Annotated in this window: 201 protein-coding genes, 1 tRNA gene, 7 pseudogenes and 2 CRISPR repeat arrays (2 of these 211 only partly in view); of the genes and pseudogenes, 120 read left to right on the top strand and 89 right to left on the bottom strand. The window is 65.6% G+C overall.

The features are described from left to right. Nucleotides 1-67 carry the final stretch of an MFS transporter gene (locus D5041_RS17350; RefSeq protein ID WP_265285334.1) on the top strand. Its footprint begins 1,037 nt before the window's first position, so only the last 67 of its 1,104 coding nucleotides appear in the window; its start codon lies beyond the left edge, outside the window; its stop codon occupies nt 65-67. A 98-nt stretch (nt 68-165) separates the two neighbouring features. Here the strand turns inward: D5041_RS17350 and rsmI are convergent, their stop codons facing one another. Continuing rightward, the gene (gene rsmI, locus D5041_RS17355; RefSeq protein WP_265285335.1) at nt 166-1,089 is read right to left on the bottom strand and encodes a 16S rRNA (cytidine(1402)-2'-O)-methyltransferase; all 924 of its coding nucleotides are present in this window, start codon (nt 1,087-1,089) and stop codon (nt 166-168) included. On the opposite strand from rsmI, the gene D5041_RS17360 reads away from it, so the two are divergent. The 13 genes from D5041_RS17360 to accD all read left to right on the top strand — a co-directional run bounded on the left by D5041_RS17360 (nt 1,089) and on the right by accD (nt 14,935). Next, nucleotides 1,089-1,496: a YraN family protein gene (locus D5041_RS17360; RefSeq protein WP_010105075.1), complete on the top strand. Its 408-nt coding sequence runs from the start codon at nt 1,089-1,091 to the stop codon at nt 1,494-1,496. The genes rsmI and D5041_RS17360 overlap by 1 nt on opposite strands. A gap of 88 nt (nt 1,497-1,584) precedes the next feature. Beyond that, entirely contained in the window at nt 1,585-2,334 is a 750-nt protein-coding gene (locus D5041_RS17365) for an electron transfer flavoprotein subunit beta/FixA family protein (RefSeq protein ID WP_265258810.1), read from the top strand. Continuing rightward, nucleotides 2,335-3,279, top strand: coding sequence for an electron transfer flavoprotein subunit alpha/FixB family protein (locus tag D5041_RS17370; RefSeq protein WP_265285336.1), 945 nt, complete (start codon nt 2,335-2,337; stop codon nt 3,277-3,279). 61 nt (nt 3,280-3,340) lie between these two features. Beyond that, nucleotides 3,341-5,149: an acyl-CoA dehydrogenase gene (locus D5041_RS17375; RefSeq protein ID WP_265285337.1), complete on the top strand. Its 1,809-nt coding sequence runs from the start codon at nt 3,341-3,343 to the stop codon at nt 5,147-5,149. Between the two features lie 92 nt (nt 5,150-5,241). Continuing rightward, nucleotides 5,242-6,195 carry an NAD(P)H-dependent flavin oxidoreductase gene (locus tag D5041_RS17380; RefSeq protein ID WP_265280886.1) on the top strand — a complete coding sequence of 318 codons (954 nt, stop codon included), beginning with the start codon at nt 5,242-5,244 and terminating at the stop codon, nt 6,193-6,195. 136 nt (nt 6,196-6,331) lie between these two features. Next, nucleotides 6,332-7,465, top strand: a complete 1,134-nt coding sequence (gene asd, locus D5041_RS17385) for an aspartate-semialdehyde dehydrogenase (RefSeq protein WP_265285338.1) — start codon at nt 6,332-6,334, stop codon at nt 7,463-7,465. A gap of 269 nt (nt 7,466-7,734) precedes the next feature. Continuing rightward, a complete protein-coding gene (locus tag D5041_RS22255) occupies nt 7,735-9,144 on the top strand; it encodes a type IV pilus assembly protein FimV (RefSeq protein ID WP_321162582.1) in 1,410 nt (469 codons plus the stop codon). A 79-nt stretch (nt 9,145-9,223) separates the two neighbouring features. Further along, nucleotides 9,224-10,309: a motility hub landmark protein FimV gene (locus tag D5041_RS22260; RefSeq protein ID WP_321162583.1), complete on the top strand. Its 1,086-nt coding sequence runs from the start codon at nt 9,224-9,226 to the stop codon at nt 10,307-10,309. A gap of 43 nt (nt 10,310-10,352) precedes the next feature. Then, nucleotides 10,353-11,156 carry a tRNA pseudouridine(38-40) synthase TruA gene (truA, locus tag D5041_RS17395; RefSeq protein ID WP_265259415.1) on the top strand — a complete coding sequence of 268 codons (804 nt, stop codon included), beginning with the start codon at nt 10,353-10,355 and terminating at the stop codon, nt 11,154-11,156. Continuing rightward, nucleotides 11,153-11,899 (top strand): phosphoribosylanthranilate isomerase, encoded by a 747-nt coding sequence (locus D5041_RS17400; protein ID WP_265258815.1) that lies wholly within the window; start codon nt 11,153-11,155, stop codon nt 11,897-11,899. The genes truA and D5041_RS17400 overlap by 4 nt, the downstream gene beginning before the upstream one ends. Further along, entirely contained in the window at nt 11,877-13,163 is a 1,287-nt protein-coding gene (gene trpB / locus D5041_RS17405) for a tryptophan synthase subunit beta (RefSeq protein ID WP_010108263.1), read from the top strand. Before D5041_RS17400 ends, trpB begins: the two co-directional genes overlap by 23 nt. Beyond that, nucleotides 13,160-13,984: a tryptophan synthase subunit alpha gene (gene trpA / locus D5041_RS17410; RefSeq protein ID WP_265285339.1), complete on the top strand. Its 825-nt coding sequence runs from the start codon at nt 13,160-13,162 to the stop codon at nt 13,982-13,984. The genes trpB and trpA overlap by 4 nt, the downstream gene beginning before the upstream one ends. 78 nt (nt 13,985-14,062) lie before the next feature. Continuing rightward, nucleotides 14,063-14,935: an acetyl-CoA carboxylase, carboxyltransferase subunit beta gene (gene accD / locus D5041_RS17415; RefSeq protein ID WP_010108266.1), complete on the top strand. Its 873-nt coding sequence runs from the start codon at nt 14,063-14,065 to the stop codon at nt 14,933-14,935. Nucleotides 14,936-14,963: 28 nt separating this feature from the next. Here the strand turns inward: accD and D5041_RS17420 are convergent, their stop codons facing one another. Beyond that, nucleotides 14,964-15,515 carry a YggT family protein gene (locus tag D5041_RS17420; protein WP_010108268.1) on the bottom strand — a complete coding sequence of 184 codons (552 nt, stop codon included), beginning with the start codon at nt 15,513-15,515 and terminating at the stop codon, nt 14,964-14,966. An 83-nt stretch (nt 15,516-15,598) separates the two neighbouring features. Between D5041_RS17420 and D5041_RS17425 the strand changes: the two genes are divergently transcribed. After that, nucleotides 15,599-16,234, top strand: a complete 636-nt coding sequence (locus D5041_RS17425) for an LON peptidase substrate-binding domain-containing protein (RefSeq protein WP_265258817.1) — start codon at nt 15,599-15,601, stop codon at nt 16,232-16,234. A 23-nt stretch (nt 16,235-16,257) separates the two neighbouring features. Here the strand turns inward: D5041_RS17425 and D5041_RS17430 are convergent, their stop codons facing one another. The 3 genes from D5041_RS17430 to hisF are packed head-to-tail and all read right to left on the bottom strand — an operon-like array spanning nt 16,258 to nt 19,478. Further along, nucleotides 16,258-18,066: a polysaccharide biosynthesis protein gene (locus D5041_RS17430; RefSeq protein WP_265280889.1), complete on the bottom strand. Its 1,809-nt coding sequence runs from the start codon at nt 18,064-18,066 to the stop codon at nt 16,258-16,260. A 9-nt stretch (nt 18,067-18,075) separates the two neighbouring features. Continuing rightward, nucleotides 18,076-18,726 carry an imidazole glycerol phosphate synthase subunit HisH gene (gene hisH, locus D5041_RS17435; RefSeq protein WP_010106053.1) on the bottom strand — a complete coding sequence of 217 codons (651 nt, stop codon included), beginning with the start codon at nt 18,724-18,726 and terminating at the stop codon, nt 18,076-18,078. Further along, nucleotides 18,723-19,478, bottom strand: coding sequence for an imidazole glycerol phosphate synthase subunit HisF (hisF, locus tag D5041_RS17440; protein ID WP_010106051.1), 756 nt, complete (start codon nt 19,476-19,478; stop codon nt 18,723-18,725). The genes hisH and hisF overlap by 4 nt, the downstream gene beginning before the upstream one ends. Nucleotides 19,479-19,540: 62 nt before the next feature. Between hisF and D5041_RS17445 the strand changes: the two genes are divergently transcribed. The 14 genes and pseudogenes from D5041_RS17445 to D5041_RS17510 all read left to right on the top strand — a co-directional run bounded on the left by D5041_RS17445 (nt 19,541) and on the right by D5041_RS17510 (nt 31,804). Then, nucleotides 19,541-20,551: an NAD-dependent 4,6-dehydratase LegB gene (locus tag D5041_RS17445; protein ID WP_010106049.1), complete on the top strand. Its 1,011-nt coding sequence runs from the start codon at nt 19,541-19,543 to the stop codon at nt 20,549-20,551. Continuing rightward, complete coding sequence (locus D5041_RS17450; RefSeq protein WP_010106047.1) at nt 20,526-21,710, top strand: LegC family aminotransferase; 1,185 nt, start codon at nt 20,526-20,528, stop codon at nt 21,708-21,710. The genes D5041_RS17445 and D5041_RS17450 overlap by 26 nt, the downstream gene beginning before the upstream one ends. Before the next feature lie 6 nt (nt 21,711-21,716). Further along, on the top strand, nt 21,717-22,772 hold the full coding sequence (locus tag D5041_RS17455) for a nucleotidyltransferase family protein (RefSeq protein ID WP_265285340.1): 1,056 nt from the start codon (nt 21,717-21,719) through the stop codon (nt 22,770-22,772). 45 nt (nt 22,773-22,817) lie between these two features. Further along, the gene (locus tag D5041_RS17460) at nt 22,818-23,045 is read left to right on the top strand and encodes a hypothetical protein (RefSeq protein WP_265285341.1); all 228 of its coding nucleotides are present in this window, start codon (nt 22,818-22,820) and stop codon (nt 23,043-23,045) included. 192 nt (nt 23,046-23,237) lie between these two features. Beyond that, entirely contained in the window at nt 23,238-23,435 is a 198-nt protein-coding gene (locus D5041_RS17465; RefSeq protein ID WP_265285342.1) for a hypothetical protein, read from the top strand. A gap of 155 nt (nt 23,436-23,590) precedes the next feature. Continuing rightward, nucleotides 23,591-24,949, top strand: coding sequence for a hypothetical protein (locus tag D5041_RS17470; RefSeq protein WP_265285343.1), 1,359 nt, complete (start codon nt 23,591-23,593; stop codon nt 24,947-24,949). Further along, nucleotides 24,946-25,638 carry a class I SAM-dependent methyltransferase gene (locus D5041_RS17475; RefSeq protein ID WP_265285344.1) on the top strand — a complete coding sequence of 231 codons (693 nt, stop codon included), beginning with the start codon at nt 24,946-24,948 and terminating at the stop codon, nt 25,636-25,638. Before D5041_RS17470 ends, D5041_RS17475 begins: the two co-directional genes overlap by 4 nt. 2 nt (nt 25,639-25,640) lie before the next feature. Further along, on the top strand, nt 25,641-26,807 hold the full coding sequence (neuC, locus tag D5041_RS17480) for a UDP-N-acetylglucosamine 2-epimerase (RefSeq protein WP_265285345.1): 1,167 nt from the start codon (nt 25,641-25,643) through the stop codon (nt 26,805-26,807). Nucleotides 26,808-26,809: 2 nt separating this feature from the next. Beyond that, nucleotides 26,810-27,853 (top strand): GNAT family N-acetyltransferase, encoded by a 1,044-nt coding sequence (locus D5041_RS17485; RefSeq protein ID WP_265285346.1) that lies wholly within the window; start codon nt 26,810-26,812, stop codon nt 27,851-27,853. 14 nt (nt 27,854-27,867) lie between these two features. Further along, entirely contained in the window at nt 27,868-28,932 is a 1,065-nt protein-coding gene (locus D5041_RS17490) for an N-acetylneuraminate synthase family protein (RefSeq protein WP_265285347.1), read from the top strand. Continuing rightward, nucleotides 28,919-29,968: a Gfo/Idh/MocA family protein gene (locus tag D5041_RS17495; RefSeq protein ID WP_265285348.1), complete on the top strand. Its 1,050-nt coding sequence runs from the start codon at nt 28,919-28,921 to the stop codon at nt 29,966-29,968. Before D5041_RS17490 ends, D5041_RS17495 begins: the two co-directional genes overlap by 14 nt. Further along, nucleotides 29,965-30,681 carry an acylneuraminate cytidylyltransferase family protein gene (locus tag D5041_RS17500; RefSeq protein ID WP_265258826.1) on the top strand — a complete coding sequence of 239 codons (717 nt, stop codon included), beginning with the start codon at nt 29,965-29,967 and terminating at the stop codon, nt 30,679-30,681. The genes D5041_RS17495 and D5041_RS17500 overlap by 4 nt, the downstream gene beginning before the upstream one ends. Continuing rightward, nucleotides 30,678-31,436, top strand: a pseudogene (locus tag D5041_RS17505) (SDR family NAD(P)-dependent oxidoreductase); the annotation flags it as partial. The gene D5041_RS17500 and the pseudogene D5041_RS17505, both read left to right, overlap by 4 nt. 11 nt (nt 31,437-31,447) lie before the next feature. Next, on the top strand, nt 31,448-31,804 hold the full coding sequence (locus tag D5041_RS17510) for a hypothetical protein (protein ID WP_265285349.1): 357 nt from the start codon (nt 31,448-31,450) through the stop codon (nt 31,802-31,804). Nucleotides 31,805-31,915: 111 nt separating this feature from the next. On the opposite strand, the gene D5041_RS17515 is transcribed toward D5041_RS17510, so the two are convergent. The 6 genes from D5041_RS17515 to D5041_RS17540 form a co-directional block, all read right to left on the bottom strand. Further along, the gene (locus tag D5041_RS17515) at nt 31,916-33,130 is read right to left on the bottom strand and encodes a UDP-glycosyltransferase (RefSeq protein WP_265285350.1); all 1,215 of its coding nucleotides are present in this window, start codon (nt 33,128-33,130) and stop codon (nt 31,916-31,918) included. A 105-nt stretch (nt 33,131-33,235) separates the two neighbouring features. Further along, on the bottom strand, nt 33,236-34,543 hold the full coding sequence (gene glnT / locus D5041_RS17520; protein ID WP_010106021.1) for a type III glutamate--ammonia ligase: 1,308 nt from the start codon (nt 34,541-34,543) through the stop codon (nt 33,236-33,238). Nucleotides 34,544-34,567: 24 nt separating this feature from the next. Next, nucleotides 34,568-36,322, bottom strand: a complete 1,755-nt coding sequence (gene asnB, locus D5041_RS17525; protein ID WP_265258828.1) for an asparagine synthase (glutamine-hydrolyzing) — start codon at nt 36,320-36,322, stop codon at nt 34,568-34,570. Between the two features lie 10 nt (nt 36,323-36,332). After that, nucleotides 36,333-37,745 carry an aminomethyl-transferring glycine dehydrogenase subunit GcvPB gene (gene gcvPB / locus D5041_RS17530; RefSeq protein ID WP_265258829.1) on the bottom strand — a complete coding sequence of 471 codons (1,413 nt, stop codon included), beginning with the start codon at nt 37,743-37,745 and terminating at the stop codon, nt 36,333-36,335. A gap of 1 nt (nt 37,746) precedes the next feature. Beyond that, a complete protein-coding gene (gene gcvPA, locus D5041_RS17535; RefSeq protein ID WP_265258830.1) occupies nt 37,747-39,150 on the bottom strand; it encodes an aminomethyl-transferring glycine dehydrogenase subunit GcvPA in 1,404 nt (467 codons plus the stop codon). A gap of 74 nt (nt 39,151-39,224) precedes the next feature. Continuing rightward, nucleotides 39,225-40,346 (bottom strand): AI-2E family transporter, encoded by a 1,122-nt coding sequence (locus D5041_RS17540; protein WP_265280897.1) that lies wholly within the window; start codon nt 40,344-40,346, stop codon nt 39,225-39,227. A 247-nt stretch (nt 40,347-40,593) separates the two neighbouring features. On the opposite strand from D5041_RS17540, the gene D5041_RS17545 reads away from it, so the two are divergent. From D5041_RS17545 to D5041_RS17575, 7 genes are all read left to right on the top strand, one after another. Continuing rightward, complete coding sequence (locus D5041_RS17545) at nt 40,594-43,473, top strand: 2-oxoglutarate dehydrogenase E1 component (protein ID WP_010106011.1); 2,880 nt, start codon at nt 40,594-40,596, stop codon at nt 43,471-43,473. A 53-nt stretch (nt 43,474-43,526) separates the two neighbouring features. Next, nucleotides 43,527-44,777 carry a 2-oxoglutarate dehydrogenase complex dihydrolipoyllysine-residue succinyltransferase gene (gene odhB, locus D5041_RS17550; protein ID WP_265285351.1) on the top strand — a complete coding sequence of 417 codons (1,251 nt, stop codon included), beginning with the start codon at nt 43,527-43,529 and terminating at the stop codon, nt 44,775-44,777. 88 nt (nt 44,778-44,865) lie between these two features. Next, nucleotides 44,866-46,296, top strand: coding sequence for a dihydrolipoyl dehydrogenase (gene lpdA / locus D5041_RS17555; protein ID WP_265285352.1), 1,431 nt, complete (start codon nt 44,866-44,868; stop codon nt 46,294-46,296). Nucleotides 46,297-46,351: 55 nt separating this feature from the next. After that, nucleotides 46,352-47,449: a cell division protein ZapE gene (gene zapE, locus D5041_RS17560; RefSeq protein ID WP_265258835.1), complete on the top strand. Its 1,098-nt coding sequence runs from the start codon at nt 46,352-46,354 to the stop codon at nt 47,447-47,449. After that, on the top strand, nt 47,446-48,024 hold the full coding sequence (locus D5041_RS17565; RefSeq protein WP_010100858.1) for a hypothetical protein: 579 nt from the start codon (nt 47,446-47,448) through the stop codon (nt 48,022-48,024). The genes zapE and D5041_RS17565 overlap by 4 nt, the downstream gene beginning before the upstream one ends. A gap of 63 nt (nt 48,025-48,087) precedes the next feature. Next, a complete protein-coding gene (locus D5041_RS17570) occupies nt 48,088-48,606 on the top strand; it encodes a phosphatidylglycerophosphatase A family protein (RefSeq protein ID WP_040891861.1) in 519 nt (172 codons plus the stop codon). Continuing rightward, nucleotides 48,606-49,124, top strand: coding sequence for a CinA family protein (locus tag D5041_RS17575; protein ID WP_265258837.1), 519 nt, complete (start codon nt 48,606-48,608; stop codon nt 49,122-49,124). The genes D5041_RS17570 and D5041_RS17575 overlap by 1 nt, the downstream gene beginning before the upstream one ends. 16 nt (nt 49,125-49,140) lie before the next feature. Here D5041_RS17575 and dgoD read toward each other — a convergent pair whose 3' ends face one another. The 7 genes from dgoD to D5041_RS17610 form a co-directional block, all read right to left on the bottom strand. Then, entirely contained in the window at nt 49,141-50,289 is a 1,149-nt protein-coding gene (dgoD, locus tag D5041_RS17580; RefSeq protein ID WP_265285353.1) for a galactonate dehydratase, read from the bottom strand. Beyond that, nucleotides 50,286-50,927, bottom strand: coding sequence for a 2-dehydro-3-deoxy-6-phosphogalactonate aldolase (locus D5041_RS17585; protein WP_321161736.1), 642 nt, complete (start codon nt 50,925-50,927; stop codon nt 50,286-50,288). The genes dgoD and D5041_RS17585 overlap by 4 nt, the downstream gene beginning before the upstream one ends. Next, on the bottom strand, nt 50,927-51,703 hold the full coding sequence (locus tag D5041_RS17590; RefSeq protein ID WP_265258839.1) for an SDR family oxidoreductase: 777 nt from the start codon (nt 51,701-51,703) through the stop codon (nt 50,927-50,929). Before D5041_RS17590 ends, D5041_RS17585 begins: the two co-directional genes overlap by 1 nt. A gap of 19 nt (nt 51,704-51,722) precedes the next feature. After that, nucleotides 51,723-52,670 (bottom strand): L-arabinose ABC transporter permease AraH, encoded by a 948-nt coding sequence (gene araH, locus D5041_RS17595; RefSeq protein WP_010103092.1) that lies wholly within the window; start codon nt 52,668-52,670, stop codon nt 51,723-51,725. A gap of 15 nt (nt 52,671-52,685) precedes the next feature. Then, on the bottom strand, nt 52,686-54,191 hold the full coding sequence (gene araG, locus D5041_RS17600; RefSeq protein ID WP_265285354.1) for an L-arabinose ABC transporter ATP-binding protein AraG: 1,506 nt from the start codon (nt 54,189-54,191) through the stop codon (nt 52,686-52,688). A 57-nt stretch (nt 54,192-54,248) separates the two neighbouring features. Further along, on the bottom strand, nt 54,249-55,229 hold the full coding sequence (locus tag D5041_RS17605; RefSeq protein ID WP_236610675.1) for a substrate-binding domain-containing protein: 981 nt from the start codon (nt 55,227-55,229) through the stop codon (nt 54,249-54,251). Nucleotides 55,230-55,330: 101 nt separating this feature from the next. Continuing rightward, complete coding sequence (locus D5041_RS17610; RefSeq protein ID WP_265258841.1) at nt 55,331-56,341, bottom strand: 2-dehydro-3-deoxygalactonokinase; 1,011 nt, start codon at nt 56,339-56,341, stop codon at nt 55,331-55,333. 166 nt (nt 56,342-56,507) lie between these two features. Between D5041_RS17610 and gcvA the strand changes: the two genes are divergently transcribed. Continuing rightward, nucleotides 56,508-57,404, top strand: a complete 897-nt coding sequence (gcvA, locus tag D5041_RS17615; protein ID WP_265285355.1) for a transcriptional regulator GcvA — start codon at nt 56,508-56,510, stop codon at nt 57,402-57,404. Nucleotides 57,405-57,418: 14 nt separating this feature from the next. Here the strand turns inward: gcvA and D5041_RS17620 are convergent, their stop codons facing one another. The 7 genes from D5041_RS17620 to D5041_RS17650 all read right to left on the bottom strand — a co-directional run bounded on the left by D5041_RS17620 (nt 57,419) and on the right by D5041_RS17650 (nt 67,067). Beyond that, on the bottom strand, nt 57,419-58,498 hold the full coding sequence (locus D5041_RS17620; RefSeq protein WP_265285356.1) for an NAD/NADP-dependent octopine/nopaline dehydrogenase family protein: 1,080 nt from the start codon (nt 58,496-58,498) through the stop codon (nt 57,419-57,421). 22 nt (nt 58,499-58,520) lie between these two features. Next, a complete protein-coding gene (locus tag D5041_RS17625) occupies nt 58,521-59,501 on the bottom strand; it encodes a Bug family tripartite tricarboxylate transporter substrate binding protein (protein ID WP_265258844.1) in 981 nt (326 codons plus the stop codon). A 174-nt stretch (nt 59,502-59,675) separates the two neighbouring features. Continuing rightward, entirely contained in the window at nt 59,676-60,272 is a 597-nt protein-coding gene (locus tag D5041_RS17630) for a C40 family peptidase (protein ID WP_265285753.1), read from the bottom strand. 95 nt (nt 60,273-60,367) lie between these two features. Then, nucleotides 60,368-62,779: a SwmB domain-containing protein gene (locus D5041_RS17635; protein WP_265285357.1), complete on the bottom strand. Its 2,412-nt coding sequence runs from the start codon at nt 62,777-62,779 to the stop codon at nt 60,368-60,370. A 151-nt stretch (nt 62,780-62,930) separates the two neighbouring features. Then, entirely contained in the window at nt 62,931-64,694 is a 1,764-nt protein-coding gene (locus D5041_RS17640) for an Ig-like domain-containing protein (RefSeq protein WP_265285358.1), read from the bottom strand. Between the two features lie 451 nt (nt 64,695-65,145). Then, nucleotides 65,146-66,045, bottom strand: coding sequence for a site-specific tyrosine recombinase XerD (xerD, locus tag D5041_RS17645; RefSeq protein WP_029553986.1), 900 nt, complete (start codon nt 66,043-66,045; stop codon nt 65,146-65,148). Nucleotides 66,046-66,101: 56 nt separating this feature from the next. Then, nucleotides 66,102-67,067, bottom strand: coding sequence for a tripartite tricarboxylate transporter substrate binding protein BugE (locus D5041_RS17650; protein ID WP_010100024.1), 966 nt, complete (start codon nt 67,065-67,067; stop codon nt 66,102-66,104). A gap of 129 nt (nt 67,068-67,196) precedes the next feature. Between D5041_RS17650 and D5041_RS17655 the strand changes: the two genes are divergently transcribed. Then, complete coding sequence (locus D5041_RS17655) at nt 67,197-68,102, top strand: AEC family transporter (protein WP_010100025.1); 906 nt, start codon at nt 67,197-67,199, stop codon at nt 68,100-68,102. On the opposite strand, the gene queG is transcribed toward D5041_RS17655, so the two are convergent. Next, nucleotides 68,068-69,147: a tRNA epoxyqueuosine(34) reductase QueG gene (gene queG / locus D5041_RS17660; protein WP_010100026.1), complete on the bottom strand. Its 1,080-nt coding sequence runs from the start codon at nt 69,145-69,147 to the stop codon at nt 68,068-68,070. The genes D5041_RS17655 and queG overlap by 35 nt on opposite strands. Nucleotides 69,148-69,168: 21 nt before the next feature. On the opposite strand from queG, the gene tsaE reads away from it, so the two are divergent. Continuing rightward, entirely contained in the window at nt 69,169-69,690 is a 522-nt protein-coding gene (gene tsaE / locus D5041_RS17665) for a tRNA (adenosine(37)-N6)-threonylcarbamoyltransferase complex ATPase subunit type 1 TsaE (protein ID WP_029553987.1), read from the top strand. Between the two features lie 4 nt (nt 69,691-69,694). After that, a complete protein-coding gene (locus D5041_RS17670; protein ID WP_265285359.1) occupies nt 69,695-71,095 on the top strand; it encodes an N-acetylmuramoyl-L-alanine amidase in 1,401 nt (466 codons plus the stop codon). Between the two features lie 23 nt (nt 71,096-71,118). Here D5041_RS17670 and D5041_RS17675 read toward each other — a convergent pair whose 3' ends face one another. Genes D5041_RS17675 through D5041_RS17685 form a run of 3 tightly spaced genes read right to left on the bottom strand, consistent with a single transcriptional unit; the run spans nt 71,119 to nt 72,414 of the window. Next, a complete protein-coding gene (locus tag D5041_RS17675) occupies nt 71,119-71,436 on the bottom strand; it encodes a hypothetical protein (protein ID WP_010100029.1) in 318 nt (105 codons plus the stop codon). Then, a complete protein-coding gene (locus D5041_RS17680) occupies nt 71,433-72,143 on the bottom strand; it encodes an AzlC family ABC transporter permease (RefSeq protein ID WP_265285360.1) in 711 nt (236 codons plus the stop codon). The genes D5041_RS17675 and D5041_RS17680 overlap by 4 nt, the downstream gene beginning before the upstream one ends. A 4-nt stretch (nt 72,144-72,147) precedes the next feature. After that, nucleotides 72,148-72,414 carry a type B 50S ribosomal protein L31 gene (locus D5041_RS17685; RefSeq protein WP_010100031.1) on the bottom strand — a complete coding sequence of 89 codons (267 nt, stop codon included), beginning with the start codon at nt 72,412-72,414 and terminating at the stop codon, nt 72,148-72,150. Between the two features lie 218 nt (nt 72,415-72,632). Here D5041_RS17685 and D5041_RS17690 point away from each other — a divergent pair, with 218 nt between their 5' ends. Further along, a complete protein-coding gene (locus D5041_RS17690) occupies nt 72,633-73,685 on the top strand; it encodes an extracellular solute-binding protein (RefSeq protein WP_265285361.1) in 1,053 nt (350 codons plus the stop codon). A 4-nt stretch (nt 73,686-73,689) separates the two neighbouring features. On the opposite strand, the gene D5041_RS17695 is transcribed toward D5041_RS17690, so the two are convergent. The 16 genes and pseudogenes from D5041_RS17695 to D5041_RS17770 form a co-directional block, all read right to left on the bottom strand. Beyond that, nucleotides 73,690-74,517, bottom strand: a complete 828-nt coding sequence (locus D5041_RS17695) for a type II toxin-antitoxin system HipA family toxin (RefSeq protein WP_265285362.1) — start codon at nt 74,515-74,517, stop codon at nt 73,690-73,692. Between the two features lie 182 nt (nt 74,518-74,699). Next, nucleotides 74,700-75,449 (bottom strand): carbon-nitrogen hydrolase family protein, encoded by a 750-nt coding sequence (locus tag D5041_RS17700; RefSeq protein WP_265285363.1) that lies wholly within the window; start codon nt 75,447-75,449, stop codon nt 74,700-74,702. Further along, on the bottom strand, nt 75,446-76,012 hold the full coding sequence (locus tag D5041_RS17705; protein ID WP_010100035.1) for a 4'-phosphopantetheinyl transferase family protein: 567 nt from the start codon (nt 76,010-76,012) through the stop codon (nt 75,446-75,448). Before D5041_RS17705 ends, D5041_RS17700 begins: the two co-directional genes overlap by 4 nt. Before the next feature lie 15 nt (nt 76,013-76,027). Further along, nucleotides 76,028-76,799 (bottom strand): annotated as a pseudogene (locus tag D5041_RS17710) (IS5 family transposase). Nucleotides 76,800-76,902: 103 nt separating this feature from the next. Next, nucleotides 76,903-77,460 (bottom strand): hypothetical protein, encoded by a 558-nt coding sequence (locus D5041_RS22185; protein WP_407702297.1) that lies wholly within the window; start codon nt 77,458-77,460, stop codon nt 76,903-76,905. Between the two features lie 244 nt (nt 77,461-77,704). Then, on the bottom strand, nt 77,705-78,475 hold the full coding sequence (locus D5041_RS17720) for a glucose 1-dehydrogenase (RefSeq protein ID WP_265285364.1): 771 nt from the start codon (nt 78,473-78,475) through the stop codon (nt 77,705-77,707). A gap of 66 nt (nt 78,476-78,541) precedes the next feature. Further along, the gene (locus tag D5041_RS17725; RefSeq protein WP_407702298.1) at nt 78,542-79,561 is read right to left on the bottom strand and encodes an ROK family protein; all 1,020 of its coding nucleotides are present in this window, start codon (nt 79,559-79,561) and stop codon (nt 78,542-78,544) included. Continuing rightward, entirely contained in the window at nt 79,558-80,259 is a 702-nt protein-coding gene (locus D5041_RS17730) for a ribulose-phosphate 3-epimerase (RefSeq protein WP_010100122.1), read from the bottom strand. Before D5041_RS17730 ends, D5041_RS17725 begins: the two co-directional genes overlap by 4 nt. Nucleotides 80,260-80,297: 38 nt before the next feature. Further along, nucleotides 80,298-81,815: a mannitol dehydrogenase family protein gene (locus tag D5041_RS17735; RefSeq protein ID WP_265285365.1), complete on the bottom strand. Its 1,518-nt coding sequence runs from the start codon at nt 81,813-81,815 to the stop codon at nt 80,298-80,300. Then, nucleotides 81,812-82,639, bottom strand: coding sequence for an alpha/beta fold hydrolase (locus tag D5041_RS17740; RefSeq protein WP_265258860.1), 828 nt, complete (start codon nt 82,637-82,639; stop codon nt 81,812-81,814). Before D5041_RS17740 ends, D5041_RS17735 begins: the two co-directional genes overlap by 4 nt. After that, nucleotides 82,636-83,481: a sugar phosphate isomerase/epimerase family protein gene (locus D5041_RS17745; RefSeq protein WP_265258861.1), complete on the bottom strand. Its 846-nt coding sequence runs from the start codon at nt 83,479-83,481 to the stop codon at nt 82,636-82,638. Before D5041_RS17745 ends, D5041_RS17740 begins: the two co-directional genes overlap by 4 nt. Then, on the bottom strand, nt 83,481-84,557 hold the full coding sequence (locus tag D5041_RS17750) for a Gfo/Idh/MocA family protein (RefSeq protein WP_265285366.1): 1,077 nt from the start codon (nt 84,555-84,557) through the stop codon (nt 83,481-83,483). The genes D5041_RS17745 and D5041_RS17750 overlap by 1 nt, the downstream gene beginning before the upstream one ends. 41 nt (nt 84,558-84,598) lie before the next feature. Beyond that, nucleotides 84,599-85,702: an ABC transporter ATP-binding protein gene (locus D5041_RS17755; protein WP_265285367.1), complete on the bottom strand. Its 1,104-nt coding sequence runs from the start codon at nt 85,700-85,702 to the stop codon at nt 84,599-84,601. Nucleotides 85,703-85,708: 6 nt separating this feature from the next. Then, a complete protein-coding gene (locus D5041_RS17760) occupies nt 85,709-86,614 on the bottom strand; it encodes a carbohydrate ABC transporter permease (RefSeq protein ID WP_010100113.1) in 906 nt (301 codons plus the stop codon). Further along, nucleotides 86,598-87,485 carry a carbohydrate ABC transporter permease gene (locus D5041_RS17765; protein ID WP_265285368.1) on the bottom strand — a complete coding sequence of 296 codons (888 nt, stop codon included), beginning with the start codon at nt 87,483-87,485 and terminating at the stop codon, nt 86,598-86,600. The genes D5041_RS17760 and D5041_RS17765 overlap by 17 nt, the downstream gene beginning before the upstream one ends. An 86-nt stretch (nt 87,486-87,571) precedes the next feature. Further along, nucleotides 87,572-88,819 (bottom strand): ABC transporter substrate-binding protein, encoded by a 1,248-nt coding sequence (locus D5041_RS17770; RefSeq protein ID WP_265285369.1) that lies wholly within the window; start codon nt 88,817-88,819, stop codon nt 87,572-87,574. Nucleotides 88,820-89,096: 277 nt separating this feature from the next. Here D5041_RS17770 and D5041_RS17775 point away from each other — a divergent pair, with 277 nt between their 5' ends. Continuing rightward, nucleotides 89,097-90,311: an ROK family transcriptional regulator gene (locus D5041_RS17775; RefSeq protein WP_010100109.1), complete on the top strand. Its 1,215-nt coding sequence runs from the start codon at nt 89,097-89,099 to the stop codon at nt 90,309-90,311. 10 nt (nt 90,312-90,321) lie between these two features. On the opposite strand, the gene D5041_RS17780 is transcribed toward D5041_RS17775, so the two are convergent. Further along, entirely contained in the window at nt 90,322-91,038 is a 717-nt protein-coding gene (locus tag D5041_RS17780; protein WP_265285370.1) for an AraC family transcriptional regulator, read from the bottom strand. A gap of 139 nt (nt 91,039-91,177) precedes the next feature. Here D5041_RS17780 and D5041_RS17785 point away from each other — a divergent pair, with 139 nt between their 5' ends. Then, nucleotides 91,178-92,800, top strand: a complete 1,623-nt coding sequence (locus D5041_RS17785) for an MFS transporter (RefSeq protein WP_265285371.1) — start codon at nt 91,178-91,180, stop codon at nt 92,798-92,800. A gap of 57 nt (nt 92,801-92,857) precedes the next feature. Here D5041_RS17785 and D5041_RS17790 read toward each other — a convergent pair whose 3' ends face one another. Beyond that, nucleotides 92,858-93,844: a CobD/CbiB family protein gene (locus tag D5041_RS17790; RefSeq protein WP_265258869.1), complete on the bottom strand. Its 987-nt coding sequence runs from the start codon at nt 93,842-93,844 to the stop codon at nt 92,858-92,860. A gap of 129 nt (nt 93,845-93,973) precedes the next feature. Then, nucleotides 93,974-95,263: a 4-aminobutyrate--2-oxoglutarate transaminase gene (gene gabT / locus D5041_RS17795; protein WP_265280931.1), complete on the bottom strand. Its 1,290-nt coding sequence runs from the start codon at nt 95,261-95,263 to the stop codon at nt 93,974-93,976. 321 nt (nt 95,264-95,584) lie between these two features. Here gabT and D5041_RS17800 point away from each other — a divergent pair, with 321 nt between their 5' ends. The 7 genes from D5041_RS17800 (at nt 95,585) to D5041_RS17830 (ending at nt 102,155) form a co-directional block, all read left to right on the top strand. After that, nucleotides 95,585-96,691, top strand: coding sequence for a mandelate racemase/muconate lactonizing enzyme family protein (locus tag D5041_RS17800; RefSeq protein WP_010103806.1), 1,107 nt, complete (start codon nt 95,585-95,587; stop codon nt 96,689-96,691). After that, nucleotides 96,688-98,181, top strand: coding sequence for an aldehyde dehydrogenase family protein (locus tag D5041_RS17805; RefSeq protein WP_265280932.1), 1,494 nt, complete (start codon nt 96,688-96,690; stop codon nt 98,179-98,181). The genes D5041_RS17800 and D5041_RS17805 overlap by 4 nt, the downstream gene beginning before the upstream one ends. Nucleotides 98,182-98,256: 75 nt before the next feature. Further along, nucleotides 98,257-99,495 carry a PLP-dependent transferase gene (locus tag D5041_RS17810; protein WP_265280933.1) on the top strand — a complete coding sequence of 413 codons (1,239 nt, stop codon included), beginning with the start codon at nt 98,257-98,259 and terminating at the stop codon, nt 99,493-99,495. Between the two features lie 64 nt (nt 99,496-99,559). Continuing rightward, nucleotides 99,560-99,745: a hypothetical protein gene (locus D5041_RS17815; RefSeq protein WP_010103800.1), complete on the top strand. Its 186-nt coding sequence runs from the start codon at nt 99,560-99,562 to the stop codon at nt 99,743-99,745. 261 nt (nt 99,746-100,006) lie between these two features. Then, nucleotides 100,007-101,065, top strand: a complete 1,059-nt coding sequence (locus D5041_RS17820; RefSeq protein WP_265285372.1) for an IS630 family transposase — start codon at nt 100,007-100,009, stop codon at nt 101,063-101,065. Then, the gene (locus D5041_RS17825) at nt 101,062-101,637 is read left to right on the top strand and encodes a S26 family signal peptidase (protein ID WP_265258875.1); all 576 of its coding nucleotides are present in this window, start codon (nt 101,062-101,064) and stop codon (nt 101,635-101,637) included. The genes D5041_RS17820 and D5041_RS17825 overlap by 4 nt, the downstream gene beginning before the upstream one ends. Then, a complete protein-coding gene (locus D5041_RS17830; RefSeq protein ID WP_010100082.1) occupies nt 101,634-102,155 on the top strand; it encodes a lytic transglycosylase domain-containing protein in 522 nt (173 codons plus the stop codon). The genes D5041_RS17825 and D5041_RS17830 overlap by 4 nt, the downstream gene beginning before the upstream one ends. Here D5041_RS17830 and D5041_RS22190 read toward each other — a convergent pair. The 6 genes from D5041_RS22190 to D5041_RS17855 are packed head-to-tail and all read right to left on the bottom strand — an operon-like array spanning nt 102,052 to nt 109,330. Continuing rightward, nucleotides 102,052-102,318 (bottom strand): transposase DNA-binding-containing protein, encoded by a 267-nt coding sequence (locus D5041_RS22190; RefSeq protein WP_407702299.1) that lies wholly within the window; start codon nt 102,316-102,318, stop codon nt 102,052-102,054. The two genes, D5041_RS17830 and D5041_RS22190, sit on opposite strands and share 104 nt — an antisense overlap. After that, on the bottom strand, nt 102,318-104,306 hold the full coding sequence (locus tag D5041_RS17835; protein WP_265285373.1) for a CocE/NonD family hydrolase: 1,989 nt from the start codon (nt 104,304-104,306) through the stop codon (nt 102,318-102,320). The genes D5041_RS22190 and D5041_RS17835 overlap by 1 nt, the downstream gene beginning before the upstream one ends. Before the next feature lie 23 nt (nt 104,307-104,329). After that, nucleotides 104,330-105,958, bottom strand: a complete 1,629-nt coding sequence (locus D5041_RS17840; RefSeq protein WP_265285374.1) for an ABC transporter ATP-binding protein — start codon at nt 105,956-105,958, stop codon at nt 104,330-104,332. Beyond that, entirely contained in the window at nt 105,951-106,778 is an 828-nt protein-coding gene (locus tag D5041_RS17845) for an ABC transporter permease (protein WP_265285375.1), read from the bottom strand. Before D5041_RS17845 ends, D5041_RS17840 begins: the two co-directional genes overlap by 8 nt. Then, the gene (locus tag D5041_RS17850) at nt 106,775-107,752 is read right to left on the bottom strand and encodes an ABC transporter permease (RefSeq protein WP_265285376.1); all 978 of its coding nucleotides are present in this window, start codon (nt 107,750-107,752) and stop codon (nt 106,775-106,777) included. The genes D5041_RS17845 and D5041_RS17850 overlap by 4 nt, the downstream gene beginning before the upstream one ends. Before the next feature lie 3 nt (nt 107,753-107,755). After that, entirely contained in the window at nt 107,756-109,330 is a 1,575-nt protein-coding gene (locus tag D5041_RS17855) for an ABC transporter substrate-binding protein (RefSeq protein ID WP_010103622.1), read from the bottom strand. 416 nt (nt 109,331-109,746) lie between these two features. Between D5041_RS17855 and D5041_RS17860 the strand changes: the two genes are divergently transcribed. Then, on the top strand, nt 109,747-112,395 hold the full coding sequence (locus tag D5041_RS17860; RefSeq protein ID WP_265285377.1) for a [protein-PII] uridylyltransferase: 2,649 nt from the start codon (nt 109,747-109,749) through the stop codon (nt 112,393-112,395). A 30-nt stretch (nt 112,396-112,425) separates the two neighbouring features. Here D5041_RS17860 and pehA read toward each other — a convergent pair whose 3' ends face one another. From pehA to D5041_RS17875, 3 genes are all read right to left on the bottom strand, one after another. Next, a complete protein-coding gene (gene pehA / locus D5041_RS17865; RefSeq protein ID WP_265285378.1) occupies nt 112,426-113,964 on the bottom strand; it encodes a phosphoric/sulfuric ester hydrolase PehA in 1,539 nt (512 codons plus the stop codon). A 91-nt stretch (nt 113,965-114,055) separates the two neighbouring features. Continuing rightward, nucleotides 114,056-115,036 carry an ABC transporter ATP-binding protein gene (locus tag D5041_RS17870; RefSeq protein ID WP_265285379.1) on the bottom strand — a complete coding sequence of 327 codons (981 nt, stop codon included), beginning with the start codon at nt 115,034-115,036 and terminating at the stop codon, nt 114,056-114,058. Continuing rightward, a complete protein-coding gene (locus D5041_RS17875) occupies nt 115,033-116,688 on the bottom strand; it encodes an ABC transporter substrate-binding protein (protein WP_265258885.1) in 1,656 nt (551 codons plus the stop codon). Before D5041_RS17875 ends, D5041_RS17870 begins: the two co-directional genes overlap by 4 nt. 200 nt (nt 116,689-116,888) lie before the next feature. On the opposite strand from D5041_RS17875, the gene D5041_RS17880 reads away from it, so the two are divergent. Continuing rightward, the gene (locus tag D5041_RS17880) at nt 116,889-117,161 is read left to right on the top strand and encodes a type II toxin-antitoxin system TacA family antitoxin (RefSeq protein ID WP_265280946.1); all 273 of its coding nucleotides are present in this window, start codon (nt 116,889-116,891) and stop codon (nt 117,159-117,161) included. Continuing rightward, nucleotides 117,158-117,649, top strand: coding sequence for a GNAT family N-acetyltransferase (locus tag D5041_RS17885; protein WP_265280947.1), 492 nt, complete (start codon nt 117,158-117,160; stop codon nt 117,647-117,649). The genes D5041_RS17880 and D5041_RS17885 overlap by 4 nt, the downstream gene beginning before the upstream one ends. Here D5041_RS17885 and D5041_RS17890 read toward each other — a convergent pair. After that, a complete protein-coding gene (locus tag D5041_RS17890; protein WP_265285380.1) occupies nt 117,592-118,689 on the bottom strand; it encodes a class I SAM-dependent methyltransferase in 1,098 nt (365 codons plus the stop codon). The two genes, D5041_RS17885 and D5041_RS17890, sit on opposite strands and share 58 nt — an antisense overlap. A 98-nt stretch (nt 118,690-118,787) precedes the next feature. Here D5041_RS17890 and D5041_RS17895 point away from each other — a divergent pair, with 98 nt between their 5' ends. Together D5041_RS17895 and D5041_RS17900 are read left to right on the top strand one after the other, a co-directional pair. Beyond that, nucleotides 118,788-119,813 (top strand): helix-turn-helix domain-containing protein, encoded by a 1,026-nt coding sequence (locus D5041_RS17895; RefSeq protein WP_265258888.1) that lies wholly within the window; start codon nt 118,788-118,790, stop codon nt 119,811-119,813. A gap of 149 nt (nt 119,814-119,962) precedes the next feature. Beyond that, complete coding sequence (locus D5041_RS17900; protein ID WP_265285381.1) at nt 119,963-122,212, top strand: NADP-dependent isocitrate dehydrogenase; 2,250 nt, start codon at nt 119,963-119,965, stop codon at nt 122,210-122,212. 16 nt (nt 122,213-122,228) lie between these two features. Here D5041_RS17900 and ggt read toward each other — a convergent pair whose 3' ends face one another. Continuing rightward, nucleotides 122,229-124,115: a gamma-glutamyltransferase gene (gene ggt / locus D5041_RS17905; RefSeq protein ID WP_265285382.1), complete on the bottom strand. Its 1,887-nt coding sequence runs from the start codon at nt 124,113-124,115 to the stop codon at nt 122,229-122,231. A 254-nt stretch (nt 124,116-124,369) separates the two neighbouring features. Here ggt and D5041_RS17910 point away from each other — a divergent pair, with 254 nt between their 5' ends. The 3 genes from D5041_RS17910 (at nt 124,370) to D5041_RS17920 (ending at nt 126,106) form a co-directional block, all read left to right on the top strand. Beyond that, a complete protein-coding gene (locus tag D5041_RS17910) occupies nt 124,370-125,470 on the top strand; it encodes a DUF6036 family nucleotidyltransferase (RefSeq protein ID WP_265285383.1) in 1,101 nt (366 codons plus the stop codon). Nucleotides 125,471-125,558: 88 nt separating this feature from the next. Continuing rightward, nucleotides 125,559-125,783 (top strand): antitoxin MazE family protein, encoded by a 225-nt coding sequence (locus D5041_RS17915; RefSeq protein WP_265285384.1) that lies wholly within the window; start codon nt 125,559-125,561, stop codon nt 125,781-125,783. Further along, the gene (locus D5041_RS17920; protein ID WP_265258893.1) at nt 125,780-126,106 is read left to right on the top strand and encodes a type II toxin-antitoxin system PemK/MazF family toxin; all 327 of its coding nucleotides are present in this window, start codon (nt 125,780-125,782) and stop codon (nt 126,104-126,106) included. Before D5041_RS17915 ends, D5041_RS17920 begins: the two co-directional genes overlap by 4 nt. Nucleotides 126,107-126,146: 40 nt before the next feature. Here the strand turns inward: D5041_RS17920 and D5041_RS17925 are convergent, their stop codons facing one another. After that, on the bottom strand, nt 126,147-127,355 hold the full coding sequence (locus D5041_RS17925; protein WP_265285385.1) for a D-amino acid dehydrogenase: 1,209 nt from the start codon (nt 127,353-127,355) through the stop codon (nt 126,147-126,149). Between the two features lie 30 nt (nt 127,356-127,385). Continuing rightward, the gene (locus tag D5041_RS17930; RefSeq protein ID WP_265285386.1) at nt 127,386-128,693 is read right to left on the bottom strand and encodes a lytic murein transglycosylase; all 1,308 of its coding nucleotides are present in this window, start codon (nt 128,691-128,693) and stop codon (nt 127,386-127,388) included. Between the two features lie 284 nt (nt 128,694-128,977). Between D5041_RS17930 and D5041_RS17935 the strand changes: the two genes are divergently transcribed. The 4 genes from D5041_RS17935 (at nt 128,978) to D5041_RS17950 (ending at nt 134,371) form a co-directional block, all read left to right on the top strand. Then, nucleotides 128,978-130,129: an EscU/YscU/HrcU family type III secretion system export apparatus switch protein gene (locus D5041_RS17935; RefSeq protein WP_265285387.1), complete on the top strand. Its 1,152-nt coding sequence runs from the start codon at nt 128,978-128,980 to the stop codon at nt 130,127-130,129. After that, nucleotides 130,126-132,201, top strand: coding sequence for a flagellar biosynthesis protein FlhA (gene flhA, locus D5041_RS17940; RefSeq protein WP_265258897.1), 2,076 nt, complete (start codon nt 130,126-130,128; stop codon nt 132,199-132,201). The genes D5041_RS17935 and flhA overlap by 4 nt, the downstream gene beginning before the upstream one ends. A gap of 8 nt (nt 132,202-132,209) precedes the next feature. After that, nucleotides 132,210-133,583: a flagellar biosynthesis GTPase FlhF gene (gene flhF, locus D5041_RS17945; RefSeq protein ID WP_265285755.1), complete on the top strand. Its 1,374-nt coding sequence runs from the start codon at nt 132,210-132,212 to the stop codon at nt 133,581-133,583. Nucleotides 133,584-133,654: 71 nt separating this feature from the next. Next, entirely contained in the window at nt 133,655-134,371 is a 717-nt protein-coding gene (locus D5041_RS17950; protein WP_010101745.1) for an RNA polymerase sigma factor FliA, read from the top strand. A 34-nt stretch (nt 134,372-134,405) separates the two neighbouring features. On the opposite strand, the gene D5041_RS17955 is transcribed toward D5041_RS17950, so the two are convergent. From D5041_RS17955 to D5041_RS17970, 4 genes are all read right to left on the bottom strand, one after another. After that, nucleotides 134,406-134,765, bottom strand: coding sequence for a hypothetical protein (locus D5041_RS17955; protein WP_265285388.1), 360 nt, complete (start codon nt 134,763-134,765; stop codon nt 134,406-134,408). A 40-nt stretch (nt 134,766-134,805) separates the two neighbouring features. Continuing rightward, nucleotides 134,806-135,120 (bottom strand): flagellar biosynthesis anti-sigma factor FlgM, encoded by a 315-nt coding sequence (gene flgM / locus D5041_RS17960; RefSeq protein WP_265258899.1) that lies wholly within the window; start codon nt 135,118-135,120, stop codon nt 134,806-134,808. Nucleotides 135,121-135,492: 372 nt separating this feature from the next. Beyond that, nucleotides 135,493-136,262, bottom strand: a protein-coding gene (locus D5041_RS17965; RefSeq protein ID WP_407702210.1) for an IS5 family transposase whose coding sequence is annotated in 2 segments (ribosomal slippage) — nt 135,493-135,909 and nt 135,912-136,262 — 768 coding nt in all. Because the reading frame shifts where the segments join, the coding sequence is not laid out codon by codon here. A gap of 46 nt (nt 136,263-136,308) precedes the next feature. Continuing rightward, nucleotides 136,309-139,080, bottom strand: coding sequence for a carboxypeptidase-like regulatory domain-containing protein (locus tag D5041_RS17970; RefSeq protein WP_265285389.1), 2,772 nt, complete (start codon nt 139,078-139,080; stop codon nt 136,309-136,311). Nucleotides 139,081-139,539: 459 nt separating this feature from the next. On the opposite strand from D5041_RS17970, the pseudogene D5041_RS17975 reads away from it, so the two are divergent. The 6 genes and pseudogenes from D5041_RS17975 to D5041_RS18000 all read left to right on the top strand — a co-directional run. Further along, a pseudogene (locus tag D5041_RS17975) lies at nt 139,540-139,991 on the top strand (transposase); the annotation flags it as partial. A 250-nt stretch (nt 139,992-140,241) separates the two neighbouring features. Beyond that, nucleotides 140,242-141,708 carry an MFS transporter gene (locus D5041_RS17980; RefSeq protein ID WP_265285390.1) on the top strand — a complete coding sequence of 489 codons (1,467 nt, stop codon included), beginning with the start codon at nt 140,242-140,244 and terminating at the stop codon, nt 141,706-141,708. Continuing rightward, on the top strand, nt 141,705-143,231 hold the full coding sequence (locus D5041_RS17985; RefSeq protein WP_265285391.1) for an FGGY family carbohydrate kinase: 1,527 nt from the start codon (nt 141,705-141,707) through the stop codon (nt 143,229-143,231). Before D5041_RS17980 ends, D5041_RS17985 begins: the two co-directional genes overlap by 4 nt. A gap of 18 nt (nt 143,232-143,249) precedes the next feature. Beyond that, complete coding sequence (locus D5041_RS17990; protein ID WP_265285392.1) at nt 143,250-144,929, top strand: glycerol-3-phosphate dehydrogenase/oxidase; 1,680 nt, start codon at nt 143,250-143,252, stop codon at nt 144,927-144,929. Continuing rightward, nucleotides 144,926-146,476 carry an FAD-binding oxidoreductase gene (locus tag D5041_RS17995; protein WP_265285393.1) on the top strand — a complete coding sequence of 517 codons (1,551 nt, stop codon included), beginning with the start codon at nt 144,926-144,928 and terminating at the stop codon, nt 146,474-146,476. Before D5041_RS17990 ends, D5041_RS17995 begins: the two co-directional genes overlap by 4 nt. Nucleotides 146,477-146,481: 5 nt before the next feature. Beyond that, nucleotides 146,482-147,066, top strand: a complete 585-nt coding sequence (locus D5041_RS18000; protein ID WP_265285394.1) for a glycerol-3-phosphate responsive antiterminator — start codon at nt 146,482-146,484, stop codon at nt 147,064-147,066. Between the two features lie 30 nt (nt 147,067-147,096). Here D5041_RS18000 and D5041_RS18005 read toward each other — a convergent pair whose 3' ends face one another. From D5041_RS18005 to D5041_RS18015, 3 genes are all read right to left on the bottom strand, one after another. Then, nucleotides 147,097-147,471, bottom strand: a complete 375-nt coding sequence (locus tag D5041_RS18005; RefSeq protein ID WP_265285756.1) for a type II toxin-antitoxin system PemK/MazF family toxin — start codon at nt 147,469-147,471, stop codon at nt 147,097-147,099. Beyond that, the gene (locus D5041_RS18010; protein ID WP_265258907.1) at nt 147,458-147,718 is read right to left on the bottom strand and encodes an AbrB/MazE/SpoVT family DNA-binding domain-containing protein; all 261 of its coding nucleotides are present in this window, start codon (nt 147,716-147,718) and stop codon (nt 147,458-147,460) included. Before D5041_RS18010 ends, D5041_RS18005 begins: the two co-directional genes overlap by 14 nt. 103 nt (nt 147,719-147,821) lie before the next feature. Then, nucleotides 147,822-148,619: an IclR family transcriptional regulator gene (locus D5041_RS18015; RefSeq protein WP_265258908.1), complete on the bottom strand. Its 798-nt coding sequence runs from the start codon at nt 148,617-148,619 to the stop codon at nt 147,822-147,824. Nucleotides 148,620-148,771: 152 nt separating this feature from the next. Between D5041_RS18015 and D5041_RS18020 the strand changes: the two genes are divergently transcribed. The 11 genes from D5041_RS18020 (at nt 148,772) to D5041_RS18070 (ending at nt 158,533) form a co-directional block, all read left to right on the top strand. Further along, nucleotides 148,772-149,545, top strand: coding sequence for an ABC transporter substrate-binding protein (locus tag D5041_RS18020; RefSeq protein ID WP_265285395.1), 774 nt, complete (start codon nt 148,772-148,774; stop codon nt 149,543-149,545). 38 nt (nt 149,546-149,583) lie between these two features. After that, nucleotides 149,584-150,249, top strand: a complete 666-nt coding sequence (locus D5041_RS18025; protein WP_265285396.1) for an amino acid ABC transporter permease — start codon at nt 149,584-149,586, stop codon at nt 150,247-150,249. Then, complete coding sequence (locus D5041_RS18030) at nt 150,246-150,992, top strand: amino acid ABC transporter ATP-binding protein (RefSeq protein WP_265258911.1); 747 nt, start codon at nt 150,246-150,248, stop codon at nt 150,990-150,992. Before D5041_RS18025 ends, D5041_RS18030 begins: the two co-directional genes overlap by 4 nt. After that, nucleotides 150,989-152,299 (top strand): NAD(P)/FAD-dependent oxidoreductase, encoded by a 1,311-nt coding sequence (locus D5041_RS18035; RefSeq protein WP_265285397.1) that lies wholly within the window; start codon nt 150,989-150,991, stop codon nt 152,297-152,299. The genes D5041_RS18030 and D5041_RS18035 overlap by 4 nt, the downstream gene beginning before the upstream one ends. A gap of 41 nt (nt 152,300-152,340) precedes the next feature. Then, complete coding sequence (locus D5041_RS18040) at nt 152,341-152,793, top strand: hypothetical protein (protein WP_236610845.1); 453 nt, start codon at nt 152,341-152,343, stop codon at nt 152,791-152,793. After that, complete coding sequence (locus D5041_RS18045; RefSeq protein WP_265283054.1) at nt 152,790-153,200, top strand: putative type II toxin-antitoxin system PemK/MazF family toxin; 411 nt, start codon at nt 152,790-152,792, stop codon at nt 153,198-153,200. Before D5041_RS18040 ends, D5041_RS18045 begins: the two co-directional genes overlap by 4 nt. A gap of 141 nt (nt 153,201-153,341) precedes the next feature. Further along, nucleotides 153,342-154,154, top strand: coding sequence for a DeoR/GlpR family DNA-binding transcription regulator (locus D5041_RS18050; protein WP_265285398.1), 813 nt, complete (start codon nt 153,342-153,344; stop codon nt 154,152-154,154). A 31-nt stretch (nt 154,155-154,185) separates the two neighbouring features. Next, nucleotides 154,186-155,088: a substrate-binding domain-containing protein gene (locus tag D5041_RS18055; protein ID WP_265285399.1), complete on the top strand. Its 903-nt coding sequence runs from the start codon at nt 154,186-154,188 to the stop codon at nt 155,086-155,088. Nucleotides 155,089-155,115: 27 nt separating this feature from the next. Next, nucleotides 155,116-156,633 (top strand): sugar ABC transporter ATP-binding protein, encoded by a 1,518-nt coding sequence (locus D5041_RS18060; protein WP_236610847.1) that lies wholly within the window; start codon nt 155,116-155,118, stop codon nt 156,631-156,633. Then, nucleotides 156,630-157,571, top strand: a complete 942-nt coding sequence (locus tag D5041_RS18065) for an ABC transporter permease (RefSeq protein WP_265258917.1) — start codon at nt 156,630-156,632, stop codon at nt 157,569-157,571. Before D5041_RS18060 ends, D5041_RS18065 begins: the two co-directional genes overlap by 4 nt. 26 nt (nt 157,572-157,597) lie before the next feature. After that, nucleotides 157,598-158,533, top strand: coding sequence for a tagatose kinase (locus D5041_RS18070; protein ID WP_265285400.1), 936 nt, complete (start codon nt 157,598-157,600; stop codon nt 158,531-158,533). A gap of 31 nt (nt 158,534-158,564) precedes the next feature. Here the strand turns inward: D5041_RS18070 and D5041_RS18075 are convergent, their stop codons facing one another. Beyond that, complete coding sequence (locus D5041_RS18075) at nt 158,565-159,365, bottom strand: 16S rRNA (uracil(1498)-N(3))-methyltransferase (protein WP_265285401.1); 801 nt, start codon at nt 159,363-159,365, stop codon at nt 158,565-158,567. Next, the gene (locus D5041_RS18080; protein ID WP_265285402.1) at nt 159,352-160,503 is read right to left on the bottom strand and encodes an aminoglycoside phosphotransferase family protein; all 1,152 of its coding nucleotides are present in this window, start codon (nt 160,501-160,503) and stop codon (nt 159,352-159,354) included. The genes D5041_RS18075 and D5041_RS18080 overlap by 14 nt, the downstream gene beginning before the upstream one ends. A 112-nt stretch (nt 160,504-160,615) precedes the next feature. Here D5041_RS18080 and lptD point away from each other — a divergent pair, with 112 nt between their 5' ends. The 5 genes and pseudogenes from lptD to pdxR all read left to right on the top strand — a co-directional run bounded on the left by lptD (nt 160,616) and on the right by pdxR (nt 167,097). Then, entirely contained in the window at nt 160,616-163,024 is a 2,409-nt protein-coding gene (gene lptD, locus D5041_RS18085; protein ID WP_407702300.1) for an LPS-assembly protein LptD, read from the top strand. Nucleotides 163,025-163,028: 4 nt separating this feature from the next. Further along, the gene (locus tag D5041_RS18090) at nt 163,029-164,432 is read left to right on the top strand and encodes a peptidylprolyl isomerase (protein WP_265285403.1); all 1,404 of its coding nucleotides are present in this window, start codon (nt 163,029-163,031) and stop codon (nt 164,430-164,432) included. A gap of 66 nt (nt 164,433-164,498) precedes the next feature. Next, a pseudogene (locus D5041_RS18095) lies at nt 164,499-164,786 on the top strand (rRNA adenine N-6-methyltransferase family protein); the annotation flags it as partial. 140 nt (nt 164,787-164,926) lie between these two features. Further along, nucleotides 164,927-165,715 (top strand): 16S rRNA (adenine(1518)-N(6)/adenine(1519)-N(6))-dimethyltransferase RsmA, encoded by a 789-nt coding sequence (gene rsmA / locus D5041_RS18100; RefSeq protein WP_265285404.1) that lies wholly within the window; start codon nt 164,927-164,929, stop codon nt 165,713-165,715. Nucleotides 165,716-165,741: 26 nt separating this feature from the next. Continuing rightward, nucleotides 165,742-167,097: a MocR-like pyridoxine biosynthesis transcription factor PdxR gene (gene pdxR, locus D5041_RS18105; RefSeq protein WP_265285405.1), complete on the top strand. Its 1,356-nt coding sequence runs from the start codon at nt 165,742-165,744 to the stop codon at nt 167,095-167,097. A gap of 21 nt (nt 167,098-167,118) precedes the next feature. Here the strand turns inward: pdxR and D5041_RS22195 are convergent. From D5041_RS22195 to D5041_RS18120, 4 genes and pseudogenes are all read right to left on the bottom strand, one after another. Beyond that, a pseudogene (locus tag D5041_RS22195) lies at nt 167,119-167,295 on the bottom strand (thioesterase domain-containing protein); the annotation flags it as partial. A gap of 116 nt (nt 167,296-167,411) precedes the next feature. Beyond that, the gene (locus D5041_RS18110) at nt 167,412-168,038 is read right to left on the bottom strand and encodes a peroxiredoxin (protein WP_265258925.1); all 627 of its coding nucleotides are present in this window, start codon (nt 168,036-168,038) and stop codon (nt 167,412-167,414) included. Then, the gene (gene hisC, locus D5041_RS18115) at nt 168,035-169,132 is read right to left on the bottom strand and encodes a histidinol-phosphate transaminase (protein WP_265285406.1); all 1,098 of its coding nucleotides are present in this window, start codon (nt 169,130-169,132) and stop codon (nt 168,035-168,037) included. Before hisC ends, D5041_RS18110 begins: the two co-directional genes overlap by 4 nt. A gap of 39 nt (nt 169,133-169,171) precedes the next feature. Next, nucleotides 169,172-170,005 (bottom strand): 2-dehydropantoate 2-reductase, encoded by an 834-nt coding sequence (locus D5041_RS18120; protein ID WP_265258927.1) that lies wholly within the window; start codon nt 170,003-170,005, stop codon nt 169,172-169,174. Between the two features lie 76 nt (nt 170,006-170,081). Here D5041_RS18120 and cas1f point away from each other — a divergent pair, with 76 nt between their 5' ends. Genes cas1f through cas6f form a run of 6 tightly spaced genes read left to right on the top strand, consistent with a single transcriptional unit; the run spans nt 170,082 to nt 178,842 of the window. After that, entirely contained in the window at nt 170,082-171,098 is a 1,017-nt protein-coding gene (gene cas1f / locus D5041_RS18125) for a type I-F CRISPR-associated endonuclease Cas1f (protein ID WP_265285407.1), read from the top strand. Beyond that, complete coding sequence (gene cas3f / locus D5041_RS18130; RefSeq protein ID WP_265285408.1) at nt 171,095-174,625, top strand: type I-F CRISPR-associated helicase Cas3f; 3,531 nt, start codon at nt 171,095-171,097, stop codon at nt 174,623-174,625. The genes cas1f and cas3f overlap by 4 nt, the downstream gene beginning before the upstream one ends. Beyond that, nucleotides 174,622-176,019 carry a type I-F CRISPR-associated protein Csy1 gene (gene csy1, locus D5041_RS18135; RefSeq protein ID WP_265285409.1) on the top strand — a complete coding sequence of 466 codons (1,398 nt, stop codon included), beginning with the start codon at nt 174,622-174,624 and terminating at the stop codon, nt 176,017-176,019. Before cas3f ends, csy1 begins: the two co-directional genes overlap by 4 nt. Further along, on the top strand, nt 176,016-177,149 hold the full coding sequence (csy2, locus tag D5041_RS18140) for a type I-F CRISPR-associated protein Csy2 (RefSeq protein ID WP_265285410.1): 1,134 nt from the start codon (nt 176,016-176,018) through the stop codon (nt 177,147-177,149). The genes csy1 and csy2 overlap by 4 nt, the downstream gene beginning before the upstream one ends. A 50-nt stretch (nt 177,150-177,199) precedes the next feature. Continuing rightward, nucleotides 177,200-178,267, top strand: a complete 1,068-nt coding sequence (gene csy3, locus D5041_RS18145) for a type I-F CRISPR-associated protein Csy3 (RefSeq protein WP_265285411.1) — start codon at nt 177,200-177,202, stop codon at nt 178,265-178,267. 8 nt (nt 178,268-178,275) lie between these two features. Continuing rightward, nucleotides 178,276-178,842, top strand: coding sequence for a type I-F CRISPR-associated endoribonuclease Cas6/Csy4 (cas6f, locus tag D5041_RS18150; protein ID WP_265285412.1), 567 nt, complete (start codon nt 178,276-178,278; stop codon nt 178,840-178,842). Nucleotides 178,843-178,971: 129 nt separating this feature from the next. Then, a CRISPR array of direct repeats spans nt 178,972-182,066; the repeat unit is 28 nt; unit sequence GTTCACTGCCGAGTAGGTAGCTCAGAAA. A 90-nt stretch (nt 182,067-182,156) separates the two neighbouring features. Then, nucleotides 182,157-182,725: direct repeats of the CRISPR family, unit length 28 nt; unit sequence GTTCACTGCCGAGTAGGTAGCTCAGAAA. Between the two features lie 76 nt (nt 182,726-182,801). On the opposite strand, the gene D5041_RS18155 is transcribed toward cas6f, so the two are convergent. Continuing rightward, nucleotides 182,802-183,041: a hypothetical protein gene (locus D5041_RS18155; protein WP_265285413.1), complete on the bottom strand. Its 240-nt coding sequence runs from the start codon at nt 183,039-183,041 to the stop codon at nt 182,802-182,804. Nucleotides 183,042-183,092: 51 nt separating this feature from the next. Here D5041_RS18155 and D5041_RS18160 point away from each other — a divergent pair, with 51 nt between their 5' ends. Next, nucleotides 183,093-183,518, top strand: coding sequence for a helix-turn-helix domain-containing protein (locus tag D5041_RS18160; RefSeq protein WP_265256950.1), 426 nt, complete (start codon nt 183,093-183,095; stop codon nt 183,516-183,518). Beyond that, nucleotides 183,515-184,195, top strand: a complete 681-nt coding sequence (locus D5041_RS18165) for an IS630 family transposase (protein ID WP_265284006.1) — start codon at nt 183,515-183,517, stop codon at nt 184,193-184,195. Before D5041_RS18160 ends, D5041_RS18165 begins: the two co-directional genes overlap by 4 nt. Here the strand turns inward: D5041_RS18165 and D5041_RS18170 are convergent. The 3 genes from D5041_RS18170 to D5041_RS18180 all read right to left on the bottom strand — a co-directional run bounded on the left by D5041_RS18170 (nt 184,146) and on the right by D5041_RS18180 (nt 187,143). After that, complete coding sequence (locus tag D5041_RS18170) at nt 184,146-185,258, bottom strand: type II toxin-antitoxin system HipA family toxin (RefSeq protein WP_265285414.1); 1,113 nt, start codon at nt 185,256-185,258, stop codon at nt 184,146-184,148. The genes D5041_RS18165 and D5041_RS18170 overlap by 50 nt on opposite strands. Beyond that, nucleotides 185,248-185,580 carry a helix-turn-helix domain-containing protein gene (locus D5041_RS18175; RefSeq protein WP_010107607.1) on the bottom strand — a complete coding sequence of 111 codons (333 nt, stop codon included), beginning with the start codon at nt 185,578-185,580 and terminating at the stop codon, nt 185,248-185,250. Before D5041_RS18175 ends, D5041_RS18170 begins: the two co-directional genes overlap by 11 nt. A gap of 81 nt (nt 185,581-185,661) precedes the next feature. Next, the gene (locus D5041_RS18180; RefSeq protein ID WP_010107609.1) at nt 185,662-187,143 is read right to left on the bottom strand and encodes an AMP nucleosidase; all 1,482 of its coding nucleotides are present in this window, start codon (nt 187,141-187,143) and stop codon (nt 185,662-185,664) included. A 288-nt stretch (nt 187,144-187,431) separates the two neighbouring features. On the opposite strand from D5041_RS18180, the gene D5041_RS18185 reads away from it, so the two are divergent. The 4 genes from D5041_RS18185 to D5041_RS18200 all read left to right on the top strand — a co-directional run bounded on the left by D5041_RS18185 (nt 187,432) and on the right by D5041_RS18200 (nt 192,719). Continuing rightward, on the top strand, nt 187,432-189,531 hold the full coding sequence (locus tag D5041_RS18185) for a 3-hydroxyacyl-CoA dehydrogenase NAD-binding domain-containing protein (protein ID WP_265285415.1): 2,100 nt from the start codon (nt 187,432-187,434) through the stop codon (nt 189,529-189,531). 62 nt (nt 189,532-189,593) lie between these two features. Continuing rightward, complete coding sequence (locus D5041_RS18190; RefSeq protein ID WP_010107614.1) at nt 189,594-190,769, top strand: acetyl-CoA C-acyltransferase; 1,176 nt, start codon at nt 189,594-189,596, stop codon at nt 190,767-190,769. Nucleotides 190,770-190,926: 157 nt separating this feature from the next. Next, nucleotides 190,927-191,310, top strand: coding sequence for a helix-turn-helix transcriptional regulator (locus tag D5041_RS18195; protein WP_010107617.1), 384 nt, complete (start codon nt 190,927-190,929; stop codon nt 191,308-191,310). Next, nucleotides 191,310-192,719 (top strand): type II toxin-antitoxin system HipA family toxin, encoded by a 1,410-nt coding sequence (locus D5041_RS18200; RefSeq protein ID WP_265285416.1) that lies wholly within the window; start codon nt 191,310-191,312, stop codon nt 192,717-192,719. Before D5041_RS18195 ends, D5041_RS18200 begins: the two co-directional genes overlap by 1 nt. A 56-nt stretch (nt 192,720-192,775) precedes the next feature. On the opposite strand, the gene D5041_RS22200 is transcribed toward D5041_RS18200, so the two are convergent. Then, nucleotides 192,776-193,027, bottom strand: coding sequence for a DUF6444 domain-containing protein (locus D5041_RS22200; protein ID WP_407702323.1), 252 nt, complete (start codon nt 193,025-193,027; stop codon nt 192,776-192,778). Between D5041_RS22200 and D5041_RS18210 the strand changes: the two genes are divergently transcribed. From D5041_RS18210 to D5041_RS18245, 8 genes are all read left to right on the top strand, one after another. Continuing rightward, nucleotides 192,914-193,198, top strand: coding sequence for a hypothetical protein (locus D5041_RS18210; protein ID WP_010107622.1), 285 nt, complete (start codon nt 192,914-192,916; stop codon nt 193,196-193,198). The genes D5041_RS22200 and D5041_RS18210 overlap by 114 nt on opposite strands. Before the next feature lie 234 nt (nt 193,199-193,432). Continuing rightward, a complete protein-coding gene (locus D5041_RS18215; protein WP_265310910.1) occupies nt 193,433-198,187 on the top strand; it encodes an RHS repeat-associated core domain-containing protein in 4,755 nt (1,584 codons plus the stop codon). A 589-nt stretch (nt 198,188-198,776) separates the two neighbouring features. Beyond that, nucleotides 198,777-199,364: a hypothetical protein gene (locus tag D5041_RS18220; RefSeq protein WP_265285417.1), complete on the top strand. Its 588-nt coding sequence runs from the start codon at nt 198,777-198,779 to the stop codon at nt 199,362-199,364. 130 nt (nt 199,365-199,494) lie between these two features. Further along, the gene (locus D5041_RS18225) at nt 199,495-200,091 is read left to right on the top strand and encodes a hypothetical protein (protein ID WP_265285418.1); all 597 of its coding nucleotides are present in this window, start codon (nt 199,495-199,497) and stop codon (nt 200,089-200,091) included. Nucleotides 200,092-200,220: 129 nt separating this feature from the next. Continuing rightward, on the top strand, nt 200,221-201,012 hold the full coding sequence (locus D5041_RS18230) for an SDR family oxidoreductase (protein WP_265285419.1): 792 nt from the start codon (nt 200,221-200,223) through the stop codon (nt 201,010-201,012). A gap of 14 nt (nt 201,013-201,026) precedes the next feature. Then, nucleotides 201,027-201,443, top strand: coding sequence for a PaaI family thioesterase (locus tag D5041_RS18235; RefSeq protein WP_029554143.1), 417 nt, complete (start codon nt 201,027-201,029; stop codon nt 201,441-201,443). Nucleotides 201,444-201,493: 50 nt separating this feature from the next. After that, nucleotides 201,494-202,513: an NADP-dependent oxidoreductase gene (locus D5041_RS18240; protein ID WP_265285420.1), complete on the top strand. Its 1,020-nt coding sequence runs from the start codon at nt 201,494-201,496 to the stop codon at nt 202,511-202,513. A gap of 36 nt (nt 202,514-202,549) precedes the next feature. Continuing rightward, a complete protein-coding gene (locus D5041_RS18245) occupies nt 202,550-204,220 on the top strand; it encodes an acyl-CoA dehydrogenase family protein (RefSeq protein ID WP_265285421.1) in 1,671 nt (556 codons plus the stop codon). Nucleotides 204,221-204,245: 25 nt separating this feature from the next. On the opposite strand, the gene D5041_RS18250 is transcribed toward D5041_RS18245, so the two are convergent. Further along, on the bottom strand, nt 204,246-204,641 hold the full coding sequence (locus D5041_RS18250; protein ID WP_265285422.1) for a type II toxin-antitoxin system VapC family toxin: 396 nt from the start codon (nt 204,639-204,641) through the stop codon (nt 204,246-204,248). Beyond that, nucleotides 204,638-204,880, bottom strand: a complete 243-nt coding sequence (locus tag D5041_RS18255) for an AbrB/MazE/SpoVT family DNA-binding domain-containing protein (RefSeq protein ID WP_010110049.1) — start codon at nt 204,878-204,880, stop codon at nt 204,638-204,640. The genes D5041_RS18250 and D5041_RS18255 overlap by 4 nt, the downstream gene beginning before the upstream one ends. 227 nt (nt 204,881-205,107) lie before the next feature. Here D5041_RS18255 and D5041_RS18260 point away from each other — a divergent pair, with 227 nt between their 5' ends. From D5041_RS18260 to D5041_RS18295, 8 genes and pseudogenes are all read left to right on the top strand, one after another. Continuing rightward, a complete protein-coding gene (locus tag D5041_RS18260) occupies nt 205,108-206,169 on the top strand; it encodes an extracellular solute-binding protein (protein ID WP_010110048.1) in 1,062 nt (353 codons plus the stop codon). An 18-nt stretch (nt 206,170-206,187) separates the two neighbouring features. Further along, nucleotides 206,188-207,309, top strand: a complete 1,122-nt coding sequence (locus tag D5041_RS18265; protein ID WP_265285423.1) for an ABC transporter ATP-binding protein — start codon at nt 206,188-206,190, stop codon at nt 207,307-207,309. Continuing rightward, complete coding sequence (locus D5041_RS18270; protein WP_010110046.1) at nt 207,306-208,205, top strand: ABC transporter permease; 900 nt, start codon at nt 207,306-207,308, stop codon at nt 208,203-208,205. The genes D5041_RS18265 and D5041_RS18270 overlap by 4 nt, the downstream gene beginning before the upstream one ends. A 2-nt stretch (nt 208,206-208,207) precedes the next feature. Next, nucleotides 208,208-209,449 carry a GMC oxidoreductase gene (locus tag D5041_RS18275; protein ID WP_265285424.1) on the top strand — a complete coding sequence of 414 codons (1,242 nt, stop codon included), beginning with the start codon at nt 208,208-208,210 and terminating at the stop codon, nt 209,447-209,449. Nucleotides 209,450-209,459: 10 nt separating this feature from the next. Then, on the top strand, nt 209,460-210,980 hold the full coding sequence (locus D5041_RS18280; protein WP_265285425.1) for an aldehyde dehydrogenase family protein: 1,521 nt from the start codon (nt 209,460-209,462) through the stop codon (nt 210,978-210,980). Between the two features lie 12 nt (nt 210,981-210,992). After that, nucleotides 210,993-212,612: pseudogene (gene betA, locus D5041_RS18285) on the top strand (choline dehydrogenase); the annotation flags it as partial. Between the two features lie 57 nt (nt 212,613-212,669). Further along, nucleotides 212,670-213,311, top strand: a complete 642-nt coding sequence (gene aat, locus D5041_RS18290; RefSeq protein ID WP_265285758.1) for a leucyl/phenylalanyl-tRNA--protein transferase — start codon at nt 212,670-212,672, stop codon at nt 213,309-213,311. After that, nucleotides 213,308-214,063: an arginyltransferase gene (locus D5041_RS18295; RefSeq protein ID WP_010100759.1), complete on the top strand. Its 756-nt coding sequence runs from the start codon at nt 213,308-213,310 to the stop codon at nt 214,061-214,063. Before aat ends, D5041_RS18295 begins: the two co-directional genes overlap by 4 nt. A gap of 40 nt (nt 214,064-214,103) precedes the next feature. Here the strand turns inward: D5041_RS18295 and D5041_RS18300 are convergent, their stop codons facing one another. From D5041_RS18300 to D5041_RS18310, 3 genes are all read right to left on the bottom strand, one after another. Beyond that, nucleotides 214,104-215,048: a hypothetical protein gene (locus D5041_RS18300; RefSeq protein ID WP_265285426.1), complete on the bottom strand. Its 945-nt coding sequence runs from the start codon at nt 215,046-215,048 to the stop codon at nt 214,104-214,106. After that, complete coding sequence (locus D5041_RS18305; RefSeq protein WP_265285427.1) at nt 215,045-215,599, bottom strand: hypothetical protein; 555 nt, start codon at nt 215,597-215,599, stop codon at nt 215,045-215,047. Before D5041_RS18305 ends, D5041_RS18300 begins: the two co-directional genes overlap by 4 nt. 278 nt (nt 215,600-215,877) lie before the next feature. Then, a complete protein-coding gene (locus D5041_RS18310; protein WP_265258957.1) occupies nt 215,878-216,777 on the bottom strand; it encodes an ATP-binding cassette domain-containing protein in 900 nt (299 codons plus the stop codon). A 238-nt stretch (nt 216,778-217,015) separates the two neighbouring features. On the opposite strand from D5041_RS18310, the gene D5041_RS18315 reads away from it, so the two are divergent. Further along, nucleotides 217,016-217,831, top strand: coding sequence for an IclR family transcriptional regulator (locus tag D5041_RS18315; RefSeq protein ID WP_010100752.1), 816 nt, complete (start codon nt 217,016-217,018; stop codon nt 217,829-217,831). Nucleotide 217,832: 1 nt separating this feature from the next. On the opposite strand, the gene D5041_RS18320 is transcribed toward D5041_RS18315, so the two are convergent. The 3 genes from D5041_RS18320 to pssA form a co-directional block, all read right to left on the bottom strand. Then, nucleotides 217,833-218,912: a serine hydrolase gene (locus D5041_RS18320; RefSeq protein WP_265258958.1), complete on the bottom strand. Its 1,080-nt coding sequence runs from the start codon at nt 218,910-218,912 to the stop codon at nt 217,833-217,835. 133 nt (nt 218,913-219,045) lie between these two features. Further along, nucleotides 219,046-220,584, bottom strand: a complete 1,539-nt coding sequence (locus D5041_RS18325; protein WP_010100749.1) for a 2-isopropylmalate synthase — start codon at nt 220,582-220,584, stop codon at nt 219,046-219,048. A gap of 210 nt (nt 220,585-220,794) precedes the next feature. Next, complete coding sequence (gene pssA, locus D5041_RS18330) at nt 220,795-221,631, bottom strand: CDP-diacylglycerol--serine O-phosphatidyltransferase (protein ID WP_010100748.1); 837 nt, start codon at nt 221,629-221,631, stop codon at nt 220,795-220,797. A 336-nt stretch (nt 221,632-221,967) separates the two neighbouring features. On the opposite strand from pssA, the gene D5041_RS18335 reads away from it, so the two are divergent. After that, entirely contained in the window at nt 221,968-222,324 is a 357-nt protein-coding gene (locus D5041_RS18335; RefSeq protein ID WP_265285428.1) for a hypothetical protein, read from the top strand. Between the two features lie 182 nt (nt 222,325-222,506). Here D5041_RS18335 and D5041_RS18340 read toward each other — a convergent pair. Next, nucleotides 222,507-222,583: transfer RNA gene (locus D5041_RS18340), tRNA-Pro, on the bottom strand. Between the two features lie 90 nt (nt 222,584-222,673). Beyond that, nucleotides 222,674-222,925 (bottom strand): translation initiation factor IF-1, encoded by a 252-nt coding sequence (gene infA, locus D5041_RS18345; RefSeq protein ID WP_010109771.1) that lies wholly within the window; start codon nt 222,923-222,925, stop codon nt 222,674-222,676. A gap of 320 nt (nt 222,926-223,245) precedes the next feature. Here infA and D5041_RS18350 point away from each other — a divergent pair, with 320 nt between their 5' ends. From D5041_RS18350 to D5041_RS18375, 6 genes and pseudogenes are all read left to right on the top strand, one after another. Further along, nucleotides 223,246-223,710 (top strand): DUF2269 family protein, encoded by a 465-nt coding sequence (locus tag D5041_RS18350; protein WP_265258960.1) that lies wholly within the window; start codon nt 223,246-223,248, stop codon nt 223,708-223,710. Between the two features lie 25 nt (nt 223,711-223,735). Then, nucleotides 223,736-224,959, top strand: a complete 1,224-nt coding sequence (locus tag D5041_RS18355; RefSeq protein ID WP_265283019.1) for an ABC transporter substrate-binding protein — start codon at nt 223,736-223,738, stop codon at nt 224,957-224,959. Further along, nucleotides 224,926-225,264 (top strand): annotated as a pseudogene (locus D5041_RS18360) (ATP-binding cassette domain-containing protein); the annotation flags it as partial. The gene D5041_RS18355 and the pseudogene D5041_RS18360, both read left to right, overlap by 34 nt. A gap of 73 nt (nt 225,265-225,337) precedes the next feature. Next, a complete protein-coding gene (locus tag D5041_RS18365) occupies nt 225,338-225,490 on the top strand; it encodes a hypothetical protein (RefSeq protein WP_010109764.1) in 153 nt (50 codons plus the stop codon). Nucleotides 225,491-225,527: 37 nt separating this feature from the next. Next, on the top strand, nt 225,528-228,269 hold the full coding sequence (cas3, locus tag D5041_RS18370) for a CRISPR-associated helicase Cas3' (protein ID WP_265285429.1): 2,742 nt from the start codon (nt 225,528-225,530) through the stop codon (nt 228,267-228,269). Between the two features lie 7 nt (nt 228,270-228,276). After that, nucleotides 228,277-229,425, top strand: the 5' portion of a protein-coding gene (locus tag D5041_RS18375; RefSeq protein ID WP_265285430.1) for a type I-E CRISPR-associated protein Cse1/CasA. 474 nt of this gene lie beyond the right edge of the window; the window shows 1,149 of its 1,623 coding nt (coding positions 1-1,149); its start codon is at nt 228,277-228,279; its stop codon lies beyond the right edge, outside the window.

Below are 229,425 nucleotides of genomic sequence, written 5' to 3' on the forward strand. Positions count from 1 at the left end.
CGTTGTCGTCGTTGCCTTGACGCTCGTCGCTATTGCCACCGTGTGGATTTCCCAAAGGACTGGCTGAGATTGTTCTTGAATGGCGAAGCACGGCCTTCATCGGTGCAGGAGCACACCCGGCCAAGCGAAGTACGGGCAGGACGACCCTGGCTGTGGAGATCCTCGTCAAACCCCTGCGCGCTGCCATTCGAGTGCCTGCGCGTACAGCGCATTGCGCGGCGCGCCGGTAATCTCTGCGGCCAGCCGCACGGCGTTGCGCAGGGGCAGCGCCTGCAGCAGCAGACGCAGCACGCGCAGGCTCTCGCCGCCGTCGCCGGCCACGGGCACGGGCACGGGGTGCAGCAGCAGCACGAATTCGCCGCGCGCGCGCTGGGGCGATGCATCGATCCATTCGCTCAGCGCCTGCGCGGGCCGGGTCGTGACCTCTTCAAACTGTTTCGTCAATTCACGCGCCAGGGTCACGGGGCGTGCGCCCAGCGCGGCCAGGTCCTGCGCCAGTTCGCCGATGCGGTGCGGGGCTTCGAGCAGCACCACGCAGCGCGGCTCATGCGCCAACTGTCCGATCACGCGCGCACGCTCGGCGCTCTTTGCCGGCAGAAAACCCGCAAACACGAAACCGTCCGGCGCGCCGCGCCAGGCCACGGCACCGGCAACGCTCAGCGCGGTGGTGATGCTGCTCGCGCCAGGCAGGGGCATGGCGCGCAGCCCCGCCGCCTGCACGGCGGCCACCAGCCGGGCGCCCGGGTCGCTCACGCCGGGCGTTCCGGCGTCGCTCACGTACGCTACGCGCTGGCCTTGCTGCAGGCGCTGCACCACGTCCTGCGCGGCTTCGGCCTCGTTGTGCCGGTGCAGCGCCAGCAGTTGGGCCGCACCCTTGTCGATGCCGTAGGCGCGCAGCATGGATTGCGTGTGGCGCGTATCCTCGCAGGCCACGGTGTCGGCCAGTTGCAGCACGTGCAGCGCGCGCAGGGTGATGTCGGCCAGATTGCCGATGGGCGTTGCCACCATGTACAGCGCCGCCTGCGGATGATGCTGCGCGGCCGCCGCTGCGCGCGCGGCGTCGAGGGCTGAAGCGAAAGAGGCGCTCAATGCAATTCCTTGGAAAGAGAAAGCCGGCCCCTGCGCCAGCGCCTGCGGCCACCGGCAGCACGCGCCAGCGTGGCGAAGCAGCCGAAGACAGGGCCCTGGCGCACCTGCAGGCCGCGGGCCTGCAGTTGATGGCGCGCAATTATCGGACGCCCGGGCGCGGCGGCGGCGAGATCGATCTGATCATGCGCGAGCGCGACGGCACCCTGGTGTTCGTCGAGGTGCGCGGGCGCAGCGGCAACGCCTTTGGCGGGGCGGGGGCGAGCATCGGCGCGCGCAAGCAGCAGCGCATCGTTTTCGCGGTGCGGCACTACCTGCTGCGCCAGCCTTCCCCGCCGCCCTGCCGCTTCGACGTGGTGCTCGTGGAAGAGTCCGTGCAGTGGATCAGGGCGGCGTTCGACGCGCGCTAGAACAGACAGGGGGCCCCCGCTGCGCGGCATAGAATGCTCCGCTTTGCGCATACCTATTCAAACTCAACCAACCCCAGGAGTCGCTGCAATGAAGGTCTTGGTCCCGGTCAAGCGGGTGGTGGACTACCACGTGAAGGTCCGCGTGAATGCGGACAACACGGGCATGGACACCACCGCCATGAAGATGAGCATGAACCCCTTTGACGAAATCGCCATGGAAGAAGCGATACGCCTGAAAGAAAAAGGCCTGGTGACCGAAGTCATCGCAGTGTCCTGCGGCGTAGCGCAGTGCCAGGAAACGCTGCGCACCGCCATGGCCATCGGCGCCGACCGCGCGATCCTGGTGCAAACCAACGTGGAATTGCAGCCCCTGGCCGTGGCCAAGCTGCTCAAGGCCCTGTTCGACAGGGAACGGCCCGCGCTCGTGATCCTGGGCAAGCAGGCGATCGACGACGACGCCAACCAGACCGGCCAGATGCTCGCCGCGCTCGCCGACCTGCCGCAAGCGACCTTCGCGAGCAAGGTGGAACTGGCGGCCGACACGGTGCGCGTGACGCGCGAAATCGACGGCGGCCTGGAAACCCTGGAACTCACGCTGCCCGCCGTCATCACCACCGACCTGCGCCTGAACGAGCCGCGCTACGTCACCCTGCCGAACATCATCAAGGCCAAGAAAAAGCCCTTCGACACCGTCAGCCCCGAAGACCTCGGCGTGGACGTCGCGCCCCGCCTCAGAACCCTGAAGGTGACCGAGCCCGCCCAGCGCAGCACCGGAGTCAGGGTCGCCGACGTGGCCGCCCTGGTCGAGAAACTCAAGAACGAAGCAAAGGTGATCTGAATGCCGGTCCTCGTCATTGCCGAACACGACAACGCGTCCATCAAGGGCGCAACGCTCCATACCGTGAGCGCCGCCATCGCCTGCGGGGGCGAGGTGCATCTGCTCGTGGCCGGGCACAACGCGGGCGCGGCGGCCGCGGCGGGTGCGCGCATCGCCGGCGTGTCCCGGGTCCTGCACGCGGATTCGCCGGGCCTGGAGCATGGCCTGGCCGAGAACGTGGCCGCGCAGGTGCTGGCGCTCCAGGGCAGCGCGGCCGGCGGCTACAGCCACATCCTGTTTCCCGCGACCGCCAGCGGCAAGAACGTTGCGCCGCGCGTCGCCGCCCGGCTCGACGTGGCCCAGATCAGCGACATCACGCAGGTGCTCTGCGCCGACACCTTCGAGCGCCCGATCTACGCGGGCAACGCGCTGGCCACCGTGCAAAGCGCCGACCACGTAAAGCTCATCACCGTGCGCACCACGGCCTTTGACGCCGCCGCGGCATCCGGTGGTTCGGCCGGCGTGGACGCCGTGGACGCCGTCGCCGACACCGGCCAGAGCCGCTTCGTCAGCAGCGAAATCGCGCGCAGCGAGCGCCCCGAGCTGACCGCCGCGAAGATCATCGTCTCCGGCGGCCGCGGGCTCGGCGGCAAGGAAAATTTCAACGCCGTCATAACGCCCCTGGCCGACAAGCTCGGTGCCGCGCTCGGCGCCAGCCGCGCCGCGGTGGACGCGGGCTACGCGCCCAACGACTGGCAGGTGGGGCAGACGGGCAAGATCGTCGCGCCCCAGTTGTACGTGGCGGTCGGCATCTCGGGAGCGATTCAGCATCTGGCCGGAATGAAGGACTCGAAGGTGATCGTGGCGATCAACAAGGACTCCGAGGCCCCGATCTTCAGCGTCGCCGACTACGGCCTGGTAGCCGACCTGTTCACGGCCGTTCCGGAACTGGTGCGCGCGCTCTGACCGAGGCCGCCGTGCTGGCGTCGTCTTTTTTTGCGCATTCATTTGCGCTCCCGGAGGCCCCATGAGCTACACCGCCCCGCTCGAGGACATGCTGTTCGACATCGAGCATCTGGCGCGCATCGAACAGCTCGCGCAAATCCCCGGCTTTGAAGACGCGGGCCTGGAGACCGCGCGGGCCGTGCTGCAGGAATGCGCCAAGTTCAGCGAGGGCGTGCTGTCCCCGCTCAACGCCGAGGGCGACAAGAATCCTTCGGTCTGGAAGGACGGCGCGGTCACCACGCCGCCGGGCTTTCGGGACGCTTTGCGCCGCTACGTCGAAGGCGGCTGGCAGGGCCTGCAGCACCCGACCGGCTATGGCGGCCAGGGCCTGCCCAAGACCATCGGTGCAGCCTGCATCGAGATGTGCAATAGCGCCAACCTGGGTTTCGCGCTGTGCCCGCTGCTGACCGACGGCGCCATCGAGGCGCTGCTCACGGCGGGCAGCGACGCGCTCAAGGCGATCTACCTGGAAAAGCTCGTGAGCGGCCGCTGGAGCGGCACCATGAACCTGACCGAGCCCCAGGCCGGCTCCGACCTGGCGCTGGTGCGCACGCGCGCCGAGCCCCGGCCCGACGGCAGCTACGGGATTTTCGGCAGCAAGATCTTCATCACCTACGGCGAGCACGACCTGACCGAGAACATCGTGCACCTGGTGCTGGCCCGCGTCGCGGGCGCGCCCGAGGGCGTGAAGGGAATCAGCCTGTTCGTTTGCCCGAAGTTTCTCGTCGGGCAGGACGGCAGCCTGGGCGCACGCAACGATGTGTACTGCGCGGGGATCGAGCACAAACTCGGCATCCGGGCCAGCCCCACGGCCGTGCTGCAGTTTGGCGCGGGCATGGTCGCGGGCGCCGTGCCCGGCGCCGTGGGCTACCTCGTGGGCCAGGAGAACCGGGGCCTGGAATACATGTTCATCATGATGAACGCCGCGCGCTACGCCGTGGGACTGCAGGGCATAGCGATCTCCGAGCGCGCCTACCAGAAGGCCGTGCAGTACGCCCGCGAGCGCGTGCAGGGCCGCCCCGTGGACGGCAGCAGCCAGGCCAGCGTGGCCATCATCGAGCACCCCGACGTGCGGCGCATGCTCATGACCATGCGCGCCACCGTCGAGGGTTGTCGCGCCATGGCCTGCGTGACCGCCGCCGCGTTCGACACCGCGCAGCACCATCCCGACGCGCAGTTGCGCAAGCAGAGCCAGGCCCTGCATGAATTCCTGGTCCCCCTGGTCAAGGGCTACAGCACCGAGACCAGCCTGGAGCTCACGTCCCTGGGACTGCAAGTGCACGGCGGCATGGGCTTCATCGAAGAGACCGGCGCCGCCCAGTACCTGCGCGACGCCAGGATTTTGCCCATCTACGAAGGCACGACCGCGATCCAGGCGAACGACCTCGTGGGCCGCAAGACGGCGCGCGACGGCGGCCAGACGGTCCGGGCCATCGCGGCGCAGATCGAAGCCACCGAGGCCGAACTGCTGGCCAGCGCCACCCCCGCCGCCCGGTCCATGGCGCGCCGCCTCTGCGCCGCACGCCAGGCGCTGCTGGACGTGGTGGAGTTCGTGCTCGGCACGATCCAGGCCGACCCCCAGGCCGTGTTTGCCGGCAGCGTGCCCTACCTGATGCTCGCGGGCAACGTGCTCGCGGGCTGGCAGCTCGCGCGCAGCCTGCTGGTGGCGCAGGATCTGCTGCGCCAGGGGCGCGACGAGGCCTTCATGCGCGCAAAAATCGCCACCGCGCAGTTCTATGCCGAGCACATCCTGGTCAAGGCGCCCGGCCTGCGCGACAGCATCGTCGAAGGCGCGGGCAGCGTGCGCGCGCTCGCGCCGCAGGCTTTCTGAAAGCACCCGGAAGATCCGCAGCCTCCCGCGTGCGCGGCCGATCGCCGGAAATCATCCCCCCTTCCCCCCCCCCCCCGTTGGAAACCGTCACCATGTCCAGACTCCCTGCCGTGCTGCAAAACCTGTCGCTGCCCGTGATCGGCGCGCCGCTGTTCATCATCAGCACCCCCCGGCTCGTGATCGCGCAATGCCAGGCCGGAATCGTGGGCGCCATGCCCGCGCTCAACGCCCGCCCGGCGGAGCAACTCGACGACTGGCTCGCCGAGATCACCGAGGCCCTGGCCGCGCACGACCGGGCGCACCCGGCGAGTCCCGCCGCGCCCTTTGCCGTCAACCAGATCGTGCACAAGAGCAACGACCGGCTCGAGCGCGACATGCAGGTCTGCGCCAAATACAAGGTGCCGATCATCATCACCAGCCTGGGCGCGCGCGAGGACGTGAACCAGGCCGTGCACGGCTGGGGCGGCAGCGTGCTGCACGACATCATCGACAACCGCTTCGCGCACAAGGCGATCGACAAGGGCGCCGACGGCCTGATCGCCGTGGCCGCCGGCGCCGGCGGCCACGCGGGGGTGAAGAGCCCGTTTGCGCTGATCCAGGAAATCCGCCAATGGTTCGACGGCCCGATCGCGCTCTCGGGCGCCATCGCCACGGGCGACGCGGTGCTCGCGGCGCAGGCCATGGGCGCGGACCTGGCGTACATCGGATCGGCGTTCATCGCCACGCACGAGGCGCACGCGAGCGACGGCTACAAGCAGGCCATCGTCGCCAGCAGTTCGGACGACATCGTCTACAGCAGCCTGTTCACCGGCGTGCACGGCAACTACCTGGCGCCATCGATCCGCGCGGCCGGACTGGACCCGCAGAATCTCCCCGAATCCGACCCCGGCAAGATGAATTTCGGCGGCGACGTGCACAAGGCCTGGAAGGACATCTGGGGCTGCGGCCAGGGCATTGGCGTGATCGACGCCGTGACCGGCGTGGCCGAGCGCGTGGCCAAGTTGCGCAGCGAGTACGCGGCCGCGCGCGCGCGCCTGGGCCTCTGAAAACCCGCTCTACAATCCCCCCCTTTTCCGCAAGGCGCAGTTTCATGTGCCGCGATGCACGGGGCAGGACAGGGGTCGCACGCGCCGTGGAAAACAAGCTGCTACGGCACGGTCTCATTCATTTGGCAAGGACGTCATGCACAACAACTTGGTGGGTTTTGTCGGCTGGCGCGGCATGGTCGGCTCGGTTCTGATGGAGCGCATGCTCGAAGAACAAGACTTCGGGCGCATCGAGCCGCTGTTCTTCTCCACGTCCAACGCCGGCGGCAAGGCCCCCGCGCAGGCGCGCAACGAAACCACGCTGCAGGACGCTTTCAGCACCGATGCGCTCAAGCGCTGCGCGATCATCGTCACCACCCAGGGCGGCGACTACACCCAGGCGGTGTACCCCGGGCTGCGCGCCGCGGGCTGGAAGGGCCACTGGATCGACGCCGCGTCCACCCTGCGCATGGACCGGGACGCAGTCATCGTGCTCGACCCGGTGAACATGCCGGTGATCAAAAACGCCCTGGCGCGCGGCGCGCGGGACTGGATCGGCGGCAACTGCACCGTCAGCTGCATGCTCATGGGCGTGGGCGCGCTGTACAAGGCCGGCCTCGTGGAGTGGATGTGCACCCACACCTACCAGGCCGCGTCCGGCGGCGGCGCGCAGCATATGCGCGAACTGCTGACGCAGTACGGCACGCTGAACGCCGAGGTGAAGGCGCTGCTCGACGACCCCGGGAGCACGATTCTGGAAATCGACCGCAGGCTCAGCGCAAAACAGCGCGCCCTCGACGGCGCCGAAACCACCCACTTCGGTGTGCCCCTGGGCGGCAGCCTGATCCCCTGGATCGACAAGGACCTGGGCAACGGCGTGTCCCGGGAGGAATGGAAGGGCATGGCGGAGACGAACAAGATCCTGGGCCGGGGCGAGGGCTTCGACGCCCCCGCCGTCGCGGTCGATGGTTTCTGCGTGCGCGTGGGCGCGATGCGCTGCCACAGCCAGGCCCTGACCTTCAAGCTCAAAAAGAACGTTCCGGTTGCCGACGTAGAGGCCATGATCGCCGCCGACAACCCCTGGGCCCGGGTGGTCGCGAACACCCGTGAAGCCACGCTCGAAGCGCTCACGCCGGTGGCCGTGAGCGGCACCCTGGGAATTCCCGTAGGGCGCATCCGCAAGCTGGCCATGGGCCCGGAGTATCTGGGCGCTTTCACCATTGGCGACCAGCTGCTCTGGGGCGCCGCCGAGCCCCTGCGCCGCATGCTGCGCATCCTGCTCGATGCCTGATGCGCGCGCGCAGCGCCCGCCGTGGGTGCTTTTCATGCTCCATGCCGCGACACACCCGCTTACGGCCCGTTGGCAATTGGCGACATCCGCAGCTTGTCACCTCTCATTCAAAGCTTCGCCATCACATCGGCTTGTCAGTGCAACACATTGATGTTATTTTGCTTTTTACACATTTTCGCGTGCCAGAGAGGGGCTCAGGGAATCAAAACATGAGAAAAAGAACACCGCTCGTGCGAGCCGCAAAAACTCCCCACCACCTATTCGCAACCATGCAGCGTTGGAAATTTTCCGCCCTGGCAGCCGCCGTCCTGGCTGCGGCTGGCAGCTACAGCACCGATGCGTCCGCCTTGGCGCTGGGTCGCATCAATGTGCAGTCCGTCCTGGGCGAGCCACTGCGCGCCGAAATCGAACTGCCGCAAATCACCCCGGCCGAAGCCGATTCCCTGCGCGCCACGATTGCCTCCCCGGAAGTCTTCCGTGCCCAGGGCATGGAATACACGCAGGCGATAAACAATCTGCAGGTTGAACTGCAGCGCCGACCCGATGGCACGACCATGCTGCGGCTCTCGGGTGAGCGCCCGGTCAGCGATCTGTTCCTCGACTTGGTGCTCGACGCCCGCTGGGGTTCCGGCCACATCGTGCGCAACTACACCATGCTGTTCGACCCGTCGTCCGCACGCCGCGCAGCGCCTGCGGTCACGGCGGCGGCGCAGATGGCGGCCGGGCAGTCCGCAGCATCCGACGCGACCCCTGCGCAGCCGCGTACCGACGAGGAGGCCATGACCCCGGCGTCCGCCACACGGCTTGCGCCAGCCGACGGCGTCACGGTGCGGGCCGGCGACACCGCGGGTCGCATCGCGAATGCCTACCGTCCGGCGGGGGTCTCGCTCGACCAGATGCTGGTCGCCCTGGTGCACAGCAATCCCGACGCCTTCATCCGGGGCAACGCCAATCTCCTCAAAGCCGGCGCCGTTTTGCAGATTCCCGACCAGGCAACGGCGCAGGCCACGCCAGCGTCCGAGGCGCGGCAGATCCTGGCCGCGCAGGCGCGCGACTTCAACGCCTTCCGCAACAAGCTCGCGACCGCAGTGCCCGCAACCGGAATCGCCGCTGCGCAGCGCTCGGCCACAGGCAACGTCCAGACCCGGGTGGAAGACAGAAGAGCCGCGACCACGGCACCCGACAAGCTCACCCTGTCCAAAGGCGCGGTCAAAGGGCGCAAAACCGCCGAGGAGCAGCTTGCCAAGGACAAGCAGGCGCACGAGACCACAACGCGGATGGCCGAGCTGTCCAAGAACATCACCGAACTGAACCAACTCGGAGCGGCGTCCACCGCAGGCGCGGCCCCGGCGGCCGCAGCCAGCGCCCCCGCAGCCGTGGTCGTGCAAGCACCCGCCGTCCCCGCGACCCCGGTAGCGCCTCCCGCCCCCCCCGCGCCCCCCCCTGAACCCGCACCGGCCCCCCCCAAAACCCGCGCCCGCGCCCGCGCCCCCTCCCGCCGTCCCCGCCGAAGATCCCGGCCTCCTGTCAACCCTCATGGCAGATCCGCTACTGCCCATAGGCGCAGGCATCGTGCTTGCGGGTCTGCTGGGTTTTGGCGCCTACCGCTACCGCGCCACGCGCAGTTCCCGGCAGAACCGGGACAGCACGCAGAGCGAAAACAGCAGCCTTCAGCATGACTCCCTGTTGGGCCCCAACGGCGCTCAGCGCGTGGATACCGCTGCGGGCAATCCACTGACCACCAGCGGAAGCACCTCCATGGCCTACTCCCCCAGCCAGCTCGACGCGGGCGGCGACGTGGACCCCGTGGCCGAGGCCGACGTGTATCTGGCCTACGGGCGCGACATCCAGGCCGAAGAAATCCTCAAGGAAGCCGTGCGCCACAGCCCCGGCCGCGTCTCCGTGCACACAAAGCTCGGTGAAATCTATGCCAAGCGCCAGGACCGCAAGGCCCTGGAAGCCGTCGCAAGCGAGATATTCAACCTCACCCATGGCGCAGGCCCTGACTGGGTCCACATTGCCGAGCTCGGCCGTACTCTGGACCCGGAAAACCGCCTGTACCAGCTGGGCACCCGTCCGAACCTGGGCAGCGAATCTCGCATCGACGCAGGCCATTCGGGCAACTCGGGCCATTCGGTACAGGGGGTACAGGGCCCGCGCTCCACCCTGGACTTCGATCTGAGCCAGGTCCCGGTGAGCACCGCGCTGTCCGGCAGAGCGACGGCGGCTCCGGTGCCGGCAACCGCAGCTGCCGGCAACCAGCGCGGCAAACTGGGCCTGGGCAGCGAGGCCCAGGTGCAGCGGAATCAGCCCGCGCCGCAATCGGCGCTGGCTTCCGGCTGGAGCGCGCAGGATACGGAGCCCGCTCCCATACTGAACCTGCCACCGCAGGCACCAGCGGCCAAATCGCTTCAACCAGGGCCAAGCAGTCCGAGCATGGCCGCGACCGCCGCCATGGAGCTTGGCAAACTGTCGCTGGATCTGCCGCCGGCCAGGCCCGTAGCCGCCCCCATCCCCGCCATGGCAGCAGGGCTCCCACCGGCGAGCAGTGCACGTCCCGCCAGCATGGACATGCCACCGATCGCCCCCATGGAACTGGGCAAACCGCCACCGGCCAAGCCCGCGGCCGCTGCCGTATCGGAGTTCCAAGTCTCCAGCATCGGCCCGGCGGCGATGATGGTGCAAGACGACGACCCGCTGGCAACCAAGCTGGCCCTGGCAGAGGAATTCCACGCCATTGGCGACGCCGACGGCGCGCGCGCGCTGATCGACGAGGTGATCGCCGAGTCCAGCGGCGAGGTCAAGGCCCAGGCCCAGCGCTTGCTGACCAAACTGATGAGCTGATGCAGCGCACGGCGTTGCGCCACCCCCGAGTCAGCCCATGACCATGAGAATGGCCCTGGGCCTGAGCTACAACGGCCAGGGCTACAGCGGCTGGCAGAGCCAACCCTCGGGGAATACCGTTCAGGACCGGCTCGAAGCCGCTCTGCATCGCTTTGCCACGCAGCCCGTCGGCACCCTGTGCGCGGGCCGCACCGACGCGGGGGTGCACGCGCTGATGCAGGTCGTGCACTTCGACACACCGCTCGAGCGCCCCACCGCGTCCTGGGTGCGCGGCACGAACCGCTTTCTCCCGCCGGACATCGCCGTCCAATGGGCGCAGCCCGTTGCCGACGGTTTTCACGCGCGCGCCAGCGCCGTGGCCCGGCGCTACGCCTACGTGCTGCTGCAATCGCCCGTGCGGCCCAGCGTTGACGCCGCCCGCGTGGGCTGGGTGTTCCAGGCGCTGGACCATGCGGCGATGCGGCAGGCAGCCGAGCAGTTGCTCGGCGAACATGACTTCAGCTCCTTCCGGGCGGCGGCCTGCCAGGCCCCCTCCCCCGTGAAAACGCTGCGGCGCATCGACATCGTGCGCCGCGGCCCGGGCGATGCGCACGGCCCCTGCTACTGGCGCTTCGAGTTTGAGGCCGACGCTTTCCTGCACCACATGGTGCGCAACATCATGGGCTGCCTGATCGCCGTCGGCCAGGGCCGGCAGCCTCCCGCGTGGATGCAGCAGGTGCTGCGTGCCAAATCGCGCGCCGCTGCGGCGCCCACGTTCGCCCCCGACGGACTGTACTTTCTGGGTCCGCTCTACGACGCCGCCTGGGGCCTGCCCCGGCGCACGGCTGCGTATGATTGGCTGCCATGAAGGACCCGGCAACGCTCCCCGCAGCACGCACCCGCATCAAGATCTGCGGCCTGACACGCGAAGACGACGTGGACGCCGCCGTCGCGGCCGGCGCCGACGCCGTCGGCTTCGTGCTCTACGCCCCCAGCGCGCGCGCCGTCGCACCCGCCCGGGCCGCCGCGCTGGCCAGGCGCCTGCCGCCCTTCGTGACCCCGGTGCTGCTCTTCGTGAACGAATCGGTGGAAAACGTGCTCGCAGCCAGTGCCCTGGTTCCCGGCGCGAGCGTCCAGTTTCATGGCGATGAATCCGCGCAGGACTGCTGGGCGGCCACGGGCTGCGGAGCCCGGTCCTACCTGCGCGCGGCGCGCATTCCGCTGGGCGACGCTGCGGCGCGCTTCGACCTCGTAGAATACGCGCTCAATCATTCCCGAGCCCAGGCCATCGTGCTCGACGCGCATGTCGACGGTTATGGCGGTGGCGGCAAGGCATTCAATTGGTCACTCCTTCCACCAAGCGTCGACGCTCACCTCGTTTTGTCTGGTGGACTCACACCTGCAAACGTGACCGATGGCATTTTGCAAGTTCGCCCGCGTTGCAAGACGCTGGCGGTTGACGTCAGTTCCGGCGTCGAGGCCGATGGCCCCGATGGCAAGCCCCGAAGGGGCACCAAGGACGCCGAAAAAATTCAACGCTTCGTCGCCGCCGTGCGCGCGGCCGATGCACAACTTGCAAAGAACCCCCATGCCTTCCTATCAGCAACCTGACTCCTCGGGTCACTTCGGCCCCTACGGCGGCAGCTTCATCAGCGAGACCCTGACCCACGCCGTCGAAGAACTGCGCGCAGCCTACCTGCACTACCAGGACGACCCCGAGTTCCTGGCCGAATTCAACGCCGAGCTCAAGCACTTCGTCGGCCGCCCCTCGCCGGTCTACCACGCGGCGCGCAGCAGCCGCGAGCTGGGCGGCGCGCAGATCTACCTCAAACGCGAAGACCTGAACCACACCGGCGCGCACAAGATCAACAACGTGATCGGCCAGGCCCTGCTCGCCCGGCGCATGCGCAAGCCGCGCGTGATTGCCGAAACCGGCGCCGGCCAGCACGGCGTGGCCACGGCGACCATCTGCGCACGCTACGGCCTCGAATGCGTGGTCTACATGGGCGTGCAGGACATGCGGCGCCAAAGCCCGAACGTCTACCGCATGCATCTGCTGGGCGCCCGCGTGGTGCCGGTGGAGTCGGGCAGCCAGACGCTCAAGGACGCCCTCAACGAGGCCCTGCGCGACTGGGTGACGCACGTGGACGACACCTTCTACATCATCGGCACGGTCGCGGGCCCGCACCCCTACCCCACGATGGTGCGCGACTTCCAGAGCGTCATCGGCAAGGAATGCATCGCGCAGATGCCCGCCATGCTCGCCGACCACAAGCTGCCGGGCGCGCAGCCCGACGCCGTGATCGCCTGCGTGGGCGGCGGCAGCAACGCCATGGGAATCTTTCACCCCTACATCCCGTTTGCCAAGACGCGCCTGATCGGCGTGGAGGCGGCGGGCCAGGGGCTGGAGTCCGGCCGGCACGCGGCGTCGCTGCAAAAGGGCAGCGCCGGCGTGCTGCACGGCAACCGCACCTTCGTGCTGCAGGACGACAACGGCCAGATCACCGAGACGCACAGCATCAGCGCCGGCCTGGACTACCCCGGCGTAGGCCCCGAGCACGCCTGGCTGCAGGAGATCGGCCGCGCCGAATACGTGGGTGTCACCGACCAGGAAGCGCTGGCCGCCTTCCACTACCTGTGCCGCACCGAGGGCATCATCCCGGCGCTCGAATCGAGCCACGCCGTGGCGCATGCGCTGCAGTTGGCCCGGAGCATGCGCCCGGACCAGTCGATTCTGGTCAACCTCTCGGGCCGGGGCGACAAGGACATCGGCACCGTCGCCGACCTCAGCGGCGCCAGTTTCTACTGCCGCCCGAGTTGCCAGGGGCAGTCCGTCAAGGGCGGCGCGCAGCCCGCCGGAGGGGACAAGCCATGAGCCGCATCGAATCCACCCTCGGCGCGCTCCGGACTCAGGGCCGCAAGGCGCTGATTCCCTACGTCACCGCCGGCTTTCCGTTCGCCGACATCACGCCCGCGCTGATGCACGGCATGGTCGATGCGGGCGCGGACATCATCGAACTGGGTGTCCCGTTCTCCGACCCCATGGCCGACGGCCCGGTCATCCAGAGGGCCGGGGAAAGAGCCCTGCGCCTGGGCGTGGGCATGCTGCAGGTGCTCGGGCAGGTACGGGAATTCCGCCAGCGCAACCGCAGCACGCCCGTGGTGCTGATGGGCTACGCCAACCCGATCGAGCGCTACGAACAAATCCACGGCCAGGGAGCGCAAGGGGCCGGAGCGTTCGTGCGCGACGCCGCGGCCGCGGGCGTGGACGGCGTGCTCGTCGTCGACTACCCGCCCGAGGAATGCCAGTCCCTTGCCGCCGCCCTGCGCGCGCACGGCATGGACCTGATCTTCCTGCTCGCGCCCACCAGCACCGACGCGCGCATGGCGCAGCTGGCGCGCGTGGCCAGTGGCTACCTGTACTACGTCGCACTCAAGGGCGTGACGGGCTCGGGCGCGCTCGACACCCGCGCCGTGGAGCAGATGCTGCCGCGCATCCGCCGGCACGTGCAGATCCCCGTGGGCGTGGGCTTTGGCATCCGCGACGCGGCCAGCGCGCAGGCGATTGGCAAGGTAGCCGACGCCGTGGTCATCGGCAGCCGCATCATCGAGCTGATCGAAGACCAGGAGCACTCCCGGGTGGTGCCGATCGCGCAGGACTTCCTGCGCGGAATCCGCAAGGCGCTCGACGCATAATCCAGCCCGGCTTGCCCTGCCATCCCCCCCCACACAGGGGGGTGCGGGGCAAACCAGGCCACTGAGGAGAAAAACACCATGTCCTGGCTCGAAAAACTTCTGCCCGCAAAAATCCAGCACACCGACCCCACCGAGCGCCGCCAGGTTCCCGAGGGCCTGTGGATCAAATGCCCGAGTTGCGAGACGGTGCTCTACAAGGCGGACCTGGAACACAACCAGAACGTCTGCCCCCACTGCAGCCACCACAACCGCATCGGCGCGCGCGTGCGGCTCAACGCCTTCCTCGACGCCGAAGGCCGCTACGAAATCGGCCAAGAAGTCCTGCCCGTCGACGCGCTGAAGTTCCGGGACAGCCGCAAATACCCCGAGCGGCTGAAAGAGGCCCTCGAGAACACCGGCGAGACCGACGCGCTCATCGTCATGGGCGGCGCCGTGAAGAGCATCAACCTGGTCGCCGCCTGCTTTGAATTCGACTTCATGGGCGGCTCCATGGGCTCCGTGGTCGGCGAGCGCTTCGTGCGCGGCGTGGAAACCGCGATCGAGCAGAAGGTGCCCTTCCTCTGCTTTACCGCCACCGGCGGCGCGCGCATGCAGGAGGGCCTGCTGTCGCTCATGCAAATGGCCAAGACCAACGCGGCGCTCACGCGTCTGGCGAAGAAGGGCCTGCCCTACATCAGCGTGCTCACCGACCCGACCATGGGCGGCGTGAGCGCGGGCTTTGCGTTCATGGGCGACATCGTGATCGCCGAACCCCGGGCCCTGATCGGCTTTGCCGGCCCGCGCGTGATCGAATCGACCGTGCGCGTCACCCTGCCCGAGGGCTTTCAGCGCGCGGAATTCCTGCAGACCAAGGGCGCCGTGGACCTGATCTGCGACCGCCGCGAACTGCGCAACACCGTCGCCGAAAGCCTGTCCATGCTGCAGCGCCTGCCGGCCGACGCGGTGCTATAGCCCCCCCCGATCGGGGGTGGCCGCGGCCTCAGCGCATTGCGCTGACCTGCAGATGCCCGAGGACGATCATCGCCACCTGGAGCACGACCACCGCGATCAGCGGAGAGAGATCGATGCCGCCCACGCGCGGAAGAATCCGGCGCAGCGGGCGCAGCACCGGATCGCACAACCGGCCAATCAGCTCCGCCAGGGGCGATCGCCCCTGCACCTGCACCCACGACATGACGACGTGGACGATGAGCAGGCCGATCAACCCGGATGCGGCCACGCGCATCAGGCCGCACAGCACGAGCCATGGCAGCCAGGCCCACGCAAAGCCCATCCCCAGCAGCATGAGCAAGAAATACTGCGCCAGCTGAACCAGCACGGCGGCGAGCAGGCTGGACGCGTCCCGACGGCCCACCAGCGGCAGCACCCGGCGCAGCGGCAGGACCAGCCAATCCGTCAGGGCAAAAACAAAGCCCCCGACCGGGTTGAAGAACGAGACCTTCTGCCACTGCATGTACAGACGCAAGAGACAGGCCCCCGCGAGCAGGCCACCGACGACGTCGAGCAGAAAAGATGCAATCTGGTAGAGCATGGATGAGCGCAAAACGAGGCTGCCCCGCAGCGAAAACTAAACAGCGTCGTGGGATGATACCGGGCCCAGGCCCCACCCCCTCCATGACGCAAATCCTCACCCTGTCGTCCCTGCCTCTTTTTCCGCTGGAGTGCGTGCTGTTCCCGGACGGCCGACTCGCGCTGCGCGTGTTCGAGTTGCGCTACCTCGACATGGTGCGCAAATGCCATCGGGCAGGCGCGCCGTTCGGCGTGGTCGCGCTCACCGAGGGCCGGGAAGTGCGCTCGGCCGGGGCCCCCGAGGAGCGCTTCCACGACGTCGGAAGCCTGGCGCTGATCGAGCAGATCGACAACCCGCAGCCCGGGCTGATCACCCTGCTATGCCGTGGCGCCCAGCGCTTTCGCATCACCCGGCGCGAGCAACTGCCCCGGGGCCTGTGGATTGCCGACGTCGAGCACATCGACCCGGACCGGACGCTGCCCGTTCCCGAAGACCTGAGCCGGGTCGCCACCACCCTGGCCCTGGCGCTGCGCGCATTGGCGCAACGCGACCCGGAGCGCCCCGCCGCGATCCACCCCACTGCGGCCCAGCTCGACGACTGCGGCTGGGTGGCGAACCGCTGGTGCGAGCTGCTGCCGGTGCCGCTGGCGCTCAGGCAAAGGCTGATGGCGCTGGACAATCCGCTGGTACGGCTGGAACTGGTGGGGGATATGCTGGAGCGGGCGGGGATTGCCGGGTAGTGTCCTTGTCGCGCAGCCCCATGTCATCGAAGCACGTATTCCGGCACCAGCGTCCTGAGCCACGCACGCAGGGCCCGGTCCTCTGGTTCAGGATCAGCATCGGCGATCCATTGCAGCACCGCCTTGGCGTCCGTTAGCGCCTGCCGCGAGGTCTTGGCGATCCTGAGCTTGGGATGCGGCGTTGCCACACTGGTCTCGTCATTCGCCAGCAGTTCCTCGAACAATTTCTCGCCGGGCCTCAGACCCGTGTAGCTGATCGGGATTTCCAACTCGGTTTTTCCGGACAGCCGGATCATCATCCGGGCCAACTCGATGATCTTCACCGGCTCGCCCATGTCGAGCACGAAGATCTGCCCCGAACGCCCCATCGAGCCGGCTTGCAGTACCAGCTGCGCGGCTTCCGCAATCGTCATGAAGTAGCGCACGATGTCCGGATGCGTCACGGTGACCGGTCCCCCGGCGGCAATCTGCCGGGTAAACAGCGGCACCACCGAGCCGCTCGAACCCAGCACATTGCCAAAGCGCACCGAGACATAGTGCGTGCCCGGGAACCCCTGCGCAGCGCTTTGCACCATCAACTCGGCCAGCCGCTTGCTGGCCCCCATCACGTTCGTCGGGTTCACCGCCTTGTCGGTGGAGATCATCACGAAACGCCCGGCCCCGCAAACCCCCGCTGCACGCGCCGCGTGCCAGGTGCCGGCCACGTTGGTGCGCAGCGCCTCGATCTCGTTGAGCTCCTCCATCAAGGGCACATGCTTGTACGCAGCGGCATGAAAAACCACGGCCGGGCGGTGCTTGTTTGCGATGGCCAGCAGGCGCTCGGGCTCGCGCACGTTCGCGGTGTAGTACATGCCCTGCATCTGCGGGTGGGCCGCGCGCAGTTCCTGCTCCAACTGGTAGATGGAAAATTCGGAGATGTCGGCGCACACCAGCCGCCGCACACCGAAGCGCGCAACCTGACGGCACAGCTCGGAGCCTATGGATCCGCCAGCGCCCGTTACCAGCACGGTTTGTCCCGACAGCAAGCCCGACAGGCTGGCCACGTCCAGTTGCACGGGGTCACGGCCGAGCAGGTCCTCCAATTCCAGCCTGCGCGGCACGGCGACGCCGTCGCCCTTGAGCCATTCGTCCGGCCGTGGCAGCGTCAGCAGCGCCAGTCCGGCGTCGGCGGCCTGCAGCAGCATCTCGCGCCGGCCCGGGGCGCCCGGCGGGCTGGCCACGAGCAAGGCCTGTACCGCCAGCGACTGCGCAATGCGCGCGGTCTCGGCCGGCGTCCCCCAGACCCGCACGCTCTGCAACGACCGGCCCACCTCGGCGGGCTGCGGCGACAAAATGCCCACCGGCTGCCATTGCGCCGATCCCTTGAGGGCCCGCAGCGCGTCCGATGCCTCCTGCAACATGCCAAGAATCAGCACCGGCTTGCCATGCTTGAGCACCAGGCGCCGTTCGTCCAGCGTGCGCAAAACCGCCCTGGCAGCGCCCATCAGCACCAAGGCGATCAGCGGTTGCAACAGCAGGACCGAGCGCGGAAACGCCGGCAGCCTGAGCATCAAGATACCCGCCGCAGTCAGTATGCCGCCCAGGGCAATGCCGACGACCAATTGGCGCAGTTCGGGCAGACCGGTATAGATCCAGACTTGGCGGTAAACCCGGGCGAACGCGAAACCGGCCCCGTAAGCGAACACACACCAGGAACTGCTCGCCTGGGCCAGTTGGACAAATTCCTCGGGAACGTCCAGATTGAAACGCAGCCAGAAAGCCAGCCACCAAGCCGCCAGCGCCAACGCCAAGTCAGCGATGAAGAGCACCAGGGCCGGGCGCGGCAATTGCATGGGCCCCCCTCACAGGGCCAGGAAAGACCGCAGCACGCCAAGGCCGTGTTCACCGCTGCGCTCCGGATGAAACTGACAGCCCCAGATGTTGTCCCTGCCGACCGCCGCACAGATGCGCACGCCGTCGTAGAAGGTATCGGCCAGGCGATGCGCCTCGTTCGCAGGAACAGGGGCGAAGGAATGCACGAAGTACACGCTCTCCCCCTCGGGCATTTGTGCCAGCGGCGAATGCGCCCAGGTCGGTCGGGCCGCCGAACGGCCCAGGGCACTCCAACCGATATGCGGGATGCGATGCGAGCCACCGGCCGGCGTGGCTTCGGCAACGGGCTTCACACGGCCTGGAATCAGACCCAGCCCGGGATGCTCGCCGAACTCCTCCCCGACGTCAAACAGCATCTGGACCCCTGCGCAAATACCCAGAAAGGGTCGGCCCGTGGCGCCAAAACGCCGCACCAGGTCGTCGAACCCGCGCTGGCGCATCTCCGCCATGCCGCCCATGAAAGCGCCGACGCCCGGGAGCACGAGACGCTCGGGCAGCGCTGGCACCGCGGTGGCGCACTCCACCACCCTGACGCTGGCACCACAGTGCTGCAAGGCACGGACTACGTTGAGCAGATTACCGATTCCGTAATCCATGACGGTGACCGCCAGACCGCTCACAGGCGCACCTCCAGGCCAGCAGCTCGCGCGTGGGCCTTCAACTCGGCAACACCCGCGCGCCTCCAATGCAGCGCATCCGCGATCGCCAAACCGCAGGCACCGGCGTCGGCCGCCTGTTTCAGGTCCGAGGGGCAGCCATAACCGCCGCTGGCAATGATGGGCACCCTGACGCAGCCAGCCACGGTGCGCACCAAGTCCACGTCGAAGCCTCTGCGCGTGCCCTCCTGATCGACTGAGGTCAACATGATCTCGCCAGCCCCCAGGGCCACTGCTCGTTCGACCCACTCGACGACGTCCAGCCCCGTATGCTCGCGGCCGTTGTCGACGAAAGCCTCCCAGCCACCCCCGGATTTGCGCTTGGCTTCGACGGACAGCACCATGCACTGAGAGCCGAAGCGCTGCGCAACCTCGGTGATCAGCGCGGGCCGGGCCACGGCCGCGGTGTTGATGGCCACCTTGTCGGCGCCGGAATGCAGCATGGTGCGTACGTCCTCCAGTGAGCGGATACCACCGCCCACCGTGATGGGCACGTATATCTGGTCGGCAGCCCGCTGGATGATATCGGCCAAGTTGTTGCGTTGGTACAAACTGGCCACGATGTCCATGAAGACCAGCTCGTCGGCTCCCTGGCCGTAATAGTCAAGGGCGAACGCATGGGGATCGCCGACGACCCGCAGGCCTTCGAGATGGATACCCTTGATGAGCTTGGGCCCCTTGATGTCGAGTCGGGGAATGATTCGAATGCCAGCCAAAACGGCCTCCGGAAGGACGCGGGCTTGTATAGTACCCGCCCAAAAGCAAACTATTTGTCCTGATGCCACCGTTCCAGAACATCCTGATCACAGGCGCTGAGGGGTTCATAGGCTCGCACCTCGTCGAAGCCTTGGTGGCACAGGGGCGCCACGTCCGCGCCATGGCCTGGTACAACGCATTCGGTCACTACGGCTGGCTCGATACGCTGCCCGACGCCACGCGCAGCAAGATCGACCTGGTCATGGGCGACGTCCGCGACGCATTGTCGGTGCGCGAGGCGATGCGCGGTTGCGACGCCGTCATGCACTTGGCGGCCTTGGTCGCCATTCCCTACTCGTACCAGGCGCCCGCGTCCTATGTGGACACCAACGTCACCGGAACCTTGCATGTGCTGCAGGCAGCGCGCGACTTGGGCGTCGGGAAGGTGGTGCACACCTCGACCTCGGAGGTCTACGGCAGCGCCCGGATCGTACCCATCGCAGAAACCCATCCACTCGCCGCCCAATCGCCCTACGCGGCCAGCAAGATCGGCGCCGACCAGATGGCCCACAGCTACTACTGCGCCTTCGGCACACCGGTGGCGACCGCGCGGCCGTTCAACACCTATGGCCCGCGCCAGAGCCTGCGCGCAGTCCTGCCCACCATCATGCTGCAAGCCCTGAGCGCCGCGCCTGCGCTGCGCCTGGGGGCCTTGTCGCCGACGCGCGACTTCAATTTCGTGACCGACACCGTCGCCGGCCTGCTCGCCATCCTGGACAGCGACAAGGCTGTGGGCGAGGTCATCCAGCTTGGCAGCGGGCACGAGGTATCCATCGGCGACGCGGTCCGGCTGATCGCCGAGATCACCGGCAAACCCTTGGCAGTTGAAACCGAACCGGCCCGCTTGCGCCCCGCCGCAAGCGAGGTCGAGCGGCTGGTCTGCGACCCGGCAAAGGCCCGTGCGCTGCTCGGCTGGCAAAGCACCCTGGCCGGCCGGGATGGCCTCAGGCAGGGCCTGACCCGCAGTCTGGAATGGTTCGCCAACCCGCACAACCGCAGCCACTACCATGACGCACAGCGCTACGTCGTCTGAGATCATCGCCGCCATCACGGCGGTGCTCGGCAATGCACCACGCCCGGTTGCGCTGCATGAGCCGCTGTTCGTCGGCCATGAAAATGCCTACGTCACATCCTGCATCGACGCGGGCTGGGTGTCCTCGGTCGGCTCCTTCGTCAACCGCTTCGAAAACGACCTGGCCGCGTTCTGCGGCGCGCAGCACGCAGTGGTCATGGTGAATGGCACCTGCGCCATGCACGCGGCATTGATGGTCTCGGGCGTGCAGGCCGGCGACGAGGTGCTGGTCCCCGCGCTGACCTTCGTGGCCACCGCGAACGCAGTGGTGCACGCCGGCGCGGTGCCGCATTTCGTCGATGTCGAAGAAAGCGCGCTGGGCGTCGACCCGGTGGCCCTTCGCAGCCATCTGGAAGGCGTCGCCCTGCGCCAAAGCGGCCACACGGTGAACCGGCTGACGGGCCGACGGATCCGTGCGCTGATGCCCGTGCATGTCTTCGGCCACCCGTGCCGGCTCGAGGAACTGGCCGCGATCGCCCAGGAATGGGGGCTGCAACTGATCGAAGACGCGACCGAGGCGCTCGGCTCCACCGTGGACGGACGCCCCGTCGGCGGCCGGCACACCGCCGTCTTCAGCTTCAACGGCAACAAGATCATTACCACCGGCGGCGGCGGCGGCGTCACGACCAACGACGAGGACCTGTACCTGCGCCTGAAACATTTGACGACTGCGGCCAAGCAACCCCATGCCTGGGCCTTTTTGCACGATGAGGTCGGCTACAACTACCGCATGCCCAACCTCAACGCTGCGCTGGGCTGCGCGCAGCTCGAACAGGCCCCCCGCTTCCTGGCTGCCAAGCGGGCGCTGGCTGCGGCCTACGCGCGGGCCTTCACCGGCCTGAGCGGACTGCGCATCCTGCCGTCGCCGCCCGGTACCGAGAGCAATTACTGGCTGGTGACGCTGCTGGCCGAGAACGCCGACCCCGGCTGGCTCGACACCACGCTGCAGGCCTTGCACGGCGCCGGCCTGCAATGCCGACCCGTGTGGCAACCACTGCACCTGCTGCCCATGTACCACCACCATCCCCGCAGCCCGCTGCCGCGCACCGAATCGCTGGCGCAGCGCATCATCAGCCTGCCGTCGAGCGTGCGCCTGGGTCTGCCGCTGCTGCCCGCCTAGCCTGCCATGCTGCTCGACGCCACACGCAACATGCTGCCGGAGCAGGCCCCGGTCTTGCAGGCCCTGCAGATCCTCGACCAGGCGCAGGCCAAGATCGCGCTGGTCGTGAACGCCCAAGGCAAACTCAGCGGCTGCGTGGTCGACGGCGACGTGCGCCGCGGCCTGCTGCATGGGCACAGCCTGGAAACACCGGTCAGCCAGATCATGCACCGACAGCCCTATGTGCTTCCGGCCCACTCGTCGCGCCAGAAAATATTGCACGCCATGCAGGTGCTGGAGATCAAGCAGGTGCCGCTGGTCACCCCCGAGGGCCTGGTGACCGGCATCGCCGTGCACGACCTGCTGCTCGGTCTGCAGCATGGCGAGCGGCCGAACCACGTGGTGGTCATGGCCGGTGGCAAGGGCAAGCGGCTGCTGCCGATCACGCAGGACCTGCCCAAACCCATGGTGCAGCTGGGCGGCAAGCCGATTCTTGAATGGATATTGCTGCGCCTCAGGCATTACGGTTTTCGGGAATTCAGCTTCGCGATCAATTACCTGGGCCATGTGATCGAGGACTATTTCGGCGACGGTACGGCCTTCGGCTGCCGCATCCGCTATGTCCGCGAAAAGGACTTTCTGGGCACGGCCGGCGCCCTGTCCTTGCTGCCTCCGGGCGACACGCACCCGCTGGTCGTCACCAACGGGGACATCTTGTCGGGAATCGATTTCGGCCATTTGGTGGACTTTCACGCCGCAGGCGGACGCAGCGCCACGGTATGCGCCCGCGCGCACCGCGTGGAAGTACCTTACGGCGTGATCGAAATGCACGCCGGCTGCCTGCAGGGCATCGTCGAGAAACCCGTTTATGACAACCTCATCAGCGCGGGCATCTACGTGCTGTCACCGCAGGTACTGGCACGCATCCCGAAGGATCAGGTGCTGGACATGCCGGACCTGCTGCGCTCCCTGATCAACGCGCACCATGCAATCGGTGTCTTCGTGCTGGAGGATGAATGGGTTGACGTGGGTCGCCACGATGATCTCGAGCGTGCCAAGCGCAACTTTACAGACCCGGGCTGAAGTTCCCCACCCTTTCACCCCGGGCGACCGCTTCCGGTGCAGCAGGTGCGTCAGCGCTTTGGCCTCAATCAGGTGATCATGATCGGCGACCGGGGCATGATCTCCAGCAAGGCGATTTCCGAGATGCGCAACGACGACGGCATCGCGTGGATCACGGCTCTCAAGAGCGTTTCGATCCACACCCTGGTCGAGCAAGGGCAGTTGCAGATGGGCTGTTCGATGAACGCAATCTGCTGGAGATCAGTTCACCGGACTACCCCGGCGAGCGCCTGATGGCCTACCGCAATGAGGCGCTCGCCATCCTGCGCGCGCAAGCGCGAGAGCCTGCAACAGTTCGTCAATGCGCTTGGGGCAGGTCCTAATGTTACAAAATTATGACACTACGTTTTGCTGTCGAGAAAAAACATATTGATATCAATGACTTACGCGATTCGGAGAGGGAAAATCAGCGAAAAGTTAACAAACTTGGGCCAAAGCAAAACGCTCGACAACGGGCAACCCGTGCACAATTTCCACACGCTGATGGCCGAGTTGGCCACCCTGGTGCGCAACACCTGCCGCACACCACAGGCAGGCCAAGACGCGCCCAACTTCGACGTGTTGACCACCGCCAACGCTTGCCAACAGCGCGTGGTGGAACTGTTCAAAACCATCCGGTTGTAGTCAGAAACCCCGACTGCCAAACCATCGTAAGTCGTTGATGGGATTGACAACTCGGCTCAAGGGTAGGGGAACTTCAGTTTAGGGCTGATCCGTCGAAGTATTGGGTATCAATACCCAGCCCTAGCGGGGGGCTGTTACGTGGGAGGATTTCATTTATGGGCAAGGTTTACGTTGTCGTCGGTGCCGGTTTCCGGGGCTTTTGCGACGCCCTGCAGTTGATTAAGGAACCTGGGGCCAAGATCTATATGGTCGACCGTGAGCCGTTCTTCGGCGGCATATCCTGTTCGGGCAAGGTCCGGGACTTCTCGGTGGACAAGGGCGTCCACATGCTCGACAGGATACCCCAGGAGTTGGTCGATAACGTCACGGAAATCATGGACGGGCGTGTGCGCGCCATCGACTCCGTCTCGGTCAGCGCCTTCAACGGCCAACTCACAGAAGGCTTTTCACTGCCCGATCTGTCATCCCTGCCGGACGACACCAGGACCCGCATCACGGCAGAACTGAAACTGCTTGCCGCCGACGCCGGCAAGGGTGGTGCTCCGGTACCCCGCAATCTGCGCGGGCTTTTCGAGGCCCGTTATGGCGCGACCGCTGGTGGCATATTTGCTGGCATCTTCCAGTCGATCTACCACATCGATGCCAGGCTGGTCCAGCCGGATGCCATCTCCAAAACCTCGCTGGGACGCTTGAAGCATCTGGACGATCCGCTGATGCTCGCACTCAAGGCGAGTGACCCCTTCCTCGATGCGGTACTCGCTGCGCGCCGCCAGGCGCTGGGCAAAGTCGACGACCTCGTTTCCATCTATCCCGACACCGGTGAAGCCATGCGCGGCTGGTGTGTCCGCGCCCGCAAGTGGCTGGAGGATCGCGGGGTCACCATGTGTCTGGGTCAGAACATCGAATCCATCGAAAGCAGTGGCGACAAGGTTCGCCTGAAAACCGGGGCTCACACCATCGACGCCAACAAGATCATTTGGACCAACGACAACACGCAGGCGTTGGCCTGCCTGCTTGGTTTTGACTTCGACACGCGCGACCTGGTCTCGAACACGCCGATGCTGTTTGCCACGCTGATCACGAGAGCCGAGCACATCAAGGACTTCACCTACCTGCAGAACTTCGACCCCGAGGGCAAGACCTACCGCACGGCCTGCGCCGGCATCTACAGCGGCCAAATCGACGCCGACGGGAATAGCTTCGTCACCTGCGAATGCCCGACCCCCATCGACTCCGAGCGCTGGAACAACCCCGGCCAAGCCCACCACGCAATCTGGCAGGAATGCAAGGCGCTGGGCATCGTCAGCCCCGACGCCGAATTGGCTGACCATGCCGTGCTGCGCTTGCCCTGCACGTTCAAGGTGGCCAAACTCGGGTACGATGAGAAACTCCGCGAGTTTGAGACCGAGGTCGGGCGCCGCATGCGTGCGCTCATCTTTCGCGACGTCAAGCCGTTTTTTCGCCGCGACATCTACCTGGACTCGCTCAGGGTCCGGGATCTCGCCAACGCATGATGACTGCACCGGATTACACCGCCCACTGGGACGAGAAGTTTCGCAGCCGCAGCTGGGGCCGCTACCCGCCAGAAGACCTGGTCCGCTTCATGGGACGCCATTTCCGCGCCGCGGACAAGCGCGCGGTGAAGGTGCTGGAAGTCGGCTGCGGACCGGGCGCGAACCTCTGGTTCATGCATCGCGAAGGGTTCGCGGTGCACGGCATCGACGTCTCACCCACCGCCATCGACATCGCGACCGCCCGGCTCGCCAGTGAAAACGCCGGCATCCCCAGCCCCGCAGCGGACCTGCGGGTGGGCCATTTCGCCCACCTGCCCTGGCCCGATGGACATTTTGACGTGGCCGTCGACATCTTCGCGCTGTGTGCCAACACCACGCACGTAATCCGCCAGACGCTGGCCGAAATCGCGCGCGTCCTCAGACCAAACGCGCTGTTCTACAGCAAGCAGTGGGGAACGAACTGCACGGGCCATGGCCTGGGTCGGCAGCTCGAGCCGGGAACCTTTGACGAGATCCCCGAAGGACCCTGCCGCGGCATGGGCGTCTCCCATTTCTTCACCCGCGCGGAGATCGACGCGCTGTTTGGCGAATTTTTCGGGATCACGGCCATCGACCGGGTCCTCCGCAGCGACATCGCCGCGAACCAGCAGATCGAGGAATTCCACTGCCAGTTCATCCGGCCCCGCTGAAGATGCCTTCGGTCTGCTTCGTCACCCTCAGCCGCTCCGACTACGCGAGCCTGCGCCCGGCGGCGTTGGCCGCGCTGGCCGACCCGGCCATCGACCTGCGCCTGATCGCCGGCGGCAGCCACGCCATGGCGCGCTACGGCAACACGCTCGAGCAGATCCGCGCGGATGGTTTGCCGCTGCACGCCGTGGCCCGGTTCCTGCACGAGACCGACGACAGTCCCTCCGAACTGGCCGCGGCCTACGCGCGCGCGGTGGCGCAGTTCGTGCCCATCCTCACCGAGCAACGCCCCGACTATGTGTTCGTCATCGGCGACCGCTGGGAACTGCTGGCGGTGGTGTCCGCGGCCGCGATGCTGCAGATTCCCATCGTCCACCATTCCGGCGGCGACATCACGCAGGGCTCGTCCGACAACCAGACGCGCTACGCCCTCAGCACCCTTGCGCACCTGCACCTGGTGGCGCTGCCCGAGCACCGCGAACGCCTGCTGCGCATGGGCGAGCAGGACTGGCGCGTGATCACCACCGGCGAGCCCGCGCTCACGGCGCTGGCCGCCCAGGACCGGATCGCGCCCGACGTCCACGGCCGGTTCGGCCTGAGACCGGGCGAGCCCTTCGTGCTCGCCACCTTCCACCCCACATCGTTCGACAGCGCGCCGCCTGAGCGCCAGGTCGAGGTCTTCCTGCAGGCGCTCGACGGCATCGCCTGCGCCGTCGTCCTCACGGCGCCCAACCCCGACCCGGCGAGCGCGCTGTTCCTGGCCCGGTACCGCGCTTATGCGGCAGCCCACCCGAACGTCCGGCTGTACGACAGTCTGGGCACACGGCACTACTACGCGGCCATGGCGCAGGCGCAGTACATGATCGGCAACTCGTCCAGCGGCCTGTGGGAGAGCGCGAGCTTTCGCCTGCCGGTGGTCAACGTCGGCCCGCGGCAGCAGGGCCGAGTCCACGGCAGCAATGTGCTGCACTGCGACCTGGATCCCCAGGCCATCGCGGCGGCCATCGCCCGGACCACGGACCCGGACTGGCGCACGGGCCTGGACGGCAACAACCCCTACGTGAAGCACGACACCCTGGCGCTGATCCTGAATTGCTTCAAGCACCCCTGGGACCGGGGACGATTGTTGGCCAAGCGCTTCATGGACCCGCTGGCGCAGCGCTCAGCCTAACCATGCAACAGCTGATCCCCGCGAGCGAACCCGACGTTTGGCGCCAGGCGCTGGCGCCGCTGGGCGCGCTGGACGCGAGCTACCTGCCGCAGTACCACCTGGCGTACGCGCTGCGCGTCCCGCATTCCCGGCCGCTGCTATGGCATTTTTCGTGCGCGGGCCAGCATTTCCTGTATCCGTTCCTGCTCACCCCCGTGGTGCTGGGCAGCGTGACCACCCCATACTTCGACGTCAGCAGCGTCTACGGCTATACCGGACCGATTGCGACCACGGCCGACAGCCGGTTCATCGCAGACGCCTGGACGGCCTTTGACGCGTACACGGCACGGCAGCGCGTCATCGCCGAGTTCGTGCGCTTTAGTCCGTTCAACGGCAACCAGGGCCTTGCGCACCCCCAGTCCTGCGTGCTGGCCAACCGCACGCTGGCGGTATCCCGGCTGCCGACCTCGCGCGCGGCGCTGCTGCAGTCGCTGGGCGCAAAAACCCGCAACATGCTGCGCAAAGCCGGGCAGGCGGGGCTGGTCGCGCGCGAACTGCCCCTGCCGCAGTACCTGCCACAGTTCCGTGCCTTGTACGACGCCACCATGGCGCGCAAGCAGGCACTGGAATTCTTTCTCTATGACGACGCGTATTGGCAACAGTTGCTAGCCCTGGGGTCGCAGGGCCTGCGGCTGTTTGGCAGCTTCGCTGGCGCGCGCCTGGTCGCAGCGGCCATGGCCGTTGTCGATGGCGCATCGGGCCTGTACCACCTGGGCGCGAGCCTGAACGAATGCGCACCACCGGGTGCTGGCAACCTCAGCCTTTTTGCGCTGTCCTGCGGGTTGATGGAGAGCGGCGTGGAGTTTCTCAACATGACGGGCGGACGGACCACGGACCCGAACGATGCGCTGCTGCTGTTCAAGCGCAGCAATGCCAACGGCACGGCCATCTTCCATATCGGCAAAAGAATCGTCGATCCCCTCGCATACAATGCCGTGGCAACGCAGTGGCAGCAACTGCAGGGCTCCCCACCCAGCACCGGGAAGATCGTTTTCTGGCGCCCCTGACCTTGAGGGACAACATGGATTTCATATCAAGGCAGTTCGATTTCCAGCCGGGCGAACGCTGCATCGTCATCGGCGAGATCGGCGTCAACCACAATCGGCAGGAAGACATGCTCTTTCGCCTGATCGACGAAGGCATTGCTGCCGGGCTCGACGTGATCAAACTCCAGCGCTTCAAAGCCGACGAAGAGATTGCCGCGCAGGCGCCAACTACCGACTACCAGAAGCTGGCCGGCTCCGGCGCCGGCCAGTTGCAGATGGCGCGCAACCTCGAACTGCCCGACGAATGGCTGGTCAAGGCCTTCGACTACTGCAAGCAGCGCGGCGTGGGCTTTCTGTGCACGGCTTTCGACCACAGCAGCGTGGACTTTCTGGCCGATCAACTCGGCTGCAAGACGGTCAAGATTCCTTCGCCGGAAGTGAGCAACAAGCCACTGCTCCAGCATATGGCGCGCAAGTTCGACGGCCTGCTGCTGTCCACCGGTGCCAGCTATCTGGGCGAGGTGGCGAACGCCATCGAATGGATCGCCGACGTCGGCCCACGCGAACTGGCACTGATGCATTGCCTGTCCGAATACCCCGCCCCGGTGGCGCAGGCCAACTTGCGCGCGATGAGCAGCATGCGCGCGGCGTTCCATGTGCCGGTCGGCTATTCCGACCACACGCCCGGCCAGGTGGTGGCCGTGGTGGCCGTGGGCCTGGGCGCGGCAATGCTGGAGAAGCACTACACGCTCGACAAGAACCTGCCGGGCCCGGACCACCAGGCATCGCTCGACATCCCCGAGCTCCGATCCTTCGTAGCCGCCGTGCGTGACGCCAGCAGTTGCCTGGGCGACGGTGTCAAGCGCCCGGTGCCAGCGGAAATCGCCAACCGCCCGCTGATCCGCAAGAGCGTGGTATGCGCCGCGCCGGCCATCGCAGCCGGCACGGCGATCAGCGCAGCGATGCTGGGCGTCAAGCGCCCCTGGATACGCGGTGCCGTCGAGCCTTTCGAGATCGGGACCATCCTGGGCCTGCCCCTGCGCCGCGACAAACGGCATGATGAAGCCATCCTCTGGTCCGACTTCCATGAGCGCGGCTAGCCCGAGAATCCTGTGCATCAGCCTGGGCAGCATTGGCCGGCGCCACCTGCGCAACGCCCGCGCGCTGCTGCCCCGGGCGCGCATCGCCGTCTGGCGCCAGCATCGGCCCGCTGACGGCAGTGTTCCCGAAGGCGCCGACGAAGTCGCCACCAGCCTGCAGCAGGCGCTCGATTTCATGCCGGACGCCGTCCTGGTTTCATCGCCGGCCAGCGCGCACGTGGCGAACGCGCGGCCGTTCGTGCAACGCAACCTGCCTGTATTCCTGGAAAAGCCCCTGGCTGCGCGTGGCCAGGACCTGGGAGACTTTCCGGCACTGTGCCGCGCCTCGTCCGGCTTCACCATGGTGGGCTATGTGCTGCGCTTTCTTCCGGTTCTGCAGGCGATCCGGCAAGCGCTGCACGACGGCCTGCCCGGCCAAGTGCACACGGCGCGCGCCGAGGTCGGTCAGTACCTGCCCGACTGGCGCCCGGGCAGCGACTACCGCCAGGGCGTAAGCGGCCAGGACAAGCTCGGCGGCGGAGCGCTGCTCGAACTCAGCCACGAGATCGACTACGCCACTTGGCTGTTTGGCTGGCCGCAATCGCTGCAATGCAGCCGTGCCCGGCTGAGCCCGCTGGACATCGACGTGGAAGACTCGGCCCATCTGCTGCTGGAATACGCGGACAAGCGCCTGAGCCTGCAACTGGACCTGCTGCAGCGCGTGGCGCATATGGCGCTGCAGATCGTCGGCAGCAAGGGCACGCTGGTGGCCGACCTGATCCGGCAAGAACTGCGCTTCATCGATCCGGCAAACCCCCAGGGCCGCAGCATTGAGGCGCCGAAACTGCCCGACGGCAATGGCATCTACCTGCGCCAGTTCGATTTTTTCTTCTCCAAGGCCCTCGCGGACTACCGGCCGATGGACCCTCGAACGAGCGGCTTCGACAGTTGGGCCGACGTCGGCAGCGCGCAAAAGGTGCTGCATTTGGTCGATCTGGCCAAACAGGCCAGCGACACGGGCCTGCGCCAGACCGTGACATTCGCGCAGAACCCATGAGCGCCACGGCCTTCATCTTCGCGCGCGGCGGCTCCAAGGGCGTGAAGAACAAGAACATCTACCCGGTCGCCGGCAAGCCGCTGATCGCCCACGGCATCGCCAGCGCGTTGGCCAGCCAGTCCGTTGCCCGCGTCGTGGTGTCGACCGACGATGCGCAGATTGCGGCAGTGGCGCGTGCGCATGGCGCGGATGTCCTGGAACGTCCATCCGCGCTCGCCGACGACAGCACGCCGGAACTCCTGGCCTGGCGGCACGCCATCGCCAGCTTCCCGCAGTTGTTCAGCGGCCCCGCAGTCCAGCCTTTCATCTCGCTGCCGGCTACCTCCCCGCTGCGGGCAGCGCAGGACGTGGACGCCGCGATCGCCAAATTCCGCAGCCACCCCTGCGACATCCTGTTCGGCGTCAGCCCGGCGCACCGCAACCCGTACCTGAACATGGTGACGATAGACGCGCAGGGCTTGCTGCAGATCGCCATCCCCGGATCGTCCGCCGTGCGCCGACAGGAGGTGCCCGCCATGTACGACGTGACGACCTGCGTGTACGTCGGCAACGCGTCGTACATACAGTCCTGCACCCGCCTGATGCAGGGGCGCGTGGGCCATATCGTCATTCCGCCCGAGCGCGCGCTGGACATAGACAGCCACTACGACATCCACTTGGCGCAGCTACTGCTGACCCAGCCCTACCCACCTTGTGCAAAGAGATCTTCGTGACGATCCGCTCCGTTGCCGCAATCACCGGCGGCGCCGGCCATATCGGCCGCGCCATTGCCCGCAAACTCGCCAGCCGCGGCCTGCGCATCGCCATACTGGACAAGAACCTGCAGGCCGGCCAGGCCTTCGCGGCCGAACTGCAGGCACTGCACCCCGGAGATCACCGCTTCATCGACGCCGACCTGATGCAGCCCGAGTCCTTCGCGCACATCCGCGCGCGCATCGAAGCGGACTTCGGCCGCCTGGACTACCTGGTGAACAACGCCGCCTTCTACGACGATACCCCCGGCTGGGGCGTGCCCTTCGGGCAGGAAGGCTACGAGGCCTGGTTGAAGGTGCTGCGCGTCAACCTGCTGGCGCCGTTCTTCTTGGCGCAGACGCTGCACCCGCTGCTCGCACGGTCCGACGATGCCTCCATCGTCAACATCGGCACCATGTACAGCGCGGTCGGTCCGGACTGGAGCCTGTACCAGGGAACGGACATGAGCAATCCGGCCGCCTATTCGGCCAGCAAGGGCGGCTTGCTGGCTACCACGCGCTGGCTGGCCACGGCCCTGGCCCCGAAGGTGCGCGTGAACATGGTCTCGCCCGGCGGCATCGAACGCATGCAGGACCCGCAATTCATGGCACGTTACAAGCAGCGCACGCCGCTGGGCCGGATGGGCACGGAGAACGACGTCGCCGGCATGGTCTCGCTGCTGCTCTCGCCCGAGGGCGCCTACATCACCGGCCAGCACATGCTCATTGACGGGGGCTGGACGGCGTGGTGACGCAAGCGCAGTCGGACCAACTCCGGGCCTACGACGCCATGGCCCCGTTGTACGCGCAGTACAGCAACCGGTACCGCAACTACCTGGATGCCGTCGATCAACTGGTGATCGATCGCCTCGAGCCCGGCATCCGTCTGCTGGACCTGGGTTCGGGCGACGGTCGGCGGCTGCACAGGATATTCAGGCGCCGCCTGCTCGACGCCCTGGCATTCGATGAAAAACGCGGGGACGTGCACTACCAGTGGCAGATTGGCCAGCAGTCGTTGCCCTCATCCGGGCACCTGTTCACGCCAGCGGAGATGGCAGGGCTGTTCAGCGGGCGGGTTTGCACGTGGCCGAGCGGCTGTCGGTGAACTACGCCAACGGCGCTGTCTCCAGTTCCCCCTTCGACGGCCAGTTGTTCTTTCGGCTCGGGTATGCCGGCAACATGGCGTGCAAGCAGAACCTGTAACTCTGGAATGTGCCTATGGCACCGCCTTGGCGTGCGCGCGCTGACCGACAAGATCAAGCACCACCTCTACCACCCGCTGCGCTGCACCGCCGGTCGCCTCCAGCACCGCCTGCCCGGATCGGGTCCCCGTGCTAGCCGGCGGCGTCGCCAGCAACGTTGGCAAATCTTGCAGCCGGTCCACGCCCACACCCAGACCCAAACGCGACAGGTCCATACCAGTGCTGGCCTGCACATTGGGCGAGAAGCGCAAACAAACCACGCGCTTGCCCGCGATAGCCGCCTGCAGACCGACGGTGGATGTTTGTACGAGCACGTCATTCGCTGCGGCCAGCACCGGCAACAGCGCCTCCCGGTCGGGGCGACTCCAGTGCACACGCGGGTGCGGCCGCGGCGGTGTGAATCTGTGCCAATCGTTGGGGTGGTAGCGTACGACCAAGCCCGCCCCGGGATGTTCGTCAATCCATCGGAGCAATTGCTCCTGCACCATGTCGCCCAAACCCTCGCCCGCCCAGGGTGCCGGGGCGCCATCAGGTTCGCGCTGCCCCGCCCACAGCACCACGCGCAAGTCATCCCATCCGTGGGTGGCGCGCCATTGGCGGCCAGCAGCCTCGGCGGTGCGGCCCATGCATTCGTCAAAAGCCGGGTTGCCAGTGATCACGATGCGGTCCGCAGGAACGCCCGCAGCCACCAGATTGGCGCACGTGATCTGGCTCAGCACGGTCATGCGATCCGCGTATATCTTGCGCTTGAGATACGAATCACTGTGCAGTGCGAACAGGTCCAACATCGACAATGTCGGCACGCCGAGCCCGACCGCCGCGTCGATGGCCGCTTGCTCGCTGCGCGGCGAATTGGTCGCCAGCACCACATCGGGCCCCAGGTGCTCGATCAGACGCCGAAAGAAATGAACAGGATAGAAGCCACGACGACCTTTTTGCGCGTAGCGCGCCTGCGCAGGCTCCATGCCGAGTTGCTGGACCAAGTCCCAAAAATTGACCCCCAAGTACGCAGCCGTTTCTACGCTGCCAACTGCAGGGTTGTTATTGCCTTTGGCCAAACGGGCCCCCCAATGGGCAGCAAATGCCGGATCGGCCAGCTGCACGAAATCGGCAAAACCCGATGGCGTCTCACCGGCAGCAACGGCAGCAGCGTGCGCCGTCGTCAGCGCCATCAATGTCACCTCCACGTCCGGCACCTGCGCGCGCAAGGCCCTGAGCACGGGCAGCACCATCGCGATATGGCCAGCACCGTAGGCCACAAGGAGCGCTTTCAATGGCAACCCCTTTGGCAGACAGGCGAGATAGCCAATCTGCAAGCCGGCAAATGGGCATCTTCAGTAGAAATCGACATAGCGGTTGAACTCCGCCGGCGGGATGTGCATCAGGAGTTCATCGCACTCGGCCCGCTTGAGGTTCAGAAATTCGTCGACGAAGGCCACACCCAGACCCCGCCGCAGCACTTCGCTGGCATCCAGCGCATCCAGCGCCTCGGGCAGCGAGGAGGGTAGGCGTTCGATGCCTTTTTGCCCGAGTTCCGTGGCGCTCAGCTGGTAGAGGTTCTCGTTGCAGGGCTCGCCGGGACTGAGCCCGCGTGCGATGCCGTCCAGGCCTGCGTGGATGACCGCGGCCGTCAGCAAGTAGGGGTTGGAAGATGCGTCCGGCACGCGCAACTCGAGCCGGCCTGCGGGAATGCGGACGAACGCCGTGCGGTTGTTGTCGCCGTAAGCGACGCTAACCGGGGCCCAGGTCGCGCCAGAGCGCGATCCGCGCTTGACCAGACGCTTGTATGAATTCACGCAGGGCGCCGCAATCGCAGTGAGTCCCTGCGCATGCGCCACCAAGCCGCCCAGAAAGTGATACGCCATGGGCGAGAGTTCCAGGCCCCGCGGGTCCTGGGCGTCGGCAAATGCGTTGTCGCCGATCTTCCTGCCGGCCGACATGTGCATGTGCAAGCCGCTGCCCGAACGCTCGGCAAATGGCTTGGGCATGAAGGAGCACAGCATGCCGTGTTTTCTTGCAAGTGCCTGCGCCGCCATCTTGAAGTACGTCAGGTTGTCCGCCGTGCGCAAGCCGTCGGCGTAGGTGAAGTTCATCTCGAACTGGCCGTTGGCGTCTTCATGGTCGATCTGGTAGACGTCGATTCCGGCGCCATCGAGTGCAGCCTGCAGTTCCATGAGAAAGCCAGACACCGAAGACAGGTGGCGAAAGTCGTAGCAGGGCTTGTCCAGCGCCTCCGATTCCGTGGCCACGACCCAGTTGCCGGCAGCGGCTCCCGGCTTGAGCAAAAAGAATTCCGGCTCCAGACCCGAGAAGAACTCCAGGCCGGTCGCCGCGCGAAAATCGGCCAGGGCCTTCTTGGCAATCACGCGGGGGTCGAGCGCGTGCGGCTTGCCCCCCACATGGCCATCGCAGGTGACGCTGGCCGTCGATGCCATCCAGGCAACGGGGCGAATCGCATCGCGGTCGCCAACGGCCATGAACTCCGGGCCATGGGGCCCCAGCCCCATGCCTGCGATGGCGAAACCTGCAAAGCCAGCGCCCGCGCCAAAAATCATTTCCCTGTGCCTGCCCGGCACCAGTTTCGCCTTGGGCCGGCCATGGATGTCCACGAACTGGGCAAGGTAGTAGTCGAATTCGGTCATGGTCCTGCAGTCCCGGTGTTTGTTTCAAGCGTTCTCGGGAAAAAATTCCTGCAACCACAGCTTGGTCATGAGCAGCGTGCGCAGCGGTTTGGTGTGGTTGTGCAAGCCGCTGCGGTGCTCGTCGAGCATGCGCTGCAATTCGGTGCGCTCAAAGCGTCCGCCATCGGGCAGCGCCAGGATGTCGCGCGCCCACGGGTAGAGTGGCCCCTTGATCCATGCGCCGATCGGCAGCGTGGGCATGGTCTTGGGTCGAAACACGAAGTCGCGGTCGTAGTAGCGCAGCGCCGCCTGCTTGAGAAAATGCTTGCCCACCCCCTGGTGGAACTTGGCCGTGATGGGCAGGCGTGCGAACAATTCGCTGACCCTATGGTCCAGGAAGGGCGCGCGCGCCTCGATCGACCAGCAGGCCCCCATGCGATCGCCCTTGACGCCATTGTTTCCAGGCATCAGCGAGGTCAGTTCGTAGGCGGCCACCTGCTCCATGGGCTCCAGGTCGCCAAAGGGTTCGATGATTTCCATGAACCGGTCGAGCGCGCCTTCGGTATGGGGCAGAAAGGACGGGCTCATGATCCGCTGGTGGTCCTTCCCGGTGCTGTAGCTGATCAGGTCGAAGTAGCTGCGCATCGGAAAATTGGCGCGCGTCATCTCCGAAAAGAACTGCTCGTTGTGGCGGAAACCCAGCATCACCTCGTCAGGACCATCTCCTGTGAACACGACGATCTTGCCCATCTGGTGCGCCCGGCGCGACAGCAGATAGAACAGGAAGAACGAAAAGTCGCCATGCGGCTGCTCGGCATGCCGGACCACCGCGTTTGCAATGTCCACAATATCGGCCGGTCGGACATCCAGTGCGCTCAGGTTGATGTGCAGGTCGGCAGCCACGCGCTCGGCGTAAGCGTATTCGGAGAAACCCGACTCCCCGATGCGCAGGCCGATGGCGTCCAAGCGGGGCCGGTTCCATTGGGGCAGCAAGCGCTGGGCGATGACCGAAGAGTCCACGCCGCCCGAAAGAAACAGGCCCCCGTCCACGTCAAAGCGCATTTGCAGTCTCACGGCCTCGTCCAGCGCATTCTCCAGATCGGCCTGCGATGCCTCGACGCGCTCGCCATCGAGCGGCCAGCGCCAGTAGCGCACGGGCTCGGAAAATTCGCCTGCGCGATAGCGCATGAAACTGCCCGGTGGCAGATGGCGGATACCTTCAAAGCAGGTCTCGGGTGGCGGGCAGTAGTTGAAGGTGAATACATGGCCCAAGGCCGATTCGTTGACCTTGCGCTCGAACCGGGGCAGCGCGAGGATGGCTTTCATCTCGCTGGCAAACGCCAGGCCGCCTTGGTACGGCGCATAGAAGCAGGGCTTGATTCCCTGGCGGTCGCGCGCCAGCAGACCGGTGTGCGTGCGCTGGTCCCAGATGAAAAAGGCGAACATGCCGACCAAGTCGTCGAGCATCTGCTCGCCCTTCTCGCACCACAGATGCACCAGCACCTCGGTGTCGCAGCGCGATTTGAAGCGGTAGCCCCGGGCCTTGAGTTGCTCGCGCAATTCGATGAAGTTGAAGATCTCGCCGTTGAAAACGACCCAGACCTTGCCGTCGGTGCTCGACATCGGCTGCATGCCGTTCTCGGGGTCAACCACCGCCAGGCGGGCATGGCCGAGGACCGCGCCGCCCAGGTCTTCGACGCCCTGCTCATCGAGGCCGCGGTAGCGAATGCTGTTGATCATCTTCCAGACATCGTTCCGGCCCACGCCCGCAGCATTGACCACCCCCGCTATTCCACACATGGTTGAGTCCTCAATTTCCATCGATTCGAGCCATCTTGCGGCCCAGGCGCGCGCCACCGTCCAAGGTTTCGTCCATGGCGTCTTCGTTGAAGATACGCTGGAAGATGTCCACTTGGCAATCAAGACTGGCCTTGGTTTCGGTCTCGGTCGGTTCAATCAGCATGGCCGACTTCAAATCGCCCGGGAAGTACACGCAACCCGCACCCACCAGCGTGGGCGGGTGGATGCCGTAGTCGATCAACCGTTTGGCGAACTGGCGCACGGAGGTCTTGAGCTTGGCGCCGGACAGCAGCGTCTCGTGCTTGCACAACTGCGCGTACACCGGGGGCAACATGGGAGCCAGCCGGTGCTGCAGATAGTTCGCATTCAGTACCGCGTTTTCGGAAGCCTGGCGCAAACCGCGCGCGCCCATGGTGCGCAGGTATCCGTAGGCGCGCAGCAGCACGCCCACATGGCCATGGAAAGCCTTGATCCGGCCAATGGACAGCGGGCGATCTCCGTCGGGCTGCGCCAGGCCACTCCTGCGCACCACCACCGGGCCAGGGAGATACTGCGCCAACGCCGCCTTCACGGCCACCGGGCCCGCGCCCGGGCCACCGCCACCGTGCGGCGTCGAGAACGTCTTGTGCACGTTCACATGCACCAAGTCAAAACCCATGTCACCCGGGCGCACGATACCCATCAGCGCGTTCAGGTTGGCCCCGTCGTAGTACAGCAGCGAGCCGTTGGCATGCACGGCATCGGCAATCTCGCCGATCTGATCCTCAAACAGACCCAGCGTGGAGGGATTGGTCAGCATGAAGGCCGCCACCTCGGGTGTCAGCATCGCGCGCAAGAGCTGCCGGTCCACACGGCCTTTGGCGTCTGAAGGCACGATGCGGCATGCAAACCCCGCCATGGCCGCGGACGCCGGGTTGGTGCCATGGGCCGAATCCGGCACCAGCACCACCGGACGGTGCACACCAAACCGGGCAAAGTGCCTGCGGATCATCAGCAGCCCGGCGAATTCGCCCTGCGCGCCGGCGGCCGGCGCGAGGCAGCAGGCGTCCATGCCGGTGATTTCGCAGACCATGGCCTGCAGGCGCTCGTACATTTCCCAGACGCCGCCCAGGGTATCGGCATCCTGCATCGGGTGAGCGCAGGCAAAGCCCGGCAACCGGGCCAGTTCGTCGTTGCGCTTGGGGTTGTACTTCATGGTGCACGAGCCGAGCGGGTAGGGACCGTTGTCCACGCCGTGCGATTCCTGGCTCAAGCGGGTGAAGTGGCGCACCACATCGACTTCGCTGACTTGCGGCAAACCGATGCAGGAACGCAGGCGGGCAAAGCCAGGCGGCGGTGGCATGGCTGCCGCCGGAGCGCTGTCGGCAAGAACGTTGCTGGCGGCGCCGGGGCGATGCAACTCGGCAATCGATGGGGTCGGCATGTCAGGCCCCCTGCAAACAGGCGCGCGCATGCCGGGCATAGGCATCGAGGTCGGCAGGGCTCTTGGTCTCGGTCACCGCGACCAGCAGACCGCGCCCATGGCCGACGATTCGCGGGTCCACGGGCACACCGGCGAAGAGGCCCCGCGCGCGCATGCGGGCACGGAACACGGCCGCATCCAGCGGCAGTCGAAGGGCAAACTCATTGAAATGCACGCCGCTGCGCAGCAGTTCGACGCCGGGCAGCGCCGTCAGCCGTGCACGCAATTGCAGCGCATTTGCGGCGTTCAGCTGGGCGATGCGCATGAAGTTGCGCTCGCCCAGGCAGGACAGATGGACTGCGACACGGATGGCATTGAGCGCCTGATTCGAGCAGATGTGGCTGGTGGCCCTGTCGCGCGCCACATGCTGCTCGCGGTCTTCCTTGACCAAGGCGTAGCCGAGCTTGCCGTGCAGGTCGTGCACGCGGCCGACCAGGCGGCCGGGCAGGTAGCGCTCCAGCGGCTTGGCGCAGGCGATGATGCCGGCATAGGGACCGCCCGCGCTCAGCGCAAGCCCCAGGGGCTGCGCCTCGCACGCGACGATGTCCGCGCCCAGTTGGCCCGGCGCCTCCAGCCAACCGCACAGCAGCGGATTGACACTGACGGTCAACAGCGTGTCGTTCTGCGCGCAGACCTGCGCGATGGCCGCGACATCCTCGATCACCCCCAAAGCGTTCGGACTCTGCAGCACCACGCCCGCCACATTGCCTTGGGCGAGCAGGCCCCCGATCGCGGCCCCATCGACCAAACCGGTTTCGGGATCCTGGGCCACATGCTCCAGTTCGACCGCGCGCGGCAACAAGTAGGTATCGAGCACCTCGCGGTATTGCGGCCACAGCGCCTGCGCCACGACCACGCGGCGCAGGCCGCTGGCCGCGCACATCATCCAGCAGGACTCGGCCAACGCCGTTGCGCCGTCGTACACGGAGCAGTTCACGCACTCCCGTCCGAGCAGGCGGCCGACCAGCAGCTGAAACTCGAACAGCGCCTGCAACAGGCCCTGGCTCATCTCGGGCTGGTAAGGGGTGTAGGCCGTGAGGAATTCGCCGCGCGAGACGATGGCGTCCACCACCGCCGGAATGTAGTGTTCATACGCGCCGCAGCCCAGGAAACTGGAATGCGACAGTACCGTGGCGTTCATGTCGGCCATGGCGCGTACGTCGCGCATGAGTTCCCACTCACTCAGGGCCGGCGGCAGGCTGAGCGCGCGGCGCAGACGCAGTTCGGCAGGCACGTCGGCAAACAGCTGCTCGACCGAATCGAGCCCCATCACCTCCAGCATGGCCTGGACTTCCGCGCCCGTGTGCACGTTGTAGCCGACTGGCACTCGCTCCTCCAGCGCAGAGTCGTTCTGTTTTTGGTTCACGGGGGATGAAAGCGCCTGTACAGGACGCGGTAATTGGGCCGCAAAACCGGCGTCCGAATTATAGGCAGGCGCCTTCAATATCCGGGTCTGCCACGGCGGCGGCGACCCCGCAGACGGTTCCAATTTGCAAGTGCCGGGGACCCGCGAGGCCCTGCTGACTCGGCGCAAAAAAGGTCCCAGCTCGCGATGAACAGCGCGGCGATGACCGGGCCCATGACGAACCCCGTGAGGCCGAACAAGGCCATTCCTCCCAGGGTCGAGATGAGCACGACGTAGTCTGGCATCTTGGTGTCCTTGCCGACCAGGATGGGGCGCAGGACGTTGTCCACGAGCCCGATCACGCCCAGGCCGAAGGCGGTCAGGACCACCCCTTTCCATATGGAGCCCGTGACCAGAAAGTAGATCGCGACGGGCGCCCAGATCAGCCCGGCGCCCACCGCGGGCAGCAGCGACAGAAAGGCCATGAATACGCCCCAAAGCACGGGCCCCTGGATTCCCAGAACCCCGAAGATCAGCCCGCCCAGCGCGCCCTGGGACACGGCGACGACGATATTCCCCTTGACCGTGGCGCGGATCACGGTGGTGAACTTGCCGATCAGCTGCCGCTTGTGGGCCTCTCCCAGGGGGACGGCCGCGCCGACGCGCCATGCCAGGTGGGCGCCGTCGCGCAGCAGGAAGAACAACAGGTACAGCATGATGCCCAGGCTGACGATGAATTCGAGCGCGTTCTGCCCCATGCTCAGGGCCTGCGTGGCCACGAACTGGCTGGCCTGCACGGCGACGGAGGAGAGCTTGCGCTGCAGTTCCGCAACGCTGGTGAGATCGAGCCGGTCCAGCAGGTTCGCCACCCAGGCAGGCAGCGCGGCGATCATCTGCTGCAGATAAAGCCCGAAGTCGATCTGCCCGGAGCGCACGCGCGCGTAAATGGCGCTCGCCTCGTGGACCAGCGACACGGTGATGGCCGTCGTCGGCAGGATGACGACGACGAGGCAAAGCCCCAGCGTGCACAGCGCGGCCAGCGTGGGGCGCCGGGGCATGCGGCCGAGCAGCCTGCGGTGCAGGGGCGCAAACAGGATCGCCAGCACCACGCCCCAGAAAACAGCCCCGTGAAACTGCCACAGGATGGCGCCAAATGCCATGGTGACGAGGATCAGCAGCAGCAAAAAGGCTTTGTCCTGGAGTCGCTTGGGGGTCATGTTTTTGTCTGGATCAGGGCTTGCCGCAGTGTACGTGAGGCTCTGTTTCTGCCGGCCCGTGGCGCACGTTCGAGCGCCGTTGCATGCGCACCCATTTTACAAATGGCTCTGGCGTCGGTGGCACAATGCGGACCTGTCATCGGGCCCTTCCCCAGCCACAGTCGCATCCGCCAACCGGTCCAGCCGTGTCGCGGAAGGTTTCTCAACCAACTCCGGCTTTCCCGAGGAAAGCGAAGGTCAGCGGAATATGAACGCCACGCCGTCCGTCTATCAAGCCTACCAAGGCAACACCTACCTCTTCGGCGGCAACGCGCCCTATGTCGAGGAGATGTACGAGAACTATCTCGAAAACCCCGGCAGCGTTCCGGACAACTGGCGCGGCTACTTCGACGCGCTCCAGAACGTCCCCGCCGTGGACGGCAGCAACGCCAAGGACGTTCCCCACCTGCCGGTGATCAACGCCTTTGCCGAGCGCGCAAAACAGGGCGGCACCCGGCTGGTCGTCGCCACCGGCGCGGACTCCGAACTCGGCCGCAAACGCACCGCGGTGCAGCAGCTGATTGCCGCGTACCGCAACGTGGGCCAGCGCTGGGCCGACCTGGACCCCTTGAAGCGCACCGAGCGCCCCGCGATTCCCGAACTGGAGCCGGCGTTCTACGGCTTCAGCGACGCCGACCAGGAAACCGTGTTCAACACCAGCAACCTGTTTTTCGGCAAGGAGTCGATGCCGCTGCGCGAGCTCATCAACGCGCTGCGCGAGACCTACTGCGGCTCCATCGGTGCCGAATACATGTACGCCACGGACCAGAACCAGAAGCGCTGGTGGCAGCAGAAGCTGGAGGCGATCCGCAGCAAGCCCAGCTTTGGTGAGGAAAAGAAAAAGCATATTCTCGAGCGCCTGACGGCCGCCGAGGGCCTGGAGCGCTTCCTGCACACCAAGTACGTCGGCCAGAAGCGCTTCTCGCTCGAAGGCGGCGAGAGCTTCATTGCCGCGATGGACGCGCTGATCCAGTCCGCCGGCGCCAAGGGGGTGCAGGAGATCGTGATCGGCATGGCGCACCGTGGCCGGCTGAACGTGCTCGTCAACTCCCTGGGCAAGATGCCCAAGGACCTGTTTGCCGAGTTCGACCACACGGCGCCCGAGGACCTGCTTGCGGGCGACGTGAAGTACCACCAGGGCTTCAGTTCCGACGTGACCACCCCGGGCGGTCCGGTGCACCTTTCGCTGGCCTTCAACCCCTCGCACCTGGAAATCGTGAACCCGGTGGTCGAGGGCTCGGTGCGCGCGCGCATGGACCGCCGCGCGGACCCGCAGGGCCAGCAGGTGCTGCCGGTGCTGGTGCATGGCGACGCGGCGTTTGCGGGCCAGGGCGTGATCCAGGAAACGCTGGCGCTGGCGCAGACCCGGGGCTACTCGACGGGCGGCACGGTGCACATCGTGATCAACAACCAGATCGGCTTTACCACCTCCGACCCGCGCGACAGCCGCTCCACCCTGTACTGCACCGACGTGGTGAAGATGATCGAGTCGCCGGTGCTGCACGTCAACGGCGACGACCCGGAGGCCGTGGTGCTGGCCACCGAGCTGGCGCTGGAGTTCCGCATGGAGTTCGGCAAGGACGTCGTGGTGGACATCGTCTGCTTTCGCAAGCTGGGCCACAACGAGCAGGACACGCCGGCGCTGACCCAGCCGCTGATGTACAAGAAGATCGGCGCCCACCCCGGAACCCGCAAGCTCTACGCCGACAAGCTGGCCGCGCAGGGCCTGGGCGAGACGCTGGGCGACGACATGGTCCGGGCGTACCGCACCGCCATGGATACCGGAACGCACACGGTGGACCCGGTGCTGACCAACTTCAAGAGCAAGTACGCCGTGGACTGGAGCCCTTTTCTGGGCAAGAAATGGACCGACGCGGGCGACACCGCGATTCCGCTGGCCGAATGGAAGCGCCTGTCCGAGCGGATCACGGCGATTCCCGACAGCGTGACCCCGCACCCGCTGGTCAAAAAGGTGTTCGACGACCGTGCGGCCATGGGCCGCGGCGAGATTCCCGTGGACTGGGGAATGGGCGAGCACATGGCGTTTGCTTCGCTGGTGGCCAGCGGCTACCCGGTGCGCCTGTCGGGCGAGGACAGCGGTCGCGGCACCTTCTCGCACCGCCACGCCGTGGTGCACGACCAAAAGCGGGAGAAGTGGGACATCGGCTCCTACGTGCCGCTGCAGAACGTAGCCGAGAACCAGGCGCCGTTCGTCGTCATCGACTCCATCCTGTCCGAAGAGGCGGTGCTGAGCTTCGAGTACGGCTACTCGTCCAACGACCCGAATACCCTGGTGGTCTGGGAGGCCCAGTTCGGCGACTTCGCCAACGGCGCGCAGGTGGTGATCGACCAGTTCATTGCCTCCGGCGAAGTGAAATGGGGGCGGGTGAACAGCATCACGCTGATGCTGCCGCATGGCTACGAGGGCCAGGGCCCCGAGCACAGTTCGGCGCGCCTGGAGCGCTTCATGCAGTTGTCCGCCGACACCAATATGCAGGTGGTGCAACCGACCACCGCGAGCCAGATCTTCCACCTGCTGCGCCGCCAGATGGTGCGCGCGCTGCGCAAGCCGCTGATCATCATGACGCCCAAGTCGCTGCTGCGCAACAAGGACGCGACCTCGCCGCTGTCCGAGTTCACCCAGGGCGGCTTCCAGACGGTGATTCCCGAGCAGGACCCGGCCATCGCCGGGAAGGCCGCCAAGGTCCGGCGCGTGATCGCCTGCTCCGGCAAGGTGTACTACGACCTCGTGAAAAAGCGCGCAGAGAAGCAGACCAGCGAGGTGGTGGTGCTGCGCATCGAGCAGCTCTACCCCTTCCCGCACAAGGCGTTTGCCGCAGAAATCAGGAAGTACCCGAACGCCACGGACTTGGTGTGGTGCCAGGACGAGCCGCAGAACCAGGGCGCCTGGTTCTTCGTGCAGCACTACATCCACGAAAACATGCTCGAAGGCCAGAAGCTGGGCTACTCCGGCCGCGCGGCGTCGGCGTCTCCCGCGGTCGGCTACGCGCACCTGCACCAGGAACAGCAAAAGGCGCTGGTGGACGGCGCGTTTGCCAAGCTCAAGGGATTTGTCCTGTCCAAGTAAGACCGGCACCCGAAAACACGACAGAACACCCCCCCCCGAACGAAAGAATTGCTATGGCTATCGTGGAAGTCAAGGTCCCCCAACTGTCCGAATCGGTGGCCGAAGCCACCCTGCTGACGTGGAAGAAAAAGGTCGGCGAGGCCGTGGCCGTGGACGAGTTGCTGATCGAGATCGAAACCGACAAGGTCGTTCTGGAAGTGCCCGCGCCTGCGGCGGGCGTGCTCGCCGCCATCCTGCAGGGCGACGGCGCCACCGTGCTCGCCGAGCAGCCCATTGCCCGCATCGATACCGAGGGCCGGGCGAGCGCAGCCCCTGCCACGCCTGAGCCAGCGCCCGTGGCAGCCCCTGCGCCAGCGCCAGCCGCAGCCGGCGCGTCGAAAGCCGGCGTGGCCATGCCCGCCGCCGCCAAGCTGCTCGCGGAAAACAATCGGTCCGCCGCGTCGGTTCCGGGAACGGGCCGGGACGGCCGCGTGACCAAGGGCGACGTGCTCGCCGCCGTGGCCGGCGCTGCGACTGCGGCGGCGACCATCCCCTCCCCCACGGGCCTGCCTGCCAAGGCGCTGCCGCAGGTGTCGCCCCCCGCGTCCCCGCCGGACCTGGGCGAGCGCCCCGAGCAGCGCGTTCCCATGAGCCGCCTGCGCGCCCGCGTCGCCGAGCGCCTGCTGCAATCGCAGACCACGAACGCCATCCTGACCACCTTCAATGAGGTGAACATGGCTCCGGTGATGGACATGCGCAAGAAGTTCCAGGACGCATTCACCAAGGAGCATGGCGTGAAGCTCGGTTTCATGAGCTTCTTCGTGAAGGCCGCAGTGCACGCGCTCAAGAAATACCCGATGCTGAACGCGGCGGTCGATGGCAACGACATCGTCTACCACGGCTACTTCGACATCGGCATCGCCGTGGGCTCGCCGCGTGGCCTGGTGGTTCCCATCCTGCGCAACGCCGACCAGATGGGCTTTGCCGACATCGAGAAGAAGATTGCCGAGTTCGGCCAGAAGGCCAGGGACGGCAAGCTGGGGATCGAGGAAATGAGCGGCGGCACCTTCTCCATCTCCAACGGCGGCACCTTCGGCTCCATGCTGTCCACGCCCATCATCAACCCGCCGCAGTCGGCGATTTTGGGCGTGCACGCGACCAAGGACCGCGCCGTGGTCGAGGGCGGCCAAATCGTCATCCGCCCGATGAACTACCTGGCCATGTCCTACGACCACCGCATCATCGACGGCCGCGAAGCCGTGCTCGGACTGGTGGCGATGAAGGAGGCGCTGGAAGACCCCGCGCGCCTGCTGTTCGACCTCTGACACGGCCGATCGCCTGGAACACTGTCCCCCACACGGCCCAGCCCGGGCCGCCGGCGGACCTTTCTGCAAGACCGAACGGAATTTCCCCATGAGCAAACGTTTCGATGTGATCGTCATCGGCGCCGGCCCCGGTGGCTACGTCGCCGCCATCCGCGCGGCCCAACTGGGCCTGCAAGTGGCCTGTATCGACGGGTGGCAGAACGCCCAGGGCGGCCCCGCCCCCGGCGGCACCTGCACGAACGTGGGCTGCATTCCCTCGAAGGCACTGCTGCAGTCGTCGGAGTATTTCGAGCTGGCCGGCAAACACTTTGCCGAGCACGGCATCGACACCGGCGGCGTGCAGATGGACCTGGCCAGGATGCTGGCGCGCAAGGACACCGTGGTCCGGCAGAACAACGAAGGCATCCTGCACCTGTTCAAGAAAAACAAGGTCCGCTTCCTCCACGGCCACGGCGCGTTCGTGCAGGCCGTCGAGGGCGGCCATGAGATCCGGGTGCGCGGTGCTGCCGCCCAGGAAACGTTGATCGGCGCGCAGATCATCGTCGCCACGGGATCGAGCGCGCGCGCGCTGCCCGGCACGCCGTTCGACGAAAAACGGGTGCTGTCCAACGACGGCGCCCTGCGCATCGGCGCCGTGCCCAAGCGGCTTGGCCTCATCGGCGCGGGGGTGATCGGCCTGGAAATGGGCTCCATATGGCGCCGCCTGGGTGCACAGGTGACCCTCCTCGAAGCGCTGCCCACGTTCCTGGGCAGCGTTGACGAGCAGATCGCCCGGGAAGCCCGCAAGGCCTTCGACAAGCAGGGGCTGCGGATCGAACTGGGCGTGCGGATCGGCGCGATCGAGAGCGGCAAGAAGGGCCTGCACCTCGCCTACACCGACGCCCGGGGCGAGGCCCAGGCGCTGGACGTGGACCAGCTCATCGTCTCCATCGGCCGCGTGCCGAACACCCAGGGCCTGAACACCGAGGCAGTGGGCCTGCAACTCGACGAGCGCGGCGCCATCGTGGTCGACGCCGACTGCAGGACCAACCGGCCCGGCGTCTGGGCGGTGGGCGACGTGGTGCGCGGCCCGATGCTCGCGCACAAGGCCGAGGAAGAAGGCGTCGCCGTCGCCGAGCGCATCGCCGGCCAGCGGGGCCACGTGAACTTCCACACCATCCCCTGGGTCCTCTACACCCACCCCGAGATCGCCTGGGTGGGGCGCACCGAGCAGCAGCTCAGGGCCGACGGGGTCCCGTACCGGGCCGGCAGCTTCCCCTTCCTCGCGAATGGCCGCGCGCGCGCGCTGGGCGACACCGGCGGCATGGTGAAAATGCTCGCCGACGCCGCGACGGATGAAATCCTGGGCGTGCACATCGTGGGCCCGCAGGCCAGCGAGCTCATCGCCGAGGCCGTCGTGGCCATGGAATTCAGGGCCAGCAGCGAAGACATCGCGCGCATCTGCCACGCGCACCCCTCGCTGAGCGAGGCCACCAAGGAAGCGGCCCTGGCCGTTGACAAGCGCGCGCTGAACTTCTGACGGCGGCGCATGCAAACCGGCCTGCCCTGACGAGCCCCTCGAAGCACCCCCCGCCGTGACCGTGAAACAGGCCTATCTGGCCGCGCTGGCCGCCAGGGGCTACCAGAGCGACCCCGCCCAGCTGCGCGCCGTGGACGCCCTGCAGCGCTGCGCCGACGACTGGGCCGCGTACAAGGCGCGGCGCTCGAACGCGCTGCGCAAGCTGATCCACCGCCCCGACCTCGTGCGCGGCGTGTACCTGTACGGCGGTGTGGGCTGCGGCAAGAGCTTCCTCATGGACTGCTTCTTCCACGCCGTGCCCTTGAAGCGCAAGCTGCGTCTGCATTTCCACGAATTCATGCGCGAAGTGCACCGCGAGCTGGCCGGGCTGCAGGGCACGGTGAACCCGCTGGATGCGCTGGGCGGGCGCATCGCCAAGCGCTACAAGCTCATCTGCTTCGACGAATTCCACATCGCCGACGTCACCGACGCCCTGATCCTGCACCGCCTGCTGGTGGCGCTGTTCGACAACGGCGTGGGTTTCGTCACCACCTCCAACTTCCGGCCCGACGAACTCTACCCCGACGGCCTGCACCGCGACCGCATCCTGGGCGCGATTGCGCTGCTCAACGACCGCCTGGAGGTGGTGCATATGGACAACGGCACCGACTATCGCCAGCGCACGCTGGAGCAGCTCAGCCTGTACCACAGCCCCCTGGGCCCGCAGGCGGACGCCGAGATGGGCCGGGCCTTCGACCGGCTCGCGGAGGTGCCCGACGAGGACCCCGTGCTGCGCATCGAGGCGCGCGCGATCCGCGCCCGGCGCAAGGCCGGGGGGGTGGTCTGGTTCGACTTCGAGACCCTGTGCGGCGGCCCCCGCTCACAAAACGACTACCTGGAAATTGCCACGCAGTTCCACACCGTTGTGCTCTCCGGTGTTCCGCAGATGTCGGTGAACATGGCCTCCCCCGCGCGGCGCTTTACCTGGCTCGTGGACGTGCTCTACGACCGCCGCGTGACGCTGATCCTGTCAGCCGCCGTTGCACCCGGGCAGCTCTACACCGAAGGTCCGCTGGCGCACGAGTTTCCCCGCACGGTATCGCGGCTCAACGAGATGCAGTCCGGGGCCTTCCTGGCGCTCGGGCGGCGCACGGTCGATACGGGCCTGACATGAGCTGGCAGCGTCTGGCGCTCTGCCTGCTCTCCTGCGCCTGCGTGCAGTCCGCAGCTGCGCGGCACCACGTGGAGCAGCACGGGCCCCAGGCCCCCGCCACCGAGCGCCCACAGGATGAGCAGGCGCAGTGCTACCAGCGCTTCGCCGTCGAAGACTGCCTGCGCGACGTCCGCACCCGGGCGCGCGAAGCCCGGGACCGCCTGCGCGCGCAGGAACTGGAGCTCCGTGCCGTCGAGCGCAGACAAAAAGCGGCCAAGCGCTTGCGCTCCATCGAGGCAAAGCCTGATGCCACGCCCGCCGACCAGGAGGAGACCGGCGCCACGCAGATGGCCTCGGCAGACCCGCCCCGGGCGCAACGCCAGCATGCCGCGCAGCAAGGGCGCAGCCGGGCGGCGCCGGCACGGGCCAGCAGCGCCGCCCGCGCGGACCGTGCCGCCAAGGCACGCGCGCGCCACGCGGAGGCACTCGCGGCAGCGGAGAGTCGCCGTGCACGGGTGGAGAAGTCGCAAGCCGATGCCGCAGCCCAGGGCCACAAGCCGCCCGCACCGCTGCCCGAACCCGCGTCCAGTCTCTGAAGGGCCTCCCTTTCGGCGCGTGCCATGCTATCGTCGATCCACGCAAGACCCACCCGCCCATCGATGAGAAAAACTGAACCCCTGTTGGCCCTGCACCCCGGTGTGCGTTTCCTGTTCGCCCACCCGGCGCATTTGATTGCGCTGGGTTTTGGCGCGGGGCTGTCGCATGTGGCGCCCGGCACCGTGGGCACGCTATGGGCCTGGCTGGCGTACCTGGCGCTGCAGCAGTGGCTCTCGCCCCTGCACATCGGCCTGCTGATTCTTGCGGGCACGGCAGTGGGCTGGTGGGCCTGCACCACCACCGCGCGCAACCTGCGCATTGCCGACCCCGGCTGCGTCGTGTGGGACGAGGTGCTGGCCTTCTGGCTCGTGCTGTGGCTGGCCATGCCCATGGGGTTTTGGGGTCAGCTCACGGCGTTTGCGCTGTTTCGCTTCTTCGACGCGGCCAAGCCGGGCCCCGTGGGCTGGGCCGACGAACACTTCAAGGGCCTGGGCTGGCGCGGCGGCTGGGGCATCTTGTTCGACGACTTCGTGGCCGCCTTCTGCACCCTGCTGGTGATTGCGCTGTGGAGGTTCTTCTGATGGCTGCGCACGCGGCATCGAACAGTGCGCCGCCGGCCCGGTTGCCGCAAGCCGATCTGGCGCAGATTTCCCGGCGCTTGCTGCAACGCGGCCACATGCTCGCGAGCGCCGAGAGTTGCACGGGCGGCATGATCGCCGCAGCCTGCACCGATCTGGCGGGCTCCAGCCAGTGGTTTGAGCGCGGCTTCGTGACCTACTCGAACGTGGCCAAGACCGAGATGCTGGGCGTTCCCGCCGGGCTGATCGGGGAGCACGGCGCCGTGAGCGAGGCCGTGGCCCGCGCCATGGCCGAGGGCGCTTTGGCGCACTCGCGCGCGCAGCTCAGTCTGGCCGTGACCGGAGTCGCCGGCCCCACGGGCGGCAGCGACGCCAAGCCGGTCGGCAGCGTGTGGTTTGGCTGGTGCGTGGACGGCGTGACGCACAGCGAGATGCAGCACTTCAGCGGCGACCGCGCCAGCGTGCGCGCAGCCACCGTGCGCCACGCCCTGCAGCGCTTGCTGGGCTGGCTCGCGGCCTGAGCGCCACCACCCCCCCCTACCATTCGGCCACGCTGCCGTCCGCGTGCCGCCACACCGGGTTGCGCCAGTCGGGGCAATCGCGGCTGCGTTCCCGCACCAGTTCCTCGTTGATCTCGACGCCCAGTCCCGGCCGGGTGTTCGGCGCGATGAAACCCTTGTCCAGCCGGAAGTCCTCCTTGTTGAGGACGTAATCGAGCACCTCGCCGCCCTGGTTGTAGTGGATGCCCATGCTGTGTTCCTGCAGCGTGGCGTTCCAACTCACGAAGTCAACGTGCAGGCAGGACGCGAGCGCAATCGGCCCGAGCGGGCAATGCGGCGCAATCGCGACATCATGGGCCTCGGCCATCGCGGCGATCTTGATGCATTCGGTGATGCCGCCGGCGTGCGACAAATCCGGCTGCAAGATGGCGATCCCGCCGGCGACAAGCACCCGCTTGAACTCGAAGCGCGAGTACATGCGCTCGCCCGCCGCCAGGGGCAGATGCGTTTTGGCGGCCAGCTTCGGGTAATGCTCGGCCTGCTCGGCGAGCACCGGTTCTTCGATGAATAGCGGGCGCAAGGGCTCGAGCTCCTTGATCAGCACGGCCGCCATGGGCACCGATACCCGGCCATGAAAGTCCAGCCCGAACTCCACCGCGTTGCCGAACGCGGCCCGAATTTCCGCGACCCGTGCGACGGCGGTATCGACCGCACGGGACGAATCGATCAAGCCCATCTCCTCGCAGCCATTGAGCTTGAAGTGGCTGAAGCCGGCATCGACCCGCTGCCGGATGGCGTTGATCACGTCGGACGGGCGGTCACCGCCGACCCAGCTATAGGTCCGCATGCGCTCGCGCACCAAGCCCCCGAGCAGCTGGTAGACCGGCACCCCCAACGCCTTGCCCTTGATGTCCCAGAGCGCCTGATCGACGCCGGCGATGGCGCTCATGAAGACTGCACCGCCCCGATAAAACCCCGCGCGGTACATCAGCTGCCAGAGGTCGTTGATGCGCGCCGGGTCTTGTCCGATCAGGTAGGGCTCGAGTTCATGCACCGCTGCCTGAACCGCGTGTGCATGGCCTTCGACCACGGGCTCGCCCCAACCGATCAGGCCCTCGTCGGTCTCGACGCGCAGAAACATCCACCGCGGCGGCACGCGGTAGGTCGTGAGTCGGGTGATCTTCATGGCGGGGTCTCCCGGGACGTTTGAAAAGCCTGGAAAGCCTGGACGAAGGCCTGCGCCTGGCTCCTGGTGCGCTGCACCGTCTGTCCGGCGCGGTAGAGCTCCCCCCCCAGGCCGGCGCCGGCGCAGCCTGCCGCGAGGTACTCCGCCAGGTTGTCGGCGCTGATTCCGCCGACGGCAAACACCGGCACATCCGGGGGCAGGACGGCCCTCAGGGCCCGGATATAGGCCGGGCCGAGCGCGGACGCGGGGAATATCTTGAGCGCGTCGGCGCCCGCGTCCAGCGCGGCAAAGGCCTCGGTCGCGGTCATGCAGCCTATGCAGGTCAGCATGCCCGCGGCGCGCGCACGGGCGATCACCCGCGGCTGGGTGTTCGGTGTGACGAGCATCCGCGCGCCGACGCGCTCCAGCGCCTCGACCTGCTCCACCTGCAACACCGTGCCGGCGCCGACCGTGACGCCGGAGCCCAGGGCGCGGATCAGCTGCGCAATGCTGCCGACCCCATCGGGAGAATTCAGCGGAACCTCGATCGCGTCGAACCCGGCCTCGACCAGCGCGCTGGCATGCGCCAGCACCTCGTGCGGCCGCACGCCGCGAAGAATGGCAATCAGCGGCAATTTGAACAGGGCTTGCATGCTCATTATTCGTGGTAGAGCTGGGAGCGGCCACCATCGATCAGGATGTCGGTCGCATTGATGAAGCGTGCTTCGTCGCTGGCCAGAAAGAGCACGGTGTACGCCACTTCCAATGGCTCCCCGATGCGCTTGCACGGCAGCAACTCGGCCTGGCGGCGGCGCTCGGCCTGCGGATCCGGGAGCGACGCGAAAACGCTTTCTGCGAGCGGGGTCAGGATCAGCCCCGGTGAGACCGAATTCACGCGCACGCCTTGCGCGGCGTACTGGATGCCGAGCGCACGGGTCAGGCCGATCAGCCCATGCTTGGCAACCGGGTAGGGAAATGCGTTCGGAATGATCTTGTGCCCATGGACCGACGCGATGTTCACCACGCTGCCGGCGCCCTGCCCCAGCATATGCGGCAGCACCGCGCGCGCGCAGTGCCAGGCGCCCTCCAGATCGACCGAGAAGCAGCGCGCCCAGTCCGCATCGCTGAGCTGCAAAGGGTCGTCGAAGACGTTGATTCCGGCGTTGTTCACCAGCACGTCGAGCCGACCAAAGTGGCTCAGCGCCTGCGCCACCATGGCATCGACCGCGCTGCGTTGGCTGACGTCGGCGGCCAGCAGCAGCACCTTGTCCGGTCCGCCGAGCGAGGCCACGAAGGCCTCTGCAGCGGCAGTGCGCTCGCGCACGTTCACGACCACGCGCGCGCCATGCTCGACGAACAGCGCCGCCGTGGCGCCGCCTATGCCCTGCGCGCCGCCCGTGATCAGGGCCACCTTGTTTTCCAGGCGGGGTTTCATCGTTGCATCCCGTCCTGCATCACGCCTGCTCTCCCCGGTTCTTGAGCTGATCGACGAGCACCGCCGCCAGCAGGATACTGCCACGCACCAGGTATTGGTAGAACACGTCGATGTTCAGCAGACTCATCGCGTTCTGCACCGTGCCCATGATCAGCACGCCGACCAGCACCCCGCTCATGCTGGCGCGCCCCCCCATCAGGGACACGCCGCCGAGCACGCAGGCGGAGATCACGTTCAGCTCGAAACCGATGGCCGCATTCGGTTGCCCACTGGTGATGCGCGACGCCAGGATCACGCCAGCGAGCGCGGCCACCACGCCCTGAATCAGGAAGATCAGGATGCGCGTGCGGTCCACCGAAACGCCCGCGAGCCGCGCCGCCTCGGGGTTGCCACCGATCGCCAGGGTATTGCGGCCGTAGACCGTCTTGTTCAGCAAAACGCCAAACACCACGAAACAAAGCGCGGTGATCCAGACCGGGCTGGGAATTTCGAAAATGATGGTGTGGCCCAGGTCGAGAAACGCCTCGGTCGAAGCGCCGACCGCCTGCCCCCCGGAGGTGATGAAGGCCAGCCCGCGCACGATCTCCATCGTCGCCAAGGTGGTGATCAAGGCGTTCACCCGGAGCTTGGCGATCACCACGCCATTCACGCAGCCGATCGCCGCGCCGGCCAGCAGGCTGACGCCCACCCCCAGCAGCACGCTGTCGGTGCGGTTGATCACGGTCGCGCACAGCACGCCGGCGAATGCGACCGTCGAACCAATCGACAGGTCAAAGTCGCGCGAGGCCAAGCAGAACATCATCGTGCAGGCCACCATCCCGATTTGCGACACGGACAATGCCAGGCCGATCATGTTTTTGTCCGAGAAGAAATACTCCACCGACAGCGACAGGCCGGCAAACAGGACCAGGAAGATCAGCGGCAGGCTGAAGTCTTCGATGAAACGCAAGAGTTTGGTATTTTTCATTCGAGGATTGCGTCGTCATCCCGCGCCAGCGCCGCTGGGCAGCGCCAGATGCAGCACCTTGGCTTCGGTTGCTTCGGCGCGCGTCAGTTCACCGCTGATCTGGCCCTGGCACATCACGATCAACCGATCCGATACCCCGATGACCTCCGGCAACTCGCTGGAGATCATCACGATCGCCACGCCTCTTTCGGCCAACTCGTAGAGAACCGCATAGATTTCGTTCTTCGCCCCGACGTCGATGCCGCGCGTCGGTTCATCGACGATCAGCACCTTCAACCCGGTTTCGGCCAGGCAGCGCGCGAGAATCGTTTTCTGCTGATTGCCGCCCGAGAGCAAGCGGATGGCTTGGTTGCGGTGCGGCGTCTTGATGCGCAAGCGCCCGATGAAGTCGTCCGCAATCCGGGACTCGACCCGGTCATCGACGAACACACGCCATCGGCGGTGATTGCGGCGGCAACTGACGTTGATGTTCTCGGACACCGAACGGCAGCCCAGGATGCCTTGCTCCTTGCGATCCTCCGGACAGAACATGATGCCGCGGCGAATCGATTCGGGAATCGTGCACGTCGGCAGCGCCCGGCCGTCGATCTCCAACTGCCCGCCCTGGCTGCGGTCGGCCCCGTAGACCAAGCGCATGAGTTCGCTGCGGCCAGAACCAACCAGTCCGAAGAAGCCGAGGATTTCCCCGGAACGGACCGCAAAACTCGCAGGCGCAGACAGCTTGCGCCCCACGATTCCGGTCACGCGCAGGCGTTCCTGGCCAGGAGCGCGGCTGCGGTAGTTGAAGATGTCCCCCACCTCGCGCCCGACCATTTCACCGATCAGCGTCTCGCGGCTCAGCTCCTGCATGCGCACGTGCTCTCCCACCTTGCGCCCATCGCGAAAGATCGTGCAGGCGTCGCACAGCTGGAAAATCTCGTCCATGCGATGCGAGATATAAATCATCGCCTTGCCCTGCGATCGCAGCGAGGCCACCAGCGCGAACAGGACGTCTGCTTCGCGATGCGAGAGCGAACTGGTGGGCTCGTCAAAGGCGATGACCTTGGCGTTGCGCAGCAGCGCTTTGCAGATCTCGACCATCTGGCGCTGCGCGATCGACAGGTGCTTGAGTTTGGCCAAGGGGTCGAGGTCCACCCCGATTTTTTGCAACTGCTCGCGCACCCCGTCCTGCAACTGGCGCGCGCGCACGAACCCCAGCCGCTGCGGCAGGTGGCCGAGCATCAGGTTTTCCATCACGCTCAGCTCAGGCACATATTGCAGTTCCTGGTGGATGATGGAGATCCCGGCGTCGATGGCCGCGCGCGCATGCTGGAGCCGCTGCGGCCGGCCATCGAGCAGCACCTGCCCGGCGTCGGGTTGGTAGACGCCCCCGAGTATCTTCAGCAGCGTGGATTTGCCCGCGCCGTTTTCACCCATCAGGCCATGCACCGTTCCCGCATGCACCGCCAGCGACACGTCGGACAGCGCACGGACGCCGGGAAAATTCTTGCCAATGCCGCGAAACTCAAGAACAGCAGACATGGGAGCTTTCTTCCATCTTCTGATCCATGGACCTGCAGCGCAGCGCAGGTCCATGAATCACTCCACGCCCATTTCCTTGCGGACGGCCGCAGCGTTGTCGCGCGTCATCAGACTGCCTGCGGTGAGAATCAGCTTCTCGGGCTCCTTGCCGGACTTGATCCATTCGTACATGTTCATCGCGGTCTCGTAGCCATGGCGCTTGGGGCTGATCAGCACGGTGCCGAAGAATCCGGTGACCATGGGTTTGGCAAACTCGTTGAGCGCCGATTTGCTCCCGCCGATACCGACGCCGATGATCTGCCCGGCTTTGACACCCCGGCCTTCGGCGGCCCGCACGGCGCCCAACACCGCTTCATCGTTGAGGCCGAACGCGACCCAATACTTGAACTTGGGATTCTTCGTCATCGCGATCCCGGCGGCGTTGAAGGCCGCCTCGGTATCGGTCTTCGCCTGCGGCGCATTCAGGATATTCGCGCCAGGGAAACCGGCCCGGGTCAGGCTGGCGATCGCGCCGTCGGTGCGCTCCTTGGCCGTGGGCAGCTGGTCGTAAGAGACGCGGATCGCGCCGACCTCCTCGAGCTTCCAACCCCGTTTGCCGATTTCTTCGGCGATGGTTTTTCCGACCAGTTCGCCGATCTTCTGCGCCGAGATTCCCATATGGGGAACGCTCTCTATCGGCTTGCCGGCGCCATCGACCAGGCGATCGTCGACCGTCATCAGCTTGAGCTTGTTTTGCCCGGCCTTGGCGACCACGGCGCTGCCCAGTTTCACGTCGGGAACGCAGATGATGAACCCCTGCGCCTGCTGCGCGCCGAGGTTGTCGATGGCGGTCAACACCTCGCTGCCGCTGGGCACCCCGATCTTGATCAGCTTGAAGCCCTTCTCGCGCGCCGCCTGCTCGGCAAATTTCCACTCGTCCTGGAACCAGGGCTCCTCGGCCTGCTTGACCAAAAAGCCGATCTTGGGTTCGTCCGCGGCCTGCGCCGCAGGCCCCCCCAGGCCCAGCGATACGCCCAGCAGCACCAGCAGTCTTTGCATCTTCGATGTCATCTTGGTCTCCCGTTCACGTTGATCGATACCCCTTGCAGTTTGCACCGGCAGGACCCGGTCAGCCCGTAGCGCCCGGATGCCGGCCCGAGTCATGCCCGGGTCGCATCCAGCAAGCCACGCGCTCGCGCCAACCTGATGGCCCCGTAGCCCGCCAGGTTGTCCTGTTCGTCGTCGGAGACGGTGCTCACCGTTCCCGAGAAGAAATCGTCGTTCGACACCAGCAGGCTGAGCGCGTGGCGCAATGTGGGCTTGCCAGTCACGATGAAGCGCGTCTCGGGGCTCATGCGCAGCGCGCTGCTGTTCTTGAGCGTGAGCAGGTCGGCGCCGAGCACCGCGCCGAGCAGGAAGTTGGCGCGCGCATTGCGGTCGTAAATGGTGAATTGCCCGAGCGTGCGCACGGTGAAGCAGGCGCGGCCCAAGCCAATGCTGCTGGCTGAACGGGCGCCGGCGAGCAGCATTTCGGCGTCGATCCGGTCGGCGAAATCGCTCCGCAGCGAATCCGCAAGAATGGTGTTGTGCGTGATCACGTGCAGCAGCTCACCGGACAGCGTGGTGACGCAGCTGACGATGCGTTGCTGCGCATCGAGGTGCACGAATTTCGAGTGCGAGCCGGGCAGAGCAATGACGGTCGGCTCGGCAATCTGCATGCGCTCGACCAGCCCCATGGTCTCGGCCTCTTCCCCGCGCATCATGTCCATGGCCTCGCAGTTGTGCAGGCCGATGTTCTCCACCTGGTTGCGCACCCCCGGGACGAACCAGATCGGCTTCTCGCAGACCTGCGGCAGCAGCGCCTGCTGCATGCCGGCGGCGAGTTCATTCACGCCGGCGGGCGCCGGCAGGTGTGCGAGCTCGAACAGGCCGACGTTCGACGTGATCATCCCCGAGGCCAGCACCAGGCTGACGTCGGAGATGCCCAGGCCGGCCCTGTGCAGGACCGCCGCGATGGTGTCGCGCACCCCGTTTTGCAGAACGGTTTTGTTGCCCGTGACCGCCGTGTCGCGCACCCCCACCTGGCGTGTGGCCTGACACCAGGGGACACCATTTTTCCAAATACTCGACCGGGTATTGGTCGTCCCCGAATCTATCGTTAGTATGCTCATGGGGCTGTTGCACCGCACCCCGGAAGGGCTCCATGGGTCGCGGTTCTGTCTCCAATGCGGGTGACCGACGCCGTCGCAAGCTCGTCGGGGAGCCGATTGAACAAGGCCCGAACCGCGGTGGCAAGCGATGATTTTTTGGCGACTCGTTTAGTTTTTTCTAATAAGAATGACCCCTTCCCGCCTGCCCCCGCTCAATGGATTGAAAGTTTTCGAGATCGCCGCACGCCATTTGAGCTTCTCGCGCGCAGCGCAGGAACTGTGCGTGACGAATGCCGCGGTGAGCCACCAGATCAAGCAACTGGAGGAATTCTTGGGGCTCAGGCTGTTCGACCGCCGCAACAACCAACTGGGGCTGACTTGCGCCGGCGAACGCTACGCACCGCGTGTGCGCGAAGCGCTGCGCGCGCTCCAGTCGGCGACCGACAGGCTGCTGAGCGACCGGACGGCGCCGCTGCGCGTTGGGGTCCCGCCCGTTTTTGGCGAGAAATGGCTGGTGCCACGGCTGTATCGCTTCTTCAACCGGCATCCCGAAATCAGCATTGACGTCGCATCGGCGACAACACCGGATCTGCATGCCTGCGACCTCCTCGTTGCCGACCGGCGCATGGATGCGCCGGGCCTGGTGACCGAGCACCTGGTGGCGACCGATTTTTTCCCGGTCTGCGCTCCGGCATTGCACGCCGGCCTGCGCGCACCCCGCGATCTGGCCCACTTCACCTTGCTGCACGACCGCAACCCCTCGCGTTCGGGCTTGCATCCCAGCTGGCCGCAATGGCTTGCCGAGGTGGGCGAGCAGACGGTGAACGCCAGCCGTGGCCTGGGCTTTTCGGAAACCTCGATGGGCTTGCAGGCGGCCATCGACGGCCAGGGGATCGCGTTGGGCCAGAGCCTGCTGGTGGACTACGACATCGCCGCCGGACGGCTGGTCCGCGCGCTGGACGTTGACACCCCGATGCGCCTTGCGTACTACCTGATTTTCTTCGCCGACGCGCAGGAGCGCCCCGAGCTCAAGGCTTTTCGGCGCTGGCTGCAAGACGAAATCGAAAACCGCAGCGCTCGGTGAGTTGTCCGCGGGCTTCAGGCGCGCGGGTAGCCTGCGCGCAGCAGCCCTTGCAACACGGGCCAGGACAGGGCGTCGAGCGCGAGCGTCTGCAGCACGTCGTTCTCCTGCTCGAACGCGCGGCCATAGAGCGCCCCGGCAATGGCGATCATGGCGCACGTCACCGGCGTCGGAACGTTCAGGATTTTGCCCATTGCCGCGAAGAACACGAGGCCGAAGGGCAGGTCTTCGAGCACGAAGCGGTGCTGCGGATGCGTGGGCCCGGGCGGGCCGCCGCGGCGCCGATGCAGCTCTGCGGCGATCGTCGCCAGGTCCGTCTGCGGGACGTCGAACGAGTTGTGAAAATGCGCGTGGATCGTCCCGAGGCGGGTGCCCGCAGCCGCCGCCAGGGCCACGCGCTCGGCGTCCATGGCCTCGATCAGGCGCGCGACGTAGGGCGTCATGTAGTGGTACTGCGGCCACTGCTCGGCGTGCTCCATGCGGGTGATGTTGCACACCGCAAGCGCGCTGTGCGCGATCGGGTTCACGTTCGCCAGCGACATCGCCAGGATGTCGCCGTTGAGTCGGAAGCGCTCGCCAAAGAGCGCGCTGCACAGCGCCTGCGCGGCCGGGCCTTGGTCCACGGGCAGCGCGGCCATGTCGAGCGCGGTGCGCAGCGTGAGGACGCGCACCTCGGTTTCCGACACCCGGCGTGCGGTCAGCGGCGTGCTGCCGAATGCGGCGATGCGCGCGCGCACGCCGCGTGCGGCGAGTTCGCGGTCCAGCACCAGCGCGCTGACGGAGCTCAGGGCGCTGATGATCACCGGCTGGGCATCGTTCAGGCACTGCCCCAACTGCCTGAGAACGCCCGCGTGGGCATTCGCCGGCAGCGCCACGAAGACCAGGTCCGCATTCCCGATGGCTGCGCGCAGATCGTGCGCAACCCGCGGCATGGCCACGCCCTCGATGGCGCCCGCATAGCGCAGCGGCTGACCGCTTGCCAACGCCGCCGCTCCGGCTCCGGAGGGAGACCAGAGCGTCGCCTGGTGCTTGTGGTGGCAGCAATGGGCGGCGATGGCCAGGCCGATGTTGCCTGCGCCAAGAATCGCGACGTGCATGGGGCACCCGGGGTAGCGGGAGTCAGTCGAGCTTCAGATTGCCGCGCGTGACGACCTGCTTCCAGCGCGCGATGTCGTCCTGTATGGTTTCGGCAAATTGCGCGGGCGTGCTGCCGACGACGATTGCGCCCATCGTCTGCAACTGCTGTCTGAGCGCGGGTTCCTGGAGCACTTTGAGGTACTCGCTGTTGAGCCGCTGCACCACTTCCGGTGCAACGCCGCGCGGGGCCATCAGCCCAGCCCACACCGGAATGGCAAAGCCCTTGAGGCCGGCCTCGGCAAACGTGGGCACCTCGGGCAACGAGGGCAGCCGCTCGCCGGAGGTCACCGCCAGCGCGCGCAAGCGCTTCGACGCCAAATGGGCATGGGCCGACGCCGCGCTCGTGAACATGGCGTTCACCTGGCCGGACAAAAGGTCGTTCAGCCCCTGCGCGGCGCCCTTGTAGGGAATGTGCACGACGTTGATTCCCGCAGCATGCTTGAGCGCCTCACCGGTCAGATGGGAAATGGTTCCGGTCCCCGTCGAGGCAAAGGTCAGCGCCCCCGGTTTCTGTTTCGCCAGGGCGATGAATTCGGCCAAATTCGCGACGGGCATCGCCTCCGGAACGACCAACACCATGGGCGTGTCGACCAGTTGGACGATCGCCACCAAGTCTTTCTGCGGATCGTAGTTCAGGCCCGTCCGTGCGGCCGCAGCCACCGACACCTGCCCGCCGCTGGCCATGAGCAGCGTGTAGCCATCGGGCGCGGCCTTGGCGACCGCGTCGGCAGCGATGAGGCCGCCGGCGCCGGCCTTGTTCTCGATGAGCAGCGACTGGCCCAAGTTGCCCGAGACCTTCTGCGACAGCAGCCGGATGATCACGTCCTGCGCGCCGCCCGGCGAGAACGGCACCTGGATCCTGATCGGCCGCGCCGGATAGCTCTGCGCCTGCGCGGCGCCGCCCCCCAGCAGGGCGCAGCACAAGGACAGCAGGGCAACGGGTCTGGATAACGAGATGGGCATTCTTGGCTTTCCTGTAGCACACCCGGGGTTTGCTCCCCGGCATGGGTGCAGGCTGCCGGGTCAGAGCCCGCTGTTGGCCAGAAAAATCGATGCCATCGGGCGACGGCATCGACGGGCGCAGCATGGGTGCGCCAATATATCGCAAGACGCCCATGCGGCCAGCGCCAACCGGACTTACTGCGGCGCAGACTGCGTGCCGCCCGCGTCTTCCAGCGGTGTGACGCGGCGCGCGCCGTTGAAGCGCCGGGTCCAATAGGCGCGCCCCAGGTCGTCCAGGCGCACCCGGGAGCCGCTGTGGGGCGCGTGGATGAACTTGTCGTCGCCCACATAGATGCCGACGTGGCTGAAATTGCGGCGCATGGTGTTGAAGAACACCAGGTCACCCGGCCGAAGCTCTTTCCTGTCGATGCTCCGGGTGGCCGCGGCCTGCTGCTCGGCGCGACGCGGCAGCAGCAGACCCACGGTCTGTTCATAGACGGCGCGAACGAAACCGCTGCAATCGAAACCCGTTGCAGCACTGCTGCCCCCGAACTTGTAAGGCACGCCGAGGAAACCCATGGTGCTGCGCACCAGATCGGCCGCCTGGTCCGCGACCGTCTGCGCCCTGTCGGTCACTTTGTCCACCACTTCGTAGCCCATGTCTTCGATCCGGGTCAGCAGCAGTCCCTGCTCCGCAAGCCATCGGTCCATGATCTCGGAATTTTCCGCGTCGGGCGCAGCCTGCGCGGCGCTCGCGCAGGCCAGAAGAAGGGCACAGAACCATCGGGACATGGGGGCGGAGGCTAACACGGCGGATATCCGTGCCGTCCGGTTTTCACCAGCGACGACCGGTACGCCAGAGCCAGGGGGGGCGTGCGCTGGAAGCATCAGAACCAGAACCCGTCATGCCCCTCATCGGACGCCTGCCCCGCAATGGACAGCGGCATATGCGCCGGTGCCCCGGAGGCGGTAATGCTTGCGTCCACCTTGCCGTCGGCGTCGAACGCCCCGCCATCGGTGATCTGGAAGTCCAGCCTGAGCCGCCCGCCTTCGGTCACCATCTTGCCGCCATAGGGCGCGCTGGCCAGGTTCGCCCACACGCCGCTGCCGTCCTGCGCCCAGTGGCCGTTGACGCCCAGCGCCGGATCGACGTACAGGCTGAAGGTTTCGCTGCTGCTACTGCTGCTGCCGGTGGCGACCAGCGCCGTCTCGAAGCACACCTGCCCGATCGGCATCTCCATCCCCGGGGGCAGTTGCCCGGGGGCGTCCTTCTGCTCCAGGCTGGTGATCTGTGCATTGCTTTCGGAGTTGGTCTTGCCGCCCTGGCTGTCGTCCACCAGGGTCACATAGGTGGTCGGTGCGTCCCCCGGCTTGCTGGCTCCGGTGGGGCTGAGCACCACGCTGATCGAGCCCACCGCAAGTTGTTCGCTGTCCTGGACGCCGTCGCCATTGCCATCTCCCGCCACCGGGGCTGCGCCATCGGGGCCGGGGAGGCCGGGGGCCTGGTCTTCGACGGCGTTGGGCAGGCCGTCCTTGTCCGTGTCCGATACGCGGGGGTGCGGTGAGGGAGGGGGAGGCGGTGTGCGGTTGTCCACCTGCCTGGCCGGGAAGCTGGCCGCGTCGTTGCCCGTCGCGTCCTGTACGGCTGCGAGGTCGTTCCCGGACGATGGGTCGGTGTAGGCTACGGTGACCGTATCGCCGCTGGCCACGGGGCGGGTCAACGTCAGCGTGACGGTCTTGTCCGTGGCATTCACTTGGACGTCGGTGACGGCGTTGTCCACTTCATTCACACGCACTGCAAGGGCCCCGTTGTCCGCCTTGTGGATAGCGTCCAACAGGTTCGTTTCGGTGTAGCGGAGCACCAATTGGTCGCCGGTGACCGTGGCGCCACTGAGCACCGGGGGCGTGGTGTCCGGAACATTGCCCACCCCCATGGCCGAAAAGCTGGCTGCGTCATCGCCGTCCACCTCCTGTACGGCTGCGGGGTCGTTCCCGGACGATGGGTCGGCGTAGGCCACGGTCACCGTTTCTCCGCCCGTCACGGGGTGGGTCAAGGTCAGCGTGACGGTCTTGTCCGTGGCATTCACTTGGACGTCGGTGACGGCGTTCAGGTCTCCATTGACGTGCACCGTAAAGGCATCGATGGCCGCCTTGTTGCCGGCGTCGAGTTCCTTCCTTGCGGTGTAGTGAAGCACCAGTTGGTCGCCGGTGACCGTGGCGCTGTTGATCACCGGGGGGATGTTGTCTGACGTGTTGTTGCTCACCGGCCTGTCCTTGAAGCTGGCGGCGGCGTGGCCGGCCAAGTCCTGTATTGCGTAAGTGCGGGTATCAGGGATGGTGTAGGAGACGGTCACTGTCTGGTCGGCGGTCGCGGGGCGCTCCAACGTCAGGGTGACGGTCTTCTTCGTTGCATCCATGGTGAGGCTCTTGACCGGGTACGAGACGCTTGGGGTGGCGTCGATGGTGGGGTCGTGAGGGGAAGTGAAGAACACCTCAAAGGCATCCTTGGCCGCATCTTCATCAACCGCCTTGAGCGCAGTCTCTTCGAGGTAGCCAAGCACCAGTTGGTCACCCTTGACCGTGGCGCTATTCAGCACGGGCCGGTCGGTGTCAACGGCGTAGCTGATGGCGGTGGACTGGCTCCTGCCATCGCCCGCGTTGCCCGCAAGATCGGTCAAGCCGCTGAGATTCACGGTAGGGCTGTTTGTGCCCAATATGGTGTCACCCTTCGGCGCGGTCAGCGTGGCGCTCCAGGTGATTCCGCCGTCGATGGAACGCAGCTCGCCCAACGTGCCACTGCCAGGGAACAGGTTCACGTCGCTGGCGTCGAAGCCCTTCACCGCCTCGGAGAAGGTAAAGGTCAGCGTGGCTGTTTTCCCGGCTTCGAGGGTGCTGCCGCTTTCGTAGGGGGCAAACGCAATGCTGGAACTTTTCAGCGTGGGCCGCTTGGTGTCAACACTGAAGTCCTGGCTGGTGGCGCGACCCACGCCCGTGCCGCCTGCGCCGCGTATGCCGAGGGTGACGCGGCCCAGGTCCAGGCTGATGCGGTTGTTGGTGCCGCCATCCACATTGGCATCGGGTTCAAAGGTGGCACTCCAAACCTTGCGCTCCATGTCGGGCTTCGTGGTGGGCACGGGCAGGAACTCGCTCAGCTTGCCGGTGTTGACGCGGTCAACGGCGTCGAGCGGCCAGCTGAAGACAGGCTCGCTGAAAGTAATGGTGACCTTGGCGCTGCGCTCACCCATCGTGAGGCTGTCGTCGGAGATCACGATGGTGGTGTTGGGGCTATTCATGGTCATGGCGCAATGGTCGTGATGCTGTTGGACATGGATCGTTGCCACCGCATGCCGCCAGCGGGAACGCAACAGCAAGGGGCAGGGCTGTGTGTGGATGCGTCAGCGATCATGGTCTCCACCAGTTTGTCGGAAAACCGTTCGTGCGCTGGAGCCGTCAGAACCAGAACCCGTCATGCCCCTCATCGGGCGCCTGCCCCGCAATGGACAGCGGCATATGCGCTGGTGCCCCGGAGGCGGTAATGCTTGCGTCCACCTTGCCGTCGGCGTCGAACGCCCCGCCATCGGTGATCCGGAAGTCCAGCCTGAGCCGATCGCCTTCGGTCACCATCTTGCCGCCATAGGGCGCGCTGGCCAGGTTCGCCCACACGCCGCTGCTGTCCTGCGCCCAGTGGCCGTTGACGCCCAACGCCGGATCGACATACAGGCTGAAGGTCTCGCTACTGCTACTGCTGCTGCCGGTGGCGACCAGCGCCGTCTCGAAGCACACCTGCCCGATCGGCATCTCCATCCCCGGGGGCAGTTGCCCGGGGGCGTCCTTCTGCTCCAGGCTGGTGATCTGTGCATTGCTTTCGGAGTTGGTCTTGCCGCCCTGGCTGTCGTCCACCAAGGTCACAAAGGTGGTCGGTGCGTCCCCCGGCTTGCTGGCTCCGGTGGGGCTGAGCACCACGCTGATCGAGCCCACCGCAAGCTGTTCGCTGTCCTGGACGCCGTCGCCATTGCCATCTCCCGCCACCGGGGCTGCGCCATCGGGGCCGGGGAGTCCGGGGGCCTGGTCTTCGACGGCGTTGGGCAGGCTGTCCTTGTCCGTGTCCGATACGCGGGGGTGCGGTGAGGGCGTGGGGGGCAATGAGGTTGTGGGGGGCGGTGTATCTGGCGTGCCGTTGCTAACCCAACGGTCTTTCACGCTCAATGCATCGTTGCCTGTCACGTCCTGAATGGCGTTGGCGTCGTTAAGACCCGTGGGGTCGGCGTAGTCGAGGATCACTTTCTGACCAGCGGTCACGGGGCTGGTCAATGTCAGAGTGACGGTCTTGGCCTTGGGATCCACGGCCACGTTGGTGACGACGTTGATTCCTTCATCAACATGCACCGTAAAAGCTTCTTTGGGTGCCGGGTGGTCCTTGTCCAGCGAATTCTCATCAATGTACGTGAGGACCAACTGGTTGGCTGTGACCGTGGCGTCGAACAGTTCGGGACTCTCTGGATCGACACCGTAGACGTTGCGGGTGGACACCTCCGTGCCTTCGCCTGCGTTGCCCGCAAAATCGGTCACGTGAGCAAGGTTCACGGTGGGCCTGATGTGGGTCAATGTGGGGCTGTCCATTGAAGCAGTTAGTGCGGCCTCCCAGACGCTGCCGCGGACACTGAGGTTGCGATACAGGCCGCTCACCGTAACATTGCCATTGGGCACTTTCACGTCCTCGGCTTTGAAGTCCCGCAACGCTTCGGAGAAGATGAAAGAGACAGAGGCTGACTCTCCGGGATGGAGGGTGGGGTCAGGTCCGGTGTCGTTTGAGATGCGGAAGCTCAGCAGCGTGGGTCGCTTGGTGTCCACGTCGTAGGGGGCGCTGACGGCAAGGCCTTGACCGGTATGGTTTGCGGCGTCGGTAACACCGCTGAGGTCCACGCTGATGGTGTCGGTGCCACCGTTGTGGCCACCGCCATCGATGTTGATCGTTGACGTGAACGTGGCAGTCCAGGTTCTGTCGTCTACCGCAATAAGCGGGCTCAGCGTGCCCTTGGCGTTCTTGAGATCAATGTCGTCTGCCGTGAAGCCCGTGACGCGCTCGCTAAAGGCAAAGGTGACGGTCGTCGTGGGTTTGCCAATGCTCAGAATGCTGTCGGCCAGCGTGACCGTGGCGCTGGGCCGGACGGTATCAGCCGTGGCGCCGGGGGTGGTATTGCTATCGGTGTCCATGGTGCCTCTATGGACGCATCCCGTTTGTCAGGATCGATCTGCCATGTTTTGGCGAACCAGAACAGAACCGATGGAACCTGCGCAAACTGCGGCGGCGTTCCCGTCCTTTCCATACCTTGGTTGATATGCCATGCGCCAGCCCTGAGCAGCTTGGCTCACGCTCCCTCCCCGGGTTGCGCGCGCCCATGCCCGCCAAGGCCCGGAGCGCTTCGACCCCCCTGTGCTCTGCGGCACCATGAGCGCTGCATCGCCGGGTCCGGTTCGCCGCCCGGCCAACGCCTGGGTCCGTCAGATGCTTGGCGGATTGTTGCCCCGAAAATGCGGCAGCGCAGCAACTATCACAAGGCGGTACACCGCATACGCTTTTCTCACGGCGGGCAACAATCCGGGACCTCCGGGACAGAGGGGAAACACCCCCCGGACCGCCGGCGATGCCGGCGGCCCGGCAGCGTTATCCGCGGGGATGGTGGCGTGCGTGCACGGCCCTGAGCCGCTCGCGCGCCACGTGGGTGTAGATGGTGGTCGTCGAGATGTCGGCGTGGCCCAGCAGCAACTGCACCACGCGCAGATCGGCGCCATGGTTGAGCAGGTGGGTGGCAAACGCATGGCGCAACGTGTGCGGCGACAGGGGCGTCGTAATGCCCGCCACATGGGCGCATTTTTTGACGATGATCCAGAACATGACGCGCGTCATGGCGCTGCCGCGCTGGGTCACGAACAGGTCGTCGGTCTGCCGGGCGCCGAGGATGATGCTGCGGGCCTGCTGAAGATAGCGCCCGAGCCACTCGCTGGCATCTTCGCCGAACGGCACCAGGCGCTCCTTGTCGCCCTTGCCCGTGACGCGCAGCACCCCGGCGTCCAGCTCGACGTGGAAGGTTTTCAACGTGACCAGCTCGCTCACCCGCAGGCCGCTGGCGTATATCAGCTCCAGCATGCTGCGGTCGCGCAGGCCCAGGAGCGTGTCCGTATCCGGGGCCTGCAGCAGGGCTTCGACCTGGTCCTGCGACAGGGTCTTGGGCACGCGTAGCGGCTGGCGCGCGGCGCTCAGCCGCACGGTGGGATCGTCCGTGATGCGCCGCTCGCGCAGCGCCCACTGAAAGTAGCGCCGCAGCACCACCAGGCGCCGGTTCGCCGACGCGACGCGGATATGCGCGTGCCGCGCCACGAAGTACGCCTGCAGATGCTGCTCGGTGCTGTCGTCGAGCCTCAGACCCGGCTGCTGCTTGGCCAGCCATTGCGCGTACTGCGTCAGGTCGCGCCGGTACGCGAGCAGCGTGTTGCGCGCCAAACCATCCTCCAGCCAGAGGGCGTCGATAAAGGCGTCGATGGTGTCGAAAGTGAGGTCAGGCATGCAAAAACCATAGCACATCGGGAAGCTGCGGCATTTTTCGGCGGCCAGCGCGTGCGCTAGTCGAGCCGGAGCTTCTGCTTGGCGACGACCTCCTTGTAGACGGCGAACTCGGCCCGGATCTGCGCGCCAAACTCATCGGGCGTGTTGCCGATCAGGATCGATCCGGTGTCTTCGATGCGCTTTTTCACCGCCGGGTCTTCCAGCGCCTTGCGCGCAGCGGCGCCGATTTTGTCGACGATGTCCTTGGGCAGGCCCTTGGGACCCAGGATGCCGTAGTAGGCCATGCGGTTCACGGGCTCCAGGCCCAGTTCCTTGAAGGTGGGAACGTTCGGCAGGGCCGCCACGCGCTGCGGTGCGGCGACCACGATGGGCACCAGGCGGTTGTCCTTGATGAACGGCAGGGTCGAGGGCAGGTTGTCGAAGATCATCGGCACCTGGCCCGCCACGGTGTCGTTGAGCGCCGGCCCCGCGCCCCGGTAGGGAATGTGCGTGACGAAGACGCCCGAGAGGCTCTTGTACAACTCCATCTGCAGGTGGCCGATGCCGCCGGTTCCCGAGGACGCATACGAATACCGGCCGGGCAGCCTCTTGATTTCGGCGACGAAGGCCTTGTAGTCCTTGGCCGGAAAGCCCGGGTGCACGGCAATGATGTTCGGCGTGGCCGCGAGGTTGATGATGGGCGTGAAGTCCGTGAGCGGGTCGTACGGCGTCTTCGGGTTGATCGCCGGGTTCGCCGCCGTGGTCGACACGGTGGCCACGCCGAGCGTGTAGCCGTCCGGGCTCGCGCGGGCCAGTTCGGCCGCCCCGACGATTCCGCCGCCGCCCGACTTGTTCTCCACGATCACGCTCTGGCCCAGGGCCTTGCCCAGCGGATCGGCGATCACGCGCGCGATGATGTCCGTGGTGCCGCCGGGCGCAAAGGGCACGACGAGCCGGATCACTTTGTTGGGGTAGCCCTGTGCGCCCGCAGATCCGGCGGCGGCGGCCGCGAGCGTCAGCGCGAGCCATTGACGACGATGCATTCCATTCTCCTTGTGGGGGGTGATGAACAGCGCCGATGGTATGCGCATCGGACGCCCGGTCCCTGTGGATTTCGCGTAGGGACGAACCCGGAGCCGGCCGCGCGTCGAAGCATCCAGTATTCTCGGTGCGTGAATTACGCTCAACTCCTGCTCCCCGATTTCTCCCTCATCCTGTGCGGCTACCTGGTCTGCCGCTACACCGCGCTCGACCGGTCGGTGTGGCAGCCGGTCGAGGGTCTGGTGTACTACCTGTTCTTTCCCGTGCTGCTGTTCCAGTCCATCGTCACGAGCCCGGTGGACGTTCGCGCCACGTCGGGGCTGATCGCGGCCGGCATGCTCTCGGGGCTCATGGGCATTGCGCTGGCCTACAGCCTGCCGCACTGGCCCTGGGTCGGCAAGCACCTGGATGCGCGCGACCACGCCGCGAGCGCGCAGGTGGCGTTCCGCTTCAACTCCTTCATCGGCCTGGCCCTTGCCGAGCGGCTCGCGGGCGCCCAGGGCCTGCTGCTGATCGCGGTGCTGATCGGCGTGTGCGTGCCCCTGTTCAACGTGGCAGCGGTATGGCCCATGGCGCGGCACAGCCAGCTCAACTTTGCGCGCGAGCTGCTGCGCAACCCGCTGATCATCGCCACGGCCTCGGGGCTGAGCGCGAATCTGCTGGGCCTGCGGATTCCCGAATGGGCCCTGCCCACGGTGGGCCGCATCGGCGCCGCGTCGCTGGCGCTGGGGCTGATGGCCGCGGGCGCCAGCCTGCAACTGGGCCTGCTCACGCGGGGCAAGGCGCTGAGCGCGTCGGTGCTGGCGATCCGCCATCTGGCCCAGCCCCTGCTGGCGTTCGCCATGGCCCGGCTCTTCGGGCTCGACGCCGTGCAGACCACGGCGCTGCTCGCCTTCTCGGCCCTGCCCACCGCGTCCACCTGCTACGTGCTCGCGGCCCGCATGGGCTACAACGGGCCCTATGTGGCAGGGCTGGTGACCCTGTCCACCCTGCTGGGCGTGCTCAGCCTGCCGTTTGCCTTGGGTGTCCTGCGCTGAGCGCCACAGCGGCGGGCTCCAGCGCCCAGGCCACGTGCTCGCGCACCAATGGGCTCGCGTCCTGCGCGCGCCGCTGCAACGCGGCGCGCAGGGCGTCGTCGCCGGTGGCGCGCAGCGCGTTGCCCAGCGCCACGGCCACATTGCGCAGCCAGCGCTCGTGGCCAATGCGGTGGATCGGGCCGCCCGCGGTCATGCGCGCAAAGGTCGGCGCGTCCCAGGCGAACAGCTGCACCAGCTGCTCGCCCGACAGCCCCTCGCGCGCGTCAAAATCCGGCAGGCGGCTGAGCTGCGCGAACTTGTTCCAGGGGCACACGAGCTGGCAGTCGTCGCAGCCATAGATGCGGTTTCCCATGAGCGGCCGCAGTTCCAGCGGAATCGGCCCGGCGTGCTCGATCGTCAGGTACGCAATGCAGCGCCGCGCGTCCAGCCGGTGCGGCGCGACGATGGCCTGCGTGGGGCAGATGTCGATGCAGGCGCGGCAGCTGCCGCAGTGCGCCGTGGCGGGGGCGGTCTCGGGCAGGGCCAGGTCCACATAGATCTCGCCGAGGAAGAACATCGAGCCCGCCTCGCGGTTGAGCACCAGCGTGTGCTTGCCACGCCAGCCCTGCCCGCTGCGCGCGGCCAGCTCGGCCTCGAGCACGGGTGCCGAATCGGTGAACACCCGGTGGCCAAAGGGGCCGATGGCCTCGGCGATGCGCTCGCTGAGCGTGCGCAGGCGCGCGCGCAGCACCTTGTGGTAGTCGCGCCCCCGGGCATAGAGCGAGACCACGCCTTCGCGCGGGCGCGCCAGACGCCCCAGCTCGAAAGCCTGCCAGCCCGCGGCCGTGGTGCGCGGCAAATAATCCATGCGCGCCGTGATCACGCTCACGGTGCCGGGCACCAGCTCCGCCGGGCGCGCGCGCCGCAGGCCGTGCGCTGCCATGTAATGCATGTCACCATGGAAGCCCTGCGCGAGCCAGGCCGCCAATCCCGGCTCTGCGGCAGACAGGTCCACCCCGGTCACGCCGATTTGGGAAAATCCCAGCCCGCGGGCCCAGTCCTGCATGCGAGGAACGAGTTGAACGAATTGACTGCTGCACCCCATACCGGCCAGATTGTAGAAAGCGGCGCCCCGGGCGCTACCGCCGACCCCGTCCGCCATTTACGCTGGCGCAGCGAGGACGATACGCAGGCCCTGGCACGCCGGCTCGCCGCGCGGCCGCTGATCGGCAACGCCTACCTCAGCCTGCATGGCGCGCTGGGCGCGGGCAAGACCACGCTGGTGCGCCACCTGCTGCGCGCCCTGGGCGTGCAGGGGCGCATCAAGAGCCCGACCTACGCCGTGGTGGAGCCGCACGAGGCCCCGGGCCTGGCAATCTGGCATTTCGATTTCTACCGCTTCGACGATCCGCGCGAGTGGGAGGACGCGGGCCTGCGCGAGCTCTTTGCGCACCCGGGTCTGAAGCTCGCAGAATGGGCGGAAAAGGCCGCAGGACTCGCACCGCCCGCGGACCTTGCCATATCCATCGAAACCACCGAGGCCATGGAGAGAAACGTCACACTGCGCGCCCGGACCCCCACCGGCCGCAGCCTGCTGCAAGGACTCTGAGCACATGAACCCATTCCTCCCCGAAGCCCCGGTCCGCCGCGCCGTGCTGCGGGCCGCCGGCCTGGTGCTGCTGCTGGGCCGGCAGCAGATTGCGCGCGGCGCGAGCATCCTCGCGGTGCGCGTCTGGCCGGCGCCCGAGTATTCGCGCGTGACCATCGAGTCCGACGGCGCGCTGCGCACCCAACAGTTCTTCGTGCGCACACCGCCGCGCCTGGCGGTGGACATCGAGGGCATAGACCTCAGCCCTGCGCTGCGCGAGCTGGTGGCCAAGGTCCAGCCCGACGACCCGAACATTGCCGGAATCCGCGTCGGCCAGAACGCGCCCGGCGTGGTGCGCCTGGTGCTGGACCTGCGGCAAGCCGCCCTGCCGCAGGTGTTCGCCCTGCTCCCCGTGGCGGCGTACCGGCACCGGCTGCTGCTCGACCTGTACCCGGCCACGCCCATCGACCCGCTCGCAGGCCTGATCGCCGAACGCCTGCGCGATGCCCCCGCGCCGGCCGCCCATGCCCCCACGCCAGCGCCCACGGCCGAACCCGACCAGCTCGGCGAGCTGATCGCCCAACGCAGCAGCAACTCGGCCCCGGCCCTGCCGCTGCCGCTCGTCGCAGCAGCGGCGGCAGCATCCACCCCCCTGCCCTCCGCCGCGCCCCCGGCCCGCCCCGGCAAGCACGCCACGGAGACCGACCGCCTGATCATCGTGGCGCTGGACCCGGGCCACGGCGGCGAAGACCCCGGCGCCATCGGCCCCAGCGGCACGCGCGAGAAGGACGTGGTGCTGCGCGTGGCGCAATTACTGCGCGCGCGCATCAACGCGACCACCGTGGGCGGCAACCCGATGCGCGCCTACCTGACGCGCGACGGCGACTACTTCGTGCCCCTGGGAACGCGCGTGCAAAAAGCCCGGCGCGTGCAGGCCGACCTGTTCGTGAGCATCCATGCCGACGCCTTCACCTCCCCCGAGGCGCGCGGCGCAAGCGTGTTTGCACTGAGCCAGGGCGGCGCATCGAGCGCGGCAGCACGCTGGCTGGCGCAAAAGGAAAACCAGGCCGACCTGGTGGGCGGAATCAACGTGCAGCTGCAAAACCAGCACGTGCAGCGCGCCCTGCTGGACATGAGCACCACCGCGCAGATCAATGACAGCCTCAAGCTCGGCAGCGTGCTGCTGGGCGAGATCGGCGGCCTGGGCCGGCTGCACAAGCCGCACGTGGAGCAGGCGGGCTTTGCCGTGCTCAAGGCCCCCGACATCCCCAGCGTGCTCGTCGAGACGGCCTTCATCAGCAACCCGGAAGAGGAAAAACGCCTGCGCAGCAGCGCCTACCAGGAGCAACTGGCCGATGCACTGATGCGCGGCATCACCCGCTACTTCGCGAGAAACCCGCCGCTGGCGCGCAGCCGGTCGGTTTAGGGCCAAGCCCTTACCAGCGTTCCTCAGGCCTGCGCCGCCATCTGGGTCAGGACGTACACGACGGTGCCCGCAAGGGTCGTGAGCAAGAGCCCGAGGCGGGTCGAGAGTGTGATGATGCCGACGACCGCGATGGCGGCGATTGCCGCCACCGGCGCAGTGCGGATTTCCGTCAAGGCGATGTAGATGGCGAAGTTCAGGAACACCGCCATGGGCAGCACCCGTTCGAGGAGGCTGCGCGCCGTGTCGCTCAGGCGAAGCCGCACGAATACCGGCAGCACACGCACCAGCACACTGGTGGCCAGCAGGGCCACGATGGCCAAGCCATGCGAAGAGAGCGTCATGCGCCGGCCCTCCACAGCCGCCAGGAGCTGAAGGCGATGCTCGGAAGCCAGAACCAGACAGGGCCGAGCACGGCGAACAACAGCATCGCAGCAGCGATGCACAGGCCCATCTCTGCGAGGCGGCGGCGCCAGGGCGCCGCGATCCGCGGCACGCGCGCCTTGAGTTGGCCGAAGGACAGCACCAGCAATACGGCGCTGGCCGGAAAGCCGAGATTCATCCCGCCCGACAGGCTGCTGCGTGGGAGCAGGCCGGCAGCCAACACCCCGGCCAGGGTAGACAGCACCCATGCGCCGTAGATCGTCAGGCGGATGGCAAGAATGGACACGCTCGCGTCCTGCTCGTGCTCCACCGCATACGCCTCGTCGCCCAACAAATGCGCGAGGAAGGCACGACGAAGCGGTGCTCTCGGCAAACGCGAAGCGGTGACAAATGCGATCGGCACGTAGCGGCTGTTGATCGAGACCGCCACCAGCAGCATGGTCAGAAAGCCCTGACCCTGCGCTGCGAGCGGCAACAGCGCGAACTGTCCGCTGCCCGAGAAGCCGAGCACGCCAAAGAGCAGCACGTCCAGCGCACCCCAGTTCGCCTGCGCAGCGAGCACGCCGAAGAGCATGCCGACCGGCACGAGCGCCAGCCCCGTTGGGGTCGCGCGCACGAACGCGGCCCAGGCGCCTCCTGGCGTGCCGCCCGATGTTCGAGCCGACAAGGATTTATGCAGCAGCGCCCTTCGCCGCAGTCTTGCCGAAACGGTTGCGAAAACGCTCCACGCGGCCGCCCATGTTGTCCACCGACTTTTGCGTTCCGGTGTAGAAGGGGTGCGATTCAGACGAGGTGTCCAGTTTGAACAGCGGGTATTCCTTGCCTTCGAAGGTCTCGGTTTCCTTGGTGTTCACGCAGGAACGGGTGACGAACTTGAAGCCGTTGGACAGGTCCGCAAACAGCACTTCGCGGTAGTTGGGGTGAATGCCTTCTTTCATGATCGATCCTCGCCAAGTGCGGTAGCCGTGCCGAACCCGGGGCAACCTTTGCACCGTGGAGCATCCAGCGTACTTTCCGCAAAAAAAGCCCGCGATTGTAGCGCGACCGATCCATGCCCGAAGAAAATCTTCGGCGCAATGGCTTGGCGTCAAGCTTATTGAGAATAATTCGCGTTTGTCTTACCATCGCGGCGCCAACCACTCCGAAGGAACCCGCCATGCCCAAGACCGTGAAAGCCCTGCTCAGCGCTTGCGCCCTGCTCGCCAGCGCCGCCCATGTCCATGCCCAGGAACAGGTGCTGAACCTCTACTCGGCCCGCCACTACGCCACGGACGAAGCGCTGTACAGCGGGTTCACGCAGGCTACCGGAATCCGGATCCAGCGCGTGGACGCCGACGACGCGGGCATCCTGGCCCGGCTCAGGGCCGAAGGCGCGGCGTCCCCTGCGGACGTCATCCTGCTGGTGGACGCCACCCGCCTGCACAAGGGCGAAACCGATGGCCTGTTCCAACCCATACAGTCCAAGTTGTTGAACCACGCCATTCCCGCCAACTTGCGCAGCGCTCCGGCGGCCGACGGCGGCATTTCGTGGTTTGGCCTGTCCACCCGCGCCCGCGTGATCGTCTACAACAAGGTCAAGGTGCAGAAGTCGGACGTGGCCACCTACGAGTCGCTCGGCGACCCCAGGAACAAGGGCAGGCTGTGCATCCGCTCGGGTTCGCACCCCTACAACCTGAGCCTGTTCGGCGCCGTGACCGAGCACCTGGGGGAGCAGAAGGCCGAGGCCTGGCTCCAGGGCGTGGTCGCCAACCTGGCACGCCCCCCCAAGGGCGGCGACACCGACCAGATCAAGGCCGTGGCCGCCGGCGAATGCGATATTGCCGTGACCAATAGCTACTACCTCGCACGCATGATGCGCTCGACCAAACCCGAGGACATGGCCGCAGTGAACAAGGTGGGCGTGGTGTTCCCGAACCAGGAATCCTGGGGAACGCACCTGAACATCGCCGGCGGCGCCGTCGCCCGGCATTCGAAGAACCCGGCAAATGCCATCCGCTTCCTCGAATACCTGGCCAGCCCCGAGGCGCAGAACCACTTTGCCAACGGCAACAACGAATGGCCTGTGGCCCAAGGCGTGGAACTCGACAACCCCGCGCTCAAGGCCATGACCGCAGGCAAGCCGTTCAAGAGCGAAACCATCCCGATCAGCGCCGTGGGCGCCAACGCAGTCCGGGTGCAGCAAATGCTCGACCGCGTGGGTTTCCCGTAAATGCCTAGGCAACGCGCAATCTGGCATGGTTGCCGAGCACGGCGCCATGCACCATCTTGACCGTGGAAGAACGCAGGGGTAGCAGTTTGGCTGCCTGCAACAGCAGATCCGGTGTGATGCGCCCGAGCATTGCATCCAGGCAGCGGATGGCGACGTGGGTGGGCAGTCCGGCTTTCGCTGCCGCAGCCAGGAGGTGCTCGCGCGCAGGCGCTCTCCCTTCGCCCGCCACGTCCATGAAGTGTTCTCCGCGGTACCCGGCGTCATAGGTCAGATCGTAGGGCGGGGCAAGCAACCAGCGTCCATCGGCTTCGCGCATGAACGACAGATTCTTCGCGTGATCGTCCCGGTTGTTCATGAGCACATTGAATACGCAAATCCTGAAGGCCTTGACCAGTTCGCGCTGGTCCCGGGTGAGGCGGCGCGTTACCCGGAAGAAGTCCTCGTAGCTGACGGATGGCAGCCGGAAATCGGCATGCAGCAGTCCGGCAAGCGAATGCACATGCACCCGGGTGCTGCCGCGCCGGTCGAAACGCCGCGTGCCGAATGCCAGGCGGTCGCCGGGCAATTCAAAGAGATGGGTGGGAGACATGGCCAGGTCGCAGCCGCGTGCCAGGCGCGCATACAGTTCCTCCAAGGCGCAGCTATCCGGGGCATCGTCCGCACCGGCAAACTTCAGCAGCCATGGTTCCCCCCCGGGCACCTGGGACGCCCGGGTACTCACGGCCATGGTTTGGGGGTTGAAATGGACTTGGGCCTTGGGCCGGATGCCACCGGGCGAGCCCCCCGCGCGGGCGAGTTCGGCCAGGACAAGGTAGCCGTCGTCTTGCAGCACGGCCTGGACTTCACGGGCCAGTTCCAAATGGTGGAGGAGTTCGGACAGCGGTTCAAAGCCACTCTTCAAACACTTACCCCCCCGCTTGCGGACAGTTATGCAGGCACGATGGGTATCGTTTCAAAAGGTCCATCGTGGAGAAACGCTACGGACATACGGACATGACAGCGCAGTCGTTTTGTTTACTCAAGAGGCAGCCGCATAACACGACCTGTCCACTGTCCCGATGAACGTTCAGCAATGACAAGCTGCGCTCCCGTGCCAAGCGCAGCAGATACGCAATTGCCCTTCTCATCCCAGATGGCGCTCCTGCCTGCCACCTCGAATCCTCCGGTAGGTCCACCATGATTGGCCATCAGGACCGCATAAGCATGTTTGGCCGCATATGCGATCAACTGCGCCGAATCCTGATCATAGCCGCCGTTAGTAATCAAGCAACTAGCGGCATAGACATCTACACCGAGCGCACTGGCTGCGGCAGCGTGTTCCGGGTAGTTTGTATCAGCACATATTGCCAATGCGACTCCCATGGTTTCAAGGTTGGCAGCCCCCTCAGCACCAGGGTGAAAGAATAGATCTTCGCCAGGATGCAAGTGCTGCTTACAGTAGCTGGCCATGGTTCCGTCGGGCTTGATGACCAATGATGCGATGAAGAGCCGCCCATCCACCATCAGCGGGACGCCAGCGACGGCAACTACGTCTGCGCTCGCTGACGCGCGGCGCAATGCATCCAGGCGAGGAGATGTCATTTCAACGGAATGCGCACTTGCTTGTTTCCGATGATAGCCCGTCAGGGACAGTTCCGGAAAAACGAGCAATTTCACCCCTTCGCGGCCGGCCGCTTCGATGAAGCGGCCATGTTGAACAAGATTGGCATTGAAATCACACTGGTCGACAGTCTGAGCTGCGGCCATCCGGATGTCATTTTTCATGGATTGCGTCCTTCTTTAGTCGCAGACAATAAGATGCCCTGTGTCTCCCCCCGCCATACCAGCGCGCCGAGACATACTCGATTTACGATGGAAATGTCGATCATTGCGTAATCGCATCCGGAATTGATTCGCTGAAAAGTGTCCAAAGAAAAATCCGGAAAATCTAATTCTCCCAGATCCAGCTTCGACAGGCGATCCAGCGAACAACCTCCGAGCTTTACAATGGCTTCCTTGCGTACCCATTGTCGCGCAACATACAATTGCTTTAAACTTGCCCCATCGGAGCTGGTCGCAGGCAGTTTATTGAAGATTTCCAGTTCTGCATCGCAGAGCACATTCTCGGAAAAATCGGAATCGACCGGGATAGATCTAAGTGTTTCGACATCCACACCAATATCAAAAGTCGATACTGCTGCCATGACGATGCCATTCTGATGGCTCCACGAGACGGATAACTCCGGGTGTGAGGGGAAAAACGGTTTACCATGTCCTGGCCGATTGCAGTCGACGCAAAATTGTTCGATCGAAACGCGCGCGGGAGGCAGCCCGGTCACCTTACCCATGGCTAGGGCCTGTCATCAATTGAGCCAGACGACCGAAGCGGCGAGATGAACAGCGCCGAGGAAATTGCGTGCAGTTTTGTCATAGCGAGTGGCGATGCAGCGGTATTGCTTGAGCTTGGCAAAGAAGTTCTCGATCAGATGGCGTGCTTTGTACAAATGCCGGTCGTAGTCACGTTGGTCGTTGCGCTTACTGCGTGGCGGGATCACGACGGTCTTGCCTGCCTTGAGCAGTGGCTCGATCACCCGATCCTGGGCGTCATAGGCCTTATCGGCCAAGATTGCATCTGCTTGTATGTCTTTGAGCAAAACGTCAGCTCCTTGGAGGTCGTGCGCCTGGCCAGGCGTCAGGAGAAAGCCTGTGGGATTGCCAAGCGCATCGACCGTGGCGTGGATCTTGGTACTTGCTCCCCCACGACTGCGACCTATGGCTTGGTTTTCTGGCGTCCTCCCTCTTTTTTTTTTGCCCCTGCGCTGTGCTGATGGGCTCTAACAATGGTCGAATCGATCATCACGTACTCGTTGTCCCGGTCTTGCGACAAAGTCTTGAAGATGCGCTGCCAGACATCCGTTTTGCTCCATCGCGAATGGCGCAGATGTACTACCCGAAAATCTCCGAACCGCTCGGGCAGGTCGCGCCACGGGATGCCCGCACGGTATCGGTACAACACCGCCTCAACGCGAACAAGCGGTTATCGCGTGCCGTCGCCCCAACGTGCCCCTCGCGCCCCGGCAGCATGTCTTTGATGCGCTCCCATTGGTCTTGCCTCAGCGCGTACCTGTGGTTCATCAGCCTTCCTTTGTCATCGTGTTCCGAGTTTAGCGCCGGAGTGACTTCAATTGATGACAGGCCCTAGAGCTTGCATCATGTGGCACTCCGCAATGTCTCAGGATCACGCTGGCAACTTGCTCTGGACGGGTCCGACAGAAGAAGTGCCCACCGATGCTCCTTTGCTTGTCCGGATGCTGACTCGGCGCTTGGCGCATCTGCACCCTGATCGTTCACGCTTGCCCGAACACGTTCTGTCTGCTGTCCCGTCAGCCTGGATTGACTCTGGGGAGTGCTTTGCGGCCTTGCCCGACAGGCGCTTGTCTATCACCTCCACCGTCCGCAGGGCGCGCGTGACGCGTTGCTCGCGCTCTGCGGCGGCAGGCTGGCGCGCCGCACGCACGCGGCGCGTCCCAGCACCCGGGTTGTCATCGAGTTCCTTCCTGAGCGCTTGAACCTGAGTTTGAGCTTGCTCCAGCAAGTCCTTCAAGGTCTCGCGGCGCCTGAAGTCAAGGTCATAGGCTCGCAGTTCGACCTGATTGCACACCGGGCTTTGCACGCGGGGTATGCTTTTGAGCGCTCTTGGTTTCGGGGCCGTTGTGCTGTCGGGCGAAAACATCAGGTTCTCAAACAAGGTGTCCGTGTGTCCGCTCGATCCGGGTTTGGTGGTGGTGCTGAGCATGTCAAAAGAAAAGCAATATTCGTACCAATATATCTTCACAGGCTCTGAGGGCAAATGCAGCCCTTACACTTCCCTTTTCAACCCGATCAATCCACTCGAGCTGCCCCAGAGTCACATCCCTCGTTCAGACTCGTACCTGAATTGGAAAAGACTTAGAGAAAATCGGCGCTGCGGGCAGAGGGAGGCCCAACGGAGAATGCCTGGCGCAACAGGCAGCCGAGTTCGCCCCCATGCTCCGAACCCTTCAGCTCAGCACGTTGCCTCCACACACATTCAGCGTCTGGCCCACGATGTACTCGGCGTCGTCCGAGGCGAGGAACGCCGCTGCCGCCGCGATCTCCTGCGCAGTGGCCAGGCGACCCTTGGGAATCGCGGCACGGACTTGGCGTGTTTTTTCACCGATCGCCGTGTTGTCCAGGCGGGCATACATCGCGTCCACGGACTTCCACATGGGTGTGTCCACGACGCCCGGCGCGATGGCGTTGACACGGATGCCCTGCCCAACCAGCGCCAGTGCCGCGGACTGCGACAGGCTGATTGCCGTCGCCTTGGTGGCCGCATAAATCGCTGAATGGACCTCGCCGCGCCGGCCAGCCTGCGATGCGATGTTCACGATCGCACCGCGCCGGCCGGCGGCCACCATCTTTCTTGCGACGGCCTGCATGGCGAAGAAGTAGCCCCGGACATTGACTGCGAAGAGGCGGTCGTAGTCCCGTTCCGTGATGTCCAGGAACGGCTCCATGCCGAAGACTCCGGCGTTGTTCACGAAGACATCGATGCCGCCGGCAACGGTGCAGGCCCGCTCGACCATCGCCGCAATGGAAGCGGATGCGGTGACGTCGACCTCGATGCCAAACGCTCCGTGCGCCAACGACGCCGCGGTCGCGTCTGCTGCACGCAGCGACATATCCGCGATCGCCACCCGCGCGCCTTCCTCGGCAAAGCGGTGTGCAATGGCCTTGCCGATGCCGCTGGCTGCGCCAGTCACCAGAATCATCTTTCCTTTGAATCGCATGTTGAGTGTGTCCGTTTGAGGTGGAGGAATCCATCGGGGGTCTGTCCGCGTGGATGGGGGGATCGTTCACGGCTTGCCGCTCCGGGGAAGGACGAGGCAAGCCGCGCCGACGACGCCGGAGTTCTGGCCAAGCTGGGCGGCGACCACGGGGACCGCGCAAAAGGCTGGCAGGGCGCAGGCTCGAACGTGCGCTTCGATCCCCGGGTGCAGGAGATCGAATCCATTCGACACGCCGCCGCCGATGACGACGGCTTGCGGGCTGAACAGGTGCAGCAGATTCACGATGCCCATCCCCAGGAACTCGGCTTCCCGGGCGACGAGCTGCAAGCCCAATGCGTCGCCTGCGCGGGCAGCTTCCATCACGTGCCGCGCAGTCACTGCCGGGCCATGCCGCAACAGATCGCTGCCTGGCACCTCTGCCGCGAGCCTGCGCGCGAGCTCACCGAGGGCGCTGCCCGAGGCCTGCGCCTCCCAGCAGCCCCGGTTCCCGCAACTGCACGGCGCGCCTTGCGCGAGGATGGTCATGTGCCCCAGGTGCGCGGCAAGGCGGCGGCGCCCGCGCAGCACCCGGCCGTCGGCAATCACACCGCCGCCGATGCCGGTGCTCACCGTGACGTAGACGAAGTCGCTCAGCCCTCGGCCGGCGCCGAAGCGCCATTCGCCAATGGCCGCAGCGACACCGTCGTTCTCCAGCGTGACGGGAAGGTCCAGCGCCTCGCGCAACCAGGCCACGATCGGAATGTCCACCCACCCCGGCAAGGTCGGGATGCCGAGAACGACGCCCGCCTCGCTGTCCAATGGACCCGGCATGCAGACGCCAACGCCCGCAAGTGACGCCGGACCCGCTCCTCGGCTGACCTCGGCGAAGAGCTGCCGAATCTGCCGGACAACGGCCCGCGGCCCACCCGCAGCGTCCGTCGCGGTCGCGGTGCGCGCAAGGACGGCGCCCTGCCCGTTGACAAGGGCTACGCGAATCTGGGTTCCGCCCATATCGACCCCGACGGCCAAGTCTCCGTGGCGTGCGGACTCAGCATCTCTTGGCATGCTCAGCGTCACCCGCGAACTGGAAGCCAACGCAGCGCTCATTGCGCCGCAAGCCACTGCATGCGCGCCGCCAAGTCCGGGTCGCCGAAGGCCAGCGACCCCAGCACCACGGCCTGCGCGCCAGCGGCACGCAGGCCGGGGACGGTCTCGTGGCGAATTCCGCCATCGGCGACGACGACGACGCGATGGCCGACGTCCGCACGACGCACCAGCTCGCGCACTTCCTTCAAGCGCTCCAGCGCGTCCCCATGCAGCCCCCGGCCCTTGACGCCGATCGGCGTGCCGAGCAGGGTCAGAAAGTGGATCTGTCCGATGTACGGCGCGAGTTCGGACACGGGCGTCTCGACCTTGAGCGCCAGACCGGCGAGGATTCCGCGCCGCCGGATTCGATCCAATGCGCCGCTTGCCACGCTCGCGCACTCAGCGTGCAGGGTGATGGCGTCGGCCCCGGCGTCTGCAAACTGGTCAATTTGCGCTGCGAGGATCGCATCGCCCACCATCAGGTGGACGTGCATGGGCAGGTCGCTGGCGGCACGGACCCGCGCTGCCAGGTCCGGGAAGAACAGGAGGGCCGGCGCGAAATGCCCGTCGGCCACATCGACGTGCAGCACGTCGGCGCAGGGACGGATGCGTGCGAGCTCTTCGCCAATGCGCAGCAGGTCCGCGGACCACACGGAGAATTCGGCGATCAACCGATCGTCGGGCAGGCGATGGAACCAGTTTTCGCAGGGGCTGTTCACGGTGCAATCTCTTCGTTTTCGGTGCGGGGGGCGGGGGACTACCGGTCGGCGAGCAAGGCATCCAGTGCCTGCCGCGTACCGCTTTTCTCGATGGCATCGGAGGCCGCAAGGAACGCGCTGGCAAAGCGCATGTCGTCGTAGAGACGCAGTGCCCGAAATGGCGTCGTGCGCAGAACCGCCAGGGGGTCCGTGCCCTGGAGCAAGGACTGCCGGTCCTCTTCGCTCAGCTGCGGCTCGTGCACTGCGAACGCCAGGCCCTGGTCGTCCACCCCCTTGAAATACCGCTGGAAGCAGGCCAGGAAGAAGGCCGCACGCCGAATGTCGCTCCCCGCATCGACCAGCGCACGCAGCGTGCTGGAATGGAACACCGGGATCTTGGATACGCCGTCGTGGGCGATTCTCGGGAGTTGATCCGCCACCGCGGCGTTGTTGAAGCGGCTCAGCACCTGTTGCTTGTAGGCGTGCAGCGACACACCGGCAGGCGCCTGGAGCAGCGGGATCACGTCCAGGCTCATGAATCGATCGAGCAGGTTCGCGAGCCGCACGTCCTGCATGGCCTCGTGGACGAGCCGATATCCGCACAGCAGCGCCGGGTACGCGAGCAGCATGTGCGAGGCATTCAGCAACCGGCCCTTGATGCCCTCGAATGCGGGGACGTCCGCGCGCAACTCGACGCCGACGGCGCCAAAATCCGGACGCCCGGCGCCGAAGCGATCCTCCATGACCCACTGCGTGAAACGCTCGCCGACGACGTGCAGCGCGTCGTCGATTCCGGTGCGGGCATTCAGTTGCTGCCGCTGCGGCGCAGGCACCCGCGGTGCGATGCGATCGACCATGCTGTTGGGAAACGATGACTTCGCGTTGATCCACTCGGCCAGTTGCGCGTCACGCGCCCGGGCAAACGAGACGACGGCCAGTCGGGTCGTGTCTCCGTTGTGCCTCAGGTTGTCGCAGGAGACGATGGAAAACGGCGCCACCGAGGACTCCATGCGCCGCCGCAGCGCCTCCACGATGAAGCCGAAGGCCGTGCGCGGCGGGTTGCCCGCGAGGTCCGATGCGACGTCGGGCGTGTGCAACGCGAACGTGCCCGAGGCCTCGTCGATGTTGTAGCCGCCCTCGGTAATCGTCAGCGAGACGATGCGCAGCGCCGGATCGGACAACTTCCGGAGCACCGCATCGGGATTGCTCGGCGCGTGCAGGTATTCGATCATTGCGCCGATGACCCGGCTGCTGACCGCGCCGTCCGGTGCAAACTCGCTCAGGGTGTAGAGGCCATCCTGCCGTTTGAACGCCTCTGCCTTGGCCCGTGCGGCGGGCGTGTCGCCCAGACCGATGCCACAGATCGCCCAGTCCTCGTGGCCGGGCCGGTGCAGACAGCGATCCACGTAGAGCGCCTCGTGGGCGCGATGGAAATTGCCCACGCCGATGTGCGCGATGCCGGCCCGGAGGCGGCTGCGCTCATAGGCCGGAGCCGCCACTGCGGCCCCCAGTGCGCCCAGGGTGGCGTTGGAGAGCGGGGTCAGCCGGCCTGTGCCGACGTGCGTTTGCGCGTTCACGATGGGACCTTTTGCATGAATGCCGCCAGCGCGGCGTGCATATCCCGGAGATACGCCGCGCGGTTGACGGACTTGGGGGTGATCTCGACGAACTCGGAGCGCGCCAGCAACCCCGCCAGGCTGCGCGCCAGGGCCAGGGGATGGATGGCGTCGGCTGCGTGGCCCAGCACCAGCGCCGGCACGTCGAGGGCGCGCACCGCGTCCTCGCTCACGCCGGGGCCGTCCGCCGCGATGCGCCTGAGCAGCTCGGCGGTGGACGCCTGCGGCGCGCGCGCGAAGAAGCCGCGCAGCGTCGCCAGGTTGTCGGGCGCTTCGGCGGCCAGCCGCCGCGCCGTGGCACTGTGCTCGAAGAGCGCCCGGGCGCGTTCGGCAGGCGCGTGCGCCAGCAGTTCGGCGACCTCGGCGTTCGGCCGCATATTCATCGGATGGGCCGCGGTGACCCAGGCCGGACGCGCGAGGATCAGCGCGCGCACCAGTTCCGGCCGGCGCACTGCGATGCGCAGGGAAAGCGCTGCACCCATCGAAATACCGCCCAGAATGACCGGTGCGAGCTGGCGCGCTTCGATGAGTGCGATGACGTCGTCGGAGAAGCGCGCGATGGAGAGGTCCCCGGGCGAGCCGATGGGCGACGCGCCATGGCTGCGGCATTCGAGCGTCAGCAGGCGAAACCGGTCGTCGTCGGGGAAGACCTCGGCGGTCTGCTGGGCGCTGCCGCACAGGCCGTGCTGCAGAACGACCGGCACGCGGCCTCGCACGGCGTCGTAGTAGGCGAGGTCCAGCCCCCCTTGCGTCAGCCAGCGGCGTTCGAGTCGATCGAACTTCATGCCTGCACCCGGATGCCGGCCTCGCCGAGCACGCGCTTCAGATACGTGGCCACGCCCGGCGCCTCGGCGGCGCAAAGGCCGTGTGTGATCAGCGCACCGTCGAAGCCCACGGCCTTGAGCCGGGAGAGGTAGTGCGGGTAGTCCAGAACGCCGGTGCCTGCCGTGGCGAAGCTTCCGTCGCCGTGGCGGTCCTTCGCGTGCCCCATGGCGATGCGGTCGGCCAGCAGGTCGATGGCCGCGGCCACGGTGCTGCGCTGTTCCTGCGGGGTGGCGCGCTCGAACAGGTTCGCCGGGTCGAGCACGATGCGCAGGCGCGCGCTGCCGAGCTGGTCGATGAGCGCGCGCGCACGCGGTGCCGAATGGACGACGTTCGCCAGCTCCGGCTCGATGCCGAGGTGCAGCCCGTACGCTTCGGCGATCGCGATGGCCTTTTCCATCGACTCGAGCAGGTCCCGCCACGCCTGCGGCGTGCCGTTGTCCGGGTGGCCGCGCCATGGATCCTGCGCATCGCGCGTCCCGGTGCACAGGGTGATCAGCGCCGTCCCCAGGCCGGCGCAAGCCCGCGCCAGGGTCTCCAGCCGCGCGTGACCGGCGGCGCGCACCTTCCGGTCCGGGTGAATCATGTTGTAGGTTCCCGAGACCGCCACGATCTCGACGCCCGTCTGCCTGGCAGCCCGCGCGACCCGCGGCGCCACGTCCGCTCCGATGGCCTCAGGCATCGCGGCCAGTCCCGAGCAGACCATGTTGTATTGCGCAGCCGTGAAGCCCGCTTGCGCCGCGGCGCTCAGGACCGTCGCCGGATCGCTGCCTGCGAAGGTCCTGGAAAAGATGCCAAGGCGCATCACACGCCCCCTTGCACGTCGGCCAGCCGGACGCGCCGGCCGGACTCGGCGCTGCGCGCGATGGCCACCATGGCGCGCACCGACTCGACGCCGTCGCGCACGTTCGCGCCGGTCATGGGGGCCGCGTGCAGGATCACGTCGGCAAAGCCCTCCACCTGGCGCCGGTAGAAGTGGCCGTCGGCGCCGAGCGGGCGGCGCGTCGTGGCGTCCTTCTCGTGGAAGATCTCCACGTCGCTGCTCCTGTAGTACCAGGGGTTGTAGGTTTTCGCGATCACGCTGCCGTGCTCGCCGTAGAGCTGAAAGCCCTCGTGCCAGTCCATGCGCACGGCCACGGTCAGGTCCAGGTGCCCGAGCGCGCCGTTGGCGAACTCGGTATCGACGAACCAGCAGCGCGCAGCGCAGCGCTCCGACAAACGCGCCTGCACCGCCACGATGTCACCGGCCAGGTAGCGGGCCGTGTCCACCAGGTGGCAGCCGTGCGCGAGCATCAGGTAGCGCCGCATATCGGACTTCGGGTCCTGCGCCGGCCTGCGGCGCGCGGCGCTATGGAGCATCAGCGGCTGTAGCGCATCGGTCATCGTGTAGCGGTGGGTCGAGTCGCAGTACCAGGCCTTGAGCGCGAGCAACGAGCCCATTTCGGAGTCGATGAAGGACTTGGCGGCTTGCAGCCCTGCGTCGAAGCGCTTCATGTGGCCGACCTGCAGAACCTGGCCGCTCTTCGCGACCGCCTCCTGCAAGGCCCGTGTTTCTTCGACCGTCACGCCCAGTGGCTTCTCGGACAGCACGTGCTTTCCGGCCTGCAGCGCCAAGATGGAGGCCGGCACGTGAAAGGCGTCGGAGGTCGCGACGATCACCGCCTCCAGCTCGGGGTCGGCGAGCATCGCGGCGTAGTCGGCGTAGCTACGCTGCGGCGCATGGATCGCGACCATGCGCTCGCGCAGTTCGTCGGCCACGTCGCAGATGGCGTAGAGATCCGCGTTGCGGGCCTTGGTGCAGCTCTCAAAATGCGCTGCCTGCGCGATCGGCCCGCAGCCGAGTACCCCTACGCGCAAACGACGTTCTTCCTTCTTCGACATGGTGTGGTTCTTTCTCGCTGGGTCGCGCGTTCCGGCGTTCCTCACTGGACGCTGACACCCGTTGCCCGATCGAAGACCAGCGCCTTGCTCAGGTCAACGCCAAAGTCCACGTCGCTGCCAACGCAGACACGCGCGTCGGCCGGCAGGCGGACCATCACCTCGTGCGGCCCCAGGCGCAGCGCGGCATACAGATCAGGCCCCGTGGGCTCGAGCACGTCCACCGCCGCGCGCAGGCCGACGTGGGTGTCCGGCAGCGCCGCGCCGCACAGGAACCATTCGGGACGCAGGCCGAACAGCACCGGCTGTCCCGCTTTCAGCGCCGCGGCGCCCCGCGCCAGATGCGCGGGCATCCGGATCAGCGCGTCGGTGCCGTCGATTCTCAGGTTCAGCTTGCCGCCGGCTGGCTGCACCGTGGCCGGAAGCAGGTTCATCGACGGCGACCCCATGAAGGTCGCGACGAACGTGTTCGCCGGCCGGTCATAGATGTCCGACGGCGTGCCGAACTGTTGCACGACCCCGTCCTTCATGACGGCGATGTGCGAGGCCATGGTCATCGCCTCGATCTGGTCGTGCGTCACGTAGATGGTGGTCTTCCTCACCCGCTGGTGCAGGCGCTTGATCTCGGTGCGCATGTCCACGCGCAGCTTCGCGTCCAGGTTGGACAGCGGCTCGTCGAACAGAAAGATCTTCGGGTCGCGCACGAGCGCCCGGCCCATCGCCACGCGCTGCCGCTGGCCGCCGGACAACTGCTGCGGCTTGCGCTCGAGCAGGTGGCCAATCTGCAGCAGCTCGCTGACCTGCCGGACCTTCTGCGCCTGCTCCTGCGCGGACTGGCGCCGCATGCGCAGCGGGAACGCGATGTTTTTCGCGACGCTCATCGACGGGTACAGCGCGTACGACTGGAACACCATCGCGATGTCGCGCTCCTTCGGCTCCAGGTTCTGCACCGAGCGACCGTCTATCGAGATGCTGCCGCTGCTCAGCGGCTCGAGCCCTGCGACGATGTTGAGCAGCGTGGACTTGCCGCAGCCCGACGGGCCAACGAGCACCAGGAAGTCGCCGTCGTCGATCGAGAGGTTGACGTCGGACAGGATCCCGACGCTGCCGAAGCGCTTGCTGACGTTTTCAATCTTCAGGGAAGCCATGGTTGCCTATCCTTTGACGGCTCCGGCCATCAGGCCGCGAACGAAAAACCTGCCTGCGGCGATGTAGACGAGCATCGTGGGCAGCGCGGCGATCATGGCCGCGGCCATGTCCACGTTGTAGGCCTTGGTCCCGGTGGAGGTGTTCACCAAGTTGTTCAGTGCCACCATGAGCGGCCGCGATCCGGGCCCGGAAAAGGAAGCGCCGAACAGGAAGTCGTTCCAGATCGACGTGAACTGCCAGATGATCGACACGACCGCGATCGGCCCCGAGATGGGCACGACCACGAACAGGAAGATCGACCAGAACCCCGCCCCGTCGATGCGCGCGCAGCGAATCAACTCATCGGGTATGGCGACGTAGAAGTTGCGAAAGAACAGCGTCGTGAACGCAATCCCATACAGCACGTGCACCGCGATCAGTCCGCTCATCGTGCCCGCCAGGCCGACCAGGCCGAGCAAGCGCGCAGCCGGGATGAGCACGATCTGCAAAGGGATGAAGCAGGAAAACAGAAACAGCACGAAGACGACGTTGTCGTACCGGAAGCGCCACTTGGTCAGCGCATAACCATTGACCGCACCCACGCTCACCGAAATCGCCACGCTGACCAGGCACAGGACGATCGAGTTCCAGAAATATCCCTTGAGGCCCTGGCAGTCCACGGCGATGCAGGCGCCGGACCAGGCGGCCCCCCAGGCGTCGAGAGACATTGCACGCGGCGGACTGAGAATCGTGCTGCCTTCGAACGGCGCCATGCCGAGGATCTCGGGCATGGTCTTCAGCGAGGTGAACAGCATCGCCACCAGCGGGACCAGAAAGCCGAACGCCGCGAGAACGAGCACCGCGTACAGCGCTATCCGCGCAACGCGCAGGCGCAGGCGCTGCGGCGCTGCGCCGTCAGTGACGCGGCTCATGCTTCAACTCCGATACGAGGTAGGGGACGACGATCGCCGCGAGGGTGCAGAGCATCACGACCGCGCTCGCCGACCCGAGCGCCATTTCGTTGCGCGAGAAGGTGAACCCGTACATGAAGGTGGACGGGAGCTCGGTTGCGTAACCCGGTCCGCCGCGGGTCAACGCGATGACCAGGTCGTAGGACTTGATCGCCAGGTGCGCCTGCACCACGAACGCCGTCAGCAGCGCCGGACGCAGCGCGGGAATGATCACATGGCGATGAATTTGCAGGCCGCCGGCGCCGTCGATCCGGGCCGCCGAGATGATCTCCGCGTTGATGCCGCGCAGCGCCGCGAGGAACAACGCCATCACGAAGCCCGACGCCTGCCACACTCCGGCGATCACGACGCAATAGATCGCCATGCGCTCGTCCTTGATCCAGTTGAAGCGAAAGCCCTCCCAGCCCCAGGTCCGCAAGGCGCGTTCGAGCCCGAGCTCGGGCGACATGAGCCACTGCCAAGCCACGCCGGTGACGATGAACGAAATCGACATCGGGTAGAGGTAGATCGACCGCAGGAATCCCTCCGCGCGCACCCTCTGGTCGAGCAGAATCGCCAGCCCGAGCCCGAGGACCGTCGTGAGTGCGACGTAGAGGATGCTGAAGACGAAGAAATTCTCGACCGCAACCAACCACCGCGGATTCGCCCACAGCCTCTCGTATTGCAGAAAGCCGACGAAGCTGCTCAGCTTGGGCAGCATCTTTGAACCCGTGAACGACAGGACCGTGGTGAACGCGATGAAGCCGTACACGCCGATCGTGATGAGCAGCAGGCTGGGTCCGAGCGCGAGCTGGGACATGTGCTGCTCGAACCACCGGGATTGCGTTGACATGGGGATGCAGGCCTTGGCAGCAGCGCGGTGGACTCGACGTGCCACGGTGGCACGCCGGTATGCACCGCGCCGAAGGAGTCAGAGCATTACCTGGCCGCCACGACGGCCTTGGCGAGCGCCTCGGCCGCGTCCTTCGAGGACATGTCGGAGTTGAAGTGCTTGGTGATCACGTCCAGGTAGGCGCGCTGCATGGCTGCCGGTTGCGCATGGCCGTGCGCCAGCGAACCGTAGACGTGGTTGGCCGCTGTTGCCGCCTTCAAGTCGGCGGCCGACTGCTTGCCGCATGCGTCGAACTTGTCCATCGGGACGTCGCTGCGCGCCGGGATGGAGCCCTTCGCCAAGTTGAAGGTTTCCTGGAACGTGGGGTTCATCACCGCCGAGGCCATCGTGAGCTGCATCGCCCGGCGGTTGCCGCCCACCTTGAACATCGCAAAGAAGTCGGTGTTGAACAGGAACGATCCCTGGGTTCCGGGCGCGACGATGCACAGAACCTCCTTGCCCGGGGTCCCCTTGGCGGCGATCAGTTCTCCCTTGACCCAATCGCCCATGAGTTGCATGGCGGCATCGCCCTTGATGACCATCGAGGTCGCCAGGTTCCAGTCGCGTCCGGCGAAGTTGCGATCCACGTAGCCGCGCAGCTTGCGCATCTGGTCGAAGACCTTGAGCATCGTGGCGGACTTCATCGACGCGGGGTCGGCCTCGATCACCGCCTTGCGATAGAAGTCGGGCCCCCCCAGGCCCAGCACGACGCTTTCCCAGGCGGTGGCTTCCTGGAACGGCTGGCCGCCCATGGCCAGCGGCAGGATGCCCTTGGCCTTCAGCTTGTCGGCCGTGGCATTGAATTCGTCCCAGGTGGTCGGCGGCCTGAGACCGTTGTCGTTGAAGATTCTGGCGTTCATCCACAGCCAGTGCGGCCGGTGGATGTTCACCGGCACCGCGACGTACTTGCCTTTGAACTTGGCAAAGCGCTGCAGGGCTGGCGGGATGGACCGGTCCCAGTTCTCCTTGGTGGCGACTTCCGTCAGGTCGCTGAGGAAATCTTCGTTTGCCCAATCGACGACGGCCATGCCCAGGAACTGCGCCGAAGTCGGCGGATTGCCCGCGACGGCACGCGCCCGCAGCGCGGTCATCGCGGCCTCCCCGCCTCCGCCGGAGACCGCCATATCGATCCACTGGATGCCGCGCGACTCGAGGTCCTTCTTCAGAACGCCGATCGCGGCACCCTCGCCCCCCGACGTCCACCAATGCATCACTTCGACGGACTGCGCGCTTGCCGCGGCAGAACCGAGGGTGCATGCAGCCACTGCCGCGATCCTGATCACATTCCATTTCATGGCGCTTGTCTCCTGCTTTGGTCATGGGGGACCACCCGTCCATCCAGGCGCCGAGCATTGATCGGCTGGTGGACGTATTTTGTTTGTTTCCAAAACAAATATAAGACGATCGCGCTGAAAATTCTCCAGGTAAAAACCCGCGGACATGCGGCGCCGTCCTTGCAGGGCCTGGCCCCTGGGCTGCCGGGTGCCGCAGGTAAACTGCCCGGTCCCGCGTCGGCAGCATGCAAGAGCCGGGGCACCCCCCCCTCCTCCCAGATCAGCACGCAGACTGTCCATGTCGATGCCACGCGCCGTCAGGCACATCAACGAAGTTCGGGTTCTGGATTCACTGTATCGCCACGGCACCACGACCCGCGCCGACTTGGCGCGCGAACTCCGGCTCATGCGCTCGACCGTGAGCCATCTCGTTGCGGGCATGGTCGAACAGGGCCTGATCCTCGAGAGCGAGGTTGCGGGCTCAACGCCCGGGGGGCGCAGCGGGCGTCCAGGGCAACACGTTCAACTCAACCCGGCGCATTCGGTCTTCATCGGAGCGGACATCGGCATCGGCCACATGTCCGTCGTTGCGCTCGACCTCCTGGGGCGGCCCTTCAGGAGCCGGTCCGTCGCAGTCCGCTCCAGGCCGGGCGCCGTGGACGAGAGCATCGCGACCCTGGGTACGGCAGTGCGCGCGATGATCCGGCAACTGCCGGATGCCAAGGTGATCCGGGGTATTTGTGTCACCGTCCCCGGGCTCGTGGACCGTGACGGCGTGGTGTTGCGCGCCCCCGTTCTGGGCTGGAACACCGTGCCCGTGCGCGCGCTGATCGCCGCCAAGCTCAAGTGGTCGGGCGTTCTCGCATTGGAGAACGACGCGAACGCGTTCGCCGCAGCAGAACTCTACGGGCGACTGCCCGCGGCATACGCCGACGCCCTGTTCGTCTATCTCGACGCGGGCATTGGCGGAGGCATGGTTTCGCAGGGGAGGCTATTGCGTGGCCACAGCGGATACGCCGGAGAGATCGGTCACATTCATCTCGGAGAGCACGGCTTCAACCCCCTGGCGCCGGTGCCGGGCTCGTTCGAGAGCTACGTCGGGCGCGACGCCGTTCTTGCCCGGTACAAGCACCACGGAGGCCGCGCCGAGGGGCTGGAGGATTTCATCGCAGCCCTTGCGGCGCAAGCCCCCGTCGCGCGGAAAACCGCCTCGGAGTGGGCATGGTGGATGGGCCGCGGCATCGCCTCGTTGGTCAGCGTGCTCGATCCCGGGCGGATCGTTCTGGGGGGCGCCGTCGCGGCGCTCTACACGCACGCCGAGCAGGAGGTCGTGGACTCGATCCGCAAGCACCTGGTGCCCGCACCCGCACTGCCCCGTATCGAGGTATCACGGCTGGGGAGCGAGGCCTGCGCCATTGGCGCAGCGATGATTCTTCATCAGCGGCTCTTGTCGTTTGACGATCGCATCGTGTACGGGGAAACGAACGAGGCCGTGGGCCTCCCCCCGGACTGACACGCGCCGGTCAAGGCCGCTGCAGCAAGAACTCGCGCGGGGATTTCCCGAAGGTCTTGGTGACCATTGCGGTGAAGGCGCTTGCGCTGGAGTAGCCCAGTTCCTCGGCAATCCGCTGCATCGGCATCCCCTCGGCGGCCAGCGCGAGCGCCCGTGCGAACAATGCCTGGCGTCGCCACTGCTGAAAGCCCATTCCCAGTTCGTCGCGGAACAGCCGCGACGCCGTGCTGACGCTTGCGCCAGCGTCCCGCGCCAGCTGTGCCAGCGGTTTCGATTGCCGCGGCTCGGCGAGAAACGCTTCGCAAAGCATGCGCAAGCGGCGCTCCGTGGGCATTGGCACGCCGATCCCGACTTCCCTGGCGTCTTGCAGTTCCGCCAGCACCACCACGCAGAGCGCGCGGTAGCGCCCGGTATCTCTGTGCGGCAAATCCTCATCCACCAGCCGCCGAACGAGTTCCAGAAGCAAGGGACTGGCTCTGACGACTCTGCAGCGATCCCAAAAGCGCTGCCGTGCTTCCTGTCCTGATTCCTGCAGGAACACATAGACCGAGAAAAGACTCGCGTCTTGCAAGAGGACAGCGGAATGCTCGGTGCCTGGCGGTATGAGCACTGCATGCTGCGGCGGAACGATGAAGGCAACGTTCGCCATTTCCACCTGAACGACCCCCGCATCCGAGAACACGGCCTGTCCCCAGGGATGGTGGTGCGCGGAAATTTCCGTCGGCATGCCCATTGCCCGCGCAACGACACGCACCGGCCGTTCGGCGCAGGGGCGGAACGATTCGGGATTCAACGGCAGCATGGCACTTGCAGACCCAACGCACTGGTGAACAACGCTTCCATTTCAACACCCATCAGGCACTCCCATGCGCAACACCAAGCCGGTGGACCTGTGGACAGGCTCAGGGCGACCCGTCCCCCAAGCTGGCTATTGTGCATGCTGGTTTCCATACGAGGCGGCGCGGATCCCACCGCAGTCTTATGGCGTTTTTTCGATAGAAGATGGCATCTTTTCGGAATTTTCATGGATGACTGGGTGCTATGGTCATCCGATGATTAAAAAATTGCCATGTGAGATTGTGATGATCGACAAGGAAACGGATTCGACCAAAACGTCTTCCAAATTGACCCGGGAGCATGGATTCGTCCTCTGGGCGCTCATTGCAGGGATTTGTCTGCCCTTGCTGGACACGACCATCATGGGCGTGGCAATCCCCGAGCTGGCGGCCAGCCTGAACGCGCCCATCTCCCTTCTTCAATGGGTATCGACGAGTTATACCCTGGCGGCAGCCTGCGCCGTTCCGATTTGCGCCTGGGCAACCCGGCGTCTCGGTGGCCGCGCGTTGTGGGTTGGGGGTCTCGTGCTTTTTGCCACCGGGTCGGCTGCTGCCGGTTTGTCAGACAGCGTTGGCCAATTAATTGCATCTCGAATCGTTCAGGGAATTGGCGCCGGCATATTGATGCCCGTGATGCAATCGATTCTGCTGGCTTGCGTCGGGCATGCCAGACTGAAAACGGCCATGGCAACGGTCGGAGTTCCTGCGGTTCTGGCTCCCATTGCCGGGCCAGTCGTCGGCAGTTTTCTCCTGCAATGGGGTCCTTGGCAGCTTATCTTCTGGGTCAACGTTCCCATCGCTTGCCTCACCCTTGGTCTTGCATTTCGGTTCCTGGAGAAGGATGCGGGGAGTTTTGCTGAAAAATTCGATTTTCCCGGCTTTCTCTTATTGCTTCCGGCCCTCGGTTTGACGGTTTTTGGGCTTGCGGGAATTTCGGGCATTGCGGAGACAAAATCCATGACCGGGGAATCGGGCATGGCGTCCGTGGGGGCAATCATTGCCGGGATGGTCTTTCTTTCCTGCTTCACTGCGCATGCCCTGCGCAGCAAAAATCCGCTTCTCGACATCCGTCTATTCCGTGTCCTGTCGTTTCATGCGTCCATGTGGCTGCTATTTTTTTCCAGTTTTGTCTTCTACGGTGGAATTTTCCTTTTTCCTCTGTTCCTGATGAATGCATGCGCACAAGGCCCGATGCTCGCAGCCCTGCTCGTCGGGGTTCACGGTTTGGGCGCATTGATATCGCGGTTTTATCTGGAGGCGGCAACGAAGCGCTGCGGAGTCGGCAACACGGCCCTCATGGCGATCGTGGGCACCGCAATGGGGACGGCGGCGCTGTGCCTGCCCGCGGTTCTGCAATTTCCCGTGGCCATCGGCATGGCGCTGCTGCTGCGTGGAGCGGGAGTCGGTTGGCTGACGCTGCTTGCGATGTCGCATGCCTACCATGCGATCGCGCGCCGCAAGGTTCCTGACGCCAGTTCCCTTTCGCGTGTCGTGACGCTCCTGGGCGCTTCGGTGGGCACAGCCTCGGTGGCTGTTTTGTACCAAATCAGCGCCCGCTTTGGCTGGGATGCATTCAGGCCCGCGCTGATTGGCCTTTTCGTGCTGGCCGTTTCCTGCACGCTGCCCGCGCTGGTCCTGAAGCGGGCGCGCTGATGAAATATGGGGAGTGGCTGCGGCCCCAAGCGCGAACACGCCCGGCCGCCAGCAGGCTCAGCCCAGGAGCCGCGCCAGCGTGAGCAGCGCGAGCAGCAGCATCCAGACCACGACCGAGCGCCAGACCAGCCCGACCACGCTGCGCAGGTGGCTGACTTCGGGCTCGCGGCCCGGGGTGGCGTCGCTGTCGCCCACGTCGATGTCGATCTCCAGCCCCTGCGGGGCGTGCATCTCGGTGCGCGCCTTCAAGGCCTCGCCACCCAAGCGCACGTTGATGGCCCCTGCCGTGGCTGCCAGCACCACACCGTCGTTGTCATTGGGAAAACGCTGCGCGTGAAAACGCCAGCCCTCGATGGCCTCTTCAAAACTGCCGACCATGGCAAAGCTCAGCGCCGTCAGGCGTGCCGGCAGCCAGTCGATGGCTGTCCAGGCCCGGGCCGAAGCCTGTTGCAGCGAGGCGCTCGCAGGCTGAGCCCCCATGCGCTGCGTGTAATGCCAGTAGCGCGAGACGAACTCGGCCAGCCGGTACAGCACCGCGCCCGTCGGACCCAGGCCCAGCGCCGCCAGCACCGAGAACCAGGCGAGCACGCCGAACACATGGCGGTGCGCGGCAAACATCGAATACTCGATCACGTGGCGCACGATCTCGCTGCGCGGCAAAACGCCCACGTCAACCTGCTGCCAGTGCGCCAGCCGCGCGCGGGCGGCGTCCTCGTCCCCCTCTTCGAGCGCGTCGCGGATTCCGGTGAAATGGTGGCTGAACTGCCGGAACCCCAGCGTGACGTACAGCACGGCAACGCTCCACAGCACCGCAAATGGCCAGCCCAGCCAGCGCAGCAGGAGCCAGTGGATGGCCAGTGTGAGCAGCGCCGGAACGAGCACGGCCAAACCCCACGCCACCCAGCCATGCTGCGGTTTGCCGGCATCGAAGTTGCGGCTCACGGACAGGGCCCAGGCGCGCAGGCCCGCATGAATCGGGTTGCTGCGCGCCAGCGGGCGGGCCTGCTCAATCAGCAAAGCGAACAGGATGGCAAAGAAACTCATGGCGGGCAATGATACCGGGGCTTCACTCTCTGTCACGCTGGGCCGGCCACCCGGGGAGGCCGCGGTGACCTCGGCGCACACCGCGTACAGGCTGCCGATGCGTCCGGGCGGGGCCGCTGAACGCCGGCCTCATGCCTGCAACAGGGAGTCGGAGAGGAGCGCCAGGCCCTCGGCGAAGACCGCGTCCTGTATCGTCAACGGGAAGAGGAAACGGATGACGTTGCCGTACACGCCGCAGGTCAGCAGCAGCAGGCCCTTCTCCAGCGCGATGTCCTGAATCCGTTTGGTGAATTCGGGCAACGCCACGCCGCTGGAGGAATCCCTGAATTCCATGGCCACCATGCCGCCCAGCGCCCGGACCTGCGCGATCTGCGGCACGCGCGCGCGCAGCGGCTCCAGATGCGCAAGCAAACGCTCACCCAAGGCCTGCGCGCGTTGCACGAGCGCCTCTTTTTGCATGATGTCCAACACCGCCAGAGCGGCAGCCACGGCGATCGGGTTGCCGGCGTAAGTGCCTCCCAGGCCCCCCGGGGCGACCGCATCCATGACCGTCGCCCGGCCCGTCAGGGCAGACAGCGGAAAACCGCCGGCCAGGCTCTTGGCCATGGTGATCAGGTCGGCGTCAACGCCGTAGTGCTCCAGCGCGAACATCTTCCCGGTTCGCCCGAAACCGGTCTGTACCTCATCCACGATGAGCAGGATGCCGTGCTCGTCGCACACTGCGCGCAGGCTTTGGAACAGTTTCGGCGGTGCAACGTAGAAGCCCCCCTCCCCCTGCACCGGCTCGATGATGAGCGCCGCAACGCGCCGTGGATCCACATCCGTCTTGAACAAGCGGTCGATGGCCTGCAGGCTGTCATCGACGCTCACCCCCAGCGCCTCTGCGGGGAAGGGGACATGCCATACGTCCGGCGGCATGGCGCCAAAGCCCGCCTTGTAGGGGTTGACCTTGCCGGTCAACGCCAGGCCCATCAGGGTGCGGCCATGGAATGCGCCGGAGAACGCGATGACCGCATTGCGGCCCGTGGCCGCCTTGGCCACCTTGACGGCGTTCTCCACGGCCTCCACGCCCGTGGTAAAGAGCGCGGTCTTCTTGGCGAAGGCCCCGGGCGTGATCGCATTGAGCCTCTCGCACAGCGCGACGTAGCCCTCGTACGGCGTCACCTGAAAGCAGGTGTGGTGAAACGCGTCCAGTTGCGCGCGGACAGCCTCCACGACCTGCGGATGGCGGTGGCCCGTGGCCAGGACGGCGATGCCGCTGCCAAAGTCGATGAAACGCTTGCCGGACACGTCCCAAAGTTCCGCATTCTGCGCGCGGGCCACGAAGACCTGGGTCTGCACCCCGACGCCGCGCGGACACGCGGCTTGGCGCCGCGCTTCCAACGCGGCGTTCTTATTGGAATTGGACGGCTCAAGCATTCGATGGCTCCTCGAAAAGACGTAATTCTAATTCACCAAACTTGCCAATCACGGCAAGGTTTTGCAAGGCGTGCAGTTCGTCATTCCGGAACTGCCCCCCCATGCACGCCCCCACTGCGGGTGTGCTTTGCTGTGCGAGACCGGTGGAAATGGCCTATCACTTTTTCCAGAATGGACGGGGTTATTCGGGCTATTCCGAGCGGAGAATGATCCCCTTTTGAAAACCGGGCGGCCTGGAGACTCGTTGGTGACAAATCAACGCCGCTTGGCGCAGCCCAAGCCGGTGTGCGGCGATCCACCGGGCCGAAGTGAAATTACGCAATGAACATCCATCGTCTAGAGACCTTCAGCAACCAGCATGTCGGATTTGTCCGCGTCACCACCGATACCGGCCTGCAAGGCTGGGGGCAGATGTCAACGTACAACGCGGACATCACGGCGCAGGTGTTTCACCGGCAGATCGCACCCTGGGCCTTGGGCGCGGACGCGCTGAACATCACGCATCTGGTGGACAGCATCCCCGAGCACGAGCACAAGTTTCCCTGCTCCTATCTGTTTCGTGCCCTCGCCGGCCTGGACACTGCGCTGTGGGACCTGCGCGGAAAGCTGGAACAAAAAAGCGTCTGCGAGCTTCTGGGGGGCACGCCCCGGGCGTTTGCGGTGTACGCATCGAGCATGAAGCGCGGCGAAATCACGCCCCAGGACGAGGCCGAGCGGCTGGCCCGGCTGCGCGACGCGCAGGGTTTCGACGCGTTCAAATTCCGCGTCGGCAAGGTGTGCGGCCATGACCAGGACGAATGGCCGGGGCGCACCGAGGCCATCGTGCCGGCCGTGCGCCGCGCGCTCGGCGACGGCGCGCGCCTGCTGGTCGATGGCAACAGCGCATACACGCCGCGCAAAGCGATCGACGTCGGGCGCATGCTCGAAGACCACGGCGTGATTCACTTCGAGGAGCCCTGCCCGTACTGGGAGCACCATTGGACGAAAGAGGTCAGGGAAAATCTGCAGCTCGACGTCACAGGCGGCGAACAGGACTGCGACCTGACGCTGTGGAAATACATGATCGACAACCGCGTGGTCGACGTCGTGCAACCCGACGCCTTCTATATCGGGGGCGTGACGCGCATGCTGCGCGTGGCGCGCCTGGCCGAGCAGGCGGGAATCAAGGTCACGCCGCACTCGGCGAACCGCTCGCTGGTCCTGCCCGTCACGCTGCACGTGATGGGCGCGCTCACGAATGCCGGCGACTACGTCGAATACTCGATCGAAGGCGCAGACTACTACCCATGGGAACAAGGGCTGTTCCGCAACAGCCTGAATGTCCGGGACGGTAAATTGCAAATCCCGGCCGAGCCCGGCTGGGGAATGGAAATCCGCGAAGAATGGCTGCAAAAATCCAGCTACGCAGTCAGCGAGGTCCAGCCATGAACCCGGGTTTGGACGCACTGATCGCCGAATTTCGCCGGACCGGCACGCTCAGCGGCCTGCCGCGCGAGCACTTCATCCATGGCGCCTACCAACCCGGCTCGGGCAGCGCTGCGCTGGAGACCTTTGACCCTGGCAGCGGCCAAGCCTTCGCGCAGTTTGCCGCCGGCAGCGCTGCCGAGGTCGATCAGGCCGTTGACGCGGCCCGGCGCGCGCTGCGCGGCGCCTGGGGCGATGCGGCGCCGGCCGAACGGGGGCGAACGCTCGCAGCGATCGCGCAGCAGGTGCGCGAGCACGCCGACAGGCTGGCGCTGGTCGAGAGCCTGGACAGCGGCAAACGGCTTTGCGAGGCGCAGGCCGACGTGCGTGGCGTGGTCCGCGCTTTCGAGTACTACGCTGGCGCGGCGGACAAGATGCAGGGCGACAGCTTTCCGCTCGACAAGGCCTACGTCGGCTTCTCCATCGAAGAGCCCGTCGGTGTCGCCGCGCAGATCATCCCCTGGAATTACCCGCTGGGCACCGCCGCACGCGGCATTGCCCCGGCGCTGGCAGCCGGTTGCACGGTGGTTGCGAAACCGGCCGAACAGACGCCGCTGTCCGCGTTGATGCTGGCTGAACTGGCCAGCGCCGCGGGCCTGCCCGACGGCGTACTGAACGTCGTCACCGGCGAAGGCGCGGCCGCGGGCGCAGCGCTGGTGTCGCACCCCGGCATACAGCACATCACCTTCACCGGATCGGTGGCCACCGGGCAGCAGGTGATGCGCGCTGCGGCCAGCCACGTCACCCGGGTGCTGCTCGAATTGGGCGGGAAATCCCCGCTCGTGGTGCTCGCCGACGCCGACGTCGAACAGGCGCTCCATGGCGTGCTGGGCGCGATCTACGAGAACGCAGGCCAGATCTGCTCGGCCGGTTCGCGGCTGATCGTCGAGCGCTCGCTGCACGGCCAGTTCATCGAACGGCTGCTGGATCGCGTGGGCCAGCTGGGTCTGGGCCATGGCCTGACGAACCCGGACGTCGGCCCGGTGAATTCGCTCGCCCATCTGAACCGGATCCATGCGCACGTGGCCAGCGCCGCAGCGCGCGGGAACCCGGTTCTTGCCGGCGGCAGCGTCGCGCACCCTGCGTGCGCGCCGGGCGGATGGTTCTACCGCCCGACGGTCATCGAGGCCAGCTGCGCACAGGATGCCGTGGTGCAGCAGGAAATCTTCGGCCCGGTCCTGGTGGTGCAGCAGGCCGACGACCTCGAGCAGGCCATCGCCTTGGCCAACGGCACCGACTATGCGCTCGCGGCCGGCATCTACACCCGGGACATCGGCCGGGCCTATCGCTTTGCGCGGCAGGTCGACGCCGGACAGGTCTACATCAACGAATACTTTGCCGGCGGCATCGAAGTGCCGTTCGGCGGCAACCGCCGCTCCGGCTTTGGCCGCGAAAAAGGGCTGGAAGGGATCCGGAGCTATTGCAAGCTCAAGAGCATCGTTGCGCGCGTCTAGGAGTCCGCGTTGGCCACTGGCTCGTTGCATACGTGCTGAAAAACCGGGTGCACCATCGTGTCGAAGCGCGCTACCATGGCGGGCATGAGAACCCCCGGCACCGATCTCGCCACGCGCATCGTCCAGCACGACTACGTTCCGCCCGCGGGCTTCGCGGCGCCCCAGCCGGGGGTCTACAAGGCCTCTACCGTCATCTTCCCGAACGTGGCCGCCATGCGCGCGCGCGATTGGCGGGACAGGAGCGGCTATACCTACGGGCTGCACGGCACGCCGACCACCTTCACCCTCGAAGAACGTTTGTGCACGCTCGAGGGGGGCCTGCAGTGCGTGCTTGCGCCCAGCGGATTGGCCGCCATCGCGAATGTGGCGCTGGCCCTGCTCAACCCCGGGGACGAACTGCTGCTCCCCGACAACGTCTATGGTCCGAGCAAGGACTTGGCGCACGACGAACTCGCCCGCCTGGGCATCAGCCATGGGCTGTACGACCCGCTGGAGCCGGCCGACCTGGCCGCCCGCATCACGCCCGCAACGCGGCTGGTGTGGCTGGAGGCGCCGGGTTCGGTCAGCATGGAATTTCCCGACCTGCGCGAACTGGTGCGCATCTGCCGCGCGCGCGCGGTGCGCACGGCGCTGGACAATACCTGGGGCGCGGGCTTGGCGTTCGCGCCGTTCGACCTCCTGGGCGACGGCAGCCTGGGAGTGGACATCTGCGTCCACGCGCTGACCAAATACCCCAGCGGCGGCGGTGACGTGCTGATGGGCAGCGTGATCACGCGCGACGCCGCGCTGCACACGCAAATCCGGCGCACCCACATGCGGCTTGGCCTGGGCGTCGCGGGCAACGACGCGGAAGCGGTGCTGCGCGGGCTGCCCAGCCTGGGCCTGCGCTACCGCGCCCACGACGCGGCAGCCCGCAGTCTGGCACTGTGGTTGCAGCAACAGCCCGCCGTCGCCCAGGTTCTGCACCCTGCGCTTGCGGGCTCGCCAGGCCACGCGCATTGGCAGGCCCTGTGCGGTGCCGGGCCGGGGGGACAGGGCTTGGCCGCGGGCCTGTTCAGCGTGCTGATCGATGCGCGCCACAGCGCGCAGCAGGTGGACGCGTTCTGCGACGGCCTGCGCCTGTTCAAACTGGGCTATAGCTGGGGCGGGCCCATGAGCCTGGTCGTGCCCTACCACATCGCCAGCATGCGCAGCCGCTGCGTGGCGCATTTGAAGCAGGGTACGCTGGTGCGGTTTTCCATCGGACTGGAAGCCGTGCAAGACCTGCAACAGGATCTGCAACAGGCCATGGAACGCGCCTTCCCTGCGGCGTGACGCCGCGCGGGACGCGGGGGCCTGGTGCTGTTACAGTGGACCTTCACTTCAGGAAGCAACTACCTTGGCAACACCCAACTACGGATACGAGAAACGCCAGCGCGAACTCGCCAAAAAGAAAAAAAAGGAAGAGAAATTGCGCGCCAAAACACAGCGCAAACCGGATGATCCGCAGGGCGATCAGCCCGCTGGCGAGCAGGCGGGCGGCGATGGAGTGGCCCCCCGCGACGGCGCGCAGGAACCGCTTTAGCGCCCCTCCGGTCCCTGAGAGCGTGCAGCGAATGAGATAACGCCTCACACAGCGCCTGCAGTGGATGTTTGTCCGGAAGGCGGACCGATATTCAGCGAACGTGAGCGCTGATTTCGGAATCATGGCCCAGAGGCGGCCAGTGCTTGAACCAGCTATTTTCATAACTTTCAGGCCATGGCGTTTTGGTGCAGACGCCGGGCACCATAAATCACGGAACTTATATTTTGGCTTGGCCTCGTACAGCGCATGGAGGACCATGCCATGCGGGTTGCCACGCCAGTTCTGTTGTGTGCCGACGATGATCGACATCTACGAATTCTTTCCAACCGCGAGCGCATCAATGCGCGTGTCCAGATGCGCATTCGCATCGTGCTGCAGGCGGCACAGGGAATGCAGGACAAGGACATCGCCGCCCAGTTCAACATCGACCGCCGCGTGGTAGCGCGCTGGCGGGCACGCTTTCTGGCCGCCGGCGTAGATGGCCTGTTGCAGGACGCCACGCGCACGGGGCGCCCGCGCACGGCGCGCGAAGAGGCGAACGTCGAGCAAGTGATTCGCAGCACACGCAAGGAAACCCCCGAAGGCTCGACGCGTTGGAGCACGCGCACCATGGCCGCTCATTGCGGTGTCAGCGCATCCACTGTGGCCCGCATCTGGCGCGCGCATGGGCTCAGACCCCACCGGGTCAAATCCTTCAAACCCGCCAACGTTCCCCGCTCCGCCGAGAAGTTGGAGGACATCGTGAGTCTGTTCCTGAATCCGCCCGAGCAGGCGCTGGTGCTTTGCTGCGACGAGAAAATGCAGATTCAGGCGCTCGACCGGACCCAGCCGGACCTGCCGCTCAACTCCAGGCGCAGCGGCGCCATTACCTTGTTCGCTGCGCTGGACATGCTGAGCGGCGAGGTGATTTCGATGACCGATCGACTCCACCGGCACCCACAGTGGCTGCGCTTTCTCCAGTCGATCCATCGCCAGACGCCGAAGAACAAGCAACTGCACCTGATCGTGGACCACTACGCCATGCACAAGCACTGCGCGGTCATGGCCTGGCTGGCCAAGCACCCGCGCTTTCATTTGCACTTCACTCCCTGCCATTTTTCCTGGCTCAACCTGGTCGAGCGCTTCTTTCGGGACATCAGCGATGAACTCATGCACCGCGGCGCGTTCACCAGCGTGCCCGCGGTGGAGAGCGCCATCAACACGTACATCGCTGCGCACAATGCGAATCCCAAGCCGTTCACCTGGACTGCTGCCACGGCCGGCGACATCCTCGGCAAGGCCACCCGGACTCGGCGCAGCACAGCAGATCCGCAGCCATGAAAAAACGGCACTTGGGCATCGCGGCCCTCGGCACCGTGGTCGTCGTTGGCGCAGTCATCCCCATCGGCCACGCGGCCGGGTTGCGCCTGAACTTCACGCACTCGGCCCCGACCGGCCTCTGGCGCGTGCAAGCACTCGACATGGCCACGCTCAAGCGGGGCGAGTTGGTCGAGGTCTGCCCACCGGTCCGGCCCATCGTGCAACTCATGGCGGACCGGGGCTATCTGGAACCGGGCGACTGCGCTGGCACGCACGCTGGCACGCTGCTCAAACCGGTCGCAGCCGTTGCGGGCGACCGTGTGCGCATTCAACCGGGCAGGCCCGCCATGGTCAACGGACGCATCCTGCCCAACACCCAGGCCATCGAGACCATCCCGGCGTGGGCAGAGGGCAGCTACATCGTCGCGCCGGGCCAGGTTTGGTTGTTCTCGACGTACAGCGCCAGGAGTTTCGACAGCCGCTATTTCGGCCCCGTGGACGTGGCCAGCAGCGTGCGCGGCCGGGCGACGCCGGTCCTGATCCGCGGCGACGCGGCCGACATGACCCTCGTTGCAGAAAGGTCAAACCGGTGATCGACCTCGAGATGATGATGGCCTGCGCGCCGAATGTCGCGCCAGCCACCACCCAGCAGATCATTCGGGTGGAGAGCAAGGGCAATCGATTGGCCATCAACGTCAACAAGGGTTTTCTCGAGCGTGCGCCGCGCGACGCAGCCGACGCGGCCAAACTGGCCAAGAAGTACATCGCGCAGGGCTACACCGTAGACCTTGGGCTCATGCAGGTGAACAGCACGAACGTCGCCCGGCTTGGCTACCGTGTTGAGGACATGTTCGAGCCGTGCAAGAACATCGCCGCCGGGGCGCGTGTTCTGACCGAGTTCTACGCGAACGCCCGACTCAAATACGACGACGAGCAAGCCGCCTTGCGCGCCGCCTTGTCTGCCTACAACACGGGCAGCTTCATCAACGGTTTCAACAATGGCTACCTCACCCGGTATGGAATCGGTGGCCGTGTTGCGCTGACCCGCGTGCCGGTGCTCGATCCGTACACGGCGGAAACCACCGTGTTTGTCCGCCGTGTGAAAGAGTAAGCCATGATCGTGCGCCGCCATGCGGGACACCGAAGCTTTCGATGTGCGCTCCCAGGATGCCTGCCCGCTGGACCTCCTCATTGCCAAAGAAGCGGTAGGCCCCAATGGTGTCGGCCCAATCGCCGCAGACTTGGGAAATACGGGTCCTGGAGGCCGACGGCATTACATGAGGTCGCGCGGGATGCGCTTCTCGTAGCGCTTGCTGAAAATGGGCGTATCGCCCTCGAACGCCGTTACCGAACCAGCGCTCAGCCAGTGCGTGGCGCTGCAGGCCAGGTTTGCCGTAGTGACCGTGCGCACGGCCCAGTCCTCGCGCCGGGCGATGCATTCCCAGCGGCAGGCGCCGCTCATCGACAGCGGGTCGCCTTCGGTGATCGACCAAACTTCTTCGCGGACATCCCGGGTTGCCAGTCCATGGTCCGGGTGCTCGGACAGGCCGCTGTCCTCGTAGATCGTGTAGCGCGTCACGCCCGTCGTCAGGTCGCGCTCGACGCTCCGCCGTGTCTCGCTCGGGGAGCGTGCGTTGTAGCGCGGCAGCGGATCGGGGTTGGCCGGCTCGGGCATGTCGATGCGCTCATGCGCGCCGAGCAGCGGCATGGCGAGCGTCAGGGTCGCGGTGTCCATGGTGACGCCGGGGTCGGTCGGCGCCGGCAGAACCGTGGGCCAATAGCTGGTCGAGAGCGCCAACCGGATTCGATGCCCTGGCGCAAAGCGATAGCCGCATGCGTCGAGTTCCAGCGTGGCGCGCACCGTCGCGCCCCTTGGCAGCGGCGCCGGCGTCTCGTTGCCCGCGCGGTGGGTCAGATTCATGGCACCCAACGAGACGCGCGTTGCAGCGCCGTCGGGATGCACGTCGACCACGCGCACGATGAGATTCGCCGCCTCTCCATCGGACGACAGATCGAGCGTCAATCTTGGTTGGCCGAGAAAAGTTTGCGCGGTGCTCAGCGGCGCGGTTTCAAACACCAGCGAACCGGCGTCGTCGCCGCGCTGGTCGCCTGCCATCTCGGCGTCGGGCTTGAGCGTGAACCATTCGCCCGACGCGGTTCCGGTGGCCAGTGGCGAGCGGTGATGGACCTTGCCTACGCCCTGCCCGAGGGTCGCCGCACTCAGCCTGCCGTCGGCCGAAATGCCGAAGGACGCGAGCTCCGGTTCGGTCCACAGCGTTTTCGCGACCCAGAAGCCCGGGTCTTGCTCGCGCCGCAGAGCCGGTCTGGGGCCGTCCAGAATATAGGCGCGCAGTTGCGGCCTGGCATCGACGCCGGTCGGTTCCTTGCACAGCCATTGCTTCCACCAGGCAATGGCCTCGCCGTGAAAATCCCAGCGTGGCTTGGGCCAGGCGAAATGCGGGTATTTGTGAATCCACGGGCCGACCACCGACTTGGCTCTGTCGCCCAGCCCGAGCGCGGCCTTGAACGGCGTGTTGCGGTAGCCATCAGCCCAGCCGGCGATGACCAGCGCGGGGACCTGCACGGCGCCAAAGTCCTCGCAGATCGAGCCGTGCTTCCAAAACCCGTCGCGGCGCTGGTGCGTCAACCATTCCTCCAGAAAGAACGGTTCGGCTTCGAGCCGCTCCAGCCACATCGCACGCCAGCGCGCGCCGACCAGCGCCGGGTCTGGCGCACGCGATTGGTAGGCCAGCATGGTCGCGGCCCAGCCGAGCTGCGCCGACAGGTGGCAGCCATTTTTGTAGTGGATGTCGTCGTTGTAGCGATCGACCGTCGATGCGATCGAGATCACCGCTCTGAGCGCCGGCGGCCGCAGCGCCGCCACCTGCAGGCAGTTGAAGCCGCCCCAGGAGATTCCCATCATGCCGACGCTCCCGTTTGACCAGGGCTGGCAGGCGATCCAGGCGATGACCTCGCCGGCGTCGGAGAGTTCGCGCGGCGTGTACTCGCCGTCGATCACGCCGTCGCTCTCGCCCGATCCCCGGATATCGACGCGGACACCGACGATGCCGGCAGCGGCAAATACCGGGTAGGTGGACTCGTCCCGCGCGTGGGTCCCGCCGCGTTTTCTATAAGGCAGGTACTCGAGCACCGCAGGCAGGCGGTCCTGGGTGTCGGGCATCCAGATACGCGCGGCAAGGCGTGTTCCGTCCCGCAGGGAAATCCACGTGTTTTCAAGGACCGTAAAGGCGTGCCCGGTCATGCGCAATCCAGTTCGTAGAGGGTTCAGTTTCTCGCGCTGTCCATGCGCCGGCTCGCGAGAATGCGCTCGAGCCAGCCTATCTCCATCTCCGGCACGGACTTGAGCAGCCGCTCGGTATAGTCGTCCAGCGGGGGCGAGAGCACGCTCGACTTTGGCCCGAAACGCACGAGTCGTCCGTGGTGCAGCACCGCCACGGAGTCGGCGATGGCACGCACGATCGCGATGTCATGGGTGATGAACAGATAGGAGACGCCGGTTTGCGCTTGCAGTTTCAGCAGCAGCGTGAGAATGCCCTGCGCCACCAGCGGGTCCAGCGCCGACGTCGGTTCATCGCACAGGATCAGCTCCGGCCGCGCGGCCAGCGCACGGGCAATCGCCACGCGCTGCTTCTGGCCGCCCGAAAGCTCTGCGGGGTACCGGTGGGCGAACCCCTCGCCCATCTCGATCTGGTCGAGCAACTCCTTGACCCGCGCGGTCCTGCGCGCGCCGCGCAGACCGAAATAAAAGCCCAGCGGCCGGCCGATGATGTCGTGCACCGTCTGGCGCGGGTTCATCGCCGTGTCGGCGCTCTGGTAGATCATCTGGATGCGGCGCAACTCCTCCTTTGCGCGGCGGGTGAATGCGGGGGACAAGGGCTTGCCGTCGAAATGCACCGTGCCCTGCGTTGGCGCCAGCAGGCCGGTGATCACCCGCGCCAAGGTCGATTTGCCGGAGCCGGACTCGCCGACCACGGCCAGGGTTTGCCCCTTGGGCAGGTGCAGCGACACATCCTGCAATACCCGGGTCTGGCCATAGGCGGCGCTGACCGCATCCACCCGGAGCAGGGCATGCGTCTGGTCGCTCGCCTCATCGCGCCGGATGCTGCGGACGTTGAGCAGCGCCCGCGTGTAGTCCGCGCGCGGCGCCTCGATGATCTGCCGGGTGCTGCCCAATTCGACGGTCCTGCCATGGCGCAGCACCAGGATGTCGTCAGCGATCTGGGCGATCACCGCGAGATCGTGCGTGATGTAGAGCGCCGCCGTGTTCGTCTCCCTGATCGCGTGCTTGATCGCTGCGAGCACGTCGATCTGCGTGGTGACGTCGAGTGCGGTCGTCGGTTCGTCGAACACGATCAGTTCCGGGCCGGGGCACAGCGCCATGGCGGTCATGGCGCGCTGCAACTGCCCGCCGGAGACTTGGTGCGGATAGCGTGCACCAAAGGTTTGCGGGTCGGGCAGGCCGAGCACCTGGAACAGGTAGTGCGCCTTTTTCTGCGCGTCGGCGCGGCCCATCACGCCATGCCGCAGCGAGGCCTCGATCAGCTGCTCGCCCAGGCGATGCGCCGGGTTGAAGGCCGCCGCAGCGGACTGCGCAACGTAGCACACGCGGCTGCCGCGCAGCCCCCGAAGGCTTTTCATGCCGAGCTGGAGAATGTTCTTGCCGTCGAGCAGGACTTCGCCGCCGGTGATGCGCGCGCCGCCGCGTCCATGGGCCAGCGCCGCCAGTCCGATGGTCGATTTGCCGGCGCCGGATTCGCCGATCAGGCCCAGGACCTTGCCTCTGGCAAGCGTGAAGGAAACGCGATCGACCAGCGTCACCGTCTTCGGCGGCAAGCCGGGCGGGTAGCTCGTCGCCTCGATGCGAAGATCTCTGACGGACAAAAGCTCAGCCATCGCCGCGGCCCCCCCGGAGGCTGGACGAGCGCTTCATCAGCCAATCGACGACGAGGTTCACGCAGACGGCCAGCCCGGCGATGGCCACGCCGGGAATGAGCGCAGCCGGAACGCCGAACAAAATCCCGTCCTTGTTGTCCTTGACCATGCCGCCCCAATCCGCCGCTGGCGGCTGTATGCCCAGGCCAAGAAAGGAGAGGGTTGACAGAAAGAGGATGGAGAAAACGAAGCGCAAGCCGAACTCGGCGAGCAAGGGCGAGAGCGTATTCGGCAATATTTCGCGAAAAATGATCCAGCGCCGGCCCTCGCCACGCAGGCGCGCGGCCTCGACGAAGTCCATCACCGCGACGTCCAGCGCGACCGCGCGGCCGATGCGAAATACCCGGGTGGAATCGAGCATCGCCATGACGCCGATCAGGATCCAGAGGTTCTGCGGCAGCACGGCCAGAACGACCAGCGCGAAGATCAGCGTCGGAATCGCCATCATCAGATCGTTGCATCGCGACAGGAACTGATCGACGACCCCGCCGACGACGGCGGCGGTGAAACCCAGGACCATGCCCAGCGAAAACGCAAGAATGCTGGCCGCGAGCGCCACGAAGATCGTCGTGCGCGATCCGTAGATCAGGCGCGACAGCAGGTCGCGGCCAAGATTGTCGGTGCCCAGCAGAAAGTCTGCGCCCGCCGGCAACCAGACAGCGCCGACGACGTCCGTTTCGCCATAGGGCGCAATCCACGGACCGAAAATGGCGCAGGCCAGCGCCAGCAGGATGCCGATCCAGCCGATCCAGGCGCTGGCGGGGATGGTCCTGAGGTTCATCGCGGATGCCTGAGCCGGGGATTGGCGACGATGGCGACGGTGTCGGCCGCCATGTTGAGCAGGATGTAGATCGCCGCAAAGATGAGCCCGCAGGCCTGAACGACCGGCATGTCCCGCACCTTCACCGCGTCCACCATGTATTGGCCCATTCCGGGGTAGACGAAGACCACCTCGACCACGACCACGCCGACGACGAGGTAGGCGAGGTTCAGCGCGATGACGTTGGCGATGGGCGCAACCGCATTCGGCGCAGCGTGCCGGGCGATGATGCGAAACCTGCCCAGGCCCTTGAGTTGCGCCGTCTCGATATAGGCCGACTCCATGACGTTGAGGATCGCGGCGCGCGTCATGCGCATCATGTGCGCCAGTACCACGAGCACCAGCGTTGCCACCGGCAAGGCGATGACGGACAGGCGCTCCCCGAAGCCCATGCCGTCGTAGACCGTGGCCGGAAACCGGGCGACGCCGAATTTCACGGCGCCAAACAGGATGAACAGATAGCCGATGAAGAACTCCGGCAGCGAGATCGCGGCCAGCGAGAGCAGGCTGATGAGCCGGTCCGGAAACCGGTTGCGGTACTGCACTGCGAGCATTCCCAGGCCAACGGCCAAGGGCACCGCAATGAGCGCCACGAAGAACGCCAGGAAGAGGGAATTGCCGAGCCGGTTGCCAATCTGCGCGCTGACCGAATTGCGATTCGCCCACGAGGTCCCGAAGTCACCCTGCGCGGCGCCGCCGAGCCAGGAGAGATAGCGCGCGCTCAAGGACCGGTCGAGGCCGAGTTCTCTGCGGATGTTCTCCACCGCCTCGGGCGTTGCGGACTGGCCGAGGTAGGTGGTCGCAAAATCACCCGGCAGCGCTTCGATGCCGCAGAAAATCATCAGCGAAACGGCGAGCAACAAGGCGGCGGACAGGCCGAGCCGGCGCAAGATGATCCAGAGCAGCGGACTGCCAGCCCGCGTGATGACCGCCATGGGTCAGGCGTCGAACCAGACGCGCGAGGCGACATAGCCGTTCGACATGTCGTTGCCGATGTCGCTGACGAAGCCCTTGAGGTTTTTTACCGACCCGTTGAGGTAGTCGTTGAACACCGGCAGGATCAGCCCGCCCTCATCGCGCACCATCGTGGCCATGTCCTGGTAGATCGCCCGGCGCCTGGTGTCGTCAAGTTCCGACCGCGCATTCAACAGCATCTGGTCAAAGTCGGGCCGCTTGAAGCGCGTGTCGTTCCATTCGGCGCTGGAAATGTAGGACGTCGCGTAGCGCGCATCCTGCGTCGGACGGCCCCCCCAATAGGACGCCGAAAAGGGCTGCACATTCCAGACGTTGGTCCAGTACCCGTCGTCCGGCTCGCGCTTGATCTGAATCTGTATGCCGGCCTTCTTCGCGCTCTCCTGATAGAGCACGGATGCATCGACCGCGCCGGCGAACGCCGCCTCCGAGGTGCGCAGCAAGAGGGGCTGGTCGTGCCTGGACTTCTTGTAGTGAAAAGCGGCCTTGTCCGGGTCGTAGACCCGTTGTTCCATGCCTTGCGGCGCCAAGGCGTAGTTGCTGTTGATCGGGTAGTCATTGCCCAATGTGCCGTAGCCGCCGAGGATGCGCTCGAGGATCGCCTGCCGGTCGATCGCATATTTCAACGCCAGCCGCAAATCGTTGTTGTTGAACGGCTTGGTGTCGCAATGCGCAAGAAAGCAGTAAAAGCCCTTGCCCGACGAACGCAGAATCTTGACCGTGGGCATGCGCTTGAGCAGGTTGACGGTTTTCGGCTCGATCGAGTTGATGAAATGCACCTGCGCGGACGACAGCGCGGCAATGCGGGCCGTGGTGTCGTTCATCACGATCAGCTCGACGCTATCGACGAAGCCGCGGTCGGAGCGCCAGTCGTCCTTGTTCTTCTTGAACGTGACGCGCACACCGGCCTGGTAATTCGTCAGCATGTAGGGGCCCGTGCCGATGGCGGCGCCCGGGTTGTCCAGGCCGCCATTGGGTTGGACGATCAAGTGGTAGTCGGTCAGGATCAGCGGCAGATCGGCATTCCCCTCGGTCAAGCCGATGACCAGGTCGCCGCCCCTGTCTTCGATGCTCTTGAGCGCGCGCAAAAGGCCCAGCGCCCCGGACTTGGACTTTTCATCGCAGTGGCGTTTGAGCGTGGCCACCACGTCGGCGACGGTCATTTTCTTGCCGTTGTGGAACTTCACGTCCTTGCGGATCTTGAAGGTCCAGGTCACGGCGTCAGGCGTCGCGGTCCAGGACTCCGCGAGCGCCGGCAGCGCTGCGCCGGTTTCCGGATGCGACTCGACCAGCGTGTCGCCAAACGTCTTGCCGATGGCGAACAGCACCGCGCCTGAGTAGGTCGCCGTATCGAGTGAGTCGGTCGTGGCTCCGCCGTTGATGCCGAGCTTGAGATGCCCGCCGCGCCTGGGTGCCTGAGCTTGCGCCTGGGTTGCGCACAGCGTTGCAGCCAGGCCCAGCGCGGCCGTGCTCCCCAGGAACTCCCGCCGATCCATACCGGTCGCTTCCTGCGCCGGCATTTTCCCGTCCAATTTGGTCATTGCAATTCCCTTTTCGCGTTTTCAGGGCGCGGCCCTGGTTTCTTGAAAAATTCCACCTCCCTGTGTTCCCGTTTTGTTTCAATTCAATCGGGTTATTTTGTCGCGGCCCGGTCGGTCACGGGCGCATTGTGTCGCGGGATGGGCGCGTGAACGCTGCATGCGGCAGACGCATCGCCCATCCGGAACAGCGCCAGTGCCACATTCGGAGGACCATAATGTGCAAGAACCGTGCCGCTGCTGCTTGCAGCAGCATAGCCCAGACTTCCGCGCGCTGCCCAGGTAATTTCCCTAGCCCGCATATTTTGCCGCATCATGCGGGCGCGTCGAAACGGGGCCGCCGTGGCCTCTGGCTGGTTCCATGGAACATTTCACCTACACCCTCTGCGGTCTGATTAGGCATCATTCGAGACACCGGCATGGCCCACCTCCCTGCGTACCCCACGACGATGACCGAACTCCATGCGCTGCGCGACGCCTACCGCCGCGACAAGGCCGCGCTGCTCACGGCGATGCAATCCACGGGCGCGTCCGCGCGCGGTATCCGCGCATTGCTGCGCAAACTGTCAACGCTGGCCGGCGATCTGCTGCAAACGCTGTGGCAGCGCGCCCGCTTGCCCGACGAGATGGCCCTGGTCGCGGTGGGGGGCTTCGGGCGCGGGCAGTTGTTTCCCTGCTCCGACGTCGATGTCCTGCTGTTGTTGCCCGATGCCGTGGTGCCCGAGCTGCACTCCCGGCTCGAAGGCTTTATCGGCAGCTGCTGGGACGCGGGGCTGGAGATCGGATCGAGCGTGCGCACCGTGGCCGAATGCCTGGCCGAGAGTGCCGGCGACGTCACGGTGCAGACCTCCCTGCTCGAGTCGCGCCTGCTCTGCGGCAGCGCGGCGCTGTTCGGCCAATTTCAGCACCAGTACCGTGCGCAGATGAACCCCGCGGCCTTTGTGCTGGCCAAGACACTGGAGATGCGCCAGCGCCACACCAAGTACGAGAACACCCCTTACGCGCTCGAACCGAATTGCAAGGAATCGCCGGGCGGGCTGCGGGACCTGCAGATGATCCTGTGGGTAGCGCAGGCTGCGGGCCTGGGCAGCCACTGGAAGGCGCTGGCCGCGAACGGCATCGCGACCGCCTTCGAACTGCGCCAGATCGAGCACAACGAGGCGCTGCTGTGCCTGATCCGCGCGCGCCTGCACGCGGCTGCGGGCCGGCGCGAGGATCGGCTGGTGTTTGACCTGCAAACGGCCGTTGCCGAATCCTTTGGCTACCGCTCGCAGGCGCCCGATGGCACGCGCCTGCCGATGCGCGCCAGCGAAACCCTGATGCGCCGCTACTACTGGGCGGCGAAGGCGGTGTCGCAGCTGAACCAGATCCTGCTGCTGAACATCGAGGAGCGGCTGAGCCCGTCAACCCACGCGCCGCGCCCGCTGAATGCACGCTTCTTCGAGAAGGCCGGCCGCATCGAAGTGGCCGGCGACGATTTGTACACGCGCGACCCGCACGCGATCCTGGAGACCTTTTTGCTCTACCAGACAACGCCGGGGCTCGGGGACCTGTCGGCGCGCACGCTGCGCGCGCTCTACAACGCGCGCAGCGTGATGGACAGCGCGTTCCGGCGCGACCCGGTGAACCGCAGCGCGTTCATGCGCATCCTGCAACAACCCTCGGGAATCACGCACGCGATGCGGCTCATGAACCAGACCTCGGTGCTCGGGCGCTACCTGTGGCCGTTTCGCCGCATCGTCGGGCAGATGCAGCACGACCTGTTCCATGTCTACACGGTAGACCAGCACATCCTGATGGTGCTGCGCAACGTGCGCCGCTTCTTCATCGCCGAGCACGCGCACGAGTACCCGTTTTGCTCGCAGCTCGCGGGCGACTGGGACAAGCCCTGGGTTCTGTACGTCGCAGCGCTGTTCCACGACATCGGCAAGGGCCGCGGCGGCGACCATTCGCAAATCGGCGCCGCCGAGGTGCGGCGCTTTTGCCACCAGCATGGCGTGCACCGGGACGACGCCCGGCGCATCGAATTTCTGGTGCGCGAACACCTGACCATGAGCACCGTCGCGCAAAAGCAGGACCTGAGCGACCCGGACGTGATCGCCGCGTTTGCGCACCGGATGGGCGACGAACGCAACCTGACCGCGCTGTACCTGCTCACCGTGGCCGATATCCGGGGCACCAGCCCGAAGGTCTGGAACGCCTGGAAGGGCAAGCTGCTCGAAGACCTGTACCGGGCCACGCTGCGCGCGCTGGGCGGCCGGGTGCCCGACGCCGCAACCGAAATCGAGGCGCGCAAGCGCGAAGCGCTGGTGCTGCTGGCGCTCGACGCGCAGCCGTTCGACGCGCACAAGGCGCTGTGGGCGACGCTCGGCGTGAGCTACTTCATGCGCCACGACGCCGCGGACATCGCCTGGCACGCGCGCCACCTCTCGCGCCACGTGGGGGCCGCGAAACCGGTGGTGCGCGCGCGCCCCTCGCTGGCTGGCGACGGACTGCAAGCGATGGTCTACACAGCAGACCAGGCCGACCTCTTCGCGCGCATCTGCAGTTACTTCGACCGCGCGGGTTTCAGCATCCTGGACGCGCGCGTGCACACCGCAAGCAACGGTTATGCGCTCGACACCTTTCAGGTCGTGGCGTCGTCGCAGCCGGGGCATTACCGCGAACTCACGCAGATGGTCGAAAGCGATCTGACGCGCCTCATCGAAGCCGGCGGCCCGCTCTCCGAGCCCGCGCGCAAGCGGGTCTCGCGCCGCGTGAAGAGCTTTCCGGTGGCTCCGCGGGTGGGCCTGCAACCCGACGAGAAAGCGCAGCGCTGGCTGCTCACGATCTCCGCCAGCGACCGCGCCGGCCTGCTCTATCTGGTGGCGCGCGTCCTGGCGCAGCACCGTCTGAGCGTGCAACTGGCCAAGGTCAGCACCCTGGGCGAGCGCGTCGAAGACAGCTTTCTGATCCAGGGCCCCGAATTGCAAAACAATGCGCGCCGGATCCAGATCGAGACCGAACTGCTGCGCGCCTTGTCCGATGAAGAAAGCGTGCACGAGCCGGCCGCAGCGGGAGGCGCATGACATCCGCATCCCCGGGAAAACGCGGCCGGCCTATCCCCGCGAGCGCAGTCCCTCGGGCGAGGCGGCGTAGCCGGTCAACGTCCGCTCCGCGTGCAGCAAGCGCCAGTCGAGCATTTTTTGCGCACAGGCCAGCTGCTGCGCGGCGTATTCGGGCTGGCCGGCGACGCTGTTCAGTTGCTGCGGGTCGCGCCGCAGGTCGAAGAACAGGGGCGCGCTGGCGGCGAAGTGCACGTATTTGTAGTGCGCGTCCTGCACCACGGCCAGCGCGCATTCGTCCATCTCCAGGCCGAGCGCGGTTTCTGGCCGGGAATAGAAGATGTCGCGGAAGTCGTATTCGTAGTGGACCTCGGTGCGCCAGCGCGCAGGGGCTGCGCCTTCCCGAACGAAGGGCAGCAGCGAGCGGCCGTCGCAGGCCCGGGGCGTGGGCCGCCCCAGCCAGTCGAGCAGGGTCGGCATGGTGTCTACGGCCTCGGTGAAGTGATCCACCAGCGTGCCGCGCGTGCCGTCGGCCGCGCGCGAGGGGTCGCGGACGAGCATCGGGATGTGGTAGCTCTGGTCGAAGTAGCCGACCTTGCCCAGCAGGTGGTGGTCGCCGAGTTGCTCGCCGTGGTCGCTGGTCAGAACGATCAGGGTGTCGTCCCACTGGCCCGTTTCCTTGAGGTAGCCGAAGACCCGGCCGAGCTGGTCGTCAATTTCGCGCATCAGGCCATAGTAGGTCGCGCGCATCTGGCGCACCTCGGCGTCGTCCATCGCGCTGCCCAGGCCCTGGCCGTTTTGGAAAAAGCTGTTGCGCTGAATGTTTTCCACGTAGTAACGCAGCAAGGGGTGCTGCTGCGCCTCGGCCCGCGCGCTGGCCGCGCGCACGGGGGAAGGGCAGCGTGCGGGGTCGTACATCGCGTGGTAGGGCGCGGGGGCAATGAACGGCGGGTGCGGCCGCCAGTAGCCCAGGTGCAGAAACCAGGGCTTGTTGCGCGCGCTGCGCAGGTAATCGATTCCGCGCTCGGTGAACCAGGTCGTGTCCGACAGACGCGCGGGGATGCGGCTTGGCTTGCGGCTCGCGCCGATCTCGTCGGGGTCCAGGTCCTGCGGCAGCCAGATGTCCCAGGGGTTCCCGGGCAGGCTGTAGCCCTGCGCAGCGAGCCACGAGAAATAGGCCTCCATCTTCAGGCCCCAGGAGCCGACGGGCCGCCAGCCCTGCATGTCGGCGCCGAGCACGGTAAAGCGCGGGTCCGCGTGCGCGGTCACGCGCGGGTCGGGGGTGGTGGTGGTGTAGCCGACCAGCGCCGGGTCGTAGCCGGCCTTGCGCAGTTCGAGCGCGAGATTCGTGTGGCGCGCGTCGAGCGGGATGGTGTTCTGAACCGCCCGGTGGTTCATCATGTACAGGCCGGTCAGCAGGCTGGCGCGGCCCGGGCCGCAGGGAACGGCCTGGGTGTAGTGGCGCTTGAAGGTGACGCCTTCCGCGGCCAGCGCGGCGATATGCGGCGTCTCGACCACCGGGTGCCCGAGCATGGGCAGGCAGTCCCCGCGCCACTGGTCCACGACGATGAGCAGCACGTTCTTTTTCTTCATGGCTTTTTCCAATGTTTCAGCGCTTCCGGCGCGCAGGCTTGCACGGCCGGGCCATGATGGCGCGCGGGTTTCCGGATTTCGGGCAGAGGGTTCATGCAGCCTGAATGCACGCCACGTGGTGCCGGGAATCGACGGCGCGCTGCACGGGGACATGCTGCGCGCAACCGGGCTGGAACTGCCGGCAGCGGGGACCAAAGCTGCAACCACGCGGCATGCGGCCCGGCTCGGGAACGCTGCCGGCCATGGAGAGCAGCCGTTCGGGCGCCCGGTGCAGGTCGGGCAGCGCTGCCAGCAGCCCCTGCGTGTAAGGATGGCCCGGGTGCTGAAACAGGCGCTGGCGCGGGGCCTGCTCGACGACGTGGCCCGCGTACATCACCAGCACCCGCTCGCACAGGCTGGCGATCACCCCCAGATCGTGCGAGATCAGCGCCAGCGCCATGCCGCTGTCGTCCCGGATTTCGGCCAGCAGCGCCAGAATCTGCGCCTGTATCGTGGCGTCCAGCGCCGTCGTGGGTTCGTCGGCGACCAATAGCTCGGGCTCGCCCGCGAGCGCCATGGCGATCATCGCGCGCTGGTTCATCCCGCCCGACAAGGTGTGCGGGTACGCATCCAGGCAGCGTCCGGCGTTCGGAATCTGCACCCGGTCGAGCAGGCGCAGCGCCTCTGCCCGGGCCGCCGTGCCGCGCAAGGCGCGGTGCAGCGCCAGCGACTCCATCAATTGGCGGCCGATGCGCTGCACCGGATTCAGCGCGGACGCGGGGTCCTGGAAGATCATCGCAATGCGCTTGCCGCGCACCGGCGCCAGGGCGTCGCCGGACAGCGTATGCAGCGGCTCGCCGCGCAGATGCACCGCCCCGCTGACCTGCGCGCGTGCGCCGAGCAGACCCAGAACGGCGAGCCAGGTCACGCTCTTGCCGCAACCCGACTCGCCCACGATGCCCAGCGACTCCCCCGGGTAGATATCCAGATCGACGCCGTGCAGGACGGGAACCTGGACTCCCGCGGTGTCGAATGCGACGCGCAGGTTGCGGATCGACAGCAATGCGGCTGTGGCGCTGTGCGGAGTTTTCATTTCTTGGGCAGGTGCAGGTTGTCGGCGCGAAAGTCCATGGCGAACGTCGGGGACCATGTCCAGCCGATGTCCCGGCGCTTGCCGTAGAACGCCGCATTGCGGTGCAGAACGATGTAGGCCGGGTCCTCGCGTTCGGCGATTTCCAGCATGCGGCGGAAAACACGGCTGCGGCGCGCCATGTCGGCGGAACTCTCCAGCAGGCTCGACAGCGTGTTGAACTCGTCGTTCGACCATTCACCCATTTGCTGCTGCTGACCGTTGGGTCCGTGGTTGTTGATGATCGAGCCCACGGGGTCGTTGAAGGGCGCGGAATTCGACCAATCGCGCAGCCCCCGGGGCGCGCTGCGATCGAAGATCTGCTGCCAGTTCTCCTTCATTTGCAGTTCGACGTTCAGACCGACTGCGCGCCACATCTCCACCAGAATCTGCGCCGTTTGCACCTGGTTCGTGTAGTAGTTGTTCAGCACGCGAAACGGAATGGGCTCGCCCTTGTAGCCCGCTTCCTGGATCAGCCGGGCGGCCAGCTTGGGGTCGTAGCGCGGAACGCTCCAGTCCTTTTGGAACATGGGGCCGTAATACTCCCACTGCAAACCGGCGGGAACGCTGGTCCGGTCCGCCCAGAGCGCACGGACGATGGCGTCGCGGTCGATGGCGTGGGCCATCGCCAAACGGATTTTCGGGTTTGCCAACTGCGGATGGTGCTTGTCAAAGGCGATCAACCGATGGTTCAGCACGGGACCGCCGACGACTTCAAACTTCGGATTCGCCTCGATGGTCCTGATCTGGTCCGGGGGGATGTCGGTCACGAAATCGTATTCGCCGCTGAGCAAACCGGCGACCCGCCCGGAGACCTCGGGGACCACCTGATAGCGCAGCTCGCGCACCGGGGGCTTGCCGCCGTAGTAGGCATCGTGCGCGGCCAGGACCAGCACGTTGTCGCGCCGGAATTCCTTGACCTTGTAAGGGCCTGCGGAGACCGGGTTGAGCGCCCAGGAGGCCCAATCCTTGGCGGCGAGGAAGGCGCGCTTGGAAATGATCTCCGACCCGGAGCGCGCGATGCGGCCCTCGAGCGTGACGTCGGGAACGGCGTTCACGAAGCGCACGGTGTACTTGTCGACGACCTGGACCCGCTCCAGCGACGGCCACAGGCGCCGGGCGACGGCCGGCACTTCATGCGGCAGTTCCAACGCCTTGCCCGCAGGCGGCGCGCCCGTGGCAGAGGCGTCGGTCTGGATGGTGCGGGTCTCCTGCCCGGCGCGCAGCGGCGCGGTCGCGGCAAACATGTGCTCGGGGCCGAAGCTGAAGGCCACGTCTTCCGCGGTCATCTCGTCGCCGTTGTGAAACTTCACGCCCCGGCGCAGCCGGAGCTCCACGGTGCGCTCGTCGATGCGCTTCCACGCGGTGGCCAGGCTCGGCTGGAGCGACAAGTCGCCCTGCCGCTGGAGTTCGATCAGGTTCGCGTAGATCATGGGGAAGACGCGCGACCCCACATTGCTTTGTTCGCGCAAAGGGGTCAGCGTCCCGTTGGTCGTCACTTGCTGGACGGCGATTCTGAGTACCGGGCGCGCGTCCGTCTGGGCCAGCGCCGCCGCGGTCATGAGCGTGCAGACGATGGCGCTCGCCATCGATCTGCCCAACAAGCTTGTCGTCATGGGTCTTCTCCGTGTTGCCCCCTGGATTGTCGAAAGCAAAAATGTCGGGATGAAGGCAGTTTGAAGGCTGTTTCATCAAGCTGATTTCCTGCTTCCTCGCCCGGTTCACTGGTCGACGAAATGATTGCCTCCTCTCTCGCGTGTTGACAACAGATATACGGCCATGTAAGCTGCGCGGTGTATTCGTTTTTGGAGGTGCCATGCGCGACGCTGCCATCAACCTGCGCGCCCTGCCCGAGCAGCGCGACTTGATTGACCATGCCGCCAGCCTGCTGGGCAAGAGCCGGTCTGATTTCATGCTGGAGGCCGCCTGTGAGCGCGCGCAGACGGTTGCGCTCGACCAGGTTTTTTTCGGGCTGGATGGTGATCGGTTCCAGCAGTTCTCGGCCATGCTCGATGCGCCGCCAAGCGCCAATCCCGGCCTTGAGCGACTGATGGCCGTCCAAGCTCCGTGGGCCACTGACCCGGCATGAGCGTGCCGCTTTCCTCCCCGCAACCGCTGGCAGGGACGCACCAACTCAGTCAGTTCGAATGCGGTGAAGCCACACTCGACGATTGGCTCAAGCGCCGCGCGCTGAGCAACCACCAGAGAGGGGCCAGCCGTACTTTTGTCGTGGCTGATGCGAGCGGCCGCGTTCTCGGCTACTACGCCTTGGCCGCAGGCGCTGTCTCGCACTTGGAAGCCACCAGCGCCGTTCGACGCAACATGCGGGGCCCTGTCCCGGTCATGGTTCTGACCAGACTCGCTGTCGATCAGCGCGTCCATGGCATCCAGCTGGGAGCCGCTTTGCTTCGCGATGCCGTGGCGCGCACGCTGGCTGTCGCACAGAACGCCGGGGTTCGTGCCCTGTTGGTCCATGCCTTGAACGATCGGGCAAAACAGTTCTATGGGCACTATGGCTTTCAAGCATCGCCGCTGCATCCCATGACGCTGATGCTGCGTTTCGCGCATTCGGCCTGATGGCCGGTCCGGGGGACTTGCCTTCGTCCGATCACCACCTGTGCCGGCGCCAATGGGAAGTAGGACAACGCAGCGGAGGTGATCGATTCAAAGCCAAGCTCCCGCATCCGATCGACCATGGCGCCCTGCGGCCAAACCCGCCGCCCGCGCATCAACAGGGGCAGGTAGTAGGGCAGGACCCGGGCCGCTGCGTCCCGCTCCGATGGCAGTTCGGCATGCACGCTGACGAAGTAGCCACCCGGTACCAACGCATCCCGAATTTTGGCGATCACCCCCGGCCACTCCGGCAGAAAGTGCAGCACCGACGAACACCAGACGAGGTCGTAGCCTGCGCCAATCCGGTCCCGCCCGATGTCGCCACCCCGGCTTTCCAGGCGCTGCCCAAGGCCGGCCCGAAGAATGATGCGCTGCGCCACCCCTGCCGTTTCCGGCAGGTCGAAGACCACGCCCTGCCACTGCGGATGGGCCCCCGCCAAGGCGACGGCCACCTTGCCCGGGCCGCCGCCCAGGTCAAGAAAACGGCGCGCGCCGCCCAACCCCTGCAGGCGGCCGACACAGGCCAGCGCCGCCGCTGCGGTGACCGCACCCTGCTCCTGGCCAATCTGCACCTCTGCCGCCTGCGCCCAGCCCGCCGCCTGAGGCGCTTGTGGCGCATGGGCCCCCGCCCCGAGCAAGCCGGGTAGTTGGGCGCCAAACTGGCGCAAGGACCGCAGGCGATGGGCCAGGGCATCACCGCAATACCCCTCCTCCCCCGGCACCAGGAAGGCAGCGAGTTTCGGATCGACGCCGTACACCCACGCCCTTCCAACCCCGGCGCGGCGCGTGAGCACCCCCATGCTCCACAACAGATCGAGCAGGTGGCCGGTATTCACCGGGTCCAGGCGGCCAAACTCCGCCAGCGCTTCGGCCGTCGCCGGATTCTTCAAGAACCCGAAGATTCCCCGTTGGATTGCCGCATCGAGGGCGCGGGCCTTGACCGAGGCCAGGGCAAGATCCCAGCATCCCTGCAAGGGATGGATCGTATCGAGGTTCATTTCCATATCCTCATGGGCGGTAAATCAGGCGCAGGCCGACTTCCCGCAGGGTTGACGACAAATGTTCGAGGGTCCAATAATATTTCGCATCAGAAACAATTCTCATGCTCATTCGTATCCAAACCCATGCTTTTCATATGCAATCCGTGCAGCCGGACTGGGGATGCACGGGCGCACAAGGAGGTCATATGCCGTACCGGGTCTCACTCGAAATACCAAGGCGTCAGGAAACGCGACGACATGGTTGGGTGCGGCAACAGCTGCCCGATGAGTTCGGCGAATGCCTGACCGACAGCCTTTGGATCGGACCGGATTTCAGTCTTCTGCAAACGCGCTACCAGCCCCGCAAGGACTTGGTGGAAGACAGCGTCAAGCAACGGGAACAGCCGGTCCTCGCGATCACGCTGGGGCTGTCCGGAGAATCCGCGTATCGCAGCCGCTGCGGCAAGGAACTGTGCTTCCGCAGGGGGTACACGACCGTATCAACCTTCCGCTGCATCCAGGGCGAACGCCACTACCAGGGCCATTGCGGGGTGGAGCAGTTGCGCGTGCTGATCGGGGCGGAGATGCTGGACGACTACCTGGGGAGCGAAACGGCCCGCAAACTGCTGCTCGGAGGGAAAGGCGGCGTAGAGCAGTTGGCCCATCATCCGACGACCGGAGTCAGCCAGGCGCACGCCAACGCCCTGCTAAGGGAAACGCAGAACGAATCACCGGATAAGTTGCAAATCCATATTCACGCCCTCAACCTGCTGGCCGAGCAACTGCGCCATCTGCAACTGCCGAAGCGCATGCCGCGTTATTGCCAACGGGACATCGAAAAACTCGATGCAGCCAGGGCGATTCTGGAGTCGCCAACGGACCAGCGTCTGACGGTCTCCGAACTGGCAGTCGTCGTCGGCCTCAATGAATGCAAGCTGCGGGAGGGCTTCCGTCAGCGTTTCAACACCAGCCCGCACCGTCTATTGCTGGAAGTGAAGATGAAGAAGGCTTGGCAGCTGCTGGAAACTGGTTGCCAAGTGGCCGAGGCGGCGTATTCGGTCGGCTACGAGCATCCCGGCAACTTTAGCGCTGCCTTTTCGCGTTTCTTTGGTTGTGCACCGAAATCCGTATTCGGACCGAAGTGCTGAGAACCCCTGGATGGCAGCAATCCAGGCAGACGAACGGATTTCAGGCGGCACTCTCCTTACAAGAAATACCGATGCCGCGCTTGCGCCCCGCTATGATCCGCCCCGGGCGTTTGCCCGCCACCGCAGCACACTGTTCCATGAGACAAGCCATGACGACGACCCGGCAACCGAGCATCATCTACACCCTGACCGACGAGGCGCCCCGCTTGGCGACGGCGTCCTTCCTGCCCATCGTGCGCGCGTTCACGGCGCCGGCGGGCATTGATGTGATCGAGAGCGATATCTCCGTGGCGGCCAGGGTGCTTGGCGAGTTCCCCGAAGCGCTGAGCGCCGAGCAGCGGGTGCCCAACGCCCTGGCCGAGTTGGGCAGGAAGACGCTGCAGGCGGACGCGAACATCATCAAGCTGCCCAACATCAGCGCCTCGGTGGGCCAGTTGATCGCTTGCATCAAGGAACTGCAAGACAAGGGCTACGCGCTGCCCGACTACCCCGAAGCCCCCCGGACCGAGGAAGAAAAATCGATTCGCGCGCGCTACGCGAAATGCACCGGCAGCGCGGTGAACCCCGTGCTGCGCGAGGGCAACTCGGACCGCCGCGCGCCCAAGGCGGTCAAGGAGTACGCACGCAAGAACCCGCACGCGATGGCCGAGTGGAGCCAGGCGTCGCGCACGCACGTCTCGCACATGCACCATGGCGACTTCTACCATGGCGAAAAGTCGATCACGCTGGACAAGGCGCGCGACGTCCGGATGGAACTGCTCACCCGCAGCGGCAAGACCATCGTGCTCAAGCCCCGGGTGTCGCTGCTCGACCGCGAGGTCGTGGACAGCATGTTCATGAGCAAGAAGGCGCTGCTGGCCTTCTACGAAAAGGAAATCGAAGACGCGCGCCAGACCGGCGTGATGTTCTCGCTGCACGTCAAAGCGACCATGATGAAGGTCTCGCACCCGATCGTGTTCGGCCACTGCGTGAAGATCTTCTACCAGGAAGCCTTTGAGAAACACGCCGGGCTGTTCGAGGAACTGGGCGTGAACGTGAACAACGGCATGGCCAACCTGTACGACAAAATCTCCACCCTGCCGCAGAGCATGCGGGACGAGATCAAGCGCGACCTGCACGCCTGCCACGAGCACCGCCCCGAGCTGGCGATGGTCGATTCCGCGAAGGGCATCACCAACTTCCATTCGCCCAACGACATCATCGTGGACGCGTCGATGCCCGCGATGATCCGCAACGGCGGCAAGATGTGGGGGGCAGACGGCCGGCTCAAGGACGTGAAGGCCGTGATGCCCGAATCGACCTTTGCGCGCATCTACCAGGAGATCATCAACTTCTGCAAGTGGCACGGCGCCTTCGACCCGAAGACCATGGGAACGGTGCCCAACGTGGGCCTGATGGCGCAGCAGGCCGAGGAATACGGCTCGCACGACAAGACCTTTGAAATCCCCGAAGACGGCGTGGCGAACATCACCGACCTGGAGACGGGCGAGGTGCTGCTGAGCCAGAACGTGGAGGCCGGAGACATCTGGCGCATGTGCCAGGTCAAGGACGCGGCGATCCGCGACTGGGTGAAACTGGCCGTGACGCGCGCGCGCAACTCGGGAATGCCGGTGGTGTTCTGGCTCGACGCCTACCGGCCGCACGAGGCGCAGCTGATCACCAAGGTCCGGATGTACCTGCACGAGCACAACACCACCGGTCTGGACATACAGATCATGAGCCAGGTGCGCGCCATGCGCTACACGCTCGAGCGCGTGATCCGCGGGCAGGACACCATCAGCGCCACGGGCAACATCCTGCGCGACTACCTGACCGACCTGTTCCCGATCATGGAACTGGGCACCTCCGCGAAGATGCTCTCCATCGTTCCGCTGATGGCCGGCGGCGGCATGTACGAGACCGGCGCCGGCGGATCGGCCCCCAAGCACGTGCTGCAACTGGTCGAGGAAAACCACCTGCGCTGGGACTCGCTGGGCGAGTTCCTGGCGCTCGCCGTTTCGCTGGAGGACCTGGGGCGCAAGACCGACAACGTCCGGGCAAAAGTGCTGGCCAGGACGCTGGACGCCGCCACGGGCAAGCTGCTGGACAACAACCGCAACCCATCGCCCAAGACCGGTGAGCTCGACAACCGCGGCAGCCAGTTCTACCTGGCCCTGTACTGGGCGCAGGAACTGGCTGCGCAGGCGGACGACGCGGGGCTGGCGCGGCTGTTCGCCCCGCTGGCCAGGCAGTTGGGCGACAACGAGCAGACCATCGTCGCCGAACTCGCCGCCGTGCAGGGCCAACCTGCGGACATCGGCGGCTACTACCTGCCCGACGCTGCCAAGCTCGGCGCCGTGATGCGCCCCAGCCAGACGTTCAATGCGGCGCTCGGGGCGGTCGCCGGGGCCGCCGCCTGATGCGCCTTGCCAAGACTCAGGGGTTGCCCTGGGCGCTGCCCTCGCGGCGCGGGTCGGCGCCACCGGCATAGGCGCCCGCGCCCGGGTTGCGCGCCAGCAAGCCCGCCGTGCCATTCGCGCGCAGGCCGTTGAACACGGCGCCGTGCAGACCGCTGGTGAAGACCGTCTGCGCCACGGTGTGGCCGCGCGCCTTGAGGCCGTCGCGGATGGCGGCGGTGTCGATGAGCGAGCCCTTTTCGATCGAGGTGGTCGCATTCGTCTGCGCGCCGAAGTTCGGCAGGTTGATCGCCTGCTGAACGTTCAGGCCCCAGTCCACCATGCCCAGGATGCTCTTGGTGGTGTACTGGATGATGGCGCTGCCGCCGGGCGAGCCGATCACCCCCTCCAGGTCCCCGGTGCTCGCGTTGAAGATGATCGTGGGCGCCATCGAGCTGCGCGGGCGCTTGCCGGCCTGCACCCGGTTGGCGATGGGCTTGCCTGCAGCGTCCGTGGCGCTGAACGAGAAGTCGGTGAGCTGGTTGTTCAGCAGAAAGCCGCGCACCATTTGCAGGCTGCCGAAGCCGTTTTCGATGCTGCTCGTCATGGACACCGCATTGCCTGCGCTGTCGATGATGGACAGGTGGCTCGTCGATGGCAGCGCCGGCGCGTTGTCCTGCCCCTTGGCACCCTGCACGCCGGGCGGCGTTCCCGCCACGGGCGTGCCCATGGTTTTTTGCATGCTGATCAACCGGGCCCGTTCCCTGAGGTAATCGGCGTCGATCAGGCCGGCCTGCGGCACGCTCACGAAGTCGGGGTCGGCCACGTACAGCGCGCGGTCCGCGTACGCCAGGCGGTACGCCTCGGACACGGCGTGCACCGTGTCCAGCGTGTTGGGCTGCATGGCGGTCAGGTCAAAACGCTGCAACATGCCCAGCGTTTGCAGCACGGTGATGCCGCCCGAACTGGGCGCCGGCATGCCGCACACGCGGTACTGCACCCGGTAGACGCTGCACAGGGGCTCGCGCATTTTGTAGGTGTAGCCGCTCAGGTCGTCCAGCGAGAGCCTGCCGGGGTTGCTCGGGTGGTTGCGGACCTTGGCCACGATGTCCCGGGCGATGTCGCCCTGGTAGAACGCGTCGGCGCCACCGGCGGCGACGGCCCTGAGCGTGGCCGCGAGTTCGGGGTTTTTCAGGATGCTCCCTGCGGCCTTGGCCGTGCCGTCGGCATTCAGGAAGTAGCTGGCGCCGGGCTCGCCCTGGGCCTTGATGCGCGCGGCCGCCTCGGCGATCGACAGGCTCATGCGCTGCGAGATCGCAAAGCCGTTTTCGCTGAGTTGGATGGCGGGCTCGAACAGCGCCTTCCACGGCAGCTTGCCATGCGCCCTGTGCGCGGCTTCGAGCATGCGCAGCACGCCCGGCGTGCCCACCGACAGGCCCCCATCGACGGCGGCCAGAAAGCCCAGGGGCTTGCCGTCGGATCCGGTGAACAGATCGGGGCTGGCGCTCCCGGGCGCCGTTTCGCGGCCGTCGTACGCCAGAAGCTTGTTGGCGCCCTTGTCAAAGTAAAGCACGAAGGCGCCGCCACCGATTCCGGAGGACTGCGGCTCCACCAAGTTCAGCACCATCTGCAAGGCAATCGCGGCGTCGATGGCGGAGCCGCCCTGGGCCAGAATGTCCACCCCGGCCCTGACGGCCAGCGGATTCGCTGCGGCCACCATGTCCTTGTTCGCGTAACTGATCGCCTTGGACGTGTAGCCCGAAGGCGGCTCCGGTGGCAGGTACTGCCCGGGGGGCTCGGACGTGGCGACCGGGGTTCCCGGGCCAATGCCACCACAGGCCACCAGGGTGGACAGCGTGGCCAACGCGGTAATACCCGACAGGCCCGTGCTGCGGGGAGGGATGCATCGAAAGACAGAAGCCGGCATGGTGATCAAGTCCTTGAAAAAAGGGAGGGAACCGCAGGCCGGGGAGACGACCCGCGGGGCAGCACACCCTCGGTGCACACCATCGAAAAGGGTTTGAGACTGCGGGTGCGCAGTGTTCCGTGCGGCGCCCGCCAGGAACGTGCCGAGTGGATGGCGGCCATTGTGCGCCCATGTCCCGGCCGGCTCTACATAGGAGAAACGCACATGGGAGAAACGTTTACACGGCAGCCTCCGGGGCGATAATTGCCGCTCCCATGCAGAAACTCCTGGCCCCCGGCGCACCCGACCCTGCCCAGAAAGATGGGCCGGCCCATGCGCCGCGGGCAAGGCAGGCGCCCCGGAGCCCCGGGGAGCCGCATGGCAGCAGGCCCGAACCGGCATCCGCCAGAGAGATGGAAGCCGCACTGCTGTCCCGCTGCGCCAGCGTCGCACGGCAAGCGCCGCCAATAGCCAACGACCTGCGCGAAGCCCATGTGTTCCGATTGGCCGCCATGCTCATTCAGTTCCAGTTTCCCTGCGAATCCCGAAGGTTGGCGTCTGCCAGCGCGCAGTATTTCACCGACCACCCGGACGACGGGCCAATGGCTCCGGACGCGCTCGTCAGAAAGGGCTGGGTGTCCAATCTGCCGCGCTTGCGCAGCATGCTGGCTCTCGAACTCGGTTCTCCAGCGCGCCGCGGACCTCGGCTCCTGGAACAGGGAGTATCGGAGGTGGCACGCAGGTATTCCACGTCAGCCGGCATTCAAGCCATGCCAAGCAACTTCCTGTTCCATACCCAAACGGCGCTGGCCAATGGCTTGCGCGAGTTATTCAAGCAACTGGCAGAACGCCTCTCGCTCAGCAGGCCCATGAACGTCTATTTGGCGGGAGGCATGGCCGTGCATCTCTACACGGGCAGCCGTGTCACGACCGATGTCGATGCCGAATTTGGCAGCCGTGTCTTGATCCCCGGTGACCTCATCGTGGAAGTTACGCTGGAAAATGGAAGGCCTGTGCCGATTTATTTCGACACCAACTACAACCCGACTTTTGCATTGATGCACGAGGATTATCTCGGCGATGCCATTGCGCTGGATTGGGGACTGGAAAAAATAAGGCTGCACGTGCTCTCCCCTGTTGATCTGGCTGTCAGCAAAATTGTCCGTTTTGCAGACAACGACAAAGAGGATATTGCCGCGCTGGTGGGCCTTGGTTTGACCACTGCCGACGCCATCGAGCAGCGTGCAACGAGCGCCATCGGCGGGTACGTTGGCGGGTTGGCCATGCTGCGCCTGAATCTCCGGGATGCCGTTGCGCTGGCGCGCGGCATGGAGGGCTGCAAACCGCCCAACGGAGCAAAACCGCGAGCACCCTGAAGCCTTGCCGCGCTGGCTGTGGCCCGGCGCGGGTGACGGTGGACACAACTACATGGCATGCATGCAACGAATCAAGAGGAGGTTCCATATGGTCAACACGCTCGTCAATGCGCGGGTGAAAAAGCACCGTGACGCGCTGCGCGTGGCCGGGCTTCGCCCGGTGCAAATTTGGGTATCGGATACGCGGCGACCGAACTTTGCAGAGGAATGCCGCCGCCAGAGCCGCTTGGTTGCCGCAGCGGACCTGGCCGGCGCGGATCCGCAGCAGTCCATGGATCCGGCCCTGGCAGGCATTGGTGCCTGGACGCCATGATGCGCGGCGACATCGTGACCGTTGCCATGCCGGGCGACTTGGGCCAGCCCCGGCCCGCGTTGGTGATTCAGGCCGATTTGTTTGGCGAGCACCCCACGGTGACGGTGCTGCCCGTCACCAGCACGCTGGTCGATGCGCCGTTGCTGCGTATCACTGTTGCGCCCGGCGCTGGCAGTGGCCTGCGGCAGCCTGCGCAGATCATGGTGGACAAGATGCTCCCCGTGAAGCGCGACGGGGTGGGGCCAGCCATCGGACGCATCGACGCGCACACCATGGTGGCCGTCGAGCGCAGCTTGGCCATCTTTCTGGGGATTGCCAAGTAAAGGGAAAGGGTAAAAGCGCGGGGGTGGGCGCTCGCGCGACTCAGGCCGGCGCCAGCAGTTCGGCCAGCTGCGCCGCCGTACCGAACGCCAGCGTAAAGCCCAGCGCGCCGTGGCCGGTGTTGAGCAGCAGGTTCTCGGGCGCATCCGACCGTCGCCCGACAACGGGAAGCCCGGTCGGCGTTGCGGGGCGCAGGCCGCTCCAGGGGCGCAATTCGGCAAAGTCGCTGCAACCCGGGAAGAGCGCGCGGGTGGCGCGGCACAGGCTTTGGATGCGCGCGGGCGAAATGCGCGCGTCGTGCCCCACGAGTTCGGCCATGCCTGCGACCCGCAGGCGGCGGCCGAGGCGTGCAAAGACCACCTTGCGCGCCGCGTCGGTCACGTTCACGCGCGGCGTTGCAGCCGCTGCGGTATCGAGCGTGATGCTGTAGCCCTTGAGCGGGTAGACGGGCAGGCGCAGGCCCAGCGTGCGCGCCAGCGCGTGGCTCGCGCTGCCCAGGGAGAGCACGAACTGCTGCGCCGGCACCGCGCCCGCGTCCGTCTTCACGGCGCTGATGCGCGCCCCCTGCCGCTCGAAACCCTGCACCGTGGTGCCGAGCAGAAAGCGCACGCCGCGCTCGGCGAGCAGCGCCTGCAGGCCCTGGCAGACCCGCAGGCAGTCGGCCGCGCATTCGTCGGGGGTGTAGATCGCGCCTTCGATGTGGCGCTGGCAGTGTTGCAGCGCGGGCTCGATCTCCAGGCAGCGCTCGGCGGAGACGGCCTGCTGCTTGCAGCCCCAGGCCTGCTGCAACTGCATTTGCCGCCGGGCCGCGGCCAGGCCCGCGGGCGTGTCGTAGAGCACCAGTTTGCCGGTGCACGAAAAGTCGCAGTCGAGCCGTTCGGCCTGCAGCATGGCTTCGAGCCGCTGGCGGCTGAGCGCAGCCAGCGCCAGCAAATACTGGCTGCTGCGCTCGGACGTGTGCCGGTTGCAGGCGCGCAGAAACTCCAGGCCCCAGCGCCATTGCTGCCAGTCCCATTGCGGGCGCAGCCGGAACGCCGAGTGCGGCGAGAGCAGGAGCCGGGGCAGTTGTCGCCAAATGCCCGCGTCCGCGAGCGGCTGCACGTAGCTGTAACTCAGCTGGGCACCGTTGCCGCTGCTCGCGCCGGCGCCGGGCTGCGCCCTGTCGATCACGGTGACCTGCATCCCGCGCAGCTGGAGTTCGTATGCGGCGGCCAGACCGACGATTCCCGCGCCCAGTACACAGACCTGCATCTTGTGCGTTGCTCCTTGCGTGCGCCGGGGTTACCCGCCCGGGGAGCTTTGCAGGCTTTGGAGCAACTCCAGCGTGGGGTAGCCGTCCGGCACCTGGCCCCGGCTCTGCTGATAGCGGCGCAGACCCGCGCGGGTGGCCGGGCCGTACACGCCGTCCGAGGCTCCGCTGTCGTAGCCCTGCGCGTTCAAGATCGTCTGAAGTTGCTGCATCTGCCCCCGCGAGAGCGGCTGCAGGTCGCGCGGCCAGTCGGCAACGACGCCCGGGCCCGCGTCGATGCGCTGGGCGAGCAGGGCCACGGCGAGCGCGTAATGCGTCGAGTTGTTGTAGCGCAGCAGGCTGCGGAAGTTCTGCCCCACGAGAAACGCCGGGCCACGTGCGCCGGCGGGCTCAATCACCGCGGCCGAGGCCAGCGCCGGCAGCGCCTGGCCATCGACCCCGCGCAGCCCCTCTGCCGCCCATTGCTCCGCGCTCTGGCGGACGTCGGACTCGGCGCGCGCGTGATCGAAACCATCGGGCAGGCGGATTTCGCAGCCCCAGGGCTCCTGCGTTTGCCAACCCACGTCGGCCAGGAACCGGGCAGTGGAGGCCGCCACGTCGGGGATGCTGCCCCAGATGTCGCGCCGTCCGTCGCCGTCGGCGTCCACCGCCTGCGCCAGATACACCGAGGGCAGAAACTGCGTGTGGCCCATGGCTCCAGCCCAGGAGCCGAGCATGGCCTCGGCTGCGATGTCGCCCTGGTCGATGATGCGCAGCGCGGCCAGCAGCTCTGTGCGCGCCCAGTCGCGGCGCCGCCCCGCGTAAGCCAGCGTGGCCAGCGCGTCCACCGTGCGAAAGGTGCCGAGGTAGCGGCCGTAGTCGCTCTCCATTCCCCAGATGGCCGTGAGCACCGGGGCCGGGACGCCGTAGCGCGCGGCGGCGGCGTCCAGAGCGTCCCGGTGCTTGGCGCGCTGGACCTGGCCTTGCGCGATGCGCGGAGCGGAGACCGCGCCGTCCAGGTAGGTCCAGGGCGGGCGGCTGAATTCGGGCTGGTTGTACTCCAGTTGCAGCACCCGCGGCAGCAGCCGCGCCCTGCCAAGCACCTGGCGCACGCTGTCTGGCCGGATGCCCGCGGCCAGCGCCTGGGGCGAGAGCTCGGCCAGCCACGCGGCGAATCCTGCCTCATCGGCGGGCGCCGCACTGTCCGCGTGCGCGGCGCCCGTGGACTGCGCCGGGGTGCGCGCTGCGCCGGAGGATGGATGCGGTGGCCCCGCTGCGCAGCCTGCGGCCGTGATCGCGGCGATGAGCGGCATCCACAGCAGCAGGGGTTGGCGGAGTGAAGGGATGGTGTTTCTCTGCATGCGCTATTTTGGGGCCCCCCAGTTTCATGGGGCGCGGGGGACACGCAGCACCATGGATAACTGAATGGGTGTTTCCGGGAGATCCCTCTTTGAAGGTCCATTCATTCTATGCAACAAGATCTTCGAAAAGCTGAACAGCCCCCTGCGCCATGCATTTCGCGCCGAGCGCAACGCGCCCGCCGCCGCGCTGCGGCCAAGCAAAAGAGGGCGCCACGCCCCCTTTATCCGGCTTTGGCTTGGCGCGCCACGCACAACAATGGCCGGCTACCAGCCACCATTGCGCCATGCCATCGAGCCAGGACAAAAGCCTGCCTGCGTCGGAACGCAAGCTTCAGAAAGCGCGCGCCGACGGCCAGGCAGCGCGCTCGCGCGACCTCTGCGATCTGAGCATCCTCGGGGCGGGGGGCGTGTGCATGCTGCTGATCGCCGCGCAGCTGATGGAGCACCTGCAGCAGGCCATGGGCCGGCAGCTGGCGTTCGACGCCGCCACCGTCATGGCGCCCGGCAGCATGCTCGAGCGCCTGCCGGGCATGCTGCTGCCGAGTCTGGCGGCGAGCACGCTGTTTGCCGCATGCACCGGCGCAGCGGCGCTGGTCGGCGCGCTCGGATCCGGTGGCTGGGTTCTGAGCACGAAGCCGCTCATGCCCCAGTTCAGCCGGCTCGACCCGGTCGCCGCGCTGGCGCATCTTTTCTCCTGGCAGCAGCTGGCCAACGCCGCCCGGATGGTGCTGTTGACGGCGATCCTCGGCACTGTCGCCTGGCGCTTCCTGGACAGCAGCCTGGAGACGGTGGCGCCGCTGCTGCTCCAGCCCTCGCCACTGGCCATCGGGCAGTTGGCCGCCTGGCTGGCGTCGGGGATGGGCCTGCTGTGGCTGGTGCTGGCCCTGGCCGCGCTGCTCGACATTCCGGTTCAGGCCCATTTCTTCAAGGCGCGCCTGCGGATGTCGCACGAGGAGATCAAGCAGGAGCACAAGGAGTCGGACGGCAATCCCCACACCCGGTTGCGGATCCGCCAACGCCAGCGCGAAATCGCCGAACGCGCGAGCGTCAGCGCCGTTCCCCGGGCCGACTTCGTGCTCATGAACCCGACGCACTACGCCGTCGCGCTCGTGTACGACGAAAGGAGCATGCACGCCCCCCAGCTCATCGCGCGCGGGACGGACCTCGTCGCCTTCGCGATCCGCGACCTCGCGAGGAAACACGGCGTTCCCGTGCTGCACGCGCCCAGGCTCGCGCGCGCGCTGCACGCGCACGCCGAACTCGACCAGGCCATCCCCGCCGCGCTGTACACCGCCGTGGCGCAGGTGCTGGCGCACGTCTACCGCCTGAAGGCCGCCCTGCGCGGCGAAGGCCGCATGCCCGAGGACTTGCCCGAGCCCGACGTCCCCGCGCAACTCGATCCGCTCGCGCGCAGCGCGCCGCAGGCCGCCGCATGAACCCCTTCCTGAAGTCGCTGCAGCAATGGATGGGCGCCAACGCCGGCGCGCTCCAGGGCCTGTCCGCGCCCCTGCTCGTGGTCGTCATCCTGGCGCTCATGGTGCTGCCGATCCCGCCCTGGATGCTCGACGCCTTCTTCACGCTGAACATCGCCGTGGCGCTGATGGTCATGATGGTCGCGGCGTACATGCTGCGCCCCCTGGATTTCGCGGCCTTCCCCTCCGTGCTGCTGCTCACGACCCTGATGCGCCTGTCGCTGAACGTCGCCTCCAGCCGGGTGGTGCTGCTCGAAGGCCACACCGGCGCGGGCGCAGCGGGCGCGGTGATCGAGGCCTTCGGGCATTTTCTGATCGGCGGCAACTTCGCGGTCGGCCTGATCGTGTTCGCGATCCTGGTGGTGATCAACTTCGTCGTCGTGACCAAGGGCGCGGAGCGCATCGCGGAAGTGTCCGCGCGCTTTACGCTGGACGCCATGCCCGGCAAGCAAATGGCCGTGGACGCCGACCTGAACGCCAACCTGATCGACGAAAAAGAGGCCAAGCGCCGGCGCGCCGAGGTCGCCGAGGAGGCCAACTTCTTCGGCGCCATGGACGGCGCGTCCAAGTTCGTGCGCGGCGACGCCGTCGCCGGCATCCTGATCCTGCTCATCAACCTCATCGGCGGCCTGTCCATCGGCGTCTTGCAGCACGGCCTCTCGGCGCAGCAGGCCGCCGACAGCTACATCCTGCTGGCGATCGGCGACGCGCTCGTGGCGCAGATTCCCGGCCTGCTCATCTCCGTGGCCGCGGCGATGGTGATCTCGCGCGTCGGCAAGGACCACGACATGGGGCGCCAGATCGTCCAGCAGCTGTTCATGTCGCCGCGCGTCCTGGGCGTGAGCGCGGGCGTTTTGCTGCTGCTGGGGCTGATTCCGCGCATGCCGCACTTCGTTTTCCTGGGCCTGGGGTTGCTGCTGGGCTACGGCGCCTGGCGCCTGCACACGCGCCAGAAGGCGCCGCCGCCGGAGCCGCCCGTGCCGACCGCAGACGGCGAGGCCAGCTGGGACGACCTGCAGCCCGTGGACCCGCTGGGTCTGGAACTCGGCTACCGCCTGATCAGCCTGGTGGACAGGAACCGCCAGGGCGACCTGCTGACGCGCATCAAGGGGGTGCGCCGCAAGTTTGCCCAGGAAGTGGGCTTTCTGCCGCCCGCCGTGCACGTGCGCGACAACCTGGAGCTCAAACCCGGCGGCTACCGCATCACGCTGCGCGGCGTGATCGTCGACGAAGGCGAGGCCTTCCCCGGAATGTTCCTGGCCATCAACCCCGGCGGAATCAGCACCCCGCTCATCGGCACGCCGACCACGGACCCGGCGTTCGGCCTGCCGGCGCACTGGATCGACGTGCAGCAGAAGGAAGCCGCGCAAATGGCGGGTTTTACGGTCGTTGATCCGCCAACCGTGATCGCCACCCACTTGTCACACTTGATGCAAGTGCAGGCCGCCAGGCTTCTGAGCCGCACGGAAACCCAGCAACTGGTGGAACATGTGGCCAGGCTGGCGCCCAAGCTTATCGAAGAGGTGGTTCCGAAAATGGTCTCCATCGCAGCGTTCCAGAAAGTGCTCCAGCTGCTGCTCGAAGAGTCGGTGCACATCCGCGACATCCGCAGCATCGTCGAGACCCTGGCCGAGCATGCCGGCGCCACCCCGGACCCCGCCGAGCTGGCGCGCCGCGTGCGCATTGCCCTCGCGCCGGCGATCGTGCAGCAAATCTACGGCCCGACGCGCGAGCTCGACGTGATTGCCATCGAACCCGGCCTCGAACGCCTGCTCGTGCAGGCCCTGGGCAACGCGGCGGGCCCCGCGCTCGACCCCGGCGTGGCCGACCTGCTCACGCAGAAAGCCGCCGAGGCAGCGCTCGGGCAGGAAGAGCTGGGCCTGCCCGCCTGCCTGCTGGTACCCGACACGATCCGCAACGCCGTCTCCCGTCTGGTGCGCCGCGTCGCGCCCCGGCTGCAGGTGCTCGCGCACAGTGAAATCCCGCAGACGCACAGCATCCGCATCGGGCCGATCCTCAAGGGGGCCTCTGCATGAGCATGAGCATGAACATCCAGCGCTTTCACGCCCCCACCGCCCGGCAGGCCCTGGCCAAGGCGCGCATGGCCTTTGGCGACGGCACCCTGATCCTGTCCAACCGCCCCACGCCCGAGGGCGTCGAAGTGCTGGCCACGGCCGAGGACACGCTGGGCCGATTCGACGGCGCCAGCGCACCGTCCGCACAGCCCGCGCCGCCCGTGCTGCCCGTACGCAACGCCCCGGCGCCCGGCCCGGGCCGCAACCCGGTGGAAGAAGACGCCGAGCGGCTGAGCATGAGCACGCTATCGTTTCAGGACTATGTGCGCGAGCGCATGCTGCGCCGCCGCCACGAGGCCAGCCCCGAAGCCGGCAATGGCGGCCAGGCGCCCGCGGCCCCGCGGCGCGGCCGCGGCGCACCGACGCCTGGCGCCGACCCGGCGCCGGCGCAGCGGCAGAACCACGCAATGCACGAACTCCAGACCATGCAGGCGCTGATCGAAGAACGCCTGGACACGCTCGCCTGGCTCGGGCAGGCGGGGCAGAACCCGATCCAGTCCCAGCTCATGCTCAAGCTGATCCGCGCCGGCTACTCGCCCGGCCTGGCGCGCGCGCTGCTCGAACGCATGCCGCCGGCGCTCGCGCCCGCGCAAGCGGTGCGCTGGATCATGCAGACGCTGGAGCTCAACCTCAGGACCGAAGCGGACGCACCGGCGCTCCACGAACGGGGCGGAATCTTCGCGCTGACCGGGTCCACCGGCGTCGGCAAGACCAGCAGCGCCGCCAAGCTGGCAGCGCTGTGCGCGCGCAGCCACGGCGCCGCCAGCGTGGGCCTGGTCACGCTGGACAACTGCCGCGCGGGCGCGCACGAGCAACTGCGCGCATACGGCCGCACGCTGGGCATCGTGGCGCATCTGGCGCACGACCGCGCGGCGCTGCAGGACCTGCTGGGACTGCTCGGCGGAAAAAAGATGGTGCTCATCGACACCGCCGGCGTGGCCCCCTGCGACCCGCGCAGGCGCGAACTGCTCGACATGCTCGAACTGCCGCAGGTGCAGCGCCTGCTGGTACTCAACGCCGGCTGCCACGGGGATACGCTCGACGACATGCTCGGCGCATTCCGGAGCGCGGGCCCGCAGCAGGCGATCCTCTCCAAGGTCGACGAAGCGGTCAAACTCGGCCCCGCGATCGACGCCTGCATCCGCCACCAACTGGTGCTGCGCGCAGTGACCCGGGGCCAGCGCGGCCCCGAGGACTGGGAGCGCGCCGACGCGCAGCAACTCGTCGGCGCGTCCATGCGCGCGCCCGCCCGGTCGGCGTTCGACCCCAAGGCGGCGGACCTGGGATTCTTTTTCGCGCATTCCCCCGCCAGCGGGCACCCGGAGGGACAGGGCCATGCCTGAGACCGGACCGCAAGTACCGGCGTCCACGGGCCGGAAAAAGAGCGCGCCCTGCCCGCGCAGGCGCTGAGCCGATGTACACCGCCAAGGGCCGGCTCGACCGCGACGCCATGCTGCGCCAGCACGCTGCGCTGGTGCGCAGGATCGCGCACCACCTGATCGCCCGGCTGCCGCCGAACGTGGAACTCGACGACCTGATCCAGGCCGGAATGATGGGCCTGGCCGACGCCCTCTCGCGCTACGAAGCCGCGCAGGGCGTGCAATTCGAAACCTTTGCCACCCAGCGCATCCGCGGCGCCATGCTCGACGAACTGCGCGAGAGCGACTGGATGTCGCGCAGCGCGCGCAAGAGCCAGAAAGACATCGAGCACGCCGTGCACCGGCTGGAACAAAGACTCGGCCGCAGCCCGCTGGAGTCGGAAATCGCCCGCGAGATGGGGATGGACCTGGCGGACTACCAGAGCCTGCTCGGCAAGGTGCGCGGCACCCAACTGGTGTACCTGGAGGACATGGCGCCGGGCGGCGACGGTGAGGACGGTTTTCTGGACCACCACGTCGTCGACAGCGCCGCCGACCCGGTGGAACTGCTGCGCGACCGGCGGCTCAAGACCTCCCTGGTGCACGCCATCGAAAGCCTGCCGGAGCGCGAACGGCACATCATGGGCATGTACTACGAGCAGGACATGAACCTCAAGGAAATCGCCGCCGTGCTGGGCGTCACGGAATCCCGCGTGTGCCAGCTGCACAGCCAGTCCATCGCCCGGCTGCGCGCAAAGATGCGCGCGCACTGAGGCTCCAGCAAACGGCCTGCGAGGCCAAGAAACTTCAGCCTGCGGGACGGTACGTGCGCGCCGCCCCAGCGCGCAGGCCCGGCGCGTAGGTGGACGCGGCGTCGGCCGCGGGCAGCAGCCCTGCGACCTGCCGGTCGGTGAGCGCGCACAGACGCGCCAGGCACTCGCGCTGCACGGTGAGCGTGGCGCCGATGGCGGCGACACGCGCTCTCCAGGACCGCGACAGCGCAACGCCAGCCGGCGCAGACTGCTGCCGCGCAAGAGCGAACCGGGCCGCCGCAGCGCGCAGCGCCGGGGCGTGCCGTTCCAGCGATTCGCGGTCGGCCGCGCGCAGGGCGGCAGACACTTCGGCGATCAGCCGTTCAACGGCCGCAAGGGATTCTTCCGACGTCATGCGTTTGCGTCGCGCGCCGGCGCCGTACCTGCCGTGCGCGTCAAACGCGGGTGCGCGCAAGGATTTCCTGCGCGTCGCTGATCATCCGCGTGGCGACGACCTGCGCGCTCACGCGGAAATTGCCCTTCTCCAGCGCGGAGCGCACGGACTGCACCTTGCCCGCGTCGTAATCCGCGTTGCTGCGCGCGGTCGGATCCAGGGCATGGGCGGCACCGGACACCGTGACCGGCACGCCGGCAAGCGACGCCGCCGGCGTGCCGGCGCCCACGGCCGCGCCAGGAGGACTCTGCGCACGCTTGGCAGACCCGGTCTGCGCCAGGGCGCCCGGGATTTCGGTTTTCTGACCTATCTTCATCGCTTCTCTCCACAACCCCGTCTGGTATGAGGCACAGTTGCCATGTTATCGGCCCGGTGCGCAGGAACTTGAGCCTCCATGGCCGGGCAGGATCAGGATGCAGCCGAACGGGGGGCCATCACCGAGGCGATGCGGCTTGCCGCCGTTCGGCCATGGAAAACCCTGACCCAAGCCCCAAGCGGCTCACTGAAACGGGCTCTTGCCTGCTGCACAGGCCCAGCATGCATGGCGGGCTCCTGAAATAAACCATAGTGTATGGCGGGCGTTGCGCCAAAACCGAAATGCCGGTTTCTGGCGCCGCTATTGGATTGCAGCGGCATCCAAGTGGATGCAAGATGCTTACGGTTGCGTCGGCAAGCTTAGGGCCTGTCATCAATTGAGCCAGACGACCGAAGCGGCGAGATGAACAGCGCCGAGGAAATTGCGTGCAGTTTTGTCATAGCGAGTGGCGATGCAGCGGTATTGCTTGAGCTTGGCAAAGAAGTTCTCGATCAGATGGCGTGCTTTGTACAAATGCCGGTCGTAGTCACGTTGGTCGTTGCGCTTACTGCGTGGCGGGATCACGACGGTCTTGCCTGCCTTGAGCAGTGGCTCGATCACCCGATCCTGGGCGTCATAGGCCTTATCGGCCAAGATTGCATCTGCTTGTATGTCTTTGAGCAAAACGTCAGCTCCTTGGAGATCGTGCGCCTGGCCAGGCGTCAGGAGAAAGCCTGTGGGATTGCCAAGCGCATCGACCGTGGCGTGGATCTTGGTACTTGCTCCCCCACGACTGCGACCTATGGCTTGGTTTTCTGGCGTCCTCCCTCTTTTTTTTTTGCCCCTGCGCTGTGCTGATGGGCTCTAACAATGGTCGAATCGATCATCACGTACTCGTTGTCCCGGTCTTGCGACAAAGTCTTGAAGATGCGCTGCCAGACATCCGTTTTGCTCCATCGCGAATGGCGCAGATGTACTACCCGAAAATCTCCGAACCGCTCGGGCAAGTCGCGCCACGGGATGCCCGCACGGTATCGGTACAACACCGCCTCAACGAACAAGCGGTTATCGCGTGCCGTCGCCCCAACGTGCCCCTCGCGCCCCGGCAGCATGTCTTTGATGCGCTCCCATTGGTCTTGCCTCAGCGCGTACCTGTGGTTCATCAGCCTTCCTTTGTCATCGTGTTCCGAGTTTAGCGCCGGAGTGACTTCAATTGATGACAGGCCCGTAGTTCGACAAGCTTATGTGCCAATGATTCATATGATAGGGTTGGGACGAGATCTTCGCTGACTTCTCGGTCCATGCACTTACGAGAGGAATCGCGATTGACCCGGTCACCGAGTTGGACGGAAATTTCCCGTGGACAAGCACATCCTCAATGAACGATTGCCCGATATAGACGGCGCGGGTGGAGCGAGAATCCGCTTCAATCTCAAGCATCGTGCGGTTTTCTGTAATCCAATGCTGCAATGCTTCCAGTTTGGGTCCATAATACCAAGATCCCGGCTTCTTGGTCGTTTTTTTTACCTCGGCCGCAGCTGCGTTAATCAGTTGTTTGATGTGTTCGCCATTACCCTGCCCGCCCAACGCGTCGCTATACCCGCCCTGTCCGTCAGCGTAGCGCATGTCGATTTGCCGACCATCACTATGGCCGGCATGATCCATAATCGACCTCCCGTCCCGAGTCTGGGCGACATGCTGGCTGCTGATGTCATTAAAGCGGTAACGATGACCGCTGTATTGAAGATCGTTTTCAAGAAGCCATTTGATGGTTCCCCTGGTGGCCCATGAATCACCGCCGTCATCGCGCGGGCCAAAGCGCCGGCCGGACAGCTTTGCAACATCTCCCGCAAGATAGAGTGGCGTAAATTCATTTTTTACGCCAAATTTGACCCGCCCACCCCTTCCTGCGGGGTCGGAACTCACTGCGGCGCCCCCCACGCTGCCTTTGAGACGGACCATGACGGCCAGATTTCCCAGGGCCATGTCACCCGCGAAGGCGGGCAGAGAAATTCCGGGGAATGTGATCAGCCCAGGCTGCTTGGTATGATTTTGCGTCAACAAATTGACGGTGGAAAAATTCGTGGGGATGCCAAACGGCTCACCCGACTTCAGTTCGGTGATCCCCAGGTTCATTTCGGTGATTTCTGCATCGGCCGGCGAATATGTGATTTTAAGCGGAATCGTGTGGGTGTTGTCACTGCCGCTTTGCGGGATCGACAGATAGCAGCCGGCCAGATTGCCATGCATTCCATCTCCAATCGTGATCGGTGAAATTATCGGATTGGCATTCTTGTTCGGCGACGAGAATTGTGCCGACAAGACTTCGAGCGTGCTAGACGATGATTTGAGCTTCTTGCATCCCAGCGTCAGTTCGACCGTCGTGGTGGTTGGCAAGAGATCGTCACCGATGTTGATTGCGCTCACGCTGCCGCTGATGTTCAGTGCAGCGTTCTTGGTCTGCCCGGTCACGTCTACGCACCTGGTCTCGGTCATTCCTCCATCGGTAAAACGCAACTGTTTTGCCAAACCGCTGGCTGAAAATTCGATGTCAGGAAATCCCACGACAGAATACGACCAAGTATCCTTGTACTTTCTATCCTCTCTCGGAAGCATCCCGGATTGCTGATGTTTCCTGATCAGTTGCTCAAGTTCGGCTCTGCTGCTCACTTTGGGGAGCAGGTATTCCTCCTCGGAAAACACGGTAATCCTGATGCCGACGCTCTCGGTACCGATCGGCACCTGGAAGTCGATTTTCTTGTTGACGAGCCGGTCTTGCTCGGCCGCAGTGGCGCTAAAAACCGCGCTATCGACCCCCTCTGCGGCGAGCGGCGTGGGCGCCAACGCGCGCTTGGCGGCGGGGATGCTGCGTGGGGGTGGCCCCTTGCCGTCTTGTGTCACGCTGCTTTGCACCGCCGACGAACCAGGGGCCGCCCGCTGCTTCGCTGTATTGGCGCCCGTGTCGACTCCCAGGCCCGGTGGCACCACCATCGTGACCTGGGCCTGCGTGCTGCCTTCGTACACCGGAAAACTGGTGCGGATGACATTGGGGTAATGCAGGTCGCTCAAGGTCAGAAAATAGATATCGGGCAATACGTGTCGCTCGAGCGCAAAACCGCCATTGGCGTCAAGCACGGCGACGGCCCGCATCCGCGTATTGACCCCCTCCAGCAAGACCTTGCGGCCTGCGAGCGAGGTAACCGGAGCACCTTGCTCCGAGAGCAATCTGCCCGACAATTTCGCTTCCGCCTTGGTCGCCCGAATATCATAGACGACCCCGAACTCGCTGTCCCTGCTGAGGTTCAGCGTCATGAAAAAATCGCCAATTGGCAGCGTATCAAGCATTCGTTGCATGGCCGGACCCGAGATCGAAAAGCTGGAGTCTGCCAGATTGAAAGACCACAAGTCATCCAGGATCAGCGCGATGTCATTATTGTCCCCAGCGGTTATGTACCCATGACTGTTATCCTTCAGGTTCATCCCGGATATTCCTTGCATCCTGAAAGTCAGTGGGGCGCCGGTCACTACGTTGCCTGGCGCCAGGCCCTCAACGATCAGCTTCGGGAGGGGCGGAGCATCCGCAGGCCCATCGCCGAAATTGAATGCGGAAGTCGGCCGCTGCGACCTGATCACCACATGGAATACGGACGTTGTGGCGCCGCTCCTGATCTCGAACTCCGCCTCCTGGTTCTCGCCGATGTCGTCGGGGGTGACAAAGCGCAGTTGCCCGTCCTGGATCAGGGCCTCCGAGACGGCGCCCGAGGGCGTGACCTCGTCGGCGTCCGCAGGAAGGCCAAGGTCTTTGAGCGAGAGAGACACGACTTCCGCCGGCTTGACGTCTTGAAGCTGGGATTTTTTCACGGACGCGGGTTCTGGCGCGGGTCTGGACGCGGAGTCAGACTGCTGCGGCTGCGTGCCGTCTCCGCAAGCGCTCAGCAGGGCGCCGAGCAAAAGCACCATGGTTATCAGGGTTTTCTTCATGTTCGCTCCTTGTGAGAAGATCAGGTGAAGGCACCTTCTTGGATCGTACTACTCATCCAGCACGGTGACAAGCTATTAATAACCTATATTACCAAGGGTCTTTGCCGCAGCGGGCTTGCTCGGTCACGCCTTGGTGGGTGTATGGCTGGGTTATTTTTATACTGCGAAATATCCACAATGCAAGTGGGGATTATCAGACGCTGGCGGAGATACTGCGTCGAGGTGGCCTTGCCCGCCTTTCTTTATGCACAAACGTTATGCTGCTTATTTCATAGCAAAAGCACCCGATGAGAGCCGGGCATCCACGGAATTCAACGAGCGCTTGGGTGCCCAAGCCGGCGTTGTTGCATCAATTCCGAACCACATAACGTGCTGATGTTTGTACGCACAACGGCAATGCAAGCGTTGCTGCCAGTCGCGACACGGACCGGGCACATTCCCGACCTTTTTCCAGGGAGCATGCGCAGAGACAGCAGCCAACGAGCCGAGCTCAAGGCGACCTACCGTGTCAAGAACCGGGCGCAGTACAACGCCGGGCTGATTGCCAGAGGCGATATCGCGGTGTGGATCGACGAGAACCTTCTGACGCCCACATCGGCTGAGGATGTCCCCAGACGCGGCCGCCCGATCGTCTACCCGGACGCCGTCATCCAAGGCTTGCGCAGTCTCAAGCAGGTGTTTGATCTGCCGCTGCGTGCGTGCAAGGATTCGCTCAAAGCCTGCGCCAGCTTGCCTTCCCGAATCTGCCGGTACCCAACTACACGACCCTGAGCCGCCGCGCGCAAAGCCTGCAAGTCGTCTTGCCCGCGCTGCGCCCAGGTGATCCACTGCACTTGGCCGTTGACAACACAGGCATCAAGCTCTACGGCGAGGGCGAATGGAAGGTGCGCACACCTGCTTGGTCCAAGCGCCCGCTTGGGCGTCCAAGCCCACGGCCAGTATTCCCCCAAGCTGCGGTGATCAGACCAGCACCCGATGCAGGTCCACGCCCACGCCAAGGGTTTCCCCGGTGGACACGGCCCCGACCAGGCCCTATCGTGCCCCGGCAGATTTCCAGATCAGAGACCATCTGCGAGATGGTCCATCTGCGCGTGCTGACGCGTGCCAACGCACGCACCCTGCACCGGCCTCTTGCAGAAACGAATACCGCAGGAGACCGCTGTGCAAAACTCTGCCATCACACTTCGTGGCATCGACGACGTCATCGCCTTTATCGATTCCTCCCCTGGCATTCGCGGCCGCGCCGGCGTTGTCTGGTGGCTGGCTTTGGGCGGCCTGTTCCTTGATGCATTCTCCAATTCCTCACTGAGCGCGGGCCTGGGGCCAATGACGCGCGATTTGCAGCTTGCGCCGGCGCAGGTGGCGCTGCTCACGTCCCTGGCCGCGTGGGTGGCGATTGCCTTTAACCCCATCGGGGGGTGGATGGCCGATCGCTGGGGGCGCGTCAGGCCGCTGGTCCTTGCCAAGCTGCTTGCCGTCGTCGGCGCCGTGCTGGTCGTGTTGGCCTCGGACTACGCGCTCATTCTGGTCGGGCGCTTTCTGGTCGGCGCTGCCTACGGCATCGACTTTGCGATCGCCATGGCCGTGCTCGCCGAGTTCACGCCCGCCAAGTTCAAGAGCCGCCTGAACACTTGGCAGGGCATGTGGTACGTGGCCGTTTGCTCCAACCTGCTGCTGGCCTTGCTGTTCCATTCGTGGGACGTTGGCGACGCAATCTGGCGCTATTCCGTGGCCGCCACCGCGGTCGTCGGGCTCGCCATCCTGGTTTTGCAGTACCTGTTCCTCGTGGAAAGCCCGATCTGGCTGGCGCGCAGGGAGCGGCTCGACGCCGCCGCGCAGGCCATGGCGCGCATCTACGGCCGCGCATTCAGCGCCGCGCCGCCCGCCGAGCGGGTGCCGGTGACGAACCAGGCGCGCCGGGGCCTGGCGAACGTGCTGCTGATTTTCCGCGGCGTCTACCTGCCCCGCACCCTCCTCGCGGCCACCGTGCAGATTGCGCAGTCGATCCAGTATTTCGCGGTCGGCTGGTACCTTCCCCTGATCAGCGCGGCCCTGTTCGGCAAGGGCTTCGTCTACGCCACCACCGGGGCGCTGGTATTCAACCTGTGCGGCATCTTCGGTGGCTTTCTGTCGCCGCTCATCGGCCGCAGGCTGGGTCTGCGCCGCGCCTCGGCATTCGGCTTCGCGGCGGTATTCGCGATGCTGCTGATCCTGGGTCTGCTGCATGGAAAAATGCCCATGTGGGCGGCCGTCGTCGTCCCCTCGCTGTTCATCCTCTTTCACTCCGGCGGCCCGGGCGCGAATGGCAAGAGCCTGTCCTCGTTGTCGTTCCGCAGCGAACTGCGGGCGGGCGCGAATGGCATCATCGGCGCGCTCGGATCCACCGGCGCCGCGCTGGGCCTGCTGATCTTTCCGCTGTTTCGCGCGAAGTATGGGCTCGAGACCACCTTTCTGATCCTCTCCGTCGTTCCGCTGCTCGCCAGCATCGTCTGCTTCTCGATCGACTGGGACCCCACGCGCACGACGGTCCATCCCGACAACGAGCCCGGCGCCCCGCAGTTCGAGGACGATCCCTGCGCGCAGCGCTCCGGCCTCGTGCACCCCGCCGTCGGGAAGTCTGCGCCATGACGCAGGGCCGGCACGTCATTCTCGCGATCGACGAGGGAACCTCCGGAACACGCGCCGCGGTCGTGGGCGCCGACGGCCGGGTCGCGTGCCTCGAATACACGGCGCTGCGCGTCGATTCGCCCCGCCCCGGCGTGGTCGAGCAGGATGCGAATACCCTGCTCGACAAGACGCTCGACGTTGCGCGCGCGACCCTCGCGCAGGCGGCGCGCGAGAGGCTGAACGTGGTCGCAGCGGCCATCACCACCCAGAGGGCGACCGCCGTCCTGTGGGATACGCAGACCGGCCGCGCGCTGGTGCCCGCCATGGTTTGGCAAGACACGCGCCATGCCGCCGATCTCGAGCGCCTGGCGCGGGCATGGGATCCGCGGCTGCGCCCCGCCGTCGGCCGTCCGAGCGGCGTGCGCTCGCCGTACCTGTGGGCCGCCCGGCATCTGCTGGAGACCCCGGCTGTCGCCGAGGCCTGGCGCAGGCGGCGCCTGGCCTTCGGCACGGTGGACGGCTGGCTGCTCTGGCATCTGTCGACGCAGCGCGCCAGCGTGAGCACGCCGACCAACGCCACGTCGTGCAACGCCTACATGCTGTCCGAGCACCGCTACTGCCTGGACTGGATCGACGCATTGGGCTTTCCGCAGGAGCTCTTGCCGGCGCTGCGTGAGGACGTCGATGACTTTGGCCGCACGCGCAGGGAGTTGCTCGGAATCGACGTGCCGATCCTGGCCTGCGCGGGCGACCAGCTCGCCGGTGCGGTCGGGCTCGGCTGCCTGGACGCCGGCCAGTCCATGTGCCTGCACGGCACCGGCAGTTTCGTCGATCTGCTCATCGGCAACGCGCTGCCGGCGCGCAGCGGCGCGTGCGACGGCACGCTGACGATGACGGCGCGCCGGCACCACGGCGTATCGCATTTCTCGGTGGAGACCTTTGTGGCGACCACCGGGTCGGCGCTTGACCGGATCTGCGAAAAATTGCGCTGGTTCGAGAACGCCAGGCAAATCAGCGCGCTCGCCGCGACCGTCTCCTGCGCGCGCGGCGTGACCTTCATCCCCGCGCTCACGGGCCTGCGCGTACCGCAAATGCAGCCTGCCGCACGCGCCGCGCTGACCGGCGTGTCGCTGGCGACCACGCAGGCCGAACTCGCCTACGCCATTCTCGAGGGCATTGCGCACTCCGTCGCGTCCTGCGTGCAGGCCAATGGCGACACCGCCGGCGTCCTGGCCACCGACCTCGTGGTCGGTGGCGGCCTGTCCGGCAGCGACGCGCTGCTGCAAATGCAGGCCGACCTGACCGGCCTGCCCATCCGGCGGACGCAGGAGACCGCCCGCGCGAGCCTGCGCGGCGTCGCCTACCTCGCGGGGTCCACGGGTCTGCTGTGGGATTCGCTGCAACAGGCGCGCAGCACGATCGCCGCCGACGCCGTGTTCGAGCCAGCCATCGGCGCCGACGAACGGGCCCGGCGCCGCGCGCTCTGGCATGCGCGCGTGGCCTGCGAACTCGAGCACGCCGCCACTTTTGCCGCGGCGCATTGAACCGGAGAAACGAGACCCATGATGCCTCTGCCACCGCGCAGCACGATCCGCGAACGCGCGGCCATGACCGGCACCGAGCCCTTGCGCTGGGTGCGTGCGCAACAACTCGACCGGCTGGCGAGCGAAACGTTCGACGTGCTGATCATCGGCGGCGGCGTCACCGGCGCTTACGCCGCGCTGGACGCGAGCCTGCGCGGCTACCGCGTGGCGCTGGTGGAGAAAAGCGATTTCGCGTCCGGCACCTCGTCCAAGTCGTCGAAGATGGTGCACGGCGGCCTGCGCTACATCGAACAGGGCAACCTCGGTCTGGTGCACCGTTCCCTGCTTGAGCGCCAGCGTCTGCGCCGCAACGCGCGCCATCTGGTGCAGCGCTTGCCGTTCCTGTTCCCGGTCATGGAGCGCGGCGGTGTGTTCGACAAGCGGCTCGCCAAGGCCTTTGAAAGCCTGTTGTGGACTTACGACCTCGCCGGTGGCTGGCGCGAAGGCATCCTGCACCAAAAGCTGACGAAGGCCGAAGTGCTGTCGCACTGCCCCACCTTGAATGAGGAGCAGCTCCTCGGCGGATTCCTGTACTTCGACGCCCGCGTCGACGATGCCCGCCTCACGCTCAGCATCGCGCGGACCGCGGTGTTCCATGGCGCCACCCTCGTGAACCATGCGCAGGCCACGGAAATTACCCGCAGCGCCCGGGGCAAGGTGGACGGCGCCATCGTCCACGCCGACGGGCGCGAAATCCGCGCGCGCGCCGGCGTGGTGATCATGGCCACCGGCGTGTGGCTGCGCGACTGGACCGGGCGCCGCAAGAACGCCGAGCAGTCGCTGCACATCCGCCCGGCCAAGGGCGTGCACATCGCCATTCCATGGATCAAGATCCGCAACGACTGCACGATCACGATCCCCGTGCCGGGCCGCAGCCGGCGCGCGACCATTACGCGCTGGGGCGACGTGTCCTACCTCGGAACGACGGACGAGGACTACACGGGCGACCTGGACAACGTGCTGTGCACCCGGCAGGAGCTCGACTTTCTGCTCGAAGGCGCACGCTCTGCGCTGAAGACGGACCTGCAAGCGCAGGACGTGGTCGGCAGCATCGCCGGCTGCCGCCCGCTGGTGGCGCCGCCCGGCGGCAGGACGCAGGAGATCCGCCGCAACCACGAAATCCACACCGCCGACGATGGTCTGGTGAGCATCGTCGGCGGCAAGCTGACCACCGCGCGCCATATGGCGGAGCAGACCATCGACGCGGCGCAAAAGGTGATCGGACGCCGCAGCAGCTGCCGGACCCGATCCGCGTACCTGCTCGGGGCCGGGGGCTACGACGCGCAGGCCATCGTCGCATCGGGCGGGATGTCCGCGCACCTGGGCGAGCGCTATGGCACCGAGGCGCGCTTCGTCGGCGACATCCTTCAGGCCGACGCCGCGCTCGCACGGCCCATCGTCGAGGGCCTGCCCTATACCGAGGCCGAAGTCGTCTACGCCGTGCGCCACGAACTGGCGGCCACCGTGGACGACGTGCTCTCGCGCCGCATCCGCGCACGCCTCATGGCACGCGACGCGTCCGGGCGCGCCGCGCACCGCGTGGGCCAGATTCTCCAGACCGAACTCCGGCTGCCGGAGGCGGTCGTCACCCGGCAGGTCAGCGACTACCTGGCCGCCATCGCCCTCGAAAAATCCGTTCTCATGGGAGACAGCGCATGATCAGCAAGCAGGCCATCCAGCGCGGCTACAACCGCGGCAACTACGTCGTCGGCGCGCATACCCCGCCGGGCTATGCGGCGGGCATCCGGGAGGCGCCCGACATCCCGGGCCTGCAGCGCGATGCGCTGGCCATCAGCACGGCCGACCTGGACGCCCTGCGCCAGGTGGCCGACGAGGTCCTGACCGCCACCGGCGACGTGGTCCGGTGGACCCGCGACTGGTGGGCCGGCTCGATGATGACCGAGACGGGCGGCAAGCCGGCCACGCCGCGCGGCGCCATCGTGCGCGTGTCCACGTCCGATCAGGTGCAGGCCGTCATGCACATCGCCAGCGCCAGCGCGACGCCGGTGACGGTCTGCGCAGGCCGCAGCAACGTCACCGGCGCCGCCCTGCCGGTGCGCGGGGGCATCGTGCTGGACGTCTGCGGACTGAACAAGCTGCTGGGCTTCGACGCGGCAAGCCAGATCGTCGAGGTCGAGGCCGGCATGTTCGGCGACCTCTTCGAGCAAGCCATCCAGCAGAACTACGGCATGACCCTGGGCCATTGGCCCTCGTCCTACGCCATCAGCACCATCGGGGGCTGGGTGGCGTGCCGCGGCGCCGGGCAGCTCTCCACACGCTACGGCAAGATCGAAGACATGGTGTTCGGCATGGACGTGGTGCTCGCCGACGGCCGCCTGGTCAGCGTGGGCGGCTACTCGCGCGCGGCGCTGGGCCCGGACCTGCAACAACTTTTCATCGGTTCGGAGGGGACGCTGGGCGTGATCGTGCGCGTGCGGCTGAAACTGCACCGCCTGCCCGACTATGGCCGGGCCATCGCCTACGGCTTCAAGACGTTCGCGCTCGGGCTCGAGGCCTGCCGCGAGATCATGCAGCGCGGCGCAAATCCGGCGGCTCTGCGCTTGTACGACGCATTCGAGAGCGGCGTCCAATTCGCCCTGCCCGAGACCAACGTGCTGCTGGTCGCCGACGAGGGCGAGCGCACGATCGTGGACAGCGTCATCGGAATCAGCGAGCAGGTCTGCGCCGGGTCGGGCGACAGGCTCGATGGCGCGGCCATCTTCGAGCGCTGGCTCGACACGCGCTATCTGACCGGCAAAAGCGCCGAGGGCTTCCAGCGCGGCCCGGGCTTCGTTGCCGACACGCTGGAGATGGCCGGCCCATGGCGCGACCTCCCCGCCATCTATGCCGACGTGGTGCAGGCCATCGCCGCAGTCCCCGGCACGCTGGCCGGATCGGCGCACCAGTCGCACGCCTACGTGGACGGCGCCTGCCTCTACTTCTCCCTGCGCGGCGAGGTCGCGGTGCAGGAGCGCGAGAAGTGGTATCGCCAGGCGTGGGACGCGGCGAACGCCGTCCTGATCCGGTACCACGCGGCGCTGAGCCACCACCATGGCATCGGCCTGCTGCGCGCGCCCTACATGGCCCCGTCGCTGGGTACGGCCTTCCCGCTGCTGGTGGCCGTGAAGCGCGCGCTCGACCCGCAGAACATCCTCAACCCCGGAAAACTCGGCCTCTCCGACCGGCTCGCCCACGAAGCGGACTGACGCATATGGACCACTCCCTCGGTGCCCGCCTGACGAAACACCCGGTGATCGCGACGCTCTATGGCGTCGAGCAGATCGAAATCTTCGTCGCCAGCGAGGCCGAGGTCTCCATCGTGGCGAACGTGGAACTGCGCAAACTGAAGGCGGTCATCGCCACGCTGACGAAGGCCGGCAAGTACGCCATCGTGAACATCGACAGCAGCGAAGGCCTGTCGCAGGACCGGGGCGGTGTGGAGTATCTGGCGGACATCGGGGTGAGCAGCCTGGTGTCCACGCGCGTGGCAACGATACAGCGCGCCAACCGGGCCGCCATGGTGACGATGCAGAAAGTCTTCGTGACCGACCGCTCCACGTGGCCGCGCAGCGTGAAGGCCCTGGAGCAAAGCGATCCGAACCTCGTACAACTGATGCCCGCGCCCATGCTGGCGCATATTTGCGAAGCCGACCGCAAGGCATTGCCGCCCATCGTGGCCTCCGGCTTCGTCTGCAACCCGGAAGACATCCGCAGCGCCATCGCGCACGGCGCGCTGGCCATCTCCACCAGCGACTCCGGGTTGTGGAATCTGCCGGCGAAGGCCATCCGGCCGTAAACGACCAATGACACGCGCCGCAGCCCCGGTTCAGTGCTTGCACACGCCGAACACCGCGTCAAATCGCTTCAGGGCCGCAGCCAGCAACTTCGTGTGTCCCCCTCCCCAGGGATGCGGCCGCGCATTGCGCTCGCGCCAGTCGAAGGACTTGGGTTGGTTCGTCAGCACATAGCCGACCTCGCCCTGGGCCCCCGCTGCTGCGACGGCAAACGGGTTGTCCGCATGGTGCTCGGCATGCGTCATCGGCAGGCCCATCACGATCCCCGTGCGCAGCGCAAACTCTTTCACCGACACCACCAGCATCGGATGGTCGCTGGGCATTTCCTTGCCGACGTGCGGGCTGTATTGGATGAATATGATCTCGGCCCGCTCAGGCACCCACAGAGGTGACCTACGGGTTGCCATCAGCAAACGCCTCCACGCCCGCCGGCCCACAAGCCATCGCTTCGCCGCCGTGTTTTTTCGGATCAAAAGCCTCGAGCATTTGTGCCAGCGTCGGCTCCGTTTCAGACTCGATCACGATGCGGCCCGGCCTGACGCTCACCCGGACGGGCGAGCCCTCGGTGACGCCCGCAATCTTCGCCATCGGTTTTGTGAGGCGAAGGGCCAGGCCATTGCCCCAGGCGCTGATTTGACTGACTGACGTGCTCATGGGAAATCTCCTGTTCGTTGATACGATCGTATAAACGGTAGCTGGCCGGGTCAACCCCCGCATCCGCGCGGATCACAAGATAACAGGCTGCGCAGATCGTGTATCAACCCAGCGCGCGCACCGAATTGCTCAATGACCGCGCGCAGGCGAGCAGCGACGGGCCCAGGCGGCTCTCGGCCTGCTCGGGCGTCCAGCGGCTCGTCGGTGCGACGATGTGCACGGCGGCCACGGGCCGGCCATGGCTGCCGATCACCGGAGCGCCCAGCGTCATGTCGCCCAGGAAGAGTTCCTCCCGGTTCACGGCGTAGCCGCGCTCGCGGGCCTGGCCCAACGCGGCCAGGATGGCGGCCTCGTCGGTGAGCGTGTGGCGGGTGTGCGCCACGCGGTCTCCCGCGCGCAGCAGCGCCAGGGCCTCGGCCTCGGGCAGCGCACTCAGCCAGGCGCGGCCCGAGGCCGTGCAGTACATGGGAATGCGGCTGCCGATGGGCATGTGCACGGGAACGAACTGGGCGCTGATGAAACGCGCCAAGTAAACCATCTCCAGCCCGTCGGCCTCGGTCAGGCAGGAGGTCTCGGTGGTCCCGTTCGTCAGTTCCGAGAGGTAGGGGGTGGCCAGATCGATCAGCGGGTTGGCCGCCAGGTAGCTCAGGCCGATGCGCATCACGCGCGGCGTGAGCTGGTAGCGCCGCGTCTGCGGGTGCTTGCGCACAAAGCCCAGCTGCTCCAGCGTGAAGACCATGCGCTGCGCCGAGCTCTTGCTGATCCCGGCAGCGGCGGCCACCTCGGCCAGCGTCATGCTGCGCCGCTGCGCGCTGAACCCGCAGAGCACGGCCAGCCCCTTTTCCAGCGACTGGTTGAACAGGGGGTTGGCGTCAGCGTCGGGCAGCGGTGCGGTGCTCATGGGTCGCGGCATGGTGGTTTTCATTGGCATTCGTATCGTATATCGATACTAGAAAATCTTTCAATGGTTTATATAAATTTATTACAGATTCATTAGAATCGATCATTGTCACCATCCCCCTTCGCCCCCGCGTTCGTCACAGGAGTCACCCCATGCAGCGCCTCATCGGCCCCCTTTATCGCATCGCCCTGGGCCTGTGCGCCGCAGGCGCCGCCCTGCTTGCAGCCGCGCAGCAAAGCCCCCCGCCCGCCAGCTACACCGTGGGCGCCACGGCCTCGGGGATTCCGTTCACCTTTCTGGACCTGAAGACCAACCGCATCCAGGGCATGATGGTCGACACCGTGCAGGCCGTGGCCAGGGCCGGCAGCTTTGGCGTGGCGGTGCAGCAGACGGTGTTCTCGGCGCTGATTCCCTCGCTCACCGCGCACAAGATCGACATCATCTCGGCCGCGCTGCTCAAGACGCCGGCGCGCCAGCAGGTGGTGGACTTCAGCGATCCGGTCTACTCCTACGGCGAGAGCCTGATCGTGCGGGCCGACGAGGCCAGTGCCTACGCCTCGCTTGACGCGCTCGGCGGCGAGATCGTCGGCGCCCAGGTGGGCACGGTGTACCTCGACATGCTGCACAAGAAGGGAATCTTCAAAGAGGTGCGCAGCTACGACTCGGTGGCCGACATGGCGCGCGATCTGGCGCTCGGCCGCATCCGGGCGGGCCTGGCCGACCAGCCCGTCATCGCCTACCAGATCCGCCAGAACAGCTTGCCCGGCGTGAAGCTCGCCGCAGGCTACCAGGCCAGCAGCATGGGCGACGTCTGCCTGGTGGTGCGCAAGGGCGACGCCGCGACGCTGGCGCGGCTGAACCGGGCCATCGCCACCATCAAGGCCGACGGCACGCTGGCGCAGATCATCCGGAAATGGGGCATCTGAACTGCCCCCCCCTCTCTCTCACCAGAGGATGGATCACCATGCAAGCCTTCGTGCAGCATGCGCGCGAGTTCCTGCCGATCCTGTTGCAGGGCGCGTGGGTCACGGTGCAGGTCACGGCGCTGTCGTTCCTGCTCAGCAGCGTGCTCGGCCTGGCGCTGGCGCTGTGCCGACTCTCGCCGCTGCGCGCGCTGCGCTGGGGCGCGGCCGCGTTCATCAACGGAGTCCGCGGGTTGCCGATCATCGTGCAACTGTTCTACATCTACTTCGTTCTGCCCGACGTGGGCATCCGGCTCTCGGCCATGCAGGCCGGCGTGATCGGGCTGGGCATTGCCTATTCGGCCTACCAGGCAGAGAACTTCCGCGCCGGCATCGAGGCCGTGGACCCGGGCCAGCGCGAGGCGGCGCTGGCCATGGGCATGCGGCCTGCGCTGCTGATGCGCCGCGTGGTCCTGCCCCAGGCCCTGCGCATTGCGCTGCCGCCCTACGGCAACACGCTGGTGATGATGCTCAAGGATTCGTCGCTGGTCTCGACCATCACCGTGGCCGAAATGACGCGCGCCGGCCAGCTCATCGCCGCATCGACGTTCCAGAACATGACCGTGTACACGCTGGTCGCGCTGCTCTACCTGGCGCTGAGCCTGCCGCTGGTCTGGGGCCTGCGGGAGATCGAGCGCCGCTTCGCAGCGGGCAGGAAAGCGCCATGATCGTGATCGAGCGCCTGGAAAAAACCTACGGTGCGCAGCGCGTGCTGCAGGGCCTGGACCTGCACGTGGAGCGCGGCCAGGTGGTGTGCCTGATCGGCGCCTCGGGGTCGGGCAAGTCCACGCTGCTGCGCTGCATCAACGGGCTCGAGTCTTACCAGGGTGGCCAGGTGCGCGCCTTCGGCGAGCGCGTGGACCAGCGCGCGCCCACGGTGCATGCGCTGCGCAGCCGCATGGGCATGGTGTTCCAGCGCTTCAACCTGTTTCCCCATCGCACGGTGCTCGAAAACGTGATGGAGGGCCCGGTCCACGTCAAGGGCCAGCGCCCCGATTGCGCCCGGCACGACGCGCTGGAACTGCTGCGCAAGGTGGGCCTGGCGGACAAGGCAGCGGCCTGGCCGGCGCAGCTCTCGGGCGGACAGCAGCAGCGCGTGGCGATGGCGCGCGCGCTGGCCCTGTGCCCCGAGGCCATGCTGTTCGACGAGCCCACGTCGGCGCTCGACCCTGAACTGGTGGGCGACGTGCTCGAGGTCATGCGCCAACTCGCCGCCGAGGGCATGACCATGGTCGTGGTCACGCACGAGATGGGCTTTGCGCGCGAGGTGGCCGACCGCGTGTGCTTTCTGCACAGCGGCCGCATTCTCGAAGAGGGGCCGGCAGCGCAGGTACTCGGAGCGCCGCGCCAGGCGCGCACGCAGGACTTTCTGCGCCGCGTGCTGCACGCCCCCGCAGGGGCTGCCGCATGAGCCCGGCCGGTGGCGCGCGGCCCATCGCCGCGCACCCCGCCGCGCACGCGCTATGGGCCGCGACCGCGCCTGCTGCGCCGCCCACGCCGGCGTTGTCCGAATCGCTGAGCGCCGACGCGCTGGTGGTGGGCGCGGGCTACACCGGCCTGTGCGCCGCGCTGCACCTGGCCGAAGCCGGGGCCAGCGTGTGCGTGCTCGACGCGCATGCGCCCGGCTGGGGCGCTTCGGGGCGCAACGGCGGGCAGGTCAACCCCACGCTCCGGCAGGACCCCGACGAACTGCTGCGCCGCTACGGCGCCGAACGCGCCGAGGCGCTGGTGGCCACCGTCTCGCGCTCGGCCGACCTGGTGTACGGGCTCATCCAACGCCACGCGATCGCCTGCGACCCGGTGCGCGCCGGCTGGCTGCAACTGGGCTACACGCCGCAGGCCGTGGACGCGCTGCACGCACGCGCGCGGCAATGGGAGCGGCGCGGCGTGCGCGTGGAACTGCTCGACCGCGCCGCCGTGGCCGCGCGCACGGGAACGCCGGCCTTTGCCGGCGGCTGGCTCGACGGGCGCGCCGGCAGCGTCCAGCCGCTGGCCTATGTGCGCGGCCTGGTGCGCGCAGCCCAGGCGCTGGGCGTGCAGGTGCACGGCGGCTCGCCGGTGGTGCACCTGGAGCGCCAGGGCCGGCGCTGGACGGCCCGCACGGCGCAGGGCGCGCGCGTGCAGGCGCAGCAGCTGCTGCTCGCCACCAACGGCTACACCGACGGCCTGTGGCCCGGCCTGGCGCGCACGCTGCTGGCAGCCAACAGCTTCATCGTCGCCACGCAGCCGCTGGGCGCGGCCGGTGCCGACATCCTGGCACGCGGCGAAACCGTCTCGACCGCGCAGCGGCTGCTGCTGTACTGGCGCAAGGACGCGCAGGGCCGGCTGCTGCTGGGCGGGCGCGGCCACTTCAGCGACCCCTCGGGAGCGCAAGACTTTGCGCACCTGGAGCGCGCGCTGGCGCGGATGTTCCCGCAGCTCGGTGCCGTGCCATGCGCGTACCGCTGGGCCGGCCGGGTTGCCCTCACGCGCGACTGCATGCCCCACCTGCACCAGCCCGCGCCGGGCATCACGGCGGCGCTGGGCTACAACGGCCGGGGCATCGCCACCGCGACCAGCCTGGGCCAGCACGCGGCAGCACTGCTCGCCGGCGGCCGCACCCGGGACTGTCCCTACCCGGTGACCCCCGTGCAGCCCATGGCGCTGCACGGATTGCAGCGTTGGTACATTGCCGCGGGCGTGGCTTGGTACGGCCTGCTGGATCGGTTGGGACGCTGATTGCGCGGCTCGTAGCCGTGCGGCTGCGTTGCTTCGACCCGATGGATCAACCCACCCTCGCCGGGGGGGCTGAAACCGCCCCTTCAGACTCATACCTCGTTGGAAATGCGGGATTCCTTCAGATTCGCACCCCATTGGACAAGGCTGCAAGTTTGACCGCTGGTGGAAAACTGGATATCTTATTGATATCCATCAAGGAGCTCCGCATGCCTGCCCGTTCCACTGCGAATCAGATCGCCTTTCGCTATCGCCCGGTTGACAGCGACTTTGGCGTGACGCGCCAAACCGCCATGCGCCTGGCCGAACATCTCGGCGTCGATGAAACACAGGCGATCCACCGTGCACTGCATGAGCTGGCCATGCGGGTGCTGCCACAGTACGAAGCCGATGATGGCCCGTTGACGGCCACGCAGGTCCGCCAGATCAAAAAGCAGGTTCCGCAGGGCCGCAAAAGGTCGGTGCGTTCGAGCCTGTTCGACGCGCAGACGCCGTGATCCACCCATGGTGGGGCGAACCCACTGCAGGCGAGATCGTCTGGTGTCATTTTCCCGACGCCATCCATCCTCGCCCGAAGCCCCGTCCCGCGCTGATCCTGGCCGTGTTCGACGACGACGCGCCGCAGTTCACGGTGCGCGTGGCCTACGGCACCAGCCAACGCACCACGGCGCTGCACCGGGGAGAATTCTCAATTCTGCGCGCGCGCAACCCGGCAGCCTACGATGCGGCGGGACTGAGCTACGACACCCAGTTCGACCTCAGGCAGTCCCTCGACCTGCCCTACGGCACCGAGTGGTTCTCGGTGCCGCCTGCTGCACCCCACGGCCAGACACCCAAGTTGGGCGTGCTGCATCCATCGCTCGTGCGCGCCGTCCAGGCTGCATTCCGGGCGGCTGCCGAGTGAGCCGCAGGCTCTGTCGTCGGATTCACGGCAGGCAGGGCGGATCGCTGGTTAATCCCTATGCCCTCTTTCTTGACGCAATGGCTTTTCGCCCGGACACTTTCGTGCAGAAAGAAATATCTTTCCATACGAAAGATCGGAGACATGCAAGACCATGGCAGCAGCTCGCTCCGGCGCAGGCTTCAAATCGTTGAGCTCGCGCGCAAGTCGGACGCGGTGAAGGTCGAGGCGCTGAGCACGCTGCTGGGCGTGTCGCGCGTCACCATCCGCGGCGACCTGAATTACCTGGAGCAGCAGGGCTACGTGGTGCGCATGATGGGGCGCGCACGCTACAACCCGGCGCTGCTCCATGCCGTGCCAGCGCCGCAGGAGACCCCGACAAGGCTCTGCGGCCCGGGGCCGAGCCGGGTCGCAGGCGCTGCACTGCGCTGGATTGCCGACGGAATGGCGCTGTTTCTCGGCGGCGGGGCCCTGGTGCACAGGCTGCTCCCGCAACTCGTAGTCCGCCAAGGGCTGGCGCTGACGCTGCACGACCTGGCGATGGTCGCAACCGCCCGGCAGTTTCTGGCTTGCGGGGTCCATGTCACGGGCGGCGTACTGAGCGACGAGGAGCCGGGCCTGATCGGCCCCGCAGCCGAACAGGGCCTGCGCTCGCACCCGCTGGATCTGTGTGTGCTCGAAGTCAGCGGCATCGACTCCCGCGGTCGCGTCCTGTCCCGATTTGCCGGTGCGGCCCGGCTCTACGCCGCAGCGGTCAGTCACTGCGCCAAGGCGATCAGCTTGTCGCACGGGTCCGACGTCGGCGCGGCATCCGGGCACCCGGTGTGCAGCCTGGACGCGCTGGATGCGTTCGTCGTCCCGCACGATGCGCCACCGGGCGTCCTGGAACTACTCGCCAGACACCGGTTGCAGTCGGGCCGCAAGGCAGACGGTTTTCTGGAATTTCGCAAAGCCTGAGATCCTTCCAACCCTCCCATGGAGACCGCGCATGAACGCAAGAGCCTTTCTCAAATTCGTGGCCGCTGCCAGCCTGTGTCTTGCAGGCCTTGGTGCGCAGGCCCAGCCGTACACCGTGGGCGCGTCGCTGCTCACGCAGCAGCACCCTTTCTACGTCGAGCTGGCGCAGGCCATGCGGCAGCAGGCGGCCAAGGAGGGCGTCCGACTTGACCTGAGCATTGCCAACCAGGACCTGAACAAGCAGTTGTCGGACGTGGAGGACTTCGTGAGCAAAAAAGTCCACGCGATCATCCTGTCGCCGGTCGATTCCAAGGGGGTCAAGGCGGCGGTGCTGAAGGCGAACGCCGCCGGCATCCCGGTCATCACCGTGGACATCGCCGCCAGCGGCGTGGCGGTGGCCGCGCACGTGGCGACCGACAACTACGCCGGGGGCGTGAAGGCGGGCGAGTTGATGGCGCAGGCCACCGGAGGCCGGGGCCGGATTGGCGTTCTGCACTACCCTGCGGTGCAGTCCGTGGTCGATCGCGTCGAGGGGTTCAAGAAGGCCATCTCGGCCCACCCGGGGATGAAGATCGTGTCCGTCCTGCCGGGCATCACGCGCGCCGAAGCCTTGGCGGCAACGCAAAACATGCTGCAGGCCCATCCGGACCTGGCGGGCATCTTCGGCTTTGGCGACGACGCCGCGCTCGCTGCGCTGGCCAGCGTCAAGGCCGCGAACAAGCTGCAACAGGTCAAGGTCGTCGGCTTTGACGGGATGGCCGAGGCGCGCGCTGCGGTGGACAAGGAGCCGGCGTTCGTGGGCGTGATCCGCCAGTACCCGGACCAGATGGGCGTGCGGGCGATCGAGTTGGCCGTCGCCGTGCTGTCGGGCAAGCCGGTCGAGAAACTCAACCCGGTGCTGCCCGGCGTCTACACGGCGGCAGCGCGCCCATAAACCCCGGGCTCTGAGCAGGACCGGATGATGAACTGCGCAGCCCCGGGTCGGGTGGTGCTCGAGGTGCGCGCCATGGCCAAGTCCTTTGGGGCGGTAGAGGCCCTGAAGGACATCTCGCTGACGCTGCGCGCCGGATCGGTGCACACGCTGCTGGGCGAGAACGGTGCCGGCAAATCGACCCTGATGAAAATCCTCGCCGGGGTCCACCAACCCAGCCGCGGGCAGATGTTCCTCGACGGGCAGGAGCTTCGCCTGGCCGGGCCGCGGGACGCCCGGCGCTGCGGCATCGCCATCATCCACCAGGAACTGAGCCTGGCCGGGAATCTGAGCGTCGCCGACAACCTGTTTGCGCACCACCCGCCGGGCCGGGCGGGATGGATCGACGACCGGGAGATGCTGCGCGCGGGCCGGAAATTGCTGGCCGAATGGGGAATTGCCATCGACGCCTCGGCCCAGGTCGCGCAGCTGACGCTCGCCGAGCGCCAACTGGTCGAGATTGCCAAGGCGCTGAACCAGCCCGCGCGGGTCGTGATCATGGACGAGCCGACCTCGTCGCTGGGTGCCAGCGAGGTCGAGCTGCTGTTCCGGATCATCGAAGGGCTGAAGTCGCAGGGCAAGGCCATCGTCTACATCTCGCACCGCATCGACGAGGTGATGCGCATCTCCGACGAGATCTCGGTGCTGCGCGACGGGCAATACCTTGGCACCAAGGCGCGTGGCGAGGCCAGCGCGCAGGACTTGATCGCGCTGATGGTCGGCCGGCCGATGCGCGACCTCTACCCGCCCCGGCCGCCCGCGGTGCACAGGACGCGCCCGGCCCTGTTGCGCGTCGAAGGCCTGAGCGTGGCGCGCAGGTTTCAGGGCCTGGACTTCGCGGTCCATGCGGGGGAGATCGTCGGCTTTTTCGGTCTGGTCGGGGCGGGTCGCTCGGACGTGATGGCGGCGCTGTTCGGGATACACCGCGCCAGCGGCCGCATCACGCTCGACGGCCAAGCGGTGCAGATCCGCTGCCCTGCTGACGCGATCGCGCACGGCATGGCCTTCGTCACCGAAAACCGCAAGGAGCAAGGGCTGGTGCTGGACCAATCGGTGCTGCACAACATCACGATGGTGCACGTGCACTGCGCCCGCAAAGCGGCCTGGTGGACCGACGAAAGCCAGGAGCTGCGCCTCGCGCAGCGCCATGTGCAAGCGCTGGGAATCCGGCTCGCGAGCCTGCACCAACCGGTGCGCGAACTCTCGGGCGGCAACCAGCAGAAAGTGGTGTTCGCCAAGTGGCTGGCGCTGCGGCCCAGGGTGCTGATTCTCGACGAGCCGACCCGCGGCATCGACGTGGGCGCCAAGTTCGAGATCTACCGCACCATCCGGGAACTCGCCGCCGCGGGCACGGCCGTGCTGCTGGTCTCGTCCGAACTGCCCGAAGTGCTGGCGCTGAGCGAGCGCTTGCTGGTCATGCGCGCCAAGCGCCTGGTGAAGACCTTCGGGCACCCGAATCCATCTGCCGAAACGGTGATGGCCTACGCCACGGGAGCCGCAGCAGCATGACCGGCTGGGCCCGTACCGCCCGACGCTACGGCGGCATCCTGCTCGCACTGATGGCCCTGGGCGGGCTGTTCTCGGTGCTCTCGCCGGCCTTTCTGACGGTGGAAAATCTGCGCAACGTCGTGCTGCAGGTGTCGATCATCGCGATCGTCGCGTTCGGCATGACCTACGTGCTGCTGCTCGGCGAGATCGACCTGTCCGTGGGCGCGCTCATCGCGCTCAGCGGCAGCGTTGCGGGCCTGTTGCTCGCCCAAGGCGTTGCAGCCCCGTGGGCCGTCGCCGCCGCGCTGGCCTGCGGGCTGGCGCTGGGCGCGCTCAACGGCGCCCTCTCGGCGCAGCTGAGCATCCCCTCGTTCATCGTCACGGTGGCGACCATGGGCATTTTTCGCGGGCTGGCCTACATCAGCTCGGACGGCATGCCGGTCACGGTGGACGACGAGGCCTTCCTGCGCATCGGCAACGGCCACCTGCTTGGCCTGCCGGTGCCAATCTGGATCCTGGGCGCGCTGCTGGTGCTGAACCACCTGGTGCTGTCCCGGAGCGTCTTTGGCCGCAAGGTCTACCTGGCCGGCGGGAATGCGGAGGCGGCGGCCTATGCGGGCATTCGCGTCCAGCGGCTGAAGGTCGCGATCTTCATGCTCTCGGGGCTGATGGCGTCGGTGGGCGGCATGCTGCTGACCGCGCGCCTGTACTCGGCGCAGCCGACCGCCGCGCTCGGCTGGGAGCTCGACGCGATCGCCGCCGCCGTTCTGGGTGGCACCAGCCTGTCCGGGGGCTATGGGAGCATGCCGGGAACGCTGATCGGCGCGCTGATCATCGGCGTGATCAACAACGGCATGAACCTGATGAGCGTGCCGTACTTCTACCAACTCATCGTCAAGGGCGCCGTCATCCTGATCGCGGTCTGCATCGACGTGCAAAACAAAAAGCGCCGCAGCTGAGCCGCAGCACCAACCAAGGAAGCGAGATGGAAAAAATCATGACCATGGGCGAGATCCTGGTGGAGATCATGGCCACCGAGCGCGGTCAGAGCCTGCGCGCGCCCGGGCGCCTGCTCGGGCCGTACGCCAGCGGTGCGCCGGCGATCTTCATCGACCAGGTGGCGCGCCTGGGCCATCCGGCCGCGATCATCGCGTGCGTGGGAGACGACGACTTTGGCTGGCTCAACATCGAGCGGCTCCAGCGCGACGGCGTGGACACGGGATCGATCAGCGTACTGCCGGACGCCGTCACCGGAAGCGCCTTCGTGACCTACCGCAGAAACGGCGAGCGCGACTTCATTTTCAACATCACCAACAGCGCTTGCGCGCAGCTGCAGCCTGCGCACGTCAACGCGGCCGCGCTGCGGGACTGCGCGCACTTTCACGTGATGGGTTCTTCGCTGTTCTCGTTTCGCCTCATCGACGCGATGAAGAAGGCGATCGACATCGTCAAGGGACAGGGCGGAACGGTCTCGTTCGACCCCAACATCCGCAAGGAGATGCTGCGCATTGCCGAGATGCGCGAGGCGCTGACCTACATCCTGGAGTTCACCGACATCCTCTTGCCCAGCGAGCACGAGCTCAGTCTGCTCGCCGACGCACCGGATGAGGCCGGTGCCGTGCGCGAGCTCTTCGGCAAAGGGGTCAAGGAGATCGTCGTGAAACACGGCGCGCAAGGCTGTTGCTACTTCGCCCCGGGCGTCCGCTTCGCGCTGGATGCGATTCCCGTCGAAGAACTGGACCCCACCGGGGCCGGCGACTGCTTCGGCGCCACCTTCGTGACCTGCAGGCGCCTGGGCAAAACGCCCGATGAGTCCTTGCGCTACGCAAATGCCAGCGGCGCCCTCGCCGTCGGAGCCAAGGGCCCGATGGAGGGAACCTCCGGTTTCAAGCAGCTTGATGCGTTGCTGGCACTTTCCTGATTGCCCGCCCACGCACGGTGGATAGCCGGTTTCACGGCAGGGTGAGCGCGGCCAGGGCCGCCAGGGGCGCGGTTTCGGCGCGCAGAACGCGCGGGCCCAGCGTGGTGGCGACGAAGCCATGTTGCAGCGCCAGCGCTTCCTCGGCGCGGCTCAACCCGCCCTCGGGGCCGCTGAGCAGCAGCACCGGGCGCCGGGTGCCGTCCGTCCCGCCCGCCGCAGCGGCCGCACGCAGCGGCGCCGCACCTGGGTGCGGCGACAGCAGCAGGCGCTGCGCGGCCGGCGCGGCTCCGGGGCAGAGGATCCGGGCGTGCAGCCAGCGCGCCAGATCCAGCGCGTCGTGCACCACGGGAACGCGGTTGCGCCCGCATTGCTCGCACGCGGCCACGGCCACGGCCTGCCAGTGGGCGATCTTTCTGGCGGCGCGCGCGCCATCGAGCCGGAGCACGCTGCGCTCGGCCGCCAGCGGCGTGATTCCGGCCACGCCCAGCTCGGTGGCCTTTTCCACGAGCCAGTCCATGCGGTCGTTGGCGATGATCCCTGCGAGCAGGTGCACGGCGCGCGGCGCCTCGCGTTCGATCGCGTGGTGCGCGCACACGCGCACGCGCACGGCGCTGCGGCCCATGCGCAGCACGCTGGCGTCGAACTCGCCGCCGGGGTCGCCCGCGCCCGGCGCGCCGTGGAACAGCGTGACGCCGTCGCCCGGTTGCAGGCGCAGCACCTGCGCGTGCCGCGCGGCGCCGGGGGGCAGGTCGAGCTCGGCGCCCTCGGCCAATGGCGCCGGGCAGTGCAGGCGCGGCGGCTTGCGCGGGCCGCGCGGCTCACACCCGGCCATGCGCAGGGTCCGTTCTGGCCGCGCTGCCTTCGATTTGTTCGAGCAGCGCGCGCAGCGGCGCCAGCTGCCGGTAGCGCCCGGCCGTGGCGCGGATGTAGGCCAGAAAGCGCGGCGTGTCGGCCAGGTACCGGGGCTTGCCGTCGCGCAGGCTCAGGCGCGCAAAAATTCCGGCGACCTTCAGGTGGCGCTGCAGGCCCATCCATTCGACGCTGCAATAGAACTCGCCAAAGTCTGCGCCCCAGCCGCTGGCGCTGCCCGCGCCCAGCAGGCCGGCCTTGCGCGCCTTCTCCCAGTAGCGCACGGTGACGTCGATGACGAATTCCTCTTCCCAGCTGATGAAGGCGTCGCGCAGCAGGCTGGCGATGTCGTAGGTGATGGGGCCGTGGACGGCGTCCTGAAAGTCGAGCACGCCCAGCGGCGCGCCCTCCTGCACGGGCGCCATCAGGTTGCGCGCCATGAAGTCGCGGTGCACGAAAACGCACGGGGCCGCCAAGTTGTGCGCCACGATGGCGTCGAAGGCGCTGGCGAGCGTGGTCCGCTGCGCGCCGTCGAGCGTGACGCTGCGGTACCCGGCCAGGTACCAGTCGGGAAACTGCGCCAGCTCGCGCCGCAGCAGGGCCGCGTCGTAGGCGGGCAGCAGGTCCGCCCGGGAGGCCCGCTGCCAGTCGAGCAGCAGGTCGGTGGCCTGCTGGTACCAGCGCCAGGCCGCCTGCGGTTGGTCGGAGTGCAGTTGCTCGATCAGCGTCCTGCTGCCCAGGTCGGACAGCAGCATGAAGCCGCTGCGTTCGCCCCAGGCCAGAATCTGCGGCACGTTCAGCCCCGCAGCGGCCATCAGGCCCTGCACCCGCACGAAGGGGCTGCAATCCACCTGGTCCGGGGGTGCGTCCATCACGATGCAGCTCCCGCCGCGGCCGCTGTCGATGCGCAGGTAGCGCCGAAAGCTCGCGTCCTCCGAGGCCGGGCGCAGGCTCTCGGGCAATAACTGGTGCGGCCCGACCAGGGGCGCGAGCCAGGCATCGAAGGCCGCCCGGCGCGCGGCGTCGGGCCAGGAAACGGGCGCACGGGACGCGCACGCGGAAAGCGCCGCTGCCGCACCCGGGGACGGATCGGCGGGGGGCAGTGGGCAGGGGTGGCTCATGGATAATCCGATTCTACAAACCCGCTTTCCCGGCGCCCCATCGAACCTTCGAGCGCCCTCCCCTGCGCAGCGGGTCCCGTTCATCATCTGCCACCGCCCGAGCCGCCCCTGCATGCCCCCCACCGCGCAGACCCCTTGCCACCGCGCTGCTTCGGCGTGGCGGCTGTCCGCCATGCTGCCTGCGCTGGCCCGTGGCGCGGCCCTGGCCTGCTGCACCCTGCCGCACGCCGCCCTGACTCAGGAACCGGCGCAGGACGCCCCGGACGCCCCACCCGCACTGCGCGCCACGCCCCGGCTGCAGGAGCGGATTCCCCCCGCCGTGCGCCACCGGCTCCCGATCTTCGTGACGGGGGAGCACATCCGCGGCCAGATCGATCTGAACACCATCATCGAAGGCGATGCGCAGCTGCGCCACGGCGATACCGTGATCCGCGCCGACCGGATGGACTACACCGCGCCCGATGACCTGGCCCGGGCGCACGGCAGGGTGCGCATCAACCGCGCGGGCGACCGCTACGAGGGCACGGAGCTGGAGTTGTACGTGGACGCCTTCCAGGGCTTCTTCAGCGACGCGCAGTACTGGCTCCTGGAGCCGCAGGCGCATGGCACTGCCTCGCGCATGGATTTCCTCGCCCGCGACCGGACGCTGGTGCACAACGCCACCTACACCACCTGCGAGCGCGGCGATGCGCCGGACTGGGCGCCGGACTGGGTGCTGCGCGCCGCGACCCTGCACATCGACAGCACGCAAGAAACCGGCACCGCCGAAGACGCCGTGCTGGAGTTCAAGGGCGTGCCCCTGCTGCCGCTGGCGTACATCAGCTTTCCCCTTTCGGACAAGCGCAAGTCGGGCCTGCTGCCACCGACCGTCGGGCTCGACAGCCGCGACGGCCTGACCTACACGCAGCCGTATTACTGGAACATCGCGCCGAACCGCGACGCCACGCTGCGCGCCACGCTCATGCAAAAACGCGGCGCCAGCCTGGGGGGCGAATTCCGCTACCTGGAGCCGGCCTACGCGGGCCAGATCAGCGGCGACCTGATGCCCAGCGATCAGCTGCGCAGGCACTCCCGCTGGAGCTTTTCGGGCCGGCACCAGGGCGCCTTCAGCAGCAGCACCGACACCCTGGGCCTGAACCTGAATCTGAACCGCGTGAGCGACGACGACTACTGGCGCGACTTCGGCCGCGCCTCCGGGCCGCTGCGCCAGCGCCTGCTGCCGAACGACGCGCTGCTGACCTGGACGCGCAGCGATACGACGACGACGCTGCGCACCCTCAAGTGGCAGACGCTGCAGGACGTGAACGCGCCCATCGTGCCGCCATACGACCGCATGCCGCAGCTGCAATGGCGCTATGCGCCACTCGGGCTCGGCGGCAACCTCGACGCCAGCGTGGAACTGGACAGCACGCGCTTTCAGGCCGCGCGCGAGCGCACCGGGCAACCCAACGCCACCCGCAGCTACGCCATGGCACAGATCAGCCGGCCCTTCGTCCAGCCCGCGGGCTACGTCACGCCGCGGCTGCAACTGCACGCCACGCAGTACCAGTTCGACGCGCCGCTGCCCGGCAGCACGCGCAGCGCGCAGCGCGCGCTGCCCACGTTCAGCCTGGACAGCGCGCTGATGTTCGAGCGCGACACCCGGTTCTTCGGGCGCGCCTTCCTGCAGACCCTGGAGCCCCGGGCGTTCTACACCTACACACCGTACCGCGACCAGAGCCGGCTGCCGGTGTACGACAGCGCCGCGAACGACTTCAACCTGGCGACCATCTACACCGAAAACGCCTACGGGGGCAACGACCGGCTGGCCGACAACAACCTGCTCACCCTGGGCGTGACCACGCGCCTGCTGGATCCGGAGAGCGGCAACGAGGCCATCCGCCTGGGCCTGGCGCAGCGCCTGCGCCTGTCCGAGCAAAGGGTGACCCTGCCCGGCAACGCGCCGGTGAACGAACGCCTGTCCGACCTGCTGCTGGGCGCGAGCATCCGCTGGACGCCGCGCTGGGACCTGGACTCCATGCTGCAATACAACCCCAAGCAGGGCCGCTCCGTGCGCACGACCGTCGGCGCACGCTACAGCCCCGGCAGCTACCGCACCCTGAGCGCCGCGTACCGCCGGCAGCGCGGCACCAGCGAGCAAATCGACATTGGCTGGCAATGGCCCCTGAACGACCTGTGGGGCGACAAGGGCCAGGACCTGGGGCCCGGCGGCGGCCAGGGGGGCAGGCGCTGGTACGGCGTCGGCCGGCTGAACTACAGCCTGCAAGACAGCCGGCTCATAAACACCATCGTCGGCCTGGAATACGACGGCTGCTGCTGGATCGGCAGCGTGGTGCTCGAACGCCTGCAAAACGGCACGAGCACCTCGAACACGCGCCTGCTCCTGCAGATCGAATTCCTGGGTCTGTCGCGCCTGAGCCTGGGCGCCAACCCCCAGGAAACCTTCAAGCACAATGTGCCGCGCTACCAATACCTGCGCGAGCAGGTGGCGCCGCCGAGCCGCTTCAGCAACTACGACTAACGCCATGCAATACCGTGATCACTGCACAGTCCTGGCCCTGATCCTCGCCAGCCTGACCGCCATGGGCAGCGCTGCGGCGCAGGGCCTGCGCCTGCCGGGAACGCCTGCGGGCCAGGGATTGGCGCGCCCCGCCCCCGCCCCGCCGTCCGAGACCGCGTCCACGCCCGACGCCGCGGCGCGCACGGCGGACTTCATCGTCGCCGTGGTGAACTCCGAACCCGTGACCAGCACCGAACTGCGCACGCGGCTCGCGCAGGTCCAGGCGCAGCTGGCCCGCCAGGGCGGCGCCACGCCGCCGCACGAACGGCTGGAGCGCGAAGTGCTGGAGCGGATCATTCTCGAGCGGGTGCAGATCCAGCAGGCGCGCGAGACGGGGATCAAGGCGGACGAGTTCGCCGTCACGCAGGCCGAGGAGAACGTGGCGCGCCAGAACCGGCTGACGGTGGACGAGCTGCACGCCCGCCTGGCGCGCGAAGGCATCGGCCAGGAACGCTTTCGGGAAGAACTGCGCAACCAACTGCTCGTGCAGCGCCTGCGCGAACGCGAAGTCGAAGCGCGCGTCAAGGTCTCCGATCTGGACGTCGAGCAGTACCTGAAGGAAGAGCAACGGGACGCGCAGGCCGCGCCCATGCAAATCAACCTCGGCCACGTGCTGGTGCTGGTTCCCGAAAACGCCAGCCCCGCGCAGGTGGTCGAGCGCCAGGCGCGGGCGCGGCAGGCGGCCGACCGGCTGCACGCCGGAGAAGACTTCGCCGCCGTGGCGCGCGAATTCTCGGACGCCCCCGAGGGCGCGCGCGCGGGCGGGCAGCTCGGCCTGCGCCCGGTGGACCAGTACCCGGAGCTGTTCGTGAGCTCCACGCAGGACCTGCCCCTGGGCGCCGTCGCCGGCCCCGTGCGCTCGCCGGCGGGCTTTCACCTGCTCAAAGTGATCGAGCGCGTCACGGCCGCAACGCCCGCCACGGTCGAGCAAAACCACACCCGCCACATCCTGCTGCGCACCGGCCCCCGGCTGAGCGAGGCCGCAGCGGCCGCACGCCTGGCCGACTACAAACGGCGCGTGCTCGCAGGCCAGGCCGACTTTGCGGCGCTGGCGCGCGAACATTCCCAGGACAGCAGCGCCAAAGAGGGGGGCGACATGGGCTGGGCCAGCCCCGGCCGCTACGTGCCCGAATTCGAACAGGCCCTGGACGCCCTCAAACCGGGCGAGATCAGCGAGCCGCTGGTGACGCGCTTTGGCGTGCACCTGGTCCAACTGCTCGAACGCCGCCAGAGCACGCCGACCCCGCGCGAGCAGCGCGACATGGCGCGCAGCATCGTGCGCGAGAAAAAGCTCGACGAAGCCTACGCCGCCTGGGCGCAGGAACTGCGCGCGCGCGCCTATGTGGAATACCGTGACCCGCCGCGCTAGCGCGCCATCCTCCCCTGCCCGCAGCGCATACGACGACGGCCGCAGGCGCCGCCACAGCCGCTGGATATGAAACACCTCCCGCGCAAACGCTTCGGGCAGCATTTCCTGACCGACCAGGCGGTCATCGCCGCCATCGTGCAGGCGATTGCACCGCAGCCGGGCCAGTCCATGGTCGAGATCGGTCCGGGCCTGGCGGCGCTCACGCAGCCGCTGGTCGAGCGCCTCGGGCGCTTGAGTGTGATCGAACTCGACCGCGACCTGGCGCAGCGCCTGCAACGGCACGAGCGGCTCGACGTGATCGCAGCGGACGCGCTCACGATCGACTTCACGCAGCTCGCGCAGACCCTGCGCACGCAGCAGGCGGACCCGCCGCAGCACGGGCACTGCGCGCGCGCGCCTATGTGGAATACCGTGACCCACCGCGCTAGCGCGCCATCCTCCCCTGCCCGCAGCGCATACGACGACGGCCGCAGGCGCCGCCACAGCCGCTGGATATGAAACACCTCCCGCGCAAACGCTTCGGGCAGCATTTCCTGACCGACCAGGCGGTCATCGCCGCCATCGTGCAGGCGATTGCACCGCAGCCGGGCCAGTCCATGGTCGAGATCGGTCCGGGCCTGGCGGCGCTCACGCAGCCGCTGGTCGAGCGCCTCGGGCGCTTGAGTGTGATCGAACTCGATCGCGACCTGGCGCAGCGCCTGCAACGGCACGAGCGGCTCGACGTGATCGCAGCGGACGCGCTCACGATCGACTTCACGCAGCTCGCACAAACCCTGCGCACGCAGCAGGCGGACCCGCCGCAGCGCGGGCTGCTGCGCGTGGTGGGCAACCTGCCCTACAACGTCTCCACGCCCATCCTGTTCCATTTGCTCGCGCACGCGCAGGCCATCGAAGACCAGCACTTCATGCTGCAAAAGGAAGTCGTCGAGCGCATGCTCGCGCAGCCGGCCACGAGCGCCTACGGGCGCCTGTCGGTCATGCTGCAATGGCGCTACGCCATGCAGCACCTGCTGAGCGTTGCGCCCCAAAGCTTCGATCCGCCGCCGCGCGTGCACAGCGCCGTGCTGCGCATGCGGCCGCACGCGCAGCCGGCGCCCCTGTCGCTGCCCCTGCTCGAAGAACTGGTGCGCGTGGCCTTCAGCCAGCGGCGCAAACTGCTGCGCCACACGCTCGGGCGCTGGCTGGATGCGCGCGGCTACGCGGGCCATTTCGACGTCCAGCGCCGCGCCGAGGAGGTGGCAGTGCACGAATTCGTGGCCCTGGCGCAGGACGCGCACACATAGCCCGCGGACCCCGGAGGCAGGCGGCGATGGTCAAACGTTCACGCGGCATGCTGCTGCAATCCATCGTTCTGGACCGCGGCGCTGCGCAGACCCTGTCCACCCAGATTTATCGCAAGCTCAAAGACCTGCTGCTCGACGGATCGCTGTCGACGGGGGACCGCCTGCCTTCGACGCGCACCATGGCGAGCGAACTCGGGGTCGCGCGCGCGACCATCGTCGAGACCTTTGAGCGGCTGGTCGCCGAGGGCCTGCTCGAATCCCGGGTCGGCGCCGGCACCCACGTCAGCCCGGCCCTGAACGCGCGCGTCGCGCCCACCGACGCGCCGCTGGACATCGGGTCCGTCGCCAGCGCGAAACTGGCGAAGGCGATTGCGCTGGCCGGGCAGTTCGGCACCCGCCTGGTGCACCAGCACCAGCCGTTCACGACCGGGATGCCGGCCTTCGACGCGTTTCCGATGGCGCAATGGTTCCGGCTGTCGAGCAAGCATTGGCGCAACGCGCGCAAGCCGATGCTCGGCTACCCCGAGCCGCATGGCGAGCTGCGCCTGCGCGAGGCCATTGCCACCCATTTGCGCGTGAACCGCGGGATCGCCTGCCACGCCAGGCAGATCTTCATCGTCAGCGGCGCGCAGTACGCGTTCCAGCTGATCGCGGAAATGCTGATCGACGCGGGCGACCGGGTCTGGTTTGAAAACCCCGGGCATATCGGCGCGCGCAACTGCTTCATGCTCGCGGGCGCGCACATGGTCGCGGTCCCCGTTGACGAAGCCGGCCTGCGCGTCGAACAGGGGCGCGCCGTGGCGCCGTCGTTCAAGCTGGCCTTCGTCACCCCGTCGCAGCAGCAACCGCTGGGCGTGAAGATGAGCCTGGATCGGCGCTTCGCGCTGCTCCAGGCCGCCGAGGCGGCCGACGCGTGGATCATCGAGGACGACTGGGCCGGCGATTTCTGCGTCACCGACAAGCCGCTGCCCACGCTCAAGGAACTGGACCTCGGCGGGCGGGTGATCTACGTCGGCAGCTTCAGCAAATCCATTTTTCCTGCGCTGCGGCTGGGCTTCATACTGGCGCCGCCGCCGCTGGTTCCGTTTTTCTGCACCAGCCTGGAGGCGTTCTCCCCGGGCGTTCCCACGCACCTGCAAACGGTGCTCGCCGAGTTCATCGCCGAGGGGCATTTCGCGACGCACGTCCGGCGCATGCGCCGGCTCTACGCGGAACGCTACGACGCGCTCGCGCTCGCGGTGGGCACGCACCTGGCGCGCTGGCTGGAACTGGCGCCAACGCGCACCGGCCTGCATACCTTTGCCCGCCTGAAATGCCCTATCATCGACCGTGATGAACATATTGTCGATGGCAAAAAGATGGTCGACTTTTCTTCCAGTTGATTTGAGTATTTGCGCCATTTCCACGGCAATCAGCGCACCTTGCGACCAACCGCCAAGCAGGTATGGGCCTTCTGAGTCCTGCATCAGGATCCGCTCGACGTACCGTTGCGCCATCTGTTCAATCGTTTGGTCCGGATCCGAATCCGGAAGCAGCCCCGCCGACTGAATCGCGTAGAAAGGATGCTTGTTCCCCAGCATGACGGCCAACGGGCCGTAACACAACCCGTTGCCATGCGTCGGGTGGACAAAATAGATAGGCGATTGCCCCTGTCCCGGGCGAAGGCGGATCAGGATATCGCTCTCTGAAGCTCGCTTTAGCTCTGACACATCGCCTCTCTTTTTCCATCAAGCCACGCAATCACATCGCTGGCATTGCGCTCCGGCGGGAAAACAGGATAGAACACCTTGATGATTTTTCCCACTTCGACAATCCAAGTCTGCCGCTTGATCATTCTCTTGCCCTCAACGACAAAGGTCGGCAGACGAAGTGCTTCAGTCAGTTTGAACTCGGCATCGCTGAGCAATTCATAAGGCAGATGCAAGCGCGCCACCGCTTCGCGCTGATCTTCGCTGCTTTGCGTACTGATCCCGAAAACAGAACAATTGTACTGCCGCAGTTCGTCAGCATGATCCCTGAATGCACAAGACTGCGGCGTACAACCCGGGGCTCCGGGGATTTGCAGCCATCCCTCGGACAACGGAACGCCGGGTTTGCCCGTCATCGGATAGAGATACATGACGACCCTGCCTTGCAACGAAGACAAGTTGCACGCCAATTCGGTCGTCGATGTCAATGATAAGTTCGGCAGCGCCATCCCAGTCAAATGGTCGCAAAGCCCGTCATCGACAGGACACGGCAAATCCTTGGGCAACTCGACAGGGTTCGGTGCCGATGTCGTTCTGACGATTTCTGGCTCTTGCAATGCGCCTCGTTTCTTCATTTCTCTCCCTGAAGGGTTGCAGAACAGCATTCGTCAAGGCAAATGGCCTTCAGTGCCAGGAGCAGGCTTTCGCATTGTTCAGGCGTACCGACGGTTATCCTGAGAAATTGCTCGATCCGGGGCAAAGAAAAATGCCTGACAAGAACCCCTTGCTCCTTGAGCTTGCAATACAAGAAGCCCGCATCGTGGCCAGAGTGGCTGGCGAACACGAAATTCGCCATGGACGGAATGATCTGGAACCCCAATGCCCGAAGCGCTGCGCTCAGTTCTTCGCGTGACCGGACGATGTTGCGCGTCACCGCTTCGAAATATTCCCGATCTTCGATGGCTGCGACCGCCGCAGCGTTCGCCAGCCTGGACAGCGGATACGAATTGAAACTGTTTTTGACTCGCTCCAAACCTTCGATCAAGTCCTTGTTCCCCAGCGCAAAACCGATCCGCATGCCGGCAAGGGATCTGGATTTGGAGAATGTCTGGACGACGAGCACGTTGGGATAGCGATCGATCAACCGAGCGGCACTTTCTGCACCGAAGTCCACATACGCTTCGTCGATCACCACGACCGATTCGCTATGCCGCTTCAAAAAGTGCTCGATCAGGTCGGTATCGAGCTGCACGCCCGTGGGTGCATTCGGATTGGCGAAGATGATTCCGCCATTCGGAATCGCATAGTCGTCGAGGTCGATTTCGAACGAGGCGGTCAAAGGAATCGTTTTGTACTGGATGCCGTAGAGCCCGCAGTACACGGGATAGAAGCTGTAGGTGACATCCGGAAACAAGGTTGGCAGATCGTGCTTGAGCAACGCTTGGAAAACGTGTGCCAGCACTTCATCGGAACTATTGCCGACGAAAATCTGGTCGTTCGCCAACTCGAAATGGTGGGCCAATGCCCGCTTCAACTTCTGGCTGTTCGGGTCTGGATACAGCCGTAGCTCATCTCCCGTGCTCTGCGCAATCGACTCCAGCACCCGTGGCGATGGCGGGTACGGGTTCTCGTTGGTGTTGAGCTTGACGACTCCCGGATTCAAAGGCTGCTCTCCGGCTACATAAGGTGTCAGCTTGCTGACGACGGGACTCCAGTATTTGCTTGTCATTGAATTCTCATAAATGATCTTCATTCACCATCGCTGCCCTCACGCATGGGATGCATACAAGCCACGAGCCAGACCGAATACCCTTACCAGGCCCAGAAGGGAATCGATTCGGTCCGTGTCGGCATGAATGGCTCGCCCGATCTCGGACACGACACCGATGAGCGAGTCGATCTCTAGGCGTCTTCCGGCTTCCATATCCTGCAGCATCGATGTCTTGAATTTTCCCATCTTCCGAGTGAGTTGCATCTGCTCATCGGCAGAGAACAGATTGTCGCAGCCGATCTTCTTGCCGATATCGACAGCTTGGCGCATCACGCAAAGGCAAAAATTTCTCAGATCTGGATCGTCGAGAATCCGATCACAGGTCGCCCCCGTCAAGGCAGAAACCGGGTTCATCACCATGTTGCCAACTGCCTTGTTCCAGATGTCGGAATGGATGTCCTGTGAAAGATGCGCATCGAGCCCCGCTTGCGAAAACAAAGACACGAGCTTTTCCACCCGATTCGTCAGTCTGCGCGACGGTTCTCCCAGAATGATCCGATTTCCGAAATTGTGTTGCAACACCCCCGGCTCTCGCTTCTCGCAATTGGGGAAGATCACGCTGCCGACAATCGAGTCTAACGGAATCTTCTCGCTGATCTTTCCGCCCGGATCCACGGCATACAAGGCCAGCCCCTGACAGGGGCCCGGGAAATCGACGCCGACGCACTGTGCAGCGCCGCCGCGCAGCAGGGCGTGACGCTCACGCCGATCGACCGGTTCTGCATCGCACCCATCGAGCAGCACGGCGTCGTGATGGGCTTTGCGGCGTACACGCCGCAGCAGATCGAAGCCGCAGCCATCACCATGCAAAGCCTGCTCGAGGCAGCGCATCCCCTGCGGGCTGCGCCGTTGCCCCGTAGTAAAAAATAGCTGCGCAGCACCCACCACTCCGGAAGGCTATCCCCGCATGGACTCCATCGCCGCATCAGACCTCAAGACCATCCTGCACTCCAAGCGGGCCAACCTCTACTATCTGGAACACTGCCGCGTGCTCGTCAATGGCGGGCGGGTGGAGTACGTGACCGACGCCGGCAAACGCAGCCTGTACTGGAACATTCCCATAGCGAACACCACCAGCATCCTGCTGGGCACCGGAACCTCCGTCACCCAAGCGGCCATGCGCGAGTTGGCCAAGGCGGGCGTGCTCGTCGGATTCGCCGGCGGCGGGGGCACGCCGTTGTTCAGCGCGAATGAGGTCGATATCGAGGTCGCGTGGTTCGCCCCGCAATCCGAATACCGCTCCACCGAATACCTGCAAGCCTGGGTGCGCTTCTGGTTCCACGACGACCTGCGCCTCATGGCCGCCAAGGCCTTGCAGACGCAGCGCTTGCAACGGCTGCGAACGCAATGGACTGCGCGGCCCTTGCGGGACGCCGGATTCGCAGTCGATGCGCAGCGCCTGCACGAACTGGTCGAGCAATTTACCCGGCTCATTGCCACGGCACCCGACACCACGGCGCTGCTCACCGACGAGGCACGCCTGACCAAGGCCCTTTTCAAGCTGGCAGTGGACACCACCGGCTACGGCGACTTCAGCCGCGCCAAACGCGGCACCGGAACGGACCCGGCGAATCGTTTTCTCGACCATGGCAACTACCTGGCTTACGGACTCGGGGCCACGGCCACCTGGGTGCTGGGGCTCCCACATGGTTTGGCAGTACTGCACGGAAAGACGCGGCGCGGCGGACTGGTCTTCGATGCCGCAGACTTGGTCAAGGACGCTGCCATCCTGCCGCAGTCCTTTCTGTCCGCCATGCGCGGCGATGACGAGCAACAGTTTCGGCAGCGCTGCATCGAAACCCTGACCCGCAGCGAATCGCTGGATTTCATGATCGACACGCTCAAGACCATTGCGCAGGAAACTGCGCAGCACGCCATGCAGGAAACTGCGCAACACGCCACCACGCAGGGCCCCGCACCATGAACGTGCTCTTCATCTCGCAATGCAGCAAACGGGCCCTGACGGAGACCCGCCGCATCCTCGATCAATTTGCCGAACGGCGTGGCGAGCGCACCTGGCAAACCCCGATCACCGCGGACGGACTGGACACCGTGCGCAGGCTGCTGCGCAAGACGGCGCGCAAGAACACCGCCGTCGCCTGCCACTGGATTCGTGGCCTGAACCACAGCGAACTGCTGTGGATCGCAGGCGACGGCCGGCAGTTCAACGCCGAAGGCGCCGTGCCCACCAACACCAGCACGAGCAACTTGCTGCGCGCCGAGGACGAGCGCACCTGGCACCACCTGCCCCTGATGACCGCGCTGACCGCCCTGGCGGCGTTGATGCACGACCTGGGCAAGGCCACGCAGGCGTTCCAGGACCGGCTGCGCAACCCCGGCTGCCTGGAGCGCAACCACTACCGGCACGAATGGGTTTCGGTGCGGCTGTTCCAGGCGCTTGTGGGCAGCGATGACGATGCGGGCTGGCTGGCGCGCCTGGCCACCTGCGCGCAAGAGGGCCAGGACGGGCCGTCGTTTGAAGCCCTGTGGTTGGACCGCGGGCGATTGCTGCGCGATGGCCTGGACGAGGCAGCGGACCAGAGCCCGCCCTTTGCGAAGCTCCCGCCGCTCGCACGGGCAGTGGCCTGGTTGGTGCTCACGCACCATCGCCTGCCCTGCCAACCCGTCAAGAACAACCGCAACGCGCCCGACGACGAACCCGAAGCGTCCCGTTCGGACTCGGAATACCTTCGCTTCGGTGCGCGCCTCCCGTTCGTCAATGCGAACGAGCTGCACGACTTGCTGGCCCGGGTCAACGCCGACTGGAACGAGCCCCGCGGAGACCTGGCGCCCGCACAGATAGGCGCCTACTGGCGCTTTGCGCATGGCCTGCCCGTGGGCCTGCTGTCCTGGCGCAAGCAAGCCGCGCGCTACGCGGAAAAACTGCAAGGCCTCGCCGCCCCCGGCGTGCAACGCCCCGCGCTGCACGACCCGTTCACCATGCACGTCTCGCGCCTGTGCCTGATGCTGGCGGACCACCATTACTCCCGCATCGAGGACACGGCGCGCCGCGCGCCCTACCTGAACGCGCAGTACCCGCTGTACGCGAACACACGCCAGAACGGGGGCAGCCAACACGCGCCCGCCCCGCGCCAGGGAAGCTTCAACCAAACCCTGGACGAGCACCTGCTGGGCGTGCAGGCCCATGCCACGCGGATCGCCCGGTCCCTGCCCACGCTGGCGCGCAGCCTGCCCGCACTGCAAAACCACCGCGGCCTGAAAAAACGCAGCAGCAGCGCCCGGTTCCAGTGGCAGGACAAGGCCGCCGACCTGGCCGCCAGCGTGCGCCACCGGGCCGAGGCCCAGGGCGCGTTCATCGTCAACATGGCCTCCACCGGCTGCGGCAAGACCCTGGGCAACGCGCGCATCATGAATGCGTTGGCCGACCCGGCCACCGGCCTGCGCTGCGCCTTTGCCATCGGCCTGCGCACGCTCACGCTGCAAACCGGGCGCAGCTTTCAGAAAGACCTGGGCCTGTCGGATGAGCAACTCGCGATCCGGGTGGGCGGCAGCGCCAGCCGTGCGCTATTCGACTACTGGGAGCAGCAGGCCGAGAGCACCGGCTCCGCATCGTGCCAGGCCCTGCTCGACGAAGGCGGGCAGGTGCTGTTCGAGGGCCATGCGCAGCACCCGCTGCTGGAACGCCTGAGCGACGACCCGCTGCTGCGCTCCCTGCTGACCGCGCCCTTGCTGGTCTGCACCGTAGACCACCTCACGCCCGCAACCGAGAGCCTGCGCGGCGGCCGCCAGATTGCTCCGATGCTGCGCCTGATGACCGGTGACCTGGTGCTGGACGAGCCCGACGACTTCGACATGGCCGACCTGCCCGCGCTCACACGCCTGGTGCATTGGGCCGGACTGCTGGGCGCACGCCTGCTGCTGTCATCGGCCACCTTGCCGCCCGCGCTGGTCGAAGGCCTGTATCTGGCCTACCGCGAGGGGCGCACGATTCTCCAGCGGCACCGCAGCCAACGCCCCGACGAACCCGTCAACGTATGCTGCCTGTGGATCGACGAATTCCACCAGAGCGCGCAGGACTGCCCGGATGGCGCGGCCTTCCGCATGGCCCACACCCGCTTTGCGGAAAAGCGCGTGGCCCAGTTGGCCAAGGCCGAGGTGCGCCGCCGGGGCCAGATCGTCGCACTGCCCGCGCCATGGGGCGCCATGGACGAGGCCGCGCGGCGCGAGGATTTCGCCCGTTTCGTGCTCCAGTGCGCATGGGACCTGCACCAGCGGCCACAAAACCATGGCCTGGCCCCCGACAGCGGCAAGCGCGTGAGCCTGGGCCTGATCCGCATGGCAAACATCGATCCGCTGTTCGACGTGGCCCGGGCGATCTACCGCCAGGGCGCGCCGGCGCCCGGCGTGCGCCTGCACCTGTGCGTCTACCACGCGCAGTTTCCGCTGCTGGTCCGCTCGGCCATCGAACGACGGCTCGACACCCTGCTCGACCGCCGTGCACCGCCGGGCGGTGCCGATCCGGTGCTGCACCGGTCCGAAATTCGTGCACTGCTGGACGCGCACCCGGAACCAGACCATCTATTCGTCGTGCTCGGCAGCCCGGTCACCGAAGTCGGCCGCGACCACGACTACGACTGGGCCGTGGTGGAGCCCTCGTCGATGCGCTCGCTGATACAACTGGCCGGCCGCGTGCGCCGCCACCGGCCCGGCGCCGTCAGCACCGTCAACATGACGGTGCTCGACAGCAACCTGCGCGCCTGCGAACGCCCCGGCGAGGCGGCATTTTGCAGGCCGGGATTTGAGATGAATCGCGTGGACCCCAAGGCAGACAAACCGACCGGCCAGGAACCGCACGACTCCGCTTGGCGCTTTTATCTGGAAGGACATGGCTTGACGCAATTGCTGGAGTCCCCGCCAGCGGGTTTCGCCATCGACGCCCGCCCCCGTGTCGTGGCTGCGGAAAAGCCCAAACCAAGACAAAAATGGATCGATCTGGAACACGAGCGCATGCGCGACACCATGCTTCCCCGAGCGCCAAGCGGCAAGTTCTTCACGCCCCCGCTGCGCAATGCAACGCTGCATTGGCACAGCGGGCAGTGCTTGTGGTTGACGGGACTGTTGCCGCAGTACCAGCGGTTTCGTGACGATTCAACAGCGCGGGTGGACGTGGCCTTTTTGCCGGACGAGGACGAAAACGATCTGCTTCTGCACATGGTGACGGATACCCGGAAAGCAGCAGGAAAGCTCTATGCGCCGGCAGAGGAAAAGTTGAAGAGATTGAAGGAGATTCGCATGGGCCCGGGCATTGCCCCCTGGCTGAAAGTCTCCTTGGTGAATGAATTGACAGCCTTGGCCCATTCCAAGGGAATACCATTGCGCAGCTGCGCAGAAAAATACGCTGTGCTCAGCCTGCCCAAGCCCCGCAGCCACCTGGGCTGGGTCTACCACGACACTCTGGGATTCACCAAGGAGAAGACACATGGAGATTGATTCGGATCAGCACCCACCCAAAGAGAAGAGCAGGCTCCATGGCAGAAACTGACGCCCCTGCGCACAGCAGCTTCCAGGCCGCAGTACAAGCGTTTATTCAGGAGCGCTTGCAAACAAAGCTGGACAAGCTCAAGGAAGACGACCCGGAGCGTGAAAGATTGCGCGCACGGTACCAGCCGGCGGCCTGGATTGAAGACGCCGCGCAGCGGGTACAGCAAATCCAGGCCGTCACCCATTCCCTCAAGCCGATCCACCCCGACGCCCGCGGCACCCAGCTTTATGCGGAGCCAAGCAGCCTGCCCACACTGTCCGAGTTGGGCAGCCATGCACTGGGCAATGCCTTTGATTTTGATGTGGTGGGCAATGCAGCCGCGTTGGATGTGTACAAGTTCCTGAAGTTGGAAGTGAATGGGCGCAGCCTGCTGACTGCACTACAGGAGGAAGACGCATCCGCCCTGCGGGCATTGCATGGCGACGCGACGCAGGCCAAGACCTTGCGCAATGCCTTGCTCCGCCTGACGCAGCCCCGTTCTGACCGGACCAGCTCACACACACGGGCCAAGCAACTGTATTGGCTGACGGGCAGCGATGCATGCGCGGACGATGGCTACGAGTTGCTGGCCCCCTTGTTTGCCACTTCGTTGGCCCACACCGTGCACACCCAGGTGAAGGATGCCCGCTATGGCAAAGCCAACAAGGCCGCGCGCCAAGCACGGCGTGAGCGCAAGGCGCATGGCGGTGTGTTTGTCGACTACCCCGGGCTGGCCGTGCAGAAGATGGGTGGAACAAAGCCGCTGAACATCAGCCAATTGAATAGCGAGCGCGGTGGGGTGAACTATTTGCTGGCCTCGTTGCCCCCCATCTGGCAGCCTCGCAGGCAGCGCCTGCCGGTGAATACCGATTCGGTGTTCAAGCACCTGTACCCCGAGCGGCCTGGGGTGCGCAATACAGTGCGCGCCCTGCGCCGCTTTCTGGAACGCGACCCACGGCCCAATCAAGCGACGCGCGAGCGCCGCGCAGCTGATATTGAAAAGCTGGTGGATGAGTTGGTCATGCTGGCAACCAAGTTGCAGCAAAGCTTGGCCCCAGGCTGGACGCGGGACGATGAGCGCTTCCACAAGCTGGCGCGTGCAGAACAACTGTGGCTGGACCCATTGCGCGCCGAACTGCCCGGTGAAGACGACTTTGCCAAGGAATGGCGATGGATGGACTGGCCCAATACCATTGGCAGGTTCTTTGCCAACTGGCTCAATGCCAAGTTGGCAGGCCAGTTGCCGGTGGGCGACGTCGAGGCCCGCGAATGGCAGCGTACGCTGCTGGTCAAGGACGATGGCTGGCGCGAAACATTGGCAGAGCAACGCAGGCGCATCAATGGCCAAGGGGGCTCGCGATGAAACCCGAAGCCATCCTGGTCCTGCCGCATCTGCTCGTGCAAAATGCCAACGCCATCTCCAGTCCACTGACGCACGGTTTCCCGTCCATCACCGCCTTCCTGGGTTTGATGTGGGCGCTGGAACGCAAACTGGCGCCGGATGACATCCCGCTGCATTTGCAGGCCGTGGGCGTCATCAGCCACCACCACCAGGAGCAGGTGACGCAGCAAGGCTATGTGCGCACTTTCAACCTGACCCGCAATCCGGTGAGCCAAAAAGAAAAACTGGCCGCCTTCGAAGAAGGCAAACCTGCCGCCCTCGTTGAGGAAGGGCGCATCCGTGGGGCGATGTCACTTCGCAAGCGCCGCGGCAAACCTGCCGCCCTCGTTGAGGAAGGGCGCATCCACCTCGATATCACGCTGGTCTTTGCCGTGGCTGAAAAGCGCATGGCGGGTGGCCCTCCGCGTTTGGTGCAGGGCGGCGAAGCGCAGATGCAGGAATGGGCCAGCGCGGCGGGTGCCATTCTTTCGCAAATGCGTGTGGCTGGCGGCACACTGCTGCCATCCCGCCCGGCACTCGGAAAACGCGTGCAGCCCTGGATGGCGGTGCTGCCCGAGGACCACGAAGCCCGGGCCGAACAATTTCGCTGGTGGCGACGCCAGTGGTTGCCCGGTTTTGCCCTTGTGGAGCAAGCCCACCTGCTGTCCGAGCGCTTGGCCAAACTGCGCGAAACAAACCCCGACGCCACGCTGCTGGATGCCTGGCTGCACGCAGCGCGCTGGAACTACGAGCCCGTGCTACCCAAGGAAGGCGAAACTGCCCCTGCAGACTGGGCCGACCCCTTGCGCGGCAAGGGCAGTGGCTGGACGGTTCCCATTCCCGTGGGCTATGCGGCCCTCTCACCCCGTCATCTGGCGGGCACGGTGGACAACGCCCGCAACATGGGCACGCCGCTGCGCTTTGTGGAATCGGTCTACTCGCTGGGCCGGTGGATCAGCCCCCACCGCCTGAGCCAGCCGGAGGAACTGTGGTGGCGTGCCGAGATCGACGAGGTCAAGGGCCTGTACCGCTGCCGCAATGCTTATGTTCCAGCCCCCACAGACCCCGATGAGAACGCGGACTGGGACGAAGACGACGACAGTTATGACTAACCGCCAAGACAAATTGCCAACCCCACCATTCACACATAAGGATTGAAACCATGTCGAAAAATCTTGAAATTCCATCTGTTCTGGCTTGCGAGCGCAAGCTTGATCCCTCTGACGCCATTTTCCACGCCGGGCACTGGAACGACCGGGAGGATGCATCCCGTTGGGCGCCAATCCCCATTCGTTCCAAGTGTCTGCGCGGCACCATCTCCAACCGCCTTAAAACAAAAGATCAAGACCCCGCAAAGCTCGATGCCGACATTGAAAAACCCAACCTGCAGACGGTAGATGTGGCCACATTACCGACCAACGCGGACACCTTGAGAGTTCAGTTCACGCTGCGCGTGCTGGCCGGTGCTGGAACACCGTCAGTCTGCAATAAGGTAGAGTATCAGAAAAAGCTGGTGCAAACGGTGCAGATTTATAGGGAAAAAGAAGGATTTACCGAACTGGCCAAGCGCTATGCGGCAAACTTGGCCAATGGCCGCTTCCTGTGGCGCAACCGCATTGGCGCAGAAAACGTGCAGGTGAAGGTGGCCTTGCTCAAGGATGGCGAGCCAGAGCAATCACGGTTTTTTGATGCTCTGTCGCTTGATTTGCGGAAATTGGATTCTATCAATGATGATGCCGTTCAGTCTCTGGGGACCGTGATTGCGGACGGACTGACTGGCAACAAACGCCATGTGCTGCTGCAAGTGACCGCTTTTGCGCGCGTTGGCGCCGGGCAAGAAGTATTCCCATCGCAGGAACTGGTTCTCAACAATGACAAGAGCAAGAACAAGAACAAGGTCAAGCAAGGAAAGACGCTCTATGCTGTGGCCGGTGTGGCAGCCATTCATTCCCAAAAAATCGGCAATGCCCTGCGCACCATCGACACTTGGTACGAAGATGCCGATGAGTGGGGTCCGATTGCCGTGGAACCCTACGGCGCGGTCACCACGCGGAGCATGGCCCACCGCCAGCCAAAGCGCAAGCTGGATTTCTACACCTTGCTGGACAACTGGCTGCTTAATGATAAAGAACCATCCGTGGAGCAGCAGCACTATGTAATGGCCGTTTTGATCCGTGGCGGTGTGTTTGGCAAAAAAACCTCTGACGAAGCGTCTGACGATGCAAGCTGAGATTCTCCATGACCACACACTATATTGACATTGCATTGCGGCCGGACCCGGAATTCAGCCCCGCGCATTTGCTCAATGCCTTGTACGCCAAACTGCACCGCGCCTTGGTGCAATTGGGCACGGGCGACGTGGGAGTGAGCTTTCCCGGTCTGACCCCCCGGGGAACGCACTTGGGCAACACATTGCGGCTTCACGGCACGGAGCCTGCGCTGCAACGCCTGCAGGCACTGCTCTGGTTGCAGGGGATGCGTGACCATGTGCAGGCGAGCGAAGCCGTATCCGTTCCCGCACACACACAGCACCGTACCGTGCGCCGCGTACAGGCCAAGAGCAACCCCGAACTTTTGCGCCGGCGCCAAATGCGCCGCCACGGGATTGACAGCGCAGAGGCGCTCCTGAGAATTCCGGATCAAGAGGGCCAGCGATTGGCGTTGCCCTATCTGAGCTTGCACAGTGCCAGCTCAGGGCAAGCCTTCCACCTGTTTATCGACCATGGAGCCTTGATGAACACGCCATCCCCGGGCAGCTTTAGCACCTACGGACTCAGCACACAATCCACGATCCCGTGGTTTTGACCCTTTTTTTTGGCCAAGACATTTCTTCAATAAAATCAACGACTTACGTGTCAGCCTCAAAAATAGGGGAGTCTTGCGAGATATCTATTTTTCCTTTGGATATCAATAGGTTATGGATGTTTTTATCCTGTTCACTGCCGAGTAGGTAGCTCAGAAATTCTTCGTCGCAACATCTTGCATGTGCTCGATGTTCACTGCCGAGTAGGTAGCTCAGAAATTCAGGACATACTCTCCGGTTTCTTGGTCCGGGTTCACTGCCGAGTAGGTAGCTCAGAAATGAAAGTAGTCCAGGCGGGCCTCCCGGACCGGGTTCACTGCCGAGTAGGTAGCTCAGAAACACTGTACATGCAAGGGATGGGGCGCGTCGGCGTTCACTGCCGAGTAGGTAGCTCAGAAAACAGCCGGGTCCCGCTTCAGTTCACTCGTGCAGGTTCACTGCCGAGTAGGTAGCTCAGAAAATCGAGTGATCAGCTGGCAAGGAATCCGGCGCGTTCACTGCCGAGTAGGTAGCTCAGAAAAGCTGCCGCAAGCGGAAGTAGATGAATCCGCCGTTCACTGCCGAGTAGGTAGCTCAGAAAATCCCCGCTTCCCTACCGACCGCCTGGGTCCAGTTCACTGCCGAGTAGGTAGCTCAGAAAGATGAGGTCGATCGGCTGAAGAAAATTGAATTGTTCACTGCCGAGTAGGTAGCTCAGAAAATCGACCAAGTGGATAACGAGGGCTGCGCCCTGTTCACTGCCGAGTAGGTAGCTCAGAAATTGAACGTTGTTTCTCCATCGCAGCCATTGCGGTTCACTGCCGAGTAGGTAGCTCAGAAACACTGCGCCCCCGCGACCGCATTCACGCCGCCGTTCACTGCCGAGTAGGTAGCTCAGAAACTGCTGGCTTCGATTGCCGAGGCGCGATCGATGTTCACTGCCGAGTAGGTAGCTCAGAAAACTTATTCGACGCCGCTGTCGCAGCCTTCGCCGTTCACTGCCGAGTAGGTAGCTCAGAAAAACTCCGCCGCCGACTCTCGCGCATTCGTCGCGTTCACTGCCGAGTAGGTAGCTCAGAAATGGTCGCAGCCGATATTTTCCCAGCCGGCAAGGTTCACTGCCGAGTAGGTAGCTCAGAAAAGAATCCGCCACCGTTTCGTACAGCGAACTGCGTTCACTGCCGAGTAGGTAGCTCAGAAAGATCCAGCACCGGCACAGGGTCGCCAAAGGTGGTTCACTGCCGAGTAGGTAGCTCAGAAAACGTTGAATGTCAGATTTCAGCAGCGCGTGGAGTTCACTGCCGAGTAGGTAGCTCAGAAATTCAAGTACGGGTAGCACAGGCCCGCGCGATCGTTCACTGCCGAGTAGGTAGCTCAGAAATCAAGCGACACCTCCGCGAGGCCGGCGCTGACGTTCACTGCCGAGTAGGTAGCTCAGAAAAGTTGGACCCAGCGCTCAAAATCCGGCAGCTCGTTCACTGCCGAGTAGGTAGCTCAGAAAAAAAAGTACGAGCAAAAGGCCCAGGCCCGGAAGTTCACTGCCGAGTAGGTAGCTCAGAAAACATCCACCGGCTGCTGCTCACAAAGAAGACCGTTCACTGCCGAGTAGGTAGCTCAGAAAGATGCCAGAGAACAGGAAGCCACTGACGTGGAGTTCACTGCCGAGTAGGTAGCTCAGAAAAGCAGCGCACGACAGAACTGGGGCGCGTGCTGGTTCACTGCCGAGTAGGTAGCTCAGAAAATGCACCGAGGGTCCTGGCTTGCACCAGAACGGTTCACTGCCGAGTAGGTAGCTCAGAAGACCTGCCACGCAGCCCACGCCTCCCGCGACGCGTTCACTGCCGAGTAGGTAGCTCAGAAATCCTTCGCCTCCGCCTCCGCCGCCATCGCCTCGTTCACTGCCGAGTAGGTAGCTCAGAAAAGCTCCTGCCTGAACGGATCAATGTCCAGGTCGTTCACTGCCGAGTAGGTAGCTCAGAAAAGCAAAAGATGTTTCGCGGATAGCAGATGCAAGTTCACTGCCGAGTAGGTAGCTCAGAAAAAATGCTGAATAACGCACCCATCCCGCGTAGAGTTCACTGCCGAGTAGGTAGCTCAGAAAACTCCGCATCCGCATCCGCACTACGTCGCAGGTTCACTGCCGAGTAGGTAGCTCAGAAATTCGGGGCCACGTTCCGGAGCCGCGTCGGACCGTTCACTGCCGAGTAGGTAGCTCAGAAAGGCTCCAAGGGCGTCATCAACAACCCCGGAAGGTTCACTGCCGAGTAGGTAGCTCAGAAACAGTACGTCCTGTATGGCCGGAGCCATGTCGCGTTCACTGCCGAGTAGGTAGCTCAGAAATCCTTCGCCTCCGCCTCCGCCGCCATCGCCTCGTTCACTGCCGAGTAGGTAGCTCAGAAAAGCTCCTGCCTGAACGGATCAATGTCCAGGTCGTTCACTGCCGAGTAGGTAGCTCAGAAAAGCAAAAGATGTTTCGCGGATAGCAGATGCAAGTTCACTGCCGAGTAGGTAGCTCAGAAAAAATGCTGAATAACGCACCCATCCCGCGTAGAGTTCACTGCCGAGTAGGTAGCTCAGAAAACTCCGCATCCGCATCCGCATCCGCCCACGCCTCCCACGTTCACTGCCGAGTAGGTAGCTCAGAAATTTACGTAGGGATAGCACAGGCCCACGCGATCGTTCACTGCCGAGTAGGTAGCTCAGAAATGCGCCTGCAGACCACCGGCGAGGCGATGGTCGTTCACTGCCGAGTAGGTAGCTCAGAAACACGTGACCCTGCCGAGATCGACCGTCATTTCGTTCACTGCCGAGTAGGTAGCTCAGAAATTCGCCTCCCACGCCGCATTCGCCGCCGCATCGTTCACTGCCGAGTAGGTAGCTCAGAAAGCGAACTTGTTGCGCAGCACGGACTTGTCGCAGTTCACTGCCGAGTAGGTAGCTCAGAAACACGCCTTCAACGCCTCCGCCGCCTCCGCATCGTTCACTGCCGAGTAGGTAGCTCAGAAATACGACGCAGAGCAACAGCGGAAGCTCATGGAGTTCACTGCCGAGTAGGTAGCTCAGAAACGACCCGGCCGAGGGCGAGAGCCTGACAGACCGTTCACTGCCGAGTAGGTAGCTCAGAAAACTTCGCCAGCAGCCCCTGCGCCTCCCACAGAGTTCACTGCCGAGTAGGTAGCTCAGAAACTGGAGCCGCTGCACGGGCAGCCGGAGTTGATGTTCACTGCCGAGTAGGTAGCTCAGAAACGGACGGATCAATGTCCAGGTCCCCCTGCGCCGTTCACTGCGAGTAGGTAGCTCAGAAATTGGCAACCGGCACACCAGAAAAGCGCGTTGCGTTCACTGCCGAGTAGGTAGCTCAGAAGTGCTCTGTCTGTAACCGGTATTTCAGCGGCAAGTTCACTGCCGAGTAGGTAGCTCAGAAAGATGCGAAGGGCCACAACCCCGCTGCTGACGCGTTCACTGCCGAGTAGGTAGCTCAGAAACGGTCGTTGGCGGTGTCCCACTTGCCCAGCTCGTTCACTGCCGAGTAGGTAGCTCAGAAACTGTAAAGCGCTTGCAAATTTCTTGGCGACGCGTTCACTGCCGAGTAGGTAGCTCAGAAATGGCGGCGCACGATGGCATCGCGCACGCGGGTGTTCACTGCCGAGTAGGTAGCTCAGAAAGGTGTTGATTTGGAACTGCGCCGTGGCGAATGGTTCACTGCCGAGTAGGTAGCTCAGAAACAGGGCAGCGCCCGTCTCCGGCGCATTCGGATGTTCACTGCCGAGTAGGTAGCTCAGAAAAGCCGCGCCCGGCCTTCCGCATACTCCAAATGGTTCACTGCCGAGTAGGTAGCTCAGAAAATCCCCGGCCACGAATGGGACGGATGGATTCGGGTTCACTGCCGAGTAGGTAGCTCAGAAATTATCAACAATATTGGCCTCACATCGGCGAAAAAGCCGTTCGTAGCCTGCCAAAGGTGAACACCGGTATAACCGACTTACGTATCGGATTGCCTTTCGAAAAAGAAGCAGTCAGGCAGGATGGCCGGAGCGATGTAGTCGATGTCCTTGGCCGACACGCCGCAGGCAAGGAAGCCGTCGCGCCAATGCCGGACGACATTGACGAGTTGATCGATTTGCCCGCGCGCCTCTTGCGCTGACAAACCGAAACGCCCCGCCTGCGACAGGAGGTTGTAGATGCTGGCGGTGCGACCGTAGTACCGACGCCTAGGATTCATGGAACATGAGTAAAATCATGCGATCACCAATTGATGACCAGGGGTGTTGCTATGCGCCAGACCGAACTGCACTTGACCAACAAAGACCGCAAAACGGTGGGCAAGATGCGCAGCAAGGGACTGCATCATTCGCGAGAGGTCAACCGTGCGCATGTGCTGTGGTGCTTAGATCAGAACGTTCCGGAGTCCCAGATCATGGCCGTGCTGGGGATAGGGAGGACCACTGTGTGGCGCACACGCTTGGCGTATCTGGAAGGTGGACTAACGTTGGCGCTGTTCGATTTGAAGCGCTCAGGTGGGCCTTGCAAGTACGACACGGACGACGAAGCGCGGGTGGTGGCGCTGGCTTGTTCGGCACCTCCTTCGGGGCGCAACCGCTGGACGCTGATGGAGCTCGAACACGCTATACGCCAAGAGCCTGGCCTCAGTTGCATGGGTCGGGATACCGTGCGACGCATACTAAAAAAAACTACTTGAAACCCTGGCGCAGGGTGATGTGGTGCATCGGCCTGCTGACGCAAGAGTACCGGCGGCGCATGTACAACGTGCTTAGGCTGTACGCCAAGCCGCTGCGGGCAACTGAGCCAGTGATCTGCATCGACGAGAAGAGTCTTCAACTCGTCGAGCACAGCCGTGCACCGCTGCCGATGGATCGGGGCAGTCCTGCCAAGGTGGACTACGAATATGTGCGTAAGGGCACGAGCAATCTGTTTGTGGCTGTCGAACCCAAGGCAGGCAGGCGCGTAGTCACGGTGACTGAACGCCGGTGCAAGGTGGATTTCGTAGCGTTCGTCCAAGAGTTGCTGACGAACAACTACGCCAATGCGCGCCGGGTTCATCTGGTTTTGGACAATCTGAACACACACTTCAGAAAGTCCTTCGAGGACGTGCTGGGCAAGACAGCGGCAGACAAGCTCTTGCGCCGAGTGGACTTTCACTACACCCCCAAACACGCCAGTTGGCTGAACATGGCCGAGGTTGAAATCAGCGTCCTGAGTCGTCAGTGCTTGGACCGACGGATGGGCAGTCGAGAATTTCTGCGAGACGAAGTCGATGCGTGGCAGCAGGCTAGAAACGCTCAGCGGCGAACCATTGAGTGGAAGTTCACGCGGCAGGATGCGGATGAAAAATTGGGACGCCATTATGTTTCATAACTCCTAGGCGTCTGTAGTAGTCGCCAATGGTCAGGGCCAGGTCGCGCCGCTCCAGGCTGAGCACGGGTGCGGGCACGAGGTCGTAGGCCGGAGACAGCCGCCATCCCTTCTGCCTGCGCAGCAGGGCGTGGTTGCGCGGATGGTCATCGTTGTTGGTCACGGCGGCATTGAAGACCATCCGCCTGAAAAGTTCGGCGCAGTCGGCTTCCGGTTTGTCCGACCAGCGGCGCAGGTTATCGGCCATCAACGGGTAGGACCAGCGTTCCCGGTCCAGGTGGCTATCGCCGCAGGCAAGCACGGTCAGGCCACTGACGAGACCGAAACGCAGGTAACCCCCGTCGGTGTAGTCACGATCGAAGCGCTGCAACATCAGCACGTCGCTCGCGCCGACCGTCTCCAGCCGGGCTTGCGCGACGTTCAAACCGGAGCGGCGTGCCAGGTCGAGCGTCGCAAATTCGACCCGCTGCAGATTGAAGCGGTCATCTCTGGCGGGAAACTTGCCGAGCCAGAGACTTTGCGCGTCCTCGATCGTAGCCTTCGGCCGCGCACCGCCCATGCTGGTGCCAGGGTCGATCTGTTCGAGCAGATGGGCGGCCACTGGGCGCCCCGCTTCGATCGCCTGCGTGGCCGCGATCAGCTCGGCCAACTGGTGCGTGCGGTTGTACTGGCGCCTGGGCGCGGGCGGTTCGGCCTTCAGTCCGAAGCTCAGGTACCCTGCCCCGTCTTGCGGTCCATGCAGCAAATAGTCGATTTCCTGGAGGTCAGCCACGCTGCGCTCGAGCCTGTGCTCGATTACGCGCCGTCCCCAGGCGTCGGGGCCAGCGTCTCGAACTGCGCCGGGAATCCCCTTGAGCTGGGTGAACGCGAAGACTTCCTTGGCAAGAGGCAGTTGGAACGGATCGAGTGCAATCGCCTCTCGGCGCTGAAGGTAACGGTCGCCGTAGCGAAACCGCCCTATCTGCGTGCCGTCGGGCAGCGTCTGCACCCTGAGCAGCGCTGCCGGTACCGTTTCCAACGTGCCGGGTAGCTGGACGTAGACGTAGGCTTCCCGCTCAGAAGTCATAGTCGTCGCTTGCCTTTCGGGCCTTGCCCGCCCGCGTGGGGCGGCGGGAAGCTTCGAGCGCCTTGCCGTGGAGATCGCTGTCGGGATCCGCAACAGCGTCCAGCGACCTGTCCAGGCCGAGTGCCCACAGTACCGTGAAGCACACGCCGACCGCCGTACCCGGCTTACCGAGTTCCAGCGCCGCGAGGGTGTTTCGATTGATCCCCACCTTGCTGGCGAGATCGGCGATCGACCAGTCGCGCCGAATCCGCGCCACCCGGATGCGCCGACCCAACTGGGCAAGCTGCTCGGTGGCTTGCAGGGGAATCACGAATTTGCTCATTAAATTAGGCGTTATCTACACTCAACACCCGCCATATTAGGCTTTCTCTACATGGAGTACAAGCCGGACGAAGCGCCGCGCTTACTGAAAGGCCACCTCGGCGAAACTGCGCAGCTTGCGGCTGTGCAGGCGATCCACGCCGCCGTTGCGCAGGATCTCGATCGCGCGCATGCCGATGCGCAGATGCTGGTCCACCCGCTCGCGGTAGAAGTGGTTCGCCATTCCCGGGAGCTTGATCTCGCCGTGCAGCGGCTTGTCGCTCACGCACAGCAGGGTGCCGTAGGGAACGCGAAAGCGAAAGCCGTTCGCCGCGATGGTGGCGCTTTCCATGTCCAGCGCCACGGCGCGGCTCTGGCTGAAGCGGCGCTGGGGCGTGTTGCCGGGCAGCAGTTCCCAGTTGCGGTTGTCGGTGCTGGCCACGGTGCCGGTGCGCATCACGCGCTTGAGGTCGGCGCCGCCGATCTGCGTGACGTCGGCCACGGCCTGCTGTAGCGCCTGCTGGATTTCTGCGAGCGCCGGGATCGGCACCCACAGCGGCAGTTCCTCGTCGAGCACGTGGTCCTCGCGCACGTAGGCATGCGCCAGCACGTAGTCGCCCAACTGCTGGCTGTGGCGCAGGCCCGCGCAGTGGCCGAGCATCATCCAGGCGTGCGGTCGCAGCACGGCGACGTGGTCGGTGATGGTCTTGGCGTTCGCCGGGCCGACGCCGATGTTCACCATGGTGATGCCGCTGTTGTCCTTGCGCACCAGGTGGTAGCCGGGCATTTGCGGCAGGCGCGGCGGGGCCACCCCGAGTTCGTCCCCCGGCTGCGCGGGCAGGTCGAGCCGGCGCGTGACCACGTTTCCGGGCTCGATGAAGGCCCGGTACTCGCTGTCGGGCCGGGCCATTTCGGCGTGGCCCAGGCGCACGAATTCGTCGATGTAGAACTGGTAGTTGGTGAACAGTACGAAGTTCTGGAACCACTCGGGCGCCGTTCCCGTGTAGTGGCGCAGGCGGTGCAGCGAATAGTCCACGCGCGGCGCGGTGAACAGCGCAAGGGGCTGCGCCTCTCCCGGCAGCGCCTGCCAGGTGCCGTTGGCAATGCCGTCGTCCATGGCGGTCAGGTCGGGCAGGTCGAACACGTCGCGCATGAGCGTGCGGCGCCCGGGGCTCAGCGCGCCCTCGATGTGGTCATTCTCGGCAAAGGAGAAGTGGATGGGTATCGGGTGCGTGCTGGTTCCCACTTCGAGTTCCACGCCGTGGCTGGCCCGCAGCAGGCGGAACTGCTCCGCGTAGTAGCGGGCAAACAGGTCCGGCCGGGTCAGGGTGGTTTCGTAGCGCCCGGGGCCGTCCACGAAGCCGTAGGCCAGCTTGCTGTCCGCGCGCGCCACGGTGCTCGTGTGCACGCGCACGAACGGGTAGAAGGCGCGCACCGCGGTGGCGGGCGTCTGACCCGCGACGAAGCGCTGCATGGCCGCGCGCAGATGTTCGATCTGCTGCTGATAGATGCGCTGCACCTGGGCCAGCGCATCGGCCGGGTCGGTGTGGCGCGTGGGGGCGATGAAGTCGGCAATGAGGACCATGCCCCCATTGTCCACAAGCGGCGCATGCCCGGGTCGTCGTGCTGCATGCGCACGGCCATCGTCTGCCGTGCGCGCCTGCCTTGGGCGTCGATGTGCAGTAGCAGCAGTTGATGCGCCGGCTGCAAGGCCACTCCGCCGTGTCGCCACCTTGACAGACGGCGTGGTCCGCAAGGGATGGCCGGGTGTTTGCAATTGAAATCCCCTTCCATGGCGCCAAAAAAGCCATCCGTTGCCCCTACAATTAAAACGCACGATCGTTCTTTTTCCATCCTTCAAAGGAACTACAGCATGAGCGCTGAATACGCGGTCCACGGCCCGGTTGCCGTGATCACCCTGGCCAATCCGCCGGTAAACGGGCTTGGGCTCGCGACCCGGCAGGGCATTGCGGACGGCCTGGCCCGCGCGCAGGCGGACGCGGCGGTCACTGCGATCGTCATCACGGGCGCCGGCAGCGCTTTCTCCGGAGGTGCCGACATCAAGGAATTCGGCACCGGCAAGTCCCTCCAGGAACCCAGTCTGTCGTCCGTGATCGCGGCCATCGAGAACGCGTCCAAGCCCGTCATTGCCGCGCTGCACAGCGTTGCCATGGGCGGCGGGCTGGAACTGGCCCTGGGCTGCCACTACCGCATTGCCGCACCCGGTTGCAGCATCGCGTTTCCCGAGGTCCGGCTGGGCCTGCTGCCGGGCGCGGGCGGAACGCAGCGCCTGCCGCGCGTGGTCGGCGTGGAGGCGGCGCTGAACACGATCGTCAGCGGCGAGACCGTGAAGAGCGAATTCATCGGCGCCATGCCCGGCCAGAAGCTGTTCGACAAGATGTCTGCTTCGGCCGAGTCGCTCGCCGCCGAGGCCCTGGCCCTTGCGCAGAGCGTGGCCGGCGTGCGCCCGCTGCCGCTGGTGCGCAACCTGCCCTGCAAGCACCCTGCGGGCGACGCGTACTTTCAGTTCACGCGCAACATGATCAAGGGCATGGCCGGGAAATTCCCCGCGCCCGCGCGCTGCGTGGACGCGATCGAGGCCGCCACCCGGCGCAGCTTCGACGATGGCGTGCAGGTCGAGCGCGCGATTTTCATCGAGTTGATGTGGACCCCCGAGTCGCGCGCGCTGCGCCATCTGTTCATGGCCGAGCGCGCGGTGTCGAAGATTGCGGACGTGCCGGCCGACACCCCCCGGCGCGAGATCCGGGCCGTGGCCGTGGTCGGCGCCGGCACCATGGGCGGCGGCATTGCCATGAATTTCCTGAACGCGGGAATCCCCGTGAAGATTCTGGAAACCCGCCAGGAGGCGCTCGATCGCGGCATGGCCACGATGCGCAAGAACTACGAGGCGCAGGTCAAAAAGGGCAAGCTCACGCAGGAACAGTACACGCAGCGCATGGCGCTGCTGTCGCCCACGCTCGACTACGCCGATCTCAAGGACGCCGACCTGTTCATCGAGGCGGTGTTCGAGGAAATGGGCGTCAAGGAGGCCGTGTTCCGGCAACTCGACGCCGTCGCCAAGCCCGGCGCGATCCTGGCGTCGAACACCTCCACGCTGGACGTGGACCGGATAGCCGCCTGCACCCGGCGCCCGCAGGATGTGCTCGGAATGCATTTCTTCAGCCCGGCAAACGTGATGAAGCTGCTCGAGGTGGTGCGCGGCAAGCAAACCGCCAAGGACGTGCTGGCGACGGTGATGGCGCTGGGCAAGCGGATCAAAAAAACCTGCGTGCTCTCGGGGGTGTGCGATGGCTTCATCGGCAACCGCATGCTCGAGCAGTACGTGCGCCAGGCCGGTTTTCTGCTCGACGAGGGCTGCACGCCCCAGCAGGTGGACCAGGCCATGGAGAGTTTCGGCTTTGCCATGGGGCCGTTTCGCGTGAGCGATCTGGCGGGCAACGACATCGGCTGGGCAATCCGCAAGCGCCGCGCCGTCGAACGTGCCGAAATGAAGTACAGCCGCACGGCGGACAAGCTCTGCGAACTCGGCCGCTTTGGCCAGAAAACCGGCGCCGGCTGGTACGACTACCAGGCCGGTAAGCGCGACGCGATCCCGAGCGCCTTGGTCGAAAAGCTGATTGAGGACCACCGCAAGGAGTTGGGAATCACGCCGCGCAGGATTGCCGAAGAGGAAATCGTGCAGCGCCTGGTGTTCGCGCTGGTCAACGAAGGCGCGCACATTCTGGAGGACGGCATTGCCAGCAAGTCCAGCGACATCGACATGGTGTACATCACCGGCTATGGCTTCCCGCTGCACCGCGGCGGCCCCATGCACTACGCCGGCGAACTGGGTCTGTTCAACGTGGTGCAGGCCATGGAGCGCTTTGCCAAAAACCCGCTGGACGACGCCGCGTTCTGGAAGCCCGCGCCCTTGCTCGCCAAGCTGGCGGCGCAAGGCAAGGTGTTCGACTGACCGATGCAAGGCCGCACCGGGCCACCGTCGGTGCGCTCACCCACCCCTGAAAGGATTTCCCCATGACCCGCGCAGTGATCGTTTCCACCGCCCGCACCCCGCTTGCCAAGAGCTGGAAAGGCGCCTTCAACATGACCCATGGCGCCACGCTCGGCGGCCACGCCGTGCAGCATGCCGTGCAGCGCGCGGGAATAGCCGCAGCCGAGGTGGAGGACGTCCTCATGGGCTGCGCCACGCCCGAGGGCGCGACGGGCGCGAACATCGCGCGCCAGATCGCGCTCCGGGCGGGCCTGCCGGTCAGCACCGCGGGAGTCACCGTGAACCGGTTTTGCTCCTCCGGCCTGCAAACCATTGCGCTGGCGGCGCAGCGCATCATCACGGGCGAGGCCGAGGTGTTCGTCGCCGGCGGGGTGGAGAGCATCTCCTGCGTCCAGCAGGAGGTGAACCAGCACATGATTCAGGACCCGGCGCTGGCCCGGCAAAAGCCCGAGATCTACTGGAGCATGCTGCAGACTGCCGAGCAGGTCGCCAAGCGCTACCAGATCGGCCGCGAGGCCATGGACGAATACGGCGCCGCGAGCCAGCAAAAGGCCTGCGCGGCGCAGGCCGCTGGCCGGTTCGACGCGGAAATCGCCCCCATCACCGTGACCGCCGGCGTGCTGGACGAGGCGGCGGGCCTGGTCACCCGCAAGCTCACGGTGAGCCGTGACGAGGGCCTGCGCGAGGGCACGACGGCAGCGGCCCTTGCCGGCATCCGCCCCGCGCTGCCCGGTGGACTGATCGCGGCCGGAAACGCCAGCCAGTTCTCCGACGGCGCCGGTGCCTGCGTGCTGACCAGCGAGGAATACGCGAGCAAAAAGGGCCTTCAGCCCCTGGGCCGCTTCCTGGGCTTTGCCGTGGTCGGCTGCGAGCCCGACGAAATGGGCATAGGCCCCGTGTTCGCCGTACCCAAGGTGCTCGGCAAGCTGGGCCTGACCGTTGACGACATCGACCTGTGGGAGCTCAACGAAGCCTTTGCCGTGCAGGTGCTCTACTGCCGCGACCGGCTGGGAATTCCCGCAGACCGCCTGAACGTCAACGGCGGCGCGATCGCCGTCGGCCACCCCTACGGCGTATCGGGCCAGCGCCTCACGGGGCACGCGCTCATCGAAGGCCGGCGCCGCGGCGCGAAACGCGTGTGCGTGACCATGTGCATAGGCGGTGGAATGGGCGCAGCGGGCGTCTTTGAGGTGCTCTGAGTTGGAGGCGGCGGGGGGCCCCTGCCCCCTGCCAACCGCGCTGCGCCAAGCCGTTGCACGGCTTTCCGGATGGGCTACGGTGGCGCAACCATACCGCGCCATTAAAGCCGCATATATGTTGCCTTAAACAGGCTCCTTGGCTAATATATGCGCTGTTATGAGTGCAAAAACCATCCCATCCCTGCGTGCAGGGGCCGAGCTTTCCAAACTGGGCAATGACATCGCCATCGCACGGAAACGCCGCCGCTTCACGCAACAGCGTTTGGCCGAGGGGGCCGGTGCCCATGTTGCAACCATCCGCCGTCTGGAAAAAGGGGATCCCGGCGTGTCCCTGGGTGTGCTTGCGATGGTGCTCATGACGCTCGGGGAGAGCGACCGAATTGCCAACTTGCTGGACATTGCCAAAGACGACGTCGGGCTTGTCCTCAGCGTGAACGATCTACCTCAGCGCATCCGGCCAAAGCGGCAACGCAAAGCGGTGGCGGGGTCGCAGGATGTGCCAGAGAGGCATTCGGATCGTTCTGAACCGGAGGCATTCTGATGGGGCAAAAGATTCTCCAGGTTTGCCTGGGTGAAGCGGGGTTGGAGGTTGGCACACTGTGGTTCGAGTCGGCTGCAGGCCGCGAGCATTCCAGTTTTCAATACGATCCGGCATGGCTTGAGCATCCCCGGAGTTTTGCCATTGCGCCGCTGTTGCCGTTGGAGGCCGACAGAAGGTTCTTCAAAAGCCGGAACGAACAAACCTCTTCATTGCCGTTGCCGATTGCAGATACCACACCTGACTCTTGGGGACGGAGCATCCTTCGGAAGGATGTCCGTTTCAATCGAAGAGAAAGCGGGCCACTTACCGAGATGGATTTCTTGACGGCGGTGGATGATTTCAGTCGAATGGGCGCTCTGCGTTTTCGGGAAGTCGGCGATGCCCAGCCATTTCTTGCCGCCGGGTACGGTGGACGGCACTTGATTCCGCCATTGTTGCATCTGGATCAACTGGGTCAGGCAATTGCCAGTGCGCAGAGCGACGAACCGGACATGGTTGCGTTGCGCCGGCTTCGACAAGTAGGCACTACACTGGGGGGCGCCCGTCCCAAATGCTCCATCATTGACACGGATGGCAGTTTGGCTGTCGCAAAGTTCACGTCAAGGTACGACACGCATGCGGTCGAGAGGGCCGAGGTACTGACACTGAAATTGGCGCGCATATGCGGACTCGATGTGCCCAAGGCACGCATCGAGATGAGCGACGGCTTGCCCGTGGCGATCATCCAGCGCTTCGACCGCTCGGATAAAGGCCGCATTCCTTTTATCTCGGCCCAGACCATGCTCGATGCTCCAACTGCGACCGGGGGCACGTATGTGAGTCTGGCTGACACCATCCGCCAGCACACCGCGTCTCCCCACGAGGAAATGCACGCGCTTTTTCGGCGTGTGAGCTTCAGCATTCTTGTCTCAAATGTTGACGATCACTTGAAGAATCACGGCTTCCTGTATGCCGGTAATGGGAAATGGCGGCTATCGCCTGCTTTCGATGTCAACCCTGCCCCTGAGCGGTTTCGCGAACTCAAGACAGCCATCGCTGATCCGGCGGATCCAAGCTCCTCTATCGCGTTGCTGATGGATCATTCATTCTGTTTCGAGATCGATCCGGATAAAGCGGCCCAAATTGTGGGATCCATGGCCAAAACGATTCAGATGAACTGGCGCGTGCTGGCACACGAGGCAGGCATGAGCCGGGCAGAGGTTGGGGATTACCGCTTGGCGTTTGAACATGAAGAGGCGAAATACGCCGCGCGTGCGGTGGCGCCGACTGTCGTTGCGCCGGGCTTGGAACCACAGGCAGCAGATACCGCAAAAGGTAGCATGCAGCGCCAACCCCGCAAAGACATCGCCGCAGCCACGCCGCAAGCGCAATCCGACAACGTGGCGGACGGCTTCGATCCATCCCCATGAATGGGAATGGATGTGCAATCGTAACTACTCAGCCCCCGGACCCACGGCCCAGCCGATCAACCAAAGCGAGGCTGGACCGGAGAGTCCTCCTTCGCGCGCGGGCCGTACTTGTGCAATGACTTGGGCTGGGGCTTGTTGAACCCATCACTGGAGGGTGGCTTGCTGGAGTTGCAGTTGTTCAGATTGAGCCGCGCTTGCAGTTCGTTGATCTGCGCCGTCAGCAACTGAACACCGCCGCATTGGACGAAGCGCTGTTCCAGAACCTGCCCGCGGGCCGCTACAGATTCCGCGCACGCGCGGCAAACCACCAGGATGCGAGCGGACGGCTGCTCAGCAAACCCGGAATCACGGTCAACCAGCCGGTCTTCCTGAACTACAACGCGATCAACGTCGAATGGAGCGTGCGCGGAATCACGATCCAGGACCACTACGAGGTGACGCTCAACGCCACCTTTAATTCCTGGTGGAACTGTCGGTAACACTGCAAGCCAAACAACGCATCACGATCCCATACCGCGTCATTGCCCTGCAATCACTGGACACAGCGGCGGGCAGCGGCAACGCGTCGGGCGGCGGGTGCGACAACTACAGCAACACCCTGAACGTTCGGGTGCGGGAGCGGGCTCGGGCGGGTTTGGGGGAGGCAGCGGCAGCAGCACGCCGATCAAGATGAAGGGCAGGCGGTGCGTATACGTGGCCACGGGAGGAATGCAGTGCAACTGAACAACACGCAGGCGAAAAAGATGCAAGAAACCCTGCTGACTTGGATCGAAGCGCTAAAACGCAGCAGCAGGGCTGTGCTGCTGGTGCTCGCGACAGCGGTCCTGCTGCCCGCGCAGGCGCAGTCCATGGCAGCGGCGCAGGTCACACTGCCCAACGGCTACCTGAATCTGCGCTCAAACGATTTGGTCGTCAGCAGCGCAATGGGCCCCATGCGCTGGACCCAGGAATGGGACGGCCATGAATGGCGCTTCAACCCGCAATGGGAAAGCCTTTCGCAGAATTGGAAAAACCTCACGGGGAGCAGCAGCGCCAGCGCCGGGATCGGCGCCACCACCAGCACGGGAGACTCCGGATGCTGGGTCTGGGTTGACGATGACTGGCAGCCCTCGCTGCAAATGACCGTCGGCGGTGGCGTTGTCATGGTTGACGGCGTCGCACAAGCCAACCCCATGGTGGCCAAACGCAGCACCCCCTTCAACCGCAAGATCAGCGACGGCAGTTCCGCCGACTATCCAGCGCCCCAACGGGTCAGCCTCGACTACGCCGCACTGTGCCCCGGAACCAAGGCCCAGTTTGTGGATACGGAAGCCATCCGGCTCGGCAACCAACTCTTCATGGGCGACGCCGGGCGCTATACATTCGACAATCGATCCGTTCTGGAAAAACGCCCGATCCAACAGCTTCCGGCCGCCTCGACGACAGCAAGCCACACCCGTGAGGACTCCACCCGCACGCCCCCTGCACCCCCGGCACCCGAGAGCACCGCCAAAGGCTTTCGCTGGAGCAAGAGAAACGGCGACTGGATGGACTACGACGCCCAAGGCCAGGGCGTGGCCTTTGGCGACCGCAACGGCAACACCATCTGGCTGCAGCGCGACGCCCAGGGCCGGCTGCTGAGCACGGTCGATGACAGCGGCCATACCCTGCTGAGCTTTCACTACACGGGCGAACTGCTCACCGAAGTAAAAGACTACCCCCTGGCCACCGTGGCGGGCGATCTGCCATCGCGCTCGATCAAGTACCAGTACGACGAAAAAAACCGCCTGACCCAAATCACGGACCCGCGCGGCAACACCATCCAATACGCCTACGATGCGGCTAACCGCCTGATCCGGATCACGGACCAAGAGGGTCGAACAGAGCGCATCGTCTATGAGGGCGATACCATCAAGCAACGCATTGCACCCGACGGCGGAGTCACCGACTACGAATTCGACTACGACGACGTGAACAAACAGTTCATCAGCAAGATCACCGGTCCCGAGACCGCCGCAGGCAGGCGGGTGCAGGACTACACGCACAACCGGCAGGGCCAGTTGGTGCGATACACGGTCAACGGCCGCACCGAAACGGAAATCCGCTACGACACCGGCTACCGGGCCGAAACCCGAACCAATGCGCGCGGCTTTGCGACCAAAACCACGAAGAACGAGTTCGAGCAGATCGTGGAAACCCAATACCCCGATGGCAGCAAGCAGAAAACGGTGTACTCCGCGCTGCACATGGGAATCACGGAGGAAATTGATGAACTGGGCGTCAAGACAAAGTACGAATACGACGCCAAAGGCAATTTGCTCAAGACCGTACAGGCTGCGGGCACCGCCGAGGAGCGGACCACGGAGTACCAAGTCAACGCCCGGGGGCAGACGATCCGCGTGACACGCAAGGGCAGGACGGAGAGCAATGGCAGCGTGACACCAGACGCCATATGGCAACTCGCCTATGACGCCCAAGGAAAAACCAGCCAAATCATCGACCCCGAGGGGAACACGCGCAGCTACGTATTCAACCGCATGGGCGCGCTGGTCAAGTACACCGATCCCCTGGGGAACGCAACGACCTATGAAACCGACGCCACGGGCAATCTCACAAAGATCACCAACCCCCTCGGTCATGTGCGCACCTTCCGCTACGACAAAAGCGGCAACCAACTCAGCAGCATCGACGCCAAAGGCAAGGCCACCCTGATGGCCTATGACAGGATGAACCGGCGCGTACAAACCACCAACCCCGTTGGCGGCGAGTACAAGTGGCGCTACGATGCGCAGGGATTGGTGATTGGCGAAACCGATGAAGATGGCAGGGCCATCAGCGCAGAGTACGATCTCTTCCAGCACTTGATCCGGGCGTCGGACACCTTGGGCAATATCACCAGTTACAGCGATCAGATCGCCGATGGCAGCGCCACAGGCCAGTTGGGCAGCTTGCTGGACCCCACTGAAGTCCGGTACCCGAGCTTCACGCAGCAAATGCGGTACGACGCAAGCGAGCGACCCACCAGCGAAACCCTGGTCTATACCAACAGCAGCGGCACGCAAACCGTGACCCGCAGCAGAAAAACCTACGACGCGCGCGGGCAACTCAAAAGCGAAACCGACGCCAACGGCAAGGTCCGAAGCTATGCCTACGACGCATTCGGCCAGACGGTCGAATCCGTCGATGCCCTGGGCGGAAAAGCGCAGGCCCGTTATGACGCGCGCGGCAACCTCATTGAAGCAAAGGACGCCGAAGGCAACACCACCGGCTTCACCTACGACCTCAACGACCGCCTGACCAGCGAAACCTTGGCCGAAGGACAGGTCACGCACTACAGCTACGACGGCGCAGGCAGGCTCACGGAACGCATTGACCCGGCCGGCACCAAGAAGCGCTACAGCTACGACGCCGCCAGCCGCGTCACCCAAATACAACAGATCCGGGATACCACCGTCGTACGCACCGTCTCCCAAACCTGGGACGCCGAAAACAATCTCACCGCCTGGAGCGACACCGACCCCACGCGCCCCACAGGCCAGCAAACCACCAGCGCCGTCCTGACCTACGACGACGCAGGTCGCAAAACCAGCGAAACCCTGAGTTATCCCAATCCCGCAGGCGGCAGTTACAGTTTGGCTTACGCCTACCAATATAGCCAGGCAGGAGAAAAAACCAAACTGACCTGGGCTGATGGCACGGAAATCAGCTACGGCTACAGCGCGCACGGCGAACTCGAATCGATCAGCATCCCGGGCGAAGGCAGCATCAGCGTGAACCAGTTCAAATGGATCGTCCCCGCCAAGCTCACTCTGCCCGGAGGCAGCACACAGGAAAAAACCTGGGACGGGTTGTTTAGCTTGGAGGCGCTCAAGAGTCGAACTCCGGGCCAACAAATCACCCTGAACCTTGTCAATGGCTACGGCAAACAGGGCGAGATGAAAACTGCCAATCGCACAGACACTGCCAACGGCATCAGCAACGCCCGAGCCAGCAGCTATGACTACGATGACGAATTGCGCCTGACTCGTGTGGTTACTGATACCGGTGGCTTGTTTGGGCGTGACACCGAAACCTTCGGCCTTGATGGGCTGGCGAATCGGATCACGCACAGCCGCACAGGCAATGGGGCTTGGAAATATGACAAAAATCACCGCCTGCTACAGCGTCCCGGCGGAATTGGCACGGTCAGCTATGCTTATGACGCCAACGGCAACCAGACGCAAAAGACGGAAGGAACGACAACGACCCGTTACCACTACGACAGCGACAACCGCCTGATCGAGGTGAAAAATGGAGACGGAAACACCATATCCCGTTACGGCTACGACCCGATGAATCGGCGCATCTGGAAAGAACAGTACCGGGACAAGGCAGGACAGCCGCTGATACCGGCGTTGCGCACATACTTCCTGTACGCCGACGAAGGCATGGTTGCAGAGGCCACACAGGCAATAGCAATCGACGCCAATCAACAGATCAGTGCCAGCCAAGCCCCGGAAATCACAACGCAGTATGGCCTCAAGCCTGATAGTGCGTTCATGACCGGCGTGTTGTTTGTCAAGACCAAGAACGGCCATGGCGATGATGTCTTCGCTTATTACCATGTTGATCATCTTGGAGCCCCACTGCAGGCGACGGACAAGGCAGGCAATGTGCTATGGGCCGCCAACTACAACGCATTTGGACGGGCAGATATAATGACACCGCGCGCTGCGGATGGTAATTTCAGAATCAATTCATGGCCAAGACTTCCTGGGCAATACGAGGATGTGGAAACGGGGTTGTACTATAATTTTCACAGATACTACGATCCAGATACGGGGAGATATATTCAGAGTGATCCGATCGGACTGGCTGGTGGGTGGAGTCGGTTTGCATACGTCAACGGAAGCCCGTTGATATACATTGATCCTTATGGCTTGTTCGGATTGGCTGACATGCCCACAGCACCCGATTGGGTGGTGAATGGTGTTGCAGGATTCGGTGACACATATTCTTTTCGCATAGCGTACGTCGTGCGCTACGTTATGGACACGAACGGCTCTGTGGACCGGTGCTCCAATGCCTACAGCAATGGCAAATGGAGCGCGCTGGGTATGAGTGTGTTTTTTGGAGGGGCCCACCTGGGAAGAAATGCCGTGAACCAAATGGGTCAGGGCGGTCTTGGGAGAGGCATTGGCCGTTTGTTCTCCGATGAGCGTAGATGGAACAGCGTGCGCGATACATGGAGTACTGCGGCGGGCAATGGTGAACGGTGGCTGGCAAAAAATAATGTGAGTTTGCACCACTGGCTGTACCCTCAGCGGTCCAAGCCAATTCATGCCGGGTATAATTACATGCCCATCTCTGCGGAACTCAATAGCTGGATGAATGGTTCGACAGTGAGCAGAATAATCGTGGAGTACGGGTTCACTGGCATTGTGATAAGTATCTACGGTGGACCGATTTTGGATGCCATGATCGGTGACGATTGTACATGTGAGAAGTAAGTATCATGAAACTTCAAACGCGCATGAACTTCTAGAAGTTAGATTTCCGATATAGAATTTAGAGAATTGTATTCTTGTTGCTGGTGGTCATCGGCACCTTCATTTTCGATGCGTTGTGACTTGCAAAACTCAGTGGTGCGGCAGCCGAATTCATAGCCTTCCGGGACGGGACGGGCGGACGGGACGGACGCAGCCAGCGACATCGGTTAAAAGCGGACTTGTGTATAATAAAATTCGTTCACACTCTTCCTCAAGCTGGCTGAAAACGGATATACCAGTTCAATGAGCAGCATTGCGGTCATATACAGTGCAGGGAATGGTGTTGGTCTGGATTTTGAAAAAATCCATCGAATGGGATGAAAAAGCAATCGAGGCAATCAGCTCTCATGAAAGTGATCTATGAACAAGGCTACTTATTTACATTGCAATTGGAATAGATACTGCGATCCTACGGTTGCAGGATGAATGGATCGACGTGGGACTGAGCCGTCGTGGAGTACGGATTTAGTATCGTCATAATAAGCATCTACGGTGGACCGATTGTGGCTGCCATGATCCGTGACGACTGTACATACCGGGAGTGACCATCATGAAACTCGAAACGCTCATCAAGCGGTCACAGTCCCTAATTCGAAGTGGAATCAAGATTACTGGATTCTCTCTGCTGGTGGTCATTGGCGCCTACATTTTCGAAGTGTTTTGGCTCGCAAAACTCGCTTGTGTGGCTGCCGGATACGGAGTGCTCTCGACGCTCCCTATCTACTGGATTTTTCGTCAAATCATATTTTCGGCTCATCTATCGATGCTTGAGAAAACCATCTTTAATGCGGTCCACGAAAAGCTGCAGCCACGCGAAGCCGAACTGTGGAATAAACAGGTCGCAGCCATCAACAAGATCGCTATCGATCCAGAAGAGTCTGAAGTTAACTTCTTCGTGATGCGGGATGGAAAGCCGGATTTTCCTCCGGAATTATGTTTTACAAAACGCAGAAAAATTAAAATCGCAGATTTCGACATCGAGGCCAAGACAGGTACCGCAAAGTTACGTGGATGTGTTTGGTGCATGAAGGGTTATGTGTTCTCAATTGAATACAGAAACAATATTTCCGAATTCGAGCGTGCGGCGCAAGATAAATGGCATGTTGTTCGCTGCCAGATCGTCAATTATCCTGCTTGAATAAAAATAACTGAATGAATGTTTCAATGATGATCAAAAACTACGTGGAGCGCGGCTTCCGTGTCGTTATAATGAGTATCTATGATGCATCGACTACGGCTATCATGAACGGCGACCAGAAGTGAGTATAATGAAAATCCAAGCGCGCATCAAACAGTTACGTTCCGGGGTTCGACATGGAATTCAGAGCCCTTGGTTCTTTCTGCTGGTGGTCATCGGCACCTTTTTATTCGAAATTTTTCTTATTGCAAAAAACACTAATGTAGCGGCGGCCGGGGTCTTCGCGCTCACAATGTTTGGTCCGTTCCGGGGACTGTGGCAATCTACGTCTTTGGTGCATATATCAATGCTTGAGAAAACCATCTTTGACGCAGTTCGCGAAAAACTGCAACCACGCGAAGCTGAACTGTGGGACAAACAAATCGCAGCCATCAACAGGATCACTATCGCTTCAGGCGGGGTTAAAGCCAATTTCTTTGTAATGCGTAATGGAAAATCAGATTTTCCTTCGGAGCTATGCTTTGCCAAACGCAGAAGGTTTAAAATCGCAGAATTCGACATTGAGACCAACACAGGCGCTGCAACGTTGCATGGCCGTGTTTGGTGTGTGAAGGGTCATGTGTCCTCAATTGAATACGGACGCGATGACTCTTTCAGAGAATTCGAGCGCATGGCACAAGGTCAATGGCATGTTGTTCGCTGCCAGATCGTCAACTATCCTGCTTGATAAAAAATAGCTGGATGAACCGATCGCGCAGGCGACACGCCGGCCCGGCCTTGCGTCGCACAATCAGCGCCCGGCGCCCTGCCCCAGACCCTGGCAGCCCCCCGGGAACCCTCAAGGAGACAGACGAGCATGACCCGCACCATCCAACAACTGTTTGACCTGCGCGGCAGGACCGCGCTGGTCACCGGTGGCTCGCGCGGTCTGGGCCTGCAACTGGCGCACGCGCTGGGCGAGGCGGGCGCCCGGATCGTGCTCAGCTCGCGCAAGGCCGCCGACCTGGAACAGGCCGCCGCCACACTGCAGGCCGCAGGAATCGACGCGCACTGGATCGCTGCCGACTGCGCCCAAGAGGAGGACATCCGCCGCCTGGCCGACGAAACGCTGCAACGCATGGGCGCGGTTGACGTCCTCGTGAACAACGCCGGCGCCGCCTGGGGGGCACCCGCGCAGGACCACCCGTTGCCCGCCTGGGACAAGGTGATGGACCTGAACGTGCGCGGCTGCTTCATCCTGAGCCAGCACCTGGCCAAGCGCAGCATGATCGGCCGGCGCAGCGGCAGCATCATCAACGTGGCGTCGATTGCCGGCCTGGGCGGCAACCCCAAGGGCCTGAACACCCTCGCGTACAACACCTCCAAGGGCGCGGTGATCAACTTCACCCGCGCACTGGCGGCCGAATGGGGCCAATACAACATCCGCGTCAACGCCATCTGCCCGGGATTTTTCCCGAGCAAGATGAGCGCCGGAGCGCTCAAGGCGCTGGGCGCGGACGCGCTCGCCGCAAACGCGCCGCTGGCTCGCCTGGGCGACGACGAGGACCTCAAGGGCCTGTGCGCGCTCTACGCGTCGGACGCGGGCAAGCACATCACCGGGCAATGGCTCGCGGTCGATGGCGGTGTGAGCGTCGTTGTGGGCGGGTGAACGCAATGGATCCCGTGCTGCCATTTGGCGTTGACATCCCCTTCGTCCACCACCTCGGAATCGTTGTGCACCGCATGGAGGGCGGCGTGTCCGAACTCGGCTACGAGGCCCGACCGGAGCATCTGAACACCCTGGGCGTGACCCATGGCGGCGCGTCCATGACCCTGCTCGACGTGGCCATGGCGATCGCCGCGCGCAGCGTCACGCCCGACATGGGCGTGGTCACCGTCGAGATGAAAACCAGCTTCATGCAACCCGCCCGGGGCCCGCTGCTGGCCAAGGGACGGCTGATCCATCGCACTGCCACCCTGGCCTTTACCGAGGGCACGGTGTTCGATTCCGGGGGCCGCCTATGCAGCCAGGCCACGGGCACGTTCAAATACGTGCGGCGCCTGCCACCCGAGCGGCGCGGCGCCGGCAGGTCGGGATGATCGCCCGCGCTGGAAAAACTTTTCGAGTCTGATTCTCCACAGGAGCACGCATGCCACGCAATCAACAAATCGTTCTCGACAACCGCCCCCGGGGCGCGGCCGTGCTCGGCAACTTCAGGCTGGTGGTGGCGGACACGCCTGCGCTCGCCGAGGGTCAGGTGCTGGTGCGCCACCACTACCTGAGCCTGGACCCCTATATGCGCGGGCGCATGAACGAGGGCCCGAGCTACGCCGCGGCGCAGGCCCTGGGCGAGGTGATGATCGGCGGCACCGTGGGCGAGGTGGCCGAGAGCCGGAACCCGCAGTACGCCGTGGGCGACAAGGTGCTGGGCATGGGTGGCTGGCAGGAATACAGCGTGGTCGATGGCAGGACCCCGGGTGCGCTGCGCAAGCTCGGCGCCAGCCCGTTTCCGCTGTCGTACTACCTGGGGGCCGTCGGCATGCCCGGCGTGACGGCCTGGTACGGCCTGGTGAAGATCATCGCGCCCAAGGCCGGCGACAGCGTGGTGGTCAGCGCCGCGACGGGCGCCGTGGGCAGCGCGTTTGCGGCCCTGGCGAGGGCGCGCGGCTGCCGCGTCGTGGGCATCGCGGGCGGCGCAGAGAAATGCCGCTACGCAGTGCAGGAACTGGGCTTTGACGCCTGCATCGACCACCAGCAGTACGGCAACGAAGGGAAGGCCCTGGCGCAGGCCCTCGGGCAAGCCTGCCCCCAGGGAATCGACGGCTGCTTCGAGAACGTCGGCGGCTGGATCCTGGACGCGGTCATGCTGCGCATGAACGCCTTTGGCCGCATCGCCCTGTGCGGACTGATCGCTGGCTACGACGGCGCGCCACAGCCCCTGTCCAACCCCGCGCTGCTGCTCGTCAAGCGCATGCGGATCGAGGGCTTTATCGTGAGCGAGCACCTGGAGGTCTGGCCCGAGGCCCTGAAGGAACTGGGCGCGCTGGCGGGCAGCGGCAGGCTGCGCCCGCGCGAGACCATCGCGCAGGGCCTCGCCGCCGCGCCAGAGGCTTTTCTGGGCCTGCTCCAGGGCAGGAATTTTGGCAAGCAACTTGTCCAGCTGATCTGAAACGGCACCCCGCAGCGCCATGCCGAGGAGTCCGCAATGCACGCCACCGGCCCCGCCAACACCCACAGCGTGTTCAACCAGAGCGCACCCTGGGTCAACGCAAACCTGCTCGCCACCAACTTGCCCCTGCTTGATGCGCTGCGCCTGCATTGCGCGGATTTGCCGCTGACCGGGCTGGCCGCGCTGGGCGCGGAAATGGGCTCTGCCGAGATGCAAAACCACGCGCGCCTGGCGCATGCCCACAGGCCGCAACTGCACACGCACGACCGCTTTGGCCAGCGCAGCGACGAAGTGGAGTTTCACCCGAGCTACCACGCGCTCATCGGCGCTGCGCTGCGCCACGGGCTGCACGCCACGCCCTGGGCGCGCCCGGGAGCGGCGCATGCGCATACCGAGCGCGCCGCCGGCTTCATGCTGTTTACCGAGGCCGATCCCGCGGTGCTGTGCCCGGTCTCCATGAGCTACGCCGTGGTGCCCGCGCTGCGCGGCAACGCCGCCGTGTGGGCCGACTGGAGCGCGGGACTCACGGGCACCCGCTACGACCCGCGGCTGGCGCCGTTCGCGCAAAAATCCGCGCTCACCATGGGCATGGGAATGACCGAGAAGCAGGGCGGGTCGGACCTGCGCGCGAACACCACGCAGGCGCTGCCCGACGGCGCCGACGCCTGGGGGCAGCGCTTTCGCCTGACGGGCCACAAATGGTTCTTCTCCGCGCCCATGTGCGACGCCTTTCTGGTGCTCGCGCAGGCGCCGCGCGGGCTGAGCTGCTTTTTTCTGCCGCGCGTCCTGCCCGGGGACGGCAGCGCCGGGCGCAACGGCCTGCGCATCCAGCGCCTCAAGGACAAGCTGGGCAACCATGCGAACGCCAGCGCCGAGGTCGAATTCATGGACGCGCTGGCCTGGCTGGTGGGCGAGGAGGGACGCGGCGTCGCGCAGATCCTCGAGATGGGCAGCATGACGCGGCTCGACTGCGCCCTGGGAACCAGCGGCCTGATGCGCCAGGCGCTGACGCAGGCGCTGAACCACGCGCGCCAGCGCATGGCCTTTGGCAGGAAGCTCATCGACCAGCCGCTGATGCGCAATGTGCTCGCCGACCTGGCGCTCGAGAGCGAGGCGGCCACGGCGCTGTCCATCCGCCTGGCGAGCGCCTTCGACCAGCGCGGCGCGAACCCGCACGAGGCCGTCATGGCCCGGCTGCTCACGCCCGTGGCCAAGTTCTGGGTCTGCAAGCGCGGCAGCGCGTTCGCGCAGGAGGCCATGGAATGCCTGGGCGGCAACGGCTACGTGGAAGCGGGCGGCGAGGGCGTCATGGCGCGCATCTACCGCGAGATGCCGCTCAACTCGATCTGGGAAGGGGCAGGCAACATCATGGCGCTGGACCTGCTGCGCGCCCTGCGCCGGGCCGACACGGCAGCGGCGCTGGCCGATGAACTCGCGCCCGCGCGCGGCGCGCACCCGGCGCTCGACCGCCTGGCCGACGCGCTGCCGCTACGCGCCGACGCCATGACCGACGAAGCCGGGGCGCGCCGCCTGGCGCAGGACCTGGCGCTCGCCGTGCAGGCCGTACTGCTGCATCGCAGCGCCCCGGCGAGCGTGTTCGGCGCGTTCTGCGCTTCGCGCCTGGGCGGCGACTGGGGCCACAGCTTTGGCACGCTGGGCGCCGGGATCGATTTCGACCACCTGCTCGCGCGTGCCTTGCCGGCCTGAAACCACAGACCGTGCAAGGCGCGGTTCAGCCCACGAGGGTCATTCCCGCGTGCTTTGCGGCGCGGACATCAAAGGTCATGGTGCGTGCGCAGCCCGCGCTGGCCGCAGAGCGCTCGATCAGGCAATCGGGAAAATCCGCCTTCCCTGCGCCGCAGGCGCGCAGGGCGCGCAGAACCAAATCGGCCCGCTCGACGAAAAACTGTTTCGTGCGGACGATGGATTCAAGCGCCTGCACCGCCTGCTTGCCCGCCAGTTCGTAGCTGGAAGTCAGTACCCAGTACAACTCGACGACCATCACCAAGCTGATGAATCCGGGGTTGTCGGCGTCGAGCGACTCGATCAGCCGGCTTGCCTGCGCCGATTGCCCGGGCTCGTCCTGCATGATGTAGCGCACGAGGACATTCGTATCGAGGCCAATCACCGCGCAGAAGCTCCACGCCGGGCGATGGCCGCGTTCATGGCTTCGATGGAAACGGCCTTCCCGGAGTGCGCGAACAGGCCCTTCAATTCGGTGACGTCGTGCGTCGCCGCGACGAACTCATAGCGTCCCGGCGCGATCTGCACGAATTCGACGCGATCACCCGAATCCACCCCGAGGTCGTTGCGCACACCGACAGGGATCGTGATCTGGCCTTTGGAGGTGATGGTTGCAGTGGTCATATGATGCGCTCCTTTTGCCTTACTTTATGGTAAGGAAAATCCCGCGTCAAACGCAGGACGGAAAGCCTCCTGGATCGGCGCGGAGCCGATTCAGAATGGCGCGGCAATTTTTTCCAAAATGGGCCTGTTTTCGCAAGCCAATGGTCGCATAGCATGCGGTCCATCACCGGGTCTCATCCTGCTGTTGCGGGCAAGAAATGGTGACAACAAATAGAGGAGACACGGACATGATGAAGCCCAAGCGAGCCCTTGCCGCCTTGTTGGCGGGGCTGATGGGGTGGACGCTCAGTGCCAGCGCGTCTGCCGCGACCCTCCGGTTGCTGACCTGGAGCGGCCTGGCTCCGGATGCGCTGGTCAAGAAGTTCAAACAGGAGACCGGCATCGACGTGCAGGTCACCCTCTCGAACAACGAAGACATCATCTCAAGGCTGCGTGCAACGGGTGGCGCGGGCTTTGATCTGGCGCAGCCGAGCCAGGACCGGATCACCGGGCCGCAAGCGGATTTCCGCATCTACAAGCCGATCGACCTGTCCCGGGTCCAGACCCGGCAGTTCATCCCCGACCTGCTCGACGCCACCAAGGCGAATACGACGATAGGCGGCAAGGTCTACGCGCTTCCCCATACCTGGGGGACGCTGGGCGTGCTGACGAACAACGCCAAGGCCCCCCATGTGTCGGGCATCGCCGACCTGTGCACGGGCGCGTACAAGGGCAAGGTATCCATGCGCATCCGGCGCCCGGCGCTGATCCTGATGGCCTTCGCCAGCGGCGACGATCCCTTTGCCGCGTATGCGAACCCGGACAAGTACCAGGCCATCATCGACAAGGCCGGGCAGAAGCTGGCGGCCTGCAAGGCCCATGTGAAGGCCTACTGGAACAACTCCGACGATCTGCTGAACATGATGCGCTCGGGTGAGATCGTGGCCGCTGAGGGCTGGGACTCGCATGCCTTCAAGTTGCAGGGCGAGGACATGGACATCGGCTACGACAAGAACCCGCTCGGCTGGATCGATACCTTCGTGCTGCCGGCCAAGGGCCGGGCCGACGACGCTGCCTACCAGTGGATCGACTTCATGATGCGGCCGGAGAATGCGGCGATCGTCATGCAGACCTCGAACAATATGACGGCCTCGGCCGGCGCGCAGGACCTGGTTCCGGAGAAGCTGCGCCAGGTGCTCGCCCGCGTGTATTCGCCGCAAGCGATCGCCCGCATCCATTGGTTCCCGCCGATTCCTTCGGGTCTGGAGACACGCGAAGGCAAGATTCTTGACCGCATCGCGGCGCAGTGAAGCCCGGTTGCCAACCCCATGTCGTATGACCTCGAATGCCGCGATGTCGTCAAGGCATTCGGCAGCCATGTGGCGGTTGACCATGTGTCCTTGGGCGTCAAGCAGGGCTCGTTTTTTTCCATCCTCGGCCCTTCGGGTTGCGGCAAGACCACGCTGATGCGCATGGTCGCCGGCTTCGGCCAGCCGAGCGCGGGCGACATCCTGATCAAGGGCCGTTCGGTGCTGGACACGCCGCCGAACAAGCGCCCGGTGAACATGGTGTTCCAGCATCTGGCGCTGTTTCCCATGATGTCGGTGGCGCAGAACATCGCCTACGGGCTCAAGCGCAAGGGCGGGATGACGCGCAGCGCGATCGACAAGAAAGTCGCTGAGGCCCTGGAGCGGGTCGGCCTGCCGGGCTGCGGCCCCAAGCAGGTGACGCAGTTGTCCGGCGGACAGCGCCAGCGCGTGGCGATTGCGCGCTGCCTGGTGCTCGAGCCGGCCGTGTTGCTGCTCGACGAACCGCTGGGCGCGCTGGACCTGAAGCTGCGCGAGCATATGAAGCTCGAACTCAAGCAATTGCAGCACCAGTTCGGCACGACCTTCGTCTACATCACGCACGACCAATCCGAGGCGCTGGTGATGTCGGACCAGGTGGCCGTCATGAACGGCGGGCGCTTTGAGCAGGTGGCCAGTCCGCAAACGCTCTACTACGAGCCCGCGACCGCCTTCGTCGTCGGCTTTGTCGGCGACAGCCACCGCTGGCGGGGGCGGGTCACGCAGGTCCACGCGGACGGGCTCAGCGTCTCGACCGCGAACGCCCAGACTTTGCAGGTGCTCGGCAGCGCAGCGACCCGCGCCCGACTCGGCGACGAAATCGAGCTGTTCGTGCGGCCGGAGGCGATCCGCATCAGCCTGGCCGACACCGCCGCCCCGCCGCAGGACAGGCTGCTGAACATGATGACCGGCCGGCTCGAGAGCCTGTTGTTCAATGGGGCGAACAGCCGGGCCATGGTGCGCGTGCTGTCCGGCGAGCTGATTCCCGTGGCCCTGCCGCAGAACCAGCCCCCGTGCGGCCTGGTGCAGGGCGCTCAGGTCCGGATCGCTTTTTCTGCGCGCCAGTTGATGGCCTTTGCGCTGCGGGCCGGAGGCAATCCATGAGCAGCGCCACGGCAGACGATCTGCCGGGCCAGACCCTGGGCCGGCGGCTGTCGTTCTGCCTGGTGCTTGCGCCTTTCTTGTTGTGGATGCTGCTGATCATCGTGCTGCCGCATATCGATCTATTGCTCCTGTCCTTCAAGGAGCCGATGGCGCAGGGCCGCGCAAACACCGGTCTCGGGAACTACCGGGAGTTTTTTGCAGAGCGGGTGTATCCGCTCACGCTGGCGCGCACCATCGCCATGTCGATTCTCGTGACCCTGCTGGTCCTGGTTATTTCCTGGCCGGTGGCCTACTACATCGCGAAGATCGCGCGGGGCCGCTCCAGGACCTTGCTGTACCTGGCCTGTCTGCTGCCGTTCTGGGTCGGTGAGCTGGTGCGCGTGTTCGGCTGGACCATCATCCTGCGGGAGACCGGCCTGCTGTCGCGCGGGCTCCAGTTCGTCGGTCTCGCAGACGCTCCGATCGAATTTCTGTACAACGACGCGGCGATGCTCGTCGGCTTGGTCTACACCTTGATGCTGTTCATGATCGTGCCCTTGATTTCGGTGCTCGAGACGCTCGACGACTCGCTCGTCGAGGCCGGCTACGACCTGGGCGGCAACGGGGCCGTGGTGCTGCGCCAAATCGTCATCCCGCATGCGATGCCGGGCATTGCCTCCGGCTGCATCATGGTCTTCATGCTGAGCCTGGGGAGTTTTCTGACGCCGATCCTGATGGGCGGCAAAAGCAGCCAGTGGTTTACCGAGCAGATCTACAACCAGTTCATCACCCGCTTCAACTGGGAACTGGGGTCGGCCTTCGGCTTCGTGCTGCTGCTGGCCTCCAGCCTCGTCGTATGGCTGGGTCTGAAGCTCAGCGGGCAATCGCTGGCGCGTTCCTTGACCCGGGGGCGTTGAACATGCTGCGGACCCTCCCGGGCAAGAGGTACTTGCATTGGATGCACCGGGCCTACCTGGGCCTGTTCCTGGCGTACCTGGCGACCCCGCTGTTGGTCGTTGCCGTCTTTGCCTTCAACGATTCGGGCATCCCCTCGCTGCCATGGCGGGGCGCGACGCTGGACTGGTTCATCGGCAATGGCTCATCGCGCACGGGCATGCTCTTTGACCGTGAGATTGCCGTGAGCATGGGCCACTCCTTGTTCGTCGCGCTGCTCGTGAGCGTGCTGTCCATCGTCTGCGGAACCACCACGGCGTTCCTATTCGACGCCCAGCGGGGGGCCGTCGGCGTCGAGGTGCTGGTCCGCGGGCAGCGCCACCGCTTTGGCGCGCGGCGCGAGGTGGTGCTGTCCGCAGGGGCCGTGGCAACACCCCAGTTGCTCCAACTGTCCGGCGTGGGCGACGCGGCGCTGCTGCAACGGCACCAGATTCCGGTGCTCCAGCATGCGCCGGCGGTGGGGCGCAACCTGCAAGACCACCTGTGCACCTCATTTTTCTTGCGCGCCAATCGCTCCACGATGAACGACCAGATCCGCCATCCGTGGCAGCAGGCGCGCGCGCTGCTGGCGTACTGGTTCAGGCGCCGGGGCCTGCTTGCAACCACGGTCAAGGCCGGAGGGTTCCTCAGCACCGCCGGCCCGGGCGGGCTGCCCGACGTGCAGCTGTATTTCAACCCGCTGTCGTACCAGCTGCCGGACAACGGCGGCGCCCCGCGCCTCACGCCCTATTCCGGCTATACGATTTTTTTCTCCCCGTGCCGGCCGAGCAGCCGGGGCAGCGTGCAGATCAGCAGCGCCAACGTCCACGAAGCGCCGCGCATCGATCCGGCCTACCTGTCCACCGGGCAGGACCGGCAGGCCGCGATCGCCGGCGCCCGCTTGGTGCGCAGTCTGCTGGCAACGCGCGCGCTCGCGCAGGTGACTGCGGCCGCCATGCAGCCGGTGCCGGCCGGCGACGACGACGCCAGCCTGCTGCAGTTCGTGCGTGCGCACAGCGGCTCGGTCTACCACCTGTGCGGCAGCTGCGCGATGGGCAGCGATGCGCGGCTCGCGGTGCTCAACAACCAGTTGCAAGTGCATGGCGTCAGCCGTCTGCGCGTGGTCGATGCATCGGTCTTTCCGAACATCACCTCGGGTAACATCAACGCGCCGACGATGATGGTCGCAGAAAAAGCGGCTGCGCTGCTGCTGCTCCACCGACCGTGACAATCCGCCCATGACGCAAGCCCCCTTGTCCATTGCCTCCTCCGACACCATCGACGCCCGCCTTGATCTGTACATCGATGGCCAGTGGCTGCCGCCCGAGGGCCGCGGCTACCGCCACATCATCGATCCGGCCACCGGGCGCCTGCTCGCGCAGGCCGCCGAGGCCAGCGTGGCCGATGCGCAGCGCGCCATCGCTGCGGCCCGGCGCGCGTTCGACGAGGGCCCGTGGCGCGACACCGGAGCACGCGAGCGCGCGCTGCTGCTGCAGCGCATCGCCGACGCCATAGCCGCCGACGCCGAGCCGCTGGCCCGGCTCGAATCGCTGAACACCGGAAAGACCATCAGCGAAAGCCGCAACGACATGGCCGACATCGTGGCCACGTTCCGCTATTTTTCGGCCCTGGTGGCCACGGAGTCGGGCCTTGCGAACGAGGCACCGGCGCACGTCATCAGCCGCACGCTGCGCGAGCCGGTGGGCGTGTGCGGCTTGATCACGCCGTGGAACTACCCGCTGTTGCAGGCCGCGTGGAAGATCGCGCCAGCGCTGGGCGCGGGCAACACGGTGGTGCTCAAGCCCAGCGAGCTCACACCCCTGAGTACGCACCGCTTGACCGGGCTGCTCGCAGGCATCGGCCTGCCAGCGGGGGTGTTCAACCTGCTCACCGGCCCCGGCGCAGTGGGCGCCGAGCTCGCGCGCCACCGGGACGTGGACCTGGTGTCGTTCACCGGCGGCGCGCTCGCCGGGGCCTCGGTGATGGGCGCGGCCAGCGGCAACTTCAAGAAGGTCGCGCTCGAGTTGGGCGGAAAAAACCCGAACATCGTCTTCGACGACGCCGACTTCGATACCGCAGTCGATTACGCGCTCAACGCCGCGTTCTTCCATGCCGGTCAGGTCTGCTCGGCGGGCTCGCGGCTGATGCTGCAGGACGGCGTCCACGACCGCTTCGTCGACGCGCTCGTCCCGCGCGTGCGCCGCATCCGCCTGGGCAACGGCCTTGCCGAGGGCACGCAGATGGGCCCGGTGCAATCGGCCATGCAGCGCCGCAAGGTGCTGTCCATGGTCGCCGCCGGCGTCAGCGAGGGCGCGCTGCTGCGCTGCGGCGGCAAGGCGCCCGCAGGAGCAGCCTTTGAAAACGGCTTCTGGCTGGAGCCGACCGTGCTCACCCACGTGCATGCGGCGATGGCGCTTGCCACCGAAGAGATCTTCGGCCCGGTGCTGACCGTCGAGCGCTTTGCCACCGAGTCAGAGGCGGTGCGCCTGGCCAACGCCACGCCGTTCGGGCTGGCAGCGGCCGTGTGGACCCGCGACCTGGAGCGCGCCAACCGCGTCTCGCGGGCGCTGCGCTTTGGCACCGTATGGGCCAACGACTACCACCCGTACTTTCCCGAGGCGCCCTGGGGCGGCTACAAGGCCAGCGGCATAGGCCGCGAGCTGGGCCGTGGCGGCCTGGACGAATACACCGAACTCAAGCACAGCTACATCAACCTGGCGCCGCGCCCGTTGGGCTGGTTTGGCGCCCGGACCGACTGAAGCGGGCCCACCATGACGCCGCCTGCCGCGCAGGAAGAATACGACTACGTCATCGTCGGCGCCGGCTCCGCCGGCTGCGTGCTGGCCACCCGCCTGACCGAAGACCCCGGCGTGAGCGTGCTGCTGCTCGAAGCCGGCGGCCCCGACCACCGCTGGGATTTCCGCACGCAGATGCCGGCCGCGCTCGCCTATCCCCTGCGGACGCGCACCTACAACTGGGCCTACGCGAGCGCGCCCGAGCCGCACATGAACCAGCGCCGCATGGCGCAGGCGCGCGGCAAGGGGCTGGGCGGCTCGTCGCTGATCAACGGCATGTGCTTCATCCGCGGGAATGCGCTGGACTACGAGCACTGGGCCAGCGACTTCCAGCTGCCCGACTGGCGCTACGCCGACTGCCTGCCGTACTTTCGCAAGTCGGAGACCTACGACAAGGGCGCGAACGACTGGCATGGCGATTGCGGCCCGCTGTACGTCACCACGCCGCGCCAGGACAACAACCCGCTGTTCCACGCCTTCGTCGAGGCCGGCGCGCAGGCCGGCCACGCACGCACCGACGACCTGAACGGCTATCGCCAAGAAGGCTTTGGCCCGATGGATCGCACCGTCACCGCCCAGGGCCGCCGTTGCAGCACCTCGCTGGCGTATCTGGACCAGGCGCGCCGCCGTGGCGCGCTGACGGTGCGGCCGCACGTGCTCGCGGACCGGGTTCTGTTCGAGGGTCCGCGCGCCGTCGGCGTCGCGGCTCTGATGCACGGCCGGCACCACAGCTGGCGCGCGCGCCGCGAAGTGCTGGTGTGCAGCGGCGCGATCGCCTCGCCGCAATTGCTGCAACGCTCGGGCGTCGGCAACGCCGATGCGCTGCGCGCGCTGGGCATCGAGCCGGTCGCGCACCTGCCGGGCGTGGGCGAGAACCTGCAAGACCATCTGGAGCTGTACATCCAGTACGCGTGCCTGCGGCCGGTCTCGCTGTACCCGGCGCAGCTTTGGTACAACAAGCCGGGGATCGGCATCGCCTGGTACCTGAACGGCACCGGCCCGGGCGCGAGCAACCATTTCGAAGCCGGCGGCTTCATCCGCAGCGACGCGCGCTTTGCGTGGCCGAACCTCCAATACCACTTCCTGCCGCTGGCGGTGAACTACGACGGCAGCAACCCGGTGCGCATGCACGGCTTCCAGTGCCATGTGGGATCGATGCGCTCGCCGTCCACCGGCCACGTGCGGCTGACTTCACGCGACCCGCGCGACAAGCCGCGCATCCTGTTCAACTACATGGCGCACGCCGTGGACTGGCAGGAGTTTCGCGCCGGCGTGCGGCTCACGCGCGCGCTCGTCGCGCAGCGCGCGTTCGACGCCTACCGCGGGCACGAAATCGCGCCGGGCCCGGGCGTGCAGACCGACGCCGAAATCGACGCCTTCGTGCGCAGCCACGCCGAGACCGCGCTGCACCCGTCGTGCAGTTGCAGGATGGGAGCGGCCGACGACCCGATGGCCGTGGTCGATTCCGAAGGCCGCGTGCACGGGCTGCAGGGGCTGCGCGTGGTCGATGCGTCGATCATGCCGCGCATCATCACCGGCAACCTGAATGCACCGACGATCATGATCGCCGAGAAAATCGCCGACCGGATCCGCGGCGCCTGGGGTCCGGATGACCCCGCGCCGGGCCTGCTGGCCGCGGGCGGTGCGCTGGACGTGCCGAATCTTTGCTCCGCGTATGCACAAGGCAGTTTCCCCTGGTACGGCCCCGATCAACCCATTCTGTGGTGGTCCCCCGACCCGCGCATGGTGCTCCCGGTGTCCGGGTTCCGGCTGCACCGCTCCTTGCGCAAGACGCTTCAGGCGTTCCGCAGCCGGGCAGACTGCGAGATCCGCGTGGACTGCGACTTTCGCGCAGTCATCACCGCGTGCGCCACCCGGCAGCGCACGGCGCAGAGCGGAACCTGGATCGTCCCCGAGATGCTCGAGGCCTACCACAGGCTGCACGCGGCAGGCCATGCGCACAGCGTGGAAACCTGGGTCGCCGGCAGGCTGGTCGGCGGCCTGTATTGCGTGGCGCTCGGCCACGCGGTGTTCGGCGAATCCATGTTTTCCTGCGCCACCGACGCGTCGAAGATCGCGCTCGCGGCGCTGGTGGGCCTGTGCCGGCACCACGGAATCGGGATCATCGATTGCCAGCAGCGCACGCAGCACCTGGCCTCTCTGGGCGCGCGTGAAATATCCCGCGCCAGTTTCCTGATGCACGTCGAAGAAGCGCGCACCCGGCCCGCGCCGTCTTGGGCGTTTGACCCCGTATACTGGGACACGCTGCTGCCTCCCACCGCACCCACGGCATGACGCAACTCAACGACCTTCCGCTGCAAACCCTGCAGTTCTACGCGACGGCCCCCTACCCCTGCAGCTACCTGCCGCACAGGCACGCGCGATCGCAGGTCGCCACGCCCAGCCATCTGGTGCAAAGCGATATTTATTCCGACCTCGTCGTCAAGGGGTTTCGCCGCAGCGGCATGTTTACCTACCGCCCGTACTGCGACGGTTGCCAGGCCTGCACGCCGCTGCGCGTGCTCGTCGACGCGTTCCAGGCCGATCGCAGCCAAAGGCGCGCGCTCGCGCGCCACGGCAGGCTCCAGGCAAGGGTTCTGCGCCTGGGCTTCGTTCCCGAGCATTACCAGTTGTACCTGCGCTATCAGAACGGGCGCCACGCCGGCGGCGGAATGGACCATGACAACATCGACCAGTACACGCAGTTCATGCTGCAGAGCCGGGTGAATTCACGCCTCGTCGAGTTCCGGGAAAGCAGCGCATCGGGCGCGCCGGGCGCGCTGAAAATGGTCTCCATCCTGGACCTGCTCGACGACGGCCTGTCGGCCGTCTACACCTTCTACGACCCCGAGCCACACTGCAGCTACGGCACCTACAGCGTCATGTGGCAGATCGCGCAAGCGCGTGCCCTGGGCCTGCCGCATCTGTATCTGGGCTACTGGATCGAAGCCAGCCAGAAAATGAACTACAAGGCGCGCTTTCGTCCGCACGAAATCCGCAGCAACGGGCAGTGGCAGCGCGTGCCTGCGGCCCCCGACTGCGTTTGATGACGCGCTGTGCGCCGACAGCCGCCACTACTCTGGCCTGTCAGTCGTAGTCGTCGCCTGTTTCGCTCTTGGTCCGCGGCCACGGCCGGTCGTCGGTGACCAATTCCAACGCCACGGCATCGCGCGCCGGAGCCGTCAATGGCGGACAGGCGGCCAGATCCGCACGCTGGCCGGCACCCCGGCGGATGGCATCGAACAACGGTGCCACGCGGTCCACGGACAGACTCACCGGATCAGCCAAACGCAGATCCAGTTGCTTGAGTTCCCCGGTATGGGTCAGTTCGACCTTGCCGGTCGCGGCGCTTACCTGTATCGACTGCATGCCACGGGCATCGATATCCAGGTCGTTCATCTTCCGCATGCGCTGCGCACAGTCGTCGGTTTCTTCGCCCTGCGTCTCCCGGGCCTGCTTTGCACAGGACTGTGGACATCGGGTGGAGCGCAGATCCAAATGGCCGACCCGGCCCTTGACCGTGACCAACGCTCCGGATACCTGCAACTGCTCCATGGCCGAGCGTGCCTCGACGTCCCCCCTTTCCAGGGCCAGTTGCGTGAACCGCGTCGGCAATACGATCTCGATGCTGCCTCTCCTCCATGGCTGCCGGCGAGCGCGCGCCGGATCGCTGGCTGCTTCGGACCAGCGCAGCACCAGCGTGTCCTTTTCGCGGGTCGCCAGCAACCGGAAGCGCGCGGCGGCGTCTTGCGCCCCACCGCCGGAAAAGTGCGCATTCACCCGCACATCATCCTGCACGCCGTCGAGCAGCACCGTCGGCCTGGAGTACGGATAATCGCCCGCATCTGCGCCGCTCTCTTCCAGCCGCAGCCGCGTGACGCCAACCAGATCTCCAGCCCGCAGCAAATAGTTGTGCTCGCGCGGCGCCCCCTCGAAATACTCCCGCCCGCTGGCAGCCAGCAGCGCACAGAACAACGCCACGGTGCCCGCAAAGAGCCATGCGCCCCGGCGGCGGGGGCCCCGGGCGATCACAGCAGTTCCCTTTCTTTGAGGTGCAGAAAAACCTGCAACCACAACAGGATCGGAAGGCCAATCCAGAGCAGGGAGTTGATGACATGCGTCAGTGGTTTCCCGGAGCCGCCGTCCAGCATCCACCAGGCAAAGATCACCTCGCCGCGCGCGTCCACGGCAATCCACCAGATCGAAGAAAAAACCAGCAGGCCAAAAATCAGTACCTGGGTCTTGAGCATGGCAGCGCGCTGAAAGTAAAGCGTGCCTGAGACCGCCAAGGCCTGCAGGATCCACAAGCCGATCAGGAGCCCCCATTGCGGTTGCGCAGGCGAATTCTCTGAAACGTCGACAAAGGGCACAAACAGCGCATAGTTGCGCGGATCAAACTTTATCGCGGGACCCTGCGGCAAGGCGGCCAGCACCAACTGCTGCACCGGCCAGGAGATGGCCAGAAACAGCAGGCTGTAGAACAACGGGTAGACCAGCGCCACGAGCAGCAGGCAAAGCAGCCATTTCTCGCACAGCGATGCCGGAAGCATCAGCGCCTGCAGGGCCGATTCACGGCGCGCCATGGCTTGGAAATAGCGGCCCGCAAACACACAGCCCGTGATGTACAGACCGCCAAAGTAGAGCCCGGACTGCGCCTCGGTTGTGAACCCCTTGAAGTCGGTGCTCCACAGCACAAGCACCAACAGAACGCAGTACAGGATTGCCGTCACCAGCATATGCGCCGCGTATTGCCGGCGCTGCTCGGTCCACCGCGCCCGTACCAGCAGCAACCAGCGTGGCCACGAGAAGATCTCGGACCTCGGGCGCAGCCCCGACGCTCCGGATGAGGGCGCGGCCGTGCTCATGCCGACTCCTGCGCACGCGCCGGCTGGTGCTGCGGCGCCAACGCGGCGAGCATGCGCTCCCGCTCAAGGCTCAGCGCCTTGTACAGCAGTTCCAGTTGCACGCCGCCGCCACTGCCACCGCTGTCGCCCCCATTTGCCGCGCTCCGCGTGCGCCGCGCCACATACGCCCATTGTTGCCCCATGGGCTCCTGGTACAGCAACTGCGCCTGGTTCAAGGACTGCACGTCGGCGGCAACGCCCATTTGCAATTGCTGCTCCAGTTCGGCCATCTCTGCCGACAAGGCCAACTGCCCCCCGTCGATAAACCAGACATGGCTCAGGATGCTCTCCAGATCATGCGCCTGGTGGGTGCTGATGAGCACCGCCCGGTCGGCGTGCTCCGGGCGCTGCATGAGTTGGCGAAACCGGGCCCGCCCGACGATGTCCAGCCCGTTGGTGGGCTCGTCGAGCAACAGCAGCGGCGTGCCCGTGGCGAGCGCAAAGGCGATCGCGGCCTTCTTTTTTTGCCCCAGGCTCATGGATTCGAAGCGGCTGCCCGCAGGCACCTCCAGTTCGGCCAAGTATTCCTCGAAACGCTGCCCGGAAAACCGGGGGTAGAAAACGCCCTGCGTTGCCGCCAGCTGCGTCGGCGTCAGATTCGGCAAATGAAATTCCTCCGCAACGAAGTAGACGGACGCGAGCAGTTCGGCCGCGCGCTCACGGGGAACCCAGCCGAGCACCCGCAGCCTTCCACTCCAGGGCGTGAGCAGGCCGCAGATCAGTTTCAGCAGGCTCGACTTGCCGCTGCCATTGCGCCCAAAGATTCCGTAGATGCCCGGCTTGTCCACCCGGGCGGAAAAACCCTGGTAGAGCGCACTGCGGCCGTAGCCAAACTGCAAGTCGTGAATCTCGATCATGCCCCTTCCCCATGACCGCCTGCTGGCGGAGGCGGTCCGCACCTCCCACGCGAAGGCGTGCGGATTATCACACGCGCGTCCGCTGCGGCCCGTTTTGCGCGCCTGATTCCGCGCAGGTCGTTCAAAGCCAGCGTGCAAGAAGACACGTAATATTCGTGTCGCCCTTTATTCACAGGTTTCTGAGCCCCTCGCGCTAAGATGCAGCGGCGCTCGCCCGATTGCCTCGCATTCACCACCCATGAAAAAAATCGACCCCGGCACCCCGGTAAAACCCAGCGTTCAAGTGCTCGAGCGCATGTTTGCGCTGATCGACGTGCTGGCATCGCGCGAGGAAGCGATCCCGCTCAAGGAGGTCAGCGAGAAAACGGGCCTGCACCCGTCAACCGCGCACCGCATCCTGAACGACCTGACCCTGGGCCGCTTCGTGGACCGGCCCCAGTCGGGCACCTACCGCCTGGGCATGCGGCTGCTGGAACTGGGCAATCTCGTGAAAGCCCGTCTGAGCGTGCGCGAGGCGGCGCTCTCGCCGATGCGCAGCCTGCACCGGCTGATTCAGCAGCCCGTGAACCTGAGCCTGCGCCAGGGGGACGAGATCATCTACGTCGAGCGCGCGTACAGCGAGCGCTCCGGAATGCAGGTGGTGCGCGCCATTGGCGGCCGCGCGCCCCTGCACCTGACCTCCACGGGAAAGCTCTTTCTGGCGCTGGACGATCCCCACCGGGTCCGCGCATACGCAACCCGCACGGCGCTCGCAGGCCAAACACGCAACAGCATCACCCAGTTGCCGGTTCTGGAAAAGGAACTGGAAAAAGCCCGGCAGTCCGGCATTGCGCACGACAACGAGGAATTGGAACTGGGTGTGCGCTGCATGGCCGCAGGTGTCTACGACGACCAGGGCAAATTGGTCGCGGGGCTGTCCATATCCGCCCCCGCCGACCGGCTGGATGAAGGCTGGCTACCCAAACTGCAGGCCACGGCGAACACGATATCCCTGGCGCTGGGCCATGCGTCTGGAGTGCAAGCCGCGGGCCAAAGAGGAAGCTCCCCCCCCTGATCTAGCCACGGCTGTTGCGCGCCGCCTGGAGCGGTGCTGCCGTCAGTCCCGGCATGGATTCGATCCAGTGGCGCACCCGCTCGGCGTCTCCCAGGCGGCTGATTTTGTCCGCCGAGTCCAGAAACACCATGATCAGCTTGCGCCCTGCAATCTGCGCCTGCATTACGAGACAGCGCCCGGCTTCGGAGATATAGCCCGTTTTTTGCAGCCCGATGTCCCAGCTGAGTTTCTTCACCAGGTCGTTGGTGTTGTTGTACTGAAGGGTCTTCTCGCCCAAGGCCACCTCATGGCCCAGCGAGGTGGAAAGCATGCGCAGCAACGGATCGCCATGCGCCACGTTCACCAGCACGGCAAGATCGCGGGCGCTCGATTGGTTCTGGCTCGACAGCCCCGTGGGGTCCACGTAGCGCGTGTCGGTCATCCCCAGCAGGCGGGCCTTGGCGTTCATCTGCCCCACGAAGGCCCTCAGCCCCCCCGGAAAGGTGCGACCCAGCGCATGCGCCGCCCGGTTCTCGCTGGACATGAGCGCCAGATGCAGCATTTCGCCGCGCGCCAGCGTGCTGCCTACCGTCAGGCGCGAACGGCTGCCTTTTTCGGTGTCCACGTCGTCCTGCGTGATCGCCAAGAGTTCGTCCATCGGCAGCCCGGCCTGGGAGACGAGCAGGCCCGTCATGAGCTTGGTCAGGGACGCGATGGGCAGCACCGCGTGGTCGTTTTTACTGAATAAAACCTCGTGCGTGTCCTGGTCCACGATGAGCGCCGCGCTGGACTTGAGGTCCAGCGGGTCATCGACCCTGTGCAGGCCCGCGATTTGCCCGAACGAGAGCTTGGGAGGAACGTAGACGGCCCGCGGCGCAGTCTTGACCGTTCGGGCCCTGCCGCGCAACGCCCCGGGGGGAGGCGCGGCCTGCTTGCGCGCCGCAACGGTGCGCTTGGCATGGCTTGCGGAACTCAGCTGCTTTTTCTTGGCGGCGGTGCGTCCGCCCGCGTGTGCTGCGGACGCGATCAGGGCCATGCTCACGATTGCCAGGCCCAGAAGCTGGAAAAAACGATTCACTGCGGCGCGGGAGCGGTGGGGCATGGGGATGGTCTCAGGCAAATGGGCTGCCGCGCAGTATACAAAGATAAAAAAATAGCGCAATATCAACAGCTTGCGCTACTTTCCAAGAAAGTGAGCGAAATTGTAAGCCGTTCCTTCAGCCCCTTCAGCCCCTTCAGCCCTGCGCCGCCACCCTGTCCACCTTGCTCTGCAACTTGTTCAGCGCACTCAGGTACGCCTTCGCCGAAGCGACCACGATGTCCGGGTCGGACCCCACGCCATTCACCACGCGGCCGCTGTTTTGCAGCCGCACGGTGACCTCGCCCTGGCTCTCGGTCGATCCACTGATCGCGCTCACCGAATAGAGCACCATCTCGGCGCCGCTCCTGACGTGCGCTTCGATGGCCTTGAGCGAGGCATCGACCGGCCCATTGCCCCGGGCCTCGCCACGCACCTCGCGCCCATGCACCGTGAACACGATGCGCGCGCGCGGCTGCTCGCCCGTTTCGCTCTGCTGGAACAGCGAGACAAAACCGTATTGTTCCTTCTCGCAGCTCACGCTCTCGTCGCTGATCAGCGCAAGAATGTCCTCGTCGAAAATCTCGCTCTTGCGGTCCGCCAGTTCCTTGAAGCGCGTGAACGCCGCGTTCACCTCGGTCTCGCTGTCCAGGCTCACGCCCAGTTCCTGCAAGCGCTGCTTGAATGCGTTGCGGCCGCTGAGCTTGCCCAGAACGATCTTGTTGGTGCTCCAGCCCACGTCTTCCGCACGCATGATCTCGTAGGTATCGCGCGCCTTGAGCACGCCGTCCTGGTGAATCCCGCTCGCATGGGCAAACGCATTCGCGCCCACCACGGCCTTGTTCGGCTGCACCACGAAGCCCGTGGTCTGGCTGACCATGCGGCTCGCGGCGACGATGTGCCGGGTGTCGATTCCCAGGTCCAGGCCAAAGTAGTCGCGGCGCGTCTTCACGGCCATCACCACTTCTTCGAGCGAGCAATTGCCCGCGCGCTCGCCCAGGCCGTTGATCGTGCATTCCACCTGGCGCGCGCCGCCAATCTGCACGCCTGCCAGCGAGTTCGCCACCGCCATTCCCAGGTCGTTGTGGCAGTGCACGGACCAGATCGCCTGGTCACTGTTCGGAATGCGCTCGCGCAGCGTCTTGATGAAGTTGCCGTACAACTCGGGAACGGCGTAGCCGACCGTGTCGGGCACATTGATCGTCGTGGCACCTTCGGCGATCACCGCTTCGAGCACGCGGCACAGAAAGTCCGGGTCGCTGCGGTAGCCGTCCTCGGGGCTGAACTCGATGTCGCCCACAAGGTTGCGCGCGAAGCGCACGGACTGCCGGGACTGCTCGAGAACCTGCTCCGGCGTCATGCGCAGTTTCTTTTCCATGTGCAGCGCGGAGGTCGCAATGAAGATATGGATGCGCGCGCTGGCCGCGTCCGCAAGGGCTTGCGCGGCGCGCGAAATGTCGCGGTCGTTGGCGCGCGCGAGCGAGCAGATGGTCGATTCGCGGATCGCATTCGCGATCGCCTGGACGGCCTCGAAATCCCCGTTCGAGCTGACGGCAAAACCGGCCTCGATCACATCCACCTTCAGGCGTTCGAGCTGGCGTGCGATGCGCAGTTTTTCATCCTTGGTCATCGAAGCGCCGGGGGATTGCTCGCCGTCGCGCAAGGTGGTGTCGAAGATGATCAGTTTGTCCGCCATGTCGTTCTCCCGGTACTGGTGAAGGTTGACCCGCAACACGAAAGCAAGAAAGCAAAAAGCCCGTTGCGGGTGCATACGGGCTTTTGTGGAAAAAGTGCGCGCGCGCCTACTGTCTCCGCCCGTGGGGGGGTAGCCGTAGTGCCAGTGCAAGCGTGTTCATGCGCTGCAATGTAGCACAGGGCCACGCCGGGTAGATCAGCGCCGGCGCCATCATTTGTGCAGTCCCCGCTCGTCCGGCGCGTCGATCGACGTGCTGATCACGCTGCTGTGCTGGCCCTTGGCCTTGCGCCAGGCGTATACGCCGTAGCCGCTCAGCCCGTAGAGCACGAACACGCCGAACAGCACGATGGGGGGGTGAATGTTCACGACGGCAATGCCCAGCGCGATGAGCACGATCGCGGCAAAGGGCACGCTCTTTTTCATTTGCACGTCCTTGAAACTGTAGAACGGCACATTCGTCACCATGGTCAGACCCGCGTACAGCGTGAAGGCAAACAGGACCCAGCTGAGTTGCGACCAAGTCAGCCACGCCAGGCCCTGCCCTCGGCGCACGCCCAGTTCGGTCATGAGCCAAATAAAGCCGGCGACCAATGCGGCGGCAGCCGGCGACGGCAGCCCCTGGAAATAGCGCCTGTCAACCACGGCAGTATTCACGTTGAAGCGCGCCAGACGCAGCGCCGTACAGGCGCAATAGACGAAAGCGGCAATCCAGCCCCAGCGGCCCAGCCCCTGGAGCGACCATTCATAGGCAATCAGCGCCGGCGCCGCGCCAAAGGAGACCATGTCGGAGAGCGAATCCATCTGCTCGCCAAAAGCACTTTGCGTATTCGTCAGGCGGGCCACGCGCCCGTCGAGGCTGTCGAGCACCATGGCACAAAAGACGCCGACCGCCGCCATGTCGAAACGGCCGTTCATGGCCATCACGACGGAATAAAAGCCACCGAACAACGCCCCCAGCGTGAACAGGTTGGGCAGGATGTAGATGCCCTTGCGGCGCTTGCGCAGCACCACGCCGGGATTGTCCGTGGAGTCAGTCGCGTCATGCATTGGCGTTACCCGGGCCTGCGGCGCGCATGGAATGCAGGCAGCCATTGAGGAATTGATGGTGTTCGATATTCATCCGCAGAACAGGCAAACCGCCGCGTGCGCACAAGGCGAGGGTCGCAGTGTAGCGCCTCGATTCCCTCTGCCCGGCCCAAAAAGTCTGCCCGACAAGGCCCCTTTCTCCGCAATCCCCTGCTGCGCCCGGGACGCGCCATGTGTTTCTCTGTGCAAAACACTCCCTTGTGGGCCGGTGCACGTTCTGGGAGAAACGGGGCCTGCGATGCGCGATCGGTGCATTGCCTGCACCGATGGAAATACGAGCCAAGAGGAAAACCCGAAATGACCCAGCCCATCGTGGGGGGCCTGATTGCCGCGGGTGTGCTGGTCGTTGCGGGCCTGGTCAACGCCGCATCCCTGGACACCCCGAAGTTTGACGACAACGCCATGGAGCACGGCGATCGGGCCGCACCCAGCCAGGTCGCAACCGCGACAGATGCAGCGCGGCCGCAGCGCGCGCCCCCGGCCGACGGAGACGCTGCCGGGCGCGTGGCCCGTTTGCAGGACTTCGCGCCAGCGGGTTGCGCCCAAATGAACGCCGCCTGCCAATGCTATACCCCGCAGGCAAGGCCGTTTCCGGTCAGCGGATCGGTCTGCTTGCAGATCGTCAAACAGGGTTTCTCCATCGACCAAGAGTAGTAGTTGCACTGCGCCATTCGCCTGCTGCAATGGCAACAGTGAAGTGCTGGTGACCGGAGCCCTGCTCAACGCCGGCTCCCTGCTGCCGATCGCAGTCACCGGTCTGGCCTTGGCGTGGCTGGCAACAAGGCGGGCCCGTGCAGGGTGACCTGCCCCTACGCTGCAATCGGTTTTCAAAAAGATGGTCGGAGCGGCGGGATTCGAACTCGCGACCCTCTGCTCCCAAAGCAGATGCGCTACCAGGCTGCGCTACGCTCCGACGGTCGGCATTCTAACCCGGCCCTCCCCCAGGAATCAGTCCATCGGGCGCATGGGTCTGAAAAAAACCCATGGCCAAGCAGCAGATGCATCAGCGGTTGCCCGACGGCCCGGGGCCGCGGCCCGCCAGATGGCGGAAGGTGATGCGGCCCTTGGAGAGGTCGTAGGGCGACATCTCCAGCGACACCTTGTCCCCCGCCAGGATGCGGATATGGTGCTTGCGCATCTTGCCGCCGGTGTAGGCGATCAGTTGGTGACCGTTGTCCAGCGTGACGCGAAAGCGCGAGTCAGGCAAGACTTCCGTCACACAGCCTTGCATTTCAATGAGTTCCTCTTTGGCCATTTCTCTCTTTTCAAAACAAACTGTGATCGGCGCTGAACGCCTGGTACCCACCACGGCGCAACGGTGGCGTGGTCGGGGCTCGGCACACGGTGCATTGCGGGCGGTGGGAGTCGCTGCACCCGGGAGTGCAGACCAGGCGGGGGCCGTGGGAAACGGCTTCCTCGGGCTTCTTCTTCAATGGACAGACAAGCGCTGAGCAAAACTTGGCGATTGTACCGTGGTGTATCATGGCTTGCCTATCGGCCCATTCCAGCCGACCCTGGTCGAGGGCGCACCGCCCTTCGCGCGCTCCCGTCCAACCGCCAAAAAGAAACACAAGCATGGAACAGACACGGTGGTGGCTTGCGCTCCACATCCTGGGCTGCGTCATTTTCTTGGGCAATACCATCGTCACCTTCTTCTGGAAGCTGATGGCCGACCGCAGCCGCGACCCGAAGGTGCTGGCCTTCTCGCAGCGCCTGGTCACGCTCACCGACAAGGTATTCACCGCGGTCGGCGCCGCCTTGCTGGCCATCGGCGGCTACGTCCATGCCTGGCACCTCAAGCTCAACACCCTTCAGACCCCCTGGATCTTCTGGGCCCAAGTCTGCTTCTACGCCTCGGCCGCCATCTGGGTGGCGGTCCTCGTTCCCATCCAGCACAAGCAGGGCAAACTGGCCGAGGCCTTCGGCGTCAGCGGCGAGATCCCCGCCGCGTACTGGCGCCTGGCGAGTCGCTGGAACGCCATGGGCACGCTCGCCACCACCTTGCTCATCGTCGCCCTGCTGCTCATGGTCGTGAAATGAGCCGCCGCACCAGGAAGCCATCCCCATGACCACCCGCCGCCTCGTCATCAGCTGCAGCGCCGTCCTCGTGGGCGCCGCGTCCACGGGCCTGCTGCGGCCCTCCAGCGCACGCGCGCAAAGCGGCAGGGTCCGGGTGGGCCTGATGCTGCCGTATACCGGCACCTACGCCCAGTTGGGGGTGGCCATCGAAAACGGGGTGCACATGGCCATCGACCAGCAAGGCGGCCTGCTTGGCGGGCGCGCGATCGAGTGGTTCAAGGTGGACGACGAATCCGAGCCCGGCAAGGGTGTGGAGAACGCGAGCAAACTCGTGCAGCGCGACAAGGTGGACGTGCTCATTGGCACCGTGCATTCGGGCGTGCAGATGGGCATTCAAAAGGTCGCACGCGACACCGGCGTGCTCAACCTGATCCCCAACGCCGGCGTGCATGCGGCGACCCGGGCCCTGTGCTGCGCGAATGTGTTTCGCACGTCGTTCAGCAACGCCCAGCCCACCCTGGCCTTGGGCAAGGCCATGGTGGACAGGGGCCACCGCAGGGCCGTCTGGATCACCTGGAAGTACGCCGCGGGCGACGAGGCCTTCGAAGGCTTCAAGCAGAGCTATACGGCTGCGGGTGGCAGCATCGTCAAGGAACTTGGTCTGCCCTTTCCGAACGTCGAATTCCAGGCCTTGCTGACCGAGATCGCGGCGCTCAAGCCCGACGCAGTCGCCTGCTTCTTTGCCGGCGGCGGTGCGGCCAAATTCATCCGCGACTACGCGGCTGCGGGCCTGAAGAACAAGATTGCGCTGTACGGCTCGGGTTTCCTCACCGAGGGGATGCTGGACGCCGCCGGCCCCGCGGCCGAAGGAATCATCACCACCATGCACTACAGCGACTCGCTGGACACGCCGCGCAACAAGCAGTTCCGGCTGGAGTACGCGAAAACCTTCCGCAGCCAGCCCGACGTGTACGCGGTGCAGGGCTACGACACCGGCCTGCTGCTGGTGCAAGGCGCGAACGCCGTCAAGGGCGACTTGTCGGCGAAACCGGCCCTGTACAAGGCGCTCGAGGCTGCCGTGATCGACAGCCCGCGCGGCAAGTGGCGCATGAGCCGCGCGCACAACCCGGTACAGGACATCTATCTGCGCCGGGTCGAGAACGGGGAAAACAAGGTGATTCGTGCTGGTGGTCATGGTCGCGCCACGCGGTCTGCTGGGCATGCTCGGCCAGCGCCATGGCTGAGGCACTGCTTCGCGCGCGCCAGCTGACCCGGCGCTTCGGCGGGCTGGCCGCCGTTGACGGCGTGTCCGTGGACCTGTGGCATGGCCGCATCCACGCCGTGATCGGCCCCAACGGCGCGGGCAAGTCCACACTGACCAACCTGCTCTCGGGCGAGCTGGCGCCCACGTCGGGCCAGGTGCATCTGGGCAGCACCGAGGTCACCGGATGGGCGCCCGAGCGCATCGCGCGCCAGGGCCTGGGGCGCAGCTACCAGAAGACGAATATCTTCTTGCCGCTCACGGTGCACGAGAACCTGCGCCTGGCAGCCCAGTCGCGCGCCGCGCAGCCGCCCTGCCACGGAAGGCCTGGCCCCGCTGATCGTCCGCGAAATCTGGCGCATCTGCAGCCTGATCAAGCACAGCGGCATGGGCAGCGTGATCGTGGACAAGAACTGGAAGCAGCTCACGCAGATCACCGAGCGCAACATCATCCTGCTCAAGGGGCGGATCGTTTTCGAGGGCAGTTCGGATACATTGCGCGCGCAGCCGGAGCTGCTGGAGCAATACCTGGGCGTATGAGACAAATGCGGACTTGTCCACACAGGAGAGATTGACAGTGGCGATCAACGAAACACCTTCCCTTCCCGCCGGTGGCGGCTTGCTGCCCGTTGCAGGATGGATTGCCTGGGGCAAGAAGCCCCGCCACCCATCGCCGGGTCAGCCACCGGCGATCCATCCGCTGCTCGATCACCAGATCGACGTTGCCAGCGTGTTCGTCGCGCTGTGTGCAACGGCCGGTGTTCGCCGCGCCCTGGAGGCCGCAGCAGGCCGGCCGCTTCAAGCCACAGACGTGGAACGCCTCGGGGCCATCGCTTTCCTGCACGACATCGGGAAAGCCAATACGGGCTTTCAGGGATGCTATTGGGAGCATGCCGAGCGTCCGCACTATTGGACGGTGCCGAAGAAGCCTGGTCACAGCGCGCAGGGATGGGCCCTGTTCACCCATTCCATGGCAGTTGCACCGAGGATCCGCGCAGGCTTGCCCCTGCTGCAAATGAACACATGGGGCGACACCTGGGCCTTGCTGCACGCCAGCATCAGCCACCATGGGCGCCCGGTCACCGACATTGCCTCCGAATCGATCTGGCAACCCGTGCACGATGGGCAGAACCTTATCTACGACCCCGCAGAGACTGTCGCAGCAATGGGGCATTGCATGCAGCGGATTTTCCCGCGCGCATTCGCCGAGCACGCTCCCGAACTGCCGGACAAGCCCGAGTTCGTCCACCTGTTTGCCGGCCTGGTGCAGTTGGCCGATTGGTTGGGATCGGACACGCGCGAAGGCTTTCATCCGTACACCCGGCCAGGTGAAGACCGTTCGGCCACGGCGCCGGAACGCGCGCGGCATGCGCTGCGCGCCGTCGGCCTGGACGTCGGCGATTGCGCCGCGCGTGTCGCGGCAACCGGCTTTGACTTTGCACAGGCCTTCGACGTGCCGACCCCACGGCCGATGCAGCTTGCGCTGGCCGACGCGGGGCTTGGCCCGGTCGTCGTCCTGGAGGCCGAAACCGGCAGCGGCAAGACCGAGGCCGCACTGTGGCGCTTCCTGTCCCTGTGGCGCGCAGGACAGGTGGACGCGCTGTACTTTGCCCTGCCCACGCGCGTGGCCGCCACGCAGTTGTACGAGCGGGTGCTGGCCTTCGTGCGGCGCGTCTGGCCGCGCGATCCGCCCGTGACCGTGCGCGCCCTGCCGGGCTACCCGGCGGCCGACGGACAAACCGCCACCGCGCTGCCCGATTTCCACGTGCTGTGGTCCGACGCACCCGGCGCCGACGAGGCCGAGCGCCGCTGGGCGGCAGAGTCGCCCAAACGCTGCCTGGCCGCGACCATTGCCGTGGGCACCGTGGATCAGGCCCTGCTGAGCGCGCTGCAAACCAGGCACGCGCACCTGCGCCTGGCCATGCTGGCGCGCAGCCTATTGGTGGTGGACGAGGTGCATGCCTCTGACGCCTACATGACGCGCCTGCTCGAACGCCTGCTGCGCACCCATGTGGCGTATGGCGGCCAGGCGCTGCTGCTCTCGGCCACGCTGGGTGCGTCGGCGCGCTCGTGCTACCTGGCCATTGGCAGCGGCAGCCGCGGCGCCGCCACGCTGCCTTCCCTGGACTGCGCCCTGGCCAAGCCCTATCCAGCCATCGGCCACGGGTCCGCCGCGGGACCGGTCCTGCGGCCCGTGCAGGGCAATCCGCGGCACAAGCTCGTGCACTGGCAGACGCTGGACCTGATCGATGAGCCGCAGCGCATCGCCACGCTGGCAGTGCAGGCCTGCGCCGCGGGAGCGCGCGTGCTGGTGGTGCGCAACACCGTGCCCGCGGCGATCGCCACGCTGCGGGCCGTGGAAGCCTTGGCCGCGGAGCAGGGTCTGGACTGCCTGTTCAAGCTCGCTGGCACGAGCACGCTGCACCACAGCCGCTTCAGCCGCCAGGACCGGCCGCTGCTCGACGCCGAGGTGCAGGCCCAGATCGGCAAGCGGCGCGCGCCGCGTGGCGGCCTGGTCGTCATCGGCACGCAGACGCTGGAGCAAAGCCTGGATATCGACGCCGACCTGCTCATCACCGACCTGTGCCCCATGGACGTTCTGCTGCAGCGCCTGGGTCGCCTGCACCGCCATGCGCGGCCCAGCGCCGACGCCCCCGGCGAGCAGCGCCCGGCTGGCTTCGAGGATCCACGCGCCTGGGTGCTCACCCCGCCGGGAGACGATCTTGCGCCGCTGCTCCAGCGCCAGCGCCATGGTCTGGGTCCTATCCGCATCCAGGGCGATTCCATGGCCGGGGTCTACGTGGACCTGCGCGTGCTCGAAGCCACGCGGCGCCTGGTCATGGCCGAGCCCACGCGCCACATCCCGGCGGACAACCGCATGCTGGTCGAACGGGCAACGCACCCCGAAGCGTTGGACGCGATCGCCGAGGAAATGGGCGAATCCTGGAAGAATTTCGGCATCGCGTATGAAGGCGCGCTCGCAGCCACCAAGACCATGGCCAACCTGCATGCGCTACCGGTCGAGAAAGCCTTGGAAGACATGCAGTTCCCCCCGGATGAAGGCCGCATTGGCAGCCGCATCGGCGCGGCCGACCGCCTCGTCAGCTTCGACCCGCCGGTACCAGGCCCGTTTGGCCAGGCGGTCGCGCAACTGGCCATCCGGCACCACCTGCTTGCCCACGCCTTGCCGACCGAGGCGCAGGTCGAAGACCTGAAGCTGTTGGACGAAGGCAAGGGTTTCAGCTTCCATCTGGGGACGGCACAATACAGTTACAGTCGCTTGGGTTTGGAGCGCATTGCAACCAACCCTGACGAATAACACCCAGATGACGCCGCATCACAGCCCCTCCCCCGGCCTGCGCTGGAACCTGCTGGACGACAGCCTGATCCGCTGGCGCTGCACGGCCCATGGCGACCTGCAGCGCAGCAGCCTGCCCGAACTGCTGGCCGCCATGGCGGCCGACAGGGTGCGCGACTTCCCGGCCCTGCGACCCCACCAGCGCCACCCCTGGCACGCATTCCTCGCGCAACTGGGGGCCATTGCCCTGCACCGCGCCGGGCAGACGCAGCCCTGGACCGAAGCGCCCCCATGGCGCGCCGCACTGCTCGGGCTGACACCGGACGATGCAGACGGCGCCGCCTGGTGCCTGGTCGCACCTCCCGGGCGGCCAGCGCTGCTACAGGCAGCCGTACCGGGTGAGCGGGTCACGGACTGGAAGAACGTGCTGCATGCTGCCGACGAGTTGGACATGCTGGTTACGTCAAAGAACCATGACCTCAAGTCGGCGCGGGCGCGGGCCCGGCGCAGCGAGCCCGACGATTGGCTGTTCGCGCTGCTCAGCTTGCAAACGCAAGAGGGGGTTTTGGGAGCAGGGAACTACGGCATCTCCCGCATGAACGGGGGTTTTGCCAGCCGCCCCGGCGTGGGCGTGGCGCCGGCGGAAGGGGGTTGGGGAGCGCGCTGGGCGGCCGATCTTCAGACGCTGCTCACGCAGCGGGCCACCATCGCAAAACAGCAGGAACTGATGGCCGAAGGTGGCCACGCGCTGCTGTGGCTGCTGCCTTGGTCGGGAACGGAGTCGCTGCCCATGCAGACGCTTGACCCCTTGTACATCGAGGTCTGCCGGCGTGTGCGGCTGGACGATGCAGGCGGTGTGCTGCTTGCCCGCAAAACTGTCAGCGAGGTGACGCGCGTGGCCGGCAAGGAGCGCAATGGCCGCACAGGCGACCCCTGGACCCCCGTGGAAAAGATCGAAGGCAAGGCGCTGACGGTTCAGGCAGATGGCTTCACATACAAGCGCATGACCGAACTGCTGACGGGCGGAGACTACCAGCATGGTGCGGCCTGGCGACTCGATGGCTGGCCCCGGGACGCGGCGCTGCAAGTCCTTGCCCAGGTGACGGTGCGGGGCCAGGGGAAGACCGAGGGCTACCACGAGCGGCGCATTCCCATCTCACCCAAACTGCGCCGAAGC

The organism is Verminephrobacter aporrectodeae subsp. tuberculatae, from assembly GCF_026127385.1.
In the GTDB taxonomy this organism is placed as follows: Bacteria; Pseudomonadota; Gammaproteobacteria; order Burkholderiales; family Burkholderiaceae_C; genus Acidovorax; species Acidovorax aporrectodeae.

Excerpts from the sequence above, each read along its gene's own strand:
- D5041_RS17360 (WP_010105075.1), top strand. The coding sequence starts at position 1,089 with ATGCAATTCCTTGGAAAGAGAAAGCCGGCCCCTGCGCCAGCGCCTGCG.
- D5041_RS17365 (WP_265258810.1), top strand. The coding sequence starts at position 1,585 with ATGAAGGTCTTGGTCCCGGTCAAGCGGGTGGTGGACTACCACGTGAAG.
- D5041_RS17370 (WP_265285336.1), top strand. The coding sequence starts at position 2,335 with ATGCCGGTCCTCGTCATTGCCGAACACGACAACGCGTCCATCAAGGGC.
- D5041_RS17375 (WP_265285337.1), top strand. The coding sequence starts at position 3,341 with ATGAGCTACACCGCCCCGCTCGAGGACATGCTGTTCGACATCGAGCAT.
- D5041_RS17380 (WP_265280886.1), top strand. The coding sequence starts at position 5,242 with ATGTCCAGACTCCCTGCCGTGCTGCAAAACCTGTCGCTGCCCGTGATC.
- asd (WP_265285338.1), top strand. The coding sequence starts at position 6,332 with ATGCACAACAACTTGGTGGGTTTTGTCGGCTGGCGCGGCATGGTCGGC.
- D5041_RS22255 (WP_321162582.1), top strand. The coding sequence starts at position 7,735 with ATGCAGCGTTGGAAATTTTCCGCCCTGGCAGCCGCCGTCCTGGCTGCG.
- D5041_RS22260 (WP_321162583.1), top strand. The coding sequence starts at position 9,224 with ATGGCCTACTCCCCCAGCCAGCTCGACGCGGGCGGCGACGTGGACCCC.
- truA (WP_265259415.1), top strand. The coding sequence starts at position 10,353 with ATGAGAATGGCCCTGGGCCTGAGCTACAACGGCCAGGGCTACAGCGGC.
- D5041_RS17400 (WP_265258815.1), top strand. The coding sequence starts at position 11,153 with ATGAAGGACCCGGCAACGCTCCCCGCAGCACGCACCCGCATCAAGATC.
- trpB (WP_010108263.1), top strand. The coding sequence starts at position 11,877 with ATGCCTTCCTATCAGCAACCTGACTCCTCGGGTCACTTCGGCCCCTAC.
- trpA (WP_265285339.1), top strand. The coding sequence starts at position 13,160 with ATGAGCCGCATCGAATCCACCCTCGGCGCGCTCCGGACTCAGGGCCGC.
- accD (WP_010108266.1), top strand. The coding sequence starts at position 14,063 with ATGTCCTGGCTCGAAAAACTTCTGCCCGCAAAAATCCAGCACACCGAC.
- D5041_RS17420 (WP_010108268.1), bottom strand. The coding sequence starts at position 15,515 with ATGCTCTACCAGATTGCATCTTTTCTGCTCGACGTCGTCGGTGGCCTG.
- D5041_RS17425 (WP_265258817.1), top strand. The coding sequence starts at position 15,599 with ATGACGCAAATCCTCACCCTGTCGTCCCTGCCTCTTTTTCCGCTGGAG.
- D5041_RS17430 (WP_265280889.1), bottom strand. The coding sequence starts at position 18,066 with ATGCAATTGCCGCGCCCGGCCCTGGTGCTCTTCATCGCTGACTTGGCG.
- D5041_RS17445 (WP_010106049.1), top strand. The coding sequence starts at position 19,541 with ATGCCACCGTTCCAGAACATCCTGATCACAGGCGCTGAGGGGTTCATA.
- D5041_RS17450 (WP_010106047.1), top strand. The coding sequence starts at position 20,526 with ATGACGCACAGCGCTACGTCGTCTGAGATCATCGCCGCCATCACGGCG.
- D5041_RS17455 (WP_265285340.1), top strand. The coding sequence starts at position 21,717 with ATGCTGCTCGACGCCACACGCAACATGCTGCCGGAGCAGGCCCCGGTC.
- D5041_RS17470 (WP_265285343.1), top strand. The coding sequence starts at position 23,591 with ATGGGCAAGGTTTACGTTGTCGTCGGTGCCGGTTTCCGGGGCTTTTGC.
- D5041_RS17475 (WP_265285344.1), top strand. The coding sequence starts at position 24,946 with ATGATGACTGCACCGGATTACACCGCCCACTGGGACGAGAAGTTTCGC.
- neuC (WP_265285345.1), top strand. The coding sequence starts at position 25,641 with ATGCCTTCGGTCTGCTTCGTCACCCTCAGCCGCTCCGACTACGCGAGC.
- D5041_RS17485 (WP_265285346.1), top strand. The coding sequence starts at position 26,810 with ATGCAACAGCTGATCCCCGCGAGCGAACCCGACGTTTGGCGCCAGGCG.
- D5041_RS17490 (WP_265285347.1), top strand. The coding sequence starts at position 27,868 with ATGGATTTCATATCAAGGCAGTTCGATTTCCAGCCGGGCGAACGCTGC.
- D5041_RS17495 (WP_265285348.1), top strand. The coding sequence starts at position 28,919 with ATGAGCGCGGCTAGCCCGAGAATCCTGTGCATCAGCCTGGGCAGCATT.
- D5041_RS17500 (WP_265258826.1), top strand. The coding sequence starts at position 29,965 with ATGAGCGCCACGGCCTTCATCTTCGCGCGCGGCGGCTCCAAGGGCGTG.
- glnT (WP_010106021.1), bottom strand. The coding sequence starts at position 34,543 with ATGACCGAATTCGACTACTACCTTGCCCAGTTCGTGGACATCCATGGC.
- asnB (WP_265258828.1), bottom strand. The coding sequence starts at position 36,322 with ATGTGTGGAATAGCGGGGGTGGTCAATGCTGCGGGCGTGGGCCGGAAC.
- gcvPB (WP_265258829.1), bottom strand. The coding sequence starts at position 37,745 with ATGCCGACCCCATCGATTGCCGAGTTGCATCGCCCCGGCGCCGCCAGC.
- D5041_RS17540 (WP_265280897.1), bottom strand. The coding sequence starts at position 40,346 with ATGACCCCCAAGCGACTCCAGGACAAAGCCTTTTTGCTGCTGCTGATC.
- D5041_RS17545 (WP_010106011.1), top strand. The coding sequence starts at position 40,594 with ATGAACGCCACGCCGTCCGTCTATCAAGCCTACCAAGGCAACACCTAC.
- odhB (WP_265285351.1), top strand. The coding sequence starts at position 43,527 with ATGGCTATCGTGGAAGTCAAGGTCCCCCAACTGTCCGAATCGGTGGCC.
- lpdA (WP_265285352.1), top strand. The coding sequence starts at position 44,866 with ATGAGCAAACGTTTCGATGTGATCGTCATCGGCGCCGGCCCCGGTGGC.
- D5041_RS17565 (WP_010100858.1), top strand. The coding sequence starts at position 47,446 with ATGAGCTGGCAGCGTCTGGCGCTCTGCCTGCTCTCCTGCGCCTGCGTG.
- D5041_RS17570 (WP_040891861.1), top strand. The coding sequence starts at position 48,088 with ATGAGAAAAACTGAACCCCTGTTGGCCCTGCACCCCGGTGTGCGTTTC.
- D5041_RS17575 (WP_265258837.1), top strand. The coding sequence starts at position 48,606 with ATGGCTGCGCACGCGGCATCGAACAGTGCGCCGCCGGCCCGGTTGCCG.
- dgoD (WP_265285353.1), bottom strand. The coding sequence starts at position 50,289 with ATGAAGATCACCCGACTCACGACCTACCGCGTGCCGCCGCGGTGGATG.
- D5041_RS17585 (WP_321161736.1), bottom strand. The coding sequence starts at position 50,927 with ATGAGCATGCAAGCCCTGTTCAAATTGCCGCTGATTGCCATTCTTCGC.
- D5041_RS17590 (WP_265258839.1), bottom strand. The coding sequence starts at position 51,703 with ATGAAACCCCGCCTGGAAAACAAGGTGGCCCTGATCACGGGCGGCGCG.
- araH (WP_010103092.1), bottom strand. The coding sequence starts at position 52,670 with ATGAAAAATACCAAACTCTTGCGTTTCATCGAAGACTTCAGCCTGCCG.
- araG (WP_265285354.1), bottom strand. The coding sequence starts at position 54,191 with ATGTCTGCTGTTCTTGAGTTTCGCGGCATTGGCAAGAATTTTCCCGGC.
- D5041_RS17605 (WP_236610675.1), bottom strand. The coding sequence starts at position 55,229 with ATGCAAAGACTGCTGGTGCTGCTGGGCGTATCGCTGGGCCTGGGGGGG.
- D5041_RS17610 (WP_265258841.1), bottom strand. The coding sequence starts at position 56,341 with ATGAGCATACTAACGATAGATTCGGGGACGACCAATACCCGGTCGAGT.
- gcvA (WP_265285355.1), top strand. The coding sequence starts at position 56,508 with ATGACCCCTTCCCGCCTGCCCCCGCTCAATGGATTGAAAGTTTTCGAG.
- D5041_RS17620 (WP_265285356.1), bottom strand. The coding sequence starts at position 58,498 with ATGCACGTCGCGATTCTTGGCGCAGGCAACATCGGCCTGGCCATCGCC.
- D5041_RS17625 (WP_265258844.1), bottom strand. The coding sequence starts at position 59,501 with ATGCCCATCTCGTTATCCAGACCCGTTGCCCTGCTGTCCTTGTGCTGC.
- D5041_RS17630 (WP_265285753.1), bottom strand. The coding sequence starts at position 60,272 with ATGTCCCGATGGTTCTGTGCCCTTCTTCTGGCCTGCGCGAGCGCCGCG.
- D5041_RS17635 (WP_265285357.1), bottom strand. The coding sequence starts at position 62,779 with ATGACCATGAATAGCCCCAACACCACCATCGTGATCTCCGACGACAGC.
- D5041_RS17640 (WP_265285358.1), bottom strand. The coding sequence starts at position 64,694 with ATGGACACCGATAGCAATACCACCCCCGGCGCCACGGCTGATACCGTC.
- xerD (WP_029553986.1), bottom strand. The coding sequence starts at position 66,045 with ATGCCTGACCTCACTTTCGACACCATCGACGCCTTTATCGACGCCCTC.
- D5041_RS17650 (WP_010100024.1), bottom strand. The coding sequence starts at position 67,067 with ATGCATCGTCGTCAATGGCTCGCGCTGACGCTCGCGGCCGCCGCCGCC.
- queG (WP_010100026.1), bottom strand. The coding sequence starts at position 69,147 with ATGCAGGACTGGGCCCGCGGGCTGGGATTTTCCCAAATCGGCGTGACC.
- D5041_RS17670 (WP_265285359.1), top strand. The coding sequence starts at position 69,695 with ATGAACCCATTCCTCCCCGAAGCCCCGGTCCGCCGCGCCGTGCTGCGG.
- D5041_RS17675 (WP_010100029.1), bottom strand. The coding sequence starts at position 71,436 with ATGACGCTCTCTTCGCATGGCTTGGCCATCGTGGCCCTGCTGGCCACC.
- D5041_RS17685 (WP_010100031.1), bottom strand. The coding sequence starts at position 72,414 with ATGAAAGAAGGCATTCACCCCAACTACCGCGAAGTGCTGTTTGCGGAC.
- D5041_RS17690 (WP_265285361.1), top strand. The coding sequence starts at position 72,633 with ATGCCCAAGACCGTGAAAGCCCTGCTCAGCGCTTGCGCCCTGCTCGCC.
- D5041_RS17700 (WP_265285363.1), bottom strand. The coding sequence starts at position 75,449 with ATGAAAAATGACATCCGGATGGCCGCAGCTCAGACTGTCGACCAGTGT.
- D5041_RS17705 (WP_010100035.1), bottom strand. The coding sequence starts at position 76,012 with ATGGGTAAGGTGACCGGGCTGCCTCCCGCGCGCGTTTCGATCGAACAA.
- D5041_RS22185 (WP_407702297.1), bottom strand. The coding sequence starts at position 77,460 with ATGCTCAGCACCACCACCAAACCCGGATCGAGCGGACACACGGACACC.
- D5041_RS17720 (WP_265285364.1), bottom strand. The coding sequence starts at position 78,475 with ATGCGATTCAAAGGAAAGATGATTCTGGTGACTGGCGCAGCCAGCGGC.
- D5041_RS17725 (WP_407702298.1), bottom strand. The coding sequence starts at position 79,561 with ATGAGCGCTGCGTTGGCTTCCAGTTCGCGGGTGACGCTGAGCATGCCA.
- D5041_RS17740 (WP_265258860.1), bottom strand. The coding sequence starts at position 82,639 with ATGAAGTTCGATCGACTCGAACGCCGCTGGCTGACGCAAGGGGGGCTG.
- D5041_RS17745 (WP_265258861.1), bottom strand. The coding sequence starts at position 83,481 with ATGCGCCTTGGCATCTTTTCCAGGACCTTCGCAGGCAGCGATCCGGCG.
- D5041_RS17750 (WP_265285366.1), bottom strand. The coding sequence starts at position 84,557 with ATGTCGAAGAAGGAAGAACGTCGTTTGCGCGTAGGGGTACTCGGCTGC.
- D5041_RS17755 (WP_265285367.1), bottom strand. The coding sequence starts at position 85,702 with ATGGCTTCCCTGAAGATTGAAAACGTCAGCAAGCGCTTCGGCAGCGTC.
- D5041_RS17760 (WP_010100113.1), bottom strand. The coding sequence starts at position 86,614 with ATGAGCCGCGTCACTGACGGCGCAGCGCCGCAGCGCCTGCGCCTGCGC.
- D5041_RS17765 (WP_265285368.1), bottom strand. The coding sequence starts at position 87,485 with ATGTCAACGCAATCCCGGTGGTTCGAGCAGCACATGTCCCAGCTCGCG.
- D5041_RS17770 (WP_265285369.1), bottom strand. The coding sequence starts at position 88,819 with ATGAAATGGAATGTGATCAGGATCGCGGCAGTGGCTGCATGCACCCTC.
- D5041_RS17775 (WP_010100109.1), top strand. The coding sequence starts at position 89,097 with ATGTCGATGCCACGCGCCGTCAGGCACATCAACGAAGTTCGGGTTCTG.
- D5041_RS17780 (WP_265285370.1), bottom strand. The coding sequence starts at position 91,038 with ATGCCGACGGAAATTTCCGCGCACCACCATCCCTGGGGACAGGCCGTG.
- D5041_RS17785 (WP_265285371.1), top strand. The coding sequence starts at position 91,178 with ATGCGCAACACCAAGCCGGTGGACCTGTGGACAGGCTCAGGGCGACCC.
- D5041_RS17790 (WP_265258869.1), bottom strand. The coding sequence starts at position 93,844 with ATGAGTTTCTTTGCCATCCTGTTCGCTTTGCTGATTGAGCAGGCCCGC.
- gabT (WP_265280931.1), bottom strand. The coding sequence starts at position 95,263 with ATGCTTGAGCCGTCCAATTCCAATAAGAACGCCGCGTTGGAAGCGCGG.
- D5041_RS17800 (WP_010103806.1), top strand. The coding sequence starts at position 95,585 with ATGAACATCCATCGTCTAGAGACCTTCAGCAACCAGCATGTCGGATTT.
- D5041_RS17805 (WP_265280932.1), top strand. The coding sequence starts at position 96,688 with ATGAACCCGGGTTTGGACGCACTGATCGCCGAATTTCGCCGGACCGGC.
- D5041_RS17810 (WP_265280933.1), top strand. The coding sequence starts at position 98,257 with ATGGCGGGCATGAGAACCCCCGGCACCGATCTCGCCACGCGCATCGTC.
- D5041_RS17820 (WP_265285372.1), top strand. The coding sequence starts at position 100,007 with ATGCGGGTTGCCACGCCAGTTCTGTTGTGTGCCGACGATGATCGACAT.
- D5041_RS17825 (WP_265258875.1), top strand. The coding sequence starts at position 101,062 with ATGAAAAAACGGCACTTGGGCATCGCGGCCCTCGGCACCGTGGTCGTC.
- D5041_RS22190 (WP_407702299.1), bottom strand. The coding sequence starts at position 102,318 with ATGCCGTCGGCCTCCAGGACCCGTATTTCCCAAGTCTGCGGCGATTGG.
- D5041_RS17835 (WP_265285373.1), bottom strand. The coding sequence starts at position 104,306 with ATGACCGGGCACGCCTTTACGGTCCTTGAAAACACGTGGATTTCCCTG.
- D5041_RS17840 (WP_265285374.1), bottom strand. The coding sequence starts at position 105,958 with ATGGCTGAGCTTTTGTCCGTCAGAGATCTTCGCATCGAGGCGACGAGC.
- D5041_RS17845 (WP_265285375.1), bottom strand. The coding sequence starts at position 106,778 with ATGAACCTCAGGACCATCCCCGCCAGCGCCTGGATCGGCTGGATCGGC.
- D5041_RS17850 (WP_265285376.1), bottom strand. The coding sequence starts at position 107,752 with ATGGCGGTCATCACGCGGGCTGGCAGTCCGCTGCTCTGGATCATCTTG.
- D5041_RS17855 (WP_010103622.1), bottom strand. The coding sequence starts at position 109,330 with ATGACCAAATTGGACGGGAAAATGCCGGCGCAGGAAGCGACCGGTATG.
- D5041_RS17860 (WP_265285377.1), top strand. The coding sequence starts at position 109,747 with ATGGCCCACCTCCCTGCGTACCCCACGACGATGACCGAACTCCATGCG.
- pehA (WP_265285378.1), bottom strand. The coding sequence starts at position 113,964 with ATGAAGAAAAAGAACGTGCTGCTCATCGTCGTGGACCAGTGGCGCGGG.
- D5041_RS17870 (WP_265285379.1), bottom strand. The coding sequence starts at position 115,036 with ATGAAAACTCCGCACAGCGCCACAGCCGCATTGCTGTCGATCCGCAAC.
- D5041_RS17875 (WP_265258885.1), bottom strand. The coding sequence starts at position 116,688 with ATGACGACAAGCTTGTTGGGCAGATCGATGGCGAGCGCCATCGTCTGC.
- D5041_RS17880 (WP_265280946.1), top strand. The coding sequence starts at position 116,889 with ATGCGCGACGCTGCCATCAACCTGCGCGCCCTGCCCGAGCAGCGCGAC.
- D5041_RS17885 (WP_265280947.1), top strand. The coding sequence starts at position 117,158 with ATGAGCGTGCCGCTTTCCTCCCCGCAACCGCTGGCAGGGACGCACCAA.
- D5041_RS17890 (WP_265285380.1), bottom strand. The coding sequence starts at position 118,689 with ATGGAAATGAACCTCGATACGATCCATCCCTTGCAGGGATGCTGGGAT.
- D5041_RS17895 (WP_265258888.1), top strand. The coding sequence starts at position 118,788 with ATGCTCATTCGTATCCAAACCCATGCTTTTCATATGCAATCCGTGCAG.
- D5041_RS17900 (WP_265285381.1), top strand. The coding sequence starts at position 119,963 with ATGACGACGACCCGGCAACCGAGCATCATCTACACCCTGACCGACGAG.
- ggt (WP_265285382.1), bottom strand. The coding sequence starts at position 124,115 with ATGCCGGCTTCTGTCTTTCGATGCATCCCTCCCCGCAGCACGGGCCTG.
- D5041_RS17910 (WP_265285383.1), top strand. The coding sequence starts at position 124,370 with ATGCAGAAACTCCTGGCCCCCGGCGCACCCGACCCTGCCCAGAAAGAT.
- D5041_RS17915 (WP_265285384.1), top strand. The coding sequence starts at position 125,559 with ATGGTCAACACGCTCGTCAATGCGCGGGTGAAAAAGCACCGTGACGCG.
- D5041_RS17920 (WP_265258893.1), top strand. The coding sequence starts at position 125,780 with ATGATGCGCGGCGACATCGTGACCGTTGCCATGCCGGGCGACTTGGGC.
- D5041_RS17925 (WP_265285385.1), bottom strand. The coding sequence starts at position 127,355 with ATGCAGGTCTGTGTACTGGGCGCGGGAATCGTCGGTCTGGCCGCCGCA.
- D5041_RS17930 (WP_265285386.1), bottom strand. The coding sequence starts at position 128,693 with ATGCAGAGAAACACCATCCCTTCACTCCGCCAACCCCTGCTGCTGTGG.
- D5041_RS17935 (WP_265285387.1), top strand. The coding sequence starts at position 128,978 with ATGCCATCGAGCCAGGACAAAAGCCTGCCTGCGTCGGAACGCAAGCTT.
- flhA (WP_265258897.1), top strand. The coding sequence starts at position 130,126 with ATGAACCCCTTCCTGAAGTCGCTGCAGCAATGGATGGGCGCCAACGCC.
- flhF (WP_265285755.1), top strand. The coding sequence starts at position 132,210 with ATGAACATCCAGCGCTTTCACGCCCCCACCGCCCGGCAGGCCCTGGCC.
- D5041_RS17950 (WP_010101745.1), top strand. The coding sequence starts at position 133,655 with ATGTACACCGCCAAGGGCCGGCTCGACCGCGACGCCATGCTGCGCCAG.
- D5041_RS17955 (WP_265285388.1), bottom strand. The coding sequence starts at position 134,765 with ATGACGTCGGAAGAATCCCTTGCGGCCGTTGAACGGCTGATCGCCGAA.
- flgM (WP_265258899.1), bottom strand. The coding sequence starts at position 135,120 with ATGAAGATAGGTCAGAAAACCGAAATCCCGGGCGCCCTGGCGCAGACC.
- D5041_RS17970 (WP_265285389.1), bottom strand. The coding sequence starts at position 139,080 with ATGAAGAAAACCCTGATAACCATGGTGCTTTTGCTCGGCGCCCTGCTG.
- D5041_RS17985 (WP_265285391.1), top strand. The coding sequence starts at position 141,705 with ATGACGCAGGGCCGGCACGTCATTCTCGCGATCGACGAGGGAACCTCC.
- D5041_RS17990 (WP_265285392.1), top strand. The coding sequence starts at position 143,250 with ATGATGCCTCTGCCACCGCGCAGCACGATCCGCGAACGCGCGGCCATG.
- D5041_RS17995 (WP_265285393.1), top strand. The coding sequence starts at position 144,926 with ATGATCAGCAAGCAGGCCATCCAGCGCGGCTACAACCGCGGCAACTAC.
- D5041_RS18000 (WP_265285394.1), top strand. The coding sequence starts at position 146,482 with ATGGACCACTCCCTCGGTGCCCGCCTGACGAAACACCCGGTGATCGCG.
- D5041_RS18005 (WP_265285756.1), bottom strand. The coding sequence starts at position 147,471 with ATGGCAACCCGTAGGTCACCTCTGTGGGTGCCTGAGCGGGCCGAGATC.
- D5041_RS18010 (WP_265258907.1), bottom strand. The coding sequence starts at position 147,718 with ATGAGCACGTCAGTCAGTCAAATCAGCGCCTGGGGCAATGGCCTGGCC.
- D5041_RS18015 (WP_265258908.1), bottom strand. The coding sequence starts at position 148,619 with ATGAGCACCGCACCGCTGCCCGACGCTGACGCCAACCCCCTGTTCAAC.
- D5041_RS18020 (WP_265285395.1), top strand. The coding sequence starts at position 148,772 with ATGCAGCGCCTCATCGGCCCCCTTTATCGCATCGCCCTGGGCCTGTGC.
- D5041_RS18025 (WP_265285396.1), top strand. The coding sequence starts at position 149,584 with ATGCAAGCCTTCGTGCAGCATGCGCGCGAGTTCCTGCCGATCCTGTTG.
- D5041_RS18030 (WP_265258911.1), top strand. The coding sequence starts at position 150,246 with ATGATCGTGATCGAGCGCCTGGAAAAAACCTACGGTGCGCAGCGCGTG.
- D5041_RS18035 (WP_265285397.1), top strand. The coding sequence starts at position 150,989 with ATGAGCCCGGCCGGTGGCGCGCGGCCCATCGCCGCGCACCCCGCCGCG.
- D5041_RS18040 (WP_236610845.1), top strand. The coding sequence starts at position 152,341 with ATGGATCAACCCACCCTCGCCGGGGGGGCTGAAACCGCCCCTTCAGAC.
- D5041_RS18050 (WP_265285398.1), top strand. The coding sequence starts at position 153,342 with ATGCAAGACCATGGCAGCAGCTCGCTCCGGCGCAGGCTTCAAATCGTT.
- D5041_RS18055 (WP_265285399.1), top strand. The coding sequence starts at position 154,186 with ATGAACGCAAGAGCCTTTCTCAAATTCGTGGCCGCTGCCAGCCTGTGT.
- D5041_RS18060 (WP_236610847.1), top strand. The coding sequence starts at position 155,116 with ATGAACTGCGCAGCCCCGGGTCGGGTGGTGCTCGAGGTGCGCGCCATG.
- D5041_RS18065 (WP_265258917.1), top strand. The coding sequence starts at position 156,630 with ATGACCGGCTGGGCCCGTACCGCCCGACGCTACGGCGGCATCCTGCTC.
- D5041_RS18070 (WP_265285400.1), top strand. The coding sequence starts at position 157,598 with ATGGAAAAAATCATGACCATGGGCGAGATCCTGGTGGAGATCATGGCC.
- D5041_RS18075 (WP_265285401.1), bottom strand. The coding sequence starts at position 159,365 with ATGGCCGGGTGTGAGCCGCGCGGCCCGCGCAAGCCGCCGCGCCTGCAC.
- D5041_RS18080 (WP_265285402.1), bottom strand. The coding sequence starts at position 160,503 with ATGAGCCACCCCTGCCCACTGCCCCCCGCCGATCCGTCCCCGGGTGCG.
- lptD (WP_407702300.1), top strand. The coding sequence starts at position 160,616 with ATGCCCCCCACCGCGCAGACCCCTTGCCACCGCGCTGCTTCGGCGTGG.
- D5041_RS18090 (WP_265285403.1), top strand. The coding sequence starts at position 163,029 with ATGCAATACCGTGATCACTGCACAGTCCTGGCCCTGATCCTCGCCAGC.
- rsmA (WP_265285404.1), top strand. The coding sequence starts at position 164,927 with ATGAAACACCTCCCGCGCAAACGCTTCGGGCAGCATTTCCTGACCGAC.
- pdxR (WP_265285405.1), top strand. The coding sequence starts at position 165,742 with ATGGTCAAACGTTCACGCGGCATGCTGCTGCAATCCATCGTTCTGGAC.
- D5041_RS18110 (WP_265258925.1), bottom strand. The coding sequence starts at position 168,038 with ATGAAGAAACGAGGCGCATTGCAAGAGCCAGAAATCGTCAGAACGACA.
- hisC (WP_265285406.1), bottom strand. The coding sequence starts at position 169,132 with ATGACAAGCAAATACTGGAGTCCCGTCGTCAGCAAGCTGACACCTTAT.
- D5041_RS18120 (WP_265258927.1), bottom strand. The coding sequence starts at position 170,005 with ATGCGCTGCCTCGAGCAGGCTTTGCATGGTGATGGCTGCGGCTTCGAT.
- cas1f (WP_265285407.1), top strand. The coding sequence starts at position 170,082 with ATGGACTCCATCGCCGCATCAGACCTCAAGACCATCCTGCACTCCAAG.
- cas3f (WP_265285408.1), top strand. The coding sequence starts at position 171,095 with ATGAACGTGCTCTTCATCTCGCAATGCAGCAAACGGGCCCTGACGGAG.
- csy2 (WP_265285410.1), top strand. The coding sequence starts at position 176,016 with ATGAAACCCGAAGCCATCCTGGTCCTGCCGCATCTGCTCGTGCAAAAT.
- csy3 (WP_265285411.1), top strand. The coding sequence starts at position 177,200 with ATGTCGAAAAATCTTGAAATTCCATCTGTTCTGGCTTGCGAGCGCAAG.
- cas6f (WP_265285412.1), top strand. The coding sequence starts at position 178,276 with ATGACCACACACTATATTGACATTGCATTGCGGCCGGACCCGGAATTC.
- D5041_RS18155 (WP_265285413.1), bottom strand. The coding sequence starts at position 183,041 with ATGAATCCTAGGCGTCGGTACTACGGTCGCACCGCCAGCATCTACAAC.
- D5041_RS18160 (WP_265256950.1), top strand. The coding sequence starts at position 183,093 with ATGCGCCAGACCGAACTGCACTTGACCAACAAAGACCGCAAAACGGTG.
- D5041_RS18170 (WP_265285414.1), bottom strand. The coding sequence starts at position 185,258 with ATGACTTCTGAGCGGGAAGCCTACGTCTACGTCCAGCTACCCGGCACG.
- D5041_RS18175 (WP_010107607.1), bottom strand. The coding sequence starts at position 185,580 with ATGAGCAAATTCGTGATTCCCCTGCAAGCCACCGAGCAGCTTGCCCAG.
- D5041_RS18180 (WP_010107609.1), bottom strand. The coding sequence starts at position 187,143 with ATGGTCCTCATTGCCGACTTCATCGCCCCCACGCGCCACACCGACCCG.
- D5041_RS18185 (WP_265285415.1), top strand. The coding sequence starts at position 187,432 with ATGAGCGCTGAATACGCGGTCCACGGCCCGGTTGCCGTGATCACCCTG.
- D5041_RS18190 (WP_010107614.1), top strand. The coding sequence starts at position 189,594 with ATGACCCGCGCAGTGATCGTTTCCACCGCCCGCACCCCGCTTGCCAAG.
- D5041_RS18195 (WP_010107617.1), top strand. The coding sequence starts at position 190,927 with ATGAGTGCAAAAACCATCCCATCCCTGCGTGCAGGGGCCGAGCTTTCC.
- D5041_RS18200 (WP_265285416.1), top strand. The coding sequence starts at position 191,310 with ATGGGGCAAAAGATTCTCCAGGTTTGCCTGGGTGAAGCGGGGTTGGAG.
- D5041_RS18220 (WP_265285417.1), top strand. The coding sequence starts at position 198,777 with ATGAAACTCGAAACGCTCATCAAGCGGTCACAGTCCCTAATTCGAAGT.
- D5041_RS18225 (WP_265285418.1), top strand. The coding sequence starts at position 199,495 with ATGAAAATCCAAGCGCGCATCAAACAGTTACGTTCCGGGGTTCGACAT.
- D5041_RS18230 (WP_265285419.1), top strand. The coding sequence starts at position 200,221 with ATGACCCGCACCATCCAACAACTGTTTGACCTGCGCGGCAGGACCGCG.
- D5041_RS18240 (WP_265285420.1), top strand. The coding sequence starts at position 201,494 with ATGCCACGCAATCAACAAATCGTTCTCGACAACCGCCCCCGGGGCGCG.
- D5041_RS18245 (WP_265285421.1), top strand. The coding sequence starts at position 202,550 with ATGCACGCCACCGGCCCCGCCAACACCCACAGCGTGTTCAACCAGAGC.
- D5041_RS18255 (WP_010110049.1), bottom strand. The coding sequence starts at position 204,880 with ATGACCACTGCAACCATCACCTCCAAAGGCCAGATCACGATCCCTGTC.
- D5041_RS18260 (WP_010110048.1), top strand. The coding sequence starts at position 205,108 with ATGATGAAGCCCAAGCGAGCCCTTGCCGCCTTGTTGGCGGGGCTGATG.
- D5041_RS18265 (WP_265285423.1), top strand. The coding sequence starts at position 206,188 with ATGTCGTATGACCTCGAATGCCGCGATGTCGTCAAGGCATTCGGCAGC.
- D5041_RS18270 (WP_010110046.1), top strand. The coding sequence starts at position 207,306 with ATGAGCAGCGCCACGGCAGACGATCTGCCGGGCCAGACCCTGGGCCGG.
- D5041_RS18275 (WP_265285424.1), top strand. The coding sequence starts at position 208,208 with ATGCTGCGGACCCTCCCGGGCAAGAGGTACTTGCATTGGATGCACCGG.
- D5041_RS18280 (WP_265285425.1), top strand. The coding sequence starts at position 209,460 with ATGACGCAAGCCCCCTTGTCCATTGCCTCCTCCGACACCATCGACGCC.
- D5041_RS18295 (WP_010100759.1), top strand. The coding sequence starts at position 213,308 with ATGACGCAACTCAACGACCTTCCGCTGCAAACCCTGCAGTTCTACGCG.
- D5041_RS18305 (WP_265285427.1), bottom strand. The coding sequence starts at position 215,599 with ATGGCGCGCCGTGAATCGGCCCTGCAGGCGCTGATGCTTCCGGCATCG.
- D5041_RS18310 (WP_265258957.1), bottom strand. The coding sequence starts at position 216,777 with ATGATCGAGATTCACGACTTGCAGTTTGGCTACGGCCGCAGTGCGCTC.
- D5041_RS18315 (WP_010100752.1), top strand. The coding sequence starts at position 217,016 with ATGAAAAAAATCGACCCCGGCACCCCGGTAAAACCCAGCGTTCAAGTG.
- D5041_RS18320 (WP_265258958.1), bottom strand. The coding sequence starts at position 218,912 with ATGCCCCACCGCTCCCGCGCCGCAGTGAATCGTTTTTTCCAGCTTCTG.
- D5041_RS18325 (WP_010100749.1), bottom strand. The coding sequence starts at position 220,584 with ATGGCGGACAAACTGATCATCTTCGACACCACCTTGCGCGACGGCGAG.
- pssA (WP_010100748.1), bottom strand. The coding sequence starts at position 221,631 with ATGCATGACGCGACTGACTCCACGGACAATCCCGGCGTGGTGCTGCGC.
- D5041_RS18335 (WP_265285428.1), top strand. The coding sequence starts at position 221,968 with ATGACCCAGCCCATCGTGGGGGGCCTGATTGCCGCGGGTGTGCTGGTC.
- infA (WP_010109771.1), bottom strand. The coding sequence starts at position 222,925 with ATGGCCAAAGAGGAACTCATTGAAATGCAAGGCTGTGTGACGGAAGTC.
- D5041_RS18350 (WP_265258960.1), top strand. The coding sequence starts at position 223,246 with ATGGAACAGACACGGTGGTGGCTTGCGCTCCACATCCTGGGCTGCGTC.
- D5041_RS18355 (WP_265283019.1), top strand. The coding sequence starts at position 223,736 with ATGACCACCCGCCGCCTCGTCATCAGCTGCAGCGCCGTCCTCGTGGGC.
- D5041_RS18365 (WP_010109764.1), top strand. The coding sequence starts at position 225,338 with ATGGGCAGCGTGATCGTGGACAAGAACTGGAAGCAGCTCACGCAGATC.